The following is a 226031-nucleotide window of genomic DNA, read 5'->3' on the forward strand; positions in this document are numbered from 1 at the left end:
CGGTTCCGAGGCGTGACCCTCTCCTGGGTGCGGTCACCAGCCGATGCCGGGGGCTGCACGCTGGACTGCTCGACGCCGGAACCCGAGTCCTCGCGCTTCGGCGGCGTCGACGACTGAAAGACAAAGAACCCGGGTGAAAGTAACCCCGCCAAACCCGACCCTCCGCCCGTGGCCGCACTCACTCGGGCGGGTGAACATCGCCGGTCCGGCTGGATTTCCGGGCACGAGAGGCCCGACGCTCAGGGCAACGCACCACCACGACCGCAGACATGAGACGGCCCCCGCCGGGACGGCAATCCCAATGCGAGGGCCTCACCACCGAGGAAGGCAAGGACTTCCCAAATGGCTGTTCAGAACCCTAGCGTGCCCCCGCGCGCCGAGGCCCGCCCCGCAGGCAACAAACACCCGAACCGACGCCCCGGCATGGCCCCGTACCCGGGCGGGCTCCAGCACAACAACACCCGCCACACCACCCGCTTCACGGTGATCGGCAACCACCTCGCCCAGCACCGGGAACTCTCCCTCCTCGCCATCGGCCTCGGCACGCACCTCCAGTCGCTGCCGAAGGGCGCCCCCGCCGACATCAAGACCCTCGCCGCCCGGTTCCCCGAGGGCGCCACCCGTATCGCGGCCGCACTGCGCGAGCTGGAAGCCCACGGCTACCTGTGCCGCGAACGCCACCGCACGTCCTCCGGCCGCATCGTCACCCGTACGACCTCCTGCAACCAGCCCGCGATGCCCTGTCGCCTCGCCGAGGCCCCCGCACCACCCCCGAACCCTCCGGCGGCTGGCCCAAGGGCATCAGAGCGGCCTGAGCTGGCCGATCGCAGCGAACCGCTCCCGCCCCGCAAGGCGCTGCCCGCCGTACCGCGTCCCGCGTACCCCGCCCCCGCCGCACTCCAGGCCGCCGTCGATCTCCTCTCCGGCCTCCGCCGCCACGACCCCCACTTGCTGCTCTCCGCCACCGACACGTCCCACCTCGCCCCCGGTGTCGTCGCCTGGCTGGAGCGCGAGGTCAGCCCGGCCGCCGTACGCCACGCGCTGATCGCCGACCTGCCGCCGGAGGGCGTACGACGGCCGGCCGCTCTTCTGGCCCACCGTCTCGCCGCCCAGCTTCCGCCCCTGCCACCGTTCCGCGCCCCGGCCCCGCCCGCGCCCGTACGACACCCCGTACAGAACTGCGACGGCTGTGACCGGGGCTTCCGCGCCCCGGAACCCGGCCGCTGCCGCGACTGCCGAACCGATCACCTGGAGGACGCTTAGCATGAACTCGACGATCCTTGCCCGAGCCCGTGGGCACCGACGACGAGGAGCGAGCGCCATGACCACCGCATCGGACAACACGCAGCAGGGCGCCTCCCACCTCTATCGGGCCATGCGCGACTTTGTTCAGTCCTCGGACGACACGCTGCCCGGCAAGTTCGAGATCACCAAGGAAGGGATTGTCCACGACATGATGTCGCCCAGCGGTCGGCACGAGCTGACCACACTGCGGCTCCGGAAGCGCCTGGAAAAGGTGATGCCGGAAGAGATCGTGGCGCACACCGGTGAGCCGGACGTGGAGGACGAGCCCGAAGGTGTCATGCGGCGACCCGATCTGATGGTGATCGCCGAGGATGACATGGACATCGAGGGGTCGTTCGACGCCCGGTCGCTTATTGCAGCCGTCGAGGTCGTCTCCCGCTCCAACCCGGGCAACGACTGGGTGGGGAAAGTGCGCGACTACCCCCTGCTCGGCATCCCCGTCTACGCGGTCTTCGACCCCCGCACAGGCACCGGCGCCGTTTTCACGGACATCCACTCCACCCCGGACGGCCCCCGATACGCGGTGCGTAAGGACTTCGTCTACGGCGAGGACGTCACCATCGGCAAGTGGACCGTCTCGACGGCCGGACTGCCGCGCTACCAGGACGTCCCGGCGACGGAGGCAGGCACCGGAGGGGCGTGATCCGGAAACACGGGGAACGAATCCGGTCACCTTCACCGTAACCGCGCTCACCGGCTTGACCGACCCCCGGTCACTTCCGCGATGGTGCTCTCAAAGATCGTGGCGAAGAGTGAGCACGGGGTTGCACATGGCTGTCTCCGCACCGCGGACGCGTCAGTTCGAGGCGTTCGCGACGAACCTGTCGTATGCCCGGCGCATGGTGAAAGCGGGCCGGATGCTCTCGCCCTTCCGGTCACCCACGATCGACATCGACGACTTCTACCGGGCGGCCTGGGTCCAGGCCGTCGCCGCCATCGACCACTGGCTGCACGAGGAGGTGCTGCGCCGGGTGGCCGAACTGACGGCCAAGGACAGCCCCGAGATGCCGCCCCAGCTCCGGAGGTACGAACTTCCGCTGCACCGGGTCGAGGCGGTGCGGCGAGGCGAGGTCACGCTCTCCGAGGCCGTGGTGGAGCACCTGCGCGAGAAGCTCGCCGTGCAGGCGCTCCAGCACCCCGGAAAGATCTCCGAGGTGCTCAGGCTCGTGACGGAGAAGAAGGTCTGGTACGAGGCGGCCGGCTGTATCAACCAGCACTTCTTCCAGGGGCGCACCACCTTCAACGAGAAGAAGCTGCGCAGCCGGTACCTGGAGATCACCCAGCGCCGGAACCGGATCGCGCACGACGCCGACCTCGTCGACGGGGACCTGAAGCAGCGTCGTGCCATCGACGAGGCCGAAGTGACGGACGCCATCGACTGGATCGAGCGTATTGCTCTGGCCATCGCTCATGTGCTCGACGACAAAGGGTGACGTCGGCAGGCGTGCGGCTGGCGTCCGCTCGTCGTCCGGGTGACCGCTGAGGGTCAGCCGGACGATGCCGACGGCTGCGGGTTGCCCGGTGCTCCCGAGGGTGCCCCGCTGGGCGGTGCGCCGGTCGGTGCCCCGCTGGGGGGGGGCCGGCCGCCGCCCTCGGGGCCGCCACCGCCGCCCGGCGCGTTGCCCCCGGTGGGCTCGGTGCCGGTGTCGATGGGGACGGTCAGCTCGCCGTGTAGCCGGCCTTCACCGAGCCGGTCACGGTGGCGAGCTGGTGGACTCCGCCGTCGTCGCCGAAGACGTTGTCGGTCTTGAGGGTCAGCTGGGAGAGGTTCTTGACGGAGGACTCGTATCCGTCGGTGGCGAAGACGGTGTCGCAGGCGCTCTTGGGGACGGCCAGCTGGGACGTCGACAGGCGCTTGTCGTAGTCGGTGACCGAGTCGAGGCCGGGGTAGACCTCGAAGTGCACGTGCGGCCACCGGCCCGGGTAACAGGCGGGGAAGACGCTGACGAACTTCACCCGGCCCTCGTCGTCGGCGACCTGCACGCCGCGCAGGTAGTTCTCGTCCTCGATCCCGCTGGAGTACAGGGAGTAATTGCCGTCCCGGTCGCACTGCCAGGCGTAGACGGCGGCGCCGGTGAGCGGTTTGCCGCCGCCCGCGATGTCCAGCACCGTGAACTCGAAGGTGAAGGGGATGCCCGGGGCGGTGGTCGTCGAGTCGCCGAAGCTGGAGCGGATGTCCTGGCGCACGATTCCGTCCTGGTCCAGGACCTGGACCCCGTTGGTGCCGTCCGCCGGGTAGGGGCCGTTGGTCTCGTCGGGGATCTCGGTGAGGTCGGACGACGAGGACGAGGACGAGGACGAGGACGAGGAGGCGGTGGCCTTGCCCGTGGTGCTGCTGTCCGAGCCCGAGCCGCACGCCGCCAGCGCCGCCATGCCGCCGATCCCTCCGAGGAAGGACAGGGCCCGCCTGCGGGAGAGGGTGCCCAGGTCGAAGTTGAGCCCCTGGTCGACGACCTCTTCCCCGGGGTTCGGCAGCAGACGCCCCTGGTAGGCGGGGCCGTCGGGCGTCTGATTGGCTTTCGGCTTGCGCATGGGGCGCCTTCCGTCAGGTGACAGGTCCGTGGGGGTCGCACCGGGCTCCTGGAGCGGGGCGCCGGTGCCGACCTGCCGGTCAGCCTGGCAACGGTATCCATGACCCGGCTCTGCGCGGGTTGTGCGTCGGCTGTGAAAGGCTGTCGCCGCGCCGCCCCGAGGTGCGGGCCACGGGGGCCCTCCCGTGTGACAAGGACGGCCCCGCGGCCTCATAGGGTGGAGCCCATGACGGAACACCCCGCCCGGCGTCTGCTGCTGGTGCACGCGCACCCGGACGACGAGTCGATCAACAACGGCGTCACCATGGCCCGGTACGCGGCCGAAGGCGCCCGTGTGACGCTGGTGACCTGCACCCTGGGCGAGCGGGGCGAGGTCATCCCGCCCGAGCTGGCCCACCTGTCCGGAGCCGCCCTCGGCGGACACCGCAGGGATGAGCTGGCGGCCGCGATGGGCGCGCTCGGCGTCGACGACTTCCGGCTGCTCGGCGGGCCGGGACGGTTCGCCGACTCCGGGATGATGGGGCTGTCCGACAACGACGACCCCGCCTGCCTCTGGCAGGCCGACGTCGACCGGGCCGCCGAGCTGCTCGTCGAGGTGATCCGCGAGGTACGTCCCCAGGTGCTCGTCACCTACGACCCGGACGGCGGCTACGGCCACCCCGACCACATCCAGGCCCACCGCATCGCCATGCGCGCGGCGGAACTGGCGGCCGAGGCCGGGTGCCCGATCGCGAAGGTCTACTGGAACCGCGTCCCGCGCTCCTACGCCGAGGACGCCTTCGCCCGCCTCCGCGGCGACCTGCCGGGCCTGCCGTTCGAGAAGGCGGCAGGGGTCGAGGACGTGCCGGGCGTCGTCGACGACGAGCGGATCACCACCGAGATCCACGGCGAGGGCACCGCGTACGCCGCCGCCAAGGCCGCCGCGATGCGCGCGCACGCCACGCAGATCACGGTCGCCGAACCGTACTTCGTCCTCTCCAACGAACTGGCCCAGCCGATCCTCACCACCGAGTACTACGAGCTGGTGCGCGGTGAACGCGGTGAACGCGGTGAAGACGGCGGGGACGGACGCGAGAGCGATCTGTTCGCCGGGACCGAGGAGGCGTCGTGAGCAGCCGCGATGAGCCGACGACCTCCGCGCTGGCCCAGCCCCTGCGCGTGCCCTCGCTCGGACGGGCCGCGCTGTACCTGGGGCTCTTCGTGCTCGGCGCCGTCGTCGGGGCGGCGGGCGCGCTGACGCAGCCGGCCTGGTTCCCGGGCGGGCTGCTGCTCGCGCTGGCCGCCGAGGCGGGGCTGTGCGTCGGCGCGGGCCGGGCCGTGGGACGCCGGGGAGGAGCCGTCGCGCCGGCCGTCGGCTGGGCGCTCGCCGTGGTGCTGCTCACCACCAGCCGTCCGGAGGGCGACTTCCTGTTCGCCGCCGGCAGCGGTTCCTATCTCTTCCTGCTCGGCGGGATCGCCGTCGCTGTGATCTGCGCCACCCTCGCGCCGGTGCGGCAACCGGACGGCGGCTCTGTCCGACTTCGCAAGTGACGTACTACTTCGCCGTGCCGCGGGCGTGCGAGTCCGGTGTGGGTTTCCCCGGCGGTCACGGGATACACGCGAGAAGTGGCCAGTATGGTGGTGCGCGCCGCCGAGCCGCCCGCATGCTGGTGTGCCGGGCGGCGGAGCCAACCGGGAGAACCTGCCTTGAGTCGTGAAACTGACAGTTCGTCCTCCGGGCCCCACGGGCGCGGCGGAGCCGCATACCCGTCGGGCACCCCGCCCTACGGGACACCCACGGCTTCCGACGCCGGTGCGGACGCGGGCCGTTCGGCCGCGCGTCCGGAGGAGCGCAAGACCGAGACGACGCTGACGACCCGTATCCGGATCAACATCCCCGGATCGCGGCCCATTCCGCCGGTCGTCGTGCGCAAGCCCGTCACGGACGCCGAGGGCGCCGCCGGCGACCCGGAGACGACGGCCGAGCACCCCGCGCCGCCGGCGCCGAGCGCCGCGGCGCCCACGGGCGCCCCCGAGGCCCCCGCCGAACCCGCGCCGCCGGCCGAGGAGAAGCCGACCAGCGACTGGTTCGCGCCGCGCAAGTCCGGCCCGGCCAAGGGCGCTCAGGGCGGCGGATCCACCAACGGCGCCGGTCTGCCCGGCGGTTCGGCAGCGGCCGCCGGCGGTCCCGGCGCACCCGGCGCCGGTCCCGCGGGTGCGGGTGCTCCCGGAGCCGGTGCGCGACCGGGCGGCGGGAGTGGCCGTCCCGGTGGCGTCGTCGGCTCCATGACCGCACCCGGCGCCTCCCGGCCCGGGTCCGCGGGCGGCGCCGGTCGCTCCGGGGCGACCGGCGGGCCCGTCGCGCCCGGCCACGGCGGCGGCACCGGATCCTTCGACGTGACCGAGGCGCTGGCGGCCGGCCCGCTGGGCGGCAACGGCAACGGCAACGGCAACGGCAACCGCCCCCGGCCGGGCGCCGACACCGGTCCCGCGCCGCGCCGCGACGACCTCCCGTACTTCGCGGGGGAGGGGCAGGGCAACCAGGCCCCCGGCGCCCCCCACGGCCAACAGGGCGCCCAGCGCAACGGCGTGAACGGGCAGTCCCCGTACGGCGGCACCCAGAACCCCGCGGGCCCGACGAGCGGCCCGGCCACCGGCGACGGCCGGCTGTCGCCGCCCCCGGGCAGCGACATCGGCGGCCTCGGGATGTCCGGCGGCCCCGGAGCGCCCGGCGGCCGGCGCGAGCCCGCACCGAACGCCCTGCGCGGTCCGGGCGGTCCCGGTGGTCCAGGTGGTCCAGGCGGCCCGGGCAGGCCGGAGGGCACCGGCCCCGGCACCGTTCCCGGCGAGGGCCCCGACGCCGCCCGCCCCGGCCCCGGCGGCGGTCTCAGCGACGACACCGCGATCCTCACCCCGCAGCGCCCGGTTCCCCCCGGCTACGGCAACCCGGACAACATCTCCGGCAACACCGTCACCAGCGGCATCCCCGTCGTACCGAGCGAGCGCGGCGCGCCGTTCCAGGCCGCGTCCGGCGACGGGCCGCTGCCGCACACGCCGCCCAAGCTGCCCGAGCCGGTCGCCGCGCCGCCGGCGAGCTCCGCCAAGCCCGCCAAGAAGAAGGGGCGCAGGAAGCTCCCGCTGCTCGTCGGCGGCCTGGTCGTCGTCGCCGGTGTCACCTACGGCGCCGGCCTGCTCATGAACCGCTCGGACGTGCCGAAGGGCACCACCGTGCTCGGCGTCGACATCGGCGGCGGCACACGCGACGACGCCGTCGAGAAGCTGGACGACGCCCTCGGCGCCGGCGCGGCCAAGCCGCTCAAGCTCACGGTGGGCGGCGACACCGTCTCCCTGAAGCCCGACCAGGCGGGGCTCCAGCTCGACACGCAGGCCACGGCCAGCGCGGCGGCGACGAGCGACTACAACCCGATGTCCGTGATCGGCTCGCTCTTCGGCCAGAAGCGGGTCGTCGAACCGAAAATGCCCGTCGACGAGGAGAAGCTGCACGCCGCTCTGGAGGACGCCGCCGGCGGGGCCGGATCGGTGACCGAGGGCACGATCAAATTCGAGTCCGGCAAGGCCGTCCCCGTGTACGGCAAGGCGGGCAAGGGCATAGACGTCGCCAAGTCGACCGAGGCCGTGGCGGCCGCGTACCGCGCGCAGGTGGAGACGGGCACCGCCACCCAGGTGAACGTGCCGACGACCGCGCAGCAGCCCACGGTCTCCAAGGCCGAGGTCGACCGGATGCTGAAGGAGTTCGCCGAGCCGGCGATGTCGGCCAAGGTGACCGTGCAGACCGACGCCGCGCACTCCATCCCGTTGAGTCCGGAGAAGTCGCTGTGGAAGTTCCTCCGGGTCACGGCCGTGGACGGCAAGCTGGTCGACAAGCCCGACCTCAACGCCCTCAAGGAGCTGTACGGCGGGACGTTCGACGGCGTCCGCATCACCCGGGCCAACGGTGAGAAGACGGCCGTCACCCCCCAGGACGTCTACGGCGCCCTGCGCCAGGCCCTGAAGAGCAAGACCGACCGGGTGGCGGTCATCGAGACCAACCCCAGCTGACGGCACGCCAGGAGAGGGGCGCCCGGCACCCGCCGGGCGCCCCTCTCGTCGTACGGCGGCCGCATGACATCTGTCATCCGGCACTCGGGACCGCCGACACTGCCGGGCGCCCGCCAGCCACGGCCACGATGGGGCCATGACGAGGACAGCGGTGGTCGGGTTCGACCAGGTGACCAAGAGCTACGGCGACGTACGGGCCGTCGACGGGCTGACACTCGCCCTGCACCCCGGGGAGACGGTGGCCCTCCTCGGCCCGAACGGGGCAGGCAAGTCCACCACCCTGGACCTGCTGCTGGGCCTCAGGCGCCCCGACGGCGGCACCGTGCGCGTCTTCGGCACCGAACCACGCGAGGCCATCGTCGCCGGGCGGGTGGGCGCCATGCTGCAGAGCGGCGGCCTGATGGACGAGATCACGGTCGCCGAACTCGTCCGGCTCGCCTGCGCGCTGCACCCCAAGGCCTACCCGGCCGCCGACGTGCTGGCCCGCGCCGGACTCACGAAGATCGCCGACCGCAGGGTCGACAAGCTCTCCGGCGGTCAGGCCCAGCGGGTGCGCTTCGCGCTCGCCACCGCGGGCGACAGCGACCTGATCGTCCTGGACGAGCCCACCACCGGCATGGACGTCACCGCCCGCCAGGCCTTCTGGGCCACCATGCGCGAACAGGCCGACCAGGGGCGCACCGTGCTGTTCGCCACGCACTACCTGGAAGAGGCCGACGCCATCGCCGACCGGGTGCTGGTACTGCACCGCGGCCGGCTCCTCGCCGACGGCACCGCCGCCGAGATCAAGGCCAGGGCGGGAGCCCGCCGGATCTCCTTCGACCTGGACGGCGGCCCGGACGGCACGATCGACGAAGCGGCGCTGCGCACCCTGCCCTTCCTCACCTCGGTCACGGTGTCCAACAGCGGCTCCGCCGCGGGGTCCGCCCAGACCGTCCGCATCCAGTCCGCCGACGCCGACGCCACCGTGCACGCCGTGTACGGACTCGGCCTCTACCCCCGCAACCTCGAAGTCGCCGGACTCGGACTCGAGCAGGCCTTCGTCGCCCTCACCGCCGCCGAGGAGGCCAAGCAGCCGTGAACAGCCTGATCAAGCTCGAACTCACCCGCGCCCTGCGCAACCGCAAGTTCCTCTTCTTCTCGGTGATCTACCCCTCCGCCCTGTTCCTGCTGATCGCGGGCAGCGCGGACGCCACCACCGAGGTCGACGGCACCGGACTGACCCTGCCGACCTTCTTCATGGTCTCCATGGCCTCCTTCGGCGCCCTGACCGCCGTACTGATGGGCAACAGCGAACGCATCGCCAAGGAGCGCGAGAGCGGCTGGGTACGGCAACTGCGGCTGACCACCCTCCCGGGCCGCGGCTACGTCCTCGCCAAGACCGCGAGCGCCGCCGTCGTCAGCCTGCCCTCGATCGTCGTCGTCTTCGTCGTCGCCGCGGCCGTGAAGGACGTACGCCTGGACGCCTGGCAGTGGCTCGCCCTCACCGGCGTCATCTGGGCCGGCAGCCTGGTCTTCGCCGCCCTCGGGGTCGCCATCGGCTACCTGGCCAGCGGGGACGCCGTCCGCCCGATCACGATGATCGTGTACTTCGGCCTGTCCATGCTCGGCGGCCTGTGGATGCCCACCACCACCTTCCCGCAGTGGCTGCGGGACATCGCCGAGTGGCTGCCCACCCACGCGTACGCTGCCCTGGGGCAGGCGATCGAACAGAGTCACGCCCCGCACGCACAGGACCTCGCCGTCCTCGCCGTCTACTTCGTGCTCTTCGCGGGCGGCGCGGCCTGGCTGTACCGGAAGGACACGCTGAAGGCGTGAGCGGCGTCGGCATCGGGCAGCGCCCGGAGAATCGCAGGCAGAAGACCGTCAAGGTCATGTGGACCGCCATCTGGCTGGCCTACCTGGGCGCCCCCGTCAGCGACCTGCTGCACGGCGGTCACGCCGTCGGCGTCCAGGTCCTCGGCTGGATCGGCCTCGTCGCCTTCGTCGTCTGGTACATGCTGCTGCTCTTCCGCACCGGCCGCGGCGACCGGACCAACCTCGTCCTCGGCTCGCTCGCCGTCCTCGCGGCCCAGTCCACGCTCCTCGCCCTCACCCTGGGCCGCGAATGGCTGGTCCTCTTCGTGTACGTCTCGATCGCGTCCGGCGCCGCCCTGCCGCTGCGCCTGGCCCGCTGGACGATCCCGGGCGCCTCGGCGCTGCTGACGGCCCTCGCGTTCGCGGTGCCGGGCGGGACCTCGTTCATCGCCGGACTGCTGCTCCCGGCACTGCTGGGCGGCTTCGCCATGACCGGCGTACGCGAGCTGATCCGCACGACCATCGCGCTGCGCGAGGCGCGGGCCACCGTCGCCCAGCTCGCCGCCAACGAGGAGCGGCTGCGCCTCGCCCGCGACCTGCACGACCTGCTCGGCCACTCGCTCTCCCTGATCACCCTGAAGAGCGAGCTGGCCGGCCGCATGCTCCCCGACCGGCCCGACAAGGCCGCCCAGCAGGTCGCCGACATCGAACAGGTCAGCCGCCAGGCCCTCGTCGACGTCCGGGAGGCCGTCACCGGCTACCGCCGTCCCCGGCTCGCCGCCGAACTCGCGGGCGCGAAGGTCGCGTTGTCCGCCGCCGGGGTGGTCGCCGAACTGCCCGGCGAACCGGACCTGACCGGGGTCCCCGAGGACTCCGAGGCGGCCCTCGCCTGGGCGCTGCGCGAGGCGGTCACCAACGTCGTACGGCACAGTGGCGCCCGGCGCTGCGTCGTGGAGCTGCTCGACCGCCAGACGCTGGACGGTGCGGTGCTGGAACTGTCGGTGGAGGACAACGGCTCCGGCGGGCCCGCCTCCGCGAACGCCCCCGGCAACGGCCTCACCGGCCTCACCGAGCGCCTGGAGAAGGCGGGCGGCGCCCTGGAGGCGGGCGGGTCCCGCCGGGGATTCAGGCTGGTCGCCCGCGTTCCCGCCCATCTCGCCACCGACGTAGGATCCGGGGCATGAGCCGCACGATCAAGGTCCTGCTGGCGGAGGACCAGGCGATGGTCCGCGAGGCACTGGCCGCCCTGCTCGGCCTGGAGGAGGACATCGAGGTCGTCGCCCAGGTGGCCCGCGGCGACGAGGTGCTGGACGCCGCCCGCGCCCACGGCGTGGACGTGGCCCTGCTGGACATCGAGATGCCGGGCGCGACCGGTATCGAGGCGGCGGCCCTGCTCCACCGGGAGCTCCCGGCCGTGAAGCTGGTCGTCCTCACCACCTTCGGCCGCCCCGGCTATCTGCGCAGCGCCATGGAGTCCGGCGCCGACGCCTTCCTGGTCAAGGACGCCCCCGCGGCCCAACTCGCCGAAGCGGTACGCAAGGTGCTGGCGGGGGAGCGGGTCATCGACCCCACCCTGGCGGCGGCGGCCCTCGCCGGGGGCGCCAACCCCCTCACCGACCGCGAACGCGAGATCCTCCGCGCCGCCGCCGACGGCTCCACCAACGCCGAACTCGCCACCACCCTCCACCTCTCCCAGGGCACGGTCCGCAACTACCTCTCCACGGCCATCCAGAAGCTGGCGGTCAGGAACAGGGCGGAGGCAGTCCAGACAGCCAGAAACAAGGGCTGGCTGTAGAACAAGCCGCCCCCCGCCCCCCGCTCCGAGCTGCGGGCAGTCGTGCCTCCCCCAGTGCCTGAACGGCCTGGGAGGTGCCCCCAGGCGGCACGGGTGGGCGCAGACGGCACCCCGCCAGCGCCGGGCGCGCGACCCACCCCCCGGCCCACACCGCCCGGCGTTCAGTTCAACATCGCCCGAGCCACCCGCGCCTCCCCCCGCACCAGCTCCGCAGCCTCGTCGTCCACCGCCCCCACAACCTCCGCATACGCCTCCAACTCCCCGGCCCCCGCCGAGAACTCCCCCCGCTGCACAAGCAACCGCGCCCGCTCGTACCGCAACCGCGCCGCATGCGCCGGCAGCAGCAACGCCAGCTCGATCGCCCACAGCCCGACCGCCGACTGCTCCGGCCGCCCCGCCGCCCACGCCCGGATGTTGTTCAGCACCCGCGACACCACGTCCAACGGCGCCGCCGGTTCCAGCATCGACGGCCGCAGCTCCGCCCCCGTCGCCCCGGCGACCAGCACCTCCGCGTCCTTCCCGCTGAGCAGCCGCCCCCCGTCGAACGGATCGGCGAGCACCCGCTCCTCCCCGGGCCCGGACTCGGGCCCGAACTCCGCCCCGAACCCGACCACGAAGTGCCCCGGCAACGCCACCCCGTACACCGGCGCCCCCGCCCGCCGGGCCACCTCCAGCCACACCACCGACAGCAGGATCGGCAGCCCGCGCCGACGCCGCAGCACCTCGTGCAGCAACGACGACTCCAGCCGCTGGTAGTCCGCGGCGACCCCGTGGAACCCGTACCGCTCGCCGAGCAGGTCGCGCAGCGCCGTCGCCCAGGCCCGCGGCGTACCCGGCCGGAACGGCAGCTCTCCGGCCAGCCGGTCCAGCTCCACCTGTGCGGCGTCGAGACCCGCCTCGTCCAGCGTCCCGTCCCCCTCCGCGCCCATCAGCAGGCACAGCGTCGACAGGTCGGGCCGCTCGGAGCGCGCCTCTTCGGCGAACCGCCGCCGCAGTTCGGCCGAGCGTTCCGGCGACGGGGGGTGAGGGGGCGGGGAGTGATGCATGGCTTGCTCTTGCCCTTTCGCGGCGATCGGCTACCGGTCCGTCCCGGCGACTGGTTAGCGGCCCGTCCCGGCCTTCGCGGGCTCCCGGTAGTGGTGGTAGGCGTGGTGCGCGGCGAAGCCCATCCCGGCGTACAGCGCACGGGCTCCCGCGTTGTCCGTCTCCACCTGGAGCCACGCCGCCGACGCGCCCTCCTCGAGCGCCCGCCGGGCCAGCGCGGCCATCACGGCGGTCCCGAGCCCGCGGCGCCGCTGCGCGGGGTCGACCTCGACGGCGGCGAAGGAGGCCCACCGCCCGTCCACGACACACCGCCCGATCGCCGCCGGGCCGTCCGCACCGGGCACCGTCGCGAACCAGACCGACGGCCCGGCGCCCAGCACCCGCAGGGCCACCTCGCTGACGCCCTTGCGCTGGTACCGCGACAGCCAGGCCTCGTCCGCCTCCCGGGACAGGACCACACCGGTGCCCTCGGCCAGGTCGGCGACCGGTGCGAGCCCCCCGATCCACAGTTCGGCCGTCACCTCCCGCGCCCAGCCCCGCCGCTCCAGCTCCGCACACAGCAGCTCCTGCGTGCCCTCGGCGCCGGTCGCGGTCTGGACGTACGCGGGCAGCCCGCGCTCGCCGTACCAGCGCCGTACGGCCGTCAGCGCCTCGTCGAGGGGCAGCCCCGGATCGCCGAGCGGCAGGACGGAGTTGGCCCGCCGGGTGAAGCCCGCGGCCGCCCGCAGCTCCCACTCGCCGAGCCGCTCGCTCTCCACCGGGCGCCAGGCCCGCGCGGCGACCCGCGCCAGCTCCTCGTAGGACGCGGCGGGACCGCGACGGCGGGCGGGAGCGGGCGGCACGACCTTCCCGGCGACCAGCGCGGACTGGGCGACACGGACGGATTCGCCACTCTTCCGTGTGATTAGCAGCACACCGTCGGTCCATGATGTGAGAACGCCCACGGTGTCGGTGAACTTCTCACCCGCGACACGAGGTTCGCTCAAGCACCGCACCGAGACCCGTTTGCCCACGTCAGCAGTGGTGATACGGACCTCAAGACGTCCTGCGGCAGAGATTTCCACGGGTCGGTTCACCCCTCCTGTTCGGATCATGCCCAAGAACGGAGATACTAGGGGCGGGCATCGACGACGCCGCGCTCCCGCGCGCCAGGCGGCGGAGCCTGAGGAGGCCCGCCGGCGCCCAATCGAGGAGGAACGACAGCGTGACCTACGTCATCGCGCAGCCTTGTGTCGACTTGAAGGACAAGGCGTGCATCGAGGAGTGCCCGGTCGACTGCATCTACGAGGGCCAGCGGTCCTTGTACATCCACCCGGACGAATGCGTCGACTGTGGTGCCTGTGAGCCGGTCTGCCCGGTCGAGGCGATCTTCTACGAAGACGACACTCCGGAGGAGTGGAAGGACTACTACAAGGCGAACGTCGAGTTCTTCGACGAGCTCGGCTCGCCGGGCGGCGCCAGCAAGCTGGGGCTGATCGAGCGCGACCACCCCTTCGTCGCCGCGCTGCCGCCGCAGAACCAGTAAGAGCGGCCCGCACGCGCGCCGCCTCGGTCCCGTACGGCCTGATCGTCCTCGATCGGCGCGGTACGGGGCCGAGGCGTTTGCCGTACCGGGCGCCGACGAGGAAAGGGAGCCACCCACCGTGTCCGCAGTCTCCGAGCGTCTTCCCACCTTCCCCTGGGACAAGCTGGAGCCGTACAAGAAGACGGCCGCAGCCCATCCCGGCGGCATCGTCGACCTCTCGGTCGGCACCCCGGTCGACCCGGTCCCCGAGCTGATCCAGAAGGCCCTGATCGACGCGGCGGACTCCCCGGGCTACCCGACCGTCTGGGGCACCCCGGCGCTGCGCGACGCGATCACCGGCTGGGTGGAACGACGCCTCGGCGCCCGCGACGTCACCCACCGCCACGTGCTCCCCATCGTGGGCTCCAAGGAACTCGTCGCCTGGCTCCCGACCCAGCTGGGCCTCGGCCCCGGCGACCGGGTGGCCTTCCCGCGCCTGGCCTACCCGACCTACGAGGTCGGCGCGCGCCTGGCCCGCGCTCGGTACGAGGCGTACGAGGACCCGACGGAGCTGGACCCGGCGGGGCTGAAGCTCCTGTGGCTCAACTCCCCGTCGAACCCGACCGGCAGGGTCCTGTCCAAGGCCGACCTGACCCGGATCGTGGCCTGGGCCCGCGAGCACGGCGTCCTCGTCGTCTCCGACGAGTGCTACCTGGAGCTGGGCTGGGAGGCCGACCCGGTCTCGGTCCTGCACCCCGACGTCAGCGGCGGCTCCTACGACGGCCTGGTCGCCGTCCACTCCCTCTCCAAGCGCTCCAACCTCGCGGGCTACCGCGCGGCCTTCCTGGCAGGCGACCCTGCGGTCCTGGGCCCGCTGCTGGAGATCCGCAAGCACGGCGGCATGATGACGTCGGCGCCGACCCAGGCGGCCGTGGTGGCCGCCCTCGGCGACGACGAGCACGTCCGGGTCCAGCGCGAGCGCTACGCGGCCCGCCGCGCGGTCCTGCGCGAGGCACTGCTCGGACACGGCCTCCGCATCGAGCACAGCGAGGCCGGCCTCTACCTCTGGGCCACCCGCGACGAGTCCTGCTGGGACACGGTCGCCCACCTGGCCGACCGCGGCATCCTGGTGGCCCCCGGCGACTTCTACGGCCCGGCCGGCGACCACTTCGTCCGCGTGGCCCTGACCGCGACGGACGAGCGCGTCGCGGAGGCGGTGCGGCGCCTGTAGCCCGCCGCACGCAAAACGCCGGGGTCCGGGGAACGAACCCCGGGCCCCGGCGCCGTACGAGCGCGGCGCGGGCGCCGTCAGCCGAGCGGCAGCCCCTGCACCGGCAGGCCGCCCTTGCCCAGCGCGTCCGTCGGCAGGCCGCCCTTGGTGGCGGTCTTCGTCGTGTCACCGACGATGTCCCCGGCGGAGCCCGCCGCGTCCCCGGCGGCGTTCTGCGCGGCCGGCACGGCCTTCTTGACGGCCTTGCCACCGGTGTCACCCGCGGTCTCGGTGACGTTCTGGGCCGCCGAGGCAGCGGAGTCGACGGGGCTGGCGACATTCGCCCCGTCCAGGGCGGTCAGCCCCCCGAGGTTCGGGGTGGCGGGCAGTTCGGGAGCCGCGCTGGCGGAGCCGGCCGCACCGACCCCGGCAGCCGCTCCCGCAGCGACGAGCAGCGCGGCACGGGCGATCCGGCGGGTCAGGGGGAGGGACATGATGCTCCTTCGACGGAAGTCAACGATGGGTGTTCCGACCGTGCCCGGCGAGTGATCGACCGGGCCCGGACGCAGTGACTACCGCTCGAGGGCCACGAAGGTTGCGGCGACCCAACGTAAAGAGTTGGTAATGCATCGCATTATCAGGTGCACAGAAAAACGGGCAAATGGGCGCCGGTCGGAAAGCCTGCTGAATCCTTACGCCCCTTGATCCTTCTGGGCACTCACGCATTCGGGGGTGGTGGCGCGAAAACGCGTGCTCCACGTCGACCCGACGCCTGCGCGGGTAACTCGCGGGGGTGACGGCTCGTACGGGCGAGCGCTACCAGGCCGACGTGATCCGCACCGGCCCCGCCGCCCGCTCCGCGCCCTTGGCGCCCTCGGTGCCCGTCGGGTACCACTTGCTGTCGGTGTTGCCCGCGGTCCACTCCCGGCCCGCGTAGGAGACCCGTTGGATGTGCAGCGCGGAGGCGTTCGCCACCGCCCAGTGCGCCAGCTGCCAGCCGCGCCTGTCGGGCTCCCCCGCCGCGTCCGGACCGTTGCCGCCCGGCACCGGCACCGTCACGGTCCGCTCGTCGGACCCGGACCCGGACCCGGCCGCGGGCCCGGTGGAGGCGTCGGCGTCCGCTTCCGCGCCGGCCGGCTGGAGCACCGCGTGCCCGAAGTCCCGCACCAGCGCCGCGCGTACCGCGTCCGGCCCCTTCTCCCGGGTCGCGCCGGGGCGCCCGTCGCAGGTCAGCGTCGCCGCGGACCGTCCGGTGAGCGCGGCGGCGAGCAGCTCGGCGTCCGGTTCGTGCTTGGCGTACGCGTACGGGAAGGCGCTGCGCTGCACGCGCTGGGCCGCGTCGGTCAGCGGCAGGTCGAGGTAGCCGGGGATCTCGAGCAGGTGGTCGTAGAACATGCCCGCCGAGTACGCCGGGTCCATGATCTCCTTCGGCGTGCCCCAGCCCTGCGACGGCCGCTGCTGGAACAGGCCGAGCGAGTCCTTGTCGCCGTGGTCCAGGTTGCGCAGCGTCGACTCCTGGAGGGCGGTCGCCAGCGCGATCGTCACCGCCCGGTCCGGCAGCTCGCGTGCCGTGCCCACGGCGGTGATCGTCGCCGCGTTCACCGCCTGCTCCGGCGTGAACTCGTAGGTCGTCCGGGCGTCGCCCCCGCCGGCGGAGGCCACCCTGCACCCCGGAGCGCCCGCGCCTCCGGCGACGTACTGCACCGCCAGATAACCGGCGACCGCGAGCAGGACCATGGAGGCGGCACCGGAACGGGCGAGGCGGCCATGGCGTTTGCGGGGTGGGGACGGCTGAAGCACGCGTACAAGGTACTGGAGGGTAGGGTCCGGTGTACGCCGGGTGGGCACAGTGCCCGAAAGGGCACGGGCGCTAGGGTCGGACCCATGGCCGATACCCCGCTTGACCTCACGCTTGACGCCGCGGAGCTTACCGCGCGGCTCGTCGACCTCCCGTCCGTCAGCGGCACCGAGGAGCCGCTGGCGGACGCGATCGAGAGCGCCCTGCGTGCGCTGCCGCACCTGTCGGTCGAGCGGTACGGCAACAACGTCGTCGCCCGCACGGAGCTGGGCCGGGCGGAGCGGGTCGTCCTGGCCGGCCACATCGACACCGTGCCCATCGCCGACAACGTCCCCTCCCGGCTCGACGAGGACGGCGTCCTGTGGGGCTGCGGCACCTGCGACATGAAGGCGGGCGTCGCCGTCCAACTGCGCATCGCGGCGACCGTCCCGGCCCCCAACCGCGACCTGACCTTCGTCTTCTACGACAACGAGGAGGTCGCCGCCGAGCTGAACGGCCTGAAGCACGTCGCCGAGGCGCACCCCGAGTGGCTCGAGGGCGACTTCGCGGTGCTCCTCGAACCGTCCGACGGCCAGGTGGAGGGCGGCTGCCAGGGCACCCTGCGGGTGCTGCTGAAGACGACCGGCGAGCGGGCGCACTCGGCGCGCTCCTGGATGGGCTCCAACGCCATCCACGCCGCCGCCCCGATCCTCGCGCGCCTGGCGGCGTACGAGCCCCGCTACCCCGTCATCGACGGCCTGGAGTACCGCGAGGGCCTCAACGCGGTCGGCATCACCGGCGGGGTGGCGGGCAACGTCATCCCCGACGAGTGCGTGGTCACGGTCAACTTCCGCTACGCCCCGGACCGCAGCCCCGAGGAGGCCCTGGCGCACGTGCGCGAGGTCTTCGCCGACTGCGGGGTGACGGACTTCGTGGTCGACGACCACAGCGGCGCGGCCCTGCCCGGCCTGTCCCACCCGGCCGCGGCGGCCTTCATCGACGCGGTGGGCGGCACCCCGCAGCCCAAGTACGGCTGGACGGACGTGTCGCGTTTCTCCGCGCTCGGCGTCCCGGCGGTCAACTACGGCCCGGGGAACCCGCACTTGGCGCACAAGCGCGACGAGCGGGTCGAGGTGAAGAAGATCCTGGCGGGGGAGGAGCGGCTGCGGTCGTGGCTGACGGCATGATCCAACGCGGGTTTATGTCGCTGCGTGGCGGACATGCTGAGGTCCCTCGTACGTAACCCGCGTAGATCTACGCTGAGGTGGAAGAACCTGCAACTGGAGGGAGCGCGCATGGCTACCGGCAACCCCGAGGGCAAGAAGCGGCCACCGGAGGAGCAGCGCCTGGGCCCTGTCCTCCGGCGGCGGGACCAGGTCCAGAAGAGCACCACGGACCAGCGGCTGCTGGACGAGCGTGCGCCGACGGACTGGGTGCACACCGACCCCTGGCGGGTCCTGCGCATCCAGTCGGAGTTCATCGAGGGCTTCGGCACGCTGGCCGAACTCCCGCCCGCCATCAGCGTCTTCGGCTCCGCCCGTACGGCGGTGGACTCACCTGAGTACGAGGCGGGCGTGCGGCTGGGCCGCGGCCTGGTGGAGGCGGGCTTCGCCGTCATCACCGGCGGCGGGCCCGGCGCCATGGAGGCGGCCAACAAGGGCGCCCTGGAGGCCAAGGGCACCTCGGTCGGCCTCGGTATCGAACTGCCCTTCGAGCAGGGCCTCAACGCCTACGTCGACATCGGCCTGAACTTCCGGTACTTCTTCGTCCGCAAGATGATGTTCGTGAAGTACGCGCAGGGCTTCGTCGTCCTGCCCGGCGGCCTCGGCACCCTCGACGAACTCTTCGAGGCCCTCACCCTGGTGCAGACCCAGAAGGTGACCCGCTTCCCCATCGTCCTGTTCGGCTCCGAGTACTGGGGCGGCCTGGTCGACTGGCTCCGGGGCACCCTGGTGGCCCAGGGCAAGGCCGCGGAGAAGGACCTCCTGCTCTTCCACGTCACGGACGACGTGGACGAGGCGGTGGCCCTGGTCTCCAAGGAGGCGGGCCGGTAGCGGACCGTCACGGGCGGGGGTGAGGTCCTAGGCGAGCCCCCGCCGCGCCACCGCGGGCGCCCGGTGGCCGGCGATCGTCGCCACCATGTCCAGCACCTGCCGCGTCTCAGCCACCTCGTGCACCCGGTACACCCGCGCCCCCAGCCACGCCGACACCGCCGTCGTCGCCAGCGTGCCGATCAGCCGTTCCTTCACCGGGCGGTCCAGGGTCTCGCCGACGAAGTCCTTGTTGGACAGCGACACCAGCACCGGCCACCCCGTCTCCACCATCTCCTCGAGCCGCCGGGTCGCCTCCAGGCTGTGCCGCGTGTTCTTCCCGAAGTCGTGCCCCGGATCGATCAGCACCGACTCCCGCGGCACCCCCAGCTCCACCGCCCGCTCGGCCAGCCCCAGCGTGATCCGGAGAATGTCGGCCACGACGTCGTCGTACGTCACCCGGTGCGGCCGGGTGCGCGGCTCAGCGCCCCCGGCATGCGTGCACACCAGCCCCACCCCGTACCGCGCCGCGACCTGAGCGAGCTTCGGGTCGACGCCGCCCCACGCGTCGTTCAGCAGGTCCGCCCCCGCCTCGCACACGGCCTCGCCGACGTCGTGCCGCCAGGTGTCCACGCTGATCACGACGTCCGGGAAGCGCCGCCGCACCTCCGCGACGAACCCCACCGTCCGCCGCGCCTCCTCCTCGGCCGACACCTCGTCCCCGGGCCCGGCCTTCACCCCGCCGATGTCGATGATCGCGGCGCCCTCGGCCACCGCCTGGTCCACGCGCGTGAGGGCGGGCTCGTCGCGGAAGGTGGCCCCCTGGTCGTAGAAGGAGTCCGGGGTCCGGTTCACGATCGCCATGATCACCGGTTCGTGCGCCGCGAATTCACGCCTGCCCAGCCTGAGCATCCCCTGTGACATCTCCTCGTCCACACCGTTCTCTCGTCCCGCTCTCGGCTGCGCGTCCCACAGCCCGGGCAGCGGTCCTTCGACGGCCGCGGCCCCGACTGTCAGACTCGCATGGCACGATCGGACCCGGCACAACCGACTCCGACTCCGATCCAACCAGCCACGCGATCCGCCGCACCGGCGCGATCGCCGCGCTCGACCCGACCATGGGGGCCCCAGCGATGGTCATGTTCCTGTTCCTCGTCATCGCGCTGGCCGTCGTGGTGGCCGCCGTGACGCTCGCCGTGGTGGGCGGCGGCGACAGCGGGCCGCTGCCCGACGCCGAACCCGAGCGCGTGCGGGACGCACTGCCCCCGGACCGCCCGGTGGGCCGCGGCGACGTCGAGCGGCTGCGCTTCCCGCTCGTGGTCCGCGGCTACCGCATGGCGGAGGTCGACGACGCCCTCGGCCGCCTCGGCGCCGAGCTGGCCGAGCGCGACGCCCGGATCGCCGACCTGGAGTCCGCGCTGGCGGGCGCCCGGGCCGCGGTGGCCCACCGCCACGTCGTCATGGACAAGCCGGCCCAGGAGGAGCAGCAGTGAGCGCCGGGGAGGCCGTCGCGGGCCCCGACGGCGCGCTGCGCTGCCCGTGGGCCCTGTCCACCGCGGACTACGTCACGTATCACGACGAGGAGTGGGGCCGCCCGGTCCACGGCGACGACGCCCTGTACGAGCGGCTCAGCCTGGAGGCCTTCCAGTCCGGCCTGTCCTGGATCACCATCCTGCGCCGCCGCACCGGGTTCCGTACCGCCTTCGCCGACTTCGAGATCGCCGAGGTGGCGGCCTTCACCGACGAGGACCGCGAGCGTCTGCTCGCCGACGCCGGCATCATCCGCAACCGCGCCAAGATCGACGCGACCCTCGCCAACGCGCGCGTGCTGACCGAGTGGGCCCCCGGCGACCTGGACGAGCTGATCTGGTCGCACGCCCCGGAGCCGGCCGGGCGACCGGCCCCGAAGACCCTCGCCGACGTCCCGGCCGTCACACCCGAGTCCACGGCGCTGTCCAAGGCCCTGAAGAAGCGGGGCCTGCGCTTCGTCGGCCCGACGACGGCGTACGCGCTGATGCAGGCGTGCGGACTGGTCGACGACCACCTGGCGTCGTGCGTGGCCCGCCGGGCCTAGGGGGTGTCGTTTGGATCTTGCCGGGGTCGCGGGGTCTGGCACGCACATCTGCGGCGTTGTCGTCGGTTGCCAGGGCTCCGCCCTGTCGCCCTCCTCCGCCTTGCAGCTGCACGCACCAGACCCCGCTCGGGTCGGCAACAAGGCACCGTTGCCTGGAGCCGTCCTGATCCAAACGACACCCCCTAGGGGCCGCCGCTCATCGGCCCAGGTAGCGCGGCTTCTCCTTGTTGACGAACGCCTGCACCGCGATCGCGTGGTCCTCCGAGGAACCCGCCCGCGACTGCAGCTCGTCCTCCTTGTCCAGCGTCTCGGAGAGCGAGTGCGTCAGCCCGTACGCCATCGCCTCCTTCAGCGCCGCGTAGGCCACCGTCGGCCCCTCGGCCAGCGCCCGCGCCGTCTTCTCCGCCTCGGCGCGCAGCTCGGCGGCGGGCACGACCCGGGTGGCGATGCCCAGCTCGTACGCCTCCTGCGCGCCGATGCTGCGCGGGAAGAGCAGCAGGTCCGCGGCGCGCCCGGGACCCACGACACGCGGGAGCGTCCAGGAGATCCCGGAGTCGGCGGTGAGCGCCACCCCCGCGAAGGACGTGTTGAACGCCGCCGTGTCCGCGACGACGCGGTAGTCCGCCGCCAGCGCGAAACCGAGGCCCGCCCCGGCCGCCACGCCGTTCACGGCGGCCACCACCGGCTTCTCGGCACCGGCGAGCGCCCGCACGATCGGGTTGTAGTGCTCGCGCACCGTGCTCATGGTCTGCCCCGAGCCCGTCTCCCGGTCGGCGGCCAGCAGCCCGACGTGCTCCTTGAGGTCCTGCCCGACACAGAACGCCCGCTCCCCGGCCGCCGTCAGCAGCACCGCCCGTACGGCGTCGTCCGCCGCCGCGGAGCGCACCGCGTCCCGGAGCGCGACCTTGGTCTCGATGTTCAGCGCGTTCATCGCCTCGGGGCGGTTCAGCGTGATCGTCGCGAGCCCGTCGCTCACCTCGTAGAGCACGGTGTCGGCCATGGAAATCCCCTCCGCGTAGTGGCGTGTGTCCGCAGACAGCATGACGGAGATCACCGGCGACGGATCGCTCGGGAGATGTGACCTGCGTCAAAGAATTCCGGTCCGTTTCCATTCGGCAGAAGTGGGTGAGGGCGCGCAGTATCGCAGTCACATCGCCGAATTGAGTGGTTTTGCTCGCGCGCGTTGCCCAAGCGATGCCGACCGATGTTGGTCATCGGGTCCTTGGATGCGGGATAATGGCTGGGAAGCAATGTGTTCGATGCCGGTGTCGCGCGTCCAAGCCGGACTGCGCGTGCCCTCACGGGCCGTCGGCGGTGACGGTGAGCTGGTATCAGGAAGGGGAACGAGCATGGCGGCCATGAAGCCGCGGACGGGCGATGGCCCGCTCGAGGTGACCAAGGAGGGGCGGGGCATCGTCATGCGCGTTCCGCTCGAAGGCGGCGGGCGGCTCGTCGTCGAGCTGACCCCCGATGAGGCCGACGCGCTCGGCGACGCCCTCAAGAAGGTCGTCGGCTGACGCGCGAGCGACCACACCCGTTCAGTCGCCCCGGTACCGGACATGGTGCCGGGGCGATTGTTCTTCCTCGGCGCCCGGCGATTTTTTCAGGCTGTACGCCTTCTTCGGCGCTTCACGTTTCTCCGGCGCTTGTGCTCAGCGCGTGGCCTCAGCGCGTCGCCTCGGCGCATGTCCCAACGCCTGTCCTCAGCGCTTGACGGCGCACAGCAGCCCGTCGCCGACCGGAAGCAGTGACGGCACCAGCTCCTGGCTCTCCCGCACCGCGCGCAGCAGCTCCCGCAGCCGCAGCACTTCGGTGGGCTGCGGTCCGGAGTCGATCGTCCGGCCGGCGCCGAAGACGCCCTCGAAGGCGACGAGACCTCCGGGACGCAGCAGGCGCAACGATTCGGCGAGATAGTCCAGGTACTCCAGCCGGTCGCCGTCGCAGAAGACGAGGTCGTAGCCGGCGTCCGTGAGCCGGGGCAGCACGTCCAGGGCGCGCCCGGGAATGAACCGGGCCCGGTTGCTGGCGAATCCCGCGGCACGGAAGGCCTGGCGGGCGAACTGCTGGTGTTCCGGCTCCGGGTCGACCGTGGTCAGTACGCCGTCCGGCCGCATTCCGTGCAGCAGATGGATCCCGGAGACGCCGCAGCCGGTGCCGATCTCCGCGACCGCCTTGGCGTCCACGGTGGCGGCGAGCAACCCCAGGGCGGAGCCCGTGCCTGGGGTCACCGAGCGCAGGCCCGCCTCGCGGGCCCGGTCGCGTGCCCAGAGCAGCGCGTCGTCCTCGGCGACATAGGCGTCGGCGAACGCCCAGCTCGTCTGCCGGTTGCCGGTAATGACCCTCTCCTGTCCCCGTTGTTGCCTCGGCGTGACTGTATCCGTTGCCGTCGGGAACCCGCAGATGGGACCAGTCGTTTAAAAGGGGAGAGCAAAGAGACGACTGGGCGGCCGGGGCCGCGACGGGGGGCGGCGAATGGGTCAGGGTGCCGGGCAGGTGGCGACGCGGCCGGACGAGCGGTGCCGGCCCAGATCAAATTCTCGTAAAACCGCTTATCCGGAGCTAACGGGCGAGGTGGCTATGGTAGGGGCTCCACTGGACACCACCAGAGCCGACAGGGGAGGTGCGGCCGCACCCGCGGATCGGGGCGGAGTGCTGCGGCGCTTCCTCGGATCGGCAGGCAGGCCGAAATCCGTGAACGACACCGCTGCTGACCACAGCCACGCCGACGGTCCCACCACGGGACACACCCAGACCGCGACCTTCTCCAGCGACGCGGACGGGCAGGCGTGGACTCCGCCCACCTGGGAGGAGATCGTCAGCACCCACAGTGGTCGCGTCTACCGCCTCGCCTACCGCCTCACGGGCAACCAGCACGACGCCGAGGACCTCACCCAGGAGGTCTTCGTCCGCGTCTTCCGGTCGCTGTCGACCTACACTCCGGGCACCTTCGAGGGCTGGCTCCACCGCATCACCACCAATCTCTTCCTGGACATGGTCCGTCGCAAGCAGCGCATCCGGTTCGACGCGCTCGGCGACGACGCGGCCGAGCGCCTGCCCAGCAAGGAGCCCACCCCGCAGCAGCTCTTCCACGACGCGCACTTCGACGCGGACGTCCAGCAGGCGCTGGACACCCTCGCGCCCGAGTTCCGCGCCGCCGTCGTCCTGTGCGACATCGAGGGGCTGTCCTACGAGGAGATCGCCGCGACGCTCGGCGTCAAGCTCGGCACGGTCCGCTCCCGTATCCACCGGGGCCGTTCCCAGCTGCGCAAGGCCCTCGCGCACCGTTCGCCCAAGGCGCGTGCGGAGCGTCGCTCGTTCGCGACCGGTGTTCCCGCACTGGGAGGAGGGGGCACGAGCGCGTGAGTGGGTCACGGCCTGAGTCCGAGGGACACCTCGCAGAGCAGCATCTGGGAGACCGACTCTCCGCCCTGGTGGACGGAGAGCTCGGTCATGACGCGCGTGAGCGCGTACTGGCGCACGTGGCCACCTGCCCGAAGTGCAAGGCGGAGGTCGACGCGCAGCGCCGGTTGAAGAACGTCTTCGCGGAGTCGGCCCCGCCGGCCCCGTCGGAGAGCTTCCTGGCCCGCCTCCAGGGACTCCCCGGGGGCGGAGACACGGACGGTGGCGGCTCACCGCTCGCCGGGCTGTCCGGAGGGTTCAACACCTCCGGGGGCTCCGGTGTCTTCGGCACCAAGCGGGGCGAGCGGTTCGAGTTCGACTACGTCCCCGCCCGCTCGCACGCCTCCGTGCTGGCGCCGTCCGCACCGGGGCGGGGCTTCCGGATCCACGACGTGAGCAGGCAGGAGTCCGAGCGGTCGGCCTCGCGCGGCATGCGGTTCGCCTTCGCCGCCGCCGGGGCGGTGTCGCTGGCCGCGATCGCGCTGGGCGGCGTCACCCTCGGCACGCCGGACACCACCACCGCCGAGGCACGCGGCGCGGGCAGCGGCAGCAATGTGACGCCGATGCGCACCCAGGGCTCCGGAGCGGCCACCAGCCCCGAGAGTCAGCGCCGCCGCACGGGCGGTCCGCTGCTCGGACAGGGCCAGCGGGCGCAGGGCGACACCGCCGTCGCGCCCACCACGGCCTCCGCGCCGCTGCTGCCCGGCATGCCGGCCCCCGCCGCGGGCGATGCGCGGCAGCAGGCCATGCGCGCGCTGACCACTCCGGTGACGGCCGGCGCCGCCGCCATGTCCCCGTTGATACGTCCGCTGGAAGCCGTTCCGCCGCTCGCCCTGACCTCCTGGTCGGCGGCTCCCGAGGTCAGGCCGCCCAGCCTGCTCGCCGCCCCCGACCCGGCTCCGTCCCCCTACCCGGCGGCTTCACCGACCGCCTCCTACCCTCCGGTTCGCTGACGGGATCTGCGCGCCGGCCCGCGAACCTGATTGAATCCGGGTTGGCGCCAGAGCCCTTGGAGCCGACGATCTGCGGCCGGGTGCGGGGGAGAACATGAACGAGGGGAAGTCCACGAAGGCGAAGTGGTGGAGTCGTCCCCGCTCGTCCGAAGACACGCCCGACGGCGACTTCGAACTGGAGCGCCCAGACCCGGCCCACGGGGGCGACTTCGAGCTGGAACGCCCGGTGCCGGCCCGCGTCACCGACGAGGGGGACTACGAGCTGGACCTGCCGTCGACCCAGCCGACCGACCAGAACGCGGCCGGGCCGGCGACCACGAACGCCGGTCCGTCCCCGCGGGCAGGCAGTGACGCCGCGTCGGCCTCGGACGCCGGAGCGCACCGGCAGGCGGGTTTCGACGACGCGGACCGGGCCGTGGAAACGGGGGCGCACCGGCAGGTGGGTTCCGACGATGCCAAGTCCGCCGATGCCGGTCGCCACCCGCACGTGGATGCCGCCGCGGCCGGGGACGGCACGCCGGCCCCCGAGACCACGCCCGAGCGTCCCAAGCCCCTGCACGAACCCGACCCGTACAGCACCCCGCCGTACGGCGAACCGGGCCCCTGGGCCCCCGCTCCGCCGGTCCAGCACCCGGCGTCGACACCGGCACACGGCACGTTGACGCCGACCCCACACACCCCGACCACACCCCCGCCGGGCACGGTGGCGACGGACCCGCATGCCCCGGCTCCGCACACCCCGGCCCCGCACACTCCGGCCCCGTCCGTGCCGGGCACGGTGGCGGCGGACCCGCATGCCCCGGCTCCGCACACCCCGGCCCCGCACACTCCGGCCCCGCATGCATCGGCCTCGTCCGTGCCGGGCACGGTGGCGGCGGGCCCGCATGCCCCGGCTCCGCACACTCCGGCCCCGCATGCATCGGCCCCGTCCGTGCCGGGCGCGGTGGCGGGGGGCCCGCACTCCCCTGCCCAGTCCGCGGCGGGCCCGCACGCGTCGGCTCCGTCCGCTCCGGCCGTGCCCTCACCGGCGCCGTCCGCGCCCGGCGCGGTGGCACCGGGCCCGCACACTTCGGCTACACCGGCGTCCGGCACGGTGGCGGCGGGCCCGCATGGCCCTGCCCCGTCCGCGCCGGCCATGGCCCCGCCGGCCCCGGCCGCGGTGGCGTCGGTGGTGCCGCCTTCCGGTGCGGTGCCCGACCCGTCGTTCGCGGATGCCCCGCCTCCGGTGCTGCCGGCGCAGCATCCGGAGGCGTCGCCGGAGCAGGACGCGGTGTCCCACGGCTCTGCCGCGCCCGCTGTCCCGGCCCCGGCCGACGCCTCGCCTTCCGGCGCGTCGCCGACGGGAGCCTCCGACCCGTGGACGGGGCCGACGGCTCCCGGTACGGCCCCGGGGACGGGCGCCGATCCCGCCGCCGATCCCTGGGGGCGCTACGACCCCTGGGCCGCCGCACCCCTGAACCACGACGACGCGGCCGGCGGGACGCCGAAGCGGCGACGCGGGCGGACGACGAAGGCGCTCGTCGGCGGGGCGCTGCTCATCGCCCTGGTCTCCGGCGGCATCGGCGGCGCCATGGGCGCGTACCTGGAGCGCAACGGCGGCGTGGGGACGGTCGAGCTCCCGCAGACCGGCCCGGAGGCGGCGAAGCGGGCGCCGGACAGCGTCGCAGGCATCGCCGCGCGGGCCCTGCCCAGCGTGGTGACGCTGCACGTGAACGGCAGCGACGCGGCCGGCACCGGCACCGGCTTCGTACTCGACGGCCGCGGCCACATCCTGACCAACAACCACGTCGTGGAGCCCGCCGGCTCCGGCGGCGAGATAACCGTGACCTTCAACAGCGGCGACACCGCCGAGGCCACCGTCGTCGGCCGCGACAGCGGATACGACCTCGCCGTGGTGAAGGTCAAGGGCGTCAGCGGCCTCACCCCCATGCCCCTCGGCAACTCCGACAATGTGCGGGTCGGCGACCCCGTCGTCGCCATCGGCGCCCCCTTCGACCTGGCCGGCACGGTCACCTCCGGCATCATCAGCGCCAAGGAACGGCCCATCACCGCCGGCGGCGAGGAGGGCGACGGCAGCGACGTCTCGTACGTGGACGCCCTGCAGACCGACGCGCCCATCAACCCCGGCAACTCCGGCGGCCCCCTCCTGGACGCACAGGGCCGGGCCATCGGCATCAACTCCGCCATCCGCTCCGCCGACAGCGGCAGCGCCGAGTCGGACGGCGGCCAGGCCGGTTCCATAGGCCTCGGCTTCGCCATCCCCATCAACCAGGGCAAGCGCGTCGCCGAGGAGCTGATCAACACCGGCAAGGCCGCCCACCCCGTCATCGGCATCACCCTCGACATGAGCTACACGGGCGACGGCGCCCGCGTGGGCGACAAGGGCGGCGACGGCGGTCCCGCGGTCACCACCGGCGGCCCCGGCGCCACGGCCGGCATCAAGCCCGGGGACGTGATCACCGCGGTCGACGGACAGCGCGTGCACTCCGGCGAGGAACTCATCGTCAAGACCCGCGCCCACCGCCCCGGCGACCGTCTGGAGCTGACCCTCGAGCGCGGCGGCAAGGAGACGAAGGTCTCACTGGTGCTGGGCTCCTCCGGCGGGGACTGACCGTCGCGCAGGGCCCGACAAGGCACCAGGAAGGCAAACAATTCGGAAAGCGCCCGCATACACGCACTCGGGGCTCACGGGACGGTACCGGTCGGACGGGGTCGGCGGGTACCGTGGTGGCGGCCCGGACATCCCAAGGAGCTTCAGGTGTTCAATGACATAGGCGCACTAGAGCTGGTGACGCTCGTCGTCCTCGCCGTGCTCGTCTTCGGTCCGGACAAGCTCCCCAAGGTCATCCAGGACGTGACCCGCACCATCCGGAAGATCCGGGAGTTCTCCGACAGCGCCAAGCAGGACATCCGCCAGGAGCTGGGCCCCGAGTTCAAGGACTTCGAGTTCGAGGACCTCAACCCCAAGACGTTCATCCGCAAGCAGCTGGACAACGACGAGCTGGGGCTCAAGGAGATCCGCAACGGCTTCGACCTGAAGAAGGAGATGGCCGAGGTCACCGACGCGGTCCACGGCCGCGACGCGGAAGCCTCGTCGTCCGCTTCCTCTTCGTCCGGATCCTCGCCCGCCGCCTCCTCGTCCGGTTCCGGCGGCGGTCGCATAGACATGTCGAAGAAGCCCGAGCAGCCCGCGGCCGACGACCGCCCGCCCTTCGACGCGGACGCCACCTGATCCCTCCGCCCGACCCCGGCCCGCCGGCCGCGAACGTGACGCGTCTCATACTCCGGACGGGGCGCACAAGCCGTGAAGGCGACGTCCGCGCGACCCACGCGCCGGGCGATTTCCCGGCTGCCGCCAGTGGTGTGGCTATGCTGCCCGAGTTGTTGTGCGGACCGGACGAGTGCGCCCGAAGGGGGGCGGGCCGTTCCGGTCCGACGAGAGCGAGGAGGCGTCCGGGCACATGGAGACGACGAGTCGGGCAGTCGCGCAGACGCCGGCCGCGGAGGGCGGACCACAGTCCCCCTCCGGCCGGAGTACGGTCGACGGCTACCTGCGTGCGCCCTTCCCGTGGTACGGCCTCGACGAGGCCTTCACGGGGCGGCGTCGGCTGATGCAGGTCGGTGAGGCGGCCGACGGGGCCGTGGAGCACGGTTCGATCGGGCACGGCGACGAACCGTCGGTGCGCAACGAGCACGTGGCGGGCGACGAGCAGGACGCCAAGGAGAAGTTCGCGGTCGTCGTGACCGTCGCGGCCAACCCCGACCGGCGCAGCGCCGACGGCACGGGCCTGCTGGAGGCCACCTCCGTGTCCTCGGCGGCCTGGCTCGCCGGGGTGGGGCTGCTGTCCTTCACCTGGCCCGGCCAGATGGACCACTCGCTGCGCGACGACTGGCTGGAGCAGCAGACGGAGACCGCGTGGGTCCTCGCCGACGACCTCGACGGCGAGGACTGGACGACGCTGTCCCTGCCCGTGGACGGCGTGCCGACGTCCTTCCACTACCGGGAGTCCGAGTTCGGCTGGGTGCTCGCCGGGTCCACCGAGCAGGGGGTGCACCTCGGGGCGTACGGACGGGGCATGAGCGCCTACGGGCTGGCGTTCGCCGTCGTCAAGGACATCGCCGCGTACGCCTGACGGGCATACGGCGGAGGTACGACGAAGAGGCGAGAGGGGGCGCCGTCCGTGCGGACGGCGCCCCCTCTCCCGTACGAGGCGTCAGAACTTGTTCTTCGGCGTGATCCCCAGCGACAGCCCCGAAAGCCCCCGCTGCCGGCCGCCCAGCTTGCCGGCGATGGAGCGCAGGGCCGCGCCCGCCGGGGAGTCCGGGTCGGACAGGACCACGGGCTTGCCCTCGTCGCCGCCCTCGCGCAGGCGGACGTCGATCGGGATGGAGCCGAGGACCGGGACCGACGCGCCCGTGGTGCGGGTCAGGCCGTCGGCGACCGACTGGCCGCCGCCGGTGCCGAAGACGTCGACCATCTCACCGCAGTGCGGGCAGGGCAGCCCGGACATGTTCTCGACGACGCCGACGATCTTCTGGTGGGTCTGCACGGCGATCGCGCCGGCCCGCTCGGCCACCTCGGCGGCGGCCTGCTGAGGGGTCGTCACGACGAGGATCTCGGCGTTCGGCACGAGCTGCGCGACGGAGATCGCGATGTCGCCGGTGCCGGGCGGCAGGTCGAGCAGCAGGACGTCCAGGTCGCCCCAGTACACGTCCGCCAGGAACTGCTGGAGCGCGCGGTGCAGCATCGGGCCGCGCCACACGACCGGCGCGTTGCCCGGGGTGAACATGCCGATCGAGATGACCTTCACCCCGTTGGCCGAAGGCGGCATGATCATGTTCTCGACCTGGGTGGGACGCCCGTCGGCGCCCAGCATGCGCGGCACGGAGTGGCCGTAGATGTCGGCGTCGACGACACCGACCTTCAGGCCGTCCGCCGCCATCGAGGCCGCCAGGTTCACCGTCACCGAGGACTTGCCGACGCCGCCCTTGCCGGACGCCACCGCGTACACCCGGGTCAGGCTGCCCGGCTTGGCGAAGGGCACCTCGCGCTCGGTCTGCCCGCCGCGCAGGGCGGTGGCCAGCTCCTTGCGCTGCTCGTCGCTCATCACGTCCAGCTCGACGTCGACGCGCGTGACACCCTCGACGCGCGACACCGCGTCCGTCACGCGCTGCGTGATGGTGTCCCGCATGGGGCAGCCGGAGACCGTCAGGTACACGGCGACCGCGACCGCCCCGTCCGCGCCGATCTCCACCGACTTGACCATCCCCAGCTCGGTGATGGGCCGGTTGATCTCGGGGTCGTTCACCGTCGCCAGTGCTTCACGCACCGCGTCTTCCGTAGCCATAGGGTCGATGGTACGGCGCCGCCCACGGGGCGCGGAAAGCCCCGTCATCGGTCGTGTACGTCACGCCCCGGCGACCGATCCGCCGGGAATACCCCGCGGTCGGGGTGATGGCCGTTCTGCCGCTCCTCCAGGTCCCGGATCACGTCCTGCAACTCGGAGCGGATCCAGTCCCGCGTCGCGACCTCGCCCAGGCCGATGCGCAGGGCGGCGATCTCCCGGGTCAGGTACTCGGTGTCGGCGATCGACCGCTCGTTCTGCTTGCGGTCCTGCTCCAAATTGACCCGGTCACGGTCGTCCTGCCGGTTCTGCGCGAGCAGGATCAAAGGGGCCGCGTAGGAAGCCTGTAGCGAGAGCATCAGCGTCAGGAAGATGAACGGGTACTCGTCGAAGCGCAGACCGCTCGGCGCGGACACGTTCCACACCACCCACAGGATGATGACGACCGTCATCCAGACGATGAACCGCCCGGTGCCCAGGAAGCGCGCGACGCGCTCGGACAGCCTGCCGAAGGACTCCGGGTCCCACTCGGGCAGCAGCCTGCGGCGCGGCGGGCGGGGCTGGTCGAGGCGGGCCCGGGCCCGGGAGGACGCGGTGGCCCCCGACGCGGCGCGCTCACGGGTCGTCGTCTCGCGCTCAGGCACCATCCGTGCCCACCTCCCCCGTCGTCGTCGCCGTCTCGTCCAGGTGGTACTCGGTCTCCCGCCAGTCGTCGGGCAGCATGTGGTCCAGTACGTCGTCCACGGTGACCGCGCCGAGCAGCGCCCCGGAATCGTCGACGACGGGCGCCGCGACCATGTCGTACGCGGCGAAGAACCCGGCGACCACCGGCAGCGCGGCGTCCGGATCCAAGGGCTGCAGATCATCGTCGATGATCGAGCCGACCAGCGTGTACGGGGGGTCCCGCAGCAGGCGCTGGAAGTGGACCGTGCCCAGGTACTTGCCGGTCGGGGTCTCCTCGGGCGGGCGGCAGACGTAGACCTGCGCGGCGTGCGCCGGGGACAGGTCGGGGTTGCGGATGCGGGCCAGGGCGTCGGCGACGGTCGCGTCGGGCCGCAGCACGATCGGCTCGGTCGTCATCAGACCGCCGGCCGTGTGCTCCTCGTACGCCATCAGGCGCCGCATGTCGGCCGCGTCGTCGGGCTGCATCAGGCTCAGCAGCCGCTCCTTGTCCTCCTCGGGCAGCTCGCCGAGCAGGTCGGCCGCGTCGTCGGGGTCCATCGCCTCCAGGACGTCCGCGGCGCGCTCCTCCTTGAGCTTGCCGAGGATCTCGATCTGGTCGTCCTCCGGCAGCTCCTCCAGCACGTCGGCCAGGCGGTCGTCGTCGAGGGCGGCGGCGACCTCGGCTCGGCGCTTGGCGGACAGGTGGTGCAGGACGTTGGCGAGGTCGGCGGGGCGCAGCTGCTCGAAGGTGGCCAGCAGGTTCTCGGCGCCCTGGCCCTGCTCCTCCACGGAGAAGCCGGTGACGCCGGACCACTCGACGGTCAGCGTCTCGCCCTTGTTGCGCCGGAAGGCGCCGCCCTTCCTGCCCTTGCGGACGAAGACCTTGTCGATCTCCCAGTCCCGGCGGGCGGGCAGCTGCTGCACCGACAGGTCCAGCACGGTGACCTCCTCACCCGTCTCGGTGAGCGTGACCCGCCGGTCGAGCAGCTCGCCGAAGACGAGGCGCTCGGTGGGCCGCTGCTCGAAGCGCCGGACGTTGACCACGCCGGTGGTGATGACCTGGCCGGACTCGATGCCGGTGACCCGGGTCATGGGCAGGAAGATGCGGCGGCGGGTGGTGAGTTCGACGACCAGGCCGAGCACCCGCGGGGGCTTGCGGGCGACGCGGAGCATGACGACCAGATCCCGCACGCGTCCCACCTGGTCACCGGCCGGGTCGAACACGGCGATGCCGGAGAGGTGGGAGACGAAGATCCGGGGGGCGCCCGCTGCCATGGCCGCGGCTCCTTTCCTCAAGCTCCGTAAGCGTGCGTCAGGGTGCGTGAGAGCTGATTCGTACGGTGTCTCTTTTCCGAATTGCCCGCTCGGACGGGCTTCAGGCTAGCCCGTCCCGATCGGCCTCGCCCCGGTGGCCGGTCCGGACGGACTGGCTCCGTTCACCGTCCGCGGCCCCGGTACGCTGCGGTACGCCCGCCCGGACCCCGGTCAGCTCCGTGCCGGCGCCTGTCAGCCCTGTCAGAAAGGCAGTCCCACCTGTGTCTGTGACTCCCCGGCGCCGAATCCGCAGGGCCGCTTGGATGGGCGCGGTGTGCGCCCTGGCGGTGACGGGGGCCGGGCTGACGGGATGCAGCAGCGAGGACCCCGACGCGGGCACCAACGGCCTCGGAAAGCTCCCGGCCGACAAGATCCAGGCCAAGGCCGGCACGGCCGCCGAGGTCGCCGACACGGTACGTCTGCACGGCACGGTGGCCGCCGGCGGCAGCACGTACACCCTCGACATGCGGCTGAAGGACGACGGAGGGACCGGGTCGGTCGCCGCCGAGGGGACGACGTTCGGGCTGCTGCGCGTCGGCGACCAGCTCTTCCTCAAGGCCGACGCCGGGTTCTGGAGCCACGACGGCGGCGACGCCAAGGCGGCCGGCAAACTGGCCGGCAAGTACGTGAAGGTGCCGCAGAGCGACCCCGTGTACAAGAAGTTCAGCGGCTTCACGGACAAGGACGTCCTCCTCGGCGGCCTGCTGACCCTGCACGGCACGCTGAAGACGGACGGCCGCCACGAGCAGGCGGGCGTGCGCACCATCCGGATCACCGGCGACGAGGGCGCCGGCGGCTCGCTGGACGTCTCCCTGGAGGGCAAGCCGTACCCGCTGCGCCTGGTGCGGGCGGGCAGCGCGGGCACGCTCAGCTTCTCGGACTGGAACAAGGACTTCACGCTGGAGCAGCCGCCGAAGGACGACACCCTGGACTACGGCAAGCAGCTGCCGACGTCGTAGGGCACCGGCGGGGCCGCTGTGAGGCACCCGCCAGGGCCCACGCGGCGGATCGGGTCGCAGGAATGCCGCGCCACCCCTCGTGCCCGGGCCCCGGCCCCGCCGCTGCGTCTGCGTCTGCGTCTGCGTCTGCATCTACGTCTGCGGCATGATCCGCCGGGCCGGCCCTAGCGGCGTTTGCGGCGCTTCAGCAGCAGCCGGGGCAGACCCGCCGGCGCCGGCTGCCGGGTCGTTGCCGGGCTCGGCAGCGGTGCCTCGGCCAGTGAGGCGTCGGGCAGCGGCGCCGTGGTCCCCGTCGGCTCCAGGCGCAGTACCCGGCACTCGCGGGCCCAGCGGCCGGTCATGGCCTCGCCGTCCGGCGCGTTCAGCCGCTTGCCCTTGAGGTCGGCGACCGCGGCCTGCCACGCCTCGGAGGCGGGCGGCAGCTCCACGACCCGGGCGGCCCAGGAGACCAGCCGGCCGCCCTTGTCCTTGCTGCGCACCGTCACCTCGGCCGTGGACCCGTCGGCCAGCCCCGGCAGCGGCTGCTCGCCGGGCCCGTCGCCGACGACGCAGGCCGCGCCCTCGTGCCAGACGTGCCACAGGGCCCGGGCGGGCACTCCGGGGCCCGCGACCCAGATGAGGCCGGACTTCTTCGTGGCCTCCTCGACGAGGGCCTGGTCGAGCAGCTCGCTTGTCATGCCGGTCAGCCTATCCAGCCCGCTGCGGCCCCGGTCAGAGCCAGCCGTTGCGCTTGAGCGTGCGGTGGATGCCCAGGCAGATGACGACCGTGACCGACAGGACGAGCGGGTAACCGAACTTCCAGTGCGTCTCCGGCATGTAGTCGAAGTTCATGCCGTACACGCCGCAGACCATCGTCGGCACGGCGATGATCGCGGCCCACGAGGTGATCTTGCGCATGTCCTCGTTCTGTGCGACGGACGCCTGGGCGAGGTTGGCCTGGAGGATGGAGTTCAGCAGTTCGTCGAAGCCGACGACCTGCTCCTGCACCCGCGCCACGTGGTCGGCGACGTCCCGGAAGTACTTCTGGATCTCCGGGTCGATCAGCCGCATCGGCCGCTCGCTGAGCAGCTGCATGGGGCGCAGCAGCGGCGCCACCGCACGCTTGAACTCCAGCACCTCGCGCTTGAGTTGGTAGATCCGCCCGGCGTCGGTGCCGCGCGGTGTGCCCTTGCGGCCCGGCGAGAACACCTCCGTCTCGACCTCGTCGATGTCGTCCTGCACCGCGTCGGCGACCGCGATGTAGCCGTCGACGACGTGGTCGGCGATGGCGTGCAGTACCGCCGAGGGGCCCTTGAGCAGCAGCTCCGGGTCCTCCTGGAGCCGGTGCCGCAGCGCGCGCAGCGAGCCCTGCCCGCCGTGCCGGACGGTGATGAAGAAGTCCCGCCCGGTGAAGCACATGACCTCGCCGGTCTCGACGACCTCACTGCTGGCGGTCAGCTCGTCGTGGTCGACGTAGTGGATGGTCTTGAAGACCGTGAACAGGGAGTCGTCGTAGCGCTCCAGCTTGGGGCGCTGGTGGGCCTGGACCGCGTCCTCCACGGCCAGCGGGTGCAGCCCGAACTCCCGGGCGATACCGGCGAACTCGTCCTCGGTGGGCTCGTGCAGACCGATCCACACGAAGCCGCCGTCGCGGCGCACCTGGCGCATCGCCGTGTGCGGGGTCAGCGGCATGTCCGTCTCGACGCGTGTGCCGTCGCGGTAGACGGCGCAGTCGACGACGGCCGAGGGGGTCGCCGGGTCGCGGGTGGTGTCGTAGGCGCCGCTGTCCTTGCGCAGAGAGACGCGGGACGGGCGGACCGCGGCGCGCAGGTCACGGATCATCGACATGGCAGGCTCCTTCGCGACGGGCAGCGAACGAGGCCGGTGACGGGTGGAACCGCCCGGAATGAGGACGTCCTGACCACGCGTGTTCGGCGCGTCCACAAAGCGGGGGGCACCGCACCGTCGCGGTGGCCGACTTCGCTGCTGATTCAGCTGCTGATACGGATCGATGGGGACCCATGGGGATCGCATCGATGGATCGGATCAGGCAAAACGAGACGAAGTGCTCTTCCGTGTGAAGGCCCGCGGACGGAAAGGCGCGCGGACGGAAAGCGGCAGCGACAAGAAGTGGAACTGCTGCGTCAGCGGCCGGAAGAGCGAGTGGTACTGCACGGTCGACTTCGGTCCATGCCGCCCACCTCCTCCGGCCGGTCCCTCGTGAGGGACGATCCATTCCCCTTGTTTGGAGGGGCTCCCCGTAGGGGAGAGTTCACAGTGTCGAGGGCTTGATCGCGACGCACTGCGTGCTGCCCCGAACCGCTGGCCCACAGTACCAGTCGCGCGACGTGTCAAGGCGCCGCTTTGCCGCTTCACGACGAGTTCTATGCTCGCGGCATGGCTGATGTTCTTCCTCTGGTCGAGGCCCGGTTGCGCAGTGCGCTGGGCGAGCCGGACGCGCGCGCGGCGGTCACCTTCCTCGGCACCGACCGCATCGAGGTGCTGCGCTTCCCCGCCGGCGGCCAGGAGGGCGACATCGTCCGCTACGCCACCCTCGGGATGTCCGCGCAGCCCATGGCGGACCCCACGGCCGCGCTCGCCGACCCGGTCAAGGGCCCCCGTGCCGAGCTGGTCCTCTCGGTCCGGGCCGGTCTCGCCGACACCGGCAAGGTGCTCAGGCCGCTCGCCGTACTGGCCGCGTCCCCGCAGGTCGAGGGCGTGATCGTGGCGCCCGGCGCGTCGCTCGACGTCGGGGAGGCGCTGTGGCCCGGGGCCCCGTTCACCTCGGTCCTGGTCGCCGAGCCGGGGGGCCTTGTCGAGGACCTGGAACTGGACGCCCCGCTGGACCCCGTGCGGTTCCTGCCGCTGCTGCCGATGACGCCGAACGAGGCCGCCTGGAAGCGGGTGCACGGCGCACCGGCCCTCCAGGAACGCTGGCTGACGCACGGGACGGACCTGCGCGATCCGTCCCGCAGGTCCGTCCCCCTGGACTGACGGACCGGCGTGACGTAACTCACCGGTCCCGTCCGGTCAGTTGGCGAAGACCGCGACCCCGTCCTCGGTCGCGTGCCGCGGCTCCAGCTCCTCCGCTTCGAGGGTGAGCGCCCGACGCCGTACGACGACCACGACCGCGCCCAGTACGGCGGTCGCCGCCGCCACCACGAACGGGATGTGGACGTCGGTCCACTCCTCGATCTTCGGCGCGAAGTAGGGCGCGGCCGCCGCCGCGAACCAGCGCACGAAGTTGTAGCCCGCGCTGGCCACCGGACGCGGCGCGTCGGACACCCCGAGGGCCAGCTCGGTGTAGACGGTGTTGTTCACGCCGATGAACGCGCCGGACAGGATCGTGCAGACGATCGCCGCGGTGTGGTTGCCGTAGCCGAGGACCAGTACGTCGGCCGCGAGCAGTACCAGCGAGCCGCCGAGCACCTTCAGCGAGCCGAAGCGCCGCTGCATGCGCGGCGCCACCAGGACCGAGAAGACGGCGAGCAGCAGGCCCCAGGCGAAGAACACGGCACCCGACTTGTACGGGGTCATGTTCAGCACGAACGGGGTGAAGGCCAGCACCGTGAAGAACGTGTAGTTGTAGAAGAAGGCCGAGATCGCGGCGGAGGCGAGACCGCCGTGGCCCAGCGCCTTGATCGGGTCGAGGAGCGACGTCTTGCGGGCCGGCTTCGGCTGCTCCTTCAGGAACACCGTGATGCACAGGAACCCGATCGCCAGCAGGAAGGCCGTGCCGAAGAACGGGTAGCGCCAGCTGGCGTCGCCGAGCAGCGCGCCCAGCAGCGGGCCGCAGGCCATGCCGAGGCCGAGCGCGGACTCGTAGAGCAGGATCGCGGCGGCGCTGCCCCCGGCCGCGGCGCCGACGATGACCGCGAGTGCCGTCGAGACGAACAGCGCGTTGCCCAGGCCCCAGCCGGCCCGGTAGCCGACGAGCTGGCCGACGGTGTCGGAGGTGCCGGCCAGGCCCGCGAAGACCACGACGAACGCCAGGCCCAGCAGCAGGGTCTTGCGGCCGCCGATGCGGCTGGAGACGAAGCCGGTGACCAGCATCGCGAGGGCGGTGATGAGGAAGTACGAGGTGAACAGCAGGGAGACCTGACCGGCGCTCGCGTCCAGGCCCTTGGCGATGGACGGAAGGATCGGGTCGACGAGCCCGATGCCCATGAAGGCCACGACGGACGCTCCGGCGGTCGCCCACACGGCCTTGGGCTGTCGCAGGATGCCGCCCGCACCCGCGTCGAAGGGGTCCATTGCTTGCTCCAATGCCGACGACTTGGTTGGTGTATGCACATAGTAAGTTAGCTCTGCTAATTAATGCAACATACATCTAGTTACGCCGGTCGGCCCTTCCCTCCGGATGGGTGATCGTCCTTGACGTGGGGGAGTGAGGGTAGGACCGTGGGGCTCTATGAGGGGCGAACCCAGTTGCCCGAAGTGTGGTGGCCGGGTCAGGGCTCCCGGCCTCTTCGCCGATTCCTGGCAGTGCGATGCGCACGGCATCGTGCACCCGCTGCAGCCCGTCCTCCCGCCCAGCGTCGAAGCCCTCGGCGTCGTGGTGCACCGCACCCAGGTGCCGGTGTGGATGCCGTGGCCGCTTCCGGTCGGCTGGCTGTTCACCGGCGTGGCCTGTGCGGGCGACGACCGCAGCGGCGGCCGGGCCACCGCCGTCGCCTGTTCCGGACCCGGCCCGCTCGGCGGCATGGGTGAGCTGATCCTGGTGGCCGAGGAACTCGGCGTCGGCCTGGGCGCGCGGTACGCGGGGCTCGACGCCCCGGACCCGGGGCCGTACATGGACGTCGAGAAGCCGCCCCAGGCCAAGGTCCTGGCCGCCGGCCGTCCGACCCCGCTCTGGCATGTCTCCGGCGCCCCCGCCGATCGCGCCGTCTTCGCCGGAGAGGCCCTCGGGATGTGGCTGTGGGCCGTCGTCTGGCCCGAGCGGGCGGGGCTGCTGATGTACGAGGAACTGGTGCTGACCGACCTGCGGGACGCGGGTGCCGAGGTGGACCTGGTGCCGTGCGGGGCGCTGTCGCCACGGCTGATCGAGCCGACTGCGCCGTAGTCCTGCGGCGACCGTGCCGCAGTCCTGTGCCGACCGTGCCGCAGTCCTGTGCCGACCGTGCCGCAGTCCTGTGCCGACCGTGCCGCAGTTCTCCGGCGACGGCGCCGTAGCCCTCCGTGCGGGCGCCCGTAGGGGGTGCAGGTGTGCTGCGGGTGTGACGGCGAGGGGTCGAGTTCCGGTTACCCTTGAGCGTCCCCTTCTGTCCCGTCCCTGCTTGGAGTGAGCGTCGTGCGCATCGATCTGCACACCCACTCCACCGCGTCCGACGGCACGGACAGCCCGGCCCAGCTGGTGCGCAAGGCCGCCGTGGCCGGCCTTGACGTCGTCGCGCTGACCGACCACGACACCACCCGAGGCCACGCCGAGGCCGTCGCCGCGCTGCCGGAGGGTCTGACCCTGGTCACCGGCGCGGAACTCTCCTGCCGTCTCGACGGCGTCAGCCTGCACATGCTGGCCTACCTCTTCGATCCCGAGGAGCCCGCCCTGCTCGCCGAGCGCGAGCTGGTCCGGGACGACCGGGTGCCGCGGGCCCGTGCCATGGTCACCAGGCTCAACGCGCTGGGTGTGCCGGTCACCTGGGAGCAGGTCGCCAGGATCGCGGGCGACGGATCGGTCGGCCGGCCGCACGTGGCCTCCGCGCTCGTGGAACTCGGCGTCGTGCCGACCGTGGGTGACGCCTTCACCGGGGACTGGCTGGCCGACGGCGGCCGGGCCTTCGTGGAGAAGCACGAGACCGACCCGTTCGAGGCGATCCGGCTGATCAAGGGCGCGGGCGGCGTCGCCGTGTTCGCGCACCCGGCCGCCGCCAAGCGGGGCCGCACCGTGCCGGACACGGCGATCGCGGACCTTGCCGCCGCCGGGCTCGACGGCATCGAGGTCGACCACATGGACCACGACGCGGACACGCGGACTCGGCTGCGCGCGACGGCGAAGGAGCTGGGGCTCCTGGTGACCGGCTCCAGCGACTACCACGGCAGCCGGAAGACCTGCGTGCTCGGCGAGTACACGACGGACCCCGAGGTGTACGGGGAGATCACGCGGCGGGCGTTCGGGGCGTTCCCCGTGCCGGGGGCCGGCGGGGCCTGAGCCTCGTCTCCCGCGCGTCCACCTTTCCGCTCTCCCGCAAGGCCAGTAGCTCACCCATGTTCGACGTCGCCGTCTTCGGCTCCCTCTTCCTGACCCTTTTTGTCATCATGGATCCCCCCGGGATCACCCCGATCTTCCTCGCGCTGACCTCCGGCCGCCCCGCCAAGGTGCAGAAGCGGATGGCTCTCCAGGCCGTCTGCGTCGCCGGTGGCGTGATCACGGTGTTCGGTCTGCTCGGGCACCAGATCCTGGACTACCTGCACGTCTCCGTGCCCGCCCTGATGATCGCGGGCGGGCTGCTGCTCCTGCTGATCGCGCTCGACCTGCTCACCGGCAAGACGGACGAACCGAAGCAGACCAAGGACGTCAACGTGGCCCTCGTGCCGCTGGGCATGCCGCTGCTCGCCGGGCCCGGCGCGATCGTGTCGGTGATCCTGGCCGTGCAGAAGGCGGACAGCGTGACCACGCAGGTCTCGGTGTGGGCGGCGATCCTCGCGATCCACGTGGTGCTGTGGCTGGTGATGCGGTACTCGCTGCTGATCATCCGGATCATCAAGGACGGGGGCGTGGTCCTGGTGACGCGCCTCGCCGGCATGATGCTCTCCGCGATCGCCGTGCAGCAGATCATCAACGGCGTCACACAGGTGATCCAGGGCGCGTGAGGACGGACACGCGTGAAGACGGACGCGCGTGAGGACAGACAGGAGCCCCCGCACGGCGTCCGTGCGGGGGCTCCCGAGCGTGTGCGAAGGGTCCGCGCTACAAGGCCGAGGTGTCGGCGGGGCGGATCCACAGGCGCTGCCCGATGGCGGCGGCCTGCTGAACGATGCGGTTTACGGAGGCGGCGTCCACGACAGTCGTGTCCACGGGGGTCCCGTCGACGTCGTCGAGTCGCATGACTTCAAAGCGCATGGCCTCTCCCTTGATCTGGTCATCCTCCTGCGGAGAACTACTGGTGTGGCTCCTGGGTCGTCGGTGCCCGGGCTTCCGTAATGCTCAACGGGCTGCCCGCTACAAACATTCCCTACGCTAAGGAAATTTTTCGCACGGCTAATTACTGACAAGTAAGCCGCTTGTTACCGCGCGATAGGTGTCTGATACAAGACTGACCGGGACCGGTTGTGTTCGTAGCGTGACCGCCGGGACAATGGAGGCGATGAACGACGACCTCGCGTCCCTGAACGCTCGCATCGATCGCACGAACGAGCTGCTCCAGCGCATGCTCGCCGAGGTGGCGAAGACGCCCTCGACCCACGCGATCTTCGTCGACGCGGGTTATCTGTACGCGGCGGCGGGCCGGCTGGTCGCCGGGACCGAGGACCGCCGGGCCTTCGACCTGGACGCCGAGGGCCTGATCGAGGCGCTCATCGACAAGACCCGCACGATCTTCGCGGACAGCCGCCTGCTGCGCGTCTACTGGTACGACGGCGCCCGCCGCCGCATCCACACCGCCGAGCAGCAGTCCATCGCCGAGCTGCCGGACGTCAAGGTGCGCCTGGGCAACCTCAACGCCAACAACCAGCAGAAGGGCGTCGACTCCCTCATCCGCTCCGACCTGGAGTCCCTCGCCCGGCACCGCGCCATCAGCGACGCGGCCCTGCTGGGCGGCGACGAGGACCTCGTGTCGGCGGTCGAGGCCGCCCAGGGATACGGCGCCCGCGTCCACCTGTGGGGCATCGAGGCCCCCGAGAGCCGCAACCAGGCCGAACCCCTGCTCTGGGAGGTCGACAGCCAGCGCACCTTCGACCTCGACTTCTTCAAGCCGTACGTCTCCCGGCGCACCGCCCACGCCTTCGAGGCGGCGGGCGCCGCCCGCCCGGCCCGCGAGGACGTCCGCTTCGTGGGCGCGCAGATCGCGGCGAAGTGGCTGGCGGCGCGGGGACGCGAGTCATTGGTGGAGCTGCTCCCCGGCCACCCCTACCTCCCCGGCTCGGTGGACCAGGACCTGCTGGTGGAGGCCGAGGGGCTGCTGCAGTACTCGCTGCGCGGCCAGGCCGACCTGCGGCGTGCGCTGCGGGACGGCTTCTGGGAGCACTTGCAGGCGCAGTACTAGGGCAGTACCAGGCCCCAGTACCAGGCCAGTACCAGGCCCTCAGTCCCTGTTGTCCGTCGGTGGCGGTGCGGGCAGGCCGTCCCAGAAGTCGGCGAGGGCGCGGGCGGTCGGCAGGGGCTGGTCGGTGTTGGGGGAGTGCTCGGCGCCGGTGACGACGGTCCGGCGCGCGTCCAGCCGCACGGCCATCTCGTCCAGGAGGGGCACGGGCCAGGTGTCGTCGTAGGCGCCGGACAGCACGTGGCACGGCAGCGGCACGGCGGCGAGTTCGGCGACGCGGTCCGGCTCGGTGCACAACTGACGTCCTGTGGCGAGCAGTTGGGCCGGCCTGGTGCCCAGCCAGCGGTCACGCAGGCGTTCCGGTTCCTCCGGGCCGTGGGCGGGGGCCGGGGCGCCGGCCTCCTCCGGCGGCCCCATGGCCTGCATCACCTTCCAGACCTGCGCCATCGTCATCGTGTCGAGCGCGTCCCGCAGGAGCTTCACGCGCTGCTGCTGCGACTCCGAGATCCGCGCCGGGCCCGAGGACACCAGCGTGAGTGACACGAACGGGGCGTGGTCGAGCAGGACGGCGGCCCGCGCGATCTGACCGCCCAGCGAGTGACCGACCAGATGCACGCGCGTCCCGAGGGCGGCGACCTGCGCCAGCACGTCCCGCGCCAGCTCCGGCTGCGCGTACACGGCTTCGTCGTGCTCGGGCCCGTCGGACTCGTACTGCCCCCGCCCGTCCACGGCGACCGTGCGGTACCCGCGCGCCCCGAGCGGCTGGTGCAGCAGGGTGAAGTCCTCCTTGCTCCCCGTGAACCCGGGCAGCATCACCACCACACCCCGCGGCTCGACGCCGCCGGCCACGGGCGAGTCGACGACGGCGAACTCACCGCGCGCGGTACGCAGCCGGTACGCGCGGGCGTCCGGGGGCGGGCTGAAGGCGGCGTTCCTGCTCACGGGCAGAGGCTATCGGGCGGCGGGGACGGGGGAGGGAGCGGCTGGGCTGTGGGGGTGGTGGGACGCGCGTGGGGGAGGGGCTGAGAGACCCGCCCGGGGGCGGGTCTCTCAGCCGTGGCCCGTTCCTGCCGCCGTGCCCGGGTGCGTGAACGCCGTCGGCCCGGTCCCGCGTGGATGGCGGGACCGGGCCGACGGTCGGGTGAGCGGCGCGGATCAGCTCTTGTCGGACTCCGCGGGCTGCGCGACGGCCGTGGCCGTCTTCCGGGTGCGGCGAGCCTTCGGCTTGGCCTCGGCGTCGACGGCCTCGGCGGGCGCCTCGACGGCAACCGCGGCCTTACGGGTCCGGCGCCGCGGCGCGGCCTCCGGCTCCTGCGAGGCCTGAGCCGGAATCCCGGCGGCGGCCTCGGTGACCTCGGTGGCCTCGGCGGCCTTGCGGGTGCGGCGGCGCGGCTTGGTCTCCGTGCCCTCGGCGGTGTCGGCCGCGGCCTCTGCCTTGGCGGCGGCCGTCTTCCGGGTGCGCCGGGGCTTGGCCTCGGCGGCTTCCGGAGCCTGTACGGCCGTCTCGGTGACGTCGGCCGGCTCGGCGGCCTTGCGGGTGCGGCGACGGGGCTTGGCCTCCGCGGCCTCGGCGGTGTCGGCCGCGGCCTCTGCCTTGGCGGCGGCCGTCTTCCGGGTGCGGCGCGGCTTGGCAGCCTCGGACGCTTCCGGAGCCTGCGCCGTCTGCGCCGGGATGTCGGCGGCGGCCTCGGTGACCTCGGTCGCCTCGGCGGCCTTGCGGGTGCGGCGGCGCGGCTTGGCCTCCGTGCCCTCGGCGGTGTCGGCCGCGGCTTCCGCCTTGGCGGCGGCCGTCTTCCGGGTGCGCCGGGGCTTGGCCTCGGCGGCTTCCGGAGCCGGTACGGCCGTCTCGGTGACGTCGGCCGGCTCGGCGGCCTTACGCGTACGGCGACGGGGCTTCGTCTCCGCCGGCTCGGACGCGGGCGCGGTCGCCCCCTCGGCCGTGTCGACCGCGACCTCGGCGGTCGTGGCCTTGCGGGTGCGCCGACGCGGCTTCTCGACGGGAGCCTCGGTCGCCGGGACCTCGACGACCACCGGCGCCTCGACGACGGCCGGGGCGGTGTCCAGCGCGGCGGCCGGAGCCGCCGCCGCCTTGCGGCTGCGGCGGCGGCGCGACTTCGCCGGCGCCTCGGCGACCTCCGCGACCTCGGCCACCTCGGTGACCTGGACCTCGGAAGCCGCGAGCGCGGTGTCCTCGGTGGCCCGCGCCTCGGGAACGTCGGTCGTGGTGACCGTCTCCGGCCGGCGCGACGACTCGCCGTTGCGCGTACGGCGTCGGCGGCGCAGGGTGCGGGGACCGCCGGCGGCGTCGGTGCCCGCGTCGGCGGCGCTGTCCGCACCGCCGGTCACGGCCTCGGCCGCGGGAGCCACGGAGGCCTCCGCGTCCACCGGAGCACCGCCACGCATCCGGCGCCGGCGACGCGGCGACGTACGGGAGGAACGGTCGCGGTCGCGGTCGCGATCACCGGAACGTGATTCGTCGCGGCCACCCCGGCCGCCCCGATCACCGCGGTCGCCGCGCGCGCGGCCACCGCGGCCGCCCGGCTCGCCCAGGTCCTCGAGCTCCTCCGCGTCGAGCCCGGCGCGGGTGCGCTCCGAGCGCGGCAGAACGCCCTTGGTGCCCTCGGGGATGCCGAGGTCGGCGTACAGGTGCGGCGAGGTGGAGTACGTCTCCGGCGGGTCGCTGAAGCCCAGGTCCAGCGCCTTGTTGATCAGCTGCCAGCGCGGGATGTCGTCCCAGTCGACCAGCGTGATCGCCGTACCCTTGGCGCCCGCGCGGCCGGTGCGGCCGATGCGGTGCAGGTACGTCTTCTCCTCTTCCGGCGACTGGTAGTTGATGACGTGCGTCACGCCCTCGACGTCGATGCCGCGGGCGGCGACGTCGGTGCAGACGAGCACGTCCACCTTGCCGTTGCGGAAGGCGCGCAGGGCCTGCTCGCGGGCGCCCTGGCCGAGGTCGCCGTGGACCGCGCCGGAGGCGAAGCCGCGCTGCTTGAGCTGGTCGGCCAGGTCGGCCGCCGTGCGCTTGGTGCGGCAGAAGACCATGACCAGACCCCGGCCGTCGGCCTGCAGTATGCGCGCCACCATCTCGGGCTTGTCCATGTTGTGCGCGCGGTAGATGTACTGCTTCGTGTTCGCGACCGTCGCGCCCGCGTCGTCCGGGGAGGTGGCGCTGATGTGCGTGGGCTGCGACATGTAGCGGCGGGCCAGCCCGATGACCGCGCCCGGCATGGTGGCCGAGAACAGCATCGTCTGGCGCTTGACCGGCAGCATGTTGATGATCTTCTCGACGTCGGGCAGGAAGCCCAGGTCGAGCATCTCGTCGGCCTCGTCGAGGACCAGGCACTTGACGTGCTTGAGGCTCAGCTTCTTCTGGCCCGCCAGGTCCAGCAGGCGGCCCGGGGTGCCGACGATCACGTCGACGCCCTTCTTCAGGGCCTCCACCTGCGGCTCGTAGGCCCGGCCGCCGTAGATCGCGGTGACGCGCACGTTGCGGACCTTGCCGGCGGTCAGGAGGTCGTTGGTCACCTGCTGGCACAGCTCGCGCGTCGGGACGACGACGAGGGCCTGCGGGGCGTCGGTGAGGGCCTCGGGCGCCGCGCGGCCCGCCTCGACGTCGGCGGGGACGGTGACGCGCTCGAGGAGCGGAAGTCCGAAGCCCAGCGTCTTGCCGGTGCCGGTCTTGGCCTGGCCGATGACGTCCGTGCCCGTCAGGGCCACGGGAAGCGTCATCTCCTGGATGGGGAAGGGAGTGATGATGCCGACGGCCTCAAGGGCTTCGGCGGTCTCGGGGAGGATCCCGAGGGATCGAAACGTCGTAGTCAGGGTGCTGCCTCTTCTGTGTACGTGGTGCGAGGCGAGCGCGCGGGTCGTGCCGGACTGTGTCGGGGACGTCGGCTGCCTTACGGATGAGCCGTAGGACACGGGACCTCTGTCGACGCTCCAGCGCTCGTACCACTGAGGGTCCCCCTCCGGATTCCGTACGCAGTGTGGCGTACGGCAAGGAGGGCTGTCGGGTCGGAGCCGATCGGGCCACCGACCGGGCATCCTCATGCGTGCGGCCCGACGACGATGTCACGTACCCGTACGTCACATACTCGGCAGGCGCATTACCACCATACCCCGGATTCGCGCACACGCGATGGCCGATTTGCTCACGTAGTCGTCGTCACACTGACTGACCAGGGCCTTACCACCGCCGAAGAGCGGGTTATTGTGCGCTGCATGACGAGCTCTGACAAGCCTGGCACCGCCGCAGCCGCCCCCTCCGACTCCGCCGAGAACGCCGGAACCGCCGGAGCCACCTCGGTCGCCGCCCGGGACTGGTCGTCGGCCGCGGCCGACCCGCAGTACCGCGCCGCGGTGGTGGACCTGCTCGGCGCGCTCGCGTACGGCGAACTCGCGGCGTTCGAGCGGCTCGCGGAGGACGCCAAGCTGGCGCCCACGCTGTCGGACAAGGCGGAGCTGGCGAAGATGGCGTCGGCGGAGTTCCACCACTTCGAGCGGCTGCGCGACCGGCTGGCCGAGATCGGCGAGGAGCCGACGGGCGCCATGGAGCCCTTCGTGGCCGCCTACGACGGCTTCCACAAGCAGACCGACCCCTCCGACTGGCTCGAAGGGCTCGTCAAGGCCTACGTCGGCGACTCCATCGCCAGTGACTTCTACCGCGAGGTCGCCGCCCGTCTCGACACGGACACCCGCGAGCTGGTGCTGGCCGTGCTCGACGACACCGGGCACGCCGGTTTCGCCGTGGAGAAGGTGCGCGCGGCGATCGACGCCGACCCGCGCGTGGGCGGGCGGCTCGCACTGTGGGCGCGGCGGCTGATGGGGGAGGCGCTCTCGCAGTCCCAGCGGGTGGTGGCCGACCGGGACGCGCTGTCGACGATGCTCGTGGGCGGGGTCGCGGACGGGTTCGATCTGGCCGAGGTCGGCAGGATGTTCTCCCGGATCACCGAGGCGCACACCAAGCGGATGGCGGCGCTCGGGCTGGCCGCCTGATCTCCGTCGGCTGATCCCGTCACGTCAGTTGATTTCGGTCGGCTGACCGCCGTCGGCGCGGGTGCGGACCTGCGCGGCGGCTGCCGGTCAGGCGGTCGCCGAGCTTCTGCGGAGTCTTCCCGCGGGGCGCAGCAGCAGCGACAGCGAGGCCGCGGAGAGCGTCGCCGAGCCCAGGAGCACCAGCACGAGCCCCCCGGCGCCCAGTGCGGTGTGCGTGACGAACGCCCCGAAGAGCGCCCCGGCGATCCCCGTCGGCAGGACCAGGAGACGGGCGGGGAGGCGGTGGGGCAGACGATGCGCGGCGGCCCATGCCAGGGCGAGGCCGAGGATTGCGGCGCTGAGCGCTTCCAAGAGCATGTCGGGGTCCCTCCCACATGGCCGGCCTGCCCCAAACGGTCACAGCCGTCTTACCCCTGACCTGCGGAATGCAATCCTCCCCCTGTGGGTGAACTGTGCTCCGCCCGTGAACGGCGGGAGAGCGGGAGGGCAGGAGGGCATACGGGTGGGGCCCGGCGGTGCTGCACCGCCGGGCCCCACCCGTTCTTCGTCCGTCGTCCCGCGTCCGCCGCTACAGCGCGCCGAAGCCCACCTTGCGCGGGGCCGGCTCACCGATCTCGACGTAGGCGAGACGGTCGGCCGGCACCAGGACCTTGCGGCCGTGTTCGTCCACCAGGCTCAGCAGCTGCGACTTGCCGGCCAGTGCCTCGCCCACCACGCGCTCGACCTCCTCGGCGCTCTGACCGCTCTCCAGAACGATCTCGCGAGGCGCGTGCTGCACGCCGATCTTGACCTCCACGGCTATGTCCCTCCGACGGTCAGTAAGTGCGCGATCTTCCGCGCCGTACCCAGCACACATTAGCCCGGTGAGGGGACGTACACGCTCCGTCGGAGAACGCCAGGAGCGAACAGCCGACGGGAACGGGCTCAGTGCTGGTCGGTGCCGTGCAGCGGGAAGCCGGCGATGCCGCGCCAGGCCAGCGAGGTCAGCAACTGGACCGCCTGGTCGCGCGGCACGCTGCGGTCGCTGTGCAGCCAGGAACGGGCCACCACCTGCGCGAGGCCGCCCAGACCCGAGGCCAGCAGCATCGACTCGGCGCGCGAGAGGCCGGTGTCCTCCGCGATGACCTCGCAGATCGCCTCCGCGCACTCGTTCGTGACCTTGTCCACGCGCTCGCGCACGGCGGGCTCGTTGGTCAGGTCCGACTCGAAGACCAGCCGGAAGGCGCCGCCGTCGTCCTCGACGTACGCGAAGTACGCGTCCATCGTCGCCCGGACGCGCTGCTTGTTGTCGGTCGTCGACGCGAGGGCGCTGCGTACGGACTGGATCAGTGCCTCGCAGTGCTGGTCCAGCAGGGCGAGGTAGAGATCGAGCTTGCCCGGGAAGTGCTGGTAGAGCACCGGCTTGCTGACGCCGGCGCGCTCGGCGATGTCGTCCATCGCGGCCGCGTGGTAGCCCTGGGCGACGAACACTTCCTGTGCGGCGCCCAGCAGCTGGTTGCGTCGGGCTCGGCGGGGAAGGCGTGTGCCCCGCGGGCGTACCGCCTCTGTCTGCTCGATGGCTGTCACGCCGCCTCCCATAGTCGTCCTCGTGCGGTGTGCGCCGCGTCGCCATCGTACTTTTCGGTAACCGTGGTGTGTGCGCTGCGAGCGCAGAATTTCACGGACCGGACGATGGCGAAAGCCGCACAACAGGTTTCAAAAGGGTTCAGGCCGGGCAAAGATCGGCCTCCCTTCCGCCGGGCAGGGCCCCTCCGTCGCCTCGTGACGCCGCGACTCAGCGGTAGTCGTCCTCGTCGTGGGAGACGACCCGGGCCTGTTCGGCCAGGTCGGCCTCGTTGGCGCGGTCCTGCTCGATGTCGGTCAGCGGTTCGTCGCGCTCCTGTCCGAGGTCCGTCCGCTGTTCGTCCGTGTCGGCGTCGGGTGCCTCGACGTCACGCTCCTCCGGATCCGGTGTCTCGTCGTCGAAGGTCTCGGGGTCGGTCGGGTCGACGGTCATGCTGGGCTCCCTTCCTACGAACGTCCCTGGGGTGCAGGGGCCACACGCGGGTGCCCACTTCACGAGCGTAGGAGACACCCGATCCGGACGCCATGCGCCGCTCACGCCCGGTCCTCGTACTCGGGGCACCAGGGCATCCGTACCCGGCCGCCGCACCGCCGCAGCCCTTCCTGTGACGGCGAACACATGAGCCAGTGCGTGATCGTCTCGTAACATTGCCGCATGCCTTCGACCGATCCGCCGTCCGTGCCGCCCGCCAACGTGCTGCCGAGGGTCGCGGCCGTCAAGGTCGCGGACGGCGAGCGGCTCCGATCGGTCCACCTCCCCGGCATCACCCTGACGGTGCGCTCGAGACACCCCGTCCGCGAGGGCCTTCCCCCCGCCCTCTACGTGCACGGCCTCGGCGGTTCCTCGCAGAACTGGTCCGCGCTGATGCCGCTGCTGGACGGCGTCGTCCACAGCGAGGCCCTCGACCTGCCGGGCTTCGGCGACTCCCCGCCACCGGACGACGGCGACTACTCGATCACGGGCCACGCGCGCGCGGTCATCCGCTATCTGGACGCTGCCGGGCGGGGCCCCGTGCACCTCTTCGCGAACTCGCTGGGCGGCGCCGTCGCCACCCGCGTCGCCGCGGTCCGGCCCGACCTGGTGCGGACCCTGACCCTCGTGTCGCCCGCGCTGCCGGAGATCCGGGTGCAGCGCAGCGCCGTACCGACGGGGCTGCTGGCGCTGCCGGGGGTGGTGTCGCTCTTCACCCGGATCACCCGGGAGTGGACCGCTGAGCAGCGGGTCCGCGGTGTGACGGCGCTCTGCTACGGCGACCCGGGGCGCGTGTCGCCGGAGGGCTTCCGCAACGCCGTGGAGGAGATGGAGCGGCGACTGCGGCTGCCGTACTTCTGGGACGCGATGGCGCGTTCCACCCGCGGACTCGTCAACGCGTACACGGTGGGCGGCCAGCACGGACTGTGGCGACAGGCCGAGCGGGTTCTCGCGCCCACGCTCCTGGTCTACGGTGGACGGGACCAACTCGTCGGCTACCGCATGGCCCAGCGGGCTGCCCGCGCCTTCCGTGACTCCCGGCTGCTGACCCTGCCGGACGCGGGACACGTGGCGATGATGGAATATCCGGAGACCGTGGCCACGGCGTTCCGCGAACTCCTCGCGGACACCGGGGAGTCGGCGGTCGGCGAGAGGACCGACGGGATCGTCGACGACGAGCCCGCCAACCAGACCACAGGAGGCTGAGGCGCGACGTGGGACGCCACAGCCGCCGCGGACCCGCCCCCAAGGCCGACGCCGCGGACACCGCCGCCGCACGCGAGAACCGGCCCGGGCGGCCGGACCGCGGCCGTAATGCCGGGCCGCCGCAGCAGGGGCAGCGGGCCCCGCAGTCGGAGCGGCCGCCGCAGCCGGGCGACATGCCCGGCGGGGCGCCCCGTGGGGCACCGGCGCCGGGGCCGGGGCTGGGCCGAGGCCCGGGCGCACGGCACCCGGACGGGACGCCGGCGCGGGGGTTTCCGCGGATGGCGGACGGTACGCCCGCTCAGGGTGTCCCGAGGTTTCCCGGTGGTACGCCCGCCCAGGGTGTGCCCAGGTTTCCCGACGGCACGCCCGCGCACGGTGTGCCCAGGTTTCCCGACGGCACCCCGGCGCACGGTGTGCCGCGGGTTCGGGGCGGTCATCCCGAGCAGCGCGAACCCGGCGGCGGCTGGGGCGAGGTGAGCGGTCGGGGCGGTCCCGGACGCGGTGCCGTGGCGGGCCCGTCCAACGGTGCTCCCGCGTCCTTCGCGCCTTCAGGTCCGTCAGGTCCGTCCGGTCCGTCTGGCCCGCCGGGGCCTTCCGGGCCCCGACCCCCCGGGCCTCCCGGTCGCTCCGCGAGGCCCGGCATGCCCTTCCCGAGGCAGCGGCAGGCGCCCCCGGGAGGGCCGAGGCAGGAGTACCTGGACGCCTTCGGCCACGACGACGACGTCTTCGCGGCCCGACCGCCGCGTCGCGCCCCCGGTCCCGCGCAGCCCACCGACCCGTACGCCTCCGTCACCGACTGGAGTGCCGGCGACGGAGGCGGCGTCGGGGGAGGCGTCGGGGGAGGCGGCACCTCTGCCGACGGTGACGCGGACGCCGACGACGCGCCGCCCACGGGTGAACCCGCCCCGGTCAAGGGATCCAAGGGCCGGGCCTTCACCGGCATAGCCGCGGCCGCCGTCACCACCGTGCTGGCCGTCGTCGTGGCCGGTCAGGTCGCCGACGGGTCGGACGGGGAGGACGTGCGCTCGCAGTCCGCCACCGATCAGGCCCGGGACGCCCACGACTCCGCGTCACGGGCCGAAGGGCGGCCGACGCCCTCCGCGTCCGGGGCCGCGGCGCCGCTGACGTACGAGCAGAAGATGGGCAAGACCTACGCGCTCAGCGCCACGCTCAAGGGCTCCGGGAAGTTCGAGGCGATCCCGGGCATCGCCAAGGCACCCGGGAAGGGACAGAAGTACACCTACCGCGTGGACGTGGAGCAGGGGCTCGGCCTCGACGGCGCGCTCTTCGCCGAGGCCGTGCAGAAGACGCTCAACGACGACCGGAGCTGGGCCCACAACGGCGCCCGCACCTTCGAGCGCATTCAATCGGGGCAGCCCGATTTCGTGATCACGCTGGCCAGCCCCGGCACCACCGCCGAGTGGTGCGCCAAGTCCGGCCTGGACACCACCGAGGACAACGTCTCCTGCGACTCGGCCGCCACCGAACGCGTGATGATCAACGCCTACCGGTGGGCGCAGGGCGCCGAGCCGTACGGCGACGCGATCCACCCGTACCGGCAGATGCTGATCAACCACGAGATCGGCCACCGCATCGGCTTCAACCACGTCACCTGCGACAAGGACGGCGAACTCGCCCCGGTCATGCAGCAGCAGACGAAGTTCGTCGACCACGACGGAATCGACTGCCGCCCCAACGCCTGGGCGTATCCGAACGGTTGACCGGGCAGACCGGTCGGGTCTGGCCCACGCGTCACTCGTGGTGACCCATTGATCTCTTAGCGCGACCGAACGCGCCCCGCACGGGAAAGTTACGACCGTTCACCCCTTTTGGTGGTGCGATGGACAACCGTCCATCGCACCACCTCCTTGTCCGCATACGTTCGTCCCGCTGCGAGCCGCCGGGCCAACGGCGGCTCCCCAAACGGGAGATCGGGGGTGCGCGCGTGCGCATCGGACTGCTTACGGAGGGTGGCTATCCGTATGTGAGCGGTGAGGCCGGGCTCTGGTGCGACCGGCTCGTGCGCGGGCTGGAGCAGCACGAGTTCGACGTCTACGCGCTCAGCCGCAGTGAGCGCCAGGAGGCCGAGGGATGGGTCCCGCTGCCGCCACAGGTCGGCCGGGTACGCACCGCCACGCTGTGGGAAGCCGTGGACGACGGGATCGTCCGCGGGCGGCGCGCGCGCCGGCGCTTCGCCGAGTGCTACGGCGAGCTTGCCGCATCCCTGTGGACCACCGTCCCCGAAGGAGAGGCCGCCCTTGAGGCGGACCGTTTCGCCAACGCGCTGTACGGCCTCGCCGAACTCGCCCGCGACGAGGGCGGGCTGCCCGCCGCACTCCGCTCGGAGACCGCCGTACGCGCCCTGGAGCGCGCCTGTCGCGCGCCCGGCGCCCACCGCTCCGCGCGCGAGGCGCGCGTCCCCGATCTGCTCACGGTCGCCGCGCGCCTCGAACGCGCCCTGCGCCCCCTGTCGCTCGACTGGTACGAGGACGACGACCTCGGCGCGGTGGACCTGTGCCACGCGGCCTCCGGCGGCTCGGCCGCCCTTCCGGGCCTGCTCGCCCGGCACTTCTGCGACGTGCCCCTGCTGGTCACCGAGTACGGCGTGCGGCTGCGGACGCACTACCTCACGGAACCGGATTCCCCGCCCGCGATACGGTCCCTGCTCGCCGCCTTCCACGGGCGGCTGGCCGCCGAGACCTACCGGCGCGCGGCCGTGATCACGCCCGGCAACACGCACGCCCGCCGCTGGCAGGAGCGCTGTGGGGCCGACCGGGCCAAGCTGCGCACGGTCCCCCCGGGCATGGACGCGGCCCCCTTCGCGGAAGCGGGGGAGTCGCCGGAGTGCGCCGACCCGCAGACCCTCGTCTGGGTCGGCCGCGTCGAGCCCGCCAAGGACCTGGTCTCGCTGCTGCATGCCTTCGCGGAGATCCGCAGGGCGGAGCCCGGCGCACGGCTCAGGATCGTCGGTGCCCCCTGCGGCCCCGAGGGTGCGGCGTACCTCGCCCACTGCAAGGGCCTGGCCGCACAGCTGTTCCCCGACGAGGCCGACGGTCCGCACGCGGTCGGCCGCAACCCGGTGTCCTTCGAGGAGACCGGCGGACCCGAACTGCCGTCCCGCGCCGACGCGTACGCCTCGGGTGCCCTGGTGGTGCTCTCCAGCGTCGTCGAGGGTTTCCCGGCCGGGCTCGTCGAGGCCATGTTCTGCGGCCGCGCGACGGTGTCCACGGACGTCGGCGCCGTGGTGGAGGCCATCGGCGGCACCGGACTCGTCGTGCCCCCGCGCAATCCGCGGGCGCTCGCCGAGGCATGCGTCGCGCTGTTGCGCGACCCCGCGCGCCGTGAACGCCTGGGCGCCGCCGCGCGCGCCCGCGCACTGGAGCTGTTCACCGTCGAGCAGAACATCACGGCATTTCACGGCATTTACCTGGAGATCCTCTCGCGCACACCGGTACGCCGCGTCGCCCTCGACGACGCCGGCGAACCCCTGCCCTTCTCCGTACCCGCCGAGGCACACGTTCCGGGCCGCTGGAGCGACCATGCGGCCCGGGTGGCGGCCAGGGGCGGCCCCGGCGCGGCCCGGAGCGGTCCCGGCTGGGCGACGGACGCCCCCGTCCGGGCCACCACCCCGGTTTCGGCGACCGAGGGGGCGGCCCGATGAGCGGCCTCGGCGAACTGGACCGGCCCGAGACTCCCCGCAGCCCGGGTGCCTGGGACGAACGCTCACCCGAGTCCCTGACCGACGCGGCGCCTGACGCGGCACCTGACGCGGCGCCTGACGCGGCGCCTGACGCGGCACCTGACGCGGCGCCTGACGCGGCACCTGACACGGCCGAGTCCGCCGAGTCACGGCCGGGTGAGGGCCGGCGCCCGGCCCGCGAGGGCAGGCAGTCACCGCCCGCCGCGCGCCGCGCCGCCGCGGACCCCGTCAAGGGGTTGATGCACCGGCACCGCGAACTGTGCGAACGCGCGGTGGACCCGCTGGAGATCGCGGCGGGCCTCGAGGCACACGGCGTCACCGACCGGACCGCCGCCCGCTTCCGCCACCGGGACGTCTTCGCCCTCGCGGAAGAGATGTACGCCCGTGTCCCGCGCGACGGCGACATCCCCGCGCGCCCCACGGACCCGACTGCCCCCCGGCCACGTGCCGTCTGGATCGTCGTCGCCCTGCTGCCCGGCGTGCTGTGCGCCGCCGCCGTGGCCGGACTGCGCCTCACCGACGGCCGACCGCGGCTGATCGTGGCCGCCGTCGGGGTGCTCGCGGTGGCCCTGGCCCTCGGCGCCGCACTGCGCCGAGGACCGCTGAGCACCGCGACGCGCACCACCAGCACTTGGACGTGCTGGCTCGTCGGCTACGCCCTCCTTGGCGACGGGCTCCTGAGCACCGCGGTCGGCGGCGGCCCCGACGGGCTGCCCGACGGCACCGCCGACGGTCCGTGGCCCGTCACCGTCGCCCCCGTCCTGGCGCTCGCGCTGTCCTGCGCGCCCGCGGCCGGGTGCGCCCACCTCTTCGCCGTGCGCGCCCGCCGCAAACTGACGTCGAGCCGGGGCCTGGCCGACTTCTCCGCCTCCGTACGCCCTCTGCTGCTCGGCGTGTTCGCCCTGTACACGGGTGTTCTCGGGGCCCTGCTCGCGCTGACCGGCGCGGTGCTCGGCGAGCCCGCCGCGCCTGCCGAGGCCCTCGCTCTGGGCGCCCTGCTCGTGCTCGCCCGTCTGCTCACCGTGCACGGTCACACCCACGCCACCACGCTCGTCCTCACCGCCACGGCCACCGCCGAGGCGGCCGCCCTGGCCACGCTCTTCGCCGGCCGCCTCCCCGGCTGCGGCTTCCTGGCCGCCCCCGTGGAGGCCCTGGTCGCCGTCTGCGGCCCGGCCGGTGTCCCGACGCTCGCCTGCGGCCTCGGCGCCCTGACCCTCCTGGTCCACGCGTGCCGCCGCCTGACCAGGGCCTCGGCCCACGCGTCGACGGAGCGGCCGCGGTGAGCGCGCGCACGGACAGCCCCTCACACGTCCTCATCACCCTCGCATCACCCTTTGAAGGAGCCCCCAGATGACCACCTCCCGACCCGACGCCTCGGCACCGGGAGCCGCCCGATGAGAGTCCTGCTGATCGGAGCCAACGGCTACATCGGCCGATTCGTCGCCGACCGCCTGCTCGCCGACCCCGCCGTCCAGCTCACCGCCCTCGGCCGCGGTGACGACGCCGACGTCCGCTTCGACCTCGCCACCGGCAGCCCCGGCGCCCTCACCCGCTTCCTCGACGCGGTCCATCCCGGTGTGGTCGTCAACTGCGCGGGTGCCACCCGGGGCGGTGCCCGCGAGCTCACCCGGCACAACACCGTCGCCGTCGCCACCGTCTGCGAGGCCCTGCGCCGCAGCGGCTGCGGCGCCCGTCTGGTGCAGGTCGGCTGCAGCGCGGAGTACGGCCCCAGCCAGCCCGGTTCCTCGACCGCGGAGGACGCCGTCCCACGCCCCGGCGGCCCCTACGGCGTCAGCAAGCTCGCCGCGACCGAACTCGTCCTCGGCTCCGGTCTGGACGCCGTCGTCCTGCGCGTCTTCTCGCCCGCCGGTCCCGGCACGCCCGCAGGATCCCCGCTGGGCCGGCTCGCCGAGGCCATGCGCCGCGCGATGCAGTCCGGCGACGGTGAGCTGCGGCTCGGCGGCCTCGGCGCCCAGCGCGACTTCATCGACGTCCGCGACGTCGCCCGCGCCGTGCACGCCGCCTCGCTCTCCGCCGCGCAGGGCGTCATCAACATCGGCTCCGGCCGAGCCGTCCGCCTGCGCGACGCCGCCGCCACCCTGGCCCGGGTCGCCGGCTACGGCGGTGCCCTGCACGAACTCGACGGACCGCCCGGCGCACTGCGGCCGACCATCGGCCACCCCCGCAGCGAATCCGTCGGCCACCGCGTCGACGCCCTCGGCCACCACCGCTCCGACGGCCTCGGCCACCATCGTCCGGAACCCCTCGGACACCGCGGCGACCGCACCGACGGCGAGCAGGCCGCCCCGGTCGCCCACCCCTCATACCCGGACGGCTGCGGCAACTGGCAGCAGGCCGATGTGCGCACCGCACGCGACCGTCTCGGCTGGCGGCCGAGGATCGCCCTCGAGGAGTCCCTGGCCGACATCTGGATGGAGGCGGCATGCCGTATCTGATCCATACCAAGGCGGGCACCGCGAGCACCGGCGTCCGCACCGGCCTCGGTGTCCCGGGACTGGCCCACCCCCTCGTCGCCCCCGACGAATGGGCCGGCCTCACCCGCCCCGGCACCCCACTGCACTGGGTCGTCCTCAACATCGCCGACGGTCCCGGCGCCCATCCCGACCCGAGCTGCCTGGAGGCGGCCGGCCGCCTGCGCAACGCGGGCGTCCGTGTCCTCGGTCATCTCGACGCCGCGTACGGAGCCCGCGGCCTCGGGCAGCAGATCTCCGACGCCCACCGGTATCTCGACTGGTACCAGGTCGACGGCTTCCTCCTCGACCGCTGCCCGTCCGAGCGGGCCGCCCTCCCCGAGGTCCGCCGCACGGTCACCACGCTCCGGACGATCCGTGACGATGCCCACATCGTCCTCGGCCACGGCACCCACCCCTACCCCGGCTACGCCGAGAACGCCGACCAGCTCGTCACCTTCTCCGGCGCGTGGGCCGACTACCGGTGGTCCCAGGTGGCCGAGTGGAGTGCCGACTATCCGCCCGAGCGCTTCTGCCACTTCGTCCACGGCGTCCCTCGCGGGCACCTGGAAGAGGCGCTGCGCATCGCCCGTTGGCAGGGAGCCGCGACGATCTACTTCACCGACCGCACGGATCACGGCCGGATCGACCCCTGGGAGACGATGCCCGGCTACTGGGACGAAATCGTCTCGCGGGTCGGGACGGGTGTCTCGGAATGAAAAAGGCCGTGGCAGTGTTACCGGGAGAACAACCGTAATTACTGACCGACCAACGGAGTCCCCGTGTCGCTGCCACCCCTGGTCGAGCCGGCCGCCGAGCTCACCGTAGACGAGGTCCGCAGGTACTCCCGCCACCTGATCATCCCCGATGTGGGGATGGACGGGCAGAAGCGGCTGAAGAACGCCAAGGTGCTCGCCGTGGGCGCGGGCGGCCTCGGCTCGCCGACCCTGATGTACCTGGCGGCGGCCGGTGTCGGCACGCTCGGCATCATCGAGTTCGACGAGGTCGACGAGTCCAACCTGCAGCGTCAGGTCATCCACAGCCAGGCCGACATCGGCCGGCCCAAGGCCGAGTCCGCCCGCGACACCATCCAGGGCATCAACCCGCTGGTGGAGGTGATCCTTCACCAGGAGCGGCTCGAGGCCGACAACGTGATGGACATCTTCAGCCAGTACGACCTGATCGTCGACGGCACGGACAACTTCGCGACCCGCTACCTGGTCAACGACGCGTGCGTGCTGCTGAACAAGCCCTACGTCTGGGGTTCGATCTACCGCTTCGACGGCCAGGCCTCCGTCTTCTGGTCCGAGCACGGTCCCTGCTACCGCTGCCTCTACCCGGAGCCCCCGCCCCCCGGCATGGTCCCCTCCTGCGCCGAGGGCGGCGTGCTGGGCGTGCTGTGCGCGTCCATCGGTTCCATCCAGACCAACGAGGCCATCAAGCTTCTCCAGGGCATCGGCGAGCCGCTGGTCGGCCGCCTGATGATCTACGACGCCCTGGAGATGACGTACCGCCAGGTCAAGGTCCGCAAGGACCCCGACTGCGCGGTCTGCGGCGAGAACCCGACCGTCACCGAGCTCATCGACTACGAGGCCTTCTGCGGCGTCGTGTCCGAGGAGGCCCAGGCGGCCGCCGCCGACTCCACGATCACTCCCAAGCAGCTCAAGGAGTGGCTCGACGACGGCGAGAACATCGAGCTCATCGACGTGCGTGAGCCGAACGAGTTCGAGATCGTCTCCATCCCGGGCGCCAGGCTGGTCCCCAAGAACGAGTTCCTCATGGGCTCCGCCCTGGAGAGCCTCCCGCAGGACAAGAAGATCGTCTTGAACTGCAAGACGGGTGTCCGCAGTGCGGAAGTCCTGGCGGTCCTCAAGTCCGCCGGCTTCTCGGACGCCGTCCACGTGGGTGGCGGCGTGATCGGGTGGGTCAACCAGATCGAGCCGGAGAAGCCCGTCTACTGACCGGGCCCCGGACCCGTTTCCCGGACGGCGGGGGTTTCGCGCACCGCAGGTGCCCGAAGCCCCCGCCGCCGTCATGAGCAGACCTTGCCGTCCTTCGGCACCGTCCCCTTCAGCAGGTAGGCGTCCACCGCGGAGTCGACACAGTCGCTCCCGCTCCCGTACGCGCCGTGTCCCTCGCCCTTCCAGGTCAGCACCACGCCGACGTCCTTGCCCAGCTCGTCCGCCATCCTGCGGGCACCCTCGTAGGGCGTGGCCGGGTCGCCCGTGTTGCCGACCACCAGGATCGGGGCCGCACCGGGCGCGCTCACCTCCGGAGTGTCGTGCTGACCGGCCACCGGCCAGTCGTGGCACCACCCGGCCGTGTCCCAGCCGAGGAAGGCGCCGAAGACGGGCGAGACCTTCTCGAACCTCGGCAGCAGCTTCCTCGTCTCCTCGACGGTCGGCCGCTGCTTGTCGTCCAGGCACGATATGACCCGCTGCGAGTGGGTCGTCGTGCCGTAGTGCCCCGAGGAATCACGCTCGTTGTAGCCGTCGGCGAGAGCCAGCAGCTCCGATCCGTCGCCCTTCTCGGCCGCCGCCAGCGCACTGGTCAGGGCCGGCCAGCCGCTCTCGCTGTACAGCGGCAGCACGATCCCGGTGAGGGCGAGCGTCTGCGTCAGCTCCCGCCCCGGTGACGACGTCGGCAGCGGTTGCGAGTCCAGCCGGTCCAGCAGGTCGGTGATCTTCCGTGACCCCTGCTCGGGCTCCTGCCCGGTCGACTTCAGGTAGTCGTCCAGCGCGCGCTGGAAACCCCTGGCCTGGTTCTCGGCGTGGCCCATGGTGTCGGCGGCCGGGTCCACGACGGCGTCGAGGATCACGCGCCCCACCTGCTTCGGGAAGAGATGGGCGTAGACACCGCCGAGTTCGGTGCCGTAGGAGATGCCGAAGTAGTGCATCTTCGCGTCGCCCAGGACGTGCCGCATCAGGTCCATGTCGCGTGCGGTGTCCGTCGTCGAGACATGCTCCATGAGCTTGCCGGCGGCCTTCTCGCAGCCCTCTCCGAAGTCGGCGGCGTCCTTCAGATAGGCCTGCTCCTCGGCCGGGGTGTCCGGCGTGGAGTCCACCGACTCGGCGTCCTCCATCGCGTCGTCGTCGCGGCAGCGGACGCCCTCGCTGGCGGCGACCCCGCGCGGGTCCCAGCTCACGAGGTCGTACCGCTCGTGCAGCGAGGAGACGGTGTCGGCGTAGGACGGCATCATGGAGACGCCGGAGCCGCCGGGGCCACCGAAGTTGAACAGCAGGGAGCCGATGGGCTCGTCCCCCGTCGCCCTGGCCCGGATCAGCGCGAGATCTATCGTCTCGCCGTCCGGATCGGACCAGTCCAGCGGCGCCTTGAGCGTGCCGCATTGCCAGTCGCCGTCCGGCGCGGGGGCATCGGCGGTGTCCTTGCAGCGGCCCCAGTCCAGCGTCTGGGACGCCAGCGACTCGGGCACCCCCGACGGTGCCGCAGACGACGGTCCCGCGCTGCTCCTGCCCCCGTCGTCCTTGTCGTCGCCGGACGAGCCGCTGCTGCAGCCCGCCGTCAGCAGTGCGGCGGCGGCCGTCAGAGCCGTCCACCGGACGAGACGCACCATGTCCTGCGCCATGTCCTCTCCCCCCTGGCAAGCCGTCCGCGCCGTGCGGCGGATGGCGGTCATGCCATGGTAGGCGGATCCCGCAGCGCCCGCCGACCCCTGTGGATAACGCTCTGACCTGCCGCTTTGTCTAATCCATGGCGCTGTCGGCGGTCAGGAGCAGACGGTCCCGGCCGCCGGTGCCTTGCCGTCCAGCAGGTAGCCGTGCACCGCGTCCTGCACGCACCTGTTCTTGCTGTCGTAGGCGCCGTGCCCCTGGCCCTTGTAGGTCAGTTCGACGCCGACGCCCTTGCCCAGCGCGTCCGCCATCCTCCCGGCACCCTCGTAGGGCGTCGCGGGGTCGCCGGTGTTGCCGATCACCAGGATCGGCGGCGCACCGGGCGCGCTGACGTCCGGATGGTCGGCGCCGCCGGCGACCGCCCAGTCGGTGCAGCTGAGCATGGACCAGGCGAGGTAGTCGCCGAACAGCGGGGATGCCTTCCGGAACTCGGGCAGCTTGCGTTCCACGTAGGCGGGGTCGTACCGCGGCTTGTCGTCGGCGCAGTTGATGGCGACATTGGCCGCGGTGATGTTGCTGTACTCGCCGTTCTCGTTGCGCCCGTTCAACGCGTCCGACAGCACCATGAGGACCCGGCCGTCGCCGTCGTACGCCTGATCGAGGCCTTCGGTGAGGTACTCCCAGAAGTCCTTCGAGTACAGCGACTGCGCGATGCCGCCGGTCGCGGCGGTCTCGGTGAGTTCGCGGGGGAAGACGCCGGGGATCGGTTCGCGGTCCAGGTCCTTCAACAGCCGTGCGATGCGCGCCTTGACGTCCTCGGCCGTGTCCCCGATGGGGCAGTCCTCGACCTTCGACACACAGTCCTCGGCGAAGTTGTCGAGCGCCAGCTGGAAGCCCTTGGCCTGGCCGAGTGAACCCTGTTCCGCGGTCTGCGTCGGGTCGACGACCGCGTCGAAGACGGCACGGCCCACGTGCTCGGGGAACAGGTGGGCGTAGACGCCGCCGAGTTCGGTGCCGTAGGAGATGCCGAAGTAGTGGAGCTGCTCGTCACCGAGGACCTGGCGCATCAGGTCCATGTCGCGGGCCGCGTCGGTGGTGCGCACGTGCGGCAGGATGTTCTTCGAATGCTTCTCGCAGGCCGCGTTGAACTTCTCCGTGTTGTCCAGCAGCTCGGTGCGCTCGGCCTGGTCGTCGGGGGTGGCGTCCTGCTGGAAGTAGGTGTCGAGCTGTTTGTCGTCCAGGCACTCCACGGGGTCGCTGCGGCCGACGCCGCGCGGGTCGAAGCTGACCAGGTCGTAGCGGGTGCGCAGCTTCGCGTAGTCCTGGCCGAACGCGGGCAGTGTCGTGACGCCCGATCCGCCCGGTCCGCCGAAGTTGAAGACGAGCGAGCCGATCCGCCGGTCCGCCGCGCCGCTGGCCTCGGCCCGGATCAGCGCGAGGTCGATCGTGTCGCCCTTGGGGTCGTCCCAGTCGAGTGGCGCCTTCATCGTGGCGCACTGCCACTCGTCGCCGTCCGGCAGCGGGGAGGGGGCGGCGCCGCCGCCCTCGGCCTCGGACGGTGCCGGGCAGTCCTTCCAGCCGAGCTTCTGGTCCGTCAGGTCCTCGTCGTCCTCCCGCGATCCCCCGCCGCAGCCCGCCAGCAGGGCGGACAGCGTGACGGCGGTGGCGGTCAGGGCGGCGGCGCGCAGCCGGGAGGGATTCGGCATGCCTCCATCGTGCGGTCGCGCCGGACGGTGCGCTCGGGGCAGAGGCCGTACGAGGTACGGCGGGGCCGGGGCGTCAGGGCACCGGTCGCCGGTCGCCGCGAGTGGGAGAGGCCGCTACAGCGCCTCTTTACGCGTCAGGTGGTTGAAGACCAGCCAGCCCGGCAGCACCGGCAGCCACAGGGTGAGCAGTCGGTACAGCAGTACCGCGGGCGCGGCGACCTCCTTGGGGAGGCCGACGGCGATCAGACCGACCGTCAGCGTGGCCTCCACCGCGCCCACACCGCCCGGCGTCGGCGCGGCGGACCCCAGGGCGTTGCCCGCGAGGAAGACGACCGCGACGCTCGCCAGGCTGATGGACGTCGAGTCGTCACCGAAGGCGCGGATCGAGGCGTCCAGGCACATCACGAAACAGGCCGTGAGCAGGAGCATGCCGCCGATGCCGGTGACCAGCTTCTGCGGCCGTTGCAGCACGTCGAGCATGCGGGGCACGACGCCGGCGAAGAGTGACCGCACGCGCGTGACGAGGAATTTGCGCAGGAACGGCACCGAGGTCACCACGAGCACCAGGACCGCCACGGTCAGCAGCCCCGCGATGACCGTCCGGGACGGTGACAGCGACGGCGTCTTCTCGGTGCCGGTCAGATAGCCGAAGGACAGCAGCATCAGGATGTGGCAGCCGAGCCCGAACAACTGGGACGCGCCGACACTCGCCACCGCGAGCCCCGGGCGCACGCCCGCGCGTTGCAGGAAACGGGTGTTCAGGGCGACGCCACCGACCGCCGCGGGGGCGACGATCTTCACGAAGGACCCGGCGACCTGTGCGGCCACGGTCCGCAGGAACGGCACCTTCTCGGGCACGAAGCCCAGCAGGGACATCGCCGCCGCCACGTAGCTCGCCGCCGAGAACAGCACGGCCGCGGCCACCCAGCCCCACTGGGCGTTCGAGATCAGGGGACCGAACTCGATGTGGGTGAGCTGCGTCAGCAGGAAGTAGGCGCCGATCGCGCCGGCGATGAAGCTGATCAGTGTGCGCGGCCGCACCCGCTCCAGGCGGGCCGGTTCGACAGGAGCCTGTGGCCTGATACGCAGCACCGCGTGGCGGATCTGGGTGAGCAGGTCCTCCTCGCGCGCCCCCTCCAGTGCCTCGTCCACGGCCCTCTTCTCGGCCCGTTGCTCGGCACGTGCGGCCTTTTTATCCGGTTTATCGGATTTAGCCGGCTTGTCGGTCTGCTCGGGAGTGGGGCTCGTGTCGTCGCCGACGGCCGCCTCCGCGCGGGCCAGCTTGGCCTGCCGGGACGACTCCAGAACCGCCTCGCGCTCGCGCTGGGCCCGTTCCCGGGCGAGTTTGCGCAGGGTCGCGCGCGTGGAGCGGCTGAGCGCGATGGGCTGGAGCATGGGCAGACAGTCCGCCACGGCGTCGGGGCCGAGGACTCCCACTGCCGACGCGACCGCGCGCTCGGCACCGACCCGCAGGCCGAGCGTCACGAGGAGCTGGGAGATGTCCATGCGTAGCAGCAGGTCGCCGGCCGCGATCTCGCCGATGCGCAGGTCGGTGAGGATCACCGTGCCGGAACGATCCACCAGGATCGCGTCACCCACCAGCCTGCGGTGCGCGATGCGCCGGGACTGCAGGGCCCGTACCTGCTCCCAGGTGTCGCGCAGCAGGTCGTCGGTGATCTCCTCGTCCGCCAACGAGTCCAGGGAACGCCCGCCGGTGTGCTCGTAGACGAGCATCACGGCGTCGGGACCCAGCTCGGACGTCGCGATCAGCTTGGGGGCGTTGGCGCCGGCCGCGATCGCCGCGTAGGCGAGCAGCGCCTCCTGCTCCAGGGCCTGCCGCAGCGAGGGAAGGCTGCTGCGGGTGGCGAAGCCGCGCAGCGTCAGATTGCGCCACGCGCGGTAGAAGAAGCCCTGTGCCTGCTGTTCCCGGTCCACCACCGTCACGTCGAGGGGCCGGCCGTCCTCCAGCGTGACGAAGTAACGGCGGCCGCGGTCACCGGCCTCCGCGTTGTCCGACGGCGCTTCCTGCCGGGCGGCGGTCACCGGGCGGAATCCGACGTGCCGCAGGCCCGCCATCAGCGTCCGTCCGGTGGGGCGGACGTTGGGGGAGCCGACCGCGTACAGCGTTCCGTAGGCGACGGTCCAGCCGATGAGGACGGTCAGGATGATCGAGAACGGCGTCGTGTAGCCGGTGACGAGCATCGAGAAGGCGTCGAGGAGCAGCACGATCCACAGCACCGCGCGCCAGCGGGGTCTGCGGGACATGCCAACGGCCGTCATGTACGCGATGACCGGCGCCAGGTAGCCGTGCACCGGGTCGGTCAGCGCGTGGATGTCGCCCGGCGACGGCTGGGTGAGTGCCTCCTGGATGGAGCCGGGAGCGGCCTTGGCGACCCACAGGTCGGTGGCGAGGGTCACCCCGTGCGCCAGGACCGCCGCCAGTACGCCGTCGGCGATCCGCAGCCCGTCCCGTTTGATCAGCCGCTCGATCGCGAACGCGACCGGCACCAGGAGGATCGCGATGCTGGAGGCCAGTCCCGCGATCTTGATGAGCAGGTCGGGTGCCTGCCCGGTGCCCTTGTTGATGTCCTGTTCGAGGCCCGAGGTGGTGCCGTGCGCGAAGGCGGCGACGGCGAGGAGCACGGCGACGGCGAGCACACCCACCAGGAGGCGCATGAGGTCGGACGGGCGGTGCACGCGCGCGGGGAGCAGCGGTTCGTCGCCCTCCACCTCGTCGATGTGCGCCACGTCGTCGGGGTCGGCGGCCGTCGCTCCCGACGGCGTGGCCGGGGTCGTCCGGTCGCCGGCCTCCCCGTCGCCCGCCTCCGCGGTGTCCGGGCGCGACGAAGCGTCAGAGGTGCCCTCGGCGTCCTCGGGGTGCACACCCTGCTGCTTCATCGCCTCTTCTTGCTCTCGTATCACTGGTCACCGCCCGCACGATGGTGGCATGCCGCGTCGGTCTCGGCAGGCATCAGGGTGCCCGTGCGGGCCGCACAGTCTGCCCGAAGCGCCGCTTCTGGGCGAGGGACGCGCACCGTCGGCCTCGCGTCGCGTTGTCGGTGGGGTGCGGCAGGATGGGGCGGATGAGCGAGCAGAGCCTTCCGGACGGCGTCCGCCCGGAGAACGCGGACGCGCTGCCCGAGTACGCCGAGCGGGTCCTCGACGTGACCGAACTGATCCCGCCGGGCCGCGTCATGACGTACGGGGACGTCGCCGAGTATCTGGAGGAGGGGGGACCCCGCCAGGTCGGCCGGGTGATGTCCCTCTACGGAGGAGGGGTTCCGTGGTGGCGCGTCGTCCGCGCGGACGGGGTCCTGCTCGCGGGGCACGAACTGGAGGCGCTCGATCGCTACCGGGACGAGGGCACGCCCCTGAAGGAGGCGAGCAGAGCCGCCGAGGGGCACCTGCCGCGCCTCGACCTGAAGCGGGCGCGGTGGGACGGCGGCGGACGTGCACAGGGTCACACCTGACAGCTTCCGCCATGCGACCGACCGATGTGTGGCCTGTGATCCGTACGAGGTAAACGGGACACTTCGGGCACGTCCGTGGCATGACGTACGTTCGTGGGGCGGGGGACGTCCGTGCCGCGAGTGATCCGAGGGAAGAAGAGGAAGCGCCGCTTCCGTCTCGTTCGTCGGCGTAGCGTCGGCCGCACGTGCCCCCCTCATCCCGCGGTCACCGCCCCGACCGCGGCGCGGACGGCCCACCAGCACACCCACCAGGACCGGCGAACCACGTGAGCTCCTCTTCCTCTGCGGGACACCCGTCGCACCCCCAGGTGCGACGGGGGAGCCGTGGCGCCTACCGACTGGTGCGTACCCCGCCGGCGCGCATGGACCCCCCTCGTCTGGACGCCACACAGCGCGCCGTGGTTGACCACCGGGCCGGACCGCTGCTCGTTCTCGCAGGGCCTGGCACCGGCAAGACCACCACACTGGTCGAGTCGGTCGCGGACCGGATCGCCCAGGGCGGCGATCCCGAACGCGTCCTGGTGCTGACCTTCAGCCGCAAGGCGGCCGTCGAGCTGCGCGACCGGATGGCGCTGCGCATGGGCGCCGCGCGTGCCCCGCGGGCGACGACCTTTCACTCCTTCGGTTACGCCCTGGTCCGCGCCCACCAGGACAGCGACCTGTTCGTGGAGCCCCTGCGGCTGCTGTCCGGCCCGGAGCAGGACGTGACGGTGCGCGAGCTGCTCGCCGGGCAGGTGGACCTGGAGCGGCTCGGGCTGGCCCATGTGCGCTGGCCCGACGAGCTGCGCGCCTGCCTGACCACCCGCGGCTTCGCCGACGAGGTCCGCGCGGTGCTCGCACGCAGCCGCGAACTGGGACTCGGCCCGGAGGCCCTGGGTGCCTTCGCCCGGCGCATCGGCCGCCCCGACTGGCGCGCCGCCGCCGTCTTCCTCGCCGAGTACCTCGACGTGCTCGACCTCCAGGGCGTGCTCGACTACGCGGAACTGGTCCACCGCGCGGTACTCCTCGCCCGCCGCCCCGAGGTCGCCGCGCGCCTGACCGCCCAGTACGACGCGGTGTACGTCGACGAGTACCAGGACACCGACCCTGCTCAGGTGCGGCTGCTGCACGCCCTGGCGGGCGGGGGACGCACCCTCGTCGCCTTCGGCGACCCCGACCAGTCGATCTACGCCTTCCGGGGCGCGGACGTCAACGGCATCCTCGACTTCCCGACCGCCTTCCCGCGCGCGGACGGCCGTCCGGCACCGGTCGAGGTCCTGCGGACCTCACGCCGGTCCGGCGTCGCCCTGCTCACCGCCACCCGGCTGCTGACCCAGCGCATGCCGCTGACCCGCCTCCCCGCCGACAAGGTCCGCGCCCACCGCGATCTCGCCCCGGTGCGGGACGGCGGGCGAGTCGAGGCGTACACGTACCCGACCTCCGGCACCGAGCTGGACAACATCGCCGACATCCTGCGCCGGGCGCATCTCGAGGACGGCGTCCCCTGGGGCGACATGGCCGTCCTGGTGCGGGCCGGCTCGCGCACCATCCCCACGCTCCGCCGTGCCCTCACCGCGGCCGGCGTCCCCCTGGACATCGACGGCGACGACCTCCCCCTTCGCCACGAACCGGCGGTGGCACCCCTGCTGACGGCACTGCGAGCCGTGGCGGAGGCGGAGGCGGGGGAGCCCCGGGACGCGGCCGACGACGGCGACGCGAGCAGCGCGGATGCCGACGCCGGCCCGCGCGCGGGGGCCGTGCCCGCTGATTCGGCGGCGAGCGACGTACCCGGCGCCGAGCCTGCGTCCGATGTCGAGCCGGTGCTGAGGCGCGCGCCGGGCGCGGGGGCCGTGCCCGTGGATTCGGCGGCGAGCGATGTACGTGACGCCGAGCCTGCGTCCGATGTCGAGCCGGTGTTGAGGCGCGCGCCGGGCGCGGGGGCCGTGCCCGTGGATTCGGCGGCGAGCGATGTACGTGACGCCGAACCGGAGCCCGATGTCGAGCCGGTGTTGAGGCGCGCGCCGGGCGCGGGGGCCGTGCCCGTGGATTCGGCGGCGAGTGACGTATCCGACGTCGAACCGCAGCCCGGCGCCGAGCCGGTGCTGAAGCCCGCGCCGGGTGGACAGGGCGACCGCGCGGACGAGGCGTGCTGGCTGCCCACCGAGACCGCCCTGACGCTGCTCACCTCGCCCCTCGCCGGCATGGACGCCGCAGACCTGCGCCGCCTCGGCCGCGCCCTGCGCGACGAGCAGCGTGCCGCCGGCAACCCGCTGCCGCCGCCCTCGGACGAGCTGCTCGCGCGGGCGCTGGCCGAGCCGGAGCGGCTCGCCGTGCACGACGCCGCGTACGCGCGCGGCGCCCAGCGCCTCGGCGCACTGCTCCGCAAGGCCCGTGAGCGCCTGGCGGGAGGCGGCAGCGCCGAGGAGGCGCTGTGGGACCTGTGGGACGGCACCCCGTGGCCCACCCGGCTGGAACGCTCCGCCCGGCGCGGTGGCGCGGCCGGACGCAACGCCGACCGCGACCTGGACGCCGTCTGCGCGCTGTTCGCGACGGCGGCCCGAGCGGAGGAGCGCACCGGCGGCCGGGGCACCCTGAACTTCCTGGAGGAGATCGACGCCGAGGACATCGCCGCCGACACCCTCACGCGGCGCGCCGTACGCCCCGAGGCCGTTCGCCTGATGACCGCGCACCGCTCCAAGGGGCTGGAGTGGCGGCTGGTCGTCGTCGCGGGCGTTCAGGAGGGCCTGTGGCCGGACCTGCGCCGCCGCGGCTCCCTGCTGGAGGCCGACCGGATCGGCCGCGACGGACTCGCCGAACCCCTCACCCCCGGTGCTCTGCTCGCCGAAGAACGCCGCTTGTTCTACGTGGCCGCCACGCGCGCGCGTGAACGGCTCGTCGTGACCGCGGTGAAGGCACCGGCCGACGACGGGGACCAGCCCTCCCGGTTCCTGACCGAACTCGGCGTCGAACCCGCCGACGTCACAGGCCGTCCGCGCCGCCCCCTCGCCGTCGCCGCGCTCGTCGCGGAACTGCGCGCCACCACCGTCGATCCCCGCGTCTCCGAACCTCTCAGGGAGGCCGCCGCCCGCCGCCTGGCGCGCCTCGCCGGCCTGGCCGACGAGGACGGCCGCCCCTTGGTGCCGTCCGCCCATCCCTACCGCTGGTGGGGCATGTGGGACCCGACCGAGAGCAAGGTGCCGCTGCGCGATCGCGACCAGCCCGTCACGCTCTCGGGCAGCGCCCTGGACCAGCTGGCCAACACCTGCGCCCTGCAGTGGTTCCTGGGCCGTGAGGTGAAGGCCGACGCGCCCGCGACCGCCGCCCAGGGCTTCGGCAACGTGGTGCACGTCCTCGCCGACGAGGTGGCCTCCGGACACACCCCGGCCGACCTCGCCGTGCTCATGGAGCGCCTGGACTCCGTGTGGAACGCGCTCGCCTTCGACGCGCCGTGGAAGTCGGCGCAGGAGAAGGCCAACGCGCGCGTGGCGCTCGAACGCTTCCTGAAGTGGCACGTCATGGACCGCGCCGGGCGCACCCCGGTGGCGAGCGAGCACGACTTCGACGTGACCCTGGAGGCGGGCGCCTACGAGGTGCGCATCCGCGGCCAGATGGACCGCGTGGAGGCCGACGGCGACGGGCGCGCCTACGTCGTCGACTTCAAGACCGGCAAACAGGCGCCCACGTCCGCCGAGGTGGCCCGCCACCCCCAGCTCGCCGTCTACCAGCTCGCCGTCCGCGAGGGCGCCGTCGACGAGGCCTTCGACGGCGTACGTCCCGAACCGGGCGGAGCCGAACTCGTCCAGCTGCGCCAGGGCGCGCCCAAGCGGGACGGCGGCGAGACCCTGCCCAAGGTGCAGGCACAGGAGGCGCAGGAGGGCGAGGCGGGAGAGTGGGTCGGAGACCTGCTGGCCACCGCCGCCGGCAAGGTCCTCGACGAGCGGTTCACCCCGACCGCGGGCCAGCACTGCACCCACTGCGCCTTCCGGGCGTCGTGCAGCGTACGGCCCGAGGGACGGCACGTCGTGGAGTGAGCGGTCGGCGCCGGGCACCGGAGCCGAGGGCCGGAGCCGAGGGCGTGGTGTGACAAGTCGCACCACGTCGGCCGACCTGCGTTTCTCTCGCCTCCGAGGGATATCCGGCACCGGCTGTCAGTGCCCGCCGCTAGCCTCTCTGACGTGCCCGCCCACATCACCGATCCCGAGCAGCTCAAGGAGCTCCTCGGCATCCCCTTCACCCCCGAGCAGACGGCCTGCATCGTCGCGCCCCCCGCCCCGCAGGTGATCGTGGCCGGAGCCGGGTCGGGCAAGACGACGGTGATGGCGGCACGCGTGGTGTGGCTGGTCGGCACCGGACAGGTCGCCCCGGAGCAGGTCCTCGGTCTCACCTTCACCAACAAGGCCGCGGGTGAACTCGCCGAACGCGTCCGCAAGGCGCTCGTCAGGGCGGGCGTCACCGACCCCGACGTGATCGACCCGGACCACCCGCCGGGCGAGCCGGCGATCTCGACGTACCACGCCTTCGCGGGCCGCCTGCTGACCGACCACGGTCTCCGCCTCGGGCTGGAACCGACCTCCCGGCTGCTCGCCGACGCCACCCGCTACCAGCTCGCCGCACGAGTCCTGCGCGAGGCCCCCGGCCCCTACCCGGCGCTCACCCGATCCTTCGCCGACCTGGTCAGCGACCTCCTCGCCCTCGACGCCGAACTCGCCGAACACCTCGTACGCCCCGAGGAACTGCGCGCCTGGGACGGCGGCCTCCTGGACTCCCTACAGGGCGTCAGGCTCAGCAACGCCGAGCTGCGCAAGGTCCCCGAGGCCGCCGCCGCGCGCCACGAGCTGGCCGACCTGGTGATCCGCTACCGGGCCGCCAAGCGCCAACGGGACCTGCTCGACTTCGGCGACCAGATCGCCCTGTCCGCACAGCTCGCCGGGCTGCCGGAGGTGGGCCGCGTCCTGCGCGACGAGTTCCGGGTCGTACTGCTCGACGAGTACCAGGACACCTCGGTGGCCCAGCGCATCCTGCTGGCCGGCCTGTTCGGCGGCGGCACCGGCCACCCCGTGACCGCCGTGGGCGACCCCTGCCAGGCGATCTACGGCTGGCGCGGCGCCTCCGTAGCCAACCTCGACGACTTCCCGGAACACTTCTCACACGCGGACGGCCGCCCCGCCGCCCGACAGGCGCTCAGCGAGAACCGCCGCAGCGGCGGCCGCCTCCTCGACCTCGCCAACGGCCTCGCCGAGCCCCTGCGCGCCATGCACGCGGGCGTGGAGGCCCTGCGCCCCGCCCCGGGCGCCGAACGCGACGGCGTGGTGCGCTGCGCCCTGCTGTCCACCCACGCCGAGGAGATCGACTGGATCGCCGACTCGGTCGCCCACCTCGTGCGCACCGGCAAGTCGCCCGGCGAGATCGCCGTCCTGTGCCGCACGGCGACCGACTTCGCACAGATCCAGGGTGCGCTGGTGGCCCGTGACGTCCCCGTCGAGGTGGTGGGCCTGTCCGGGCTGCTGCACCTGCCTGAGGTGGCCGACCTGGTCGCCGTCTGCGAAGTCCTCCAGGATCCGGGCGCCAACGCCTCCCTGGTTCGCCTGCTGTCCGGACCGCGCTGGCGCATCGGCCCACGCGACCTCGCCCTTCTGGGCCGCCGCGCCCGGCTGCTGGTGAGCCACGCGCGCGTGGAGGGCGACGACGACCCCGACCGGAGGCTCGCCGAGGCCGTCGAGGGAGTCGACCCGTCCGAGGTGATATCGCTCGCGGACGCCCTCGACACCTTCCTGGAGACGCCGCTGGACGGCACCGGGGACGACGACGGGCTGCCCTTCTCACCGGACGCGCGCGTGCGGTTCGCGCGGCTGGCCACCGAACTGCGCGACCTGCGCCGAGCCCTGTCCGACCCGCTCATGGACGTCCTGCACCGGGTCCTGGCCGTCACCGGACTGGAGGTCGAGCTGTCGGCGTCCCCGCACGCTCTGGCGGCCCGCCGGCGCGAAACCCTGTCCAACTTCCTGGACGTGGCCGCGTCTTTCGCGGCGAGCGACGGCGAGGCCACCCTCCTCGCCTTCCTCGGCTTCCTGCGCACCGCCGCCCAGTACGAGAAGGGCCTGGACAACGCCCTGCCCGGCGGCGAGAACACCGTCAAGGTGCTCACCGCCCACAAGTCCAAGGGCCTCGAGTGGGATGTCGTCGCCGTACCCGGCCTGGTCACCGGCACCTTCCCCAGCGGTCAGGGCCGCGAGAAGTGGACAGCCCAGGGCAAGGTGCTGCCGCACGGCCTGCGCGGCGACGCCGACACCCTGCCCGTCGTCGAGTCCTGGGACTCCCGGGGCCTGAGGGCCTTCCACGAGGCCATGAAGGACCACCAGCACACCGAGGAGCTGCGCCTCGGCTACGTCACCTTCACCCGCCCCCGCTCCCTGCTCCTCGGCTCAGGCCACTGGTGGGGACCAAGCCAGAAGAAGCCCCGCGGACCGTCCGACTTCCTCACGGCCCTGTACGAGCACTGCGCCGCCGGACACGGCGAGATCGAGGCCTGGGCGGACGAACCCGCCGAGGACGAGGAGAATCCGGCCCTGCACCGGGCGACCGCCGACGAGGTCTGGCCCCTGCCCCTGGACGACGCGGCACTCGCCCGCCGTCGGGCCGCCGCCGAGACGGTCCTCGCCCACCTGGACGGCCTCGCCTCCCACGAGGAGGACCACTCCGCCAGCGCCCCCCACGACCTCGAGACCTACGACGACCCGGACTGGCCGCCGCCTCCCGAGGACGACGACATGCTCACGGAGGAGGCGGACCCCGACCGGACCGACGACCCCGCCGACTGGGACTCCTGGACCGCGGACCGCCCCACCGCCCCGGCGGACCCCACCGCCCCACCGGAGGCCGCCGCACCGCGGAATCGCCCCACCGTCCCTCACCAGGCCCGTGCCCGCCTCACGCCGGAGGAGGCCCGTACGGTCGCCTCCTGGGACCGCGACCTCGACGCGCTCACCGGCGAGCTCCTGCGGGCCCGCGAGAGCGTCACCGAGGTCCCTCTCCCGGCGTCCCTGACCGCCTCCCAGCTGCTGAGCCTGGCCGCCGACCCGGACGGCTTCGCACAGGAGCTGGCCCGTCCCATGCCCCGCCCGCCCCAGCCCGCCGCGCGCCGCGGCACCCGGTTCCACGCCTGGGTCGAGGCCCGCTTCGAACCCCTGATGCTCCCGCTGCTTGAACCGGAGGAGCTGCCCGGCAGCGACGCCGAGATCGCCGACGAACACGATCTGGAGTTCCTGAAGGACGCCTTCGAACGCACCGAATACGCCCGCCGCACCCCCTTCCGCGTCGAGGCGCCCTTCCAGCTCTCGCTGGCCGGCCGGGTCGTACGCGGCCGGATCGACGCCGTCTACAAGGCGGGCGACGGCAGGACGGCGACGTACGAGATCGTCGACTGGAAGACGAACCGCGCCGCCACCGCGGACCCGCTCCAGCTCGCGCTCTACCGCCTCGCCTGGGCCGAGCAGCAGCACGTACCGCTGGAATCGGTGACGGCCGCCTTCCTCTATGTACGCACCGGCGAGGTCGTACGGCCCGAGGGCCTGCCGGACCGCGTCGCGCTGGAGAAGCTGCTGCTGGCCGAGCCGGTCGGTGACGAACCGCACGATCGGGGTGCCCGTGCGGGCCGATAGGCTCGTGAGCATGAGCCACCCCGTTGACAATGCTGTCAGCGCTGTCCGTACGTACATCGAGCAGCACCGCGCCGCCTTCCTCGACGACCTCGTCGACTGGCTGCGCATCCCGTCCGTGTCGGCCCAGCCCGACCACGCGACCGATGTGCGCCGCAGCGCCGACTGGCTCGCCGCCAAGCTGAAGGAGACCGGCTTCCCGACCGCCGAGGTCTGGCCGACCGAGGGCGCCCCCGCGGTCTTCGCCGAGTGGCCCTCCGAAGATCCGCAGGCACCGACGGTCCTCGTCTACGGCCACCACGACGTACAGCCCGCCGCCCGCGAGGACGGCTGGAACAGCGATCCCTTCGAGCCAGTCCGCCGCGAAAACCGTCTGTACGCGCGCGGGGCGGCCGACGACAAGGGGCAGGTGTTCTTTCACACACTCGGCGTCCGCGCCCATCTCGCCGTCACCGGCCGTACCACCCCCGCGGTGAACCTCAAACTGCTGATCGAGGGCGAGGAGGAATCCGGCTCCCCGCACTTCCGTGCCCTCGTCGACGAGCGCGCCGAGCGGCTCACCGCCGACGCGGTGATCGTCTCCGACACCGGCATGTGGTCCGAGGACACCCCCACGGTCTGCACCGGCATGCGGGGCCTGGCCGAATGCGAGATCCGGCTGCACGGACCCGACCAGGACATCCACTCGGGCTCCTTCGGCGGCGCGGTCCCCAACCCGGCCACCGAAGTCGCCCGCCTCGTGGCGGCCCTGCACGACGAGCACGCGCGCGTGGCGATCCCCGGCTTCTACGACGGCATGATCGAACTCACCGACCGCGAACGTGAGCTCTTCGCCGAGTTGCCCTTCGACGAGCGGCAGTGGCTGCGCACGGCCAAGTCGCACGCCGCCCACGGCGAAGCGGGACACACCACCCTGGAGCGCGTCTGGGCCCGCCCCACCGCCGAGGTCAACGGCATCGGCGGCGGCTACCAGGGCCCGGGCAGCAAGACGATCATCCCCTCGTCCGCCATGGTGAAGCTCTCCTTCCGCCTCGTCGCCGGCCAGGACCCGGACCACGTGGAGAAGGCCGTCCGTGCCTGGGTCGCCGAGCAGGTGCCCGCCGGGATCCGGTGCGAGATCACCTTCAGCGGGGCCACGCGCCCGTGCCTGACGCCGCTCGACCACCCGGCACTGCAGTCCGTGGTCCGAGCGATGGGCAGGGCCTTCGGGAAACCGGTCCGCTTCACCCGCGAGGGCGGCTCGGGACCGGCCGCCGACCTGCAAGAGGTCCTCGGCGCTCCGGTGCTGTTCCTCGGCATCTCCGTCCCGTCCGACGGCTGGCACGCCCCCGACGAAAAGGTGGAACTGGACCTGCTCCTCAAGGGCGTCGAAACCTCCGCCCACCTCTGGGGGGACCTGGCGGAGTACTGGCGTCACGCGCCTTGAGCGCCCCGCACCGTCCCGGGGCCGGAGCGGCATCGCGCGCGGCACACTGGAAAGGCCGCCCCGCACCGCCGCGCCCTCCCGGACCCGGTCACCACCCGCCGTACGAACCACTGAACCCGCCTGCCGCACCGATCCGCTCACCGGGGGAGTTGGAAGCACCCGTGACCACCTGGACCGACCAAACCGCCGACCGTCCCATCTCGCTCACCGCCCCCAGCGGCATCGACCGCGCCGCCCACCACCGCCTCGACGAGGCCTGGCTCGCGGCGGCGTGGAGCCACCCCTCGACGCGCTGCTTCGTGGTCTCCGGCGGCCAGGTCCTCATCGACGAGACGCCCGACGGGCACACCGAACTCGTCATGACCCCCTCCTTCGAGGCCCCGCTCACCGAGGCACACCGCTACTTCCTGGGCAGCGACGAGGACGGGGTCAGCTACTTCGCCCTCCAGAAGGACTCCCTGCCCGGCCGCATGGACCAGTCCGCGCGCCCGGCGGGCCTGCGGGAGGCCGGCCTGCTCCTGTCGCCCCGCGACGCGGGCCTGATGGCCCACGCGGTCGCCCTGGAGAACTGGCAGCGCCTGCACCGGTTCTGCTCCCGCTGCGGCGAGCGCACCGTCATCGCCGCGGCCGGTCACATCCGGCGCTGCCCGGCCTGCGGCGCCGAGCACTACCCGCGCACCGACCCCGCCGTGATCATGGCGGTCACGGACGCCGAGGACCGCATCCTGCTCGGCCGCCAGGTGCACTGGCCCGAGGGCCGCTTCTCGACCCTCGCCGGTTTCGTGGAGCCGGGCGAGTCCATCGAGCAGTCGGTGCGCCGCGAGGTCCAGGAGGAGGCCGGTGTCACCGTCGGCGCCGTCGAGTACGTCGCCAGCCAGCCCTGGCCCTTCCCGTCCAGCCTGATGCTGGGCTTCATGGCCCACGCCACCTCGACCGACATCAACGTCGACGGCGACGAGATCCACGAGGCCCGCTGGTTCTCCCGTGAGGAACTGGGCGCCGCCTTCGAGTCCGGCGAGGTGCTCCCGCCCTACGGCATCTCGATCGCGGCCCGTCTGATCGAGCTCTGGTACGGCAGGCCGCTGCCGACGCGCGGCGCCTTCTGAGGCGAGGAGCCGCAAAGGGGCGGCCCCCGTGGTGGGAGGCCGCCCCTCTACTCACACTCTGGCTGTCGGCTAGGCGCCGACCTTCTGCTTCACCTGCGCCAGCGAGGGGTTCGTCAGCGTCGAGCCGTCAGGGAAGAGCACCGTGGGCACCGTCTGGTTTCCGCCATTCGCCTTCTCCACGAACGCGGCGGACTCAGGGTCCTGCTCGATGTTGACCTCGGTGTACGCGATGCCCTCGCGGTCCATCTGGCTCTTCAGCCGACGGCAGTAGCCGCACCACGTGGTGCTGTACATCGTCACAGTGCCCGGCATGTCTCTCGTGCTCCTTCGGCGACTCGGGGAAGCGGCGGCTCGGGGATGAGGTCGCACGCAGTGAACGTCCGCGGCGACGCCACCATTCCCGTCGCGTGATGCCTGTCGCATCAATACGACTGTCGGTGCGCGCCTGTGGACAACCGACGCACCCGTCTCGCGAGACCTGGCAGCATGGCGGTGTGACAGCAGCAACGCACTCCACCCTCTTCCCGCAGGTACCGGACTCGGCCGACGCGGTGCTCGAAGGGCTCGACCCCGAGCAGCGCGAGGTGGCGACCGCCTTGCGCGGCCCGGTGTGCGTGCTGGCGGGAGCCGGCACGGGCAAGACCCGCGCGATCACCCACCGCATCGCCTACGGCGTGCGCGCCGGGATCCTCCAGCCCTCCAGCGTGCTCGCCGTCACCTTCACCAACCGTGCCGCCGGGGAGATGCGCGGCCGGCTGCGCCAGCTCGGCGCGTCCGGGGTCCAGGCCCGCACCTTCCACTCGGCGGCGCTGCGCCAGCTCCAGTATTTCTGGCCGAAAGCGATCGGCGGCTCCCTGCCCAGGCTCGTCGACCGCAAGATCCAGCTCGTCGCCGACGCGGCCGCCGCCTGCCGCATCCGCCTCGACCGCGGCGAGCTGCGCGACGCCACCGCGGAGATCGAGTGGTCCAAGGTGACCCAGACCGTCCCAGCCGACTACGCCCTGGCGGCGGCCAAGGCCGGCCGTGAGGCGCCCCGTGACCCGGCGGAGATCGCCCAGCTGTACTCCGCGTACGAGGACCTCAAACGCGGGCGCGGCGTGATCGACTTCGAGGACGTGCTGCTGCTGACGGTGGCCGTCCTCCAGGACCGGCACGACGTCGCCGAGCAGGTTCGCGCCCAGTACCAGCACTTCGTGGTCGACGAGTACCAGGACGTCAGCCCCCTCCAGCAGCGACTGCTGGAGCTGTGGCTGGGGGACCGCGACGACCTGTGCGTGGTCGGCGACGCCAGCCAGACGATTTATTCGTTCACGGGAGCAACTCCCGACCATCTGCTCGACTTCCGCACCGGCCATCCCGGTGCCACCGTCGTCAAGTTGGTCCGCGACTACCGCTCCACCCCCCAGGTCGTCCACCTCGCCAACGGCCTGCTCGCCCAGGCCCGGGGCCGGGCCGCCGATCACCGTCTGGAGCTGGTCTCTCAGCGACCCGCGGGCCCCGAGCCCGTCTACGCCGAGTACGCCGACGAACCGGCCGAGGCCGAGGGCGCGGCCCGCCGTATCCGCGAGCTCATCGACTCGGGCGTCCCCGCCGCCGAGATCGCGATCCTGTTCCGCACCAATTCCCAGTCGGAGTCCTACGAGCAGGCTCTCGCCGACGCCGCCGTCCCCTACCAGCTGCGGGGCGCGGAGCGCTTCTTCGACCGGCCGGAGGTGCGCAAGGCCAACAGCGCCCTGCGCGCCGCGGCGCGCTTCGGCGGCAACGACTCCCTCCTCGACGACGTCGTCGACCTGCCCTCGCAGGTGCGCGCGGTGCTGTCGGGGGAGGGCTGGACGACCGAGCCCCCGGCCGGTTCGGGTGCGGTGCGCGAGCGCTGGGAGTCGCTGGCCGCCCTGGTCGGCCTCGCCCAGGACTTCGCCGCCGCCAGAGCGGGAGCCACACTGAGCGACCTCGTCGTGGAACTCGACGAGCGGGCGGGCGCCCAGCACGCCCCGACGGTGCAGGGCGTCACCCTCGCCTCCCTGCACTCGGCCAAGGGCCTGGAGTGGGACGTCGTCTTCCTCGTCGGTGTCGCCGAGGGCATGATGCCGATCGCCTACGCAAAGACCGACGAGCAGATCGAAGAGGAACGCCGACTTCTCTACGTCGGCGTCACCCGCGCGCGCGAACGCCTGCACCTGTCCTGGGCGCTGGCCCGCTCGCCCGGCGGCCGGGCGAGCCGCCGGGCGAGTCGGTTCCTCAAGGGGCTGCGGCCCGGTTCGGGCACGGCCGCCGGGCGAGCGGCCGCTGGCGGCTCCGGAGGCGTGGAGCGCGGATTCGCAGGCGCGGCCGCCGTGACCGCCGTGCCGAGACGGACCCAGCGGACGCCGGCCCGCTGCCGGGTCTGCGGGCGCACGCTCACCGACGCCGGTGAGATGAAGCTGATGCGCTGCGAGGGCTGCCCGTCCGACATGGACGAGGGCGTCTACGAGCGGCTGCGAGAGTGGCGGGCGGTGCAGGCGGGGCGCAGCGGACAGCCCGCGTTCTGCGTCTTCACCGACAAGACGCTGATGGCGATCGCCGAGTCCGTCCCGGAGGACGAGCGTGAACTGGCACGGATCCCGGGCGTCGGGGCGCGCAAGCTCAACCGCTACGGCGCCGACGTCCTGGCCATCTGTGCAGGTCAGGAGGGAGTGGGGCTTGACGATGACGGCTGATACAAACTCGTCGAAAAAATAGTTTGCGCATGCCCGGGGAATCCCCATAGGTTCTTGGTCACGGGAGCAGCGGCCTTCCCGGAGGCCCTGAATCCGTGTTGTACTTGCATATCCGCGGACTGGTTCGTCCCAGTCCCCCGAGACGCCGAGAGGAGGCGAGTCCAGTGATCAGCATCAACAGCAGCTCCGTCGTCAGCTCCACCGCCAAAATGACCGATCGCTCGGCCGTCTCCCTGTGCATGCTCGGCGCTTCCAACTCGGGCACCGGTCTGTCCGGCATTCGTGCCGTGCGTCCGGCCGCCGCCTCGGCTGCCCCCGCGGGCCTTCCCGTCCGTGAGCGCAATGAGCGACCGACCAAGGCACTGGAAGCAGCAGTAACGGCACAGGCGCAGGCCTATGCCTTTACCGCGACCGGTGCCGGATTCCGGAAGCAGACGACGCAGCACCACCTGATGTGGGCCTTCCGTGGGCCAGAACCCTGGAGTGATCCAGCCTGATCGCCGATCAGGCCGGCGCCTTCAGGGCCGCGGAACCCCACCCGGGATCCGCGGCCCTTCTGTTTGTCCCCGAACGGGGACGGCAGCACGAAGGAGCCTCGGGACAAGAAAAGAACCCGGTACCAAGCCGCCACCCGGCCAACCGGCCGGAACGACCAGACGAGGAAGACCACCCGTGCAACTCGAAGCGCACGCCCCGTCCGTACCGCCTTCCGACACGATCCCCAAGCCCTGTTCCACGGAGGACTCCACCTTGACCCCGCTCACCGCGCTCACCGCGCTCGACGACGCCATCGAGAACCTCGGCGTGCCCGTCCCGTGCCGCTCCTACGACCCGGAGGTCTTCTTCGCCGAGTCGCCCGCGGACGTCGAGTACGCCAAGTCCCTCTGCCGCACCTGCCCGCTGATCGAGGCCTGCCTCGCCGGCGCCAAGGAGCGGCGCGAGCCCTGGGGCGTCTGGGGTGGCGAGCTGTTCGTCCAGGGTGTCGTCGTCGCCCGGAAGCGGCCCCGCGGCCGCCCGCGCAAGAACCCGGTTTCGGCATGAACACCGCAGGAACGATCGACCGCCCCCTGACGTACGACCCCCAGAAGCAGGCCCCGATGAAGCCGTCCACCCACGACATCGCAGGTACCACGCCTGAAGACTTCACCACCAGCGACGCGAAGGACTCGCGTCAGAACAGGACCCGTGAGATGCAACTCATCCCAGAAGCCTTGGCTCGTGCGCATATGCACGACCGCCTGCATGAGGCCGAGCAGGAACGCCGGGCGCTGCGCCTGGCGACCGCTCGCCGGATGCAGCGCCGGGCGGAGCGCGCCTCGCTGCGTGCTCGGCGTGCGCTCGCCATGGCGGTCATGCAGTAACCGACACACCTGAAGCGGTGGTCTCCCGACGAGGGAGACGAAGCTCTGCCCGTGGGGGCCGGTCCGTCCGAACGGACCGGCCCCCACGCCGCGTTCGGCTGCGTGGATCACGCTTCCGCGGCCGTCTCCTCCACCTCGTACATGGCCTCGCCCTCTGCGGCAGCCTCCTCGTCGCGCTCGTCGGCCTCGTCCTCGTCGGCCTCGTCCCCGGGGAGGAACCCCACCAGCCACTCCTCCAGCTCGTCGCGCAGCCGGACCGTCGCCCCCAGCTGACACAGCACACCGATGGTGCTCAGGGTCACGCGGTGAATCAGGAGGTACGACGGCGGCAGGTTGAGCTGCTTGGCCAGCTGGTACGCGGGGGAGCGGGGATCGCCGATGCGGGCGGCCTGGCTCCGCATCCAGCCGCGGGTGAAGGTGAAGGCGTCGACCCTGGCCGGCTCGATGATCGGCAGCAGGTAGTCGAGAACGGCGTCGGGGTCCAGCTCTATCGACTCCTTGACGAAGCCCTCCGCGCAGAGCATCTCGTAGACGGCCTCCGCCTCGCCGTCCAGTGTCATGCGCAGAGCCTCGCCGATGGGCTCGGGCAGACCGCCCGGAAGGCGGTCGACCGTGCCGAAGTCCAGGACGCCCAGGCACCAGTCGTCCTCGCCCTGAGGCCCGCCGGGCAGCAGACGGAAGTTGCCGGGGTGCGGGTCCGCGTGCAGCAGTCCGGTGCGCGCCGGACCCGAGAAGAGGAAGTGGGCCAGCAACTGGCCGGCCCGGTCGCGCTGCTCCGCTGTGCCGCTGGTGATGATCTCCGACATCGGGATCCCGTCGATCCACTCCGTGATCAACACCTGCTCACACTGGTGGACGACATCCGGCACCACGATGTCCGGGTCGTCCGCGAACTCCTGGGCGTGGGCCTGCTGGGCCTGTGCCTCCAGGTCGTAGTCCAGCTCCTCCGAGACCCGGTCCTTCAGCTCCGTGATCAGCGGCTTGATGTCCATGCCGGGGACCAGCGGGCCGAGCAGGCGGGCGAAGCGGCTCAGCTGGTTCAGGTCGGACAGCAGGGCCTCGCCGGCACCCGGGTACTGCACCTTGACCGCCACCTCGCGGCCGTCGTGCCACACCGCCCGGTGCACCTGCCCGATCGAGGCGGCCGCCGCCGGCTTGTCGTCGAACTCCAGGAACAGGTCCAGCCAGTCCTCTCCGAGACGCTCCGCGAGCACGGAGTGCACCGTGCGCGTCGGCATCGGCGGTGCCGCCTCCTGGAGTTTGGTCAGCGCCGCCCGGTACGGGCCGGCGACCTCCTCGGGCAGCGCCGACTCGAAGACGGACAGGGCCTGCCCGAACTTCATCGCCCCGCCCTTGAGCTCGCCCAGTACCTTGAACAGCTGTTCAGCGGTGCGCTGCTGCAACTGCTGACCGACGATCTCCGCGGACTCGCCCACGATCCGCTTGCCGAGCCCCCAGGTGGCCCGCCCGGCGAATCCGAGCGGGAGCGCGGCGAGCTTGGCGGTCCGGGTGACCGCCTTGCGCGGAAGATCAGACATGCGCCCTCCAAGTCCCAGCCGGCCGCGCCGGTTCCGCCTCGTGGCGTGGTTCCGCTGACGGCCCTTGCCCAGCCATTGTCGCGCGCCGCTCCCCGTCCTCGGCGATGTGTTCCCGCTTACCTTTCTCAGCGGCTCCGCACGGGCACTCGGGGTGTGCCCGGACCGGTCGTGCGTGCCAGCGCAGACCGGGCAGCGAGACCTCCCAGCGCGCGCCGACGCTGGAGGGCGTCCGGCCGTCCAGGAACGCGAGCGCGTGGGCCGCCGCGCACCCGGCGACGGTGGTCGCGAGGGTGAGGTCGCAGGGCGGCGGTACCCGGCGCTGCCGGCCGGAGCGCCACTGCGCCACCAGGCGCGGCCACGCCGGGTCCCGGTCGGCGCGCTCCGCGTGCAGACAGCCGGCGCACCCCGTCTCGCCGGGCAGGACCAGGGGGCCGACGACGCCTGTCCCCTCTACGACACCGACGTACAGGTGGGGCGTACCGGAGGCCATGAGGGACTCGGCCGAGGCGGGGTCGGGCGTGTGCACCGCGACGTCGTCGCGCGGGGCCACGACCACCAGGGCGAAGCCCGGGGCGTCCTCCTCGGGTGGTGCCGTCCGGCCTCGGCGGGGCGGCCGGTCGGGGGCCGCCCGGCGGACGACCCGGCGGGCCGTCTCGTCGCGGCGGTCGCCGACGGACTCGGCGGGGAGCCCGCCGGGTGCGACGTCCCAGGGCTCGACGCGTCCGCCGTCGCGCACGTCGATCTCGCCGACGCCCGCACCCGACAACAGGGCGGCCAGCACCGCGCCCACCCGCCCCGCACCGCGCACCCCCACCCGCAGGGCGCGTCGGGCGGCCAGGTGTCTGATCGCGTCGCCCGGTTCGGAGGTGGTCAGGGACAGCGAGGCCAGGTCGGGGCGGAGTCGGTCGAGGACCTCCTTCTTCTCCCGCAAGGCGTCGGCGGCCGGGCCGCCGCCCCGGGAGTCGTCGAGGAGACCGGCCCGCGCCAGTCGCTCCACCACCCGGTCGACATGCCCGTCCGGCAGGTCCATGCGATGCCCCGCCTCGCGCAGGAGATCCGGTCCACGGGTGCCGTTGAGCAGTTCGAGAAAGCTGCCCGTCGCCGTGTCCACCGGTGCGAACGTCAGGGCGTGCGCCGGGGTCATCCCGAACTGCACGGTGTTCAGATCGCGCCAGCCGCGCCTCAGCGCGGGCTTCACCATCGGATGCATGCCAGGTCCCCCGTATGTCTTCCAGGCCTTCGAGAGCCTTTGAACGTCCCCGTGTGTCCGGCGGTGGTCGGTCGCGGACCGGGTCCCCGGTCGGTCGCGAATCCGCCGGCGAGTGCCAGCATGCCCGGATGCGCGGCGGGGCGTCGAAAGTTGTCCACAGGTGGTGGGTATTCGTCGTACAAATCAGTCGTGCATCTCAACGGCGACGTGGCGGATCGGCATCGAAGCGTCCGTGAGCCGGGACTTCCCCGTGTGCAGCGGGTAACGTCGTGGCGTGTCCGCCGACCCACTGCACCGAGCCGGGGCGCCCCAGCGCACACCGACGAATTTGCCGCCGAGCAGCTCGAGGACGAGCGCGATCGAGGTGCGCAGGAGCACCCGGCGACGCCGGACGGTATCCGCGTACCGCGAAGGCGATCGCACCGTCGTGCTGATCCCCGCGCGGATGTCCGAGGCGGAGGAGCAACGCTGGGTGAGCGTCATGCTCGACAAGCTGGCCGCCCAGGAGAGCAAGCGCGTCCTCGGTGACGCCGAGCTGGCCGAGCGCGCGGAGCGCCTGTCGGATCAGTACTTCGACGGCCGGGCCCGGCCCACCGCGGTCCGCTGGGTCACCAACCAGAACACCCGCTGGGGCTCGTGCACCCCGTCCGAGGGAAGCATCCGGCTGTCGCACCGCCTCCAGGGCATGCCCGAGTACGTCGTCGACTACGTCCTCCTCCACGAGCTGGCGCACCTGCTCGTCCCCGGGCACGGGCCCCGGTTCTGGCGGCTGCTGGAGGCGTATCCGCGCACCGAGCGCGCCCGGGGCTACCTCGAGGGCGTGGTCGCCGCCGACCGGCTGCCGCACGTACCCGGCGCCCGCAGCGAGTAGCGCGCGCCCCCGGCCGGGTGTCCGACACGGCCGCGCACGGGTTTCGTACCGGGTCTGTACCGGCCTCCTCCGGTGTCGGTGTTTGCCGTTAGCCTGTCGCGACGCACTCACATTCGGATGGGGGACGGTCGTAACGCATGGCCAGGGAATTTCAACGCGGCCACAAGGCCAGGATCAGTGACCTCACCGCGGGCACGGATCTGTACGTAGGTGTGCAGATCTCGGGCCCCGGACTGAGCTTCGACATCAGCTGCTTCGGTCTCGACGCCGACGAGCGGCTGTCGGACGACCGGTACTTCGTGTTCTTCAACCAACCGAAGACCCCCGAGGAGTCGATCCAGCTCCTGGGTGCGCAGGCGGGTGACACGGAGGCCTTCCGGGTCACCCTCGACAGGATTCCGCAGCAGATCCAGAAGCTGTCCTTCACGGCGACGATCGACGGCGCGGGCCAGATGTCGCAGGTCGGACCCGGATACATCCGGATCGTCGCTGGCGGCGAGGAGGTGGCCCGGTACCCGTTCAGCGGCTCGGAGTTCTCCACCGAGCGCGCCGTGATGCTGGGCGACTTCTATCTGAAGGACGTGTGGCGGTTCGCCGCCGTCGGTCAGGGCTTCGACGGCGGCCTGGACGCGCTGCTGAGGAACTTCGGCGGCGAGGTGGCCGAGGAAGAGGCGCCCGCCCCGCAGCAGGCACAGCAGCAGCCGCAGGCCGGTGCCACCCCGGGCTTCGCCCCGCCCGCCCAGGCCTCTGCGCCGCCTGCCTTCGGCGCGCCCGCCGCCTCCGCACCGGCCCCGGCACCCGCGCCGCAGCCCGCACCGCAGAGCTTCGCGCCTCCGCCCGCCGCCCCTCCGCCCGCCGCCACGCCGCCACCGGCTCCCGCCCCGGCGCTCAGGCCGGACGTGCACGCCGCGCAGACCATCGTCGCGCCCATGAACACGCCGCCGGGCGGAGCACCGGTGCCGCCCCCCGGCCCGGCGCCCGCGCCCTACGGCCAGCCGGGCCAGCCCGGTCAGCAGCCGCCGTACGGGCAGGTCCCCGGCCAGACCGCGCCGCCGCCCCCGGGCTACGGCCAGCCGCAGGCTCCCCAGGCCCCGGCGCCGCCGCCCGGTTACGGGCAGCCGCCGACCGCGCCTCCCGGCTACGGGCAGCAGGCCCCGCCTCCGGGCTACGGCCAGCCGACGCCGCCCCCCGGCTACGGCCAGCAGGCCCCCCAGGGAGCGGCGCCCGGCATGCCCGCGGCCGCCCCGCAGGGCGCCGGTGTGACGGCGGCGCTCCAGCAGTTCCGGGAGACGGCGACCGGACAGCGCTGGACCCAGCAGAACAAGAAGCTGGTCCGCGTCGACCTCGGCGCGGAGGGCCTGCCCGTGCTCGCCCGGCAGGGCAGCATGGTGCTCTACCAGGGCAAGGTCGACTTCAGCTACAAGGGCGCCGGATTCGCCGGCCGGGTCGTGGGCAACGCCACCGGCCAGGAGATGCAGCTGATGCGCTGCACCGGCAAGGGACAGGTGTTCCTCGCGGAGAACTCCGCGATGCTGCACCCCATCGAGCTCCAGGGCGACGCCGTGTGCGTCTCCGCCGAGAACGTCCTCGCCTTCGACGAGAGCCTCCAGTACGAGGTCCGCCGCATCGAGGGGCACGGCATCCCGGGTGGCGCGCTGTTCACGATGCAGTTCCAGGGCACCGGCACGATCGTCGTGAAGACGCGCGGGGTGCCCGTGGTGCTGCCGGTCACGCCCACCACGTTCGCCGACTGCAACGCCGTGGTCGCCTGGTCCGCCGCCGCCCAGGTGGTCGTCTCCAGCCAGGTGCGGATGCGCCGCAACTCCTACGCGGGCGACACGGGCGAAAGCGTCAACCTGCAGTTCCGGGCGGCGCCCGGCAGCTTCGTCGTCGTCCAGCCGTACGAGATCTGAGGGAGAGCCCGACATGAACCAGCCGCTCGCGGGCTACGCTCCCGCACCCGTCAGTGCCCGCATGGAGAACCACGGCAACCACATGCTGAAGGTCGCCATGCAGACCGGAAACGACCTCCTCGCGCGCGTGGGCTCGATGACCGCCTACGAGGGCTTCGTCCAGTACGAGCCGAACCCGCCGGCGGTCCGCCAGATCGCCAAGGACTGGATGACCGGCGAGGGCGCGCCCCTGATGAAGTGCTCCGGTGACGGTCTGCTCTACCTCGCCGACTACGGCGCCAACGTCGTCGTCATCAACCTCAACGGCGACGGGATCTCCGTCAACGCCACCAACCTGCTCGCCTTCGACGCCCACCTGACGTGGGGCGTGGAGCGGGTCAAGGGCCTGGCGAAGTTCGCCGGGCAGGGCCTGTGGAACACGAAGATCTCCGGTCAGGGCTGGGTCGCGCTCACCTCCCGGGGCAAGCCGATCGTGGTCGACTGCGGCGGTGGCGAGGACGAGACCTACGTCGACCCGGACGCACTCGTCGCCTGGTCCCCGAACCTCAAGGTGAAGGGCAAGCGCAGCTTCAAGGCGCAGTCGCTGATCGGCCGCGGCAGCGGCGAGGCCTTCCAGATGGCCTTCTCCGGTCAGGGCATCGTCGTCGTCCAGCCCAGCGAGGACAGCACCGACCGTCTCCGGGTCCGGGGCTGAGGGGGAGCCAGAACATCATGCAGAGCCCGCTTTTCGCCTACAACGACCAGCAGACCCAGGAAGCCTGGAGCCTGCAGAACAAGCACATGCTCCGCGTCGCCCTCACGGGCCACGACGACGTGCTCGCCCGAAAGGGCACGATGGTCGCCTACCAGGGGCTCGTCGAGTTCGACGCCGAGTACCAGAGCAACAACCAGTCACGCGCGCGTGCGCACACCGGTGAGGGCCTGGACCTGATGCGCTGCCACGGGCAGGGGACGGTCTACTTCTCCAACCTCGCCCAGTGCGTGCACGTCGTGGAGGTCGACCAGGACGGTCTCACCGTCGACAGCAGTTACGTACTGGCGATGGACTCGTCCCTGCACCACGAGGTCATCGCGGTGGACAGCCTGTACGGCATCTCCGGCTCGGGGAAGTACCAGCTCAACATCACCGGCCGGGGCAAGGTCGCCCTGATGACCTCGGGGTCCCCCCTGTTCATGCAGGTGACGCCCGACAAGTACGTCAACTGCGACGCCGACGCGATCGTCGCCTGGTCCACCGGCCTGCGCGTGCAGATGCAGGCCCAGACGCACTCCTCCGGAGTGTGGCGGCGCCGGGGCAGCACCGGTGAGGGCTGGGAGCTGAGCTTCATGGGCAGCGGCTTCGCGCTCGTCCAGCCCAGCGAACTGCTGCCGCCGCAGAACGCCCAGGTCGGACAGGGCCTCGCCGCGCAGTACGGCATGGGGCAGCACGGGGCCCGCGGTCAGAACCAGGGCAACGTCTGGAGCTGAGCGCGCGCACGTGCCACAGTCCGGTAAGGGGTGATCGCAAGGGCGGTCACCCCTTACCGGTCACAGGCGCGCGCGGGTCGCCTCCAGCAGGTGCACGACCGAGTCGTCGGCCACGTCCGCGACCTCGGTGTACGGGAACCAGCGCAGGTCGAGGGACTCGTCGCTGATCGCTTCCACGGCCCCCTGGGGAGCCAGCGCCGCGTACTGGACGTCGAGGTGCCAGGCGCAGGGCGTGTGGTGGCGGTCCAGCCGCACGGGGCCGCCCGACAGGAGGGTCAGTCCGGCGATGCCCGACTCCTCCGTGCCCTCGCGCAGGGCCGCCCGGGCCAGCGTCTCGTCGACCGGCTCGCAGTGGCCGCCCATCTGCAGCCACATGCGCATCTTCTTGTGCAGGGTGAGCAGGACCCGCTCGCGGGACGGGTCGATCACCATGGCGCTCGCCGTGATGTGCCCGTCGGCGCAGGCCTTCCACAGACCGTCGGGGTGCGCCGCCAGATGGTCCAGGTAGACCTGACGCAGCTCGTCCTGGCCCTCGTACGCCTTCAGGACGAGGACCGCGTCGTCGTGGAGGCTCACTCTCCGTCGTCGCCCTTGGGCTCGTCGTCGGCCCGGCTCTCGCCCTGGTCCTTCTTCTTCAGATCGGGCTTGCCGGCCGCCTCACCGAGCATCTTGTCCAGCTCGGAGAAGTCGAGCTGCTCTCGGTGCACGAAACCGTCCGGGTCGTCCAGGTCGGTCGCGGTCGGCAGCATGTCCGGGTGAGCCCACAGGGCGTCCCGGCCGTCGACCCCGTGCGCGTCCGTCAGGGACGCCCACAGGCGGGAGGCGTCGCGCAGCCGCCGCGGGCGCAGCTCCAGGCCGATCAGCGTGGCGAACGTCTGCTCCGCGGGACCGCCCGAGGCGCGACGGCGGCGCAGCGTCTCGCGCAGCGCGTCGGCGGAGGACAGGCGCGGCTTGGCGGCGGTGTGCACCACCGCGTCCACCCAGCCCTCGACGAGCGCCAGAGCCGTCTCCAGACGGGCCAGGGCCGCCTTCTGCTCCGGCGTGTCCTCCGGCTGGAACATGCCCTGCTGGAGAGCCTCCTGCAACTGCTCGGGGTTCTGCGGGTCGAACTGGCCGACCACGTCCTCCAGCTTGGCCGTGTCGACCTTGATCCCACGGGCATAGCCGTCGACGGCACCGAACAGGTGCGAGCGCAGCCACGGCACGTGCGCGAAGAGGCGCTGGTGGGCGGCCTCACGCAGGGCAAGGTACAGCCGCACCTCCTCCTGCGGCACGCCGAGGTCCTTGCCGAACGACTCGATGTTCGCCGGCAGCAGCGCGGCCTTGCCCGCCGGGCCGAGCGGCAGACCGACGTCGGTCGAACCGACGACCTCACCGGCGAGCACGCCGACGGCCTGCCCGATCTGCGTGCCGAACATGGCGCCACCCATGGACCGCATCATGCCGATCAGCGGGCCGGCCATGGCCTGCATCTCCTCGGGCAGCACGTCGCCCATGGCATTGCCGACGCGCTCGGCGACCGGGTCGACCAGCTCACGCCAGGCGGGCAGGGTCGCCTCGACCCACTCCGCGCGGCTCCAGGCCACCGCGGTGCCCGCACCCGACGGCAGGGCGGTCGCGTCGTCCAGCCACAGGTCGGCCAGGCGCACGGCCTCCTGGACGGCATTGCGCTCGGCGGGACCGACGCTGGCGTCCTTCCGGCCGTCCGGGGTGCCCTGGGAGACCGTCTGGCGGGCGATCTGCTTGGCCATGTCCCAGTTCACCGGGCCGCCCTCGTAGGAGAGCATCTGGCCCAGCTGCTGGAACGCGGCGCCCAGGTCGTTGGGGTTCATGGAACCGAACATGGCGGCGAACGGGTTGTCCGCACCGGGGCCGCCCAGGCCACCGGCTCCGGGTGTCCCGAATCCGAACGGGTTGGCCGGTCCCTGACCACCGCCGCTCTGCTGGTCCTTCTTCTTGCCCTCGTCGCCGTCGTCCGGCTCCTCCGGCGGAAGGCCGAATCCGAATGGGGTGTCACTCACGGGGTTCCTCGGCTGGTAGGGCCGCCGGTTCTTTCCGGCGGCACGGCTGCCCGACTTCACCACCCAGCGTAGACACCCGAAGCCGTTCGGGCCTCGGTGCTTCGCCGACTGTCGGCCTGCGGCAGGATGGATGCCACCTGGTACGTACGCGTCGCTCGCGCCCGTACTGAAGACAACCGCTGGAGACGCCCGGTGAGTTCCCCAGATCCGCAGGTTCGCGCAGCGCGAAACCAGTCAACCAGTTCCGCCCGCCCCGGCGCGCGCGGACCCGTCGTAGCGGTAACCGGTGCCGCGTCCGGGGTCGGGGCGCTGCTCACCGCGCGGCTCGCCGCGTCCGACGAGGTCAGACAGGTCGTGGCCATCGACGAACGGCGCGGCGGGTGTGAGGCGGCGCAGTGGCAGATTCTGGACGTCCGGGACCCGGCCATCGCCGAGAAACTGCGTGGTGCGGACGTTGTGGTGCACCTGGCGCTCGACCTCGACCTGGAGACCGACGCGGCCGCCCGGACGGCTTACAACGTCCGGGGGACCCAGACCGTGCTGACCGCCGCCGCGGCGGCCGGCGTGCACCGCGTCGTGCTGTGCACCTCCGCGATGGTCTATGGCGCCCTACCGGACAACGAGCTGCCGCTGTCCGAGGACGCCGAGCTGCGGGCCACGGCCGAGGCCACGGGCGTCGGCGATCTGCTCGAGATCGAGCGGCTCGCCCGGCGCGCGCCCCGGGCGCATCCCGGCCTCAACGTGACCGTCGTGCGGCCCGGCGTGCTGGTCGGGGGCATGGACACCGCGCTGACCAGGTACTTCGAGTCGCCTCGGTTGCTCGTTGTGGCCGGATCGCGGCCGGCCTGGCAGTTCTGCCACGTCGACGACCTGTGCAGCGCCCTGGAGTACGCCGTCCTGGAGAAGGCCGACGGCGAGCTGGCCGTCGGGTGCGACGGCTGGCTGGAGCAGGAGGAGGTCGAGGAGCTCAGCGGCATCCGGCGGATGGAGCTGCCCTCCGCGGTCGCGCTCGGCGCGGCGGCCCGGCTGCACCGGATCGGGCTGACGCCCTCCCCGGCCGGGGACCTGGCGTACACGATGTACCCCTGGGTCGTGAGCGGCAGCCGGCTGCACGATGCGGGCTGGCGTCCGAAGTACACCAACGAGGAGGTGCTCGCGGAGCTGCTCGAGGAGGTCGCGGGGCGGCACACGGTCGCCGGGCGGCGCCTGGGGCGCAAGGACGCGACGGCGGCGGGAGCCGCGGGCGCGACGGTGGCACTGCTGGGCGCGGCCGCGGTGGTGCGCCGGGCGCGCAAGGCCCGGCGTCGCATCTGAGGCGGCCCCCGGCGCGATTCCGGCCCGCTCCGGCCACAGACGCTGTAGGAGGCTCCAACGCCGTACGCGCGCGTGCCGGGCGATCACGCTATTCCGCACGGTTCGTGGCGTGGGGCACGATGGACGTATGGCAACCATGAACGACCACCCCGGTGAGCTGGCCGCAGCGGACCCCGTCAGGCTGATCGGCATCCGGGAGACGGCCCTCTCCGTGGACGAGGTCTTCCGTGCCGTCGGGGACGACGCGGCCGGCGGCACCGCGCTGTTCGTGGGCACGGTCCGCAACCACGACGGGGGCACCGACGTGGACCAGCTCGGGTACTCGTGCCACCCGAGCGCCGAGGCCGAGATGCGGCGGATCGCCGAGAAGGTCGTCGCGGAGTACCCCGTACGGGCGCTCGCGGCGCTGCACCGTGTGGGGGATCTGGAGGTCGGGGATCTCGCCGTGGTCGTCGCCGTGTCCTGTCCGCACCGGGGTGAGGCCTTCGAGGCCTGCCGCAAGCTCATCGACGACCTGAAGCACGAGGTGCCCATCTGGAAGCACCAGACGTTCTCCGACGGCACCGAAGAATGGGTAGGCGCCTGCTGAGGGTGCAGCTCAGGCCCTCATGGCTCCGGTTGCGTAACCCGCCCCCCGGCGTGAGCGTTGTCACTGCGGATGGTTAATCTGCTGATCAGTCAGTCGCGGACGCGCATGGGGTTGGGAGGTCGGGCATGGGAGCGCTTGCCTGGTTGCTGATTCCGCTGGTGGCCGCGGTCGGTGCGGGCTTGTGGGGCAGTTGGGCCAACCGGACCCGCAAGGCACGCAGCGACGGCCCCGAACTGGACGGATACGCCCGGTTCCGCGAGGCCATGGAGAAGCCCCGCACCGGCGCCTGACGGGTCGCCGCCCTGACGGTGCTCTGACAGCCGCGTCCCGTACTGTCGTGCCATGCCACGCCGCACCGCGACGATGCTCGCCTCCACCCTGATGCTGATCGCGCTCCTGTGCGCGGGTGTTTTCATCCCCGTGCCGTACTCGGAGATGTCCCCCGGGCCGACGGTGAACACCCTCGGGGACCACGACGGCGAGCCGGTGCTGCAGATCTCCGGTCACAAAACCTATGACGCGAGCGGTCATCTGAACATGACCACCGTCCGGGTCACCAGCGCCGAGTACAAGATGAACCTCGTGGAGGCCGTCTACGGCTGGCTGGCGCACGACAACAGTGTGGTGCCGCACGAGACGCTCTACCCGGACGGCAAGACCGAGGAAGAGGCCACCCAGGAGAACGCGGAGGAGTTCAGCCAGTCCCAGGAGAGCGCGAAGGTCGCCGCCCTGAAGGCGCTCGACATCCCGGTGAAGTCCTGGGTGATCGTCTCCGCCGTCGTCAAGGACTCCCCGTCGCAGGGCAGGCTGCACGCCGGTGACGTGATCAAGGCCGTGGACGGCACCGCCGTCAAGAAGCCCGCGGACGTCGCCGAGCTGGTGACCAAGCACGAGCCCGGACAGAACACCGTCTTCACGGTCGTGCCCGCCAAGGAGCAGGCCGCCGCGGAGAAGGAGGGCCGGACGCCCACCAAGACGCAGAAGGTCACGATCACCACCGAGGCCTCAGACGACGCCGGCGAGAAGCGCGCCATCGTCGGGATCTCCGCCGGGACCGATCACACCTTCCCGTTCTCCGTCGACATCAAGCTGGCCGACGTCGGCGGTCCGAGCGCCGGCCTGATGTTCGCCCTCGGCATCTACGACAAGCTCACCCCGGGTGACCTCACCGGCGGCAAGTTCGTCGCGGGCACCGGGACGATCGACGACAACGGCAAGGTCGGTCCGATCGGCGGCATCGGCATGAAGACCATCGGCGCGCACGACAAGGGAGCCCGGTACTTCCTGACGCCCGCCGACAACTGCGCGACAGCGGCCGAGGACACCCCCGACGGGCTCACCCTCGTGAAGGTGGACACCATCGACGACGCCCTCGGCGCGCTGGCGGACATCCGCTCCGGGAAGACCGCCGACCTGCCGAAGTGCACGACCGGCTGACGCGAGGAGCGGGCGTGCGGAACCCGGCCGGCTACTCCTCGAAGGTCGCCGTCAGCGCCTGGGCCAGACCCGGCACCAGATCGGAGCCCGTGAGGACGTCCGTGGCCGCGTCCTTGTCCCGCAGCCGCAGGGCCGAGTCGCGGGCGCCGTCGCGCAGGACCGCGACCGTCATGCGGACCTCCTGACGGTCCGGGTGCTCCGCCACCCACTGGGCCAGCTTCGCCTCGTTCAGGCCCTGCGGTACCTGGGCCTCGGCGGAGGGCGGCAGCATCAGGCGCTCCACGGCGAGCGCGCAGCCGACCACCGCGTCGGGCCAGGCGATGGTGCCCAGGAACTCGTCGAGCGCCTGGTCCGTTGGAACTTCGTCCTGCTCGATCGGGGTCAGGCCGGAGGTCTCCGGCTCGTCCTGCAGACCGAGCCGGTCCGCGAGCGAGGGCTGATCGGCCCTCAACCGTGCGGTGTCGACAAGTGCAAAGAGGCGTGCGGGCTGGTCCCAGCCGAGGCCGGAGACGTACTCGTCGATCTCGAGTACGGCCCGGGTGAGGGGGCTCGCTGCCATGGGGGTGTTGGACATGGTCACAATCCTGCCTCGTTGATGGCCCGAATCGGGAACCGAGTAAACGATGAGTAAGTTGCATAAGTGTGGGCCCACGATCACGGGGGCGCACGGGGGGCCCGCGAACCCGAGGGCCTGACGGATCAACAGCGAACTTCGAGGTGCGCACCTTGGCTTTCCAGATGCCGGACCGCGGCGGAGGCCCCCCGTCGGGGCCGCGGATCAGAGTGGGCCGCCCGTCCCGGCGTGTCCGAACCCTGCTGCTGACACTTGGTGTCCTGGCCGTGCTGGCCATGGCGTTCACCATGTTCGCGGGATTCTGGACGGACTGGCTCTGGTATCGGTCGGTCCACTACTCGTCGGTGTTCACGACGACCCTGTGGACCAAGATCGGACTCTTCTTCGTCTTCGGCCTGCTGATGGCGCTCGCCGTGGGGTTCAACATCTGGTTGGCCCACCGCCTGCGGCCGCCGCTGAGCGCCATGTCGATGGAGCAGCAGAACCTCGACCGGTACCGGATGGGCATCGCCCCGTACAAGAAGTGGCTGCTGCTCGGCATCACCGCCCTCGTCGGCCTGATCGCCGGCGCCTCGGCGTCCGGTCAGTGGCGGACCTGGCTGATGTGGGTCAACGGCGTGTCCTTCGGGCAGAAGGACCCCCAGTTCAAGCTGGACGTCTCCTTCTACGCCTTCGACCTGCCCTGGTACCGGTTCCTGCTCGGCTTCGGCTTTGCCGCCGTGATCATTTCCGTGATCGCCGCCGCGCTCACCCACTACCTGTACGGCGGGCTCCGCGTCACCAGCCCGGGTGCGCGCGCCACGGCCGCCGCCACAGGTCACCTGTCGGTGCTCATCGGGGTCTTCGTCGCCCTCAAGGCGGTCGCCTACTGGCTCGACCGGTACGGTCTTGCGGTGAAGTCCAGCGACTTCAAGGCGACCGACAACTGGACGGGCCTCAGGTACGTCGACGCCAACGCCTATCTGCCGGCCAAGACGATCCTGTTCTGCATCGCCGTCATCTGCGCGCTGCTGTTCTTCGCCACGCTGTGGCGGCGCACCTGGCAGCTGCCCGTGATCGGCTTCGGCCTGATGGTGCTCTCCGCGATCCTCATCGGCGGTCTGTACCCGGCGCTCGTCCAGAAGTTCCAGGTCCAGCCGAACGAGCAGGCCAAGGAAGCGCCGTACGTCGAGAAGAACCTCGCGGCCACGCGCGACGCGTACGGCATCGAAGGCACCCAGGTCACCGAGTACCCGGGCAAGAGCGAGACCAAGGACAAGACCAAGCTCCGCGACGACGTGGACGCCGCCGCGTCCGTCCGGATCATGGACCCGAACATCATCTCGCCGACGTTCCAGCAGCTTCAGCAGATGCGTAACTACTACGCGTTCCCGACCAACCTGGACGTCGACCGCTACGCCAAGGACGGCAAGGACCAGGACACGGTCATCGGTCTGCGCGAGCTGAACCTCGCCGGGATCCCCAAGAAGAACTGGATCAACAACCACTTCCGCTACACCCACGGCTACGGCGTGGTCGCGGCCAAGGGCACCCAGGTCGACACCGAGGGCCGCCCGGTCTTCACCGAGTCCAACCTGCCGTCCGAGGGCAACCTCGGCACGTACGAGCAGCGGGTCTACTACGGCGAGAAGACGACCACCTACTCGATCGTCGGCGGTCCCCAGAAGGAGATCGACTACTCCGACGACACCGGGGAGAAGACGTTCAGCTACAAGGGCGACGGCGGGGTCGACCTGTCCAACCCGATCAACCGGGCGGCGTACGCGGCAGCTTTCAGCGAGCCGCAGATCCTCTACTCCGGAGCGATCGGCGAGGGCTCGCGGATCCTGTACAACCGCACGCCCAAGGAGCGCGTCGAGGCGGTCGCCCCCTGGCTGACCATCGACGGCGACGCCTATCCGGCGGTGGTGGACGGCCGTATCCAGTGGATCGTCGACGCGTACACGACGACGAACGGTTATCCGTACGCCTCCCGTACGACGCTCGGCGACACCACCGCCGACTCGCTGACCGCCAACAACAACTCGCGCGCGGTGGTGGCCCAGCAGAACCAGGTCAACTACATCCGCAACTCCGTGAAGGCGACCGTCGACGCGTACAGCGGTGACGTGAAGCTCTACCAGTGGGACACCGAGGATCCGATCCTCAAGACCTGGATGAAGGCGTTCCCGGACACGGTGCAGGACAAGAGCGAGATCTCCAAGGAGCTGATGGCGCATCTGCGTTATCCGCAGGATCTGTTCAAGGTCCAGCGCGAGCTGCTCACGCGCTACCACGTGAAGGACGCCAACACGTTCCTCAGCGGCAGCGAGGTGTGGCAGGTGCCGGACGACCCGACCAACAAGTCGGGAGACGCGGTACCGCCGTACTACCTGAGTATGAAGATGCCCGATCAGAAGGCACAGGCGTTCTCGCTGACGACGACGTTCACGCCCAACGGGCGGGACAACCTCAGTGCGTTCATGGCGGTCGACGCCGAGGCGGGCACGAGTGACTACGGCAAGATCAGAATCCTGAAACTGCCGACCAGTACCACCGTCGACGGACCCAAACAGGTGCAGAGCCAGTTCAACTCCGAACAGGACATCGCCGAGTCCATCAGACTGCTGAGAGGCGGCGACTCCGAAGTCGAGTACGGCAACCTGCTGACGGTGCCACTCGACGGAGGACTGTTGTACGTCGAGCCGGTCTATGTCCGCGGTGGCGACCTCAAGTACCCCTTGTTGCGCAAGATCCTGGTGAGTTACGGGGGCAACACCGCCTTCGAGAACACGCTCGACGCGGCCCTCAACAAGGTCTTCGGAGCCCAGGCCGCCGAGAACGAGCAGCCACCGGACGAGGGCGACGACACGACCGAGCCGCCACCGACGTCCTCGAACCCGACGGTCCGGGAAGCGCTGGGCGATGCGCAGAAGGCCTTCGACGCCGGGCAGAAGGCCCTGGAACAGAAGGACCTGGCCGCGTACGCCGAGGCGCAGAAGGACCTAGAGGAGGCGCTCCAGCGGGCCGAGGACGCACAGGCCAAGGCCGACGCGAGCGCCGGCGGCAAGAACGGCGACGACAAGACCGACAAGGCCGATCAGACCGACAAGAACAGCGGGGGCAAGGCCGGGGACGACAAGGCCAGTCCGGACGCGACATCGACCGGTGATGCCGGCGGAGGCTCGGACAGCGGCTGACCGCGCCGCTGCGAGCCGGGCGTTCGAGCTGGTCAAAGCCCATCCCGCGCCGTGCTAGGGTTGTGAACACAACGGCGCGGGGTGGAGCAGCTCGGTAGCTCGCTGGGCTCATAACCCAGAGGTCGCAGGTTCAAATCCTGTCCCCGCTACTGAAGTCGTGAGCTACGTGCGATCGACCACGAAGGCCCGGATTCCCAAAGGGATCCGGGCCTTCGTGATGTGCGAACGCATGTGCCGGTGGAAGCGACGGCCGTGCCGCCAAGGGGAGTTGGACAGATCCGTGTTTGACTTGTCTCCCTGTGGGCATGTCGACAAAACGCTGAAGTGACCTCACTGGCTGCGGTATACCGGATGTACCAAGGCTGCAGGTGGTGCGACGATGGACGTTATGGGGGACATGGCAAATCTGTTCGGGACGGGGCGTTTTGCGCAGCCGTCCGGTCAGGAGGAGGCCACGGACGAGGCTCAGGAAGCCGCCGACGAGGCCGCTGAGGAAGTGCGCCTGCGACTCGCCGTCGATGCCGGTGACGTCGAGGCGATGAGCGTCCTCGGCGCGATGCTGCTGCGCCGCGGCGACTTCGACGGAGCCGAGTCCCATCTACGTGCCGCCACCGCGGCCGGTGACCGGGCCGCCGCCAACAACCTGGGCGTCCTGCTGCACCAGCGCGGGTACGCCGACGAGGCCGCGGGGTGGTGGCGGATCGCGGCCGTGGCCGGGTCCGCGGCCGCCGCCCACGCGCTGGGACGGCACTTCCGCGAGCGCGGGGACGAGCCCGCCGCCGAGTACTGGCTGTGCCAGTCCGCTGAGCAGGGCCATGTACTGGGCGCCTACGCCCTCGCCGACCTGCTGGAGCACCGCGGCGACGACACCGGGGCCGAGCGGTGGATGCGGGCCGCGGCCGAGCGCGGGCACCGGGAGGCCGCGTACCGGCTGGCGCGGACACTGGACCGGCGTGCCGGGCAGGACCGCGACGGCGACGACAAGGCGGCCGCCCTCGCGGCCGACGAGGCCGAGCAGTGGTACCGGCAGGCTGCCGCGCGCGGCCACCGGCGGGGCGCACTGCACCTCGGGACGAGGCTGGAGAAGCGCGGCGAACTCAAGGAGGCCGGTCGCTGGTACCTCACGTCCGCCAAGGACGGCGAGGCCCGCGCCGCCTGCGCGCTCGGCTTCCTGCTGCGGGACGCCGGAGACACCGAGAGCGCCGCCGTGTGGTGGCTGCGCGCCGCCCAGGACGGCGACGGCAACGCCGCCAACGCCCTGGGCGCGCTGCACGCCGAGCGCGGCGAGACCCAGACCGCCGAACGCTGGTACCGGGCCGCGATGGACGCCGGCGACGACAACGGGGCGTACAACCTCGGGCTGCTCTGTGCCGAGCAGGGGCGCACCACGCAGGCGGAGCAGTGGTACCGGCGGGCCGCTTACGCCGGACACCGGGAGGCCTCCAACGCGCTGGCCATCCTGCTGCTGCGCGCCGGGGACGAGACCGGCGCCGAGCCGTGGTTCTCCAAGGCCGCCGAGGCGGGCAGCGTCGACGCCGCCTTCAACCTCGGGATCCTGCACGCGGGCCGGAGCGAGGAGCGGGCGGCGCTGCGCTGGTACGAGCGGGCCGCCGCGGCCGGTCACACCGAGGCGGCGCTCCAGGTCGGCATGGCTCGCCTGCGCGCCGGGGACGAGCGCGGGGCCGAGCGGTTCCTGCGGTGCGCGGCGGGAGGTGGCAGCGCGGAGGCCGCGTACCGCCTGGCCACGGTGCTCGACGCGCGCCGGCCGCCCGAGCCCGCGCATGAGCTGGGCGAGCCGACGCAGGAGAAGTCCGAGTGCGAGGAGTGGTACGAGCGGGCGGCCTCCCAGGGTCACCGGCGGGCCCAGGTGCGGGTCGGGATGCTCGCCGCGGCGCGGGGCGACGTGGTGGAGGCCGCGCGCTGGTACCGCGAGGCGGCCGAGGCCGGGTCCCGCAACGGCGCGTTCAACCTGGGGCTGCTGCTGGCCCGCGAGGGGAGTGAGCCGGAGGCGGTTGTGTGGTGGCGCCGGGCGGCCGACGCCGGGCACGGGCGGGCTGCGCTGCGGCTGGCGCTGGTGTGTGCGCGGCGGGGTGAGCTGGCGGAGGGGCAGCGGTGGGCGGACCTGGCGGTGTCGCTGGGGCCGCGGGAGGTGGGGGAGCGGGCGGCTCGGTTGCGGGACGCGTTGCGGCAGGAGTTGTCGGCGTGACGCGTGACGCGTGACGCTGCGCTGAGCTTGGGCGCGTTTCAAGGTGCCCGGGGTTGCGGGCGGCCGGGGGTGGGGTGCGCTGCCCGGCGCTGACGGGGTGCCGCTGCGCCCACCCGTGCCGCCCCAGCGGCACGACTGCCCGCAGCTCCGTGGGTGGGGAGGCGGCCGAGCGGCACGACTGCCCGGCCAGCTTCGTGGGGACGCGTCCCAGTGGTGTGGCTGCTCGCGGCTCAGGGGAGGCGGTGGGAGCGATTTGCTTCTTGTCTTTCAGTTGACGTAGTGTTCCATTCATCGACGCGGGGTGGAGCAGCTCGGTAGCTCGCTGGGCTCATAACCCAGAGGTCGCAGGTTCAAATCCTGTCCCCGCTACTGAAGATCGAGGGCCGGAATCCTAAAGGGTTCCGGCCCTCGGTGTTTTGTCGCGATGCCCGGGGAGTGGCGAGGCCTACGCCGCCGCGCAGTTCGGGCAGGTGCCGCGGTACGTCACCTCGACGTCCGACACGGTGAAGCCGAAGCGCTCCGAGTCGGGAAGGTCGGCCAGCGGGTTGCCGGTCGGGTGGACGTCGCGGATCGCCCCGCACCGGGCGCAGACCAGGTGGTGGTGCGGCTGGTGCGCGTTGGGGTCGTAGCGCTTGGCGCGCTTGTCCGTGGCGACTTCCAGCACCTCGCCGAGCGAGACCAGCTCGCCCAGCGTGTTGTAGACCGTCGCCCGGGAAATCTCGGGGAGCTTGTCCACGGCCCGGGAGTGCACCTCGTCGGCCGTCAGGTGGACGTGTTCGCCGTCGAGGACCTCGGCCACGACGCGCCGCTGCGCGGTCATGCGCCATCCGCGACCACGCAGCCGTTCCAGAAGGTCACTCATACAGACCAGCCTAACAGCTAGGGGGGCCAGGTCCGAATGGATGTGACTTTGGAACTGCACTAAACTTAGACAAGGTCCATTGTAGGGTTCGGGGGTCGCCGCGTCAGGCGGTCACCACCGGGGCGTTGTGGGGTGAGCGCGCCGGCGCCCAGCAGCGGATGATGTCGCGCACCGAGACGATGCCCGCGGGCTCGCCGTGTTCGAGCACGATGAGGTGGCGGAAGCCGCCGTGCACCATGGCCCCGGCCGCCTCCTCCACGGTCCAGGACGGCGCGGCGAAGACGACGTCGGTGGTGGTGTGGGCGTGGGCGCGCTCGGTGTCCGGGTCCTGGCCCCGGCCCACGGAGACGAGGACGTCGCGTTCGGTGAGGATGCCGATGCCGCCGGCGTCGGGGTCGTACACCACGGCCGCGCCGACGCGGCGCGCGGACATCAGGGCGGCGGCCTGGCGGAGCGTGTGGGCGGGACCGATGGTGAGGACGACCGTGCTCATGACTTCGCGGACGAGCATGGGTGGAGCCACCTCCTGCCGGTGATCCATGAGTTAGTTCATGGATTCACAAGTTCACAAGTGAAGGAACTTTCAGAGTGGCAGGTAAAGCACCGGTCAACAAGGGGGCGCGGAGGGCGAGTCGGCGGGCGCTCAGTAGCGCTGGTTGAGATACCCGAGCAGCTCGTCGTGGAGGCGGCCGTTCGACGCCGCCGCGTTGCCGCTGTGCGGTCCTGGGCGGCCGTCGAGGCCGGTGAAGGTGCCGCCCGCCTCCGTGACGATGATCGCGTTCGCGGCCATGTCCCAGAGGGAGAGCTCGGGTTCGGCGCAGATGTCGACCGATCCCTCGGCGACCATCATGTACGGCCAGAAGTCGCCGTAAGCGCGCGTGCGCCACACCTCGCGGGTCAGGTCGAGGAAGCCGTCCAGCCGGCCCTGCTCCTCCCAGCCGCCGAGCGACGAGTACGCGAAGGAGGCGTCGGAGAGCGTGGAGACCTGGGAGACGTGGAGCCGGTGGGCGGAGGTCAGGCTGCGGCCGGTGAACGCGCCGTGGTCCTGCACCGCCCACCAGCGGCGGCCGAGCGCCGGGGCGGAGACGAGGCCGACGACGGGCTGGTACCCGCCCTCGGCGGCTTCCGTGAGAGAGATGAGGGTGGCCCAGACGGGGACGCCGCGCACGTAGTTCTTGGTGCCGTCGATCGGGTCGATGACCCAGCGGCGGGGGCTGTTGCCCGCCACACCGAACTCCTCTCCCTGGACCGAGTCGCGGGGTCGGGCGCGGGCGAGGTGGCCTCGGATGAGTTCCTCGGCGGCCTTGTCGGCCTCGCTCACCGGGGTCATGTCCGGCTTCGTCTCGACCTTCAGGTCGAGGGCCTTGAAGCGGTCCATCGTCGCGGCGTCGGCGGCGTCCGCGAGGACGTGGGCGAGGCGGAGGTCGTCGAGGTAGTCGGGCATGCCGCCACGCTATCTGCCGCGGGCGGGGCGGGGCTACCAGGGGTTTGGCGGGCGTGGCGGGGCGCGGGAAGGGGCGCGAGGACCCTTGACAGTGTCCCCGTGCCCGTCAAATCTGTGCAGCAAGTCGCTCGGCCCGAGGGAGGCGAGGGTGCCTGCAGCCCGGGAGTCCCTGCTCGATGCCGCATTTACGGCGTTGGCGCGCCGGCCGTGGTCCGCCGTGCGGATGGTGGACGTCGCCGCGGCGGCCGGGGTGTCCCGGCAGACGCTGTACAACGAGTTCGGCAGCAAGGAGGGCCTCGCCCGGGCGCTCGTCCGGCGGGAGGCCGACGGCTATCTCGCCGGCGTGGAGCGCGCCCTCTCCGGGCCCAGCGACCCGCGCGAACGACTCACCGCCACCGCCGAGTGGATGATGTCCGCCGCCCACGACAACGCGCTGGTCCGGGCCATGCTCACCGGCTGCTGGAGTGAGCGGCTGCCCTCGCCTGCCCTCACCGCGGTGCCGTCCGCCTCCGCGGTACCGGCCCAGCGCCGCGCCGACGGTCCGCTGCCCTCGCCCGGCGACTTCGTGAGCCTCGTCCGCGACCGCGCCGTGGCCGTCCTGAACGGCGCCGGCCCGCTCCCGCGGCCGGACGCCGCCGAGCTGGCCCGCTCCTGCGAACTGGCCGTACGGCTCGCCCTGTCCTGCGTCGCGGCGCCGCCCGCCGTCGAGGGCGGGGTGGCGGAACTCGTACGCACCGCCCTGCCCCGCCAGTTGACGGCGTAGCGGTCGGCGCGGCGGCGGATCAGTGCGCCGAGCCCGACAACTGCAGCCCGATCACGCCGATGATGACGAAGCTGATCGAGACGATCTTCAGGGTCGAGACCAGGTCACCGAGGAAGATCATGCCGTAGATGGCGGTCCCTGCCGCGCCGATGCCGGTCCACACCGCGTACGCGGGGCCGACGTCGAGCTTCTTCAGGGACATGGTCAGCAGACCGAAACTGCCCAACGCGAAGGCGCAGAAGGCGACGGTGGGCCAGAGCCGGGTGAAGCCGTGCGACAGCTTCAGACAGACGGCGAAGCCGGTTTCGAGCACCCCGGCCACTATGACCAGCAGCCACGCCATGTCTTGTCCTCCCGTAGTCCCGTACCGTGACCGCTGCGTCGATGTCGATCAGTGGCGTCGTCCGGCGTCGTCCGGCTCTTTGCTCAGGCTTGGTTCCGGCTTGGTGCGATTATGCACTTACCGGTGCCACGCCACGGCAAACAACGCGGAGGTCAGTCGCCTTCCTTCCGTTCCCGTGTCGACAGCAGCCGGCGCAGCGAGTACAGCCGGGCCGGGTCGGCGTGCCCCTCGGCCACCCACGCGTCCAGCGCGCAGTCGGGCTCGTCGTGGCTGCACGCGCGCGGGCAGCCCTCCGTGCCGGGCACCAGGTCGGGGAAGGCGTTGATCACCCGGGACGGGTCGATGTGCGCCAGCCCGAACGACCGTACGCCCGGAGTGTCGACGACCCAGCCGCCCCCCTCCGAGGACAGCGGCAGGGCGAGCGCCGAGGTCGTCGTGTGGCGGCCGCGTCCCGTCACCGCGTTGACGTGGCCCGTCACCCGGCGCCGGTCCTCGGGCACCAGGGTGTTGACGAGCGTCGTCTTGCCGACACCGGAGTGGCCGACGAAGGCCGTGATCTTCCCGTCCAGATGCTCGCGTACGAGGTCCGCGGCGGCGCCGTTCTCCAGTTCCTCGCGGCTGGTGACGACATACGGGATGTCCAACGCGCCGTACAGCTCGAGGAATTCGTCGGGCGACGCGAGGTCGGACTTGGTCATGACGAGCAGCGGGGTGAGGCCGCCGTCGAACGCCGCGACCAGGCACCGGTCGATGAGGCGGGGGCGCGGCTCGGGGTCGGCGAGGGCCGTGACGATGGCGAGCTGGTCGGCGTTGGCGACGACCACCCGCTCGTAGGGGTCGTCGTCGTCCGCCGTGCGGCGCAGCACCGAGGTGCGCTCCTCGATGCGGACGATGCGCGCGAGCGTGTCCTTCTTGCCGGTCAGGTCGCCCACCAGCGCCACCCGGTCGCCGACGATCGCCGCCTTGCGGCCCAGCTCGCGCGCCTTCATCGCCATGACGATCCGGTCGTCGACGAGACAGGTCAGTCGCCCGCGGTCCACGGTGAGGACCAGACCCTCCGCGGCGTCCTCGTGCTTGGGCCGGGTGTGCGTGCGCGGCCGGTTGCCCTTGCGGTTGGGGCGGGAGCGGATGTCGTCCTCGTCGGTGTGCTTGCCGTAGCGGCGCATGGCGATCTGTCCCTACGCCCCGAGCATCCCGGTCCACAGGTCGGGGAAGTCGGGCAGGGTCTTGGCGGTGGTCGCCACGTTCTCGATCTGCACCCCCTCCACCGCGAGGCCGATGACGGCACCGGCGGTGGCCATGCGGTGGTCCTCGTAGGTGTGGAAGATCCCGCCGTGCAGGCGGCGCGGGCGGATGTGCAGGCCGTCCGCGGTCTCGGTGACGTCACCGCCGAGTTCGTTGATCTCCTTGGTGAGCGCGGCCAGCCGGTCCGTCTCGTGCAGCCGCAGGTGGGCGACGCCGCGCAGGGTCGAGGGGGAGTCCGCGAGGGCGGCGACGGCCGCGATGCCCGGGGTCAGCTCGCCGACCTCGCCCAGCTCCACGTCGATGCCGTGGACCGCACCCGATCCGGTGAAGACGAGCCCATAGTCGGTCAGTTCGCAGGAACCGCCCATTTCGGTGAAGATCTCGCGCAGCAGGTCACCGGGCTGGGTGGTGCGGGCCGGCCAGTCGGGGATCACGACCTTGCCGCCGGTCACCAGAGCCGCCGCCAGGAACGGCTGGGCGTTGGACAGGTCCGGCTCGATCGTCAGGTCCCGGCCGAGCAGCGCGCCCGGCGTGACCCGCCAGACGTTCGGCTCGCCGCCGGACTCCGGGGTGTCGACCTGCGCGCCGACCGAGCGCAGCATGTCGACGGTCATGCGGATGTGCGGCATGGAGGGCAGCGCGGAGCCGGTGTGCCGGACCTCGACGCCCTGGTTGAAGCGCGGCCCCGAGAGCAGCAGGGCGCTGACGAACTGGGAGGACGACGACGCGTCGATCTCCACCGGGCCGCCCTCCAGCGCGCCTCCGCCGTGCACGGTCAGCGGCAGCGCGCCGCGCCCGTCGTCGTCGATGCGGGCTCCCAGCGCGCGCAGCGCGTCGATCACGCCGTGCAGCGGACGCTCGTACGACCGCGGGTCGCCGTCGAAGCGGACGGCGCCGTCGGCGAGCGTGGCGACCGGCGGCAGGAAGCGCATGACCGTGCCCGCGTTGCCGACGTCGACCGTGGCGGGACCGCGCAGGCCCGCCGGGATGACCCGCCAGAACTCGCCGGTGCCCTCCGGACCGACGCCCTCCTCGATCTCGACGCCCATCGCGCGCAGCGCCTCGGCCATCAGCAGCGTGTCGCGGGAGCGCAGCGGGCGGCGCAGCCAGCCGGGCTCGGAGGCGAGGGCGGCCAGCACCAGGGCACGGTTGGTGACCGACTTGGACCCGGGCACGTGGACGGTCGCGTCGACGGCTCCGCTCGCGTGCGGGGCGGGCCAGAGGGCGGTGTGCGCGGGGTTCACGGTCATGGGCCCCACTTTAATGGCTGAGGACGACCGGAGATCTTGATCAAAAGCGGCGAAACCTGACCGAAAACGCAACAGTGCAATTGCCGTGCATATATGCGGCACCACGGGGGAGACGGGGCGCCCCGTTCACAGCTCCAGCAGCCAGCGGCCCCCGCCGATCAGCGAGCACAGCGACACCGCGTGGAACAGGAAGAACCACACCCCGGCGGGCGCGTGCGTCAGCCGCGCCAGCTGGTCCGCGTCCGAGTCGCCCGCACCGCCCCGCGCCCGCTTGGCCTGCAGCTCGAAGGCCGGGCGCACCCCGCCGAGCAGCAGGAACCACACCACCGCGTACGCGAACGCCGCCTGCACCTGCGGTCCGGCCAGCCACGACACCAGGACGAAGGTGCCGCCGGTGACCACCACCGTCAGGACCCCGTACGCGTTGCGGACCATCACCAGCAGGGCGACGAGCAGCACCGTCGCCAGCCACAGCAGCAGGGTGATGCGTCCCGCGGCCAGCAGCGCCGAGCCGCCGAGACCGAGCAGTGGGGGAGCGGTGTAGCCGGCGACCGCGGTGAGGATCATCCCGACGCCGTGCGGCTTGCCCCGGCTGACGGTCAGGCCGCTGGTGTCCGAGTGCAGGGTGATGCCCGTCAGGGTGCGCCCGGTGACCAGGGCCACGAGTCCGTGACCGCCCTCGTGGGCGATGGTGATCGCGTTGCGGGCTATCCGCCACGACCCGCGTGTCGCCACGACGGCGAGGGCGGCCGCCAGAGTCGCGATCACCACCCACAGGTCGGGATCGGGCTGGGTGCCGGAGACCTCGTCCCACAGGGAGGTGAGCGAGGCCGTTGCGAGGTGGTCCATGTTCGGTGAGGGCTCCTCGTTGACGCGCAGGGTCTGGCAGTGTGGCACGTATGTGCGGACGGTATGCGGCGAGTCGTCGACCCGAGGATCTCGCGGGAATCTTTGAAATCGAGAAGTGGGACCCCAAGGAGAGCTTGGAGCCCGACTACAACGTGGCCCCCACCAAGGAGGTCTACGCCGTCCTGGACCGTCCCCTGAAAGACGCCGAGGACCCGGAGCCGGTTCGCCAGCTGCGGAAGTTGAAGTGGGGCCTCGTCCCCTCCTGGTCCAAGACGCCCGAGGGCGGCGCACGGATGATCAACGCCCGCGCGGAGACCGTCCACGAGAAGCCGTCCTACCGCCGCGCCTTCACCACCCGGCGCTGCATCCTGCCCGCCGACGGCTACTACGAGTGGGTCACCGGCACGCAGGAGCGGGACCTGGAGGTGGAAGGGCGCAAGAAGCGGCCCCGCAAGCAGCCGTACTTCGTCACGCCCGCCGACGGCTCCGTGTTCGCCATGGCCGGGCTGTACGAGTTCTGGCGGGACAAGACACTGCCGGACGACCACCCGCAGGCCTGGTGGGTGACGTGCTCCGTGATCACCACCGAGGCCGAGACCACGCCGCTCGCCGTCGCCCCGGCCGACGGCCCGCACGCCCTCGCCGACATCCACCCGCGGATGCCGCTGATGCTGACGCCGGACCGCTGGGACGACTGGCTCGACCCGGCGCACACCGACCCCGACGAGCTGACCTCCCTGCTGGCACCCCCGCCCGCCGGGCTGATGCGGGCCTTCCCCGTCTCCACGGCCGTCAGCAATGTCCGCAACAACGGTCCTGAGCTGCTCAAGGAGCTGGAGGCGCCGGAAGAGGGCACACTCTTCTGACGTGACCAGCGACACCAGTGATACGAGCGACACCAGCGACATGGGTGACACCAGCGCCACGACCGAGAGCGTCGACACCGAAGCCGGCCCCGCCCGCATCACCTGGCACCCGGCGAAGAAGCCGCGCCTCGTGCTCGCCGTGAGCCACGGCGCGGGCGGCGGCATCGAGGCGCGCGACCTGAGGGCGCTGGCGGCCGCACTGCCCGCGCACGGGGTGAGCGTCGCCCTCGTCGAGCAGCCCTGGCGGGTGGCCGGCAAGAAGCTGGCGCCCGCGCCGAAGACCCTGGACACCGGCTGGCGGGGCATCTGGCCCGCGCTCGCCGCGCCCGGGCTGCCGGTGATCTCGGGGGGCCGCAGCGCGGGCGCCCGCGTCGCCTGCCGGACCGCGACCGAACTGGGCGCCCGCGCCGTCCTCGCGCTCAGCTTCCCTCTGCACCCGCCCGGCAAGCCCGAGAAGTCCCGCGCCGCCGAGCTGCTCGGGGCCGGCGTGTCCACTCTCGTCGTACAGGGCGGCAACGACCCCTTCGGCAGGCCCGGGGAGTTCCCCGACGCCCCCGAGGGGACCTACGACCTGACCGAGGTGCCGTACGGCGATCACGGCTTCGCGGTGCCCAAACGGGCGGAGATCACCCAGGACGGAGCGTTGGAGCTGATCACCGACGCGGTCGCGCAGTGGGTCCGCCCACTCGGCTGAACGGCCGGGAATGACCGGCGGGCGGCCACTGTTGTGCGGGACGTACGTTGCTGGGAATCAGCACCGACGCCCCCGTAGGAGAGGAAGTCCGCCGCATGGGTTCAGCCTTCTGCCCGAGTCGCAGCAGCCGCGCCGACCTGGACTGGACGGTGCTGCACGCGGCGAAGACCGCCCCTGTTCGGGCGGCGGGCGGACCGAATCGTCAAGCATCCCCGACCGCAGGTCGTCTATCCTCCGATTCGAGTGAGACCGGTCTCGGTTTCACGACGTCACTGGAGGAGGTGGGTCCGGTCACTGGGACCGACGCAGGGACCGAACACGGCCAGGCGGAGCAGCCCGAGGGCCGGGGTACGGACGCGGAGTCGACCGCGGAGCGCAGCGCGCGCTTCGAGCGGGACGCGCTGGAGTTCCTCGACCAGATGTACTCGGCAGCGCTGCGCATGACGCGTAATCCGGCCGACGCCGAGGACCTGGTGCAGGAGACCTACGCCAAGGCGTACGCGTCCTTCCACCAGTTCCGCGAGGGCACCAACCTCAAGGCGTGGCTGTACCGCATCCTCACCAACACCTTCATCAACTCGTACCGCAAGAAGCAGCGCGAACCCCAGCGCAGCGCGGCCGAGGAGATCGAGGACTGGCAGCTCGCGCGCGCCGAGTCGCACATGTCGACTGGTCTGCGCTCCGCCGAGTCGCAGGCGCTCGACCACCTGCCCGACTCGGACGTGAAGCAGGCGCTCCAGGCGATCCCCGAGGAATTCCGTATCGCCGTGTATCTGGCGGACGTCGAGGGCTTTGCCTACAAGGAGATCGCCGACATCATGGGGACACCCATCGGTACGGTGATGTCCCGGCTGCACCGTGGACGCCGTCAGCTGCGCGGCATGCTGGAGGACTACGCCCGCGACCGCGGCCTGGTCCCCGCCGGCGCCGGAGAGTCGAACGAAGCGAAAGGCTCGGGGTCATGAGCTGCGGAGAGCCGCACGAGACGGATTGCAGCGAAATCCTCGATCATCTCTACGAGTTTCTCGACAAAGAGATGCCGGACTCGGACTGCGTGAAGTTCGAGCACCACTTCGAGGAATGCTCGCCCTGCTTGGAGAAGTACGGTCTCGAGCAGGCCGTGAAGAAGCTGGTCAAGCGGTGCTGCGGACAGGACGACGTGCCCGGTGACCTGCGCGCCAAGGTCATGGGGCGGCTGGACCTGATCCGTTCCGGACAGACCGTGCCCGAGCACGACGTCACGGCCGCACCTTCGGCTCCGCAGGAGTCCTGAGTCCTCCGGCGTCACTCGTACGTGCTAATCCGCGGGTTATCTGCCCGCGGCCTCCTCGCCGCCGCCCTAGGCTCCTGAGCCTGGACAGGCGTGGCCGGGGGAGGGGCTCATGGATGCGGTACCGGCGCGGGCTCGGCTGTACGTAGCCGTTGTCGCCCTCGCCGCGCTGCTCTGCTTGCGGCCGCTGCCGGCGGTGCACGCGCCCTGGTGGGCGGTGCTGCTGCTCGCCGGGCTGTACGCGGGTTCCGAGCTGGTCGCGCGGTCCCGTTTCGTCGGGACCTGTTACCCGGTACTGCTCGCCGGCGCCTTCCTGCTGCCGCCGCCCGCCGCGGCGCTCGTCGCACTGCCGGGGGCCCTGCTGTCCCCGGTGCCGCGGCGGCCCTTCGCCCTGAGGCGGGTATGGCGGGCCGCGCAGCTGACACTCGCCGTCTGGGCCGCCGCCGGTGTGCACTGGCGGCTCGGCGGGCGGGACGCGGTCGTCGAGCCCGACTTCCCGTACGCGCTCCTGCCGGCCGGGGCCGCGGTACTGGCGTTCTGCCTGGTGCTCACCCTGCTGGACGGCGGCATCCTGACGCTCGCCGACCACGTGCCGGTGAGCCGGGCATGGCGGGGCCTGTTCTCCCGGTCGCTCGCGCCCATCGCCGTGCATGGGCTCGCCGGGCTGATGATGGCGGTCCTGTGGCGCAGCCCGTACGGTCCGGTGGCCGCGCTGCTCGTCCTGCTGCCGATGTGCGTGGCATGGTGGGCGTTCGCCCAGTACCACCGGGAGCGCGCCGCGCACCAGGCCACCATCCGCGCGCTGGTGCAGGCCGTCGACATCAAGGACGGCTACACCCGCGGCCACAGTGAACGCGTCGGCCAGGCCTCGATGATGATCGCCCGCGAACTCGGCATGGACGACGAGCGCGTCGAGACCCTCCGCTTCGCCGGGATCCTGCACGACGTGGGCAAGCTCGGCGTGCCCACCCGGCTGCTGCGCAAGGACGGGCCACTGACGCCCGAGGAGCGGCGGGTGATCGAGTTGCACCCCGAGTACGGGCACGAGATGGTGCGCGGCATCCGCTTCCTGGGCGAGGCCCGCGCCGCCGTCCTCCATCACCACGAACGGCTGGACGGCAGCGGCTACCCCTACGGACTGGTCGGCGACCGCATCCCCGAGTCGGCCCGGGTGGTGGCCGTCGCCGACGCCTTCGACGCGATGACGTCCACGCGCTCCTACAGCAGGGCCCGTCCCGTCGCGACGGCGCTGGAGGAGCTCCAGCGGTGCGCCGGGGGACAGTTCGACCCACGGATGGTGCGGGCGCTGGTGCGCGCCCTCGGCCGCCAGGGCTGGCGCCCGTCGGTGACGGCGGACGGCAACCCTGCCCACCCGGCCCACCCTGCCCACCCGGCGGTCCCGGCCGACCCGGCGGTCCCGGGCCGGGACGAGCCCGCGCGGGACAGTGTCGCCAAGGGGGCACCATGACACGGGCGGAGACACCGGCGCGACGGCAACACCGACGTCCGCGGCGCGGTGGGTTGCCGGACGCGGCGGCTGCGGTGCCGGGCGTCGTTCGTCACCCCGCACCCCATCCCGCCGCCGCACCCCACCGGCCCTCATCCGCTCGGCCCCGGTCCGCAGACGCCCGATGTCGGCGGCGCCCGTCCGTAGACGCTCGACGTCGGCGGCCCCCGTCCGCAGACGCCCGACTCCAGCGGCACCCGTGCCCCGCACGCACATGTGGCCGTGTGGGTGGGTGTGCGTCATGACGCCCTTCCAGTCGCGGGCCCAGTCCCCGTCCCGGTCGCCCTCGCCGCCCCCGCGAGGGGCGCGGTCTCCCTTCCGGGTCGGGGCCCCGCCTCCGTCCGCGCCCCGCTTCCCGGGAAAGCCCCGGTCCCGGTGGGGACAGTCGGCGGCCCTTCCACTCGTACCGGCCTGCGCCGGGCTTCTCGCGCTCGGCTGCCTCGCCTCGGTGCTGTGGTCGGGGCCCGTGCAGCGGCCCGTCGCGCTTGCCTTCGGGGCCCTCGTCGCCCTCGGCGAGCTGACCCGGCGGACCGGTACCGAGGCCCGGGAGGCGGCTCCCCTCGGGGCCGCCGGAGCACTGGCCTACGCGCTGCTCGCAGACGTCGCCGGGCAGCCCACGCGGCACGGCGTCGCGCAGACCGTCACCGTCGTGCTCGCCGCCTCACTGCTCGGCAGCGTGCCCTACGTCGCCCGCGGCAGCGGACCCGTCCTCGACCACCTGGCGCGGCGCGTGCTCACCGTCGCCTTCGCCGCCGTGTGCTTCCAGCCGCTGTCCAACCAGGGCGTCTTCCGCGACTGGAGCGGCCCCGCCTACGCGCTGCTGCTGATCGGGCTGCTCGCCCTGACCACGCTGTGCGACGCCGTGCTCGCCGCGGCACCCGCGCACGCGCGCACCGGATGGCCCTTCGGCCCGCTGCTGCGCGAGGAACTGCGCGGCATGGTCGGCATCACGTCCGCGGTGTGCGCGACCGGCGCGGTGATGGCGCTCGCGGTGGGCGTCGCGGGACTGTGGGCGCTCCCCGTCTTCTCCGTCCCCCTGCTGCTCGCCCAGCTCTCCTACCGCCGGTACGCGGCCGTCCGGGCCACCTACCGGCAGACCATCGCCTCCCTGGCCCGCGCCACCGAGATCGCCGGGTACACCCCGGCCGGGCACGCCCGCCGCGTCGCCGAACTCGGGGTGGCCGTCGGACGGGACCTGGGACTGTCCGGGGCCGAGCTGACCGTGCTGGAGTACGCGGCCCTCATGCACGACATCGGCCAGCTGAGCCTGGTCGACCCGGTCCCGGCGGGAGCCACCGCCGACCTGCCCCTCGCCGAACAGCGGCGGATCGCGCTGCTCGGCGGGGCCGTCGTCCGCCAGACCGGCGTCGACGCGGAGGTCGCGGTGGTGGTGGAGCGGCAGGCCGATCCCTGCCGGGAGCAGCCGGTCGCGGCGAGGATCGTGCGTGCCGTGAACGCCTACGAGGAGAAGACGCGGGACGCCGGACCCGGCGGCGGCCTCGCGGCGCTTGAGGAACTGCGCCTGGCCACCGGGGGCGACTACGCTCCCGACGTCGTCGAAGCGCTGGCCCGAGTGCTTTCGCGAGGCAGTCTTACGGCGCCCGCGGCTGGGTAACCCATGGGTAATGAGCGCCCTTACAGCCGTACGTGGTTTGATGCCCAGGAGAGGGTGTCCGGGGGCGCGAAAGGCACAGCCAGCCCACAGAACGGAACTGGCAGGCGGGAATCGTGAGGATCTTCGGCAAGGCACGGCACCGGCCCTCCGCCTCCTGGCGGCAGGCCACCGACCGCGCGTTCACGCTGATCGGCGACGGTCGCTACGAGGACGCGGGCGCGCTGCTGACGCGGGCGGCCGACCTGGAGCCCTGGCTGTCGGAGTCCTGGTTCAACCTGGCCCTGCTGCACAAGTTCCGGCACGACTGGGAGCAGGCGAGGGCCGCCGGTCTGCGGGCCGTGGCGCTGCTCGACCGGGACTCCGGCGCCCCCGACTGGTGGAACGTCGGCATCGCCGCCACCGCCCTCCAGGACTGGCCGCTGGCCCGCCGGGCCTGGCAGGCCTACGGGCTGCGCACCCCCGGGGACCCCACGGACGCCGGTGAGCCGCTCGGCATGGACCTCGGCAGCGCGGCCGTACGGCTGTCCCCGGAGGGCGAGGCCGAGGTCGTGTGGGGGCGGCGCCTGGACCCCGCCCGCGTCGAGGTGCTGTCCATCCCGCTGCCCTCCTCCGGCCGGCGCTGGGGCGAGGTCGTCCTGCACGACGGTGTGCCGCACGGGGAGCGGACGACCGGTGCGGGGCACTCCTACCCCGTCTTCGACGAGATCGAGCTGTGGGCGCCGTCGCCCGTGCCCACCTGGGTGGTCCTCCTGGAGGCCGCCACCGAGTCCGACCGGGACGCCCTGGAGCAGCTGGCCGCCGACGCCGGGTTCGCCGCCGAGGACTGGTCGTCCTCGGTCCGGCTGCTGTGCCGGATGTGCTCGGAGTCCCGGATGCCGTCCGACGAGGGCGAGGGCGAGCACCTCGACCCCCACGACCACAGCGAACCGGGCCACCCGGGCCCCCTGGGCCACCGCACCGACGGCCAGCTGTGGGTGCCCGAGCGGGAGTGCGGGGTGGCCGCGCCGGCCGCGCTGGTGCGGGGGTTGCTGGACGGGTGGGTCGCGGACAGTCCGGACTCCCGTGACTGGCGGGACCTGGAAGAGGTCTGCTGAGCGGCCCCGTAGTCTTTGCCGGGACAGTCTTTGTCGGGACAGTGTCTGTCAGGACAGTCTCTGTCAGGACGTTCCAGCAGCAGTCACCATCAGCACCACCCCTTGGTTGTACGAGGAAGGCATACGTCGGTCATGGCCCAGCAGGACACCGATCAGCAGCGCACGGGCGTGCTCCCCGTGGACGACGACGGCTTCGTCGTCGACACCGAGGACGGCGAGGAGCGCGAGGCCGACTGGCGCGGGCGCGGCACCCCGCGTCCGATCACGGTGGTCGGCAACCCGGTGCTGCACAAGGAGTGCGAGGACGTCACCGACTTCGGCGAGGAGTTCCAGCAGCTGGTGGCGGACATGTTCGCCAGCCAGCGCACCGCCGAGGGCGTGGGCCTGGCCGCCAACCAGATCGGCGTCTCCAAGAAGGTCTTCGTCTACGACTGCCCCGACGACGAGGGCGTCCGCCACGTCGGCGTGGTCTGCAACCCGGTCCTCGTCGAACTGCCCGCCGACCGGCGCAGCCTGGACGACAGCAACGAGGGCTGCCTGTCCGTGCCGACCGCCTACGCGCCGCTCGCCCGCCCCGACTACGCCGAGGTGACCGGGCAGGACGAGAAGGGCAACCCGGTCAAGGTGCGGGGCACCGGTTACTTCGCACGGTGTTTGCAGCACGAGACGGATCACCTGTACGGGTACCTGTACATCGACCGGCTCTCCAAGCGCGAACGCAAGGACGCGCTGCGGCAGATGGCCGAGAACGAGCCGCGCTACCCCGTGGTCCCGAACGACTGACACCGCATCACCCTTCACTCATCTCCCTTGCGCACGGCGCCCGTTCGGGTCTTCCCCGAACGGGCGCCGTTCGTCTGTGTGCGTCTGCCGAAACCTGCCACACAACAGGAGAATTCCGGCATCGTGGGGTAGTGAATGAAGCAAATCCGTTCCCAGAACGGTCAGTTGTGGTGCTGAATGGGAAGTGCGGGGATACGCAACGGCGCACGCCCCGCTCAGCGAGAGGGGTGCGCCACCGGCGGCTGAGAGGGGTTTGTTCGTGCATGCTTTCTCACACGGCACCACAGCGACACCGACCGCGATCGCAGTACCGTCATCGCTCCGTCTTCCGGTGATCGAGGCGGCATTTCCCCGGCAACTGCACTCGTATTGGCCGAAGCTCCAGGAGAAGACACGTACCTGGCTGCTGGAAAAACGGCTCATGCCGGCGGACAAGGTCGAGGAATATGCCGACGGCCTGTGCTACACGGACCTCATGGCGGGGTACTACCTGGGCGCCCCCGACGAGGTCATGCAGGCGATAGCCGACTACAGCGCGTGGTTCTTCGTCTGGGACGACCGGCACGACCGTGACATCGTCCACGGCCGTCCCGCGGCCTGGCGGCGACTGCGTGGCCGGCTGCACACGGCACTCGACTCACCCGGGGACCACCTGCACCACGAGGACACCCTGGTGGCGGGCTTCGCCGACAGTGTGCGCCGGCTCTACGCCTTCCTGCCGGCGACGTGGAACGCCCGGTTCGCCCGGCACTTCCACGCGGTGATCGAGGCGTACGACCGGGAATTCCACAACCGCACCCGCGGAATCGTGCCCGGCGTGGAGGAGTACCTCGAACTGCGCCGGCTCACCTTCGCACACTGGATCTGGACCGACCTGCTGGAGACCAGCTCCGGCTGCGCACTCCCGGACGCCGTCCGGAAACACCCGGCATATCACCGGGCGGCGCTGCTGAGCCAGGAATTCGCCGCCTGGTACAACGACCTCTGCTCGCTGCCGAAGGAAATAGCGGGCGACGAGGTACACAATCTCGGAATCAGTCTCATCACCCATCACGCACTCACCCTGGAAGAAGCCATCGGAGAAGTCAGGCGACGCGTCGAGGAATGCATCAACGAATTCCTCGTAGTGGAGCAGGACGCCTTACGGTTCGCCGACGAACTCGCCGACGGAACCGTACGCGGAAAGGAACTGAGCGGCGCCGTGCGGGCCAACGTCGGCAATATGCGGAACTGGTTCAGTTCCGTCTACTGGTTCCACCACGAGTCCGGCCGGTACATGGTCGACAGCTGGGACGACCGGTCCACGCCCCCGTACGTCAACAACGAAGCGGCAGGTGAGAAATGACCGTCGAGTCCGTCAACCCCGAGACCCGTACGGAAGCGGCACAGGAGCTGCGCGAGCCGCCCGTGGCGGGTGGCGGCGTGCCGCTGCTCGGCCACGGCTGGAGGCTGGCCCGCGACCCGCTGGCCTTCATGTCCCAGCTGCGCGACCACGGCGACATCGTGCGCATCAAGCTCGGCCCGAAGACCGTCTACGCGGTCACGAACCCGGAGCTCACCGGCGCCCTCGCCCTGAGCCCCGACTACCACATAGCCGGCCCGCTCTGGGAGTCGCTGGAGGGCCTGCTCGGCAAGGAGGGCGTGGCGACCGCCAACGGGCCGCTGCACCGCCGTCAGCGGCGCACCATCCAGCCGGCGTTCAAGCTCGACGCCATCCCCGCCTACGGACCGATCATGGAGGAGGAGGCACACGCGCTCACCGAGCGCTGGCAGCCGGGGCAGACCGTCGACGCCACCTCCGAGTCCTTCCGGGTCGCCGTGCGCGTAGCGGCCCGCTGCCTGCTGCGCGGGCAGTACATGGACGAGCGGGCCGAGCGGCTGTGCGTCGCGCTCGCCACCGTCTTCCGGGGCATGTACCGGCGCATGGTGGTCCCGCTCGGACCGCTCTACCGGCTGCCGCTTCCGGCCAACCGCCAATTCAACGACGCCTTGGCCGATCTGCATCTGCTGGTCGACGAGATCATCGCCGAGCGCCGGGCATCCGGTCAAAAGCCGGACGATTTGCTCACGGCATTGCTGGAGGCGAAGGACGACAATGGCGACCCGATCGGGGAACAGGAGATCCACGACCAGGTCGTCGCGATACTCACCCCCGGCAGTGAAACCATCGCGTCCACGATCATGTGGTTGCTGCAGGCACTTGCCGCCCACCCGGAACATGCCGACCGCATACGCGACGAAGTCGAAGCGGCCACCGGCGGACGCCCCGTGGCATTCGAGGATGTCCGGGGGCTCACGCACACCGGCAATGTCATCGTGGAGGCCATGCGTTTGCGCCCCGCCGTATGGGTATTGACGCGGCGCGCGGTGGCCGAGACCGAACTCGGTGGCTATCGCATTCCGGCCGGGGCGGACATCATCTACAGTCCGTACGCAATCCAACGCGATGCGAAGTCGTACGCCGACAACCTGGAGTTCGACCCGGATCGGTGGCTGCCGGAACGCGCGAAGAATGTGCCGAAATACGCCATGAAGCCGTTCAGTGTGGGCAATCGGAAGTGCCCCAGTGACCACTTCTCGATGGCGCAGCTGACGCTGATCACGGCCGCGCTCGCCACCAAGTACCGCTTCGAGCAGGTGGCGGGCTCGAACGACGCGGTCCGGGTGGGCATCACCCTGCGTCCGCACGACCTGCTGGTCAGGCCCGTGGCCAGGTGACGTTCAGGCGGCGGCCTCCGGGCCCCGGAAGGTGCGCCGGTAGGCGTGCGGGGTCGTGCCCAGGGTCCTGACGAACTGGTGCCTCAGGGCGGCCGCCGTACCGAAACCGGCGCGCCAGGCGATCGTGTCCATCGTCTCGTCCGTCGCCTCGAGCAGCCGCTGGGCCAGCAGGACGCGCTGGCGCAGGAGCCAGCGGTAGGGAGTCGTGCCGGTCTCCTGCTGGAAGCGGCGGGCGAAGGTGCGCGGGGACATGTGCGCCCGGGCCGCCAACTGCTCGACGGCGACCTCCTCGTCGAGGTGCTGCTCCATCCAGGCCAGCACCTCGCCGACGGTGTCGCAGGAGGAGCGCGGCAGCGGGCGTTCGATGTACTGCGCCTGCCCGCCGTCCCGGTGCGGCGGCACCACCATGCGCCGGGCGATCTTGTTCGCGACCTCCGGGCCCTGCTCCTTGCGCACGATGTGCAGACAGGCGTCGATGCCGGAGGCGGTCCCGGCGGAGGTGATCACCGGGTCCTCGTCGACGTAGAGCACATCCGGCGCCACCCGGGCCCGCGGGTACTGCCGGCTCAGCTCGGCCGCGTGGTGCCAGTGCACCGCGCACCGCCGCCCGTCCAGGAGCCCGGCGGCGCCCAGGACGAAGGCCCCGGAGCACACGCTCAGTACGCGCGCGCCCCGGTCCGTCGCTCTGCGCAGGGCGTCCAGCAGCTCGGGCGGGTACTCCCGGCGGACGAAGTCGCTGCCGGCCGGCACGGCGATCAGGTCGGCCTCCTCCAGCCGCTCGAGACCGTACGGCGTGGAAACGGTCAGCCCGCCGACATGGGTGCTCAGCTCGGGGCCCTCCGCGGAGACCACCGCGAAGTCGTACCCCGGCAGGCCCTCGTCGCTCCGGTCGATGCCGAAGACCTCGCAGATCACGCCGAGTTCGAAGGGATGCGCGCCGTCCAGCAGGACGGCGGCCACGTTGTGCAGCATGCCGCCAGTGTGCCTCGTCAGTGGCAGGAAATCGAGGTCCTACGGCAGTCCTGCCACTCCCGGTAAGGAGTATCCGGCGTGACAGTGGTGTCATGACCGGAAACCAGATAGAAGGCCTTGTCGGAATGCTCGCGACCTTCGGACTCCTCGTCCTGATGGTCCTCCCCTCGGTGATCGGCATCGTGCGCGAGAGGCGCATCGACCGGCAGATCAGGGAGGCCCACGAGGACGAGGGCCACAGAAGGGAGACTCAGAAGTCCTCGGACAGGTCGACGGTGCCCTCCACCGCCACCTGGTACGCCGAGGGACGCCGCTCGAAGAAGTTGGTCAACTCCTGAACGCCCTGGAGCTCCATGAAGGAGAAGGGGTTCTCGGAGCCGTACACCGGGGCGAAGCCGAGACGCGTCAGACGCTGATCGGCCACGCACTCCAGGTACTGCCGCATCGAGTCGGTGTTCATGCCCGGGAGGCCGTCGCCGCACAGGTCGCGCGCGAACTGCAGCTCGGCCTCGACGGCCTCCCTCAGCATGTCGGTGACCTGCTCCCGGAGCGCGTCGTCGAACAGCTCCGGCTCCTCCTTGCGCACGGTGTCGACGACGTCGAAGGCGAAGGACATGTGCATCGTCTCGTCCCGGAACACCCAGTTGGTGCCGGTGGCCAGGCCGTGCAGCAGGCCCCGGCTGCGGAACCAGTAGACGTAGGCGAAGGCGCCGTAGAAGAACAGGCCCTCGATGCACGCGGCGAAGCAGATGAGGTTGAGCAGGAAACGGCGCCGGTCGGCCTTGGTCTCCAGGCGGTCGATCGACTCGACCGAGTCCATCCACTTGAAGCAGAACCCGGCCTTCTCACGGATCGAGGGGATGTTCTCCACGGCCGCGAAGGCCGCGTTGCGGTCCTCCGGATCGGGCAGGTAGGTGTCCAGCAGCGTCAGATAGAACTGGACGTGGACGGCCTCCTCGAAGAGCTGGCGGGACAGGTACAGCCGCGCCTCGGGGGAGTTGATGTGCTTGTAGAGGGTCAGCACCAGGTTGTTCGCGACGATCGAGTCGCCGGTGGCGAAGAAGGCCACCAGCCGGCCGATGAGGTGCTGCTCCTCGGGGCTGAGCTTCGCGAGGTCCGTGACGTCCGAGTGGAGGTCGACCTCCTCCACGTGCCAGGTGTTCTTGATGGCGTCCCGGTAGCGCTCGTAGAAGTCCGGGTAGCGCATGGGGCGGAGAGTCAGTTCGAAGCCCGGGTCGAGCAGGTTCTTGGTGTTCTCGTTCATTACTGGCAGGCCTCGCAGGACTCGGGGTTTTCCAGGGAGCAGGCGACGGCGTCTTCGGCGGCCGGCTGCTGGACGGGGACGGGGACGGTGGCTCGGGCGGCCGCGCGGGCGATCCGGGTCGCCGGGCGCGAGCGCAGGTAGTACGTGGTCTTCAGGCCCCGCTTCCAGGCGTAGGCGTACATCGAGGAGAGCTTTCCGATGGTCGGCGTCTCCAGGAACAGGTTCAGCGACTGGGCCTGGTCGAGGTACGGGGTGCGGGCGGCGGCCATGTCGATCAGGCCGCGCTGCGGGATCTCCCAGGCGGTGCGGTACAGCGCGCGCACGTCCTCGGGGATCCACGAGAAGTCCTGCACCGAGCCGTTCGCCTCGCGCAGCGCCTCCCTGGTGCGGGCGTCCCACACGCCGAGCCGCTTGAGGTCGTCCACCAGGTACGAGTTGACCTGGAGGAACTCCCCGGACAGCGTCTCGCGCTTGAAGAGGTTGGACACCTGCGGCTCGATGCACTCGTAGACACCGGCGATGGAGGCGATGGTGGCGGTCGGCGCGATGGCCAGGAGCAGGGAGTTGCGCAGCCCGGTGGTGGCCATGCGCGCGCGCAGCGCGGCCCAGCGCTCCGGCCAGGTGAACTCGACGCCGTAGTGGTCGGGGTGCAGCACGCCCTGGGCCGTACGGGTCTTCTCCCAGGCCGGCGCGGGGCCGCCCCGCTCGGCGAGGTCGGCGGAGGTCTCGTACGCGGCGAGCATGATCCGCTCGGCGATGCGGGTGGACAGGGCCTTCGCCCCGGGCGAGTCGAAGGGCAGGCGCAGCTGGAAGAAGACGTCCTGGAGGCCCATCGCGCCCAGGCCCACCGGGCGCCAGCGGGCGTTGGAGCGGCCCGCCTGCTCGGTCGGGTAGAAGTTGATGTCGACGACCCGGTCGAGGAAGGTGACGGCGGTGCGGACGGTGGCGTCCAGCCGCTCCCAGTCCATGTCGCCCCGCGCGCGGTCGACGAACGCGCCGAGGTTGACCGAGCCCAGGTTGCAGACCGCCGTCTCCCCGTCGTCGGTGACCTCCAGGATCTCCGTGCAGAGGTTGGAGGAGTGGACGACATGGCCGGGAGCGGCCGTCTGGTTCGCCGTCCGGTTGGCGGTGTCCTTGAAGGTCATCCAGCCGTTGCCGGTCTGCGCCAGCGTGCGCATCATGCGGCCGTACAGCTCCCGGGCCGGGAGCGTCCTGCGGGCCAGGCCCCTGGCCTCGGCCGCGCGGTAGGCGGCGTCGAACTCCTCGCCCCACAGGTCGACCAGCTCGGGGACGTCGGACGGTGAGAACAGCGACCAGGGTCCGTCGGCGTCCACCCGGCGCATGAACTCGTCCGGGATCCAGTGCGCGAGGTTCAGGTTGTGCGTGCGGCGGGCGTCCTCGCCGGTGTTGTCCCGCAGCTCCAGGAACTCCTCGATGTCGGCGTGCCAGGTCTCCAGGTAGACCGCCGCCGCACCCTTGCGCCGGCCGCCCTGGTTCACGGCGGCGACCGAGGCGTCGAGCGTCTTCAGGAACGGGACGATGCCGTTGGAGTGCCCGTTGGTGCCGCGGATCAGGGAACCCCGGGCGCGGACGCGGGAGTAGGCGATGCCGATGCCGCCGGCGTGCTTGGACAGGCGGGCGACCTGGTGGAGCCGGTCGTAGAGGGAGTCCAGCTCGTCCTTGGGGGAGTCCAGGAGGTAGCAGGACGACATCTGGGCGTGCCGGGTGCCGGAGTTGAACAGGGTGGGGGAGGAGGGCAGGTAGTCGAGGCGGCTCATCAGGCCGTACAGCGCGGCGACCTCGTCCACCGAGCGGATCGTGTCGTCCTCGGCGAGTCCGGCGGCGACCCGCAGCAGGAAGTGCTGGGGCGTCTCGATCGCCTTGCGGGTGATCGGGTGCCGGAGCAGGTAGCGGCTGTACAGGGTGCGCAGCCCGAAGTAGCCGAAGCGGTCGTCGGCGGTCGGGTCGACCAGCGCGTCCAGCCGGTCCGCGTGCAGCCGTACGAACGCGGCGGTGCGGTCGGCGATCAGGCCCTCGCGGTGGCCGGTGGCGACCGAGTCGGTGAAGCCGGCGACGCCCTGGGAGGCGGCCTCGGCGCGGATGGCGACGGTCAGCAGCCGGGCGGCCAGCCTCGAGTAGACCGGGTCCTCCGAGATGAGCCCGGCCGCCGCCTCCGTGGCCAGCTCGCGCAGTTCGGACTCGTCCGCGTGGGCGGACCGGCCGCGCAGCGCGGCGCCGGCGACCCGGCCGGGGTCGGCGCCGGGGAGGTCGGCGGTCAGTGCGGTCAGGGTCCGCAGCAGGGCGGCACCGGGCCCGTCGGGTTCCTCGGTCACCGGCGTCACTGAAGTCGTCACCGGGATCGCTGAAACCGGGTCGGCTGGCGCGATGGTCACGTGGGGGCACTCCCTCGCTCGGCACGGGGCCTGGCGGAGGGCAGGGGGCAGCACACGAGCGCACGCGGCGTCGCATCCACCGGCCCACTCCACGAGGCCCGGACGTCATGGCACCCGGACCGGGACGGCCGGGCACACTGTCGGCAGGTCCTCGGACTGAAGCCAGTGCGCGCTCACGTGGGAAACACGGATACGCGAACACGCACAAGTACACCGTTGCGGGACAGTTCCGGATTCGCACCGGATTCCCCTGCGACGACAGCGAGCATGAGCATACATCTTGTGCCGGGCTCCGCCAGCACCCCCAGATGTTGTGTCCGGATGGCGCGGCGAGCCGGTGTCAGAGCGTCAGTCGGTAGGTGAGGAGAGTGACGTCGTCCAGCTCCGGCAGCGGATTCCAGTCGCGGTCGGGTGTGCGGGTGAAGCCCAGACGCTCGTAGAGGCGGTGGGCGGTGCGCATGGTGCGCTGGGTCGACAGCACGATGCCGGTACAGCCCGCGACGGTCCTCGCCCGGTCGACGCAGGCCCGTACGAGAGCCTCGCCGGCCCCGCGTCCGCGTGCGTCGTGGGCGACGGCGAGCATGCGTATCTCGGCCTCGCCGGACCGGGCGATGTCCGCCATGGGGCCGCCGGACGGCACGAAGGTCGCCCCGCCGAGCACCCGGCCGTCCGCCGCGGCGACCAGCACCTCGGCGGCCGCCGCCCGCTTGGCCACGTCACGCAGCTCGCCGAGGTACACGTCGCTCTCCCCGAAGTCGAGGAGGCCGTCGCGCAGATAGGCCTGCGCGGTGATCTCGCCGAGGGGGTCGTACTCCTCGGCCGTCGCCTGCCGGATCACGAAGTCCATGACGCCGAGTGTGCCCCATGAGTACGACAACGGGCCGCCGGATTTCTCCGACGGCCCGCTGCGCAGGGTGTGCCTAGTGCGAGCTGCCCGCCGTGGCCGGCGGCAGTTCCACCTGGACGCCCGCGTCGCCGGCGTCCGCCGTGTAGTCGCCCGGCTTGGTCTCGTCGATGCCGTCGGGTGCCTTGACCGCTCGCAGGACGAAGGTCAGGACCACGGTGACCAGGACGTTCAGCACGAAGGCGGTGAGGCCGATGTAGCCGATCTCGCCGATGCCGGGGATCTCGTCGGAGGAGCCGCCGAAGTGCGCCTGCGTCGGCGAGGCCACCCCGTAGGCGGCGACCGTGCCGTAGACCATGCCGACCGCCCAGCCGCCGAGCAGCGCCCAGCGGTGGAACCAGCGGGTGAACAGGCCGCCGACCAGGGCCGGGAAGGTCTGCAGGATCCAGATGCCGCCGAGCAGCTGGAAGTTGATCGCGACGGTCTTGTCCATGCCCAGGACGAAGATCAGCGCGCCCACCTTCACCAGCAGCGACACCAGCTTGGAGACCTTCGTCTCCTGCTGCGGCGTGGCGTCCGGCTTGATGAAGTCCTTGTAGATGTTGCGGGTGAAGAGGTTCGCGGCCGCGATCGACATGATCGCCGCCGGGACCAGGGCACCGATACCGATGGCCGCGAAGGCCACACCGGCGAACCAGTCCGGGAACATGTTCTCGAACAGCTGCGGGATCGCCAGCTGCCCGTTGTCCACCTTGACCCCGGCCGCGATCGCCATGAAGCCCAGCAGCGCGAGCAGACCCAGCATCAGCGAGTACAGCGGCAGGATCGTGGTGTTGCGGCGGATCACCTCACGGCTGCGCGAGGACAGCGTCGCGGTGATCGAGTGCGGGTACATGAACAGTGCCAGCGCCGAGCCGAGCGCCAGGGTCGCGTACGTCCACTGGCCCCCCGCGTCCGGCACCACTCCGCCCTTGCCCGACGCGGCGAACTTGTCGCTCGCCGACGCGAAGATGTCGTCGAAGCCGCCCAGCTTGATCGGGATGTAGATGATCGCCACCGCGATCACGATGTAGATCAGCGTGTCCTTCACGAACGCGATCAGCGCGGGCGCGCGCAGCCCCGACGAGTAGGTGTACGCCGCCAGCACGCCGAAGGCGATCAGCAGCGGCAGGTCCTTGACGAACCAGTTGGTGTCCTCGCCGCCGCCGACGCCCATCACGTCCAGCACGGCCTGGATGCCGACCAGCTGGAGCGCGATGTACGGCATCGTCGCCAGGATGCCGGTGACGGCGACCGCCAGCGACAGCCCCTTCGAGCCGAACCGGCCGCGCACGAAGTCCGAGGTCGTCACGTACCCGTGCTTGTGCGAGACCGACCACAGGCGGGGCAGGAAGGTGAAGATCAGCGGGTAGACCAGGATCGTGTACGGCACCGCGAAGAAGCCGGCCGCGCCCGCCGCGTAGATCGCCGCGGGGACGGCCACGAAGGTGTACGCCGTATAGAGGTCGCCGCCCAGCAGGAACCAGGTGACCCAGGTGCCGAACGAGCGGCCGCCGAGGCCCCACTCGTCGAGGCTCTGCTCGTCCGCGGCCCGGCGCCAGCGGGCGGCCAGGAAGCCCATGGCGGTGACGGCCACGAAGAAGAAGATGAAGACGGCGAGTGCGACGCCGTTCACGCCGTCGTTCATCGCGACTCACCGCCCTTCGGGGTGGAGTGGGCGGCGGCGGTGTGGGCGGCACGCCCGCGCTGGTCGCGCTGCCACAGCTTGTACGCGGTCACCGTCAGCGTGGTGGAGATCAGCACCCACGCCATCTGGTACCAGTAGAAGAACGGGATGCCGATGAAGGTCGGGTCCGTCTTCGTGTACGAGCCGACCCACAGCATGGCGACGAACGGTGCGACGAGACAGAGGCCGATGACGACGCGCACCGGCGTCACCACCGGCTCTCTGCTCACTTCTGTGTCTTCTGACATGCGGCGGCTCCGTCCCCTCGCTGATCACCTCGTGCAGTGCGCACGAAAATGTAGGTGACGGTGTCAAGACAGCGGAAGACCTCGTCCGTATATCGGTCCTCAACTGCAACTTCGCGCCCGCGCGCGAGGTGGAATGACCGGAGATGTGCCGGATATGTCCTAGTCCTGGGGACGCTTGAGGCGGGCCACGAACTTGTAGCGGTCGCCCCGGTACACCGAGCGAACCCACTCCACCGGCTGTCCCGTGCGGTCCTGCGAGTGCCGGGAGAGCATCAGCATCGGCAGGCCCACGTCGGTGCCGAGCAGGCCGGCCTCGCGCGGGGTCGCCAGGGAGGTCTCGATGGTCTCCTCGGCCTCGGCGAGATGGACGTCGTACACCTCGGCGAGCGCGGTGTAGAGGGAGGTGTACTTCACCAGGGAGCGGCGCAGGGCGGGGAAGCGCTTCGCGCTGAGGTGGGTGGTCTCGATGGCCATCGGCTCGGCGTTGGCCATGCGCAGCCGCTCGATGCGCAGCACCCTGCCGCCGGCGGTGATGTCCAGCAGTCCGGCGAGCCGGTCGTCGGCGGTGATGTAGCCGATGTCCAGCAGCTGCGAGGTGGGTTCGAGCCCCTGCGCCCGCATGTCCTCGGTGTACGAGGTGAGTTGCAGCGCCTGCGACACCTTGGGCTTGGCGACGAAGGTGCCCTTGCCCTGGATGCGCTCCAGGCGGCCCTCGACGACCAGTTCCTGAAGGGCCTGGCGCACGGTCGTGCGCGAGGTGTCGAACTCGGCGGCCAGAGTGCGCTCCGGCGGGACCGGCGTGCCCGGTGTCTGTGTCCGGGTCATGTCGAGCAGATGCTTCTTCAGACGGTAGTACTTGGGCACGCGCGCGGTACGGACGGTCGCCCCACCCTCGTTCTCCGCACTGCTGACGTCGGTGCTCATGCTCTGCCTTCCCGGCTCCGGGTGCCGAAGCGACCACTATCCCTGTCGGCCACGGCTCACATCGTGGCACGGCTTCGTGCCGGGATGGCCCCGCACGCTCCGTGATCCCTTCTGTATACCTCCGAGGTCCCCCTTGGTCTAGTCCACAGGTGGGTTGGGCGTCGCTGGTACGCGCGTTCGCAGCCGTTCGGGCACATCGTTCGGCGGGTGGTGGTACACCCGGTCCCGGTCCGCCCGATCTGTGGCTTGCGCAATGAAAGGTCCCTGCATATCTCGGTCCCATCACGGACGGCCGGACTGAGTTTGAACACCCTTGACAGGCCTATTGGTCTGGGCCAAGCTCCCCGTACTGGTCTACACCATTGGTCCAGGTCCCGGCCCCATGGGCGGTCCGCGTCGACGAGCAACCGCGGGGAGGCAGGGGGGTTTTGTGGCATCCCTGAGGAGGGTGGCGTGAAGCGCAAGCTGATAGCCGCGATCGGTATCGCGGGCATGATGGTCTCGATCGCGGCATGCGGGGGCGACAGCGACGACGACGGCAAGAAGGCCGGAGCCGACGGCTACGCCGGCGAGACGCTCACGGTGTGGGTGATGGACGGGTCTTCGCCGGACGGATGGCAGAAGGACGTCGCCGCGGAGTTCGAGACGAAGACCAAGGCCAAGGTCAAGTTCGAGGTCCAGCAGTGGAACGGCATCCAGCAGAAGCTGACCACCGCCCTGTCCGAGGAGAACCCGCCGGACGTCTTCGAGATCGGCAACACCCAGACGCCCGCCTACGCGAAGACCGGCGGCCTCGCCGACCTGGCCGACCTGAAGAGCTCGATCGGCGCGGACTGGTCCGATTCCCTCAACGAGTCGTCCGTGTTCGACGGCAAGCAGTACGCGGCGCCGTGGTTCGTGGTCAACCGTGTGGTCGTCTACAACAAGAAGGTCTGGGCGGACGCGGGGATCAAGGAGCTTCCCAAGACCCGCGACGAGTTCTACAACGACCTCAAGACGATCGGTGAGAAGACCGACGCCGAGCCGATCTACCTGCCGGGCCAGAACTGGTACCACTTCGTCGGCCTCGCGATCGGCGAGGGTGCCGAACTGGTCAAGAAGGACGGCGACAAGTACGTCTCCAACCTCGACGACCCGAAGATCACCGCCGCGATGGAGACCTACAAGAAGTTCCAGTCTCTCTCCAAGGCGCCCAAGGACAAGGACGAGGCCACCCCGCAGCAGGGTGAGGTCTTCGCCAAGGGCAAGACCGGCGCCTTCATCGGCATGGGCTGGGAAGCCGGCATCGCCATCGAGGCCAACCCGGCGATCGAGAAGGACCTCGGCTACTTCACCATCCCGGGTGCGAGCGCCGACAAGCCCGAGGGCGTCTTCCTCGGCGGCTCCAACCTCGCCGTCGCCGCGGGCAGCAAGAAGCAGGACCTCGCCAAGGAGTTCCTGAAGATCGCGCTGTCCGACAAGAACGAGGGCGCGCTGGCCAAGGCCAACGGCGTCATCCCCAACAAGGACGCGCTGCAGAGCAACCTGAAGGGCAACGCCGCCGCGGAGGCCGCCGCGCCCGCCGCCGCCGGCGGTGGCACCACGCCGCTGATCCCGGAGTGGGCCGCGGTCGAGAACCCGCCCAACCCGATCAAGACCTACATGACCGCCGTGCTGAACGGGAAGTCCCCGGCCGAGGCGGCCAAGCAGGTCGAGGGCGAGTTCAACAAGCGCCTGTCGCAGCAGCAGTAACACCGGGTCGGCCGGGGCGGGGCAGCCGTACGACGGCCCCGCCCCGGCGACCGTACGCGGGTCGACGTACACAGGTCGAGAAGAGAGAACGCGAGCATGACCGTGCAGACCGAACGGCCGCCCTCGGGCCCGGCGGACGTCCGCAAGGCGGACGGCGGGGCATCCGGCGGGGCGGCGAAGAGAGCCGCGTCCCGTGCCGGCGGGCTCACCCCGTACCTGTTGCTGCTGCCCGCCTGCGCGGCCACCGTGCTGCTGCTCGGCTGGCCGCTGGTGAAGGACGTGTTGCTGTCCTTCCAGAACCTCAACATGGGACAGCTGATCCAGCATGTCACCGAGTGGAACGGGGTCGACAACTACAAGGAGACCCTCACCAGCGAGGACTTCTGGCGGGTCACCCTCCGCTCGATCGCCTTCACCGCGGTCAACGTCGCCCTGATCATGGTTCTCGGCACTCTGATCGGCCTGCTGCTCGCCCGCCTCGGCAAGCGGATGCGGTTCACCCTGCTGCTGGGCCTGGTGCTGGCCTGGGCGATGCCGATCGTGGCCGCCACCACCGTCTACAAGTGGCTGTTCGCCCAGCGTTTCGGCGTCGTCAACTGGGTCCTGGACAAGCTCGGCTGGCACTCCATGGCCGACTACAGCTGGACCAGCAGCCAGATGTCGACGTTCTTCGTCGTCACTCTGCTGATCGTGTGGATGTCCATCCCGTTCGTCGCCATCAACCTCTACGCGGCGACCACCACCATCCCGAAGGAGCTCTACGAGGCCGCGTCCCTCGACGGCGCCGGTGCCTGGCGGAGCTTCACCACGGTCACCATGCCCTTCCTGCGGCCGTTCCTCTATGCCACGACGTTCCTGGAAGTCATCTGGGTCTTCAAGGCGTTCGTACAGGTCTACCTCATCAACGAGGGCGGCCCGGACCGGCTCACGGAGATCCTGCCCGTCTACGCCTATGTCGAGGGTGTCGGCAACCAGCACTACGGCATGGGCGCGGCGATCGCGGTGCTGACCATCCTGATCCTGCTCGGCCTGACCGCCTACTACCTCAGGATCGTGCTCAAGCAAGGGGAGGACGAGCTGTGAAGCGCTCGCTCTTCGGCCGCCTGTGGCCCAACGTCACGGCCGTCGTCCTGTTCATCGGATTCGTCTTCCCCGTGTACTGGATGTTCGCCACGGCCCTCAAGCCGACCGGCGACATCCTCTCGGAGGACCCGGTCTGGTTCCCGACCGAGATCACCTTCGAACACTTCAAGACCGCGACCGACGTCGACCACTTCTGGACGTACGTCACCAACTCGCTGACGGTCACCGTCCTCGCCGTGGTCTTCTCGCTGGTGATCGCACTGGCCGGCTCCTTCGCCCTGGCGCGGATGCGCTTCAAGGGGCGGCGCGGCTTCGTCATCGGCTTCATGCTGGCCCAGATGGCGCCCTGGGAAGTCATGATCATCGCGATGTACCTGATCGTGCGGGACGCGTCGATGCTGAACAGCCTGGTGCCGCTGACCCTCTTCTACATGATGATGATCCTGCCCTTCACCATCCTGACGCTGCGCGGCTTCGTCGCCGCGGTGCCCAAGGAGCTGGAGGAGTCGGCGATGGTCGACGGCTGCACCCGCGCGCAGGCGTTCCGCCGGGTCATCCTGCCGCTGCTCGCGCCGGGTCTGATGTCCACCTCGCTGTTCGGCTTCATCACCGCGTGGAACGAGTTCGCCCTGGTCCTGGTGCTCAACAAGGACGCCGAGGCCCAGACGCTGCCTCTGTGGCTGTCCAGCTTCCAAACCCAGTTCGGCGACGACTGGGGTGCGACCATGGCCGCCTCCTCCCTGTTCGCGATCCCGATCCTCATCCTCTTCGTCTTCCTCCAGCGCAAGGCCGTCAGCGGCCTGACCGCCGGCGCCGTGAAGGGATAACGCCACCCATGACGACCATCGCCAGGGCCACCGACACCCTCACGCGTGACGCGCTCACCGTCCTCCAGCCCGGCTTCACCGGCACCACCGCCCCCGACTGGCTGCTGCGCCGGCTCGGCGAGGGACTGGCGTCCGTCGCCCTGTTCGGGCGCAACGTCACCTCGCCCGAGCAGGTGGCGGCCCTGACCGCACAGCTGCGCGCCGAGCGCGAGGACGTGCTGGTCGCGATCGACGAGGAGGGCGGTGACGTCACCCGGCTCGAGGTGCGCACCGGCTCCTCCTTCCCCGGCAACCACGCCCTCGGCGCGGTGGACGACGTCGGCCTCACCCGGGCGGTGGCCGCGGAACTGGGCCGCCGGCTCGCCGCCTCGGGCGTCGACTTCAACTGGGCCCCGTCCGCCGACGTGAACTCCAACCCGGACAACCCGGTCATCGGGGTGCGCTCCTTCGGCGCCGGCACCGACCTGGTCGCCCGGCACACCGCCGCCTACGTCACCGGCATGCAGTCCGCGGGCGTGGCCACCTGCACCAAGCACTTCCCGGGCCACGGCGACACGGGCATCGACTCCCACCACGCCGTGCCGCTCATCGACGTGGACTTCGACGTGCTGGCGGCACGCGACCTGGTCCCGTTCCGCGCGGCCATCGCGGCCGGCAGCCGCGCGGTGATGAGCGCCCACATCCTGGTCCCGGCCCTGGACCCGGACCGTCCGGCAACGTTGTCCCGGCGGATCCTGACCGACCTGCTCCGGGGCGAGCTGGGCTACGACGGGCTCATCGTCACCGACGGCATCGAGATGAAGGCCATCGCCGGCACCTACGGCATCGAACGCGGCACCGCCCTGGCCATCGCGGCCGGTGCCGACGCGATCTGCGTGGGCGGCGGGCTGTCCGACGAGGGCACCGTACGGCGGCTGAGCGACGCACTGGTCGAGGCCGTCCGCACGGGCGAGCTGCCCGAGGAGCGTCTGGCCGACGCGGCGGCACGCGTCCGGGCCCTGGCCGGCTGGACCGCGGCGCACCGGACGGACGCCCGGACCGGGGACGCCGTGGACGGCGACGTGGGCCTGCGCGCGGCCCGCCGCGCCCTGCGCGTCACCGTCGCCGAGGAGTTCACCCCGCTCACCGAGCCGCCGTACGTCGCCGCCCTCACCCCGGTGGCGAACATCGCGGTCGGCGACGAGACCCCCTGGGGCATCGCCGCCGAGCTGTTCCGCCTGCTCCCGGGCACCGAGACCGGCAGCTTCAGCGGAGCGGACGCCGGGAACGAGGCGCTGGCCGCGGCCGGCTCACGCCGGATCGTCGCCGTCGTCCGCGACGAGCACCGCCACCCCTGGATGGCGGCGGCCCTCGACGTCCTGCTGGCGGCCCGGCCCGACACGATCGTCGTCGAGATGGGCGTCCCACGTGCCGAGCCCCGCGGCGCCGTCCACCTGGCCACCCACGGCGCGGCCCGCGTCTGCGGACTGGCGGCGGCGGAGGCCATCGCGGGCGCCTGACCAGCCCGTCGACGACACACCGAAGGCGCCGACCCCGCAGCGGGGTCGGCGCCTTCGGTGTGTCGTCGAGGCGGGGGAGGGGCCGTCGGGGGTCCCGTCGGGGGTCAGATGCCCTGCCAGTCGGGCTTGTGGGCGTAGGTGTGCCGGAAGTAGTCGGCGAGCTTCAGCTTGGAGGCGGCGGCCTCGTCGACGACGACCGTGGCGTGCGGGTGCAGCTGCAGCGCGGAGGCCGGGCACACGGCCGCGACCGGACCCTCGACGCTCGCGGCGACCGCGTCCGCCTTGCCCTCGCCGGTGGCGAGCAGCACCACGTGCCGGGCCTCCAGGATGGTGCCGATGCCCTGCGTGATCACGTGGTGCGGCACCTGCTCGATGTCGCCGTCGAAGAAGCGCGCGTTGTCGACGCGGGTCTGCTCGGTCAGCGTCTTGATCCGCGTCCGCGAGGCGAGCGAGGAGCACGGCTCGTTGAAGCCGATGTGGCCGTCGGTGCCGATGCCCAGCAGCTGGAGGTCGACCCCGCCGGCTCCGCCGAGCGCCCGGTCGTAGGCCTCGCACGCGCCCTGCACGTCCGCGGCCGTCCCGTCGGGGCCCATGAACGCGTCCATGCCGATCCCCAGCGGCTCGAGCACCTCGCGCCGCAGCACGGAGCGGTACGACTCGGGGTGTTCCGCGGGCAGCCCCACGTACTCGTCGAGCTGGGCGATCCGTGCCCGCGCGGTGTCCACGGCACCCGAGCGCACCTTGGCCGCCAGCGCCTCGTACACGGGCAGCGGCGTCGAGCCGGTGGCCACCCCGAGCAGGGCGTCGGGCTTGCGCCGGAGCAACTGCGCCATGGCCTCGGCTATGAGTTCGCCGCCCGCCTTGGCATCGGGAACGATGACAACTTCCACGCTGGCCTGCCGTTTCGAAGAGAGGACTCACCCGGGGCCCGGGACTGGCTATGTGGTTTAGACCAATCTAACAGAGCAGGGCCCCGCGGGCGCGGCGAAACGGTCAGGCGAGTGGCGGGGTCACGGTGTTGGCGTCACGGTGTCGGTGTCACGTCAGTGAACCTCCCGTCGCGTCCACCCAGCTTCCGGTGACCCACCGGCCCCCGTGCGAGGCGAGGAACGCGACCACGTCGGCCACTTCGGCCGGGGCCCCCACCCCACCCAGCGCGGAGAGCGCCGCCGCCCGCTCCCAGCCTTCCGGGCTCCCGTGCAGCAGCGCGGCCGTGTTGTCCGTGTCGATGATGCCGGGTGCCACCGAGTTCACCGTGATGCCGCGGGCGCCCAGCACCTTGGAGAGGTCGCGCGAGAAGACGTCCAGCGCGCCCTTCGTCATCGCGTACGCCATGTTGTCCGGCATCGCCGCGGTGCGGGCCAGTCCCGACGAGATGTTGATGACCCGGCCGCCGTCGCGCAGTCGTCCCATGCCGTGCTTGAGGATGAAGAAGGGCGCCTTCACATTGACCGTGAAGACCGCGTCGTACTCTTCCTCCCCTATATCGCCGATGGGTCGGGTGCTGCCGATCCCGGCGTTGTTCACCAGGACGTCCAGCCCGTCGGCGTGCCTGTCGAACTCCTCCCACAGGGCCTCGGCGGCCCCCGGGACGCGCAGGTCCGCCCCGATCGCGAAGGCCGAGCCGCCGGCGGCCTCGATCGCTGCGACCGTCGCCTTCGCCGCCGCCTCGTTCCTCCCGTAGTGCACCCCGACCCGTGCGCCGTCGTGCCCGAGCCGCTCGGCGATCCCTCGCCCGATTCCCCTGCTCGCCCCCGTGACCAGTGCCGTCCTGCCCGCAAGCACGCCCATCCCGACGCCCCCTTCACATTCGCTAGTGGTCGCTACAGATATGACCGTACAGCAGTCCCGCGACATTTCTCTAGTGCCCGCTATAAAATGCACTCCATGGTGAGCGGCGAGAAGAGCGGTCGGAAGAGCGGCGAGAAGAGCGGACGGTCCTCGGCGACGTCCGCCCGTGCGGGCGTGGGCAGGACCCGCGGCCGCCCGCGGTCCTTCGGCCGCGCCACGGCACTGGAGGCGGCGCTGCTGGCCTTCTGGGAGCACGGCTACGAGGCCACGTCCGTCTCGGACCTGACGCGGGTCATGGACATCGGCGCCCCGAGCCTCTATGCCGCCTTCGGGGACAAGCGCTCGCTCTTCGAGGAGGTCGTCCAGGAGTACGGCGTGCGCTACGGCGCCTTCGGCGATCGGGCCCTCGCCGAGGAGCCGACCGCGCGCGCGGGCATAGAGAGGATGCTGCGCGAGGCCGCCGCCGAGTACACCGCCCCCGGCCGGCCGCACGGCTGCCTCGTGATCCACGCGGCCGCGAACTGCTCGACCGCCGAGGTCGAAGAGTCCCTGCGGGAGCGGCGCAACGCCAACATCGCCGCGATCGAGAGCCGGATCGGCGCCGACGTGTCCGAGGGCATACTGCCGCCGGACACCGACGCCGCCGGCCTCGCCCGGTACACCGGCGCGATGATCCAGGGCATGTCCCAGCAGGCGCGCGATGGTGCGAGCCGGGCGGAGCTGGAGGCACTCGCGGAAATTGCCCTGGCGGTCTGGCCCCGCGTGTGAGCCATCAGGGTTAGGCTTCTGGCGGCTGCTTCGACGTCCGCACGGCCGTCAGAAGCCACCAACAACAAACAACGTCCACCGCATGGACACGGTTAGTGGTCTAGTCCACAATGGTCACTGAGGCACTGACCACGCCGCTCACGCAAAGTGATCGTCAGGCTTCCGCCCTCCCCGCACAGGAGGGTGGACCGAGGAACCGGAGCTCTCTGCCCTGACTGCCCCGGCTCCTCATCCTTCGGCCGACCGGGACCGCACACCCCACGGCCGATGTTGCTCCGGGCTGCGGTGCCGGGAGGGCTGAGGGTCCCTCTCAGGCGCCGCGGCCCGCGGGTGTTTCCGGGGGCCGTTGAGGCCGGGTCGGGGGCGGGGGAGCGGTGAAGACTGGCTGGTTTCGATCGCTGTCCGTACCGCCAGGTACGCTCAGCCCCGTGCCCTCCATGAACGAACTCGTACGCCAGCACACAGCACTCGACGACTCCGACCTCGAGTGGCTCCATCTGCTGGTCTCGGAGTGGCAGCTTCTCTCCGACCTCTCCTTCGCCGACCTGGTCCTGTGGGTGCCCACCCGCGACGGCACACGCTACGTCTCCGTCGCCCAGATGCGGCCCAACACCGGTCCCACCTCGTACCAGGACGACATGGTCGGCCACCTCGTCCCGCGCGGCCGGCGGCCCATGCTGGACGCCGCCCTGGACGAGGGCCGGATCGTGCGCGAGGGCGATCCCGAGTGGCGCGAGGAGGTCCCGGTCCGCGTCGAGTCCATCCCGGTACGACGCCAGGGACGCGTCCTGGGGGTCATCGCCCGCAACACCAACCTGCTCACCGTGCGTACACCGAGCCGCCTGGAGCTCACCTACCTGCAGAGCGCCTCGGACCTCGCCCAGATGATCGCGGCCGGCGCCTTCCCGTTCGAGAACCAGCAGGTCGACATGGACGCCTCGCCGCGCGTCGGCGACGGCCTGATCCGGGTCGACGGGGACGGCACCGTCCAGTACGCCTCACCGAACGCGCTGTCGGCCTACCACCGCATGGGCCTCGCCGCCGACCTGGTGGGTCATCACCTGGGCCGGACCACCGCCGAACTCGCCCCCTCCCGGGGCCCGGTGGACGAGGCACTCGCCAAGGTGGCCAGCGGCTGGGCGCCGCGCGAGTTCGAGATCGAGGCGCACGACGGAGTGATCCAGTTCCGCGCGATCCCCCTCAAGCCCAAGGGCACGCGCATCGGTTCGCTGGTGCTCCTGCGCGACGTCACGGAACTGCGCCGCCGTGAGCGCGAATTGATCACCAAGGACGCCACCATCCGGGAGATCCACCACCGGGTGAAGAACAACCTCCAGACGGTGGCGGCCCTGTTGCGCCTCCAGGCCCGGCGCATCGAGTCCGACCGGGGCCGCGAGGCGCTGGAAGAGGCCGTGCGCCGGGTCGGCTCGATCGCGATCGTGCACGAGACGCTCTCCCAGAACCTGGACGAGCGCGTGGAGTTCGACGAGATCGCCGACCGCGTGCTGGCGATGGTGGCGGAGATCTCGCCGGGCAAGGTCACCGGCCGGCGCACCGGCCGCTTCGGCATCCTCGACGCCGAGGTGGCGACCCCGCTGTCGATGGTGCTGACCGAGATCCTGCAGAACGCCCTGGAGCACGGCTTCCGGGACGGCGACACCGGCACGGTCGAGGTCTCGGCGGTCCGTGGCGGGACGGCCAAGGAGGCCCGGCTCCTGGTCACCGTCCAGGACGACGGTGTCGGTCTGCCCGAGGACTTCGACCCGCACCGGTCCGGCAACCTCGGCCTGCAGATCGTCCGCACCCTGGTGGAGGGCGAGTTGGGCGGCACCTTCGACATGGTCTTGGCCCCGGAGCGCGGCACCAGGGTGATCCTCGACATCCCGGTGCCCGCGGCGAAGTAGCCCGTCCTGGGACAGCAAAAAGCCCCGGACCGGTGAAGGTCCGAGGCCAGTGCTCGTGCGATGCATCGTCCGATGCGCTCGGGGGTACTGCGCGCTGCGGCTCGGGAGCGGGGGTTGCGTACTCGCTGTACGCGCCGCCAAGCTGAGGCTGTCAGTAGGGGTGGGTTGTCAGGCGGAGGCCTGACGAGCCCGGTTGCGGGCGGCACGGCGCTTCATTGCGCGGCGCTCGTCCTCGCTGAGACCACCCCAGACGCCGGAGTCCTGGCCGGACTCGAGCGCCCACTGCAGGCACTGCTCCATGACAGGGCAGCGACGGCAGACGGCCTTGGCTTCCTCGATCTGCAGCAGCGCGGGACCGGTGTTGCCGATGGGGAAGAAGAGCTCGGGGTCTTCCTCGCGGCAAACGGCGCGGTGACGCCAGTCCATGGCTGCTACCTCTCCTTGGTATTACATGCTGGGATGCTTGTGAATGTGAACGCTTTCACGAATCCCTCAACAAGGGAAGGGCCTAGCGCCAGGTTCCCTGGCGTGGTCCTGTGGTTTGAAGAGGGGTTCCGGTGATCTGTGGATGCCGGTCTTGCGGGCTGTCCCGATCGCCAAGAAGAGACTCGCAAACCTCGGCGGCGGATACAACCCCTTCCGGAAAGTTTTTTTTGATTCTTCGGTGTCGACTAGGTCACAGCCGTACTTCCATGGGGTGGACCCTGGCCTAAACGTTCGAGTGAAAGGACTTTCGCCCCTTCTGCTCACACAATCACACGCAGTGCACGGCGTACGCCTGTGAACGTCACGCTGGTCCGCAGCCCCAGGTGGTCACCGTCCATCTGGAGGGGCAGGGGCACCTTCGAATGCAAGGTGAAGTCGGTCAGATCGTGCAGGGAGACCGCGTGCCGGCCCCGCGGACCGCGCTCGGGGGACGAAGTGAGCAACTGGGTGCCATACCGGGCAACCGCGGCCGTCGAGAGCCTGCTGAGGCCGAAGACGTCGAGCGCGGTGTCGAACGAGGCCTCGGGCGACGCGTAGATCGGGCGGTTGCCGAGAAACGTCCAGGGACACGTGTTCGAGACTATGGAGAGCACCAGATCCGTGATCGGGTCCTCGCCCGCCCGCTCCAGGGTGATCGTCCCGCTGCGGCGATGCGGCTCGCCGATGAGCTGGCGCACCACCTGGCGGACGTAGAGGGCGTGGGTCGACTTCTTGCCGCGCTCGCGGTGCTGCTCGACCCGGCCCACCACGCCGGCGTCGAATCCCAGTCCGGCGTTGAAGGTGAACCAGCGGGCCGGAACCGCCTCGTCCTCCGAGCCCGGCGTACCCGACGCCAGGCCGAGTCCGACGGTCCGCTGGCTGCCCTCGCGCAGCGCGTCCAGCAGGGCGCCGGTGGCCTCCACCGCGTGGTTGGGCAGACCGAGGGCGCGGGCGAAGACGTTGGTGGAACCTCCGGGGACCACCGCGAGTCCGGGCAGGTGCTCCGGATCGGGGCCCGCGTGCAGCAGACCGTTGACGACCTCGTTCACCGTGCCGTCGCCGCCGAGGGCCACCACCAGGTCGATGTCGTCGCTCTGCGCCGCCTGCCGGCCGAGGTCGCGCGCGTGGCCGCGGTACTCGGTGGTGACCGCCTCCAGCTTCATCTCGCTCGCGAGCGCGTGGATGAGCACGTCGCGCGTACGCGCACTCGTGGTGGTTGCCGCCGGATTGACCACGAGAAGTGCACGCATGGTTTGCAGGGTACCTACTGGGTGGTACTCGGCCCAGACCGAGGTGGAGATCGCCCCCGGCACACGGCGCGCGTGATACGCCCTACACCCTGGTGGGCGCCGGTGCGCCGAGGGCTACCCTGCAGGGGTGAGCAGTGAGCAGACCCCCACCCCCGAAGCCGCCGAAGCCGCCGAAGAGACGGGCCCTCGTCCCGGCCGGCTGACCGCCGCGGCCGCGCTCGCCGCGCTGGAGGGGGTGGCGCTCGTCGTCGGCGGCGCCTGGATGCTGGTGGGGGGCCTCACCGGCCACCCCGACGACCGGACCTCGGCCGTCACCGGCGGCGTCACGCTGATCGTCCTCGCCCTGCTGCCGCTGCTCGCCGCCCGCGGGCTGCTCGCCCGACGGGGCTGGAGCCGGGGGCCCGCCGTGATCACTCAGATCATGGCGCTGCCCGTGGCCTTCAACATGGTGCGGGCCGACAGCCTGGCCGTCCCGACCGGCATCGTGCTCGGTGTCGTGGCCGTCGCGGCACTGGTGCTGCTCGTCAACCCCACGACCACCCAGGCCCTCGGCATCCGAGGACCCGGCAACGCCGGGAAATAGCCGACCGAGCGGCCACCGCTGCCCGGCACCGGGGGTTACCGGACCGGCGGCTACTCCTCGACCAGCAGCTTCTCCCGCAGCTGGGCCAGTGTGCGGGCCAGCAGCCGTGACACGTGCATCTGCGAGATGCCGACCTCCTGCGCGATCTGCGACTGGGTCATGTTGCCGAAGAAGCGCAGCAGCAGGATCCGCTTCTCCCGCGGCGGCAGGTCCTCAAGGAGCGGCTTGAGCGATTCCCGGTACTCGACGCCCTCCAGGGCCTCGTCCTCGGCGCCGAGGGTGTCGGCAACCGCCGGGGACTCGTCGTCGGTGTCCGGGACGTCCAGCGACAGCGTGGAGTACGCGTTGGCCGACTCCAGGCCCTCGAGGACCTCCTCCTCCGAGATCGCCAGCTTCTCGGCCAGCTCGTGGACCGTGGGGGAGCGGCCGTGCAGCTGGGACAGCTCCGCCGTGGCCGTCGTCAGGGCCAGCCGCAGCTCCTGGAGCCGGCGCGGGACGCGCACCGCCCAGCCCTTGTCCCGGAAGTGCCGCTTGATCTCGCCGACGACCGTGGGGGTCGCGTACGTGGAGAACTCCACCCCGCGGTCCGGGTCGAAGCGGTCGACCGACTTGATCAGCCCGATGGTGGCGACCTGGGTGAGGTCGTCCAGCGGCTCGCCGCGGTTGCGGAAACGGCGTGCGAGGTGCTCGACGAGCGGCAGGTGCATGCGGACCAGCCGATTGCGCAGGTCCGCGTACTCCGGGCTCTCCTTCGTCAGCGTGCGCAGCTCGGCGAACAGGAGGCGTGCCCCGCTGCGGTCCTGCGGGTCGTGCCGTGTGCCCTGCGTGCCCCGTGCACCCGGCGTGTGGCCCTCGGAGTGTCGCTCGTGCTCGCTCATCGTCCCGCCCGTTGCCCTTTCCCGAGCCCTCGCCTCCGCTCGGACGGGCCGGACGGGGGTGTCCCCGCCCTGCTGCCCGTCGCCCGGAGAGACGGCCTCGGGCGAGGTCTCGTCCTCCGGATGCGGCCGGGCCTGCTCGGGGATGCCGTCGATGCCGTCCGCCATGCGTCGCGCCTCGTCAGGAGAGCGTGTGCCCTCGGCCGGCAGCTCCCGTGTGCCGTGCTCTTCGTCCCGCACCGGCCCGTCCCCGTCCCTCACGTCGGCCCGGGTCCCGCGCCGCGCTGTTTGTAGAGGCTGATCGAAACGGTTTTGTCCTCGTCCACGGCGGAGGAGACCTTGCCCGCGAGGGCGGAGAGCACCGTCCACGCGAAGGTGTCCCGCGAGGGGGCGTGGCCGTCCGTGGTCGGCGCCGAGACGGTGACTTCGAGTGAGTCGTCGACGAGGCGGAAGACACAACTGAGCACCGAGCCGGGCACGGCCTGCTGAAGCAGGATCGCGCAGGCCTCGTCGACTGCGATGCGCAGGTCCTCGATCTCGTCGAGGGTGAAGTCCAAACGAGCTGCGAGGCCGGCCGTCGCCGTACGCAGCACCGACAGGTAGGCACCCGCGGCCGGCAGCCGGACTTCGACGAAGTCCTGGGTCGCGGGCTCGCCTGCGATCTGGGACACCCTCACCTCCAAGGTGGTACAAGCATTACAGGGCCGAGGGTCGCCCCTCGGGGTAACGCGATACGTGGTTCAGCGGTGACGTTATCGCGCTCCGAACTTTCCTGTCCCCGAGACCCCAACCCCGTGCTGTCACTCATAGTAAACACGCGAACACGCACAGTGGCTAGGGGGTCGGCGGGCTCAAATCGGAAGAGCGCGCGCCGGGTTGACGTACCCAGGCGTCAGACGGTCGAACCGTCCCGGGCAGAGGTCACACGAGGACGTGGTCGACGAAGCACCAGCGCCAGCTCTCCCCGGGCTCGAAGGTGCGCATCACCGGATGTCCGGTCTCCTTGTAATGCGCTGTCGCGTGCTGCCTCGGCGAGGAGTCGCAGCAGCCGACGTGACCGCAGACGAGGCACAGCCTCAGCTGCACCGGGTCCGTGCCCTCGGCCAGACACTCGGGACAGGTCTCGCCGCACGGTTCGGGTTCCGGGTGCGGCAGCGCGTCGGCGTGCGTGCACTGTTTCATGATTGCCAGGTTACGACGGGTGTGCGGATCACCGCGCGGAAAACGAGGGCGGGCGAGGACGATGGACGTGATGCCGCTGCTGCTGCTGGTCGCGGGCAGTGCCGCGGTCGCCGCGGCGGGACGGCGCGTACCGGTGCCGGTGCCCCTGCTGCTGGTCGCGGTGGGCCTGGTGGTGGGCTATGTCCCCGGCGTGCCCGACTACACGCTCGACCCGCACGTCGTCCTGCCGCTGCTGCTGCCCCCGCTGCTGTACACGGCGGCCTCCGACAGCTCCTACCTGGACCTGCGGGCGCAGACCCGCCCGGTGGCTCTGCTGTCCGTGGGCTACGTGCTCTTCGCCACCTTCGTCGTCGGCTGCGCCGCCTACCTCATCGTGCCGGGCCTGCCGTTGACCGCCGCCCTGGTGCTCGGCGCGGTGGTCGCGCCCCCGGACGCCGTCGCCGCCACGGCGGTGGCACGCCGGGTGGGGCTGCCCTCCCGGATCACCACGATCCTCCAGGGCGAGTCCCTGGTGAACGACGCCACCGCGATCACCGCCTTCAAGGTGGCGCTCGCGGCTGCCGTCGGCGAGGGCGCGACCTGGGCCGGCGGGATCGGCGAGTTCCTGATCGCGGCGGTGGGCGGCGTCGGCGTCGGGCTGGTGCTGATGGTGCCGCTCCACTGGCTGCGCACCCACCTGAGAGAGGCGCTGCTGCAGAACACGCTCTCGCTGCTGATCCCCTTCGTCGCCTACGCGGTCGCCGAGCAGGTGCACGCCTCCGGGGTGCTCGCGGTGGTCGTCGTCGCGCTCTACCTCGGCCACCGCGCGTGGGAGGTCGATTTCGCCACCCGGCTCCAGGAGGAGGCGGTGTGGAAGATGGTCGCGTTCGTCCTGGAGTCGGCCGTGTTCGCCCTCATCGGACTCCAGCTGCCCGTCGTCCTCAAGGGCCTGGGGGAGTACGAGGGCGTCGAGGCCGCCTGGTACGCCCTCGCCCTCTTCCTGGTCGTCGCCGTGGCGAGGTTCGTGTGGGTGTACCCGGCGACCTTCCTGCCCAGGCTGTCGGCACGCGTCCGCGCGCGCGAGGGCGACCTCTCCTGGAAGGGGCCGTTCGTGATCGGCTGGGCCGGGATGCGGGGCGTGGTCTCGCTGGCCATCGCCTTCTCCATCCCGCTCACCGTGCACGGCGGTGAGCCCTTTCCCGAGCGCAACCTCATCCTGTTCCTCACCTTCACCACGGTCATCGGCACGCTGGTCGTCCAGGGCGTCAGCCTGCCGCCGCTGATCCGCCTGCTGAAGTTCCCCGCGCACGACGTCCAGGCCGAGACGCTGGCGGAGGCCAACGCCCAGGCGCAGGCGTCACGGGCCGCGGAGCAGCGCCTGGACGACCTGCTCACCGACGAGCGCAACGCCCTGCCGGGTCCGCTCGCCGACCGCCTCCGCATGGTCCTGGAGCGCCGCCGCAACGCCGTGTGGGAACGGCTCGGGCAGGTCAATCCCGTCACCGGCGAGACCGTCGACGACACCTACCGGCGGCTCTCCCGGGAGATGATCAGCGCCGAGCGCGACGTCTTCGTCCGGCTGCGGGACGGCCGCTACATCGACGACGAGATGCTCCGGACACTGCTGCGCCGACTGGACCTGGAGGAGGCGGCCGCGTACCGGGAGACGACCTGAGCGGGGCGCGCGAGCGCGCGTCGCAGCGGCGGCCCGTCCCGCCCGCCGGGCCGCCGGCCCCGCCCGCTCAGGGAAACGGCCGCCCGGTGACGACCGCCGCCAGGGTCGTCCCGCGCGGGAAGGCGCCCTCCCGGGTGAGAGCGAGCAGGGCGTACAGCATCTTGGCGACGTACACGCGCTCCACGGGCAGGCCGTGGCGGCGTTCGAAGTCCTCGGCGAAGGCGTCCAGCCGGGGGCTGGTGCGGGCGTAGCCGCCGAAATGGAAGCGGTCGTCGAGGCTCCAGGTGCCGCTCGGCCCGCCGAACGCACGGTCCTGGAGCCGCCGTATGTCCTCGGTGAGGAAGCCGCCCTTGAGCACGGGTATCCCGAGCGTGCGCCGCCCCCGGGGCAGTCCGGCGGCCAGTCCGGCGAGCGTGCCACCGGTGCCGCAGGCGAGGGCGGCCACGTCGGCGTGCTCGCCCAGTTCCGCGCCCAGGGCACGGCAGCCGCGGACGGCCTCCGCGTTGCTGCCCCCCTCGGGGATGACGACGGCGTCCCCGGCGGGCCCGGCGTCCACGGCCCGCAGGAGGGCCGCCAGGGTCTCCGGTTCGGCCTTGCGGCGATACGTCGAGCGGTCGACGAAATGGAGCCGCATGCCGTCGGCGGCGCACCGGGCCAGAGAGGGGTTGAGCGGCAGGCCGGCCAGTTCCTGCCCGCGCACCACGCCCACCGTGGAGAGCCCGAGCAGGCGCCCGGCGGCGGCCGCGGCGCGCAGGTGGTTGGAGTAGGCGCCGCCGAACGTGACGACGGTACGCCCGCCGACCATGGCGAGATTCGGCGCCAGTTTGCGCCATTTGTTGCCGACCAACGCGGGGTGGATCAGGTCGTCCCGCTTGAGCAGCAACCGGACACCGTGCCGCTCGAAGCGTCCGTCGACCACCTCCTGCAAAGGAGAGGGCAGGCGGGGCCGCAGGTCGGCGAGGTCGCGGGGGTCGGTGGCGGTCACCCCGCCATTGTCACGCCGCCGCCCGCAGCGGCCACGTCACTTCAGGCGGTCCCGGATCCGCTCGCGCATCGACGCCATCGTGAACCCCCGCGGATCGACCTTCCCCGGCTGCCACTCCAGATGCCCGATGACCGACCGTTCGTTCCACCCGTGGTGGCGGCACACCGCCGCGGCGACCCGCTCGATCGCCTCCAGCTGGGCCGCCGGCCAGGGATCGTCGCCGTCGCCGAGGTTCTCGCACTCGAAGCCGTAGAAGTGCCGGTTGCCGTCGGTGTTCGCCTCGTTGTCGCGGGGCAGCGCCTTCTCCGCGATCACCGCGCGCAGGACGTCGTCGTCGCCGAGCCCGGCGTGGTTGGCCCTGCCGTACCCGACCAGGTGGACCTTGCCGTCCTTGGTGACGACCCCGTGGCACAGGGGGCCGGGCAGACCCTCGTAGCCCTTGCGGCAGATGTCCACGGTCCGCGCGCTGCCCTTGGTCACCGTGTGGTGGATCATCACGCCGTGCACGGGCCCCCAGGGGCCCTTGTGGTTGCGGTTGTGGTCCCGCCAGTCGCCGACCTCGACGACGGTGACGCCCTCCGCCTTCAGGGCCTTGAGGAAACTGCTCGCGGACATGGGTGAGGCCACGGCCGACTCCTTCACGCTGCGCGACGACCGCCGGACGCGACCGCCTCGTACGGTGCTTGTACCGAAACGGAGCGCCTTCCATTACTTGTTCGGTCCGTGTGCGAGTCGTTTCGGACAATCTCATCGCGCCGACCGCCCCGACGGGGACCGGACAAGTCGCCGAGACGCTGAACAAGCCCCCATATCTGCCCCGGCCACACGTGATCCATTCCCGCTCTTTCGTGTAATAGCACCGGCACGCTCCGTGAGGAAGGCTGGTCCACGCACATCGATGCCGGGCGCAATCGCCCGGCATGACCGGGAGGGCAATTCCTTATGTCGGTAGGCGAAGAGGTCCGCACCGAGCAGACCAGGCCGCAGCAGAGCCTCGGCACGGCGGCCGCGCGGAACCTGGCCACCACCACCAAGTCCGTTCCTCAGATGCAGGAGATCAGTTCGCGCTGGCTGCTGCGCTCGCTCCCCTGGGTGGACGTCCAGGGCGGCACGTACCGGGTGAACCGGCGTCTGACCTTCGCCGTCGGCGACGGCCGCGTGACGTTCGTGAAGACCGGCGACCGCGTCGAGGTCATCCCCGCGGAGCTGGGCGAGTTGCCGGCCCTGCGGTCGTACGAGGACGACGAGGTCCTCTCGGAGCTCGCGCAACGCTGTGAGCAGCGGGAGTTCGGCCCCGGAGAGGTCATCGCCTCCTTCGGCGGCCGGGCCGACGAGGTCTACCTGCTGGCGCACGGCAGGGTCGAGAAGATCGGCACAGGTCCGTACGGCGACGACGCGGTGCTCGGCGTCCTCGCCGACGGGGCGTACTTCGGCGACCAGGCGCTGCTCGACGGGGACGCGATCTGGGAGTACACCGCCCGCGCGGTCACCGGCTGCACGGTGCTCGTGCTGCCCCGCCAGGAGGTGGAGCAGGTCGCGGAGCGCGCCGAGTCCCTGCGCACGCACCTTGAGGAGCGGCGCGCGCTGCCGGAGCAGAACACCAACAAGCACGGCGAGAAGGCGATCGACCTCGCGGCCGGCCACAGCGGCGAGCCGGACATCCCGCACACCTTCGTCGACTACGAGGCCCGGCCCCGTGAGTACGAACTGAGCGTCGCCCAGACCGTGCTGCGCATCCACTCGCGCGTGGCCGACCTGTACAACCAGCCGATGAACCAGACCGAGCAGCAGATCAGGCTGACGGTCGAGGCGCTGAAGGAGCGTCAGGAGCACGAGCTCGTCAACAACCGAGAGTTCGGCCTGCTGCACAACTGCGAGTACGACCAGCGCATCCAGCCCCACGACGGGGCGCCCGGCCCGGACGACCTGGACGAACTGCTGAGCCGCCGGCGCGGCACCAAGCTGCTCCTCGCCCACCCCCGCGCCATCGCCGCCATCGGCCGCGAGCTGAACAAGCGCGGCCTCGTCCCCGAGACGATCGACATCGCCGGCAACCGCATCCCGACCTGGCGCGGTGTGCCCATCTACCCGTGCAACAAGATCCCGGTCACCGACGCCCGTACGACCTCGATCATCGCGATGCGTACCGGCGAGCAGGACCAGGGCGTCATCGGTCTGCGGGCCACCGGCATCCCCGACGAGATCGAGCCGAGTCTGTCGGTGCGCTTCATGGGCATCAATGAACAGGCCGTCATCAAGTACCTGGTCACGGCCTACTACTCGGCCGCGGTCCTCGTACCGGACGCGCTCGGCGTCCTGGAGAACGTCGAGATCGGCCGCTGGCGGTGACGTCAGTCTCCCGAACGTCGTGTTCCCGCCCTCCCGGGCGGGTACACCCCGGGGGTACGGACGGGCCCATGGGGAAGGTGAGTCCATGACGGAGACACGGCGCGGCACCACCGCGACGCGTCGCTCCACCGCAACGCCGGAAAGGCACGGGCCCATCGGCACGCAGCGGAACGAAGAGCCGGGGGGGACGTCCGCCGGGCAGGGGCGGGCGGTGTCCGAAGGGCACGAGGCGGCGGCGCTCCTGAGGGAGTCCCGGGCGTCGGTCGACCCCGAACTGCGCTCCGCCATCGCGTCGCTGCCCGACTCGATGCGCCGCGTCGCGCTCTACCACTTCGGCTGGCAGCACGCGGACGGCACGCCCGCGGCGGGTAACGCGGGCAAGGCGATCCGTCCCGCGCTGGTCCTCACGGCGGCGACCGCGCTCGGCGGGTCCGGGGCCAGGGCGGCGGCCGGCCGGGCCGCGGCGGCGGTGGAGCTGGTCCACAACTTCACCCTGCTGCACGACGACGTGATGGACCGGGACGCCACCAGGCGTCATCGGCCGACCGCGTGGACCGTGTTCGGCGACGCCGACGCGATCCTCGCCGGGGACGCCCTTCAGGCGCTCGCCCTGCGGCTGCTCGCGGCGGACCCGCACCCGGCGTCCGCGGCGGCGGCCGTCCGGCTCGCCGACTGCGTCATGGAGCTGTGCGAGGGCCAGCACGCGGACACGGCCATGGAACGGCGCCCGCCGGGCGAGGTCACCCTCGACGAGACGCTCGCCATGGCCGAGGCCAAGACGGGCGCCCTGCTGGGATGCGCCTGTGCCCTCGGCGCGCTGTACGCCGGTGCCGCCGCGGAGGACGTCGAGGCCCTGGACGCCTTCGGCCGTGAGGCCGGGCTGGCCTTCCAGCTCATCGACGACGTCATCGGCATATGGGGCGACCCGCGCCACACCGGCAAGCCGGCCGGTGCGGACCTGGCCGCCCGCAAGAAGTCCCTGCCGGTGGTCGCCGCCCTCACCTCCGGCACCCCGGCCGCCGCCGAACTCGCCGAGCTGTACGCGGCACCGTACGACGAGGACAGGGAGGACCTGGAGCGCACCGCTCTGGCAGTGGAGCGGGCCGGTGGCCGGGACTGGGCGCAGGCCCAGGCGGCCGACCGGATGGCGAGAGCCATGCAGGAGCTGGCCCGTGCCGTGCCGGAGCCGGAGGCGGCGGGCGGACTGCTCGCGCTGGCCGAGTTCGTGACCCGGCGCAGCACCTGACGGTCACCCGGCCACCGCGGCCACCCGGCCACCCCGGCCGACCCGGCGACCGCGGATCGCCGGGCCGGCCGTGCAAGACCCCGGAGCCCGTGCAGGGCCGTACGGCACCTGACCGACGTACGGCCGCACCGCCGACGGCTCCGGTCCGGCGGGTCCCGCACTTCCCCACGGTGTGCGGGGCCCGCCCCCTTCCGTGTGCGGTCGCGGTGACGTACGCACCCGCCTCGGATCCCGCCGGACAGGGCTAGGCTCAACCGCCGTACGCGCGAGCGATGTTGAGTCGAAGGGGCGGGACATGGGTGTGGTGATCCGGAGGGCGGGGGAGGACGACCGGGAACGGGTCGTCCGGCTGCTGGACGAGGCCTTCCAGGACGACCCGGTGAGCAGCTGGGTCTTTCCGGGCAAGGAGTACCGCCGCCGGACCCACCACCGGCTCGTGGCCGCGTTCGCCGACGCCGTGTTCGCCGACGGGCGGATCGATCTCACCGAGGACGGCGCGGCCTGCGCGCTGTGGCTGCCCGTCCCCGCGGACGGGCACGCGGGTGCCGAGCCGGCCGACGACGGGTCCGAGGAGGGCGTCGAGGACGGCCCCGCACAGGTGCGCGAGGCCGTCGACCCGGAGAACGAGCGCGTCGAGCTGATAGCCCGGCTCACGGACGGCATCCACCCCTCCGGCCGGGCCCACGAGTACCTCTGGATGATCGGCGTGGCCCCCGACCGGCAGGGCGAGGGGCTGGGTACCGCGCTGATCGAGAGCGTCCTCGACCGCTGCGACCGCGAAGGGCTGCCCGCCTACCTCGAGGCGAGCAGTGACCGCGGCAGGGTGCTGTACGAACGCCTCGGCTTCGAGTTCACCGGCGGGGCCCTGGACCTGCCGGACGGCCCCCGGATGTGGCCGATGTGGCGCGAGCCGCGGACGCGGTGACAATCGACTGCCCAAACAACTACACATGGAGTACTGTGAGCGTAGTGGTCAAAACGAAGGAGACCGGTTTGCGCAAACTCACGTACTTCGTCGCCTGCTCCATCGACGGCTTCATCGGCGGCCCGGACGGCGACGCGTCGTTCATGGTCCCGTTCGTCGACGAGGAGTTCTTCGGGTTCCTGAAGGCGGAGTATCCGGAGACGCTGCCGACGCACGGCCGCCGGCCGTTGGGCATCGACGATCTGCCGAACAAGCGGTTCGACACGATCATTCAGGGCCGGGCCAGCTACGACCTGGCACTCAAGGAGGGCGTCACCAGCCCCTACGCGCACCTGCGCGAGTACGTCGCCTCGCGCACGCTCACCACGTCGCCCGACCCGAATGTCGAGATCATCTCGACGGACCTGGTCGGCAGGGTGCGTGAGCTGAAGGCCGAGGACGGCGCCCTCGACATCTACCTGTGCGGCGGAGCCGCCGTCGCCGGCGAGCTGGTCGACGAGGTCGACGAGCTGGTCGTCAAGACCTACCCGGTGGTTCTCGGGACCGGCATGCCCATGTTCCGGTCCGGCTTCGAGGTCTCCGAGTTCGTGCCGGACTCGGTGCGGACCTTCGGCAACGGTGTCGTGGTGCGGACGTACCACAGGAAGCGCTGAGCCGTCGCGCGTTCTAACCTGGGGGTATGGACAGCGACACGTATGTCTGTCCCGTTTGCGGACAGCCGGTCGAAGCGGTCGTCCGGCGGCACAAGACGCTGGGCGCGTGGGTCCCGGCATGGGTGCCCGGCCCGTGCCGCAACCCGAGGTGCGAGGCAGGCCCCGAGCAGGACGCCCGGGGCACCGAACCCGAGGCGCGGCCCGGGACCGCGGAGCGCTCCTCGGAGACGGTCACGGAGAACCCCTGACAACGACAACGCCGAAGGGGCCCGGCCAGGATGTCGGCCGGGCCCCTTCGGGCTGTCCTGCGGCCTGCGATGGTGCACCGATCGCGGGCCCGAAAGCAGACGGGTCGTCAGGCCTTCTTGGTCTCCCAGAAGATCTTGTCGATCTGGGCGATGTAGTCCAGGGCCTTCTGGCCGGTCGCCGGGTCCTTCGAACCCTTGGCGGTCGACAGGGCCTTGAGGGTGTCGTTGACCAGCTGGTGCAGCTCCGGGTACTTCTCGAAGTGCGGGGGCTTGAAGTAGTCGCTCCACAGCACGGAAACGTGGTGCTTCGCGAGCTCGGCGCGCTGCTCCTTGATGACCGTGGCACGCGTCTGGAAGTGCGGGTCGTCGTTGCCGGCCATCTTCTCCTGGACGGCCTTCACCGACTCCGCCTCGATGCGGGCCTGGGCCGGGTCGTACACGCCGCAGGGCAGGTCGCAGTGGGCGCTGACCGTGACCTTGGGGGCAAACAGGCGGGAAAGCATGAAGCGTTCCTTCCTCGTGATCGTCTTCTCAGGGGGGACATTACTCCCTGGGAGACCCGATTTCGCGGGTGCCCCCGTGGGCTTAGGACAAAAGTCCGGGGTGAGACTGAGACTGGTGGAGGAAAGACCGGGGAGGTGCCGGGTGATGCCGGAGCAACTGTCGCAGGAGACCGAGCGCGCCAGAGGGGCGTTGCCCTTCGGGCCGGCCGAGGTGACCGGGCCGTCGATGGTGCCCACGCTGCACCACGGGGACGTGCTGCTCGTGCACTGGGGGGCGCGGGTCCGGCCGGGTGACGTGGTCGTGCTGCGGCACCCCTTCCAGCAGGACCTGCTCGTGGTCAAGCGGGCGGCCGAACGGCGCGGGGCCGGCTGGTGGGTGCTCGGGGACAACGCGTTCGCGGGCGGGGACAGCACCGACTACGGGGTCGTGCCGCAGGACCTCGTGCTCGGCAGGGTCCGGCTGCGCTACCGGCCGCCGCGGGCGGGTCAGCGCTCGCCGTTCGCCGTGGTCCGCTGGGTGCTGTCGGCGGTCAGGCCGGTGCTGGCCGACCGGTCCGCCTCCAGGCGCTTGCGGGCGCGGTAGGCCGCCACGTTGGCGCGGGTGGCGCAGCGGTCGGAGCAGTAGCGCCGGGAGCGGTTGGTGGAGGTGTCCAGGTAGGCGTTGCGGCAGGGGGCCGCCTCGCACAGGCCCAGCCGGTCCACGCCGTACTCGGTGAGGTGGAAGGCCAGGCCCATCGCCGCGATGGCCGCGAAACCGGCGGTCGCGTTGGAGGGGTGGTCCGCCAGGTGCATGTGCCACAGCGGGCTGCCGTCGTCGGCGCGGTGGTCGTGGCCGGAGATCTGCGGGCTCACCGGGAACTCCAGGAGCAGTGAGTTCAGCAGGTCCACGGCGAGGGTCTCGTCGCCTCCGTCGGCCGCCTCGAAGACCGAGCGCAGCCGTCCCCGGACCGAGCGGAACCGCGTCACGTCGGCGTCGGTCGCGCGCCGGGCCGCCGACTGGTTTGCGCCGAAGAGCGCACGGACGGCCTCCACCGAGGTCAGGGAGTCCTGCCCCCGCGACGGTTCCTCGGTGTTGACGAGACGCACGGCGTAATCCGAGTAATAGGCCAGTTCCACTTGTAGTCCTTACGAAGGGGCTCTATGGTCGTGCCTGCGGTCGAGTAACAGCTGATCGTGCTTCTAGGGTATTACGTCACGCAGGCACGGAGGGACCCGATGACGGACGCGGACACCACCACTACCACCACACCCGGTGCCGACTGGCAGGCATGGCAGCAGAGCTGGGACCGGCAGCAGGAGTGGTACATGCCGGACCGCGAGGACCGTTTCCGGATCATGCTCGACATGGTCGAGGCGCTCGTCGGTCCCGCACCGCGCGTGCTCGACCTGGCCTGCGGCACCGGCACCATCTCGGCCCGGCTGCTCGCCCGGTTCCCGCAGGCCACCAGCACGGGCGTGGACCTCGACCCCGCGCTCCTCGCCATCGCCGAGGGCACCTTCGCGGGCGACGAGCGGGTCTCCTTCGTCACCGCCGACCTCAAGGACCCCGACTGGCCGGCGAAGCTGCCGTACGACTCGTACGACGCCGTCCTGACCGCCACGGCCCTGCACTGGTTCCACGCCGAACCCCTCGCGGATCTCTACGGTCGGGTCGCGGGGCTGGTCCGCGACGGTGGTGTCTTCATGAACGCGGACCACATGATCGACGACACGACGCCCCGGATCAACGCGGCGGAGCGCGCCCAGCGGCACGCGCAGATGGACGCCGCCAAGGGCGAGGGCGCGCTCGACTGGTCCGAGTGGTGGCAGCTCGCCGCCAAGGACCCGGTGCTCGCCGGGCCCACGGCGCGCCGCTTCGAGATCTACGGGGAGCACGCCGACGGCGAGATGCCCTCGGCGGCGTGGCACGCGCGCGTGCTGCGCGAGAAGGGCTTCGGCGAGGCGCGGCCGGTGTGGTGCTCGCCCTCGGACACGTTGCTGCTCGCGGTGAAGTAGGCCAACGCCGAGGGGGGTGATGCGGGAATCCCGCACCACCCCCCTCGGCATTCGTGCCGTCGGAGTCAGAGCACCTTGGACAGGAACGCCTTCGTCCGTTCGTGCTGCGGGTCGGTCAGGACGTCGCGCGGGTTGCCCGACTCGACCACCACGCCGTCGTCCATGAAGACCAGGCTGTCGCCGACCTCGCGGGCGAAGCCCATCTCGTGGGTGACGACGACCATCGTCATGCCGGACTCGGCGAGGTCGCGCATGACGTCGAGGACGTCGCCGACCAGCTCCGGGTCCAGCGCCGAGGTCGGCTCGTCGAACAGCATCAGCTTCGGGTCCATCGCCAGGGCCCGCGCGATCGCGACCCGCTGCTGCTGGCCGCCGGAGAGCTGCGAGGGGTAGTTGCCGGCCTTGTCGCCCAGGCCCACGCGCTCCAGGAGCCCGCGTGCGCGGTCCCTGGCCTGGGCCTTGCTCATGCCCTTGACCTGGATCGGCGCCTCCATGACGTTCTCCAGCGCGGTCATGTGCGGGAACAGGTTGAAGCGCTGGAAGACCATGCCGATGTCGCGGCGCTTGACGGCGACCTCACTGTCCTTCAGCTCGTAGAGCTTGTCACCCTTCTGGCGGTAGCCGACCAGCTCGCCGTCGACGTACAGCCGTCCGGCGTTGATCTTCTCCAGGTGGTTGATGCAGCGCAGGAAGGTCGACTTGCCGGAGCCCGAGGGGCCGATGAGGCAGAACACCTCGCCGGACTTCACCTCCAGGTCGATGCCCTTGAGCACCTCCACGGGACCGAAGGACTTGTGGACGCCCTCGGCCTTGACCATGGCGGTCATGCGGCACCTCCTGTCGTGCGGGAGCGGTTCGACAGGGACAGCAGGTTCGCCCTGATCTTCTGCATCGGGGTCGCCGGCAGGCTGCGGCTGGAGCCGCGCGCGTAGTAGCGCTCCAGGTAGTACTGCCCCACGCTGAAGAGCGAGGTCAGCAGCAGGTACCAGGCCGCCGCCAGGAACAGCATCTCGGCCGGGGCGCCGGAGGTCTGGCCGATGTCCTGGGCGACCCGGAACAACTCGGCGTACTGGACGACCGACACCAGCGAGGTCGTCTTCAGCATGTTGATGACCTCGTTGCCCGTGGGCGGCACGATCACGCGCATCGCCTGCGGAACCACGATCCGGCGCAGCGTCTTGGCGTGGCTCATGCCGAGCGCGTGCGCCGCCTCGGTCTGGCCCTCGTCGACCGCGAGCAGACCGGCCCGGCAGATCTCCGCCATGTACGCGGCCTCGTTCAGCCCCAGACCCAGCAGCGCCGTCAGGAACGGCGTCATGAAGTCCGACCACTCGTCGCGGTAGAACGGCCCGAGGTTGATGTACTCGAAGACCAGGCCGAGGTTGAACCAGACGACCAGCTGCACCAGGACGGGCGTGCCGCGGAAGAACCAGATGTAGAACCACGAGATGGACGAGGTCACCGGGTTCTTCGACAGCCGCATCACGGCGAGCAGGATGCCGCCGACGACGCCGATCAGCATCGCCAGGACGGTGATCAGGAGCGTCTTGCCCATGCCCGTCAGGATGCGGTCGTCGAAGAAGTAGTCCGGGATCGCACCCCAGTTGATCTTGCCCTGGGAGAACGCGTAGACGACCGCGGCCAGCAGCGCGATCGCGACGACCGCGGAGACGTACCGCCCGTAGTGCCGGACCGGGATGGCCTTGATGGCCTCCGGCCCGGCCGGCGGGGTGTCGGCGGGGCCGCCCGCCGTCTTGTCTATGTCAACAGTCACGGATGATGCCTTTCAGTGCCCGCCGCGCGGTCACTTGCCGCCGTTGATGGTGGCCTCCGTGACGGCGCCTTCCGCCACGCCCCACTTCTCCATGATCTTCTTGTACTCGCCGTTCGCGATCACCGCGTCCAGCGCCGCCTTCAGGGCGTCCCGCAGCTGCGTGTTGTTCTTGGCGACCGCGATGCCGTACGGGGCGGCCTCGACCTGCTCGCCGACGAGCTGGAAGTCCTTGCCGCCGCCGGAGGTCTTCACCGCGTACGCCGCGACCGGGAAGTCGGAGGAGCCGGCGGCCGCGCCGCCCGCACGCAGGCGGGTCTGGGCCTGCTGGTCGTTGTCGAAGGCCTCCATGGAGATCTTCTTGCCGGCCGGACACTTCTCGTTCTCGGCCTTGGCGAGGTCCTCGGAGACCGTGCCGCGCTGGAGCACGAGCTTCTTGCCGCACAGGTCGGACCAGGTCTTGATGCCCTGGTCGTCGCCCTTCTTGGTGTAGATCGAGACACCGGCGGTGAAGTAGTCGACGAAGTCGACGCCCTGGCCGACCTTCTTGCCGGTGTCGGCGTCGATGCCCTCCTGGCGGTTCTTGGTGTCGGTCATCGCGGACATGGCGATGTCGTACCGCTTGGAGCGCAGGCCGGTGATCAGGGTGTCGAAGGTGCCGTTCTCGAACTCGAACTTCACGCCGAGCTGCTTGCCCAGGGCGTCCGCGAGGTCGGGGTCGATACCGACCGTCTTGCCGGAGTCGTCCTTGAACTCGACCGGGGCGTACGCGATGTCGGAGCCGACCTTGACGGTGCCCTTGTCGCGGATCGACTGCGGCAGCTTGTCGGCCAGCGGAGCACCGCTCGAGGACTGGTTGTCGCTGCTGCCGGAGTCGCCGCTCTCGGTCTGGTCGCCGCATCCGGTGAGCAGCAGGGCGCCGGCGACCGCGATCGCACCGACCGCTGCTAGCCGGGAGTGCACGGCGGTCGTACGACGGGTGGAGCGTGCGGTCATGGTGGGTTCCTCCGGCGGATGAGGGAGTTGCCGATGGGGGCGGTGGAGTTCCGATGGGACGGGACGCCGGCCGGGGGACCGGCCGCCGTGGGTCGACGAGAGCACACACCTTCGAGTGCCGCGACCTCGTGTGATTACGGCATCTTGCCATTCGGACTCGGCCATTCAGGGGGGCCGTCATGTCAAAATCGGATAACGGGTCACCCCCCGAACCGCACCAGGTCGGTACATCACGACCGAACCTTTACGGGAATCTGCCCTTCCAGCCGGAAGATCTGCGGAATTTCTCGTTATCCCGGTATGGATCGCGGGCGAGCGGGGCTGTTGAAGGTGTGGCCCGCGGGTCTGTCAAGGGGCGCCCGGAGGTTGTCCGGAACCCTGGCTATGAGCCATGTCACCGACATGCGGCGTTCGGGGTCCGACATGTGAGCTTGCGCTTATCGGACTCGTCGCGGGAGGCGTCCGTCGGGTAAGAAGGTTCTTTACACCCCTCATCAGGGGCTCAGGGCGCGTGTGCGGCGCGCCCGTCGCGCAGGGGCCCATGTGGCCCGTACAGCCATCTTCCTGCGCGGTGCCCGCCCATTCCTCACCAGGAGTGGACAAACCCTCAAACCATGAACTCTTAAGGGGTAAGACAAAGTGGCAGCGGAGATCGTCAATCCTCGCAGCGACAGCGACGCCAGTGCGGAGCGGGAGGCGGGCGCCGAGCCGCTCGACTCCTTCGACCCCGCGTTCGCGCTGCACCGCGGCGGCAAGATGGCCGTGCAGGCCACCGTGCCGGTCCGCGACAAGGACGACCTGTCCCTGGCGTACACGCCCGGCGTCGCGAAAGTGTGCAGCGCGATCGCCGAGCAGCCCGACCTCGTCCACGACTACACCTGGAAGTCGTCGGTCGTCGCGGTCGTGACGGACGGTACGGCGGTGCTGGGACTCGGTGACATCGGGCCCGAGGCCTCCCTTCCGGTGATGGAGGGGAAGGCGATCCTCTTCAAGCAGTTCGGCGGCGTGGACGCGGTCCCGATCGCCCTGGACTGCACGGACGCCGACGAGATCGTCGAGACCGTGGTGCGGCTCGCGCCCTCCTTCGGCGGCGTCAACCTGGAGGACATCTCGGCGCCGCGGTGCTTCGAGATCGAGCGCAAGCTCCAGGAGCGCCTGGACATCCCGGTCTTCCACGACGACCAGCACGGCACGGCGGTCGTGACGCTGGCCGCGCTGCGCAACGCGGCGCGGCTCAGCGGGCGCCCGCTCGGCGAACTGCGGGCGGTCATCTCCGGGGCCGGCGCGGCCGGGGTCGCGATCGCCAGGATGCTGGTGGAGGCCGGTATCGGGGACGTCGCGGTCGCCGACCGCAAGGGCGTCGTCTCGGCCGACCGGGACGACCTGACCCCGGTCAAGCGGGAGCTGGCCGGCTTCACCAACAAGGGCGGACTGTCCGGCTCGCTGGAGGCGGCCCTGTCGGGCGCCGACGTCTTCATCGGCGTCTCCGGCGGTACGGTGCCGGAGCCGGCGGTGGCCTCGATGGCCGAGGGCGCGTTCGTCTTCGCGATGGCCAACCCGAACCCCGAGGTGCACCCGGAGGTCGCCCACAAGTACGCGGCGGTCGTCGCGACGGGGCGCTCGGACTTCCCGAACCAGATCAACAACGTCCTGGCGTTCCCCGGCATCTTCGCGGGCGCGCTCCAGGTGCGGGCCTCGCGGATCACCGAGGGCATGAAGCTCGCGGCGGCCGAGGCGCTGGCCTCCGTGGTGGGCGACGACCTCGCCGCGGACTACGTCATCCCCTCGCCCTTCGACGAGCGCGTGGCGCCGGCCGTGACGGCGGCGGTGGCGGCCGCGGCCCGGGCGGAGGGCGTCGCGCGCCGGTGACGGTGTGACGCGTGTGTGTGGCGAACGGCCCCGTCCGTGGTGGACGGGGCCGTTCGCCGTCCGCGGCACCTGAGGCGGGGTGACAAGAGGGCGCGTGTCACACGGCCGCCCGGTTTCGGACGGCGGGCGTGGAACCTATCGTCAAGGTCATGTTCGCTGTCTACGCCGCCCGAATCGACCGCGACCAGCCGCTGACCGGCCTGGAGTTGGGAGAGCTTCCGGCTCCCGAGGCCCGCCCCGGCTGGAGTGTCGTCGATGTCAGGGCCGCCTCCCTCAACCACCACGACCTGTGGTCCCTGCGCGGCGTCGGCCTGCCCGAGGACCGGCTGCCGATGATCCTCGGCTGCGACGCCGCCGGGATCGACGCGGACGGCAACGAGGTCGTCCTGCACTCCGTGATCGGCCAGACCGGCCACGGGGTCGGCCCCAAGGAGCCCCGCTCCATCCTCACCGAGCGCTACCCGGGGACGTTCGCCGCGCAGGTCGCCGTGCCGGCCTGGAACATCCTGCCCAAGCCGAAGGAGCTCTCCTTCGAGGAGGCCGCCTGTCTGCCGACCGCCTGGCTGACGGCGTACCGGATGCTGTTCACCAACGCCGGGGTGCGTCCCGGTGACTCCGTACTGGTCCAGGGCGCCGGCGGCGGGGTCGCCACGGCCGCGATCGTGCTCGGCAGGGCGGCGGGGCTGCGGGTGTTCGCGACCAGCCGGGACGAGGCGAAGCGGAAGCGGGCCCTGGAGCTGGGCGCCGTCGAGGCCGTCGAGCCGGGCGCGCGGCTGCCGCAGCGGGTGGACGCCGTCATCGAGACCGTGGGCGCCGCCACCTGGTCGCACTCGATCAAGTCGCTGCGGCCGGGCGGCACGCTGGTCATCTCCGGTGCCACCAGCGGCGACCGGCCCTCCCACGCCGAGCTGACCCGGATCTTCTTCCTGGAGCTCAAGGTCGTCGGCTCCACCATGGGCACCAAGGACGAGCTGGAGGACCTGCTGTCCTTCTGCGCCGCCACGGGGGTGCGTCCGGTCATCGACGAGGTGCTTCCGATGGACCGGGCCCGTGAGGGCTTCGAGCGGATGGCCTCCGGCGGACAGTTCGGCAAGATCGTGCTCAGCAACTCCTGACACCTTCCTCCAGGCGGCGGGTCCGGTTCTCCGGGCCCGCCGTTCGCGTGTGCCGCTCTCCTCCGATCGTGTCAACCAGGGTTGACGTGGAGGGATTGTCAACTTAAGTTGACAGTATGAGCGAAGCAACGGATCTCGCCACGCGGGCGGGTGACCGCGACCCCCGGATCGGGCTGCGCGCCGTCGCCGCACTGCGGAGGCTGGTGGAGCAGCTGGAGGCGGTGCAGGTGCGCAGCGCGCGCCAACACGGGTGGTCGTGGCAGGAGATCGCCACGGAACTCGGGGTCAGCAGGCAGGCCGTGCACAAGAAGTACGGGAGGCATTGATGTTCGAGCGATTCACGAAGGACGCCCGGGCGGTGGTGCAGGGCGCGGTCGAACACGCCGAAGAGGCGCGGGCGCAGACCGTCGAGGCCGAGCAGCTGCTGCTCGCCCTGCTGGACCGGGAAGGCAGCCGCGCCTCCTTCGCGCTGGCGGCACTGGGTGTCGGCGAGCAGCGGGACGCGGTACGCCGCGCGCTGCGGGAGGCGCGGCGCCGAGCCGGTCTGTCGCAGGCCGACACCGAGGCCCTCGCCGGTCTGGGGATCGACGTCGGGGAGATCGTCGCCCGCGTGGAGGAGGCCCATGGCGTCGGGGCGATGTCCGGCGACGGGAAGGGCAAGAGCCGGTGGTCCGGGCGCCGCGCCTTCGGCCGGGGCGCCAAGGAGGTCCTGGAGAAGGCGCTGCGGGTCGCCGTCGCCCGGCGCGACCGGCACATCGGGGACGAGCACATCCTCCTCGCCCTGACCCTCCGCCCGGGTGTGCCCGCCGAGGTGCTCGCCGACCACGGGGTGACCCACGAGTCGCTGACCAGGGTGCTGGGCGACGGGACAGGCGAGGCCTGCGCCTGACCGGGGGCGCGGGGTCCCGGTGGCGGGCGCGGCGCCCCCGGTGGAGGACCGGGTGCGCCGCGCCCCGTCGGGCTCAGGCCTTCGGTGCCCGCAGGGTCGCCCCGATGTGCGCCGCGGCGGCCGACAGGTGGCGGCGGGCGTCGCGGAGCTGGTCGGCCGTGACGCCGTGGTCCCGGGCGGCGTCACGGATGTCGTCCCGGAAACGGTCGAGCAGCCGGTCCAGGTCGCGGGCCGGGTCACCGGTGGAGTCCGCGGCGTCCTCATGGGCCCAGGTCGGGGCGTATGCGGCGGGGAAGTCCTCGGGGGTGGCGGAGTACTCGGGCCGGTGGGCGGTGCCTGCGGTGTCGGTGCGGCCGAAGCCCCAGTCCTTGCCGAACTCCTTCCCGAAGTCCTTTCCGAAGTCGCCGACCTCCTTGGCCAGTTCGCTCAGGCCCTCGCGCAGCCCCGTCGGCCAGTCGCCCCGCGAGAAGTGGTCCTGCACCTGTTCCTGCACGCGCTGGGCGATGCGCTGGACCTCTTCCTGCGCCTGGGCCCGGGCCCGCTCCTGGGCCTCCTTGGCCTGGCGCCGGGCGCGCTGGGCCTCGTCGCGGGCGCGGCGGCTCTCGTCCTTGGCGCGGCGGGCCTGCTCCTTCCACTCCTGCTTGACCCGCCGCATCTCCTCCTTGGCGGCCCGCCAGGACTCCTTCTCGTCGGTGTCCCCGGCACCGCCGGCGGAGTCGCTCCCGTCGTCGTGCGCCCCGGAGGCGGTGCCCCGGCGGGCCGCGGTGGCCGCGGCCCGCATCTCCCGCCGCAGATCCCCGGCCGCGCCCCGCACGTCGGCCCGGATCTCGGCGGCCAGCTCGGCGACCGACTCCCGGATCTCCAGCTCCAGGTCGGCCAGCTCGCCGCTGCGGTCGGCCAGCTCGGCGCGGCCGGCGTCCGTGATGGCGTACACCTTGCGGCCGCCCTCGGTGGTGTGGGTGACCAGGCCCTCCGCCTCCAGCTTGGCCAGGCGCGGGTACACCGTGCCCGCCGACGGGGCGTAGAGGCCCTGGAAGCGCTCTTCGAGGAGGCGGATCACCTCGTAGCCGTGGCGCGGGGCCTCGTCCAGGAGCTTGAGGAGGTAGAGGCGCAGGCGGCCGTGGGCGAAGACGGGGGGCATGTCAGAGCACCTTCTTGTCGGTCGTGCCGTCCGTCGGGGCGGCGGTGTCGCCGTGGTCCCGGACGGCAGCGGAATTGTCCCCCGAGTCGTCCGGCGCTTCGTCCGCCGGACCGGTGTCCTGCGGCTCCCGCTCCCACGGCGCGTCCCCCGTCGTCGGACGGCGGAGCAGCGCGATGGAGCCGGAGACCGTGGTGGCCTTCAGCCGCCCGTTGCCCGCCCCGAGCCGGCCGGTGATGCGCTTGGCGCCCCACTGCCCGCCCACACGGAGGTCCTCGAAGGCGCTGGAGACCGTGCCGCTGGCCGTGTTCGCCTCGACCCGGGCGTCGGCCGGCTGGGGCAGCCGGATGGCGATCTCGCCCGAGACGCTGTTCAGGCTGATGTCGGTGGGCCCGCCGGACGGGTCCAGGTCGACGATCATCGAGCCGCTCACCGAGTCGGCCCGCACGGAGGAGCCCGCCTCCACCACCGTCAGGTCGCCCGAGACGGAGTTGAAGCGCAGGTCTCCGCTGAGGGCCTGCGCCTCCACATTCCCCGAGACGGTGTCCGCGCGGACGGGGCCCGCGAGGCTCACCAGCGTGGTGTCCCCGGAGACGCCCTTCACCTCGGCGGGCCCGTCGAGCCCGGAGACGACGGCCGCGGCGCTGACCGCGCCCACCTCCACGCGGGTGCCGGTGGGCACGGCCAGGGAGACCACCACGCTGCGGCGCCAGCCCTTGCGGTCCAGCCACTTGAGGAAGCCCTTCCAGGGCAGGTCCTCATAGGCCACCGTGAGCACGCCGTCCCGGTGGGTCACGATCAGGGGTGGCCCCTCGATCTCGGAGACCTCCAGGCGGGCGGAACCTTCGTCGGTGCCCACCACGTTCACTGTGCCGCTGACGATGCGTACGTGGAGTCGGCTCACGGACTCGTCGAAGGTGAGCTTCCTGGGCTCCGCGACGGACCACTCGGACATGGTGACGACCTCCTCGACCGAACGCGCCATATCGCGTCCTTCGCAATTCACGATATATCGCGGACACGGAAAGTCAAGACACCCGTTCTGGTGATCAACGATCGGCCGGGTGGGCCGAACTGTCCTAACTTGTGGATATGTCGACGGAAGAGTCCGTGCCCGTGCCCGCTCCCGGTGCCCTGCTGCTCTGCCGCGCCGAGCCGGACTCCGTAGCCGCCGTCGCCCCGCTGCTGGGCGAACGGATGCCGCTGGTCCCGGCCGGGGAGGGATGGAGCGCGCTCGTGCCGGAGGGCCGGCCCTGGCGCGACGGCGGCGAACCGGTCGACCGTGTGGTCACCGGCTGGGCCGCGGCACTCGCCGTCGGCGCCCCGTGGCCCGTCCTCGCCCTGTGGTGGGACGCCGACCGGGCCGGACACGTCCTCGCCTCCGGTTTCCGCCGCCCGGTGGGCTACGTGTGGCTCGCGAACGGCACGCCGGTCGGCGAGGACGAGGCGATGCGTACCTTCGCCGCCCGGCTCGGGCTGGACCCGGTCCTGGACGTCCAGTCGCTGGACCGGCTGACGAGGCCGGACCCCGAGGCCGACGCCCGCGCCAGGCTGCGCGGACTGCTCGCGGTGCTCGCGCGCGCGGGGGTCGCCCTCCCCGTCGGGCTGGACCCCGGCGAAGGCGCCGACCGCCTCGGTGCTCTCGCCCGCGCACTCCCCGGCGCCCGCCGGACCGAGGCCGCCGGACGCCGCCCGACGGCCGACGAGAGCCGGCTGGCCGCCTGGATGCCGTGGGTGGGCGGACCGGGGGCCCGCGCCCTGGGGTCGGCCCAGATCGCGGCGGGCCTGTCCCTCATCGCCTGGGGGCTGCGGCGCCACAGCGGAGGATGGGCCACGGCGGGGGCGCTGCTGATCGCGCACGGCACGCTCGGCGCGCTCGGCGCGCTGGGCACGGCTCACGGCCTGGCCGAGCGCGCCTGACGGGTTCCGGTCCGAAGACCACCCACACACCCGAGCGGTCCCCGAGGCGCCCCGACGGGTCCCCAAGGCACCCCGACGGGTCCGGGAGGACCCGCGTGTGCCTACTCGTCCTCGTCCTCGTCGTCCAGCCGCGCCAGCCACGTCGCCAGTCGCTCCACCGGCACCTCGAAGTCGGGGTTCAGGTCGACGAAGGCCCGCAGCTGCTCGGCGAGCCACTCGAAGGTGACCTCCTCCTCTCCGCGCCGCTTCTCCAGCTCCTCGATGCCGCGGTCGGTGAAGTACATGGATCGTGCTCCGTCGTGTCTTTGCAGGGTTGGGAATCTCCGGTGAGGGAAGAACCCTGTGCCTGCAGGGTGGAGAGATGGGGTCTTTCCGTCAGGTGTGAAGGAAGACAGCACAAGGATAGGCGCGCACAAGGGTGCGCCTCCTGGGGTCGTCGGGGCCCTCGCGTCGAAGGAAGCCCGCGGTGGGCGTCGCACCGGGGACCGGCGTCGAGGGGGCGCGGGAACGGGGGAATCGCATGGCACAGGAAGGGACGCGCGTCACGCGCATCGTGTTGCCGGACGGGACACCGGTCTGGGCCCGGATCTCCGGCGCGGCGGAGCTGCCGGCCCCGCCGGGGCAACTGTCGTACAGCGACACCGGCTTCGCCGAGCGGGTCGAGGCGAGCGTGGAGAGCCTGAACTCGCTGGTGACCGGCGTCGCGAGGTCACTGTCGGAACCGTTGCGCGCGGTGCGGCCGGACGAGGTGAGCGTCCAGTTCGGCATCGAGCTGACGGCGAAGGCCGGCAAGGTCGTGGGTCTCCTCGCCGACGGCGAGGCCAAGGCCGGCATCACGGTCACCCTCACGTGGAACGGCGGACCACCGGATCCGGCCGCGCCCGACACCCCCGCCCCGGGTGGTGAGCCCCCCGACACCCCCGCGGACGCGTCCGCCCGCGCTCCGGGGCACGGCGGGACGGGTGACGCCCCCTCCGGGGGCGGGGCATGACGGACGGACGCGCCCCCGGCGCATCGGGCGCCCACGACGCGGCACGCCGTGCGCTGCGTGGCCTCGTCATGGCGGCGACCGTGCGCATTCATCGGCCGGACGCCGGGTATGCCCTGGACGAGCCCGCAACGTTCCTCGGCAGCGGCTACTTCGTCGCGCCGAGCTGGGTTCTGACCTGCGCACACGTGGCTTGCGGCGGGGAGGGGGACGAGGTGGTGGTGGTGTACGAGCCCGCACCGGGCCGCGGCATGTCCGCGGTCTCGGGTCGCGTGGCGGCGGCGCTTCCCGAGGGCGTCGGATCCGTGCCCGGCAACTGGCCCGCCCCCGACCTCGCGCTGGTGCAGTTGAACGAGCCGGCCGACCACGAGTGCGTGTACCTCTCCGAACGCCCGGCGGCCTACTACGGCGAGGGCAAGGTCCTGTACGCGGGCTGGACGGTGATCGACGGGCGGCTGAGGATGCTGGACGGCGCCCTCACCGTGCAGGGCACCATCGGCGGCTGGACCACGGACGTCCAGATGCGGCTGGGGGACAACGACCTGCCGGACGGCGTCTCCGGCGGCCCCGTGATCGATCCGGAGCGCGGCGAGGTCATCGGCGTACTGAAGTCGCGCTCCGAGCACGCGCGCGGGGGCACCTCCACCGGACTCGAGCAACTGCGGACGCTGTCCGTGCCCTCCGCAGAGCTGAAGACCGAACACGACGACCTGTACCAGGCGGTCGTCCATGCCCACGACCGCTACCACCGGGACCGGCAGCGCCATCCGGACGCGCGCAGCCACACCTGGGCCGACGTGCAGAGTCAGCTCGGCGCCCGGCCCGGTCAGACCCTGAGTCCGGACGAGCGCGTCCAGTTGCTCGGCCGTCTCGCGGACCTGCCGCCCCCCGCCAGCACCCGTTCCCTGCTGGACCTGCTCGACTCGCTGCCGGAATTCGAGGCTCCGTCTCCGCTGCCCGCCCCGCGCGGCTGGCGTGACGGACTCGGTGCCCTGTACGAGTACGCGCGCGACGACGGGGCCCTCTACCTGGTGCTCGACTACGCGGTGCACGCCATGACCGCCGACCGCCCGTTCCTCGCGCCCAGCACGCCGGCCGCCGAGGAAGCCCTGTGGGCCCGGGTCTGGCAGGCCGCCCAGCGGCTCGGCCCCGGCCGCCGGAGTGCCCTCGTCGAGCGACGGATCAACAGGATGGCGGCGCGCCGACCCGCCCCGGTGATGGGCGCCGGGCGGAGCGGAGCGTCCGCCGGTGATCCGGCACGGGCGGCGAGCGGGCGGTCGTCCGCGCAGTCGTCCGTGCTGGTCGAGATCGTGCGGCGGGGCTGGGAGCCGGACCGCTGCGACTGGTCGGTCTTCGTCGTGCGGTCCGGCGGCGAGACGAAGCGCCTCAAGGAGGTCGAGCGGGTTCCGCTCGGTGACCTCGCCGCCCATCTGTCGGCTCCGCTCAGGGAGGCGTTCCGCCAGTGCGACACCCCGGGCCGGCCGGCGGTCCTGCAGGTGGCGACGGAGCACTCGCTGCTGGCACTCGAAGTGGACGACTGGCGGCTCGGCCCCGAGGAGGAGCGGCTCGGCACTCAGCGCCCGGTCGTCCTGCGCTGCTCGGACCGCGACCAGTTGACCGAGCACGCCGAGCACGCCGAGCACGCAGGGAACGCCGAGCACGCCGAGCACGCAGCGGACACCGAGAGCGCGGAGAACGCCGGGAACGCCGAGAACCGCGGGAGCGGCGAGCGGTTCGCGGCGGATCCGGACGGTGACTACCGGCTGGACATCGACGAGGAGCGCAGGGCCCGCTGGCGCTGGCTGCACGCGCACCCGGTGACGGCCGCGGTCCTCGACTGCGACGACGGGCTGCGTAAACCGGTGCCGTCCGTGGAGGAGTTGCGGGGCCTGGCGCACGGCACCGTCCCGGTGCTGTGCCGCGCCGACGGCCACAGCTACGACGGCGACGCGGACGGCCTCGCCCGGCTCGTGCGCGGCGGTTTCGGCGTGGCCCTGTGGCGCCGTCGGCAAGGACTGCCGGAGGCGCTCTGCGGCGAGTTCCACCGCGGCACCCTGGACGAGATCGCGGGCCCCGCCAGCGCGCACCGGCTGCCGGAGGCCGTGCGCGACCTGCGCTCGAGGCTGCGTTCAGGACGGCCCGAGACCTTCTGGGCCAACGGCATAGTGCTGTTGTACGACGACCCGCACCAGCCTCTGCCCGGTACGGGTGACCTGCTGGAGGCACCTTGACTCCGGGCCGCCCGCGTCTCCCCGTTCACGTTCCAAATCCCATTGCTGATGGGCCTCTTATCAGTCCCGTTCAGGATCGATACCGTGATGGACGCCCCACGACGACAGCGCCCCCCGGACGAGTGACGACGAGGATTGGATCATGACCGAATCCAGCGAGTGGCTCATCTACCGGGGCGCCGGCGAACCCCACGACGGCATCGACCGGCTTCCCGACCCGCCCCCCTGGCGGGACTTCACCAGCCGGGAGGCCGCGGGTGCCGGTGACGGGTCCCAGGACCGCAGGCTCGGCGCCCACCGGCACCTGGCCGAACTGCACCGGCCGGGCGCCGAGGAACTCGAGATGATCAACGCCGCGCTGTATCTGCGCCGGCCGCTCCTCGTCACCGGCAGTCCCGGCGCGGGCAAGAGCACCCTGGCCCACTCGGTGGCGTACGAACTCGGCCTGGGCAACGTACTGCGCTGGTCCATCGTCAGCCGCTCCGAACTCCAGGACGGCCTCTACCACTACGACGCCATCGCCCGCCTCCAGGACGTGCAGATCGCCGCACAGGGAGGGCCCGGACCCGGTGCCGGGGCGCCGGGCGCGGTCGACGGCATCGGCGGCTACATCCGCCTCGGCCCCCTCGGCACCGCCCTGCTGCCCTCCGACACGCCGCGCGTACTGCTCATCGACGAGCTGGACAAGAGCGACATCGACCTGCCCAACGACCTGCTGAACGTGCTGGAGGAGGGCGAGTTCGCCATCCCCGAGCTGGAACGCATCGCGGACCGGCTGCCGGACCGCACGGCCGAGGTGCTCACCGCGGACGGGGAGAAGGTGCCGGTGCGCGACGGCCGTGTACGCTGCCGCGCCTTCCCGTTCGTGGTGCTCACCAGCAACGGCGAACGGGACTTCCCCGCCCCGTTGATGCGCCGCTGCATCCACCTCGAGCTCGGCCGCCCCGATCACAACAGGCTCGCCACCTTCGTACGGGCCCACCTGGGCGACGAGGCGGCACGCGCGGGCGACGATCTCGTCACCCGGTTCCTGGAGCGGTCCCGCAGCGAGCTGCTGGCGACGGACCAGTTGCTCAACGCGATCTACCTCACCGACGCCGCCGCCACGCCGAGCCGCGACCGCCTGGCCGACCTGCTCATCCAGCGGCTCGACCGCCCGAGGTGACGCGCTGATGCCCGACGCGACGGCGCGGCACGGTCCGGGCACCCCCGGCGACGGCGGATCCGAGGCGGGGCACTCCACCTCGTCCGCTGAGCGCACCGCCGTGCCCGCCGACGACCCGCTCGCCCAACTCGTCCTGCGGATGCGGGAGATCGGCCTGGATCCGGACGCCGAGCAGCTGTGCGACGCGCTCTGGCTGGCCCGGTGGACCCGGCCCGCCGACGCCACGGACGGTCCGCCCGCCCCGAGCAGTCGCGTCGCGCCCCCGGCGGCGGGCCCGTCCCCCACCCGGCCCCTGGCGCTGCCACCGGACGAGACCCGGCCCCCGGCACCCGAGCCGCCGGGCGGTCCGGCCGCCCGGCGCGTGGCCCTCTACCCGCTGCCCCCCGACGACGGGCCCGGGGTGCGTGGATCCGGCCGGGCCCGCGCGCTGCCGGTGGGCGTGCCCGCCGCCGCCGTGCTGCCCGCGCCGCTCGAACTGCAGCGCGCCTTACGCCCGTTGCAGGGCTACCGGAGCCCCGCCACACCGCTGCGGACCGAGCTGGACGAGGTCGCGACCGCGGAGACGAGTGCCCGGGCCGGGGGACTGATCCTCCCCGTCCGCCGGTACGTGTCCCGCGGCGACGCCCGTCTGCAACTGGTGATGGACACCTCCTCCTCGATGCTCGTGTGGGGCCGGCTGTTCGCCGAACTGGCGCAGATATTCAGCCGGCTGGGAGCCTTCTCGGACGTCCAGGTCAGTCATCTGCACCAGGGACTGGACGGGGGCCCGGCCGTCAGCCGCAGCCCCGACGCGCACGGTGCGCCGCTGCATTCCGCCGACCGGCTCAGCGATCCGACCGGCCGCCGGATCGTCGTCCTGATCAGCGACTGCGCCGGTCCGCTGTGGCACAGCGGCCATGCCCACCGGCTGCTCCACCACCTGTCCCGGCAGGGCCCCGTCGCCGTACTCCAGCCGCTGCCGCAGCGCATGTGGAACCGCACCCGGCTGCCCGTCACCTTCGGCGGCCTCTCGCGGGGTGACACCCTGGGCGGCGGCTCCCTGCTGCGGGTGCGCACGGCGTCCGGCGCGCCCGCCGAGCCCCGTCGGGGCGCGCTGGCCGTCCCCGTACTGCCGCCGGAGCCGGTGGCCCTCGGCTCCTGGGCGCGGCTGCTGTCCGGCGCCGGTCCGGTCCCGGGTGCCGTGGGCTGGGTGCGCGCCGATCAGCCGGCCGCCCCGACGGCCCGCCCCGACCGCGGCCGCACACCGTTGGAGCGGGTCAGCCGGTTCAGCGCCGGAGCCTCTCCGGCCGCCGCGCGCCTGGCGGTCTACCTCGCGGCGACCCCGCTCTGCCTCCCGGTGATGCAGCTGGTGCAGCGGACCATGCTGCCCGGTTCCGGGCCGTCCGAACTCGCCGAGGTACTGGTCGGCGGCCTGGTCACCCGGGCCCGCGCGGACCACGGCGGGGACGGCTCGCAGTGGTACGACATCGACCCCGAGGTGCGCGAGGCCCTGCTGTCCCGGCTCGGGCGGGACGAGGCCATGCTGGTCCTCAAGCACTGCTCGGAGTACATCGAGCAGCACTTCGGCAAGGGCGGCCCCAACTTCCCGGCCCTCGCCCTGGCCCAGCTCGGCGACGGCGGTCCCGGCCGCCCCCACCCGCAGGCCTCCGGCGCCGGAGCCGGCTACCTGGGCGAGAACGGCGGCGACGGCGAGGCCGACCCGGTCCCGCAGCCCTTCGCGGAGATCGCGGCGCGGATCCTGGAGCGGTTCATGCCACTGCCCGAGCAGTTCGCGACGTACGACAGCCGGAGCGGGCCGCGGCTCTCCGCGGAGCGGCCCACGCACCAGGCGGTGGTCCGGGCCCGCGCCCTGCTCTCCCGGTTCGACGGCGAGGGCATGATCCAGGACGTCATCGACGCCGTGCAGTTGCTGCGCGGCGCCGCCGAGCACGAACGGCCGGCCGGCGCGGACCCCGAACTGTGGGGCGAGTACGCGCGCTGCACACTGCGGCTGTGGGAGGCGCAGGGCGGTGCCGCGCTGCTGAACGAGGCCACGCGGGCCGCCGAGCGGGCCGCCGCGCACCCGCACGCCCTGCGGGAACGCGCCGTCCTCGCGCGCGTGCTCCACGCCGCCGCCACCGACGCGCGACGGCGCGGCGACCGGTCCGGCGCGCTGGAGCTGCTGCGCCGCGCCGACCGGGAGTACGCGGTCGCCTGCGCGGCACCCGGCCTGGACGAGGAGGAGGCGCTGCGGCTCACCCTGGAACGGGTCGCTTCCCTGGAGACCCAGTGGCGCCTGGGCGGCGACAGCGCCCTCCTGCAGAGCGCCGTCGGCATGCTGGAGGCGTTCGCCGACGCCTGGCCCGACCGGCGCGACCGCCCCTCGGAGCTTCTGCTGGCCCACGGCCGCACCCTGCTGCGGCTGTCGGAGGTGACGGCGGACCCGGCCCAGGTCAGGCTGTACGCGGAGCAGTCGGCGCGGTCGTTGCGCCGGGTGCTGGAGTCCGGCCCGGCGCAGGACACCGCCGAGTCCGTCCGTGACCGGGTCCGGGTGCTGATCGACCTGGTCGACGCGCTGCTGTCGTCGGGCGGCCCGCTCGACGAGGCCCAGGCCCGCACCGACGAGGCCCTCGGCCGCGTACGGGAGCAGGGGCAGCGGGCGGCGTTGCTGGTCCGAGCCGGACGCATCGCCGTCGCGCACTACGCCGAGTCGGGGGAGCCGGCCGAACTGCACCGGGCCGCCGACCGTTTCGCGCAGGCGGCGCACTGGATGCCCCGGGACGCGCCCGCGCACGCCGACGTGCTCGCCGAGTGGGGGAACGTCCTGCTGCGGCTCGCCGCGCTGGAGCCCGCCACCAGGCCGCAGGAACAGTTGTCCCGGGCGATCCGGGTGCTGCGGGACTGCCGGATGGAGACTCCGGCGGGCAGCCGGCGGGTCGCCCACCGGCTGCTGCTGCTCGGCCGGGCGCTCATGCTCCGGTACCAGGCGCGTGGCGACCGGGTCGACCTCAGGGAGGCCGAGCATCTCTTCGGGCTCGCGGCGGCCGACGCGGAGGACCCGTTGCTGGCGGCACGCTGCCGACTGGAGCTCGGGCAGGCCCAGTTCGAGGCGTTCCAGAGTCTGGGCCGCGCGGCCCGGCTGGACGTGGCGGTCGACGCCTTCCGGGCGGCCGCCGAGTCGGCCCGCCGGGCGGAGGAGGAGGCCGAAACAGAGCGCCGGCAGCAGGAGGCCGTGGAACTCGCCGCGCAGGCTCACCACTGGCGGGGTATGTCCTTCGAGGCGGCGGCCCGGCCCCGCGCGGCCCGGGACGCCTACCGGGCGGCAGGGGCGGAGTGGGACCGGTTGCCGGACGACCGTCTGGGCACGGGTGAACCGACCGCACGGCAGACGGCGCGCCGGCTCGCCGACCTGGAGTGAGTCCGGACGGCCACATGCCTGAAGAGGCCAGAGGAGAGGAACGGGGAATGGACATACGGGACGGGGCAGGGGCGGAGCCGGTGCTTCCGGGTGACGAGGAGCCACTGCCGGACCTGCTGGAACTGGACCTCGCACAGCTGGGCACCATCGAGCATCCGGTGCTGCGCGAGGTGCTGGGGGAGCTGAGGGCGCGAGCCGCGGAGCCGAGCGAGATGCTGTGGGGCTTCGACAACTCCTTCTGAGCCGAGGGTGACCCGGTGAAGATGTGTGAATAGGACAACTTTCACGGCGGCGAGTTTTGGGCACGTGCCGCGCCGGGAATGCGGCTCCGTGCGGCACGAGGCCGTGGCGCCGACTCGCGGCAACGGCGGCCGGACCGTACGGCATGGGGGTGCTGGAGTGTCGGAACACGCCACTACCGAACCGGCTCCCGTCCTCCCCGAGCCGCAGGCCGGTCCGGAAGGACCTTTCCCCTTCCGCCAGTTCATCGTCAAGGTGCACGGCCGCTGCAATCTGGCCTGCACCTACTGCTACCTCTACGAAGGCCCCGACAGCGGTTGGCGTGGCCGTCCCGCCGCCGCCTCCGCCGCCGTCCTGGACCGCACCGCCACCCGCATCGCCGAGCACGCCGCCCGGCACGGGCTGCGTGACCTCGCCCTCGTTCTGCACGGCGGCGAACCGCTGCTCGCGGGCGCCGGTGCGCTCGCCGCGGTCGCCGCACGGGTGCGGGAGCGCGTGCCGGACGGATGTCAGGTCCACGCCACTGTGCAGACCAACGCCACGCTGCTCACCGAGGAACGCCTCGCCGTACTGGCCGACGCCGACGTCCGCGTCGGCATCAGCCTCGACGGCGGCACCGCCGCCCACAACCGACGGCGGGTGGACCACGCGGGCCGCCCGTCCTGGCCCGCCGCGGCACGCGGGGCGCGCCTGGTCGCCGAGCGCTTCCCGGAGTCGTACGCGGGCGTCCTCACCGTCGTCGATCCGACGCTGGACCCGGTGGAGACGTACGAGTCGCTCCTCGACCTGCGTCCGCCCGCGCTCGACCTGCTGCTGCCCCACGGCAACTGGTCCGCGCCGCCACCGGGCCGGACCGGCGTCCGTTACGGCGACTGGCTGTGCGCCGTCTTCGACCGCTGGTGGGCCGCCGGGCGGCGCGAGGTCCGGGTGCGGCTCTTCGAGGAGTGCCTGGCGCTCCTGGTGGGCCTGCCCGCGGCCACCGAGGCGCTGGGGCTCACGCCGTTCGACGCGGTCGTCGTGGAGACCGACGGGTCGATCGAGCAGGTCGACTCCCTCAAATCGGCGTACCCCGGCGCCGCGTGGACCGGCCTCGACGTGTTCCGCAACACGTTCGACGAGGCACTGCGGCACCCCGGCGTGGTCGCCAGGCAGGCGGGCAGGGCATCGCTCGCGGGACAGTGCCGGGCGTGCCCGCTGCTGCGGGTCTGCGGAGGCGGGCACTACGCGCACCGCTACCGCGCCGGGCACGGCTTCCGGAACCCCTCCGTGTACTGCGCCGACCTCCAGCGCTTCATCCGACACGTGGCCGCACGCCTTGCCGACGCGGCGACGGGTCCGTCGGCGACGGGTTCGGCTTCGGTGGGGCCGTCGGCGGCGGCCGTTGCCGCTTCGGTGGGGCCGTCCGCGGCGGGTGCGACCTCTGCCGGTCCGGGTGTGACGGGTTCGTCTGGGGCGGGATCGTCCGCGGCTGGGCTGGCTTTGTCGGGTTCGTCTTTGACGGGTCCGGTTGCGGCCTCCCCGGCTTCGTCGGGCTTAGTTTCGGTGGGGCCGTCCGCGGCGGGTCCGGCCTCTGCCGGTCCGGGTGCGACGGGTTCGTCTGGGACGGGATCGTCCGCGGCTGGGCTGGCTTCGTCGGGTTCGTCTTTGACGGGTCCGGCTGCGGCCTCCCCGGCTTCGTCGGGTCCGGCCTCGACGATTTCGTCCGCGACGGCTTCGGCTTCGACCGGTCCACCTGCGACGGGTGCGTCCGGGACGGGTCCGGCCGCGACGGGTGCGTCCGGGACGGGTCCGGCTGCGACGGGTGCGTCCGGGGCGGGTCCGGCTGCGACGGGCCCGCGGCCGGCCGGCACGGCTTCGGGCGGCTCGGCTGTGGCCGGTCCGGGGTCGACGGGCCTGGACTCGAGTCGACCTGCCCGCACCCGACCGGCCCCGACCGAAGGGGGTGCTTCGTGATGTTTCCGGTGGTGCCCGACCGGGCCCTCCTCGAGCTGGCCCGGAGCGAGGGGGGTCCCGACACCCTGACGCTCCTCGTGCGGGACCAGGACACGCGGCGGCTGCTCCTCCTGCGTGCCGTGCTCGACGCGGCCGAGGCGGCCGAGCGGTCCGTCTGCACCGCCGCGCAGAAGGTGAGGCTGCGCGAGGACTGGGCGCTACTGACCGAGGCTGACCGGATCCCGGCACCCGACGCGCGGAACCCGGAGCAACGGCGCGGCTCCGCCGGAACGCGAACCGACCGCGACGCCACGCCCCGCGCGCCCGGCGAGCGCCCAGCCCCGCCCGGCGAGCGGAGTGCTCACGGCGTCCCGGCCCACGCGACGTCCAGCCCGCCCCCCGCCGTTGCCGCCGGCCCTGTCACGGCGCCGCCCGCGAACCCGGCCAGGGCCCGACTCTTCCATCCGCTCACCGGCCCCTGGGCACGGTCGTGTCTTCGCGGCCTCGATGCCGGCCCCGGACCGGCGGGCGACGAGCGGACCCGGCGGCTGCGGCGCGACCTCGCCCACTTCAGCGCGATCGCCGCGGTCGTCGCCGCCGGATCGGGCATCCCCTTCACCACCCGGCTCACGGCCCGCGACGGAGTGCTCGCCCTCCCGTCCCTCGGCGCCCTGCACACGGCAGAGTCCGGGGACGTACCCGTCGACGTCACCTGCGCCGAAGGCCGGCTGGTCCTGCGCCAGGCGGGCGCCCCCGACGTGAGCGTCCACCTGGAGAGCGGCGTAGGCGCATGGTCCGGCGCCCTCGCCTGGACGCCCGCACACGCCCTCCCCGGCCTCACGCCGACCGCACCGCCCATGCCGCTCGACGACCTCGATCCGTACCGCGAACTGCCCAGCGGCCCCCGCTACGGGAACCTGAACACACCGCTCGCACTCGACGACGCGGAACGCAAACGATGGCTCCAGGCCTGGTCGGGCGCGGCCGCCGCCCTCCGCTCTGGCGGCGCGCAGCGCCTCGCCGAAGCGGGTGCCCTGCTGCGCTGCCTGGTCCCGCTGGAGACGCCGCCCGACGTCGGCACCGGCCGCGGCAGTTGCAGCGCCACCCGCCGCGAGGCGTTCGGCGCCCTCCTCAGCAGCACACCGTCCGACCCCGTGACCCTCGCCGCCACCCTCGTCCACGAGCTGCAGCACGCCAAACTCGCCGCCCTGAGCGACCTGGTGACGCTGCACCGAGCCGGCCCCGAAGCGCGCTACTTCGCACCCTGGCGCGCCGACCCCAGGCCCTACGACGGCCTGCTCCAGGGCACGTACTCCCATCTCGCGATGGCCGCGTTCCACCAGCGCCGGGCACTCGTCAGCAGCCTCCCGGACCGGGACTGGGCGTGGGCCCAGCACGCGCGCTACCGTGCCCAGGTCGGGGCCGCCCTGCCCGCCCTCGTCGGCTCGCCCGACCTCACGGTGCGAGGGCGCCGGTTCGTCGACGAAATGGCCGCCTCCTACGAACGGATGGCCGAACACCCCGCACCCAGGGGCCACATCGCACGCGCGCAGGCGTACGTCGTGTCCGCGCGCGCACTGTGGGCCCAGCGTCGCGCTTCCGCGCTCCCGCCCCCGAACGAGTGAGGGTGCCCGCAGACTGCGGCCGGGTACGGAAAGATCGTCCGCACAGGGTGTGTTGCCGTCGGTCGACGGACTTACGCGCGACGCTCCGGGGACCTAGGATTTTGTGGTACTACGCGCTGGAGGCCACTGCATGTCTGGAGCTCGCAAGCCGGTCGGGACGGCCGAGAGGGGGACCGCCAGGCAGACGGTCACGATCCACTTCGCAGGCTTCAACCGGGCCTGGGCGGCCTGGATCGGGGACCGGCTGGAGCGGCGCGGAGTACGGGTGGTGCCGCTGCGCTGGGACTCCCCGGCCGAGGTCCCGCTGGCGGACCTGCTGCGCGACCTGACGCTCGCCGAGGGCCGGGTCCTCATCATCGTCAGCGAGTGGTACTTCCAGCTCGGGCCGCGCACCCACGAGGAGTGGAACACGGCTCTGCGCGAGGTCGTCGCCCCCGACCCGTCCCGGTTCGCGGCCGTGTCGGTGACCACGGCGGCGGTCCCGGCGGCCGCGGCGGTACTGGCACCGGTCGCCCTGACCAACATGGGCGCCGAGGAGGCGGAGCGCCGCCTGCTGGACCGGCTCGACCTGTCGCCCGAGCCGCCGGCCGAGACCACGGCGGAGTCGCGGCGCGGGCCGCGGTTCCCGGCGGCGATGCCGGACGTGTGGGGCGTGGTGCCGCGGCGCAACACCCGTTTCACCGGCCGCGAGCCGCTGTTCAACGAGGCCTACCACCTCCTCCAGAGCGCCGAGCCCGGCGCCGGTGTGCTCACACTGCACGGCATGTCCGGGGTGGGGAAGACCCAGTTCGCCGCCGAGTACGCGCACCGGTTCGGTTCGGAGTACGACGTGGTCTGGTGGGTGAACGCGGAGAAACGCGTCACCTACCGGCGGCAGCTGGCCGAGCTGGCCCCGAAACTGGGTCTGCGGACCGGCCAGGAGTACGGCGAGCGGCTGCGCGCCGTCCGCGACGCGCTGCGTCGCGGGGAGCCGTACTCGAGGTGGCTGCTGATCCTGGACGGGGCCGACGAGCCGGACCAGATCTGGGACCTGCTCCCGACCGGCCCCGGACACGTCATCGTCACCTCGCGGAATCCGGAGTGGAGCGAGCACAACAGCAAGCTGCTCGAAGTCCGGATCTATCCCCGCGACGAGTCGGTCGCGTTCATCCGCCGCCGCGCACCCCGGCTGACGGAAGCGGAGGCCGATCAGCTGGCCGACGTGCTGGGGGACCTGCCCCTGCTGCTCGACCAGACGGCCGGCTGGCTGAACGACTCCGACCTGTCCGTCGACGACTACATCGCCCTGCTGGAGGGCGGCATCGACAGTGACGTGGTGAAGGTGTCGGCGGACTTCCCGCTGGCCTTCCAGACCGCATGGTCGATACTGCTGAACAAACTCCGCGAGACCGTCCCGGAGTCCGTCGACCTCCTGCGCCTGTGCACCTTCTTCGCGCCGGGTTTCATCCCCGTACGCCTGCTGAAGGAGATGCCCGTCGACGAGTTGCCCGAGCAACTCGCCGGACTGCTCAACGACCCGCTGCTGTGGAACAAGGCGATCAACCAGTTGCGCACCTACTCGGTGGTCCGGCTGGAGTCCCACGAGGCGTCCCTGGACGAACCGGTCTCCGCCGGGGAGTCGCTCTACCTGCACCGCATGGTCCACCAGATCGTGCACAAGGACATGCCGGACGCCGACCGCAGCGACTTCATCGACGTCGTCCGGCGGGCCCTCGCCGCGGCCGACCCGCGCCGGCCCACCGACACCCAACTGTGGCCCGGCTACGCCGAGATCGTGCCGCACCTGAAGTACGCGGACGTCCTCAAGAGCAAGGACACGCAGGTCCAGCGCCTGGTCCTGAACTGCCTGCGCTACATGTACTTCTCCGGCGAGTACCGAGCCGGCATCAAACTCGGCGAGCGCGCCCTCACCGCCTGGCGCAGGCTCCTCGGTCCGACCCATCCGCGGATCTGGGAGCTGACCTACCACTACACCAACCTGCTGCGCGCCATGGGCGACTACACCCGCACCGAGGCCCTCAGCCGCGACGCGGTCGAGCACCTCAAGGAGGAACGCGGACCGCAGGACCTGGACCACCTGCGTGCGGCCGCGGGCCTCGGCGGCGACCTGCGCGGCCTCGCCCGCTACGACGAGGCGCTGGTGCTGTCCCAATGGGTCCTGGTGGCCTACCGCGAACTCCTCGGCGACCAGGACTCCCGGACCCTCAACGCGCAGAACAATCTGGGCGTCTCCCTGCGGCTGCTCGGCCGTTACGAGGAAACGCTGGACACCGACCGGCGCACCATGGAGGCGCGCAGGCAACTGTTGCGCGCCCGCCACCCGTGGGCGCTCAGCTCCGAGATCACGTACGCCATTGATCTGCGCCTGCTCGGCCGCTACGCCGACGCCGAGTCTCTCCAGGCGAAGAACGTCCGTGAGAACCGCATCGTGATGGGTCCGGACAATCCACAGACCCTCAAGGCCGAGTACAACCTGGCGCTGTGCCGTTACCGTCTCGGCGAGCGGGCCCCTCGCGGCGAGGAGCCGGGACCGATGCTCACCAGCGTTCTGGAGCGGGGTGAGCGCGTGCTGGGCGAGACCCATCCGCTCACGCTGATCTTCGCGACGGGCCAGAGCTGCTACGCCCGCGAACACGGCGACGTCGACCAGGCACGCGAGCTCAGCGAGGCCGTTGTCGCCCGCTACGAGATGATGCTCCCCGGTGGGCACCCGTTCGTCGCGGGATCCCGCGCCAACCAGGCTCTGATCCTGCGCAACGTCGGCGAGCGCGAGCACGGCCATGTCCTCGTCGAGCAGGCTCTGGCCGAGATGACGCAGGCGGTCGGCGACAGCCACCCCTGGACACTCGGCTGCGCTCTGAACGCCTCCGCGCTGCGGAATCTGGTGGGAGACATCGAGGGTGCCGCCGACCTCAGCCGGGACACGGTGACGCGGGCCATCGAGTCGCTCGGGCGTACGCACCCGCTCACGCTGTCGACCCGCGTCGCGTACGCGGCGGACCTGCGCGGCCTGCGGGACCGTCGGCAGGCGGAGAAGGTGGAGCAGGAGGCCCTGTCCGACCTCGACGCGACACTGGGCAGCAAGCACACCCACACCGTTTCGGCCCGCTCCCGCAACCGTCCGTACTGGGACTTCGAACCCCAGACGACCTGACGGCGAAGGGCCCGGCTCCGGAGAGTCTCCGGAACCGGGCCCTTCACAGGGTGACGGTGGTCGGCGTCAGTGGCTCACGCCTCGAAGACCTCACGCACCAGCTGCTCCTGCTCGGCCTGGTGTCGCTTGGCCGAGCCGACGGCCGGGGAGGAGCCGTGCGGGCGCGAGATGCGGCGCAGGCGCTCGCCGTGCGGGACGTCGGCACCGACCGCCAGGTCCAGGTGGTCGATCAGGTTGAGCGCGATGAACGGCCAGAAACCCTGGTTCGCCGGCTCCTCCTGGGTCCACAGGTACTTCTCGGCGTTCGGGTACTTGGCGATCTCCGCCTGGAGCTCGGCACCCGGCAGCGGGTACAGGCGCTCGATGCGGAGGATGGCCGTGTCCGTCACGCCGCGCTTCTTCCGCTCGGCGTCGAGGTCGTAGTAGACCTTGCCGGAGCAGAAGACGACCTTCTTGACGGCGGCCGGGTCGACCGAGTCGTCGCCGATGACCGGGCGGAACTGGCCCGTCGTGAACTCCTCCGCCTTCGAGGCCGCGGCCTTCAGGCGCAGCATCGACTTCGGGGTGAAGACCACCAGCGGCTTGTGGTGCGGGTTGTGCACCTGCCACCGCAGGAGGTGGAAGTAGTTCGACGGCAGGGTCGGCATCGCGACCGTCATGTTGTTCTGCGCGCAGAGCTGGAGGAAACGCTCCGGGCGGGCCGAGGAGTGGTCCGGGCCCTGGCCCTCGTAGCCGTGCGGCAGCAGGAGGGTCACGCCGGAGGTCTGGTTCCACTTCTGCTCGGCCGACGAGATGAACTCGTCCACGACCGTCTGCGCGCCGTTGACGAAGTCGCCGAACTGCGCCTCCCACATCACCAGCGCGTCCGGGCGGGCCAGCGAGTAGCCGTACTCGAAGCCCATCACCGCGTACTCGGAGAGCAGGGAGTTGTAGACGTTGTACCGGGCCTGGTCCTCGGACAGGTACAGCAGCGGCGTGAACTCGTCGCCCGTCTCACGGTCGATGACGACCGCGTGACGCTGGCCGAAGGTGCCGCGCTGCGAGTCCTGGCCGGACAGCCGGACCGGCACGCCGTCCAGGAGGAGGGAGCCGACGGCGAGGGTCTCGCCCATGCCCCAGTCGATCGTGCCGTCCTCGACCATCGCCGCGCGGCGCTGCAGCTGCGGCAGCAGCCGCGGGTGCACGGTGATGTGGTCGGGGATGTTGACCTGGGACTCGGCGATCCGCTTGACGGTCTCGGCGGTGATCGCGGTGTTCACGGACACCGGGAACTCGGCCTGCGGGGCCGCGGGCTCCGCGGCGGCCGGCTGGGAGGCGGCCTCGCGGACCTCGGTGAAGACCTTCTCCAGCTGGCCCTGGTAGTCCTGCAGCGCCTGCTCGGCCTCTTCCAGGGTGATGTCGCCGCGACCGATGAGGGACTCGGTGTACAGCTTGCGCACCGAGCGCTTCTTGTCGATCAGGTCGTACATCAGCGGCTGGGTGAAGGCCGGGTTGTCCGTCTCGTTGTGACCGCGGCGGCGGTAGCACAGGAGGTCGATCACCACGTCCTTGTTGAACGCCTGGCGGAACTCGAAGGCGAGCCGCGCCACGCGGACGCAGGCCTCCGGGTCGTCGCCGTTCACGTGGAAGATCGGGGCCTCGATCATCCTCGCCACGTCCGTCGCGTACATGGACGAGCGCGAGGACTCCGGGGCGGCGGTGAAGCCGACCTGGTTGTTGATGACGACGTGGACCGTGCCGCCGGTGCGGTAGCCGCGCAGCTGCGACATGTTCAGGGTCTCGGCCACCACGCCCTGGCCCGCGAAGGCCGCGTCGCCGTGGATCGCCACCGGCAGGACGGTGAAGTCCGTGCCGCCCTTGTTGATGATGTCCTGCTTGGCGCGCGAGACGCCCTCGACGATCGGGTCCACCGCCTCCAGGTGCGAGGGGTTGGCGACCAGCGAGACCTTGATCTGCTCGCCGTCCAGGCCGGTGAAGGTGCCCTCGGCGCCCAGGTGGTACTTCACGTCGCCGGAGCCGTGCATCGACTTCGGGTCGAGATTGCCCTCGAACTCGCGGAAGATCTGCGCGTACGACTTGCCGACGACGTTGGCCAGCACGTTCAGCCGGCCGCGGTGGGCCATGCCGACGACGACCTCGTCCAGGCGGGACTCGGCCGCCGAGTCGATGACCGCGTCGAGCAGCGGGATGACGGACTCGCCGCCCTCCAGGGAGAACCGCTTCTGGCCGACGTACTTGGTCTGCAGGAAGGTCTCGAAGGCCTCCGCCGCGTTCAGCCGGCGCAGGATGCGCAGCTGCTCCTCGCGCTCCGGCTTGGTGTGCGAGCGCTCGATGCGGTCCTGGATCCACTTGCGCTGCTTCGGGTCCTGGATGTGCATGAACTCGACGCCGGTGGTGCGGCAGTACGAGTCGCGCAGGACGCCGAGGATGTCGCGGAGCTTCATCAGGGACTTGCCGGCGAAGCCGCCGACCGCGAACTCGCGCTCCAGGTCCCACAGGGTGAGCCCGTGCTCGGTGATGTCCAGGTCGGGGTGCTTGCGCTGCTGGTACTCCAGCGGGTCGGTGTCGGCCATGACGTGGCCGCGGACCCGGTAGGAGTGGATCAGCTCGAAGACGCGGGCGGCCTTGGTGACGTCGTCGTCGTGCGAGGCGTCGATGTCCTTGAGCCAGCGGACCGGCTCGTAGGGGATGCGCAGCGCCTTGAAGATCTCGTCGTAGAAGCCGCTCTCGCCCAGGAGCAGGTTGGCGACCTGGCGCAGGAACTCGCCGGAGGCGGCGCCCTGGATGACCCGGTGGTCGTAGGTCGACGTGAGCGTCATGACCTTCGAGATGCCGAGCTTGTTCAGGGTGTCCTGGCTGGTGCCCTGGAACTCCGCCGGGTAGTCCATGGAGCCGACGCCCAGGATGACCGACTGGCCGGGCATGAGGCGCGGCACGGAGTGGACGGTGCCGAGGCCGCCGGGGTTGGTCAGCGAGACGGTGACGCCGGTGAAGTCGTCCATCGTCAGCTTGTTGTCGCGGGCGCGACGGACGATGTCCTCGTAGGCCTGCCAGAACTCGAAGAAGTTCAGCGTCTCGGCCTTCTTGATCGCCGCGACGACCAGCTGGCGGTCGCCGTTGGGCTTGACCAGGTCGATGGCGAGGCCGAGGTTGATGTGGGCCGGCTTGACGAGGGTCGGCTTGCCGTCCTTCTCGCCGAACGAGTGGTTCATCGACGGCATGGCCTTGATGGCCTGCACCATCGCGTAGCCGATCAGGTGCGTGAAGGAGATCTTCCCGCCCCGGGCCCGCTTGAGGTGGTTGTTGATGACGATGCGGTTGTCGAACAGCAGCTTCACCGGGACCGCGCGCACGGACGTGGCCGTGGGCAGCTCCAGCGAGGCGTTCATGTTCTTCACGACCGCGGCGGCCGGGCCGCGCAGGGTCACCAGCTCGGGGCCCTCGGGCGCGGTGCCGGCGTCCTTGGCGGGCGCGGCGGCCTTGGCCTGCGGCTGGGCGGCGGGCTTGGCCGGAGCCGGCTTCGCGGCCGGGGCGGCCGGAGCCGCCGGGGCGGCAGCGGCGGGCTGCGCGGGAGCGGGCGCCGCGGGCGCCGCCTTCGGCTGGGCCGGGGCGGGAGCCTGCGCCTGCGGGGCGGGGGCGGCCGGTGGCGTGCTGCCCGAGTCCGTGGTCGCGGTACCGGAGGTGGCGGCCTGGGCCGCGGGCGCTCCGGGCTTGTAGTCGGCGAAGAAGTCCCACCAGGCTCGGTCCACGGAGTTCGGGTCCTGGAGGTACTGCTGATAGATCTCGTCGACGAGCCACTCATTGGCACCGAACGCGGCCGCGGGGTTCTTGCCCGCGTTGTTCGCTTGGTCGGTGTCGGTCGAGATGCTCGAGTTACTGGGGGACTGTGGCGACACGGCGAGAACCGCCCTCTTCCGCTTCACAAGATGGTGGACAGCGGGAATCAAGGCTACGCCTACCGGACCCCGAAGGTCAGACCGGGCCCGTCCATCGTCGTGTAAGTCACATCGCGGACCGCGTTTCGGCGCTGGAAATGGCGGGAAACAAGCGAGGTTCTGCTGCGTGAGGGATCGGGAGGCCCGGACCCGGCGCCTCAAAAACGCGGGCCTGCGGCTGATCACACGTGTCCGCCAGCGCGGATGCCGTGGATCTTGATGCTCCGCTTCGAACCCTACGTCAACCCGACGTCGACGGCAGGCCCGGAAGAGTGATGCGGATCCGGCAGCCCCGCTCGGATTCGGCCACCCCGATCCGGCCGCCGTGCAGATCCACCGCCCAGCGGGCGATCGCCAGGCCCAGACCGGTGCCGCCGTCGCTGCCCGGACCGTGCGGACGCGACACCGAACCCCGGTTGAACCGCTCGAACACCCGGCGCCACTCCGAGCGCGGAATGCCCGGACCCTCGTCCAGAACCTCCAGCTCCAGGGACTCGGGCAGCTCCCCGCACCGTGCCCTGACCGTCACGCGGCCGTGCGGCGGGCTGTGCTTGACGGCGTTGTCGATGAGGTTGGCGACGACCTGGTGGATGCGCTCGGGGTCGGCGTGCGCCGTCAGCTCCGGCGGGAAGACGTCCAGGGCCAGATGCACGTCGGTGCGGGTGTGGCTGCCGGAGCCGGAGGCGATGCCCGCGCGCGCCGAGGCGACCATGTTGGCCTCCTTGAGCACGCCCGACAGGTAGGGCCAGACCTCGAAGCGCCGCTTGCGCAGCGGTATGACGCCGTTGTCCAGGCGGGAGAGGTCGAGCAGCGTCTCCACCAGCCGGCCGAGCCGCTCCGTCTGGCCGAGCGCCGTGCGCATGGTCTCCGGGTCGGCCTCGGTGACGCCGTCGACGATGTTCTCCAGCACCGCGCGCAGGCCCGCGATCGGGGTGCGCAGCTCGTGCGAGACGTTCGCCACCAGCTCCTTGCGCTGGAGGTCCTGGGCCTCCAGGTCGTCGGCCATGCGGTTGATGGTGACGGCCAGGTCGCCCAGCTCGTCGCGGCGGCTCTCGCGCACCCGGCGCGTGTAGTCGCCGTGCGAGATGGACCGGGCCACGGCGTTCATCTCGTCCAGCGGCGCGGTCAGCGAGTGGGCCACGAACTGCGTGATGAGCAGCGTGGCGATCATGGAGAAGACCGTGATGAAGCGCAGCTCCGTCTTGGTGTGCACGGCGATCACCGAGAGACCGGTGGTGATCAGCACCGACGTGACGACCAGCGCGCCCAGCTTGGTCTTGATCGAGAACGGGCGTACGCCGCCCCAGGGCTCCCCGGTGTTCCGAGGGCCGGGGCTCCTCCGCGCGGCTTCCCGTCCCCGGCTCATGGCGTCGGCGTCTCCAGCGCGTAGCCCACGCCGTGCACGGTACGGATGCGCTCGGCGCCGATCTTCCGGCGCAGCGCCTTGATGTGGCTGTCCACGGTCCGGGTGCCGGAGGCGTCCGCCCAGTCCCAGACCTCGGCCAGCAGCTGCTCACGGGAGAGCACCGCGCGCGGGGTGTTCGCCAGGCAGACCAGCAGGTCGAACTCGGTGGGGGTGAGGTGGACGTCCTCGCTGCGCACCCGCACCCGGCGCTGCGCGTGGTCGATCTCCAGCTCGCCCAGGCGCAGGATGCCGCTGCGCGGCGTCGAGGCGGCCACGACGGCCCGCTCCACCCGCCGCAGCAGCACGTGCACGCGTGCGGCCAGCTCGCGCATCGAGAACGGCTTGGTCATGTAGTCGTCGGCGCCCACGCCGAGGCCGACCAGCATGTCCGTCTCGTCGTCGCGCGCGGTGAGCATCAGCACCGGCACCGGCCGCTGGGCCTGCACGCGCCGGCAGACCTCCAGACCGTCGAAGCCGGGCAGCATGATGTCGAGGATCAGCAGGTCGGGCTGCCAAGCCTCGGCCGTGTCGACGGCGGACGGACCGTCGCCCGCCGTTTGCACCAGGAACCCTTCGGCGCGCAGACGGGTCGCGATGGCGTCCACGATCGTCTGGTCGTCCTCGACCACCAGCACCCGGCGCTGTGCGCCCTGGGTGGCCGTCGCCGTGCCGTTGTGGGAGGTCTGTGTCTGCTCCATCGCCCGCCCCTGAGGTGTGCTTTCCGGAATCCGTGGGGTGATCCCATGACTGCGCTTGACGCTTGAATGATCCGCGTCAGGGCAGCAGCGTACGGGGAGTCACCGCGCCTTTGCTATCCAGGCCCGACGCCGATGTGTACGACGTCCGGAACGCCCCGGGCAACGGGGATCTCTTCGGTACGCACCTGCTGGAAACCGGCATTACGCAAGGTTTCTTCGAATTCCGGAGAGGGCTGCGCAGACCATACGGCAAGCACCCCACCGGGCCTCAACAGCCGCGCGCAGCCCGCCAGTCCGGACGGTGCGTACAGCCCGTCGTTGCCCTCGGTGACGGTCCAGCCGGGGCCGTTGTCGATGTCCAGGCAGAGCGCGTCGTACGTGTCGGATGTCTCATTGACGTAATCCACCAGGTCCGCCTCGACGATCTCCGCGCGCGGGTCGGCCAGGGCGTCGGCGGAGAGGGCCGCCAGCGGTCCGCCGTAGTGCCAGTCGATGATGGCGCGCTCCCGCTCGACGACCGCGATCCGGCCCCAGCGCGGGTCGGCGGCCGCGTGCGCGAGGGAGAAGCCGACGCCGAGACCGCCGATGAGCAGATGCGGCGCGACCCGCCCACCGGAGGAGGCCCGCCCACCGGAGGCGGCCAGCGCGTCCGCCGCCGCGTCGACCAGCCGCCGCTCCGAGCGCCCGTCGGAGGTGTCCATCAGGAAGCAGCCGTTCGCGATGATCTGCAGCAGCGCCCCGTGCCGGCGCAGGACGACCTCGCCGTGCGGGCCCTCGCGACGGTCCAGCACCTCGGGGATGTCGTGCAAGTCGTGGGAAGTGATGGGCATCGGCCCATCCTGACAGGGGGGAATGCCAAGGGAGCCACCCGCGCTCCCCTCTACGGGCACCGCAGCCCGTCCGGGCGCCCGGACCATTGATCGCTCAGAGCGAACGCGACCCGGGGAACAATCGGGGGCTCCCTTTCATTGAGTCGATGTAACTCAACTTGACTGCCGAAGGGGAGATCATGGCTGCTGAGTCCGCCGCCTTCACACCGCTCACCCTGCCCGTGCTGCCGCTCGACGACGAAGTGGTCCTGCCCGGCATGGTCGTCCCCCTGGACCTGAGCGACGCCGAGGTACGGGCCGCGGTGGAGGCCGCCCAGGCCGCCGCCCGGTCCGAGCCCGGCAAGCCCCGGGTCCTGCTCGTCCCACGCATCGACGGCACCCACGCCGCAACCGGCGTACTCGGCACCGTCGAGCAGGTCGGCAGGCTGGCCGACGGCGACCCGGGCGCCCTGATCCGCGGCCGGGGCCGGGTGCGCGTCGGCGCCGGCACCTCCGGCCCGGGCGCCGCGCTCTGGGTCGAGGGCACCCGGGTCGACGAGACCGTGCCCGAGCCGCTGCCCGGCCAGGTCGCCGAGCTGGTGACCGAATACAAGGCGCTCGCCACCGCATGGCTGCGCAAGCGCGGCGCCTGGCAGGTCGTCGACCGGGTCCAGGCCATCGACGACGTGTCCGCGCTCGCCGACAACTCCGGCTACTCGCCCTTCCTCACCACCGAGCAGAAGGTCGAGCTGCTCGAGACCGCCGACCCGGTCGCCCGCCTGAAGCTCGCCACCCAGCAGCTGCGCGACCACCTCGCCGAGCAGGACGTCGCCGAGAGCATCGCCAAGGACGTCCAGGAGGGCGTCGACAAGCAGCAGCGGGAGTTCCTGCTGCGCCGCCAGCTCGAAGCCGTGCGCAAGGAGCTGCGCGAGATCAACGGTGAGCAGGACGGTGAGGAGTCCGACGACTACCGCGCCCGCGTCGAGGCCGCCGACCTGCCCGAGAAGGTCCGCGAGGCCGTCCTCAAGGAGGTCGACAAGCTGGAGCGCTCCTCCGACCAGTCGCCCGAGGGCTCCTGGATCCGCACCTGGCTCGACACGGTGCTCGAGATGCCGTGGAGCGAGCGCACCGAGGACGCCTACGACATCCAGGGCGCCCAGACCGTCCTCGACGCCGAGCACGCGGGCCTTCAGGACGTGAAGGAGCGCATCACCGAGTACCTCGCCGTGCGCAAGCGGCGCGGCGACCGGGGCCTCGGCGTCGTCGGCGGCCGGCGCGGCGGTGCCGTACTGGCCCTGGTGGGTCCGCCCGGCGTCGGCAAGACCTCGCTCGGCGAGTCCGTTGCCCACGCCATGGGCCGCAAGTTCGTCCGCGTCGCCCTCGGCGGCGTCCGCGACGAGGCGGAGATCCGCGGCCACCGGCGTACGTACGTCGGGGCGCTGCCCGGCCGGATCGTGCGGGCGATCAAGGAGGCGGGTTCCATGAACCCGGTCGTCCTGCTCGACGAGATCGACAAGGTCGGCTCCGACTTCCGGGGCGACCCCGCCGCGGCCCTGCTCGAGGTCCTCGACCCGGCCCAGAACCACACCTTCCGGGACCACTACCTGGAGGTCGAGCTGGACCTGTCCGACGTCGTCTTCCTCGCCACCGCCAACGTCCTGGAGGCCATCCCCGAGGCCCTGCTCGACCGCATGGAGCTGGTCCGCCTCGACGGCTACACCGAGGACGAGAAGGTCGTCATCGCCCGCGATCACCTGCTCCCGCGCCAGCTGGAGCGGGCCGGGCTGGAGGCGGACGAGGTCGCCGTCGACGAGGGCGCGCTGCGCAGGCTGGCCGGCGAGTACACCCGCGAGGCGGGCGTGCGGACCCTGGAGCGGTCCATCGCGCGGCTGCTGCGCAAGGTGGCGGCCCAGCACGAACTGGGCGAGCGTGAGCTGCCCTTCACCGTCACCGACGCCGACCTGCGCGCGCTGATCGGCCGGCCGCACCACGTGCCCGAGTCCGCCCAGGACCCGGCGGAGCGGCGCACCTCGGTGCCGGGCGTGGCCACCGGCCTCGCGGTCACCGGCGCGGGCGGCGACGTCCTCTACGTCGAGGCGTCGCTGGCCGACCCGGAGACGGGCGCGGCGGGTCTGACCCTGACCGGTCAGCTGGGCGACGTGATGAAGGAGTCGGCGCAGATCGCGCTGAGCTTCCTGCGCAGTCACGGCGCCGAGCTGGAACTGCCGGTGGGCGACCTGAAGGACCGGGGAGCGCACATTCACTTCCCGGCGGGCGCGGTTCCCAAGGACGGCCCGAGCGCCGGCGTCACCATGACCACGGCCCTCGCCTCGCTGCTGTCGGGCCGGCTGGTCCGCACGGACGTGGCCATGACCGGCGAGGTCTCGCTGACCGGCCGCGTGCTGCCGATCGGCGGGGTCAAGCAGAAGCTGCTCGCGGCGCACCGGGCGGGGGTCACCACGGTGATCATCCCCAAGCGCAACGAGCCCGACCTGGACGACGTCCCGGCGGAGGTCCTGGACAAGCTCGACGTCCACGCCGTCAGCGACGTCCGTCAGGTCCTGGAACTGGCGCTCGCACCGGCGACCAGCGGTGCGGCGCGTGCGACTCCGGTAGCGGCGTGACGGGGACGCTGCCGGATGAGCCGAAGGCCCGGGTCCCGTGAGGGAGGCCCGGGCCTTCGCTCCGTACGAACGCTTCCTTGCGCGTCCTTGCGCGCGGCGCGGGCGCCGTCAGCCGTTGGCCAGGGCGACCACCCGGTCCAGCGCGCCGTTGAACTTGTTGTGGTCACCGACCGTCGGCCCGGACGACGTGTACTGCCACATCGTGTAGAAGCCCCACCCGGCCGGCAGCGTGCCCACCGAGGACGCGTACCGGGCGACCCACAGCGGGTTGTTCACGGCGAAACCGCCGTAGTTGCCGGTGCACTGCGTCCACCAGCTGGTGGCCGTGTAGATCACGGCGTCCCGTCCGGTGCGGGCCTTGTAGGTGTTCAGGAAGTCGCGGACCCAGGAGACCATCTGGCTCTGCGACTTGCCGTAGCAGGTGGCCCCGTACGGGTTCCACTCGATGTCCAGCGCGCCCGGCAGCGTCTTGCCGTCGCGGGACCAGCCGCCGCCGTGGTCGACGAAGTAGTTGGCCTGCGCGGCGCCGCTCGTCGTGTCCGGGGTGGCGAAGTGGTACGCGCCGCGGATCATGCCGACGTTGTAGGAGCCGTTGTACTGCTGGGAGAAGTAGGGGTTGGTGTAGTACGTCCCCTCGGTGGCCTTGACGTAGGCCCACTTGACCCCGCTGTTCCACAGGGTCGACCAGGCGACGTTGCCCTGGTGGCTGGAGACGTCGACGCCCTCGGTCTGGGCGGCGTCACCCGGGACGGGGGTGCCCTGCCGCCCGTCGTGCTCGAGAACGCCCATGCCCATGTGGGCGGAGCCGCGCGACGGGGTGTCGGCGGACGACGACGCGTGCGCCGGGAGAGTGAACACGAGGGAGAACGCGGCGAGCAGGATCCCGCTGACGGCGAGGCGCCGGCCGCGGGCCGATCCGGATCTGTGCACGAGCATGACGTGCCTCCGATGGCTCGGTGGTGCTCGGTGGGGGATGCGCGAGTGGGGAGAACCCGTGAGTGGCGTGGGCATGCCATCGGCGGGTCCGGTGAAGACGCTACGCACGTAGAACGGGGGTGGGAAGAGGGACCGAAAGCCGCCGTTGGTCTAAGCCTGCGAAATACTTGGCGAGCTGCGGCGATGGCGGCCCGTGGCGGAAACTTTCAGGACCCGGAAAATCGAGGCAGGGGCTGACGTGCAGGAAGACGGGAACGACGGCGGTCGCGGAGTCGGAACCGGGGGTGAAGGGCGCGTGTCGGGCAGTGGTGTGAACCAACCGGAGTTCCTGGCACTGGAGCGGGAGTTGACGGTCCTGCTGCGGCGGGCCCGGGCCAACCAGGGCGAGATGGCCCGGGAGGTCCACCCCGACCTCGAGTCGTCCGCGTACGGCCTGCTCGTCCGGCTCGGCGAGTGCGGCGGGCAGCGCGCCACGGACCTCGCCGCCTACATCGGCGTCGGCAAGGCGACGATGTCCCGCCAACTGCGCGCCCTGGAGGAACTCGGGCTCGTCGCCCGGGAGCCCGACCCCGCCGACGGCCGGGCCTGGCTGGTCACGCTGACCCCGGAGGGCCAGGAACGCGTCGGCCGGGTGCGGGAGGCCCGCCGCGCCCGCTACGCCCGCCGGCTCGCCGACTGGAACCCGCACGAGGTGACGGAGCTGGCCAGGCTGCTGCACGAACTCAACCGCGGGATGGAGAGGTAGCGCCGCTCACAGCTCCGCGTAGACCACCGTCGCGTCGTCGTGCGTCTTGCTGCGCCCGAGGTGCGTCCGGGCGCCCGCCGCGTCCGCGCGTTCCAGCTCACGGACCCGGTCCACCAGCGCCTGCGCGCCCTGCTTGCGCACCAGCGCGAGGCAGTCCGCCCAGTCGCCCTCCCGGAACTTCTCCACCCACCGGGCGGCCCCGTCCGTCAGCGCCGTCAGCGTCCGCACCTCGCCGCGCGGCAGCACTCCCGTCACGGCCCGCGCCGCCACCGCGGGGTCGGCCGCGGCCGTGAAGAAACCGCCCTCCCTGTTGCGCAGGCCGGCATCCACCAGCGCGTCCGTGGCGAGGGCCGAGCGGGGCAGCCGGGACAGCCGGTCGTCCAGGACGGGGGTGAGGGCGCCGTCGGGGGCCTCCACCAGCAGCGCCGAGTCGGACAGCACCAGGTACTCGACCGCGGCCTGGGACCAGCGGGCGAGGACCACGGTTGCCTGCGGGGTCCGCGGGTGAGAAAGGTCACAGGTTTCCGCGTGGGCCGCCGCGGTACGAGCGATGGCGCGGGACAGGGCCTCGACGAGGGGGAGATCCGGGAGTGAAACGGTCAGTTCGGTCAGCGCCCCACCGAGGCGCGCCGTGAACCAGGGCACGGAATGCAGGCAGCCCGTCGCGGTCCGTGGCGGTGTCACACCGTCCAGTACGACGAGCGAGCCACCCTGCCCCGAGGCCGGTAGTCCGACGCTCGCGAAGTCCTCGTTGGGGTGGTCGGCCAGGCCTGGTTCCGAGACGAGTTCCGTGCGCATCCCGCCAGTCTGCACGACCCCTTCACAGGGTCCGCGGGAGGCTGGCAACTTCCCCGAACTCCCCGTAGTCGCGCAGGTCAGGCACCCAATTTGGGACGGAATTCCGTCCTCCGACGACGCGTGGCGGCACATAGTGCCACCGCCCGCCGCAGACGTCCAACCGGCGCGCCGCGCCACCGCGTCGCAGGAGCCGCGGGAACTTGCTCCCCAACTCCCGTCCGGGGTTCACTCCTTCGGGTGGCGGGTCGGATGATGCGCGCTCACCACCCACCGGCACTGGGAGGGTCGGGAACCGGTGGGGGGCCTGCCCCGCTCACGCGGTCTCCCCGCCCGACGCGCTGCCGGCGGCCGGGAAACGGCCCGGAGCCCGGCGGAGGGTGCACGAGCCCCCGACCGGCCAGTTGACGGAGCGCCACCCGGGCCCACGGGTACACGAGTCAGGAATGCGAGCACCGGTGCAGAAGACGCGGCCTCGTCGCACAGGCAAGCAGACGGACCCCGCGGGGAGCGCGGAGCGCACCCCCGGAACCTCCACCCCGGCGCCGCCGGAGGTCCCCGTCGGCAAGGGCCGTCCCACCCACGTACGCAACCGCCTCATCGTCGCCGTGGCGGTCGTGGCGGCCGCCGTCGCCGGGGCGGGAACCCCCTCGGTCGTGGCTGCCTCCGGGCAACTGCACGACTCCCAGGCACTGGTGACCCTCGCCGAGCAGACCCAGGGCGCGCTGACCCTCGCCCACTCCCTCGCCGACGAACGCGACGAGGTCACCCCGTACATCGCGGCCGGACGCCCCGAGTCCAAGGCGCCCTCCGAGCAGCGCGGCGCCCGCGTCGACCGGCAGGTGGAGGAGCTGCGCGCCGACACCGACACGCCCGCCTCCCTGCGCGAGGACCTCGACGCCGTCGCGGCGCTGCGCCGGGCCGCCCTCACCGGCAAGAGCACCGCCCTCGAAGCCCACGAGGCGTACTCGGACGCGATCACCGAACTCCACGCCCTCGCCGAGAAGCTGGCCGAGGAGATGCCGCCGCGCGCGGGCTCCGGCGCGTACGCCCTCGCCGAGCTGGACACCGCCGTCCAGCAGGCCGCCGCCACCCGCGGTCTGCTGCTCGCCGCCCTGAACGTGCCCAGCACCACCGAGACCGTCATCGACCCGATGACCGGCCTGCCGACCGAGACGACCACCACCTCGGACGCCGACGCCGAGCAGCGCGACGCCCTCGCCGCCGCCGCCCAGCAGGCCCGGGTGCGCTCCGACGCCGGGCTCGCCGACTTCCGCGAGGGCGCGCCCAAGGAGGCGCGGAGCAGCTTCGACGCCACGGTCGCCGGACCCGAGGTCAACTCCGCCGAGAAGTACCTCGCCGGTCTCACGGACGAGCCGACGCTCTCCGACAGCGACCTCGGCACCAGCACCAAGAGGCTGGACGCCGCGCTCTCCGCCCGCGTCGACGCGATGCGCGGCGCCGAGTCCGCCCTGTACGAGAAGCGCGTCAAGGCCCTGGAGCAGCTGCGCGACGACGACGTCACCGCGCTGGAGATCCGGATCGCCGCCCTCGGCGCCCTGATCCTGCTCGCCGTCGGTGTCGCCACCGCCCTGGCCCGCACCCTCACCCGCCCGCTGTCGGTGCTGCGCCGCGGCTCGGCCCGGCTGGCCGGCGCGGAGGACCCGACGGCCGAGGAGCCCGTGGCCTTCACCGGCCGCAACGACGAGTTCGCACAGGTCGTCCGCTCCGTCAACGCCCTGCACACGCACGCCGCCACGCTCGCCGGACGGGTGGGCACGCTGGAGTCCGACCGCAAGCACCTCGTCGGCCAGCGGCAGAAGATGGCCGACACCCGCGAGGAACTGCGCGCCGAACTCGCCGAGTCCGCCGCTCGGCTGGAGGTGGTGCGCAAGAGCATCGGCTCCACCTTCGTCAACCTCGCACTGCGCACCCTCGGCCTGGTCGAGCGGCAACTGGCCGTCATCGAGGGCCTGGAGGAGCGCGAGCAGGACCCGGACCGCCTCGCCACGCTGTTCAAGCTCGACCACTTCGCCACCGTCATGCGCCGGCACAGCGAGAACCTCCTCGTCCTCGCCGGCACCGAGCACGTCCAGCACAGCGCCTCGCCGGTGCCCCTGGTCGACGTGGTCCGGGCCGCGGTCAGCGAGATCGAGCGGTACGAGCGGGTCCGCATCGCCGCGCTGCCGCCGCACGCGCACGTGGCCGGGTTCGCCGCCGACGACCTCTCCCACCTGCTGGCCGAGCTGATGGAGAACGCCACCTCCTTCTCGCCGCCGGACCTGCCCGTCGAGGTCTCCGGCTGGCTCCTGGAGAACGGCGAGGTGATGCTCTCCGTCCAGGACGAGGGCATCGGCATGGCCACCGAACGCCTCCAGCGGCTCAACGCCCGCCTCACCGACTTCGACCCCGACGCGCCGTACGACCAGGAGGGCGAGGACGGTCTCGGGCTCGGCCTCTACGTCGTCGCCCGCCTCGCCCACCGGCACGGGGCGCGCGTGCGGCTGCGGGAGCAGAAGCAGGGCGGTGTCGCGGCCGTCGTGGTGCTCCCGAGTCCCCTGCTCGCGCCCGCTCCGCCGGCCGCGCTCGCCCCGAGCGTGCCGATGTCCGACGGCACCGGTTCCTTCTCCCTGCCCGGCGCCGACGCGGAGGCCAACTCCAACGTCCTGCACGGGCGGGCGGAGAAGGGCGCGGACCCGCTGGTCGCCTCGGCGGAACGGGCGGTACGGCGCGCGGAGGCCGACACGGCGGACACGACGGACGCCGCCGAGGCCACGCAGGCTTCGGACGCGGGCTCCCGCCCGGAAGGGGGCGAGACGCAGGAGACGCCGGAGTCGCACGAGGCCGGTGAGGCTTCGGAGCGGCAAGGGGTGGCCCACGAGGCACCCGAGGCCGGTGAGGCCCCGGAGGTCCTCCCGGGTCCGGACGAAAGCCCCGAGGCACGCGAGGCCGCGGCGCAGGAGACCCCGGACGAAGCCGCCGCGCCCGAACCCGCCCAGGACGCGACGGCTCCCGAGGCCGAGACCGTCCCCGGCCGGGATCTCCCCGACGACACGACGATGGCCCTCCTGCTCCCGCCCCAGCCGGAACCCCCGGCCGAGGCGGAGCCCCTGGCCGAGGCGGAGCCCCAGACCCGGGCGGAGCCACCCGCCCAGGCGCCGGAACCGGAGTCCGCAGCCGCACCCGCACCCGATCCCTACGCCATCGGCCCCGACGCCCACGACCGCACCCCGGACGAGGGCGCGGCCCGGACACAGGACACGCCGGACCCGGCGGACGCGACCGCCACGGAAGCCGGCCCCGAAGGACCCGAACAACCCGAACAACCCGACGAACCCGTCGAACTCGACGAACCCGTCACCGGCAAGGGGCTGCCCAAGCGCACCCCGAAGCTCACCACCCCCGCCGCGGTGCCGCGCCCGCGCGCGTCGGGCTCCGTGGACGCCGAGGCACTCCGCCGTCGCCTGGGGGGATTCCGCCGGGGTGCGGAGGCCGGCCGCCGGGACGTCGAGGCGGAGATCGCCGACCGGACGGAAGGACACGAGGCGCCGCCCACCGCGGCGGGTACGACCGAAGAAGTCACGGGGGGCACCGTCGAGGAGGCAAGCAGTTGACCGCGCCCAGTACCTTCGGACTGAGCAGTGAAGCCCGCAATCTCCACTGGCTGCTGACCAACCTCGTCGAGGAGGTGCCCGGCATCGAATCGGTCGCGGTGGTCTCCTCCGACGGCCTCCTGCTGCTCTCCTCCGACCCCGGTCGCAACGAGGAGGCCCGCCAGGCCCGCGAAACGCCCCGGGCCGGCCCGCGGGGCTCCGCCGCCGACCTCGCCACCGTCGTCTCCGGCGTGGGCAGCCTGACCATCGGCGCCGCCCGGCTGATGGACTCCGGCACCGTGAAGCACACCATGGTCGCCATGGACGAGGGCAGCCTGTTCGTCATGTCGATCAGCGACGGCTCGCTGCTCGGCGTGCACGGCTCCGCGGACTGCGACATGAGCGTCGTCGCCTACCACATGGCGCTCTTCGTCGGCCGCGCCGGCCACGTCCTGACCCCCGAACTCCGCAGCGAACTGCGGAAATCCCTGGAGTCCGAGTCGACGGGGAGCGCCCGATGAGCAGCAGTCCCGGGAAGAACGGCCGGGGGCATCTCCCCGTACGCGGCGCCGACCGCAAACCCGCCCGCGTACGCCCCTACTCGCTCACCGGCGGCCGTACCCGCTTCGGCCACGTCCTGCTCGTCGAGACGTTCGTCGGCGCCACCGCCGGCACCGCCGCGCTGGAAGCCGCCGAGGAACGCAGGGAACTGACTGGGGGTACCTCCCACGCGTTCAGCAGTGGGGGAGGCTCGCTCACCTCCCGCGTGATGCCGGAGATGCGGGCCATCGTCGAACTGTGCCGCCGCATGCGTACGGTGGCCGAGATCGCCGCGCTGCTGAAGATGCCGCTCGGCGTGGTCCGCGTGCTCCTCAGCGACCTCGCTGACCAGGGAAAGATCCGTGTGTACGGCACCGGGACCGGCCACGGCACGGGCCGCCCGGACCGCGCTCTGCTCGAAAGGGTGCTCAGTGGACTCCGTCGTCTCTGACGCCGCCGCCTCCGGCGTCCCCCCGCTCGTCGACACCGACGGGCCCGCACAGCCCTGGCAGACGGATCCCACCCGTGCGCCGGTCGCGACGAAGATCGTCGTCGCGGGTGGTTTCGGCGTGGGCAAGACCACGCTGGTCACCGCCGTCTCGGAGATCACGCCCCTGCAGACCGAGGCGCTGATGACCGAGGCGAGCGAGGAGACCGACGACCTCACCGCCACCCCGGGCAAGCTCACCACGACCGTCGCCATGGACTTCGGGCGCATCACGCTCGACGACGACCTGGTGCTCTACCTGTTCGGCACGCCGGGCCAGCAGCGCTTCTGGTTCATGTGGGACGACCTGGTGCGCGGCGCGATCGGCGCCGTCGTGCTGGCCGACACCCGGCGCCTGAAGGACTGCTGGCCGGCGCTGGACTACTTCGAGAGCTGCGGGCTGCCGTACGTCGTCGCGGTCAACCACTTCGACGGCAGCGAGCTGTTCGAGGCGGAGGACGTGCGGGAGGCGTTGACGATCCCGGCGCACATACCTGTCATGATCATGGACGCGCGCCGCCGGATCTCGGCCATCGAGACCCTCCTGTCCCTCGTGGGCCACGCGCTCGACGAAACACCCGAGTAGACGAACTCTCGACCAGACGCCCCCGAGTAGGAGACGGAAACCGCATGCGGAAGATACTCGTCGTCGGAGCCGGCCAGTCCGGTCTCCAGCTCGCCCTCGGCCTGCAGTCGCACGGCTACGAGGTCACCCTGATGTCCAACCGGACCGCGGACGAGATCCGCACCGGCCGGGTCATGTCGACGCAGTGCATGTTCCACACGGCACTCCAGCACGAGCGCGATCTCCAGCTGAACTTCTGGGAGTCCCAGGCCCCGAAGATCGAGGGACTCGGTGTCTCGGTCGCCGCCCCCGGCTCGCACGACCCCGGTCCGACCCAGCGCGCGATCGACTGGCTGGGGCGCCTCGACGGCTTCGCGCAGTCGGTCGACCAGCGGGTGAAGATGGCCGGCTGGATGGAGACCTTCGCCCAGCGCGGCGGCCAGCTCGTCATCCACGGCGCGGCCGTCGGCGACCTGGACTACTTCTCCCGCGCCTACGACCTGGTCCTGGTCTCGGCGGGCAAGGGCGAGCTGGTCCAGATGTTCGCCCGCGACGCCTCCCGCTCCCCGTACGCCGAACCGCAGCGCGCCCTCGCCGTCGCCTACGTCCACGGGATGGGCCCGCGCCCGGAGCACCCGGACACGGAGGCCGTCCGCTGCAACCTGGTCCCCGGTGTCGGGGAGCTGTTCGTCATGCCGACGTTCACCACCTCGGGCCGCGCCGACATCCTGTTCCTGGAGGGCATACCCGGCGGCCCGCTCGACGTCTTCGGGGACGTCAAGGACCCGGCGGAGCACCTCTCCCTGACCCTGGAACTCATGGAGAAGTTCGTCCCCTGGGAGTACGCGCGGGCCACCAAGGTCGAACTGACCGACGCCGGCGGCACCCTCGCCGGCCGCTACGCCCCCACGGTCCGCAACCCCGTCGGCCGCCTCCCCGGCGGGGGTCTCGTCCTCGGCGTGGCCGACGTGGTCGTCGCCAACGACCCGATCACCGGCCAGGGCTCCAACTCCGCCTCCAAGTGCGCCGCCTCCTACCTCGCCTCGATCCTGGAGCAGGGGGAGAAGGAGTTCGACGAGGCCTGGATGAGGCAGACCTTCGACCGCTACTGGGAGACGGCCCAGCACGTCACCAAGTGGACGAACGCCATGCTGGCCCCGCCGCCGGAGCACATCCTGAACCTGATCGGCGCCGGGGGCCAGCTCCAGCCGGTCGCCGACCGCTTCGCCAACGGCTTCAACGACCCGGCCGACTTCGAGAACTTCTTCTACGAGCCGGCGAAGACCGAGGGCTACCTGACGGAGGTCTCGGGCGCCGCCGGCGCGTAGGACGCCGCGTACCCCTCGTCCGACCCGTCCGTCGCCCCCTGCGGGAGCCTCGGCGGCGTGTACCGCCGTACGGGCTCCCCGTGCGGGTCGGGGCGTACGGCGCCCAGGACCGGGTTGGCGGCGATCGGCGAGACCTTGACGTCGGCGCCGGGGCGGGGTGCCTGGACGACCATGCCGTCCCCGAGGTACATCGCCACGTGGGTGGCCTCGGGGAAGTACACGACCAGGTCACCGGGCCGCAGCTCGCCGAGCGGCACGTGCTCGAGCCGCGCCCACTGCTCCTGGCTGGTCCGCGGGATCGGCGTCCCGGCCCGCTGCCAGGCCACGGAGGTCAGCCCCGAGCAGTCGTACGACGCCGGGCCCTCGGCGCCCCACTCGTACGGCTTGCCGAGCTGATCCACCGCGAAGCGCACCGCCCGGTCGCCCTCGGCCGACGGTTTGTCGTCGTCGCCGAGCGCGCCCGACGCCAGGAACCGCTCCTGCTCCTCGGCGACCCCGCTCTTCTCCAGCTCCGCCAGCGCGGCCAGCTCCTCGGGGGTGAGCGAGGCGAGCAGTTCCTCGACGGCGCGCAGCCGTTCGCGTACGCCGTCCCGCTCCTCCTCCTGGCGCTCGGCGAGGGCGAGCTGTTCGTCCAGGGCCGCGCGGGCCCGCTCGGCCAGCTCGTCGGCCTTCCTCGTGTCGCCGGTCAGGCGACCCACCGTCTCGGCCCGCTCCCGGGACAGCCGGCCGATCACATGGCCCTGGTCGAGCGCGTGCTGCGGGTCGCGGGCCAGCAGCAGCCGCAGATAGGGGGAGAGGTTGCTGCTGTTCTGGTACTGCTGCCGGGCCAGCCGCCCGGCCGCGCCCCGGCTGTCGCGCAGGGACAGCCGGGTGCCGGCCAGCTCGGTGTCCAGGCGCCGCACCTCGGCGCGCTGCCTCGTCAGCCGTTCCTCGGTGCCGTTGTAGGTCTCGGTGGCCTTCTCCGCCTCCCGGTACAGCGCCTGAAGGTCCGTCAGCAGCTCGGCCACCGACCGGTCGCCACCGGCCCTTTCGGCCCCGCCGGGCTCGGGCTCGGCCGTCGCGGGCACGGGCGCGAGGACGATCCCGGCCGCGACCGCGGCCGTACACACCAGACGCAGAAGCCTTCCTGACACGCCATCACCTCCGGTGCGGGGCGGCACGTCCGCTCCGCACGGTGAGCATGTGGCGCGTTCCGGGGCCGCGCGCGCCGAGTGTGCGCGGTTCGGCGCAACCGGGTCACCCGTGGGCGTCGTCCGGCTTGCCACCCGGCGTGGCGTCTGGATCGGTGCCGGGCAGGGTGTCCCGCCCGGCGTCCGGCCCGGCGTCCGGCCCGGCCTCCGGTTTGGACCAGGGCCACTTCCGGCCCGCGCCCTTCCCGCCCTCGGGGGCGTACGCGTACTTCCACCGGGCGAACCGCAGCCCGCCGCGGGACTCCCGGGGCACGCGCCGGTACACGAGCACGGTGGGCGCACCGCCGTCCGGGTCCGGTACGGGGATGCGGTACGTCTTCGGCGGGTGCCCGGTCATCCCGACCAGGACGGGCAGCACCCGTCCGTCCATGGGGCCGCCCTCGAAGGGGGTGTCTTCGCTCTTCACGGGACCAGTGTCGGTGATCGCGGCACCGGTGTCAGAGGTCGGCCGCCAGCGCCTCGACCAGCGTCGCGGTCTGCGCGTCGCGGCGGGCGGTGACCGTCAGCACGGCGAGGAACTGCTCCACCAGCCAGTCCCGCAGCTCGTCGAAGGGCGGCTGCTTGTCCTCGTCCAGCCAGATCAGCGAGGCCGCCTCCACCGCCGTGATCCACATCCGGACGGTCATCCGCAGCCGCGGGCCGGGCTCGCTGACGTCCAGGTGGCGCATGATGTGCTCGGCGGCGGCCCGGCGTACGCCGTCCACGATGCCCGAGGTCTGCGAGGTCTCGACCACGCTGCCGCCGCGCAGCAGGGCGCTGAAGCCGGTGTCGTGCTCGTCGACGAAGGTGAGATAGCGGTCCAGGGCGCGGGACAGCCGGGCCAGCAGCGGACCCTCGCGGGGCTCGTCGAAGCACAGCCGCAGCTCGTCGGCGGCCGACCTGAGCGCGGCCTCGTACAGCTGCTGCTTGCCGCCGGGGAAGTACCGGTACACCAGTGGCCTCGAGACCCCGGCCTGCTCCGCCACGTCGTCCAGGGAGACCTCCTCCGGCGGCCGGTGCGCGAAGAGGGCGAGCGCCGCGTCGAGCAACTGGACGCGGCGCTCCTCGACGCTGAGGCGGCGGTAGGCGGGGGTGGAGGCCTGCGGGGTCATGAACCGCAGCGTAACCCGCACAGGCCCGCGGCCACCCACGTCAGCGGGCCGGACCGGCCCGACTACGCCAGCAGCCCCGACGACTTCCACAGGCGCCGCCCGACGCCCCGCAGGACGCCGATGTCGTCCAGGAAGTCCGTGAGGCGCTTCGAGCCGGTCTGCATGATCTCGCGGCGGTGGCCGCTGGCCTTGACCTGGGCCAGGGCCTCGCGCTTGTCCAGGCCGACGTTCGTGTACACCTCGGGGTTGATGAAGGCGATGGAGAAGACGCGGGCGAACTCCCCGGAGGTGATCCGGGTGAACTCCTGCGACCACTTCGGCGCCGTCACCATCTGGCGGCGCAGCTCCTCACGGGCGTAGCGCACGTGCCGGGCCTCCTCCACGACGTGGATGCGCGTGACGCCCCGGACCAGCGGCTGGATCCGCTCGTCGGGGAAGGTCAGCCGCTGCATCCAGTCCAGGACCTCCTCGCCGAGCAGCGTGGCGGTGAAGGAGCCGGGCGTGGTGGAGATCGTCTTGAACAGGCGCCCCAGGTGCTGGTGGACCGGGCTCACCGGGTACCACGGCGTCCCGCCGCGCGATATCAGCCGGGCGAACATCTTCGAGTGCCGGCACTCGTCCTCGATCTCGGTCAGCGCGTACCGCACGTGGGCGCTCGTCGCCGCCTTGTCGTAGATGTGCCGCACCAGCAGCTGCATGAGGATCAGCTCGAACCAGATGCCGAGCGAGGCGAGCGCGGCGGCCTCGTGCTGGGAGAGCACGAGGCGCTGCTCCTCGCTCATCCGCTTCCACATCGGTGTGTCGTACAGCGACACCAGCTCCGGCGGCCAGAACCACTTGCCGTCCTCGAACGGCGCGTCCCAGTCCAGTTCCTTGTCCGGGTCGAAGGAGTGCTTGGCGGACGAGTCGAGCAGCCGTTCGGCCACCTGCTCCCGGTCCTTGAGCAGGCCGAGCGCGTCGCGCAGGCCCTCGAGCGCGTCGGCTTCCGTCAGCGTCGTCATGGCTGTGTCCCACCTCGTCGAACGGATCGTGTTACCCGCGGTCACTCCAGCGTGTTCCGTCTTATGAGACTGCGTGTCAGTAAGCTCGTCAATCCCCTGCGTGGAACTTGTTGACCGCGAGTAAAGGTGGGGTGGCCGTCAATCGTCCGGCGTGGGTTCGCTCGATGGGGCGCTCCGTCGGCGTTCGTGCTGGGTACGCTGGCTGTGTCCGTCGGACTCCGGTACATGGGAGCGATCATGAGCGCCGCACGTGACTACGGGCTGGACGACGACTACGAGTGGCCCCGTCCGCCGGAGGGCGGCTGGACGGCGGACGACCTCGACGAGCTTCCCAACCTGCCTCCGCACACGGAGCTGATCGACGGGAGCCTTGTTTTCGTGAGTTCGCAGACCATTTTCCACTCTCTGGCCATCCGATTGCTGGACCACGCCCTGCTGGCCCAGACGCCGGACGAGCTGAAGGTCATGATGCAGATGACCGTCAAGCTCAACGAACGCAATCGGACGGAGCCCGATGTGCTGGTGTTCCGGGCGGAGGCCTTCGCCGGTACGAAGCAGACCTGGTACCGGCCTGAAGATGTCGTGATCGCTGTTGAGGTCGTTTCCAAGGAGTCGATGGAACGGGATCGGGAGGTCAAGCCCTTGAAGTACGCGCAGGCGGGTATCCCGCACTACTGGCGAGTCGAGGAGAACCACGACCTCCCGGTGGTCTACGCGTACGAACTCGACCCGGCCAGTAAGGTCTATGGGTTGGTCGGCATCTTCCACAATCGCCTCAAGCTCACCGTCCCTTTCCCGATCGACATCGACCTCACCAGTCTGGAACCTCGCCGGTGAGCGCTCTTTGCCTCACCCCCCGAGAACCGCCTCCATCACCGCCCGCGCGATCGGCGCCGCCAGCCCACCCCCGCTGATCCCCTCCCGGTCCGCCGCCGAGCCCTCGACCACCACCGCCACCGCGACCTTCGGCTCCAGGTCCTGATCGCCCTGCGCCCAGGAGACGAACCAGGCGTACGGCGTGCCCGAGTTGCCGACTCCGTGCTGGGCGGTGCCGGTCTTGCCGCCGACCGTGGCGCCCGGGATCGCGGCCTTCGCGCCGGTGCCGTTGTCCACCACGCCCCTCATCAGCTCCTTGAGCCGCGCGGCCGTCGACGGTCGCATCGCCTCCCGGGACGGCCGTGACCCGGCGGTCGCCACCAGGCTGCCGCCCGCCCGCAGCGTCCGTTCCACCAGGTAAGGGGAGCGCACCTGGCCCCCGTTGGCCACCGCCGCCGCCACCATCGCCATCTGCAGCGGGGTGGCCCGGGTGTTGTACTGGCCGATCGAGGACAGCCCGAGCTGAGCCCGGTCCACCGAGGTGTCGAAGGTGCTCCGCGAGACGGGGAAGGGGACGCGCAGCCCGTCGTCGTTGAAGCCGAAGGCCTCCGCCATGGCGGCCATGTCCGTCACGCCCACGTCCACGCCGAGCTTGGCGAACACCGTGTTGCAGGACCACTCGAACGCCTCCCGCAGCGAGGCGTCCCGGCAGCCGTCGGCCTCGTTGGTGAGCTTCGTCCGCGTCCCGGGCAGGGTGTACGGGTCGGGGGAGCGGGTCGGCGCGTCCAGGTCGCGGATCACGCCCGCGTCCAGCGCCGCCGCCGCGGTGACCACCTTGAAGGTCGAACCCGGCGGATAGGTCCGGCGCACCGCCCGGTTGAGCATCGGCTTGTCAGGGTCGCCGTTGAGCCGGTCCCAGGTCCGGGTGGCGGCCGCGCTGTTGCCGGACAGCAGTTGCGGGTCGTACGACGGGGTGGAGACCAGCGCCAGGACCCGGCCCGTGGACGGCTCGATCGCGGCCACCGCCCCCTTGCGCCCGCCCAGCCCCTCGAACGCCGCCCGCTGCGCGCCCCCGTCGATCGTCGTCACGACGTCGCCGCCCGGGTTGGGCGCGCCCGTCACGTCGTTCCACAGCGGCAGCGGCGCGAGCATCGGGTCGGCCCCGGACAGCAGGCCGTCCTCGGCGTGCTCGAGGAGCGTCGTCCCGTACGCCTGCGAGGCGAAGCCGGTGATCGGCGCGTACATCGGCCCGTTGGCGTAGGTCCGCTCGTAGCGCAGGTGCTCGCCGGTGTCACGGGAGCCGGTGACCGCCTTGCCGCCGACCAGGATGTCGCCGCGCGGCTGCTGGTAGCGGGCGATGTCGGGGCGGCGGTTGGCCGGGTTGTCGTCGTACTCCTGCTTCTGGACGATCTGCACCCGGGCCGCGTTGACCACCAGGGCGACCAGCAGCAGCGCGCAGAAGACGGCCGCGTGCCGGATGTTCCGGGTCACCGGAGCCGCTCCCCGCTCACGGCGCCGCCTGCCCGCCGGACTGGCTGCGGGCCGCGTGGCTGACCCGGATCAGCAGCGCCACGATCGCCCAGTTGGTGACGACCGAGGAGCCGCCCTGGGCCAGGAACGGCATCGCCATGCCGGTCAGCGGGATCAGCCCGCTCACCCCGCCCGCGATGACGAACACCTGGAGCGCCACGATCGAGGAGAGACCGACCGCGAGCAGCCGGCCGAAGGGGTCGCGGGCGGCCAGGCCCGCCCGGTAGCCGCGCTCCACCAGCAGCCCGTACAGCAGGAACACGGCGGTCAGCCCGAGGAAGCCCAGCTCCTCGCCGGCCGTCGCCAGGATGAAGTCCGACTTGACGGCGAAGCCGATCAGGACGGAGTGCCCGAGGCCCAGGCCCGTGCCGGTCACCCCGCCCGCCGCGAACGCGAACAGGGACTGGGCCAGCTGGCCCGGCCCGTCGCCCGCCTCGATGGACGCGAAGGGGTGCAGCCAGTCCTCCACCCTGCTGTGCACGTGCGGCTCCAGCCAGCCCACGGCGACCGCACCCAGCGAGGCCAGCAGCAGGCCGACCGCGATCCAGCCGGTGCGGCCGGTGGCGACGTAGAGGAGGACCACGAACAGGCCGAAGAAGAGGAGCGAGGTACCCAGGTCGCGCTCCAGGACCAGGACGCCGACGCTGACCAGCCACACGGCGAGGATGGGGCCGAGGACGCGGCCGGTGGGCAGCTGGAGCCGCCACACCCGGCGGCCCGCGTACGCCAGTGCGCTGCGGTTGGCGGCCAGGTAGGCGGCGAAGAAGACCGCGAGCAGCACCTTCGCGAACTCGCCGGGCTGGATGGAGAAGTCCCCGACCCGGATCCAGATGCGGGCGCCGTTCACCGCCGGGAAGAAGATCGGCGCGGTGAGCAGGACGAGCGCGGCGGCGACACAGACGTACGCGTACCGCTGGAGGACCCGGTGGTCGCGCAGGAGCAGGACGACCACGATGAACAGCGCGACGCCCAGCGTCGACCACACCAGCTGGGCCGGGGCCGCCCGGTCGCCCGGCGTCTCCAGGTCGAGCCGGTAGATCAGCACCAGGCCGAGCCCGTTGAGCAGCACGCCGATCGGCAGCAGCAGGGGGTCGGCGTACGGGGCGCGCAGCCGCACCGCCAGATGGGCGAGGAGCGCCAGCACACCGAGCCCGGCGCCGTAACCGGCGGCGCCGGGCGGGAGGGTGCCGTCCTGGGCGAGGCCGACGTTGCAGTAGCCGAACACCGACAGCAGCACGGCCATGAGGATGAGGGCGAGTTCGATGCCACGGCGCCGCGGGAGCCGGGCGACGGGAGCGGGCGTGTCCGCCTGTGCCACGGTGATTCCGGGTCCCGTTCCGGACTTCGTCATGTCCGGAACTTACCCAAATGATGCGGTGTGCGAGTCGCCGGCATCAGCACCAGCGCGGCGCGGGGCCGATGTTGTCGATGTAGCGGGCCGCGCCCCAGGCCCAGGTGCCGTCCGTGAGGAGGTACCAGAGGGGGTTGCCCTTGACCCTGTCGCCCGGCGTCTTGCAGTAGATGGAGACGACCTCGCCCCGGCGGGCGTACCGGATGACGTCCGAACCGCGGGTCGGCGAGGTGCGCAGGGCCAGCCGGTCGGCCGTCACGACACCCCGGTAGCGGCCCTGCTCCTGACGGCCGTCGCTCCCGCCCCACTGGTCGCCGGCGTTTCCGCCGCCGTTTCCGCCACTGCTTCCTGTGCCGTTTCCTGTGCCGTTTTCTCCGCTGGCGAGGCCGGGGGCGGAGCCCGAGCCGCCGCCCCGCTCGTCGCTCGCCGCGGCGGGCGTGACGGCGACGGCGGTGGCGAGCGCGCCGGCCGCGAGGGCGGTGGCGAGGCCGCGGACCAGGGGTGAGCGCGAGGCCGGTGCGGACAGTAGGGGCATGGGAGTACCTCCCGGGAGCGAACGGGTCTTCAGGTGACTAACCGCCACATTAGGAGCGCCCGGTACGCGCCGCCCGCCGCACTGAGCCATCGGGGAAGAGGCCGTGTCCAGGCGGGTCCGGGCGGGTCCGGGCGGCTCAGGGCTGCTGAGGCAGCGTCAGCCTCGCCAGGGCCCCGCCGTCCGGCGGATTGGTGAACTCCAGCCGCGCCCCGAGCACCTCCGCCTGCCCCAGCGCGATCGTCAGCCCGAGGCCGTGCCCCTTGGTCCCGCCCTCGGTGCGAAAGCGCTGCGGACCGTGGGCGAGGAGGTACTCCGGATAGCCGTCCCCGTGGTCCCGTACGGCGATCACCGGACCGTCCACGGTCAGCACCACCGGGGCCCGCCCGTGCCGGTGGGCGTTCGCGACCAGGTTGCCCAGCACCCGCTCCAGGCGCCGCCGGTCGGTCTCCACCCACGCGTCCCCCGCGACGTCCACGCGCGTGTCGGTGCCCGAGCCCCGCACCACCCGCCGGACCAGCGCGCCCAGCTCCTCCGGCTCCGTCGCGGGCCGCTCCCGCCCGCTCTCCAGCCGGGAGATCTCCAGCAGGTCCTCGGTGAGGGTGCGCAGCGCCGCCACCCGGTCCCGCACCAGCTCGGTGGGGCGGCCCGGCGGCAGCAGCTCGGCCGCCGCGTGCAGCCCGGTGAGCGGGGTGCGCAGCTCGTGCGCCACGTCCGCGGTGAACCGCTGCTCGGCGAGCAGCTTGCCCTGCAGCGACGACGCCATCGAGTCCAGCGCGGCCGCGACCGAGGCCACCTCGTCCTGCGGGCGCGTCGGGTGCCGCGCCCGCGGATCGCCGACCCGCGCGTCCAGGTCACCCGCGCTGATCCGCCGGGCCACCCGCGCCGTGGCGTGCAGCCGGCGCGTCACCCGCGTCACCGCGAACGCGCCGACCAGCAGCGTCGCCCCGATCGCCAGCGCCGACGACCACACGATCGCGCCGTCCAGACCGTCGATGGTGCGCTCGCCCTGGGAGTGGTCGACCCGCACCGCCAGCGCGCGGCCGCCGTCGGCGGGGCCCGCCGCCCACATCGTGGGGCGCCCCTCGTACTCGGCGACCATCGTGCCGCGCCGGCCCGAGACGGCCAGCTCGCGCAGCCGCCGCGGCAGCCCCGGCGGATCGACGCCGGCGCCCCGCCGCAGCGGGTCCCCGGCCTCGTAGGACTCCGTCGCCTCCCGCAGCCGGGACAGGGCGGCGTCACGCGCCTGGCCCACGGTCTGGTTGGTCACCGAGACGTGCACCAGGACGCCGAGCAGCGCGGCGAGCGCACAGCACATCACGGTGATGAAGACGGCCGCCTTCACCGCGAGCGGACCCGTCCACCGGGGAAGAGCGAGCCTCACCGGGCACTCGCCGGGGACGACGTGGACGGTGCCGCGGAGGGGGAGGGCGAGGAGGAGGACGAGGGCGAGGGCGTCGACGACGGGGACGGCGATGCGGACGGACGTTTCGTGTGCCGGCCGCCGTCGTCGGTGCGCAGCATCTCGTCGCTGGTCAGCAGCATGGCCCGCTGGTCGGCGTCCCAGGTCCACTGGAGGCGGTACTCGTAGCCCGCGACCTCCGAGGGCGAACGGACGATCACCGTCCGCCCGGCCAGCTCGACCGCGCTCACGGCGTCGTCGTAGGACATGACCTGTACCAGGCGGCCCTTCTCGACGGTGTAGACGCGCACCGCGGTCAGCTTGTCCGGCAGCAGCCGGAAACCCAGCGTCATCTCGGGGCGCCCGTCACCGGTCAGGTCGCGGTAGTACGGCCGCAGCACCGGGCACCCGCCGCGCCCGGCACCGGCTCCGTCCGCGCCGCAGTCCGCCATGTGCACGGACGTCTCGTGGTAGCGGGCCTTCGCGTCCGCGTAGTCGTCGGGATGCGCGGCGATCTCGGCCCGCACCGCGGCCACCGGATCCGCCCGGCGGATGTCGTCCCCGGGCACGGTGACGCCCTTGACCGGCGCGTGCTCCACCTCGCCGATGTCGTAGGCCGGACTCGACGCGGGCGTCAGGTCGGGCCAGAGCCGGGCCGGACTCCGCGCGGCCGGCGTCGCCCCCGCACCGCGCAGCCCGCCGGTGTCACCGCAGGCGGCCAGCGCCCCGGCGGCCGTGACCGCCAGGAGCAGCGCGAGGGCGGCGGGGACACGGGCGGGGCGCCCGCGGCGGCTCGGGAGCACTGCACTCCTGGGGTTCGGTGATCGGCGCCGACGGCACCGCACGGCTGCGGGCGGCGCCGTACGCATCTTCGTACGGAAGGCCATTTTGCGTGCGCACGGCCCCGCGGGGCTACTCGGCCAGCTCCTCCAGCAGCCGCACGGTGGCCAGGCCGGCCCGCAGATACGCCACGAAGAGGTCGTTGTGCAGCGCCCACGGCGAGCGCCTGGCCCGGATCAGCCGGACCGCTTCCTCGGCGGTGGCGCCCCGGCGCATCAGCGTGTGCGCGACGACGAGACCCGAGCGGTTGTACCCGTGGTAGCAGCGGACGAGGACCTTGCGGTTCTCGTCCAGCGCCTCGCCGGCGGCCTCCGCCAGCCGGATCACACCGGCGAGCTGCGTGCCGTCCAGAGGCCCGTCGGGGATGGGCCACACATGGTGCTCGACACCGTCGTCCGGCCCGTGTCCGGGCAGTCGCAGCAGCGTCTGCACCAAGTCGAACTCGTCCCGCACCACGGCGTACTCCAGCCGACCGGCCGTCCGCTGGAACTCGTGCCCGCCCATCCAGAGGCCCGGCACGATCTCGTCCCACGGCCGCCCGGGGGCCGGCGCGTCCGGACCTTTTCCACGGGTACGCAACGGCGCCTCCCCAGTCCCGCCCAGGGTCTGCCCAACTCCACCCAAAGGTAACCGGGTTCTTGCCCCCGCAGCACCCCGCCTGGTCCCATGGTCGTGGGGTGATGGTGCATGGACCGACTGCGCGTCATACCGACCTGGCGGCACGGTCAGGAACGGTTGTACGTCTGCCTCCCGGACGGCCGGAACGTCGCCTGGTACGACCGTGAGGCGGCCCGGGTCAACCTGCTGGGCGACGACCGCGAGGGCGAGGTCCTCGAGGCTCTGGGCCCCTTCCTCACCGGCCCCGTCACGGTCGGCCCGCCCCCGGTCCCCACCCCGGCCGAGCTGGCCCGGCTCTCCCTCCACCCGGACGACGACCTCGCCCCCAACCGGCCCGGCGAGGCACTCCTGGTCGCCCTGGAACGCGCACCGGGACCGGCGCACCGCCTGCGTCCCGACCCGCGCCGCCGGGCGCTGGCCGCCGAGCAGACGACGGGGACGGCCCTCGACCGCCTCGACGGCGCCGGCTGGCACACCCTGCACTCCGTGCCGCTGCCCGGCGGCGACCGCGTCCACCACCTGCTGATCGGCCCCGGCGGTCTCTTCGCCCTCCACGTGCTGCCCGCCCGCGGACAGCGGGTGCACGTCGGCGACCCCTTGGTGGCGCTGGGCCGGCGCGACCCGCGTCCCCTGCTGCGCCGGGTCCGCGTCGACGCCGACCGTGCCTCCTACGCCCTGACGGCCGAGGTGCGTCCCGTCCTGGTCCTCGTCGCCCCGGCGCACGTGTCCGTCACCGCCCCGCCCCGCACCGTGCGCGTCCTCACGGACCGGGAGCTGCCGGACCTGGCCCACCTGGGCGGGACGCTCAAACCGGCGGACGTCGAGGCCCTGCACGCGATGGCCCGCGACCGCGCCACCTGGAAGCGCGTCTAGGCGCCGTCGTTCGGATCGGGCGCGCGCATCAGGCGTGCGGATCGAGCGCGCGCATCAGGCGTGCGGATCAGGGCAGCGGCGCCGACCGCCGCCGCTCGAACAGCGGCGCCAACAGGTCACCGTAGTCCTGCACCCGGGAAGCGACGTCCGCCGCGGCGAAGACGAACTGCTCCGCCTGCCCGCACCCGGCCACCTCGTCCCACGTCACCGGGGTGGAGACGGCGGGCACGGGGCGGGCCCGCACGGTGTACGGAGCGGCCGTCGTCTTGCGTGCGGCGTTCTGGCTCCAGTCCACGAACACCTTCCCCGGCCGCAGGCTGCGCGTCATCCGGTGCACCACCAGCCGCGGCAGGGCCCGCTCCGCCTCCACGGCCAGCGCCTTCGCGTACTCCGACACCCGCTCCGAGGACGAGCCCCGCACCCCGGCCAGCAGATGCAGCCCCTTGGCCCCGGACGTCTTGGCGTACGCCTCGATCCCGTCCGCCGCCAGCCGCTCCCGCAGCCACAGCGCGACCTCGCAGCACTGCACCACGGTCGCGGGCGGCCCCGGGTCCAGGTCGAACACCAGGCGGTCGGCCTCGCCCGGATCGTCCACGGTCCACTGGTGCGTGTGGAACTCGGTCACCAGGTTCGCCGCCCACATCAGGCTCGCCAGGTCCTGCACCAGCACCATCCGGGCCGGGCCCTCCGAGCGGGGCACCTCGGCCGTGGTGACCCAGTCGGGCGTACCCGGCGGCACGTTCTTGGTGAAGAACATCTGACCGTCCGGGCCGTCCGGATACCGCAGGAAGGAGACCGCGCGGTCCCGCAGATGCGGCAGCAGCACCTCCGCGGTCGTCGCGTAGTAGTGCAGCAGCTCGCCCTTGGTGAAGCCGGTCGCGGGATACAGCACCTTGTCCAGGTTGCTGAGGGCCACCCGTCGCCCCTCCACCTCCGTGATAGGCGCCATACCATGAGAATCTCACGAAACACGTACAAACCGCCGCCCAACGGTCATTCCCCGGCCGCCCGAGGCCGCCCGACAGGAAAGGTGCTGCACGTGCGATCCATCTGGAACGGCGCCATCTCCTTCGGCCTGGTCAGCATCCCGATCAAGCTGGTGAACGCGACCGAGAGCCACTCGGTCTCCTTCCGGCAGATCCACACGGAGGACGGCGGCCGGATCCGCTACCGCAAGGTGTGCGAACTCGAGGACCGCGAGGTCACCCAGGCCGAGATCGGCAAGGCCTACGAGGACGCCGACGGCTCGATGATCCCGATCACCGACGAGGACCTGTCCCAGCTGCCGATCCCCACGGCCCGCACCATCGAGATCGTGGCCTTCGTGCCCGAGGAGCGCATCGACCCGCTCCAGATGGGCTCGGCGTACTACCTCGCGGCCAGTGGCGCCCCCGCCGCCAAGCCGTACACGCTGCTGCGCGAGGCGCTCAAGCGCAGCAACCGGGTGGCCATCGCCAAGTTCGCGCTGCGCGGCCGGGAGCGCCTCGGCATGCTCCGGGTGGTCGGCGACGCCATCGCGATGCACGGCCTGCTGTGGCCGGACGAGGTGCGCGCCCCCGAGGGCGTCGCCCCGGAGGGCGGCGTCACCGTGCGCGACCAGGAACTGGACCTCGCGGACGCCCTCATGGACACGCTCGGCGAGATCGACCTGGACGACCTGCACGACGAGTACCGGGAGGCCGTCGAGGAGGTCATCGCCGCCAAGGCCGCCGGCGAGACGCCCCCGGAGGCCCGTGAGGAGGCGGCGCCCGGGAAGGTGCTGGACCTGATGGCGGCGCTGGAGAGCAGCGTGCGGGCGGCGCGCGAGTCCCGGGGCGGGGAGGAGTCCGAGGCCGCCGGGCCGGACGAGGAGGCCGAGGTCAGGACCCTGCCGCAGCGCAAGACCTCGTCCCGGCGGGCCCCCAAGGAGACCGGTGGCAAGAAGTCGACGTCGACGGCCGCCAAGAAGACGGCGGCGAAGAAGGCCGAGCCGCAGAAGTCGACGGTGAAGTCCGGCGCGCCCGCGAAGAAGACGGCGGCCAAGGGCACCGCCAAGAAGACCCCGGGAAAGAGCGCGACGGACAAGAGCACCGCCGGGAGGAGCACTGCCGGCAGGAGCAGCACCGGCAAGAGCACCACCGGCCGGAGCGCCCCCAAGAGCGCCGCCAAGAAGACGGCCTCCCGCGGCAGGCGCAGCGCCTGACGGCCTGCCGGGCCGCCCGCGCCGCGGGCCGCACCGGTCAGCGGGTGCGGTCGCGCGTGCGGAACCTGAAGATGACCAGCCCCACCGCACTGAACCCGCCCGCCCAGGCCAGTCCCAGGCCGAGGTGCCCCCACAGGGCGGTGTCCCCGAACGCGCCGCCCGCCGCGAACTGCATGGGTCCGAAGGACGGGAACCACTGCAGGATCGGTTCGTTGGCGAGCGGGTTGCCCAGCGGATTCTGCAGGAACGTGTCCATCAGCCCGCCCATGATGATCAGGAAGAAGCCCTCCAGGTCCCGCTTGACCAGCACCCCGAGGAGCAGTCCGAGGGCGCCGTAGGCGAGCGCGATGACGGTGAACCCGGCCAGGACGCCGAACCAGGCGCCCGCCGCCGGCCGCCAGAAGAACAGCACCGCCAGCGCGGTGTACAGGGCGATGCCGGTGGCGACCGCGGTGACGGCGAGGGTCTTGGCCCCGATGAGGGTGGACTGCCGGTATCCCGCGAAGACGAGCCGCCGGTCGAACGCGAGCGACCTGCGCACCGCGTCGAAGACGACGAACCCGGCGATCATCGTCACGCAGTTGAGCCCGGCCGTGATCAGGGTGAGGTGCCCGCCGTCGACGTGCAGCGTCTCGCCGGTGGCGTACAGCTTGAAGTCCAGCGCCTCGCCCCCGGCCATCGCGTTCATCACCAGGTACCAGACGGGCACGAACACGAGGAGCAGCAGCCCGGCGAGCCGGTTGCGGGTCTGGTCGCGCACCGAGAAGCGCAGGGCGGTGGGGAACTGCCTGTACAGCGGCCCCGGGTGGGCGGCCGGGTCAGGCGTCGACATGACGGTGCTCCCTTCCGGCCGCCGCGCGTGCGGTCAGGCGGCCGTCGGCCAGGTCGGCCAGCAGGTCGAAACGGTCCTGCTCGAAGACGAGATGGGTGATGACCACGACGGCCTTGCCGCGGGTGCGCAGCTCCTCCACCAGGTCCCAGAAGCGCAGGTACGTCTCCCAGTCGAAGCCCTGGTACGGCTCGTCGAGGAGCAGCACCTCGGGGTCGTGCAGCAGGGCCAGGGTGAGGTTGAGCTTCTGCCGGGTCCCGCCGGACAGTTCACCGGCGGGGGTCCGCTCGTAGCGCTCGTAGCCCAGGGCGCGGACGAGCTCCCGGCCGCGCTCCAGACCGGGCAGGCGGTGCGCGGCGGCGAAGTAGCGCAGGTGCTGCCCGACGGTCAGGCTGCCGCTCAGCACCGGGTCCTGGGGGCAGTAGCCGAGCGTCCCGGACAGCCGGACCTCGCCGCGGTCCAGTGCCAGGGTGCCGGCCAGCGCCTTGAGCAGGGTGGACTTCCCCGCGCCGTTCTCGCCGACGACGGCGACCAGCTGCCCGGGGGCGACGGTGAGGTCGGCGCCGCGCAGGACGTGGTGGTCGCCGTACGACTTGTGCAGGTCGCGGGCGCGGAGCACGGGGGCGGAGACGGGCCGTTCGGGCGTGGACGGTGCGGACGGTGCGGACGACGCGGATGGCCCGGGTGCGGACGAGGCGGATGGTACGCGCGGTCCGGGCGGTACGGGTGCGGGTTCGGTCGGCATGTGCGGGTCACCGTGGCCTTCCTGTGCTTTCCGGCACTCCTGGACTTCCGGGCTCACCGGGGCCCGGGGGACGCCTCCGGGGGAGGCGCGGCGTTCAGCCCGCCCGCGTAGATGTCGAGCACCTCGGGGGCCCAGCGGGACATGCCGTCCGCCGACAGGGGGTCGGTGCCCAGGACCTCGCCGATGCGGTCGCGCAGCAGGAAGACGGCCAGGTCGTTGGCGAGCAGGACGGCCGCGCGGGCCGCCGGGTCACGGCCCGGTGCGGCCAGTCCGGCCGCCGTCAGCTCGTCCAGGGCGGTGCGGCTCAGCTCGTAGAGGCGGCCGAACAGCAGCCGTCCGGCGTCCGAGTCGGTCAGCAGCAGGCGGCGGAGGTACCCCGGCAGGGGGGAACCGGCCGGGAGGTGGCGGGTGAACGCCGCGCTCAGGGACCCCGCCTCGGTGCCGGAGTCGAACGCCTCCGTACCGTCCTCGCCGGTCAGCTCGCCGAGCATGGCCTCGAAGACGGCCACGACGTACTGGTCGACCTCCTGGCGCAGCCCGTCCTTCGAGCCGAAGTGGTGCACCACGAGGCCGGGCGACACACCGGCCGCCGTCGCGATCTGCCGCACGGTCACCGAGTCCGGGCCGTGAGCGGCGAACAGGCCGAGGGCCTCGTCGCGGATGAGGGCCCGGGTGGTCCGGTCCTCCGGGATTGAACGCATGTACAGCATGTTAAACAGACGTTCAGTCGACTGTCCAGGGGGAGACGGACGCCCGGGGTATCGCGGACGGCGCGGGCTCGAAGACCGCCGGGCTCGCCGTGGCGGACTCCGTCGGCGCGGGCGAGGCGGGCGTGGGCAGGGCGGGGCTCTCCTCCAGGCGCTGCCCGATCGTTTCGGCAGGTCCCTCGCCCGGGGGGACCGGGCCGGTGGACAGCTGCGACCACGCGGTCAGGGCGAGGGCGACCGCGGCGGCGGTGCCGAGCACCCGGCCGGCCCGCCGCAGCCGGGCGCGGCCGTCCAGCTCGCGCCAGGCAGGGCCGGTCCACGGGTCCTCCGCGCGCCACGCCTCGCCGACCGTGTCGGAGGAGAGGTCCGGGCGGGTGCCCGGGCGGGTGTCGGGGCGGGTGTCCGGGCGCCCGGCCGGCGGCTCCGGCCGCCAGCCGGGGGTCCGGTCCCGTGCGGAGGGTTCCCTGGGGGCGGAGGCGCGGATGGCGCGCTCGTCGTCCTCCTGGAACAGCCGCCAGACGTGCTCGGGCACGGACGGAGTACCGTCCGGCTCGCCCGGTGTGGCGCCGCTGCCCGGCCCGGAAGCGGTCATGGTCCCGCTCTCCCTCTCTCGTTCGGCCCCGGACGGGCACGGGCGGGCGGGGCGGGGAGCCCGCAGGCGGCCGGTGTGCCGTCCTGTGCCGTCCCGTGCCGTAGCACCGTACCGGTGTCGCTCCTTCCGGCGCCGGGTGGTCATGGCCGGCGGTCTCCGTCGGCCGCCAACCCCATGAACGCGCCGCGGCGTCGGCCCGTTCCCGGTGTCGTGGGACGTGACCGGGCCGTGATCGTGGTGCGGCGCGGTAGAAAGGACACATGCCCGAGCGTGAGAAGCCCGTCGGCGGCCCGGACGACGTGGACGAGGTCACCAGGGCCGTGCTGGCCGCCTCGCGGCTGCTGGTGGCGGTCTCCGCGAGGTCGCTCGCCGAGGTGGAGGAACGGGTGACGCTGCCCCAGTTCCGGATGCTGATGGTGCTCTCCACCAGGGGCGCCACCAAACTGGTCGCCCTCGCCGAGCACCTCCGGGTCGCCCCGTCCACGGCGATGCGCATGGTCGACCGGCTGATCGCGGCCGGGCTCGCCGACCGGCAGACCAACCCCGGCAACCGGCGCGAGACCCTCCTCACCCTCACCGAGGAGGGCCGACGCACAGTCGAGCACGTCAGCACCCGGCGCCGCACCGAGGTGGCGGCGATCGTCGAACGGCTCGCGCCGCACCAGCGGGCGGCGCTGGTGGAGGCGCTCACCGCCTTCAGCGAGGCAGGCGGGGAGCCCGCCGACCCGGACCGGGCGCCGGGGCCGGGGTCAGGGGGCCGCCGGTGACGGAGTGGGCGTCGGGGAGGCGGTGTTCACGTTCAGGTCGGGGCGCGGCTTGAGCACCAGCACCCGCTCGTCCGGCTGCGGCGGGGGCGGGGTGACCTTCTCCCTCGGCAGCTTCGCCGGGCCGGTCTGCTTGAAGGTGACGTCGTCGTACTCGACCAGCCCGGTCTGCTCCAGCACCGTGATGTGGTCCAGGACCGTGTCGTTGGCCAGGTCGGCCAGCTGCCGCACGAGCGTGTTCTTGGTGCTGGCCCGGATCTTGGCGATGGCCGGGAAGATCTGACCGTGGGTCACCCGCATGATGTTGACCGCCGACGAGTCGAACTCCTTGCCGGTCTTGGCGTCCACCGTCGTCACGAAGCCCTCCTGCTGCGGGGAGGCCCGGTTGGGCAGCGTGATGCCCAGCTCCGGCGAGATCTCGCGGCACATCGCGTCAAGGCCGGCGTGCCCGACGACCAGGTGCTCGCCGGCCGTCTTCATCGCCTTCGTCGTACCGCGCTCCATCACCATCTCGCCCAGCGGGTACTCCCACAGCCCGGCGGCACGGACCTTGACCACGAAGTCGCGGTCGGCCTCGGTGAGCGGCCCGAACTTCGTGCTGGCCACCACCCGGTTCTGGTTGCCGTCGGCCTTGTCCAGACCGAGCACGGCCGGGAAGGCCAGCGCGGTGAGGGTCAGGGTCATCGCTCCGAACAGCACGACGACTCCGATCCTGCTGCGGGACAGGCGCATGGGTGCCTCCAGGGGCGACGCGAGGGACTCGCACTCGTACTCGTGACGCCAGGAGGTACGCAAACGGCGTGCGGATCAATCACCGCTCCGGCACAAATCTTGAAACGGCCCCGGTCCCGGGCCGGTTCAGCCGATGTTCGCCCCGTACACGCGCTCGACCGTGATGGTGAGCAGCACCCGGCGGTCGGACACCATCGTCGCGCGGTACTCGTCCCAGTCCGGGTGCTCCCCGGCGGCGGTGCGGTAGTACTCCACCAGCGCGTCGACCTCCGGTCCGTGCGGGTCGGTGCCCGGCCCGGTGAGGGTGGCGACGCCCTCGGCGGTGGCCCAGGACCTGCCGTCCGGGGCGGTCACCTCCAGCGTGGCACGCGGGTCCCGGCGCAGGTTCGCCGTCTTGGCCAGCCCCTCGCGGGTCGAGACCCGGATCACGCCGGCCTCCGGGTCGTAGGCGGGCATGACGGGCGAGAGCTGCGGGCGGCCGTCGGACTTGATCGTCGCGAGTACGCCGAGCCGGCTCTCGGCCAGCAGGGCACGGGGGTCGAAACGCGCTGTGGTGGTCATCGTCCGATCATCACCCGCGACCCGGCGGGCTGTCCCGCGAACCGTCCGCCGAACAGGGCCCCGGCCGTGCGCCGAACGGGGCCCCGCGGTGCGCTCAGGGGACCGCGGGACCGCCCAGGTAGTCGCCGTCCTCGTCGTAGGGCCAGGCGTTGGCGACGCAGCCCTTGAGGCCCTTGATCTGCTGCATCATCGCCGGGGCGGGCCGGCCGGCGCCGGGGCAGGTCTCGTGGCCGTGGCCGATGCGGTGACCGACCTCGTGGTTGACGATCAGCGCCCGGTACTCGTGGATCGGACCGTCGAACTCCGGGGAGCCCAGCACCCAGCGCTTGAGGTTCACCACGACGTCCGTGCCGACGCTGCAGTTCACCTCACCCCGGGTGAGCAGGCCGGCCGCGCCGCAGATCTCGTCGACGGTGCCCGGAGTGGCGATCTTCACCACGAAGTCGTACGAGCCGGTGCTGACCAGCTGGAAGGAGTTGGTTCCGTCCTGGGTCCAGCCGCGACTGTCGGCGAGTACATCGGATATCTCGGCGGCGGCGGCGCTCGGTTGGACGTCGATGCCCTCCTCGACCAGGACCTTGTAGCGGCGTACGCGGCTGCCGTCGCCCACGGTGGTGCCGTCTGCCTGGGCGGTGACGAAGGTGCCGGGTCCGGTCGCCGGAATGGCGATGGTGGAGGGCGAGGCGGAGACGGAGGCCGAGGCAGAGGGCGAGGGGGGCGCCTTCGTGGACGGTGACGCCGAAGGGGAGGGCGTCCTGGCGGCGTCCAGGGCGTCGGCCACGTCGGCCACCTGGTCGTCCGTCACCGGGGGCCGGGTGTCCCGCCAGTACGCCACGGCGGCGCCCGCCGTGATCAGCACCGCCCCGAGGGCGACGCAGACCAGGAGCACGCGGGAGGGTCCGCGGCGCCTGCCTCTGCGGGAGCGGGTCCGGCGGGCGGGGGATCTGCCCACGACGTGCGTCCTCTCTGCTGGTCGGCGGGGCGCGCGCACCGTGGTTGCCGTGTGCTCTTGTCCCCGCAAGATCCAAGCGCAAAATTGTGCGAAAATCCCACAGATCCCCAAGTGGGTCTTCTCACAGCGTCGTTCGCTCCCGCAGCGCAACCGTTCGGCGGCCAGGGGCATCGGTGCTCACGCCTTCGGGGCCGCCCGGCCGGTGCCGGGCGACCCCGAAGCGGTGCGTGGACGGGCCGTCAGCCGGCCGCGGTCCGCTCCCAGCGGTAGAAGCAGCGCGCCATCGCGTCCTTCGGACCGCGCCACGTCGCCGGGTCGTACGCCGAGACGTACGGCTCGAGCCGCTCGCTGACCTGGCGGAACTCCGGATGCCCGGTCAGCCTGCCGATGGTGGGGGCCGGGTCCTCGTCGCTCTCGATGAGGTGCAGGTACACGCCGTCACCGAACTCGAAGAGGCTGCGCCGGTTGACGCCCACCAGGTGCGGCAGTTCGCCGCCGTCGGACTCCGCGAACACCTTCGCGATGTCCGGTGCCGCGCCGGGTGCCATCCGGGCGACGATCAGTGTGTGGTGCATGGGGTGATGCCCTTCGCCGGTGTCGATCCGTGTCGCTCGGTGTCAGTCGGCGAGCACCGAGGCGGTCCGCCGCTCGCCCGCCGCCTGCTCGATCCGGTCCCGGATCAGCGCCATCTGCGTACGGGAGTTGCGGTTGATGTTGTCCGTCATCCAGGCGTCGTCCACGGGCGCGTCCGGCTTCATGGCGAAGTCCTGCGTCCAGCGCATGACGGTGCCCTCGGCGGTCTCCGAGTACTCCCAGACGATGTTCATGTACTGGAAGGGGCCGGTCTCGACGCGCTGGGCGCGCACCGTGCGGGTGACCGGGTCGGCGACCCGCTCGGAGACCCAGCTCCACACCTTGCCGTCGGCGTCCGGGTGCATGGTGAGCCGGAACGTGACGCGGTCGTCGTCGCGTTCGAGCACCTCCACGGCGGCGTACTCGCTGAACAGCCTGGTCCAGTTCTCGAGGTCGTTGGTCATGTCCCAGACCAGCTGCATCGGAGCGGCGATGGTGATCTCGTTGTCGGTGTGCCCTGCCATGTCACACTCCCGTCTTGAGGGCGCCGTTGATCAGCGCGAGGAAATCCGCGGGCGTCTTGCAGCGCTCGGCCTGCTCGGGCAGGCCGAGGCCGTACCGCTTCTCCAGTTCGGCCACGATGCCCAGCAGGCCGAGGGAGTCCAGGCCGAAGGTGTCGAAACCGTCGTCGGCCTGCTGCCGGAGGGTGACCGGGTCGACGTGCACGCCGGCGGTGCGCTTCATCAGCGCCGCCAGCTCCTCGACGGTCACCTGGTAGTCCAGTTGGTCGGTCATGGGTGTCCTCCTTGACTCGGGTCGGCGCCCACCCGGGGGGCGGCGCACACTCGGTGTGGCGTGGGTTCGCCTCGGTCATCGGTCCGCGGACGGCACGGCGCCCTGCCGCAGGACGAGTGCCGAGTTGGATCCCATGAGCCCGCGGCCGAGGATCAGGGCCGTGCGCGGCTCGGCGGGGCGGGCCCGGCCGGTCACCACGTCCAGGTCGTGGCACACGTCGAACACGTGCGGGGTGGGCGGGATCAGCCCGTGCTCCATCGCGAGCACCGCGGTCGCCACATCCAGCACCGGCGCCGCGCAGTACGCCCGCCCGGTCCCGGTCTTGGGCGCGGTGACCGGCACGCGCCCGGCGTGCGGGCCCAGCGCGTCGGCCAGGGCCAGGGCCTCGGCCCGGTCGGCCTCCGGGACACCGAGGGCGTCCGCGAAGACCACGTCGACCTCCTCGGGCCGGCAGCCGGCCTCGGCCAGTGCTCCCCGGATCGCCCGGGCCAGCCCCTCCCGGGACCGGTCCCAGCGGCCGGGCCCGGTGAAGGTGGCCGCGTGTCCGGCCACCGTCGCCCGCACGTCCGCCCCGCGGTCCCGGGCCGCCCGCTCCTCCTCGACGACGAGGACGGCACCGCCCTCGGCCGGCGCGAACCCGCAGGCCGCGTCGGTGAACGGACGGTAGGCGCGGTCGGGTTCGGTGGCGCGGCTCAGCTCGGGGTAGCCCAGCTGGCAGACGATCGAGTACGGGGCCAGCGGCGCCTCCGTAGCGCCGCAGACCACCGTGTCGGTGCCGCCCCGCACCGCCAGCGCGGCGTGCGCCAGGGCGTCAAGACCGCCCGCCTCGTCGGCGGCGACGACCCCGCAGGGTCCCTTGAAGTCGTTCCGTATGGAGACCTGGCCGGTGCTGGCCGCGTAGAACCAGGCGATCGACTGGTACGGGCCGACGTAGCGCGACCCCTGGCCCCACAGGTTCTGCAGCTCCCGCTGCCCGAACTCGCCGCCGCCCGAACCGGCGGCGGTGACCACGCCGACCGAGTACGGCGAGGCGACGTCGGCCCGGCCGAACCGTGCGTCGGTCAGCGCGTGCTGGGTGGCGGCCAGCGCGAAGTGCGTGAACCGGTCGGTCTGGACGAGGAAGCGGTCCTCGACCGTCTCCGCCGCCTCGAAGCCGCGCACCTCGCCCGCGACCCGCAGCGGCATGTCCTCGCAGCCCTCCCGGGTGACGGGCCCGAGGCTGCTGGCGCCGTCGGCGACCGCCTTCCAGTGCGCCTCGACGCCGATGCCGTGCGGGGACACCACGCCGAGGCCGGTGACGACCGCGCGCCGGCCGGTGCCGTCGCTCCGTTGTGGTCCGCTCATCGCAGCCCTCCTTCGCAGCCGCTCAGTACGACCGCGGACTGGAAACCGCCGAAGCCGCTGCCCACCGACAGCACGTGCCGCAGCGTCCGCTCCCGTGCCTCGCGCGGCACGTAGTCCAGGTCGCACTCGGGGTCGGGGGTCGTGTAGTTGGCCGTGGGCGGCACCACCTGGTGGGCCATCGCCAGCACGCACGCGGCCAGTTCGATCGAGCCGATCGCGCCGAGCGAGTGGCCCACCATGGACTTGATGGAACTCATCGGCGTCGCGTAGGCGTGCTCGCCCAGCGAGCGTTTGACGGCCGCGGTCTCGTGCCGGTCGTTCTGCTGGGTGCCCGAGCCGTGCGCGTTCACGTAGTCGATGTCGGAGCCGTCCAGCTCGGCCATGTCCAGCGCCGTGTCGATGGCCCGCGCCATCTCCAGGCCCTCCTTGGTGAGCCCGGTCATGTGGTACGCGTTGCCGAAGGTGGCATAGCCGGAGATCTCGCAGTACACGTCCGCGCCCCGGGCCCGCGCGTGCTCCAGGTCCTCCAGGACGAGCACCGCCGCGCCCTCGCCCATGACGAAGCCGTTGCGCTCGGCGTCGAAGGGCCGGGAGGCGTGCGCCGGGTCGTCGTTGTTCGGCGAGGTCGCCTTGATGGCGTCGAAGCAGGCCATGGTGATCGGCGATATCGGCGAGTCCGCCGCGCCCGCCAGGCACACGTCGACGCGGCCCTCGGCGACCGCGTGGTAGGCGTACCCGACGGCGTCGAGGCCGGACGTGCACCCGGTGGAGACGGTCTGCACCGGTCCGTGCACCCCGAACTCCTCGGCGACCGCGGAGGAGAGGGTGGCCGGGGTGAACGCGCGCTCCAGGTGCGGCTCCGCCCGCCGGTCGTCGACGTCCCAGCGGGTACCGCGCTCGCTGACCAGGACGTAGTCGTGCTCCAGCCGGGTGGTGCCGCCGACCGCCGTGCCCAGGGTGGCGCCCGCCCGCCACGGGTCCTCGCGGGCCATGTCGAGATTCGCGTCCCGCACCGCCTCCGCGGCGGCCACCAGCGCGAACTGCACGTACCGGTCGCTGCGCTGGACCGTGGCGAGGCCCAGCCCGTGATCCGCCGGCTCGAAGTCGCACTCGGCGGCGATCTGCGAGCGCAGCCCGGCCGGGTCGAACAGGGAGATGCGGCGCGTCGCCGTACGGCCGTCGGACAGCAGCCCCCAGAACTGGGGCACGCCGATCCCGCCCGGGGCGACGACGCCTATGCCCGTGACGGCGACCCGTCGCCGGGTCATGACACCACCTCGGCCGCGGTCGCGGGCCGCTCGTGCCCGGTGCCCTGCGCGTGCCGCCCGTCGTGCGGGAGCGCGTTGCCCGCCGCGTCCTCCGTGTCGACGTGGCCCAGCTCCGGACGCGGGGCCAGCGGTCCCAGGTGGAACACGAGCCGCGCCTCGACGTCCCCCGCGTTGCGGAAGCGGTGGCGCATGTCCTGCGGGATCAGCAGCCCCTGCCCGGTGGAGAGCGGGTGCGGCACTCCGTCCAGGTCCACCTCGAGGGCGCCCTCAGTGACGTACACGAACTCCTCGGAGTACGGGTGGTAGTGCTCGGCGATGCGGTCGCCGGGCTGCACGATGGCCACCCCCATGAAGCCGCTGGTCGACCCGGCGGTGGTGGGCGTGAGAAGGGCGCGGAGGTCTCCGCCGCGGCGGCGGTTGGGCGCGATGTCGCCGAGGGAGACGATGCGTACCTGCTGGTCTGTCATGTCGTTCACTCCGGGGTGACGGGAGGAAGTGGGGGAGGGGGAGAGTCCGCGCGGACGGCGGGCGCGCCGTCGGGCCCGGCCGCGCGGTCGGGGGGCGTGGTTCAGGAGCCGGCCGAACGCCGGTCGGTCAGGGGCGTCATGCGGACCCGGGAGAGCAGCCGGGACAGCGTGCCGGGCTCGGCCGGCGGCCCGTCGACGCCGAGGGCCGCGGTGTCCAGCAGCCGCTCGGCGGCCGCGGCCCCGTCGGCCCCGTGCAGGCCCAGCACGGCGGCGGGCGCGTCCTCGGGGTCGCCGTCCACGTCGACGAGCCGCACGACGAGGTCGTCGCGGTGGAAGACGGTGGCGGCGAGCACCGGGCTCTCGGGGTCCCGCGCGGTGGACGCGTCCTGGCGGGCCAGCAGCCGGGCCAGTTCCGCACCGGCGCCGGTGCGCACCGGATAGAGCAGCGCGATCCGCTGCCCGCGCGCGCCGGACCGGGCGCGGGAGGTCGCGTGGTGGACGGCCGGCATGGCCGCGCGGGTGAAGAACCGCCGGGCGGACCGCGGGTCACCAAGGTCCCGGTCCTGCTCCAGATACGGGTTGAGCGCCTCCTCGACGGCGCGCACCCCGGGCTGCCGGGCGACGTGACGCAGCGCGGTCTGCAGGTCGCCCCGCACCTCCACGGCCCGCACGATCCGGTTGCCCTGCATGAAGAGCGAGGTCCGCAGCAGCCGCGTGGAGTCGTCCACGTGGGCCTCGGGCGACACGTACTCGGACAGCAGCCGGGCGGTCTCGGCCTCGCTGCCGGGCCGCACGGTGAAGGTCAGGGCGTGCCGTACGACGTTGCCGCCGACCCGGGGCGCGGAGCGCGGCTCGCCGGGCGCGGGCCGGGCGCCGTCGGTCTCCCGCAGGACGCTGTAACGCAGCGAGTGGGTGTCGCGCACGCAGTCCTGCAGCGGCTCGACGGTGTCCAGGTGCTCGTCGCTGTTGACCCAGGCCAGGAAGGGCGCGGCGCTCTCCCACTCGCTGGTCAGCAGCCACTGGGTCGGGTTCTCCAGGGACTGGCACAGCTGGTCGCTGACGTGTCCCGGCACGGCGGCGACCCGGTCGCGGACGCGCTCGTAGGCGTCCAGGAACTCCTGCTGCATTCCGTCGTGGATGTCCAGCATCAGGACGACCCGTACGCGGGATCCGTCGAACGCGGATATCGACACGCCGCCCGCATCCGCCGCGGTGTCCGCCGCGTCTGTCGCGTGCGTCGCGTGCGTCGCGGCCGTGGTCGGGGCATCCGCCGACAGGGCATCCGTCGCTACGACGGGAGAGACCGTCATCCGGCCCACCTCTTCTCCGGGAACTTCGTCGTGGACTGGGGGGCGATCGTCGCGGCGCGCGCCGGGCCGGCGGGTTGCGACGGTCGCGTAAGCACGATCGTGGGCCGTGCCCGCGGGGACCGCGAACCAGGAGGGTTAAGCGGGTGAAGCCTGCGCCGCCGCGGGCCTCGCCGGGCCGTACGGGGCATGCATGAAGGCCCCGGCGCACATCTGTCGCCCAACGGAGGACGAACCATGAACGAAAGAGCCGACCGGTCCGGCGGAGCCACCCCTGGGGGCGACCGGACCCACCGCGTCCCGGTCCTCGTCGTCGGCGGATCCCTGGTGGGCCTGTCGACCTCGGTGTTCCTGGGGCGGCTGGGCGTCCGGCACACCCTGGTCGAGCGCCACACCGGCACCTCCATCCACCCGCGCGGGCGCGGCAACAACGTCCGCACGATGGAGATCTTCCGGGTGGCCGGCACCGAGCCGGACATCCGCAGGGCGGCCGCCACGCTGGCCGACAACCACGGCATCCTGCAGACGCCCACACTGGTCGGCGACGCGGGGGAGTGGCTGTTCAAGCAGATCGACGCGGGAGGCGGGCTGGCCCGCTTCAGCCCCAGCTCCTGGTGCCTGTGCAGCCAGAACGACCTGGAACCCGAACTCCTCACCCATGCCACCAACCTCGGCGGCGACGTGCGCTTCGGCACCGAACTGCTCTCGTTCGAGGCCGACGCCGAGGGCGTCACGGCGATCGTGAAGAGCCGGGAGACCGGCGAGCACACCACCATCCGCGCGGACTACATGGTCGCCGCCGACGGCCCGCGCAGCCCCGTCCGCGAGCAGCTCGGCATCGGCCAGAGCGGCCCCGGCGACCTCTTCCACAACGTCAGCATCACCTTCCGCTCCCGCCGCCTCGCCGACGTCGTGGGCGAGCGCCGCTTCATCGTCTGCTACCTGACCGACGAGAACGCCGACGGTGCCCTCCTGCCCGTCGACAACCGCGAGAACTGGGTCTTCCACGCCCCCTGGCACCCCGAACAGGGCGAAACCGTCGAGGACTTCACCGACGAGCGCTGCGCGGCCCACATCCGCCGCGCGATCGGCGACCCGGACCTCGACGTCGAGATCACCGGCAAGGCCCCCTGGCACGCCGCCCAGCGCGTCGCCCGCAGCTACCGCTCCGGCCGCGTTCTGCTCGCCGGCGACTCGGCCCACGAGATGTCCCCCACCGGCGCCTTCGGCTCCAACACCGGCATCCAGGACGCCCACAACCTGGCCTGGAAACTGGCCGCGGTCCTTGAGGGCTGGGCGGGCGAGGCCCTCCTCGACACCTACGACACGGAACGCCGCCCGGTCGCCGAGGCCACCAGCGCCCGAGCCGCGGCCCGCTCGGTAGAACACAGCCACCCGGGCTTCGCCCCGCCGCCGGTCATGGGGGGCGGGGGGCCGGGAGCGGCCGGGGGGCCTGACGGGGCACCCGGCGCGGCGCCTGGCGCAGGCCCCGACGGGGTGCCTGGCGCGGGTCCCGGCGGGGGCTTCGGTGGCGGCTCCGGCGGGGTGCCTGGTGCGGGTCCCGGCGGCCTGTCTGGTGCGGGCTCTGTTGCGGGTTCCGGTGTGGGCCTTGCTGGGGGTCCCGGTGGGAGCGTCGGTGCCGGCGCCGGAGGGGCGCCTGGTGCGGGTTCTGGTGGCGTGTCCGGTGCGGGTTCCGACGGGCTGCCTGGTGCGGGTTCCGGTGGGGTGCCTGGTGGTCCGGTGGCCGGTGCGGGTTCCGGAGTGGGCTTCGACGGGGGTCCCGGCGGGGGCTTCGGTGGCGGCTCCGGCGGGGTGCCTGGTGCGGGTCCCGGCGGCCTGTCTGGTGCGGGCTCTGTTGCGGGGCCCGGTGGTTCGGGCGGTGCGGGTTCCGGTGCGGGCTTTGCCGGGGGGCCCGGTGGGAGCTCCGGCGGGGTGCCTGGTGGGGCGCCCGGCGCCGGGTCCGGGGGCCGGCCCGGTGGGATGCCCGGTGCGAGCGGCCCTGGTGGCCGACCCGGGGGCCGGCCCGGAGGGGGCCCGCAGCGTGGCATCCTCAACGTCGCTCTCGGATACCGCTACCCCCAGGGGGCGGTGGTCGGCGCCGACGCGGCGTCCCCGGTGGTTCCGGAGGGCCTCGACCTCACCGGCGCGCCCGGCAGCAGGGCGCCGCATCTCTGGCTCCGCCAGGGCGACGCCCGCGTCTCCACCCTGGACCTCTACGAGGACTCCCTTGTCCTGCTCAGCGACGCGGCCCAGCCCACCGGCTGGCACGAGGCGGCGACCCGCGTGGCGGCCGAGCTGCGGGTGCCGCTGAAGCCGTACCGCGTGGGCGGCACCCCCGAGGCCGACCTGGTCCCGGACGACGAGGAGACCGACTGGGCCAGGGCCCACGGAGTGACCCGCGGCGGCGCTGTCCTGATCCGCCCCGACGGCTTCGTGGCCTGGCGCTCCCCGGGCCCCGCCCCGGACCCGGAGTCGATGCTGCGCCAGGTGGTGGGGACGGTCCTCGCACGGACCTGACCCGGCCTTTCCGTCGCACCCCCCAAGCGTGGACCACTCCCCGGTTGCCTGCTAACGTCTCGGCGAGCGGGTAAACGGGGAGTGGTCCCCGGTATGGGAAGGGGTGGACGTGGCGGATACGGCGCTGGTGCTGGGCGGGGGCGGCCTGACCGCCTACGGGTGGCAGGTGGGCGTACTGGCGGGACTGGCCGACGTCGGGGTGCACCTCGCGGACGCCGCCGTCCTCGCCGGCACGTCGGCGGGCTCGCTGCTGGCGCTGGACCTGGCCAGGGGGTCGGCCCCGGCGGACCTGTACAAAGAGCAGGTCGGCCGTGAACGGGCCATGCTGGACGTGGACTTCACGTTCGCCATGACACTCAGGTACCTGTGGGCCGCGCTGGGTTCACGCGACCCGAAGACGGTGGTCGAGCGCATCGGCCGGCTCGCCCTCTCCGTCCGCGACGTACCGGAGAGCGCGGTCTTCGACGCCATCGGCTCCCAACTGCCCGTACGGGACTGGCCGGAGAGGACCGTGAGGATGTTCGCCGTCGACGCCCTCACCGGCGAACCGGCCGCCTTCGACGCCGGCAGCGGGACCGACCTGCTGCACGCCATGTCGGCCACCTGCGCACTGCCGCCCCTCTTCCCGCCGATCACCATCGGTTCGGGCCGCTGGATGGACGGCGGCGTACGCTCCACGACCAACGCCGACCTCGTCGACGACTGCGCGCGGGTCGTCGTACTGGCCCCGATCCCCAAGGGCGCGGGAGCGAGCCCCAGCGCCCGTTCCCAGGTCGGGACGCTCGCCGCTCGCGGCGCCCGGGTCGCCCTGCTGACGCCCGACCGGGAGGCCCGCCGCGCCTTCGGCCGCAACCCCCTGGACGCCTCCCGCATCCCGGGAGCGGCCCGGGAGGGCCGCCGCCAGGGCGCGGCCCACGCGGAACGCGTACGGGAGATCTGGCACGGCTGAGCACTCCGCCGGGCGCGCCTCGGCCGCCCGCGCTCAGAGGTCGTTCACGTCGACGAGCCCGTCCTGGACGGCGCGAGCCACCAGGCTCGCCTTGGTCCGTGCGGGACGGCCCGCGTTCGCGTACTTGATCCGCACCCGGTCCAGATACGAGTTGACCGTCCGTACGGAAATGCCGAGACGCTGCGCGACCAGCTCCTTCGACTCCGACTGGAACCACTCGATGAGCACGCTCTCCTCACGGGCGGACAACTGCGGGCGGTCGGTACGGACGTTCGTCCCCAGCGCGCCGGCCAGCGCGGGCGGCATGTAGGGCCGCTCGTCGGCGGCGGCCAGCGTCGCCTCCACCAGGTGTTCCCGGCCCTCGCTCTTGGTCAGAAAGGTCGCGGCCCCCAGGTCGAGGCAGTTGAGCGCGGTCTTCTCGTCGTCCCGCATCGAGTACACGACGACCTGCCGGCCGGCGTCCACGAGTCTTCGAAGGCTGGGGAAGACGGGGCCGCCGTCCCCCAGTTGCAGATCGAGAACGACGACGTCGGCGGTGCTGCCCGGCGGCGTCCAGGCCTCCCGTACGGAACCTCCGGCCGCCACGACGGTGATGGGCCGGCGCGAGGCGGCGTACCACGCCTCCACGCCCGAGAGGATCGCCGGATGATCGTCGATGACCACCACACTGACCGGTGAACCGTCACTCATGTCGGAGCCAACTCCCGTACTCGCGCCGGTCTCTGCCAACCGGCCGTCACCCATACGTCCGAGCCGCGCGTCGTCCTGACCACGCTCACGTCGGCGTTCCTGGCCCGGCCGCGCGCCCGAGCGGCCTCCTCCGGGTCGCAGCCGTGGGCGCCGTCGGCGCCGTCCTCGCCGACGACACTCACGTGCACGGCCCGCGACGTCCACACGACCGTCACGCGCGCGGTCGAGCGGGTACGCCCCAGGACCACCGCGACCGGGTCGACCAACTCCCTGCGCACCTCCACGGGCACCTCGCCCGGCCGCCCGCGTACGGCCAGGCTCACCGTCACCCCCTGGTGCTCGGTCACCTCGACGCACGCCCGCAACTCGTTCAGCAGCGGATCGGAGACGGCATCGCCCTCCGCGAACAGGCGGCGCAGACGCGCGGCTTCCACGCCGCACCGCAGCCGGACGGCTTCGTCGTGCGGACTCAACACACCGTGGCCGAGGCCCACGAGCAGCGGCACCGTCGTCGCCGTCAGTGCCCGGTAGCGCTCCCTGTGATCACGCTGGGTCTCCTCGTGGAGGCGCTCCCGGGTCCGCAGCTCCTCCTCCCGCGCGGCCTCGTCCCCCGCTGCCGACGCCATGCCCTGGAACAGGCCGATGAGCACCCCGACGGAGAGCTGGAAGCCGATGACGGAAACCGTGGCGATCCCCATGGCGGCCGACCGCGCGACGGTCGGCGCCCCCGACAGGAGCACCACCAGCATGTTGAGCGCGACATGCGCGCCGAGGAAGGCGGCGAACAGCCTGACCGGCTGGTCCGCCAGGAGGAACAGCGCGTGCCAGCCGATCAGCCCGAACGCCCAGTCCTGCGGACCCGCCAACCGCTCCGGCGCGAGCGTGAACGCGCAGACCGCGGACACGGCCAGCACCGTGCCCACACCCCACCAGCGCACCGTGGGCGTCAGCTTCCTGCCGCGCAGGAGGTGCAGGGCCCCGGCCGCCCCCACGGCGACGAGACAGACGAAGGCCGCCGTCTGCGCCCAGGCCGGTCGGTACACGTCCTGGTGGGCCGTCAGCTGGCGCAGTGAGACGCCGAACTGCGCCACCAGGCCGATCAGCAGTGCGGCCAGCTGCGCCCCGTACAGCAGCTGCCCGCGCAGGAAGCGGACGACGGCCGTGGGCCGGGCCCCGGTGCCGGACGGACGCGGCAGGCCGGCCGCCCGCACCGCCTCCCGCGGCCGCGGGGCCCCGGGGAGCCGAGGCGTCCGCAAGTCCCGCGGCCGGCCGGGCCAGCGCCACCGCACGCGGGTCCCGGCGCCCGGGCGGGACGTGATGGACGCGGAGCCGCCGACCGCGTGCATCCGGCCGACGACGGAACCGGACAGGCCCCGGCGCCGCGCGGGCACGGACTCCGGCACGAAGCCCCGTCCCGCGTCGGACAGTTCGACGACCACCACGCCGCCGTCCTCCGCCCACGCCCTGAGCTTCGCCTCCCGCACCCCGGCATGGCGGGCCACGTTGGTGACGGCCTCCCGGACCCCGTTGAATATCGCGAGCCCGGGACCTGACGGGATCGTGAGCGGACCGTCGACGCGCGACTCGAGCCGCACCCTGGCCCTCCCCTCGCCCTCCGGCACGCAGCCGAGGAGTGCCGCGAGGTCGACGTTCTCCGTCTCGAACCCGGGCAGGGCGGACAAGGCCTCCAGGTCCTGCCTGGCACGCAGCGGCAGCCACGACCAGTCCCGGCCGTCGCCCTGGGAGACCATCAGCAGCGTCGCGGCGGCCGTGTCGTGCAGGGTCGCGAGGTACTCCCGCTCGGTCGCCCGCCGGGCGGCGGCGACATCGGCCTCACGCCGGGACGCGGCCCTGGACGCGGCGGACCGGTCGGCCGCTCTGGCCCGCGAGCGGACGATGACGTGGGCCGCCCTCGACAGGCTCACCTCGATGACCATGCGTACCAGGGGCGCCGGCTCGGGGACGTGTCCGGGCGAGGAGAGGACGTCGCCCAGCGCGCACGCGGCGGCCCCCAGCCCGGCCAGGGCCAGACCCGCCGCCGGACGCGTCGCCCACTCGTGCTGGAAGGTGATGACGCCGATCCCGATGATCGCCTCCACCGTCAGGTCCGCGCCGTCACCGAGGACGGGCTGCGACAGCCCGGTCAGCAGCACGAAAGCCGCGTCCAGGGCCCATCGTGGAGCGAGCCGGAGCGGACGGCGCAGTGGGCGGACGCGCACACCGCAGGCGAGGAGAGCGGACGCCAGCAGACACGTCGCCGCCAGGGGAGAGCCGGCCGAACCAGCCGAACCGGCCGAGAGAACGCCCAGCGTGCCGCACACACCGGCCACGGTGAAACGGAGCCACACCCCGTACCGCTCGAGGGTGAGGATCAGCAGGCGCTCGCCGGCCCCGGGGGCGTCCGTCGGCGCGGCGGCGGTTTCCTTCACATACTCCCCACATCCCCAATGCCGCACGCCACAAGGGTAGTTGAAAGATGATCCTTGTGGGTTGAACGACCGGCACACCCGGCGACCGCGCCGGGCTACTGTGCGCGTCGTACGGAGGCAAGGACGAGGCGCGCCATCCCGCCGCCTCCCTCTCCGAAGGAACCGGGGGCACACATGTCTGTCAGAACGAGCCTGGTCGCGCTCGGCGCGTGCGTCGTCGTGGGGGCGACGGCCCTGAGTACGAGCCCGGCATCGGCCAACGTGTCGCAGGGAGTCGTCTTCGGCAGCGGCACCATCACCGACGACTGGGGGGACGAGGGGCCTCTCTGGGAGGGCAGCAGGTACCAGATATCCAACGCCGTCGGGCTGTGGCAGTACGTCCTGTGGGCGGAGGGCGCCACGGAGCAGAACGGCTCGGCCTACGACTACGCCGACATCGACTGCGACTTCGGCCCCAACACCACCTACGCGACGAAGAAGTTGCAGTCGAGATGGGGCCTGGCCGCGGACGGCGCCGTGGGCGGCGACACCTTCAGCATCGCGGACAACCACCTCCGGGGAAGCACCGGCAGGGTCAGCTATGTCGGCAAGGTGCGCACCATCACCTTCACCCGTGCCTCCAGCGGCAGTTACCGCTTCGAGAACCCCGAGGCGGGTGTGGGCTCGAACCTGTGGGAGACGGCCACCTACGGGACCAACGCGACCTGCTTCGTTCCGGGCGGCTGACCGGCATGGCCGACGAAAAGGTACTCGCGGCCCAGCGATGGGCCAACGCGACGTACTCCGGCGTCGCCGGGTACGTGCGGTGTGTCGAGGACGGCATCACCGGCTGGGGAACCATGCACGCCCTGACCATGGGGCTCCAGCACGAACTGGGCATCAGCCCGGTCGTCGCGTCCTTCGGCCCGACCACCCTGGCCCGACTGGAGGCCCTCGGCCCCCTGCACGTGTCCTGGGCGGAGAACGCCAACATCGCGCGCATCCTCAAACACGCCCTGTTCTGCAAGGGATACTGGGGCGGCTACTACGACACCGGCGAGATCGAGCCCGTCACCGGCGACGCCATCGACGAGATGAAGTCCCAGATGGGGCTTCCGGCCGACACCACGGTCCAGGCGCGCATCTTCAAGTGCATCCTCAACCTGGACTCCTACGTCCGGATCGGCGACGGTTCCGACGCCGTGCGACAGGTCCAGCAGTGGCTCAACGGCCACTACTGGCAGAAGACCGCGTACTCCATAGGACCCTGTGACGGGCACTACTCACGGGACGTGCAGAAGGCACTCATGATCGCCCTTCAGTACGAGATAGGGGTGCCGGTTCCCAACGGCAACTTCGGGGAGGGAACGCAGGCCGGCCTGCGAAGCCATCCCGTGGGGCAGGGAGACAGCGGAGTCATCACCCAGCTGTTCTCCGCCGCGTGTGTGTTCAACTCGCCTCTCCCGGGCGGTGCGACCGCCCACTTCACCGCCACGTTCGACGCCGAACTCGCCTCGTGGGTGAGGGAATTCCAGGACTTCTCCCTCCTGGAGCGAGGCGAGGGCGACTACCGCACGTGGTGCCAGCTGCTGGTCTCCATGGGGGACTCCTCCCGCCCCGTGACCGGCTCGGACACCCGGTTCGAGATCACACCGGCCCGCGCCCGGTGGCTGACCGACCGGAACTACGAGGTGGTCGGCCGCTACCTGTACGACCCCCCGGGCTCGACCCTGGACAAGGAGATCAAGCCGGGCGAGCTGGACACCATCTTCGCCGCCGGCCTGAAGGTCTTCCCGATCTTCCAGGCGAACGCCCGGACGCTGGGCGACTTCACCACCGCGCAGGGATACGCGCACGGAGCCCTGGCGCACGACCTCGCACGCGAGTACGGCTTCAACTGGGGCACGGTGATCTATTTCGCCGTGGACTACGACGCCACGCAGGCGGAGATCAACTCCGCCATCGTTCCGTACTTCCAGGGCGTGGCCACCGCCCTGGAACAGCGGGGAGGGCGATACCGGCACGGGGTGTACGGGTCGCGCAACGTGTGCGCCAACGTCACCGAGAAGGCGGGCGCGAAGTACTCCTTCGTCTCGGGCATGTCGTGGGGCTTCTCCGGAAACCTGGGATACCCACTGCCGGCGAACTGGTCGTTCAACCAGATCCAGGAGATCGCGGTCACGAACGGGTCGGACTCCTTCGACCTGGACCGGGACGCCGTCTCCGGCCGGGACAGGGCGTCCGCGGCCGTCAACCAGCCCGCCGAGCAGTACGACGGATTCATCGCCGCCATCGAGGATCTGTACGGCCTCGCCGTGCAGTACGGCAAGGGCGATCCCGACCAGCTGGTCATGGAGTTCGTGCGGCACGACGCGTACGGGGGCCCGGACTGGGTGTACCTCATCGGGAACCTCGACAAGGACTTCGTGGCCTACGCCGAGGCGCGCGGCATGACGGTGCCGAAGCAGTTCGTCGACCCGTTCACCGGGGCACACCTGGGTGCCGAGCATCTGCTGGCGACGGCGAACGGAGTCTTCGTCCACCCGCCCGCGCAGAACCGGCGGAGCGTGAACGGTGGTGACATCGCGGGCTGGGGCGGCGACCTCATCACCCTCTACGCGGACTGGCGGGACGCCCTTGACGCCTATCCGGACGGCCGGGACTTCGTCAACGACAACATGGCGAACCCCGACGCCCAAACCACCTTCGGCCACTCCGACTTCATCGAGGACGTGGACGGATACCTCATCGCGCAGGCCTGCCGGTCGGGCCAGGACATCGTCACCGCCATCAGGGGACACTACGAGAACGGCGGCGGGGCACGCAGATTCACCTCGTTCTGGGACTCGCGCTTCTCCGGCGACGAGGCCGACGCCGGATTCGCGGCCTCGAACGTCCTGACGTCCGAGGAGGCTCCCGTCAATGTCGCCCGGACCGGACTGCTGCTGCTACGGGGGACACTCGCCCTGCCCGCGACGCTCCCCTATTCCGAGCTGGAGCGGTTCTGGCTGGGTTTCCTCGACGTCCTGCAGAGCCGAGTGAACGGGGAGTCCTGAGATGCGCATGTATTCACCCGGGAGAGGGAGACGGGCGTGACCGTACGTGGAATGTCCCGCCGCGGCCTGATGGGCGGCGGAGCCGGTGCCCTGGCCGCGGTGACGCTGGGATCGACCGCCGCCGCCCCACCGGCCGCCGCCGCGCCCCGAGCCGAGCCGGAATGGCGCGAGGGCACCAGCGCGAACGGCTGGAAGGTGCTGGCCGAGGCCGACACGGAGGAGTACCTCGTCGAGGGCAGCGGCGTGACGGTGCGCCTCGCCCCCGGTGACCCGTCCGTACTCCTGCTGCACGTGGCACGCCGATTCCACTACGAGATCGACGCCCTGCGCGCCGGTGACCTCCAGGGCCACGGCACCTCCAGGCTCGTCAGCCACCCCTTCGAGTCGAACCACCTCTCCGGCACGGCGATGAACATCCGGCCGCGCGCCTACCCGTTGGGGGTCGGCGGCGGCCTGTATCCGGCGGAGCTGGTGGTGATCCGGGACATCCTGGCCGAGCTGGACGGCACGGTCGCGTGGGGCGGAGACCTCCCCACACCGAAGGAGTCGCACTTCGCGATCGCCCTCCCACCGACTCACCCCAAGACGAAGCGGGTGGCCCGCACGATCCGGGGCTGGAACGCCGACCCGGGCAAGGGCGCCGGTGCCACCGACGCC

At 72.1% G+C, this 226031-nt stretch carries 204 protein-coding genes, 2 tRNA genes, 1 pseudogene and 1 riboswitch (1 of these 208 running past the window's edge); of the genes and pseudogenes, 113 read left to right on the forward strand and 94 right to left on the reverse strand.

The window, feature by feature from the left end; translation table 11 throughout:
* Positions 1–342: 342 nt before the first annotated feature.
* The 3 genes from ACGH7X_RS25535 to ACGH7X_RS25545 all read left to right on the forward strand — a co-directional run bounded on the left by ACGH7X_RS25535 (position 343) and on the right by ACGH7X_RS25545 (position 2738).
* A complete protein-coding gene (locus ACGH7X_RS25535; protein ID WP_399888377.1) occupies positions 343–1263 on the forward strand; it encodes a helix-turn-helix domain-containing protein in 921 nt (306 codons plus the stop codon).
* A gap of 58 nt (positions 1264–1321) precedes the next feature.
* Positions 1322–1948 (forward strand): Uma2 family endonuclease, encoded by a 627-nt coding sequence (locus tag ACGH7X_RS25540; RefSeq protein ID WP_399888379.1) that lies wholly within the window; start codon positions 1322–1324, stop codon positions 1946–1948.
* 127 nt (positions 1949–2075) lie between these two features.
* On the forward strand, positions 2076–2738 hold the full coding sequence (locus tag ACGH7X_RS25545; RefSeq protein WP_399888382.1) for a hypothetical protein: 663 nt from the start codon (positions 2076–2078) through the stop codon (positions 2736–2738).
* 226 nt (positions 2739–2964) lie between these two features.
* On the opposite strand, the gene ACGH7X_RS25550 is transcribed toward ACGH7X_RS25545, so the two are convergent.
* The gene (locus ACGH7X_RS25550; RefSeq protein WP_399888385.1) at positions 2965–3837 is read right to left on the reverse strand and encodes a 3,4-dioxygenase subunit beta; all 873 of its coding nucleotides are present in this window, start codon (positions 3835–3837) and stop codon (positions 2965–2967) included.
* A 225-nt stretch (positions 3838–4062) separates the two neighbouring features.
* Between ACGH7X_RS25550 and mshB the strand changes: the two genes are divergently transcribed.
* The 7 genes from mshB (at position 4063) to ACGH7X_RS25585 (ending at position 11466) form a co-directional block, all read left to right on the forward strand.
* Entirely contained in the window at positions 4063–4947 is an 885-nt protein-coding gene (gene mshB, locus ACGH7X_RS25555) for an N-acetyl-1-D-myo-inositol-2-amino-2-deoxy-alpha-D-glucopyranoside deacetylase (protein ID WP_399888388.1), read from the forward strand.
* Positions 4944–5366 (forward strand): DUF6113 family protein, encoded by a 423-nt coding sequence (locus ACGH7X_RS25560; RefSeq protein ID WP_399888391.1) that lies wholly within the window; start codon positions 4944–4946, stop codon positions 5364–5366. Before mshB ends, ACGH7X_RS25560 begins: the two co-directional genes overlap by 4 nt.
* A 156-nt stretch (positions 5367–5522) precedes the next feature.
* The gene (locus ACGH7X_RS25565; RefSeq protein WP_399888394.1) at positions 5523–7874 is read left to right on the forward strand and encodes a hypothetical protein; all 2352 of its coding nucleotides are present in this window, start codon (positions 5523–5525) and stop codon (positions 7872–7874) included.
* A gap of 136 nt (positions 7875–8010) precedes the next feature.
* On the forward strand, positions 8011–8955 hold the full coding sequence (locus tag ACGH7X_RS25570) for an ABC transporter ATP-binding protein (protein ID WP_399888397.1): 945 nt from the start codon (positions 8011–8013) through the stop codon (positions 8953–8955).
* The gene (locus tag ACGH7X_RS25575) at positions 8952–9692 is read left to right on the forward strand and encodes an ABC transporter permease (protein ID WP_399888400.1); all 741 of its coding nucleotides are present in this window, start codon (positions 8952–8954) and stop codon (positions 9690–9692) included. The genes ACGH7X_RS25570 and ACGH7X_RS25575 overlap by 4 nt, the downstream gene beginning before the upstream one ends.
* A complete protein-coding gene (locus tag ACGH7X_RS25580) occupies positions 9689–10855 on the forward strand; it encodes a sensor histidine kinase (protein WP_399888403.1) in 1167 nt (388 codons plus the stop codon). Before ACGH7X_RS25575 ends, ACGH7X_RS25580 begins: the two co-directional genes overlap by 4 nt.
* Positions 10852–11466 (forward strand): response regulator, encoded by a 615-nt coding sequence (locus ACGH7X_RS25585; protein ID WP_399888406.1) that lies wholly within the window; start codon positions 10852–10854, stop codon positions 11464–11466. The genes ACGH7X_RS25580 and ACGH7X_RS25585 overlap by 4 nt, the downstream gene beginning before the upstream one ends.
* Positions 11467–11627: 161 nt before the next feature.
* Here ACGH7X_RS25585 and ACGH7X_RS25590 read toward each other — a convergent pair whose 3' ends face one another.
* Together ACGH7X_RS25590 and ACGH7X_RS25595 are read right to left on the reverse strand one after the other, a co-directional pair.
* Positions 11628–12512: a transglutaminase-like domain-containing protein gene (locus ACGH7X_RS25590; RefSeq protein ID WP_399888410.1), complete on the reverse strand. Its 885-nt coding sequence runs from the start codon at positions 12510–12512 to the stop codon at positions 11628–11630.
* Positions 12513–12566: 54 nt separating this feature from the next.
* Entirely contained in the window at positions 12567–13574 is a 1008-nt protein-coding gene (locus ACGH7X_RS25595) for a GNAT family N-acetyltransferase (protein WP_399888413.1), read from the reverse strand.
* Positions 13575–13714: 140 nt separating this feature from the next.
* Between ACGH7X_RS25595 and fdxA the strand changes: the two genes are divergently transcribed.
* Positions 13715–14035 carry a ferredoxin gene (gene fdxA, locus ACGH7X_RS25600; protein ID WP_217165050.1) on the forward strand — a complete coding sequence of 107 codons (321 nt, stop codon included), beginning with the start codon at positions 13715–13717 and terminating at the stop codon, positions 14033–14035.
* A 118-nt stretch (positions 14036–14153) separates the two neighbouring features.
* Positions 14154–15245, forward strand: coding sequence for a bifunctional succinyldiaminopimelate transaminase/glutamate-prephenate aminotransferase (locus ACGH7X_RS25605; protein ID WP_399888417.1), 1092 nt, complete (start codon positions 14154–14156; stop codon positions 15243–15245).
* 77 nt (positions 15246–15322) lie between these two features.
* On the opposite strand, the gene ACGH7X_RS25610 is transcribed toward ACGH7X_RS25605, so the two are convergent.
* Both ACGH7X_RS25610 and ACGH7X_RS25615 read right to left on the reverse strand, forming a co-directional pair.
* Positions 15323–15718 (reverse strand): ATP-binding protein, encoded by a 396-nt coding sequence (locus ACGH7X_RS25610; protein ID WP_399888420.1) that lies wholly within the window; start codon positions 15716–15718, stop codon positions 15323–15325.
* Positions 15719–16040: 322 nt separating this feature from the next.
* Entirely contained in the window at positions 16041–16961 is a 921-nt protein-coding gene (locus tag ACGH7X_RS25615) for a heavy metal transporter (protein ID WP_399897338.1), read from the reverse strand.
* Between the two features lie 147 nt (positions 16962–17108).
* Between ACGH7X_RS25615 and dapE the strand changes: the two genes are divergently transcribed.
* Together dapE and ACGH7X_RS25625 are read left to right on the forward strand one after the other, a co-directional pair.
* On the forward strand, positions 17109–18188 hold the full coding sequence (dapE, locus tag ACGH7X_RS25620; protein WP_399888423.1) for a succinyl-diaminopimelate desuccinylase: 1080 nt from the start codon (positions 17109–17111) through the stop codon (positions 18186–18188).
* 108 nt (positions 18189–18296) lie between these two features.
* Positions 18297–19055: a TIGR00730 family Rossman fold protein gene (locus tag ACGH7X_RS25625; protein WP_399888427.1), complete on the forward strand. Its 759-nt coding sequence runs from the start codon at positions 18297–18299 to the stop codon at positions 19053–19055.
* A gap of 27 nt (positions 19056–19082) precedes the next feature.
* On the opposite strand, the gene folP is transcribed toward ACGH7X_RS25625, so the two are convergent.
* Complete coding sequence (gene folP, locus ACGH7X_RS25630; RefSeq protein WP_399888429.1) at positions 19083–19943, reverse strand: dihydropteroate synthase; 861 nt, start codon at positions 19941–19943, stop codon at positions 19083–19085.
* Positions 19944–20164: 221 nt separating this feature from the next.
* On the opposite strand from folP, the gene ACGH7X_RS25635 reads away from it, so the two are divergent.
* Both ACGH7X_RS25635 and ACGH7X_RS25640 read left to right on the forward strand, forming a co-directional pair.
* A complete protein-coding gene (locus ACGH7X_RS25635) occupies positions 20165–20524 on the forward strand; it encodes a DivIVA domain-containing protein (RefSeq protein ID WP_399888432.1) in 360 nt (119 codons plus the stop codon).
* Positions 20521–21105 (forward strand): DNA-3-methyladenine glycosylase I, encoded by a 585-nt coding sequence (locus ACGH7X_RS25640; RefSeq protein ID WP_399888435.1) that lies wholly within the window; start codon positions 20521–20523, stop codon positions 21103–21105. Before ACGH7X_RS25635 ends, ACGH7X_RS25640 begins: the two co-directional genes overlap by 4 nt.
* Positions 21106–21301: 196 nt before the next feature.
* Here ACGH7X_RS25640 and ACGH7X_RS25645 read toward each other — a convergent pair whose 3' ends face one another.
* Positions 21302–22105 carry an enoyl-CoA hydratase/isomerase family protein gene (locus tag ACGH7X_RS25645; protein ID WP_399888438.1) on the reverse strand — a complete coding sequence of 268 codons (804 nt, stop codon included), beginning with the start codon at positions 22103–22105 and terminating at the stop codon, positions 21302–21304.
* A 349-nt stretch (positions 22106–22454) separates the two neighbouring features.
* Between ACGH7X_RS25645 and ACGH7X_RS25650 the strand changes: the two genes are divergently transcribed.
* On the forward strand, positions 22455–22622 hold the full coding sequence (locus tag ACGH7X_RS25650) for a DUF3117 domain-containing protein (protein ID WP_003966491.1): 168 nt from the start codon (positions 22455–22457) through the stop codon (positions 22620–22622).
* Between the two features lie 186 nt (positions 22623–22808).
* Here the strand turns inward: ACGH7X_RS25650 and ACGH7X_RS25655 are convergent, their stop codons facing one another.
* A complete protein-coding gene (locus ACGH7X_RS25655; RefSeq protein ID WP_399897341.1) occupies positions 22809–23507 on the reverse strand; it encodes an O-methyltransferase in 699 nt (232 codons plus the stop codon).
* 289 nt (positions 23508–23796) lie between these two features.
* Here ACGH7X_RS25655 and sigE point away from each other — a divergent pair, with 289 nt between their 5' ends.
* The 5 genes from sigE (at position 23797) to ACGH7X_RS25680 (ending at position 29590) form a co-directional block, all read left to right on the forward strand.
* Positions 23797–24468 (forward strand): RNA polymerase sigma factor SigE, encoded by a 672-nt coding sequence (sigE, locus tag ACGH7X_RS25660; RefSeq protein ID WP_399888440.1) that lies wholly within the window; start codon positions 23797–23799, stop codon positions 24466–24468.
* On the forward strand, positions 24465–25457 hold the full coding sequence (locus ACGH7X_RS25665) for a zf-HC2 domain-containing protein (RefSeq protein ID WP_399888443.1): 993 nt from the start codon (positions 24465–24467) through the stop codon (positions 25455–25457). Before sigE ends, ACGH7X_RS25665 begins: the two co-directional genes overlap by 4 nt.
* Positions 25458–26325: 868 nt before the next feature.
* Positions 26326–28068 carry a trypsin-like peptidase domain-containing protein gene (locus ACGH7X_RS25670; protein ID WP_399897344.1) on the forward strand — a complete coding sequence of 581 codons (1743 nt, stop codon included), beginning with the start codon at positions 26326–26328 and terminating at the stop codon, positions 28066–28068.
* Between the two features lie 147 nt (positions 28069–28215).
* Complete coding sequence (locus ACGH7X_RS25675) at positions 28216–28689, forward strand: sec-independent translocase (protein ID WP_399888446.1); 474 nt, start codon at positions 28216–28218, stop codon at positions 28687–28689.
* Between the two features lie 229 nt (positions 28690–28918).
* The gene (locus ACGH7X_RS25680; RefSeq protein ID WP_399888449.1) at positions 28919–29590 is read left to right on the forward strand and encodes a hypothetical protein; all 672 of its coding nucleotides are present in this window, start codon (positions 28919–28921) and stop codon (positions 29588–29590) included.
* A gap of 81 nt (positions 29591–29671) precedes the next feature.
* Here the strand turns inward: ACGH7X_RS25680 and ACGH7X_RS25685 are convergent, their stop codons facing one another.
* From ACGH7X_RS25685 to ACGH7X_RS25695, 3 genes are read right to left on the reverse strand one after another with little or no spacing between them, the layout of a single operon-like run.
* Positions 29672–30805 carry an Mrp/NBP35 family ATP-binding protein gene (locus ACGH7X_RS25685; protein WP_399888452.1) on the reverse strand — a complete coding sequence of 378 codons (1134 nt, stop codon included), beginning with the start codon at positions 30803–30805 and terminating at the stop codon, positions 29672–29674.
* A gap of 44 nt (positions 30806–30849) precedes the next feature.
* Positions 30850–31449, reverse strand: a complete 600-nt coding sequence (locus ACGH7X_RS25690; protein WP_399888455.1) for a DUF1003 domain-containing protein — start codon at positions 31447–31449, stop codon at positions 30850–30852.
* Positions 31439–32740: a magnesium transporter MgtE N-terminal domain-containing protein gene (locus tag ACGH7X_RS25695; protein WP_399888458.1), complete on the reverse strand. Its 1302-nt coding sequence runs from the start codon at positions 32738–32740 to the stop codon at positions 31439–31441. The genes ACGH7X_RS25690 and ACGH7X_RS25695 overlap by 11 nt, the downstream gene beginning before the upstream one ends.
* Before the next feature lie 302 nt (positions 32741–33042).
* Here ACGH7X_RS25695 and ACGH7X_RS25700 point away from each other — a divergent pair, with 302 nt between their 5' ends.
* Positions 33043–33738, forward strand: a complete 696-nt coding sequence (locus tag ACGH7X_RS25700; protein ID WP_399888461.1) for a hypothetical protein — start codon at positions 33043–33045, stop codon at positions 33736–33738.
* 164 nt (positions 33739–33902) lie between these two features.
* Here the strand turns inward: ACGH7X_RS25700 and ACGH7X_RS25705 are convergent, their stop codons facing one another.
* Positions 33903–34415 (reverse strand): hypothetical protein, encoded by a 513-nt coding sequence (locus ACGH7X_RS25705; protein ID WP_399888464.1) that lies wholly within the window; start codon positions 34413–34415, stop codon positions 33903–33905.
* 34 nt (positions 34416–34449) lie between these two features.
* Complete coding sequence (locus tag ACGH7X_RS25710) at positions 34450–35565, reverse strand: magnesium and cobalt transport protein CorA (RefSeq protein ID WP_399888467.1); 1116 nt, start codon at positions 35563–35565, stop codon at positions 34450–34452.
* Positions 35566–36114: 549 nt separating this feature from the next.
* Here ACGH7X_RS25710 and ACGH7X_RS25715 point away from each other — a divergent pair.
* Positions 36115–36711 (forward strand): suppressor of fused domain protein, encoded by a 597-nt coding sequence (locus ACGH7X_RS25715; RefSeq protein ID WP_399888470.1) that lies wholly within the window; start codon positions 36115–36117, stop codon positions 36709–36711.
* Between the two features lie 36 nt (positions 36712–36747).
* Here ACGH7X_RS25715 and ACGH7X_RS25720 read toward each other — a convergent pair whose 3' ends face one another.
* Positions 36748–37971 (reverse strand): MFS transporter, encoded by a 1224-nt coding sequence (locus ACGH7X_RS25720; RefSeq protein WP_399888473.1) that lies wholly within the window; start codon positions 37969–37971, stop codon positions 36748–36750.
* Positions 37972–38128: 157 nt separating this feature from the next.
* Here ACGH7X_RS25720 and ACGH7X_RS25725 point away from each other — a divergent pair, with 157 nt between their 5' ends.
* The 3 genes from ACGH7X_RS25725 to ACGH7X_RS25735 all read left to right on the forward strand — a co-directional run bounded on the left by ACGH7X_RS25725 (position 38129) and on the right by ACGH7X_RS25735 (position 40527).
* Entirely contained in the window at positions 38129–38779 is a 651-nt protein-coding gene (locus tag ACGH7X_RS25725; protein ID WP_399888475.1) for a DUF6758 family protein, read from the forward strand.
* Positions 38780–39007: 228 nt separating this feature from the next.
* Positions 39008–39865, forward strand: coding sequence for a PHP domain-containing protein (locus ACGH7X_RS25730; protein WP_399888478.1), 858 nt, complete (start codon positions 39008–39010; stop codon positions 39863–39865).
* A gap of 56 nt (positions 39866–39921) precedes the next feature.
* The gene (locus tag ACGH7X_RS25735) at positions 39922–40527 is read left to right on the forward strand and encodes a MarC family protein (RefSeq protein ID WP_393218765.1); all 606 of its coding nucleotides are present in this window, start codon (positions 39922–39924) and stop codon (positions 40525–40527) included.
* Positions 40528–40624: 97 nt separating this feature from the next.
* Here the strand turns inward: ACGH7X_RS25735 and ACGH7X_RS25740 are convergent, their stop codons facing one another.
* A complete protein-coding gene (locus ACGH7X_RS25740; RefSeq protein WP_007444413.1) occupies positions 40625–40777 on the reverse strand; it encodes a hypothetical protein in 153 nt (50 codons plus the stop codon).
* Between the two features lie 235 nt (positions 40778–41012).
* On the opposite strand from ACGH7X_RS25740, the gene ACGH7X_RS25745 reads away from it, so the two are divergent.
* The gene (locus ACGH7X_RS25745) at positions 41013–41918 is read left to right on the forward strand and encodes an NYN domain-containing protein (RefSeq protein ID WP_399897347.1); all 906 of its coding nucleotides are present in this window, start codon (positions 41013–41015) and stop codon (positions 41916–41918) included.
* A 39-nt stretch (positions 41919–41957) separates the two neighbouring features.
* On the opposite strand, the gene ACGH7X_RS25750 is transcribed toward ACGH7X_RS25745, so the two are convergent.
* Positions 41958–42857, reverse strand: a complete 900-nt coding sequence (locus ACGH7X_RS25750; protein ID WP_399888482.1) for an alpha/beta fold hydrolase — start codon at positions 42855–42857, stop codon at positions 41958–41960.
* A gap of 213 nt (positions 42858–43070) precedes the next feature.
* On the reverse strand, positions 43071–45644 hold the full coding sequence (locus tag ACGH7X_RS25755) for a DEAD/DEAH box helicase (RefSeq protein ID WP_399888485.1): 2574 nt from the start codon (positions 45642–45644) through the stop codon (positions 43071–43073).
* A 492-nt stretch (positions 45645–46136) separates the two neighbouring features.
* On the opposite strand from ACGH7X_RS25755, the gene ACGH7X_RS25760 reads away from it, so the two are divergent.
* Positions 46137–46910: a ferritin-like domain-containing protein gene (locus tag ACGH7X_RS25760; RefSeq protein ID WP_399888488.1), complete on the forward strand. Its 774-nt coding sequence runs from the start codon at positions 46137–46139 to the stop codon at positions 46908–46910.
* A gap of 87 nt (positions 46911–46997) precedes the next feature.
* Here ACGH7X_RS25760 and ACGH7X_RS25765 read toward each other — a convergent pair whose 3' ends face one another.
* The 4 genes from ACGH7X_RS25765 to ACGH7X_RS25780 all read right to left on the reverse strand — a co-directional run bounded on the left by ACGH7X_RS25765 (position 46998) and on the right by ACGH7X_RS25780 (position 48906).
* The gene (locus tag ACGH7X_RS25765; protein ID WP_399888491.1) at positions 46998–47267 is read right to left on the reverse strand and encodes a hypothetical protein; all 270 of its coding nucleotides are present in this window, start codon (positions 47265–47267) and stop codon (positions 46998–47000) included.
* A gap of 211 nt (positions 47268–47478) precedes the next feature.
* Positions 47479–47706: a DUF3107 domain-containing protein gene (locus tag ACGH7X_RS25770; protein ID WP_007444428.1), complete on the reverse strand. Its 228-nt coding sequence runs from the start codon at positions 47704–47706 to the stop codon at positions 47479–47481.
* A gap of 128 nt (positions 47707–47834) precedes the next feature.
* Positions 47835–48476 (reverse strand): TetR/AcrR family transcriptional regulator, encoded by a 642-nt coding sequence (locus ACGH7X_RS25775; RefSeq protein WP_217167537.1) that lies wholly within the window; start codon positions 48474–48476, stop codon positions 47835–47837.
* A 208-nt stretch (positions 48477–48684) separates the two neighbouring features.
* Positions 48685–48906 carry a hypothetical protein gene (locus ACGH7X_RS25780; RefSeq protein ID WP_399888495.1) on the reverse strand — a complete coding sequence of 74 codons (222 nt, stop codon included), beginning with the start codon at positions 48904–48906 and terminating at the stop codon, positions 48685–48687.
* A gap of 222 nt (positions 48907–49128) precedes the next feature.
* Here ACGH7X_RS25780 and ACGH7X_RS25785 point away from each other — a divergent pair, with 222 nt between their 5' ends.
* The 7 genes from ACGH7X_RS25785 (at position 49129) to moeZ (ending at position 58283) form a co-directional block, all read left to right on the forward strand.
* Positions 49129–50151, forward strand: coding sequence for an alpha/beta fold hydrolase (locus ACGH7X_RS25785; RefSeq protein ID WP_399888498.1), 1023 nt, complete (start codon positions 49129–49131; stop codon positions 50149–50151).
* 8 nt (positions 50152–50159) lie between these two features.
* Positions 50160–51872 (forward strand): DUF3152 domain-containing protein, encoded by a 1713-nt coding sequence (locus ACGH7X_RS25790; protein WP_399888501.1) that lies wholly within the window; start codon positions 50160–50162, stop codon positions 51870–51872.
* 224 nt (positions 51873–52096) lie between these two features.
* Complete coding sequence (locus ACGH7X_RS25795; RefSeq protein WP_399888504.1) at positions 52097–53812, forward strand: DUF3492 domain-containing protein; 1716 nt, start codon at positions 52097–52099, stop codon at positions 53810–53812.
* Positions 53809–55134 carry a hypothetical protein gene (locus ACGH7X_RS25800; RefSeq protein WP_399888507.1) on the forward strand — a complete coding sequence of 442 codons (1326 nt, stop codon included), beginning with the start codon at positions 53809–53811 and terminating at the stop codon, positions 55132–55134. The genes ACGH7X_RS25795 and ACGH7X_RS25800 overlap by 4 nt, the downstream gene beginning before the upstream one ends.
* Before the next feature lie 111 nt (positions 55135–55245).
* Positions 55246–56307, forward strand: coding sequence for an NAD-dependent epimerase/dehydratase family protein (locus ACGH7X_RS25805; RefSeq protein ID WP_399888510.1), 1062 nt, complete (start codon positions 55246–55248; stop codon positions 56305–56307).
* Complete coding sequence (locus tag ACGH7X_RS25810) at positions 56295–57041, forward strand: spherulation-specific family 4 protein (RefSeq protein ID WP_399888513.1); 747 nt, start codon at positions 56295–56297, stop codon at positions 57039–57041. Before ACGH7X_RS25805 ends, ACGH7X_RS25810 begins: the two co-directional genes overlap by 13 nt.
* Positions 57042–57104: 63 nt before the next feature.
* The gene (moeZ, locus tag ACGH7X_RS25815; protein WP_399888516.1) at positions 57105–58283 is read left to right on the forward strand and encodes an adenylyltransferase/sulfurtransferase MoeZ; all 1179 of its coding nucleotides are present in this window, start codon (positions 57105–57107) and stop codon (positions 58281–58283) included.
* A 71-nt stretch (positions 58284–58354) separates the two neighbouring features.
* On the opposite strand, the gene ACGH7X_RS25820 is transcribed toward moeZ, so the two are convergent.
* From ACGH7X_RS25820 to ACGH7X_RS25830, 3 genes are all read right to left on the reverse strand, one after another.
* On the reverse strand, positions 58355–59896 hold the full coding sequence (locus ACGH7X_RS25820) for an alpha/beta hydrolase (protein ID WP_399897350.1): 1542 nt from the start codon (positions 59894–59896) through the stop codon (positions 58355–58357).
* 153 nt (positions 59897–60049) lie between these two features.
* Complete coding sequence (locus ACGH7X_RS25825) at positions 60050–61600, reverse strand: alpha/beta hydrolase (protein ID WP_399888519.1); 1551 nt, start codon at positions 61598–61600, stop codon at positions 60050–60052.
* 114 nt (positions 61601–61714) lie between these two features.
* The gene (locus tag ACGH7X_RS25830) at positions 61715–64498 is read right to left on the reverse strand and encodes a lysylphosphatidylglycerol synthase domain-containing protein (RefSeq protein ID WP_399888522.1); all 2784 of its coding nucleotides are present in this window, start codon (positions 64496–64498) and stop codon (positions 61715–61717) included.
* Positions 64499–64683: 185 nt separating this feature from the next.
* Between ACGH7X_RS25830 and ACGH7X_RS25835 the strand changes: the two genes are divergently transcribed.
* The 5 genes from ACGH7X_RS25835 to nudC all read left to right on the forward strand — a co-directional run bounded on the left by ACGH7X_RS25835 (position 64684) and on the right by nudC (position 75236).
* Positions 64684–65070, forward strand: coding sequence for an MGMT family protein (locus tag ACGH7X_RS25835; protein ID WP_399888525.1), 387 nt, complete (start codon positions 64684–64686; stop codon positions 65068–65070).
* Positions 65071–65432: 362 nt separating this feature from the next.
* Positions 65433–69080: a UvrD-helicase domain-containing protein gene (locus ACGH7X_RS25840; RefSeq protein ID WP_399888528.1), complete on the forward strand. Its 3648-nt coding sequence runs from the start codon at positions 65433–65435 to the stop codon at positions 69078–69080.
* A 144-nt stretch (positions 69081–69224) separates the two neighbouring features.
* The gene (locus ACGH7X_RS25845) at positions 69225–72707 is read left to right on the forward strand and encodes a UvrD-helicase domain-containing protein (protein WP_399888531.1); all 3483 of its coding nucleotides are present in this window, start codon (positions 69225–69227) and stop codon (positions 72705–72707) included.
* A 10-nt stretch (positions 72708–72717) separates the two neighbouring features.
* A complete protein-coding gene (locus ACGH7X_RS25850) occupies positions 72718–74130 on the forward strand; it encodes a dipeptidase (protein ID WP_399888534.1) in 1413 nt (470 codons plus the stop codon).
* 161 nt (positions 74131–74291) lie between these two features.
* Positions 74292–75236, forward strand: coding sequence for an NAD(+) diphosphatase (nudC, locus tag ACGH7X_RS25855; RefSeq protein WP_399888537.1), 945 nt, complete (start codon positions 74292–74294; stop codon positions 75234–75236).
* A 69-nt stretch (positions 75237–75305) separates the two neighbouring features.
* Here nudC and ACGH7X_RS25860 read toward each other — a convergent pair whose 3' ends face one another.
* A complete protein-coding gene (locus tag ACGH7X_RS25860) occupies positions 75306–75548 on the reverse strand; it encodes a mycoredoxin (protein ID WP_104636442.1) in 243 nt (80 codons plus the stop codon).
* A 98-nt stretch (positions 75549–75646) separates the two neighbouring features.
* On the opposite strand from ACGH7X_RS25860, the gene ACGH7X_RS25865 reads away from it, so the two are divergent.
* From ACGH7X_RS25865 to ACGH7X_RS25880, 4 genes are all read left to right on the forward strand, one after another.
* Entirely contained in the window at positions 75647–77932 is a 2286-nt protein-coding gene (locus tag ACGH7X_RS25865; protein WP_399888541.1) for an ATP-dependent DNA helicase UvrD2, read from the forward strand.
* A gap of 164 nt (positions 77933–78096) precedes the next feature.
* Positions 78097–78429: a hypothetical protein gene (locus tag ACGH7X_RS25870; RefSeq protein WP_399888544.1), complete on the forward strand. Its 333-nt coding sequence runs from the start codon at positions 78097–78099 to the stop codon at positions 78427–78429.
* A 175-nt stretch (positions 78430–78604) separates the two neighbouring features.
* The gene (locus ACGH7X_RS25875; protein WP_003973786.1) at positions 78605–78973 is read left to right on the forward strand and encodes a WhiB family transcriptional regulator; all 369 of its coding nucleotides are present in this window, start codon (positions 78605–78607) and stop codon (positions 78971–78973) included.
* Positions 78970–79293, forward strand: coding sequence for a hypothetical protein (locus tag ACGH7X_RS25880; RefSeq protein ID WP_399888547.1), 324 nt, complete (start codon positions 78970–78972; stop codon positions 79291–79293). Before ACGH7X_RS25875 ends, ACGH7X_RS25880 begins: the two co-directional genes overlap by 4 nt.
* A 107-nt stretch (positions 79294–79400) precedes the next feature.
* Here ACGH7X_RS25880 and ACGH7X_RS25885 read toward each other — a convergent pair whose 3' ends face one another.
* Both ACGH7X_RS25885 and ACGH7X_RS25890 read right to left on the reverse strand, forming a co-directional pair.
* The gene (locus tag ACGH7X_RS25885; protein WP_399888550.1) at positions 79401–80831 is read right to left on the reverse strand and encodes an ABC1 kinase family protein; all 1431 of its coding nucleotides are present in this window, start codon (positions 80829–80831) and stop codon (positions 79401–79403) included.
* A complete protein-coding gene (locus ACGH7X_RS25890; protein ID WP_399888553.1) occupies positions 80824–82041 on the reverse strand; it encodes a TOMM precursor leader peptide-binding protein in 1218 nt (405 codons plus the stop codon). The genes ACGH7X_RS25885 and ACGH7X_RS25890 overlap by 8 nt, the downstream gene beginning before the upstream one ends.
* A 274-nt stretch (positions 82042–82315) precedes the next feature.
* On the opposite strand from ACGH7X_RS25890, the gene ACGH7X_RS25895 reads away from it, so the two are divergent.
* The 4 genes from ACGH7X_RS25895 to ACGH7X_RS25910 all read left to right on the forward strand — a co-directional run bounded on the left by ACGH7X_RS25895 (position 82316) and on the right by ACGH7X_RS25910 (position 86292).
* Positions 82316–82912 (forward strand): M48 family metallopeptidase, encoded by a 597-nt coding sequence (locus tag ACGH7X_RS25895; protein WP_399888556.1) that lies wholly within the window; start codon positions 82316–82318, stop codon positions 82910–82912.
* 137 nt (positions 82913–83049) lie between these two features.
* Positions 83050–84825, forward strand: a complete 1776-nt coding sequence (locus tag ACGH7X_RS25900; protein WP_399888560.1) for a TerD family protein — start codon at positions 83050–83052, stop codon at positions 84823–84825.
* Positions 84826–84838: 13 nt separating this feature from the next.
* Positions 84839–85519, forward strand: a complete 681-nt coding sequence (locus ACGH7X_RS25905) for an AIM24 family protein (RefSeq protein ID WP_217167561.1) — start codon at positions 84839–84841, stop codon at positions 85517–85519.
* Positions 85520–85536: 17 nt separating this feature from the next.
* Positions 85537–86292 (forward strand): AIM24 family protein, encoded by a 756-nt coding sequence (locus tag ACGH7X_RS25910; protein ID WP_399888563.1) that lies wholly within the window; start codon positions 85537–85539, stop codon positions 86290–86292.
* A 60-nt stretch (positions 86293–86352) separates the two neighbouring features.
* On the opposite strand, the gene ACGH7X_RS25915 is transcribed toward ACGH7X_RS25910, so the two are convergent.
* Positions 86353–86868, reverse strand: coding sequence for an NUDIX hydrolase (locus tag ACGH7X_RS25915; RefSeq protein WP_399888566.1), 516 nt, complete (start codon positions 86866–86868; stop codon positions 86353–86355).
* Positions 86865–88313 (reverse strand): zinc-dependent metalloprotease, encoded by a 1449-nt coding sequence (locus ACGH7X_RS25920; RefSeq protein WP_399888569.1) that lies wholly within the window; start codon positions 88311–88313, stop codon positions 86865–86867. The genes ACGH7X_RS25915 and ACGH7X_RS25920 overlap by 4 nt, the downstream gene beginning before the upstream one ends.
* Before the next feature lie 192 nt (positions 88314–88505).
* Between ACGH7X_RS25920 and ACGH7X_RS25925 the strand changes: the two genes are divergently transcribed.
* The 4 genes from ACGH7X_RS25925 (at position 88506) to ACGH7X_RS25940 (ending at position 91653) form a co-directional block, all read left to right on the forward strand.
* Complete coding sequence (locus ACGH7X_RS25925) at positions 88506–89627, forward strand: SDR family oxidoreductase (RefSeq protein ID WP_399888571.1); 1122 nt, start codon at positions 88506–88508, stop codon at positions 89625–89627.
* A gap of 127 nt (positions 89628–89754) precedes the next feature.
* Entirely contained in the window at positions 89755–90216 is a 462-nt protein-coding gene (locus ACGH7X_RS25930) for a molybdenum cofactor biosynthesis protein MoaE (protein WP_399888574.1), read from the forward strand.
* 125 nt (positions 90217–90341) lie between these two features.
* Positions 90342–90506, forward strand: a complete 165-nt coding sequence (locus ACGH7X_RS25935; protein ID WP_167469678.1) for a hypothetical protein — start codon at positions 90342–90344, stop codon at positions 90504–90506.
* 52 nt (positions 90507–90558) lie between these two features.
* Positions 90559–91653: a PDZ domain-containing protein gene (locus ACGH7X_RS25940; protein WP_399888577.1), complete on the forward strand. Its 1095-nt coding sequence runs from the start codon at positions 90559–90561 to the stop codon at positions 91651–91653.
* A 31-nt stretch (positions 91654–91684) separates the two neighbouring features.
* Here ACGH7X_RS25940 and ACGH7X_RS25945 read toward each other — a convergent pair whose 3' ends face one another.
* Positions 91685–92227: a PPA1309 family protein gene (locus ACGH7X_RS25945; protein WP_399888580.1), complete on the reverse strand. Its 543-nt coding sequence runs from the start codon at positions 92225–92227 to the stop codon at positions 91685–91687.
* A 164-nt stretch (positions 92228–92391) separates the two neighbouring features.
* Between ACGH7X_RS25945 and ACGH7X_RS25950 the strand changes: the two genes are divergently transcribed.
* The 4 genes from ACGH7X_RS25950 to ACGH7X_RS25965 all read left to right on the forward strand — a co-directional run bounded on the left by ACGH7X_RS25950 (position 92392) and on the right by ACGH7X_RS25965 (position 97981).
* Positions 92392–95406 carry a UPF0182 family protein gene (locus tag ACGH7X_RS25950; protein ID WP_399897353.1) on the forward strand — a complete coding sequence of 1005 codons (3015 nt, stop codon included), beginning with the start codon at positions 92392–92394 and terminating at the stop codon, positions 95404–95406.
* Between the two features lie 75 nt (positions 95407–95481).
* Positions 95482–95555: transfer RNA gene (locus tag ACGH7X_RS25955), tRNA-Met, on the forward strand.
* Between the two features lie 239 nt (positions 95556–95794).
* Positions 95795–97612, forward strand: coding sequence for a sel1 repeat family protein (locus tag ACGH7X_RS25960; protein ID WP_399888583.1), 1818 nt, complete (start codon positions 95795–95797; stop codon positions 97610–97612).
* Between the two features lie 295 nt (positions 97613–97907).
* A tRNA-Met gene (locus ACGH7X_RS25965) sits at positions 97908–97981 on the forward strand.
* Between the two features lie 76 nt (positions 97982–98057).
* On the opposite strand, the gene ACGH7X_RS25970 is transcribed toward ACGH7X_RS25965, so the two are convergent.
* From ACGH7X_RS25970 to hisN, 3 genes are all read right to left on the reverse strand, one after another.
* Positions 98058–98474, reverse strand: coding sequence for a Fur family transcriptional regulator (locus ACGH7X_RS25970; RefSeq protein ID WP_399888586.1), 417 nt, complete (start codon positions 98472–98474; stop codon positions 98058–98060).
* A gap of 103 nt (positions 98475–98577) precedes the next feature.
* Positions 98578–98985: a cyclic nucleotide-binding/CBS domain-containing protein gene (locus ACGH7X_RS25975; protein ID WP_399888589.1), complete on the reverse strand. Its 408-nt coding sequence runs from the start codon at positions 98983–98985 to the stop codon at positions 98578–98580.
* Positions 98986–99117: 132 nt separating this feature from the next.
* Entirely contained in the window at positions 99118–99918 is an 801-nt protein-coding gene (hisN, locus tag ACGH7X_RS25980) for a histidinol-phosphatase (RefSeq protein ID WP_399888592.1), read from the reverse strand.
* A gap of 148 nt (positions 99919–100066) precedes the next feature.
* On the opposite strand from hisN, the gene ACGH7X_RS25985 reads away from it, so the two are divergent.
* Entirely contained in the window at positions 100067–100681 is a 615-nt protein-coding gene (locus ACGH7X_RS25985) for a TetR/AcrR family transcriptional regulator (RefSeq protein ID WP_399888595.1), read from the forward strand.
* 19 nt (positions 100682–100700) lie between these two features.
* On the opposite strand, the gene ACGH7X_RS25990 is transcribed toward ACGH7X_RS25985, so the two are convergent.
* From ACGH7X_RS25990 to ACGH7X_RS26005, 4 genes are all read right to left on the reverse strand, one after another.
* Complete coding sequence (locus ACGH7X_RS25990; RefSeq protein ID WP_271320278.1) at positions 100701–101024, reverse strand: multidrug efflux SMR transporter; 324 nt, start codon at positions 101022–101024, stop codon at positions 100701–100703.
* 152 nt (positions 101025–101176) lie between these two features.
* The gene (gene rsgA / locus ACGH7X_RS25995; protein WP_399888599.1) at positions 101177–102190 is read right to left on the reverse strand and encodes a ribosome small subunit-dependent GTPase A; all 1014 of its coding nucleotides are present in this window, start codon (positions 102188–102190) and stop codon (positions 101177–101179) included.
* A gap of 12 nt (positions 102191–102202) precedes the next feature.
* Positions 102203–103519, reverse strand: coding sequence for a 3-phosphoshikimate 1-carboxyvinyltransferase (gene aroA, locus ACGH7X_RS26000; RefSeq protein ID WP_399888602.1), 1317 nt, complete (start codon positions 103517–103519; stop codon positions 102203–102205).
* A 126-nt stretch (positions 103520–103645) separates the two neighbouring features.
* Positions 103646–104368, reverse strand: a complete 723-nt coding sequence (locus ACGH7X_RS26005; protein ID WP_399888605.1) for a M50 family metallopeptidase — start codon at positions 104366–104368, stop codon at positions 103646–103648.
* A 50-nt stretch (positions 104369–104418) separates the two neighbouring features.
* On the opposite strand from ACGH7X_RS26005, the gene ACGH7X_RS26010 reads away from it, so the two are divergent.
* The 10 genes from ACGH7X_RS26010 to ACGH7X_RS26055 all read left to right on the forward strand — a co-directional run bounded on the left by ACGH7X_RS26010 (position 104419) and on the right by ACGH7X_RS26055 (position 114915).
* On the forward strand, positions 104419–105234 hold the full coding sequence (locus ACGH7X_RS26010) for an SOS response-associated peptidase (RefSeq protein WP_399888608.1): 816 nt from the start codon (positions 104419–104421) through the stop codon (positions 105232–105234).
* Positions 105235–105274: 40 nt separating this feature from the next.
* Positions 105275–105928 (forward strand): alpha/beta family hydrolase, encoded by a 654-nt coding sequence (locus tag ACGH7X_RS26015; protein ID WP_399897357.1) that lies wholly within the window; start codon positions 105275–105277, stop codon positions 105926–105928.
* A 281-nt stretch (positions 105929–106209) separates the two neighbouring features.
* Positions 106210–106893 (forward strand): RNA polymerase sigma factor SigR, encoded by a 684-nt coding sequence (gene sigR / locus ACGH7X_RS26020; RefSeq protein WP_087807317.1) that lies wholly within the window; start codon positions 106210–106212, stop codon positions 106891–106893.
* Positions 106890–107201, forward strand: a complete 312-nt coding sequence (gene rsrA / locus ACGH7X_RS26025) for a mycothiol system anti-sigma-R factor (protein ID WP_399888612.1) — start codon at positions 106890–106892, stop codon at positions 107199–107201. Before sigR ends, rsrA begins: the two co-directional genes overlap by 4 nt.
* Before the next feature lie 109 nt (positions 107202–107310).
* Positions 107311–108666 carry an HD-GYP domain-containing protein gene (locus ACGH7X_RS26030; protein WP_399888616.1) on the forward strand — a complete coding sequence of 452 codons (1356 nt, stop codon included), beginning with the start codon at positions 107311–107313 and terminating at the stop codon, positions 108664–108666.
* Positions 108667–109171: 505 nt separating this feature from the next.
* Entirely contained in the window at positions 109172–110320 is a 1149-nt protein-coding gene (locus tag ACGH7X_RS26035; protein WP_399888619.1) for an HD-GYP domain-containing protein, read from the forward strand.
* 113 nt (positions 110321–110433) lie between these two features.
* Positions 110434–111414 carry a tetratricopeptide repeat protein gene (locus tag ACGH7X_RS26040; RefSeq protein ID WP_399888622.1) on the forward strand — a complete coding sequence of 327 codons (981 nt, stop codon included), beginning with the start codon at positions 110434–110436 and terminating at the stop codon, positions 111412–111414.
* 132 nt (positions 111415–111546) lie between these two features.
* The gene (def, locus tag ACGH7X_RS26045; RefSeq protein ID WP_399888626.1) at positions 111547–112197 is read left to right on the forward strand and encodes a peptide deformylase; all 651 of its coding nucleotides are present in this window, start codon (positions 111547–111549) and stop codon (positions 112195–112197) included.
* A gap of 259 nt (positions 112198–112456) precedes the next feature.
* Positions 112457–113542 carry an epi-isozizaene synthase gene (gene cyc1, locus ACGH7X_RS26050; protein ID WP_399888628.1) on the forward strand — a complete coding sequence of 362 codons (1086 nt, stop codon included), beginning with the start codon at positions 112457–112459 and terminating at the stop codon, positions 113540–113542.
* The gene (locus tag ACGH7X_RS26055) at positions 113539–114915 is read left to right on the forward strand and encodes a cytochrome P450 (protein ID WP_399888631.1); all 1377 of its coding nucleotides are present in this window, start codon (positions 113539–113541) and stop codon (positions 114913–114915) included. Before cyc1 ends, ACGH7X_RS26055 begins: the two co-directional genes overlap by 4 nt.
* A gap of 3 nt (positions 114916–114918) precedes the next feature.
* Here the strand turns inward: ACGH7X_RS26055 and ACGH7X_RS26060 are convergent, their stop codons facing one another.
* Positions 114919–115887, reverse strand: coding sequence for a GlxA family transcriptional regulator (locus ACGH7X_RS26060; RefSeq protein ID WP_399888635.1), 969 nt, complete (start codon positions 115885–115887; stop codon positions 114919–114921).
* 92 nt (positions 115888–115979) lie between these two features.
* Here ACGH7X_RS26060 and ACGH7X_RS26065 point away from each other — a divergent pair, with 92 nt between their 5' ends.
* Positions 115980–116225 (forward strand): hypothetical protein, encoded by a 246-nt coding sequence (locus ACGH7X_RS26065; RefSeq protein WP_399888638.1) that lies wholly within the window; start codon positions 115980–115982, stop codon positions 116223–116225.
* On the opposite strand, the gene ACGH7X_RS26070 is transcribed toward ACGH7X_RS26065, so the two are convergent.
* The 6 genes from ACGH7X_RS26070 to ACGH7X_RS26095 form a co-directional block, all read right to left on the reverse strand.
* Positions 116138–117151: a ribonucleotide-diphosphate reductase subunit beta gene (locus tag ACGH7X_RS26070; RefSeq protein WP_399888641.1), complete on the reverse strand. Its 1014-nt coding sequence runs from the start codon at positions 117149–117151 to the stop codon at positions 116138–116140. The two genes, ACGH7X_RS26065 and ACGH7X_RS26070, sit on opposite strands and share 88 nt — an antisense overlap.
* Complete coding sequence (locus tag ACGH7X_RS26075; protein WP_399888644.1) at positions 117151–119544, reverse strand: ribonucleoside-diphosphate reductase subunit alpha; 2394 nt, start codon at positions 119542–119544, stop codon at positions 117151–117153. The genes ACGH7X_RS26070 and ACGH7X_RS26075 overlap by 1 nt, the downstream gene beginning before the upstream one ends.
* 146 nt (positions 119545–119690) lie before the next feature.
* A riboswitch (cobalamin riboswitch) is annotated at positions 119691–119794 on the reverse strand.
* Positions 119795–119884: 90 nt separating this feature from the next.
* The gene (locus tag ACGH7X_RS26080; RefSeq protein ID WP_399888647.1) at positions 119885–120391 is read right to left on the reverse strand and encodes a GNAT family N-acetyltransferase; all 507 of its coding nucleotides are present in this window, start codon (positions 120389–120391) and stop codon (positions 119885–119887) included.
* A 73-nt stretch (positions 120392–120464) separates the two neighbouring features.
* A complete protein-coding gene (gene mctP / locus ACGH7X_RS26085) occupies positions 120465–122075 on the reverse strand; it encodes a monocarboxylate uptake permease MctP (protein WP_399888650.1) in 1611 nt (536 codons plus the stop codon).
* Positions 122072–122362 carry a DUF3311 domain-containing protein gene (locus ACGH7X_RS26090; protein WP_399888652.1) on the reverse strand — a complete coding sequence of 97 codons (291 nt, stop codon included), beginning with the start codon at positions 122360–122362 and terminating at the stop codon, positions 122072–122074. Before ACGH7X_RS26090 ends, mctP begins: the two co-directional genes overlap by 4 nt.
* A gap of 159 nt (positions 122363–122521) precedes the next feature.
* Positions 122522–123286 (reverse strand): GntR family transcriptional regulator, encoded by a 765-nt coding sequence (locus ACGH7X_RS26095; protein ID WP_217167591.1) that lies wholly within the window; start codon positions 123284–123286, stop codon positions 122522–122524.
* Between the two features lie 453 nt (positions 123287–123739).
* On the opposite strand from ACGH7X_RS26095, the gene ACGH7X_RS26100 reads away from it, so the two are divergent.
* The 4 genes from ACGH7X_RS26100 to ACGH7X_RS26115 all read left to right on the forward strand — a co-directional run bounded on the left by ACGH7X_RS26100 (position 123740) and on the right by ACGH7X_RS26115 (position 128426).
* Entirely contained in the window at positions 123740–125017 is a 1278-nt protein-coding gene (locus tag ACGH7X_RS26100; RefSeq protein WP_399888656.1) for an extracellular solute-binding protein, read from the forward strand.
* Between the two features lie 96 nt (positions 125018–125113).
* A complete protein-coding gene (locus tag ACGH7X_RS26105; protein WP_399888659.1) occupies positions 125114–126100 on the forward strand; it encodes a carbohydrate ABC transporter permease in 987 nt (328 codons plus the stop codon).
* Complete coding sequence (locus ACGH7X_RS26110; protein ID WP_399888662.1) at positions 126097–126927, forward strand: carbohydrate ABC transporter permease; 831 nt, start codon at positions 126097–126099, stop codon at positions 126925–126927. Before ACGH7X_RS26105 ends, ACGH7X_RS26110 begins: the two co-directional genes overlap by 4 nt.
* Positions 126928–126935: 8 nt before the next feature.
* Positions 126936–128426 (forward strand): glycoside hydrolase family 3 protein, encoded by a 1491-nt coding sequence (locus tag ACGH7X_RS26115; RefSeq protein ID WP_399888665.1) that lies wholly within the window; start codon positions 126936–126938, stop codon positions 128424–128426.
* 104 nt (positions 128427–128530) lie between these two features.
* Here ACGH7X_RS26115 and nagB read toward each other — a convergent pair whose 3' ends face one another.
* A complete protein-coding gene (nagB, locus tag ACGH7X_RS26120) occupies positions 128531–129316 on the reverse strand; it encodes a glucosamine-6-phosphate deaminase (protein ID WP_226025261.1) in 786 nt (261 codons plus the stop codon).
* A gap of 148 nt (positions 129317–129464) precedes the next feature.
* Positions 129465–130217: an SDR family oxidoreductase gene (locus ACGH7X_RS26125; protein ID WP_399888668.1), complete on the reverse strand. Its 753-nt coding sequence runs from the start codon at positions 130215–130217 to the stop codon at positions 129465–129467.
* 87 nt (positions 130218–130304) lie between these two features.
* Between ACGH7X_RS26125 and ACGH7X_RS26130 the strand changes: the two genes are divergently transcribed.
* Both ACGH7X_RS26130 and ACGH7X_RS26135 read left to right on the forward strand, forming a co-directional pair.
* Positions 130305–130985 carry a TetR/AcrR family transcriptional regulator gene (locus ACGH7X_RS26130; protein ID WP_399888671.1) on the forward strand — a complete coding sequence of 227 codons (681 nt, stop codon included), beginning with the start codon at positions 130305–130307 and terminating at the stop codon, positions 130983–130985.
* A gap of 437 nt (positions 130986–131422) precedes the next feature.
* Positions 131423–132889 (forward strand): sensor histidine kinase, encoded by a 1467-nt coding sequence (locus tag ACGH7X_RS26135; protein ID WP_399897360.1) that lies wholly within the window; start codon positions 131423–131425, stop codon positions 132887–132889.
* 168 nt (positions 132890–133057) lie between these two features.
* Here ACGH7X_RS26135 and ACGH7X_RS26140 read toward each other — a convergent pair whose 3' ends face one another.
* Positions 133058–133315, reverse strand: a complete 258-nt coding sequence (locus tag ACGH7X_RS26140; RefSeq protein ID WP_003973730.1) for a WhiB family transcriptional regulator — start codon at positions 133313–133315, stop codon at positions 133058–133060.
* 320 nt (positions 133316–133635) lie between these two features.
* A complete protein-coding gene (locus ACGH7X_RS26145) occupies positions 133636–134604 on the reverse strand; it encodes a diacylglycerol/lipid kinase family protein (RefSeq protein ID WP_399888674.1) in 969 nt (322 codons plus the stop codon).
* A gap of 127 nt (positions 134605–134731) precedes the next feature.
* On the opposite strand from ACGH7X_RS26145, the gene ACGH7X_RS26150 reads away from it, so the two are divergent.
* On the forward strand, positions 134732–135187 hold the full coding sequence (locus ACGH7X_RS26150) for a hypothetical protein (RefSeq protein WP_399888677.1): 456 nt from the start codon (positions 134732–134734) through the stop codon (positions 135185–135187).
* 50 nt (positions 135188–135237) lie between these two features.
* Here ACGH7X_RS26150 and ACGH7X_RS26155 read toward each other — a convergent pair whose 3' ends face one another.
* The 3 genes from ACGH7X_RS26155 to ACGH7X_RS26165 all read right to left on the reverse strand — a co-directional run bounded on the left by ACGH7X_RS26155 (position 135238) and on the right by ACGH7X_RS26165 (position 137244).
* Positions 135238–136302, reverse strand: a complete 1065-nt coding sequence (locus tag ACGH7X_RS26155; protein WP_399888680.1) for a SigB/SigF/SigG family RNA polymerase sigma factor — start codon at positions 136300–136302, stop codon at positions 135238–135240.
* Positions 136303–136319: 17 nt separating this feature from the next.
* On the reverse strand, positions 136320–136733 hold the full coding sequence (locus ACGH7X_RS26160) for an anti-sigma regulatory factor (protein ID WP_003973726.1): 414 nt from the start codon (positions 136731–136733) through the stop codon (positions 136320–136322).
* Between the two features lie 250 nt (positions 136734–136983).
* Positions 136984–137244 (reverse strand): UBP-type zinc finger domain-containing protein, encoded by a 261-nt coding sequence (locus tag ACGH7X_RS26165; protein WP_399888683.1) that lies wholly within the window; start codon positions 137242–137244, stop codon positions 136984–136986.
* 61 nt (positions 137245–137305) lie between these two features.
* Here ACGH7X_RS26165 and ACGH7X_RS26170 point away from each other — a divergent pair, with 61 nt between their 5' ends.
* On the forward strand, positions 137306–138898 hold the full coding sequence (locus ACGH7X_RS26170) for a Na+/H+ antiporter (RefSeq protein ID WP_399888686.1): 1593 nt from the start codon (positions 137306–137308) through the stop codon (positions 138896–138898).
* 67 nt (positions 138899–138965) lie between these two features.
* On the opposite strand, the gene ACGH7X_RS26175 is transcribed toward ACGH7X_RS26170, so the two are convergent.
* Both ACGH7X_RS26175 and ACGH7X_RS26180 read right to left on the reverse strand, forming a co-directional pair.
* Entirely contained in the window at positions 138966–139883 is a 918-nt protein-coding gene (locus tag ACGH7X_RS26175; RefSeq protein WP_399888689.1) for a 1-aminocyclopropane-1-carboxylate deaminase/D-cysteine desulfhydrase, read from the reverse strand.
* A gap of 36 nt (positions 139884–139919) precedes the next feature.
* Positions 139920–140498: an N-acetylmuramoyl-L-alanine amidase gene (locus ACGH7X_RS26180; RefSeq protein WP_399897363.1), complete on the reverse strand. Its 579-nt coding sequence runs from the start codon at positions 140496–140498 to the stop codon at positions 139920–139922.
* 327 nt (positions 140499–140825) lie between these two features.
* Here ACGH7X_RS26180 and ACGH7X_RS26185 point away from each other — a divergent pair, with 327 nt between their 5' ends.
* The 5 genes from ACGH7X_RS26185 to ACGH7X_RS26205 all read left to right on the forward strand — a co-directional run bounded on the left by ACGH7X_RS26185 (position 140826) and on the right by ACGH7X_RS26205 (position 145304).
* Positions 140826–142232: a family 2B encapsulin nanocompartment shell protein gene (locus ACGH7X_RS26185; RefSeq protein ID WP_399888692.1), complete on the forward strand. Its 1407-nt coding sequence runs from the start codon at positions 140826–140828 to the stop codon at positions 142230–142232.
* 85 nt (positions 142233–142317) lie between these two features.
* Positions 142318–143478 (forward strand): family 2 encapsulin nanocompartment cargo protein polyprenyl transferase, encoded by a 1161-nt coding sequence (locus ACGH7X_RS26190; RefSeq protein WP_399888695.1) that lies wholly within the window; start codon positions 142318–142320, stop codon positions 143476–143478.
* Positions 143479–143773: 295 nt separating this feature from the next.
* A complete protein-coding gene (locus tag ACGH7X_RS26195; RefSeq protein ID WP_399888698.1) occupies positions 143774–144403 on the forward strand; it encodes a GNAT family N-acetyltransferase in 630 nt (209 codons plus the stop codon).
* Between the two features lie 68 nt (positions 144404–144471).
* Positions 144472–145056 (forward strand): dihydrofolate reductase family protein, encoded by a 585-nt coding sequence (locus ACGH7X_RS26200; RefSeq protein ID WP_399888701.1) that lies wholly within the window; start codon positions 144472–144474, stop codon positions 145054–145056.
* A gap of 26 nt (positions 145057–145082) precedes the next feature.
* Entirely contained in the window at positions 145083–145304 is a 222-nt protein-coding gene (locus tag ACGH7X_RS26205) for a hypothetical protein (protein WP_399888704.1), read from the forward strand.
* 107 nt (positions 145305–145411) lie between these two features.
* Here ACGH7X_RS26205 and sodN read toward each other — a convergent pair whose 3' ends face one another.
* The gene (gene sodN / locus ACGH7X_RS26210; RefSeq protein ID WP_217167611.1) at positions 145412–145807 is read right to left on the reverse strand and encodes a superoxide dismutase, Ni; all 396 of its coding nucleotides are present in this window, start codon (positions 145805–145807) and stop codon (positions 145412–145414) included.
* Between the two features lie 145 nt (positions 145808–145952).
* Between sodN and sodX the strand changes: the two genes are divergently transcribed.
* Positions 145953–146390 carry a nickel-type superoxide dismutase maturation protease gene (gene sodX / locus ACGH7X_RS26215; RefSeq protein ID WP_399888708.1) on the forward strand — a complete coding sequence of 146 codons (438 nt, stop codon included), beginning with the start codon at positions 145953–145955 and terminating at the stop codon, positions 146388–146390.
* Here sodX and ACGH7X_RS26220 read toward each other — a convergent pair.
* The gene (locus ACGH7X_RS26220) at positions 146294–146923 is read right to left on the reverse strand and encodes a CGNR zinc finger domain-containing protein (protein WP_399888711.1); all 630 of its coding nucleotides are present in this window, start codon (positions 146921–146923) and stop codon (positions 146294–146296) included. The genes sodX and ACGH7X_RS26220 overlap by 97 nt on opposite strands.
* A 99-nt stretch (positions 146924–147022) precedes the next feature.
* Between ACGH7X_RS26220 and ACGH7X_RS26225 the strand changes: the two genes are divergently transcribed.
* Entirely contained in the window at positions 147023–147802 is a 780-nt protein-coding gene (locus ACGH7X_RS26225; protein WP_399888714.1) for a class I SAM-dependent methyltransferase, read from the forward strand.
* 65 nt (positions 147803–147867) lie between these two features.
* On the opposite strand, the gene ACGH7X_RS26230 is transcribed toward ACGH7X_RS26225, so the two are convergent.
* The 3 genes from ACGH7X_RS26230 to ACGH7X_RS26240 are packed head-to-tail and all read right to left on the reverse strand — an operon-like array spanning position 147868 to position 150569.
* A complete protein-coding gene (locus ACGH7X_RS26230) occupies positions 147868–148629 on the reverse strand; it encodes an amino acid ABC transporter ATP-binding protein (RefSeq protein WP_399888717.1) in 762 nt (253 codons plus the stop codon).
* Positions 148626–149576 (reverse strand): amino acid ABC transporter permease, encoded by a 951-nt coding sequence (locus ACGH7X_RS26235; RefSeq protein ID WP_399888720.1) that lies wholly within the window; start codon positions 149574–149576, stop codon positions 148626–148628. Before ACGH7X_RS26235 ends, ACGH7X_RS26230 begins: the two co-directional genes overlap by 4 nt.
* 30 nt (positions 149577–149606) lie before the next feature.
* Positions 149607–150569, reverse strand: coding sequence for an ABC transporter substrate-binding protein (locus tag ACGH7X_RS26240; RefSeq protein WP_399888723.1), 963 nt, complete (start codon positions 150567–150569; stop codon positions 149607–149609).
* Between the two features lie 639 nt (positions 150570–151208).
* Here ACGH7X_RS26240 and ACGH7X_RS26245 point away from each other — a divergent pair.
* From ACGH7X_RS26245 to ACGH7X_RS26260, 4 genes are all read left to right on the forward strand, one after another.
* Positions 151209–152438, forward strand: a complete 1230-nt coding sequence (locus tag ACGH7X_RS26245) for an NADP-dependent malic enzyme (protein ID WP_399888726.1) — start codon at positions 151209–151211, stop codon at positions 152436–152438.
* Between the two features lie 149 nt (positions 152439–152587).
* The gene (locus ACGH7X_RS26250) at positions 152588–153553 is read left to right on the forward strand and encodes a zinc-binding dehydrogenase (RefSeq protein ID WP_399888729.1); all 966 of its coding nucleotides are present in this window, start codon (positions 152588–152590) and stop codon (positions 153551–153553) included.
* A 116-nt stretch (positions 153554–153669) separates the two neighbouring features.
* Positions 153670–153879 carry a helix-turn-helix domain-containing protein gene (locus tag ACGH7X_RS26255; RefSeq protein ID WP_399888732.1) on the forward strand — a complete coding sequence of 70 codons (210 nt, stop codon included), beginning with the start codon at positions 153670–153672 and terminating at the stop codon, positions 153877–153879.
* Complete coding sequence (locus ACGH7X_RS26260; RefSeq protein ID WP_399888736.1) at positions 153879–154442, forward strand: Clp protease N-terminal domain-containing protein; 564 nt, start codon at positions 153879–153881, stop codon at positions 154440–154442. Before ACGH7X_RS26255 ends, ACGH7X_RS26260 begins: the two co-directional genes overlap by 1 nt.
* Before the next feature lie 73 nt (positions 154443–154515).
* Here the strand turns inward: ACGH7X_RS26260 and ACGH7X_RS26265 are convergent, their stop codons facing one another.
* On the reverse strand, positions 154516–155583 hold the full coding sequence (locus tag ACGH7X_RS26265; protein ID WP_399888739.1) for a helix-turn-helix transcriptional regulator: 1068 nt from the start codon (positions 155581–155583) through the stop codon (positions 154516–154518).
* Between the two features lies 1 nt (position 155584).
* On the reverse strand, positions 155585–156535 hold the full coding sequence (locus ACGH7X_RS26270) for a DUF4097 family beta strand repeat-containing protein (RefSeq protein WP_399897366.1): 951 nt from the start codon (positions 156533–156535) through the stop codon (positions 155585–155587).
* A 137-nt stretch (positions 156536–156672) separates the two neighbouring features.
* On the opposite strand from ACGH7X_RS26270, the gene ACGH7X_RS26275 reads away from it, so the two are divergent.
* On the forward strand, positions 156673–157500 hold the full coding sequence (locus ACGH7X_RS26275; protein ID WP_399888742.1) for a hypothetical protein: 828 nt from the start codon (positions 156673–156675) through the stop codon (positions 157498–157500).
* 101 nt (positions 157501–157601) lie between these two features.
* Here the strand turns inward: ACGH7X_RS26275 and ACGH7X_RS26280 are convergent, their stop codons facing one another.
* On the reverse strand, positions 157602–157784 hold the full coding sequence (locus ACGH7X_RS26280; RefSeq protein ID WP_217167622.1) for a DUF6104 family protein: 183 nt from the start codon (positions 157782–157784) through the stop codon (positions 157602–157604).
* 236 nt (positions 157785–158020) lie between these two features.
* On the opposite strand from ACGH7X_RS26280, the gene ACGH7X_RS26285 reads away from it, so the two are divergent.
* From ACGH7X_RS26285 to fxsT, 8 genes and pseudogenes are all read left to right on the forward strand, one after another.
* The gene (locus ACGH7X_RS26285; RefSeq protein ID WP_399888745.1) at positions 158021–158491 is read left to right on the forward strand and encodes a CU044_2847 family protein; all 471 of its coding nucleotides are present in this window, start codon (positions 158021–158023) and stop codon (positions 158489–158491) included.
* On the forward strand, positions 158488–160719 hold the full coding sequence (locus ACGH7X_RS26290; protein ID WP_399888748.1) for a trypsin-like peptidase domain-containing protein: 2232 nt from the start codon (positions 158488–158490) through the stop codon (positions 160717–160719). The genes ACGH7X_RS26285 and ACGH7X_RS26290 overlap by 4 nt, the downstream gene beginning before the upstream one ends.
* Before the next feature lie 142 nt (positions 160720–160861).
* Positions 160862–161884: an AAA family ATPase gene (locus ACGH7X_RS26295; RefSeq protein ID WP_399888751.1), complete on the forward strand. Its 1023-nt coding sequence runs from the start codon at positions 160862–160864 to the stop codon at positions 161882–161884.
* Positions 161885–161891: 7 nt separating this feature from the next.
* Complete coding sequence (locus tag ACGH7X_RS26300) at positions 161892–165281, forward strand: SAV_2336 N-terminal domain-related protein (RefSeq protein WP_399888754.1); 3390 nt, start codon at positions 161892–161894, stop codon at positions 165279–165281.
* A gap of 47 nt (positions 165282–165328) precedes the next feature.
* The gene (gene fxsA, locus ACGH7X_RS26305) at positions 165329–165523 is read left to right on the forward strand and encodes an FxSxx-COOH cyclophane-containing RiPP peptide (protein ID WP_399888758.1); all 195 of its coding nucleotides are present in this window, start codon (positions 165329–165331) and stop codon (positions 165521–165523) included.
* Positions 165524–165767: 244 nt separating this feature from the next.
* A pseudogene (locus tag ACGH7X_RS26310) lies at positions 165768–166865 on the forward strand (FxsB family cyclophane-forming radical SAM/SPASM peptide maturase); the annotation flags it as partial.
* Positions 166866–167473: 608 nt separating this feature from the next.
* Positions 167474–169078, forward strand: a complete 1605-nt coding sequence (locus ACGH7X_RS26315) for an aKG-HExxH-type peptide beta-hydroxylase (protein ID WP_399897369.1) — start codon at positions 167474–167476, stop codon at positions 169076–169078.
* A 130-nt stretch (positions 169079–169208) separates the two neighbouring features.
* Positions 169209–172232 carry an FxSxx-COOH system tetratricopeptide repeat protein gene (gene fxsT / locus ACGH7X_RS26320; RefSeq protein WP_399888761.1) on the forward strand — a complete coding sequence of 1008 codons (3024 nt, stop codon included), beginning with the start codon at positions 169209–169211 and terminating at the stop codon, positions 172230–172232.
* A 74-nt stretch (positions 172233–172306) separates the two neighbouring features.
* On the opposite strand, the gene ACGH7X_RS26325 is transcribed toward fxsT, so the two are convergent.
* The 4 genes from ACGH7X_RS26325 to ACGH7X_RS26340 all read right to left on the reverse strand — a co-directional run bounded on the left by ACGH7X_RS26325 (position 172307) and on the right by ACGH7X_RS26340 (position 179100).
* The gene (locus ACGH7X_RS26325; RefSeq protein WP_399888763.1) at positions 172307–176128 is read right to left on the reverse strand and encodes a multifunctional oxoglutarate decarboxylase/oxoglutarate dehydrogenase thiamine pyrophosphate-binding subunit/dihydrolipoyllysine-residue succinyltransferase subunit; all 3822 of its coding nucleotides are present in this window, start codon (positions 176126–176128) and stop codon (positions 172307–172309) included.
* Positions 176129–176408: 280 nt separating this feature from the next.
* On the reverse strand, positions 176409–177533 hold the full coding sequence (locus ACGH7X_RS26330) for a sensor histidine kinase (protein ID WP_399888765.1): 1125 nt from the start codon (positions 177531–177533) through the stop codon (positions 176409–176411).
* On the reverse strand, positions 177530–178270 hold the full coding sequence (locus tag ACGH7X_RS26335; protein WP_217167633.1) for a response regulator transcription factor: 741 nt from the start codon (positions 178268–178270) through the stop codon (positions 177530–177532). Before ACGH7X_RS26335 ends, ACGH7X_RS26330 begins: the two co-directional genes overlap by 4 nt.
* A 113-nt stretch (positions 178271–178383) precedes the next feature.
* Positions 178384–179100 (reverse strand): spermidine synthase, encoded by a 717-nt coding sequence (locus tag ACGH7X_RS26340; protein ID WP_399888767.1) that lies wholly within the window; start codon positions 179098–179100, stop codon positions 178384–178386.
* A 179-nt stretch (positions 179101–179279) separates the two neighbouring features.
* Here ACGH7X_RS26340 and lon point away from each other — a divergent pair, with 179 nt between their 5' ends.
* Positions 179280–181703, forward strand: a complete 2424-nt coding sequence (gene lon / locus ACGH7X_RS26345; RefSeq protein WP_399888770.1) for an endopeptidase La — start codon at positions 179280–179282, stop codon at positions 181701–181703.
* A 108-nt stretch (positions 181704–181811) separates the two neighbouring features.
* On the opposite strand, the gene ACGH7X_RS26350 is transcribed toward lon, so the two are convergent.
* Positions 181812–182639: a lysozyme gene (locus tag ACGH7X_RS26350; protein ID WP_399888772.1), complete on the reverse strand. Its 828-nt coding sequence runs from the start codon at positions 182637–182639 to the stop codon at positions 181812–181814.
* A gap of 238 nt (positions 182640–182877) precedes the next feature.
* Between ACGH7X_RS26350 and ACGH7X_RS26355 the strand changes: the two genes are divergently transcribed.
* On the forward strand, positions 182878–183384 hold the full coding sequence (locus ACGH7X_RS26355) for a MarR family winged helix-turn-helix transcriptional regulator (RefSeq protein WP_399888775.1): 507 nt from the start codon (positions 182878–182880) through the stop codon (positions 183382–183384).
* A 6-nt stretch (positions 183385–183390) separates the two neighbouring features.
* Here ACGH7X_RS26355 and ACGH7X_RS26360 read toward each other — a convergent pair whose 3' ends face one another.
* A complete protein-coding gene (locus tag ACGH7X_RS26360) occupies positions 183391–184182 on the reverse strand; it encodes a hypothetical protein (protein WP_399888778.1) in 792 nt (263 codons plus the stop codon).
* A gap of 443 nt (positions 184183–184625) precedes the next feature.
* Here ACGH7X_RS26360 and ACGH7X_RS26365 point away from each other — a divergent pair, with 443 nt between their 5' ends.
* From ACGH7X_RS26365 to ACGH7X_RS26385, 5 genes are read left to right on the forward strand one after another with little or no spacing between them, the layout of a single operon-like run.
* Positions 184626–187793, forward strand: a complete 3168-nt coding sequence (locus ACGH7X_RS26365; RefSeq protein ID WP_399888781.1) for a nitrate- and nitrite sensing domain-containing protein — start codon at positions 184626–184628, stop codon at positions 187791–187793.
* On the forward strand, positions 187790–188293 hold the full coding sequence (locus ACGH7X_RS26370; protein WP_399888784.1) for a roadblock/LC7 domain-containing protein: 504 nt from the start codon (positions 187790–187792) through the stop codon (positions 188291–188293). Before ACGH7X_RS26365 ends, ACGH7X_RS26370 begins: the two co-directional genes overlap by 4 nt.
* A complete protein-coding gene (locus tag ACGH7X_RS26375) occupies positions 188290–188763 on the forward strand; it encodes a DUF742 domain-containing protein (RefSeq protein WP_399888787.1) in 474 nt (157 codons plus the stop codon). Before ACGH7X_RS26370 ends, ACGH7X_RS26375 begins: the two co-directional genes overlap by 4 nt.
* A complete protein-coding gene (locus ACGH7X_RS26380; RefSeq protein ID WP_399888790.1) occupies positions 188744–189385 on the forward strand; it encodes a GTP-binding protein in 642 nt (213 codons plus the stop codon). The genes ACGH7X_RS26375 and ACGH7X_RS26380 overlap by 20 nt, the downstream gene beginning before the upstream one ends.
* Positions 189386–189429: 44 nt before the next feature.
* Entirely contained in the window at positions 189430–190692 is a 1263-nt protein-coding gene (locus ACGH7X_RS26385; RefSeq protein WP_399888793.1) for a styrene monooxygenase/indole monooxygenase family protein, read from the forward strand.
* Here ACGH7X_RS26385 and ACGH7X_RS26390 read toward each other — a convergent pair.
* The 4 genes from ACGH7X_RS26390 to ACGH7X_RS26405 form a co-directional block, all read right to left on the reverse strand.
* Positions 190656–191825 carry an NlpC/P60 family protein gene (locus ACGH7X_RS26390; protein WP_399888796.1) on the reverse strand — a complete coding sequence of 390 codons (1170 nt, stop codon included), beginning with the start codon at positions 191823–191825 and terminating at the stop codon, positions 190656–190658. The genes ACGH7X_RS26385 and ACGH7X_RS26390 overlap by 37 nt on opposite strands.
* Before the next feature lie 103 nt (positions 191826–191928).
* A complete protein-coding gene (locus ACGH7X_RS26395; protein ID WP_399888799.1) occupies positions 191929–192288 on the reverse strand; it encodes a hypothetical protein in 360 nt (119 codons plus the stop codon).
* A gap of 31 nt (positions 192289–192319) precedes the next feature.
* A complete protein-coding gene (locus tag ACGH7X_RS26400; RefSeq protein WP_399888802.1) occupies positions 192320–192973 on the reverse strand; it encodes a TetR/AcrR family transcriptional regulator in 654 nt (217 codons plus the stop codon).
* Between the two features lie 62 nt (positions 192974–193035).
* Positions 193036–193974 carry a diiron oxygenase gene (locus ACGH7X_RS26405; protein WP_399888805.1) on the reverse strand — a complete coding sequence of 313 codons (939 nt, stop codon included), beginning with the start codon at positions 193972–193974 and terminating at the stop codon, positions 193036–193038.
* A 237-nt stretch (positions 193975–194211) separates the two neighbouring features.
* Here ACGH7X_RS26405 and ACGH7X_RS26410 point away from each other — a divergent pair, with 237 nt between their 5' ends.
* Entirely contained in the window at positions 194212–194811 is a 600-nt protein-coding gene (locus tag ACGH7X_RS26410) for a Uma2 family endonuclease (RefSeq protein WP_399888808.1), read from the forward strand.
* A 12-nt stretch (positions 194812–194823) separates the two neighbouring features.
* On the opposite strand, the gene ACGH7X_RS26415 is transcribed toward ACGH7X_RS26410, so the two are convergent.
* From ACGH7X_RS26415 to ACGH7X_RS26440, 6 genes are all read right to left on the reverse strand, one after another.
* The gene (locus ACGH7X_RS26415; protein ID WP_399888811.1) at positions 194824–196281 is read right to left on the reverse strand and encodes a penicillin-binding transpeptidase domain-containing protein; all 1458 of its coding nucleotides are present in this window, start codon (positions 196279–196281) and stop codon (positions 194824–194826) included.
* A gap of 16 nt (positions 196282–196297) precedes the next feature.
* Positions 196298–197671, reverse strand: a complete 1374-nt coding sequence (locus ACGH7X_RS26420; protein WP_399888814.1) for an FtsW/RodA/SpoVE family cell cycle protein — start codon at positions 197669–197671, stop codon at positions 196298–196300.
* A 43-nt stretch (positions 197672–197714) separates the two neighbouring features.
* Positions 197715–198206 carry an SH3 domain-containing protein gene (locus ACGH7X_RS26425; protein ID WP_399888817.1) on the reverse strand — a complete coding sequence of 164 codons (492 nt, stop codon included), beginning with the start codon at positions 198204–198206 and terminating at the stop codon, positions 197715–197717.
* Between the two features lie 136 nt (positions 198207–198342).
* The gene (locus ACGH7X_RS26430) at positions 198343–199587 is read right to left on the reverse strand and encodes an ATP-binding protein (protein ID WP_399888820.1); all 1245 of its coding nucleotides are present in this window, start codon (positions 199585–199587) and stop codon (positions 198343–198345) included.
* Entirely contained in the window at positions 199584–200408 is an 825-nt protein-coding gene (locus ACGH7X_RS26435) for a hypothetical protein (protein WP_399888823.1), read from the reverse strand. The genes ACGH7X_RS26430 and ACGH7X_RS26435 overlap by 4 nt, the downstream gene beginning before the upstream one ends.
* A 109-nt stretch (positions 200409–200517) precedes the next feature.
* Entirely contained in the window at positions 200518–201024 is a 507-nt protein-coding gene (locus ACGH7X_RS26440; protein WP_399888826.1) for a dual specificity protein phosphatase family protein, read from the reverse strand.
* A 108-nt stretch (positions 201025–201132) separates the two neighbouring features.
* Here ACGH7X_RS26440 and ACGH7X_RS26445 point away from each other — a divergent pair, with 108 nt between their 5' ends.
* Positions 201133–201936, forward strand: coding sequence for a nuclease-related domain-containing protein (locus ACGH7X_RS26445; protein WP_399888829.1), 804 nt, complete (start codon positions 201133–201135; stop codon positions 201934–201936).
* A gap of 67 nt (positions 201937–202003) precedes the next feature.
* Here the strand turns inward: ACGH7X_RS26445 and ligD are convergent, their stop codons facing one another.
* A complete protein-coding gene (gene ligD / locus ACGH7X_RS26450) occupies positions 202004–202885 on the reverse strand; it encodes a non-homologous end-joining DNA ligase (RefSeq protein ID WP_399888832.1) in 882 nt (293 codons plus the stop codon).
* Between the two features lie 90 nt (positions 202886–202975).
* Between ligD and ACGH7X_RS26455 the strand changes: the two genes are divergently transcribed.
* Positions 202976–204118, forward strand: coding sequence for a Ku protein (locus ACGH7X_RS26455; protein ID WP_399888836.1), 1143 nt, complete (start codon positions 202976–202978; stop codon positions 204116–204118).
* Positions 204119–204155: 37 nt separating this feature from the next.
* Here the strand turns inward: ACGH7X_RS26455 and ACGH7X_RS26460 are convergent, their stop codons facing one another.
* The 4 genes from ACGH7X_RS26460 to ACGH7X_RS26475 form a co-directional block, all read right to left on the reverse strand.
* Entirely contained in the window at positions 204156–204950 is a 795-nt protein-coding gene (locus ACGH7X_RS26460; protein ID WP_399888839.1) for a hypothetical protein, read from the reverse strand.
* Positions 204937–205566, reverse strand: coding sequence for an ABC transporter ATP-binding protein (locus tag ACGH7X_RS26465; RefSeq protein WP_399888843.1), 630 nt, complete (start codon positions 205564–205566; stop codon positions 204937–204939). The genes ACGH7X_RS26460 and ACGH7X_RS26465 overlap by 14 nt, the downstream gene beginning before the upstream one ends.
* 179 nt (positions 205567–205745) lie before the next feature.
* Positions 205746–206393, reverse strand: a complete 648-nt coding sequence (locus ACGH7X_RS26470) for a TetR/AcrR family transcriptional regulator (RefSeq protein WP_399888846.1) — start codon at positions 206391–206393, stop codon at positions 205746–205748.
* Between the two features lie 22 nt (positions 206394–206415).
* On the reverse strand, positions 206416–206991 hold the full coding sequence (locus tag ACGH7X_RS26475) for a hypothetical protein (RefSeq protein WP_399888849.1): 576 nt from the start codon (positions 206989–206991) through the stop codon (positions 206416–206418).
* Between the two features lie 260 nt (positions 206992–207251).
* Here ACGH7X_RS26475 and ACGH7X_RS26480 point away from each other — a divergent pair, with 260 nt between their 5' ends.
* Positions 207252–207758, forward strand: a complete 507-nt coding sequence (locus ACGH7X_RS26480) for a MarR family winged helix-turn-helix transcriptional regulator (protein ID WP_399888852.1) — start codon at positions 207252–207254, stop codon at positions 207756–207758.
* Here the strand turns inward: ACGH7X_RS26480 and ACGH7X_RS26485 are convergent.
* From ACGH7X_RS26485 to ACGH7X_RS26530, 10 genes are all read right to left on the reverse strand, one after another.
* Complete coding sequence (locus ACGH7X_RS26485) at positions 207741–208487, reverse strand: DUF4142 domain-containing protein (protein WP_399888855.1); 747 nt, start codon at positions 208485–208487, stop codon at positions 207741–207743. The genes ACGH7X_RS26480 and ACGH7X_RS26485 overlap by 18 nt on opposite strands.
* Before the next feature lie 126 nt (positions 208488–208613).
* Positions 208614–209048 (reverse strand): PPOX class F420-dependent oxidoreductase, encoded by a 435-nt coding sequence (locus tag ACGH7X_RS26490; RefSeq protein WP_399888858.1) that lies wholly within the window; start codon positions 209046–209048, stop codon positions 208614–208616.
* A gap of 94 nt (positions 209049–209142) precedes the next feature.
* Complete coding sequence (locus tag ACGH7X_RS26495; protein WP_399888861.1) at positions 209143–210000, reverse strand: DUF3152 domain-containing protein; 858 nt, start codon at positions 209998–210000, stop codon at positions 209143–209145.
* 239 nt (positions 210001–210239) lie between these two features.
* A complete protein-coding gene (locus ACGH7X_RS26500; protein WP_217167662.1) occupies positions 210240–210575 on the reverse strand; it encodes a TcmI family type II polyketide cyclase in 336 nt (111 codons plus the stop codon).
* A 42-nt stretch (positions 210576–210617) separates the two neighbouring features.
* Positions 210618–211097, reverse strand: coding sequence for an SRPBCC family protein (locus tag ACGH7X_RS26505; protein ID WP_399888865.1), 480 nt, complete (start codon positions 211095–211097; stop codon positions 210618–210620).
* Position 211098: 1 nt separating this feature from the next.
* The gene (locus tag ACGH7X_RS26510) at positions 211099–211368 is read right to left on the reverse strand and encodes an acyl carrier protein (protein WP_121749196.1); all 270 of its coding nucleotides are present in this window, start codon (positions 211366–211368) and stop codon (positions 211099–211101) included.
* 75 nt (positions 211369–211443) lie between these two features.
* Positions 211444–212712 (reverse strand): ketosynthase chain-length factor, encoded by a 1269-nt coding sequence (locus tag ACGH7X_RS26515; protein ID WP_399888868.1) that lies wholly within the window; start codon positions 212710–212712, stop codon positions 211444–211446.
* The gene (locus ACGH7X_RS26520; protein WP_399888871.1) at positions 212709–213980 is read right to left on the reverse strand and encodes a beta-ketoacyl-[acyl-carrier-protein] synthase family protein; all 1272 of its coding nucleotides are present in this window, start codon (positions 213978–213980) and stop codon (positions 212709–212711) included. Before ACGH7X_RS26520 ends, ACGH7X_RS26515 begins: the two co-directional genes overlap by 4 nt.
* Positions 213977–214447 (reverse strand): cupin domain-containing protein, encoded by a 471-nt coding sequence (locus tag ACGH7X_RS26525; protein ID WP_399888874.1) that lies wholly within the window; start codon positions 214445–214447, stop codon positions 213977–213979. The genes ACGH7X_RS26520 and ACGH7X_RS26525 overlap by 4 nt, the downstream gene beginning before the upstream one ends.
* A 101-nt stretch (positions 214448–214548) precedes the next feature.
* Positions 214549–215757: a SchA/CurD-like domain-containing protein gene (locus ACGH7X_RS26530; RefSeq protein WP_399888877.1), complete on the reverse strand. Its 1209-nt coding sequence runs from the start codon at positions 215755–215757 to the stop codon at positions 214549–214551.
* Positions 215758–215991: 234 nt separating this feature from the next.
* Between ACGH7X_RS26530 and ACGH7X_RS26535 the strand changes: the two genes are divergently transcribed.
* Together ACGH7X_RS26535 and ACGH7X_RS26540 are read left to right on the forward strand one after the other, a co-directional pair.
* Positions 215992–218271, forward strand: a complete 2280-nt coding sequence (locus ACGH7X_RS26535; protein WP_399888882.1) for an FAD-dependent monooxygenase — start codon at positions 215992–215994, stop codon at positions 218269–218271.
* A gap of 109 nt (positions 218272–218380) precedes the next feature.
* Complete coding sequence (locus ACGH7X_RS26540; RefSeq protein ID WP_399888885.1) at positions 218381–219220, forward strand: patatin-like phospholipase family protein; 840 nt, start codon at positions 218381–218383, stop codon at positions 219218–219220.
* 33 nt (positions 219221–219253) lie between these two features.
* Here ACGH7X_RS26540 and ACGH7X_RS26545 read toward each other — a convergent pair whose 3' ends face one another.
* Both ACGH7X_RS26545 and ACGH7X_RS26550 read right to left on the reverse strand, forming a co-directional pair.
* Positions 219254–219910, reverse strand: a complete 657-nt coding sequence (locus ACGH7X_RS26545; protein WP_399888888.1) for a response regulator — start codon at positions 219908–219910, stop codon at positions 219254–219256.
* Positions 219907–222339 carry an ATP-binding protein gene (locus ACGH7X_RS26550; RefSeq protein ID WP_399888891.1) on the reverse strand — a complete coding sequence of 811 codons (2433 nt, stop codon included), beginning with the start codon at positions 222337–222339 and terminating at the stop codon, positions 219907–219909. The genes ACGH7X_RS26545 and ACGH7X_RS26550 overlap by 4 nt, the downstream gene beginning before the upstream one ends.
* 174 nt (positions 222340–222513) lie before the next feature.
* Between ACGH7X_RS26550 and ACGH7X_RS26555 the strand changes: the two genes are divergently transcribed.
* The 3 genes in view from ACGH7X_RS26555 to ACGH7X_RS26565 are tightly spaced (at most 36 nt apart) and all read left to right on the forward strand, a layout consistent with a single transcriptional unit that may run on beyond the window.
* Positions 222514–223065, forward strand: coding sequence for a peptidoglycan-binding protein (locus tag ACGH7X_RS26555; protein WP_399888894.1), 552 nt, complete (start codon positions 222514–222516; stop codon positions 223063–223065).
* 5 nt (positions 223066–223070) lie between these two features.
* On the forward strand, positions 223071–225374 hold the full coding sequence (locus tag ACGH7X_RS26560) for a glycoside hydrolase domain-containing protein (protein WP_399888897.1): 2304 nt from the start codon (positions 223071–223073) through the stop codon (positions 225372–225374).
* A 36-nt stretch (positions 225375–225410) separates the two neighbouring features.
* A protein-coding gene (locus ACGH7X_RS26565) for a hypothetical protein (protein WP_399888900.1) crosses the window boundary here: on the forward strand, positions 225411–226031 show its 5' portion. It continues 60 nt past the right edge of the window; only the first 621 of its 681 coding nucleotides appear in the window; the start codon lies at positions 225411–225413; its stop codon lies off the right edge, out of view.

It is taken from the genome of Streptomyces sp. BBFR51 (assembly GCF_044591655.1).
Classification (GTDB): Bacteria; Actinomycetota; Actinomycetes; order Streptomycetales; family Streptomycetaceae; genus Streptomyces.

Excerpts from the sequence above, each read along its gene's own strand:
- ACGH7X_RS25535 (WP_399888377.1), top strand. The coding sequence starts at position 343 with ATGGCTGTTCAGAACCCTAGCGTGCCCCCGCGCGCCGAGGCCCGCCCC.
- ACGH7X_RS25540 (WP_399888379.1), top strand. The coding sequence starts at position 1,322 with ATGACCACCGCATCGGACAACACGCAGCAGGGCGCCTCCCACCTCTAT.
- ACGH7X_RS25545 (WP_399888382.1), top strand. The coding sequence starts at position 2,076 with ATGGCTGTCTCCGCACCGCGGACGCGTCAGTTCGAGGCGTTCGCGACG.
- ACGH7X_RS25550 (WP_399888385.1), bottom strand. The coding sequence starts at position 3,837 with ATGCGCAAGCCGAAAGCCAATCAGACGCCCGACGGCCCCGCCTACCAG.
- mshB (WP_399888388.1), top strand. The coding sequence starts at position 4,063 with ATGACGGAACACCCCGCCCGGCGTCTGCTGCTGGTGCACGCGCACCCG.
- ACGH7X_RS25570 (WP_399888397.1), top strand. The coding sequence starts at position 8,011 with ATGACGAGGACAGCGGTGGTCGGGTTCGACCAGGTGACCAAGAGCTAC.
- ACGH7X_RS25585 (WP_399888406.1), top strand. The coding sequence starts at position 10,852 with ATGAGCCGCACGATCAAGGTCCTGCTGGCGGAGGACCAGGCGATGGTC.
- ACGH7X_RS25590 (WP_399888410.1), bottom strand. The coding sequence starts at position 12,512 with ATGCATCACTCCCCGCCCCCTCACCCCCCGTCGCCGGAACGCTCGGCC.
- ACGH7X_RS25610 (WP_399888420.1), bottom strand. The coding sequence starts at position 15,718 with ATGTCCCTCCCCCTGACCCGCCGGATCGCCCGTGCCGCGCTGCTCGTC.
- ACGH7X_RS25615 (WP_399897338.1), bottom strand. The coding sequence starts at position 16,961 with ATGGTCCTGCTCGCGGTCGCCGGTTATCTGGCGGTGCAGTACGTCGCC.
- dapE (WP_399888423.1), top strand. The coding sequence starts at position 17,109 with ATGGCCGATACCCCGCTTGACCTCACGCTTGACGCCGCGGAGCTTACC.
- ACGH7X_RS25625 (WP_399888427.1), top strand. The coding sequence starts at position 18,297 with ATGGCTACCGGCAACCCCGAGGGCAAGAAGCGGCCACCGGAGGAGCAG.
- folP (WP_399888429.1), bottom strand. The coding sequence starts at position 19,943 with ATGCTCAGGCTGGGCAGGCGTGAATTCGCGGCGCACGAACCGGTGATC.
- ACGH7X_RS25635 (WP_399888432.1), top strand. The coding sequence starts at position 20,165 with ATGGTCATGTTCCTGTTCCTCGTCATCGCGCTGGCCGTCGTGGTGGCC.
- ACGH7X_RS25645 (WP_399888438.1), bottom strand. The coding sequence starts at position 22,105 with ATGGCCGACACCGTGCTCTACGAGGTGAGCGACGGGCTCGCGACGATC.
- ACGH7X_RS25650 (WP_003966491.1), top strand. The coding sequence starts at position 22,455 with ATGGCGGCCATGAAGCCGCGGACGGGCGATGGCCCGCTCGAGGTGACC.
- ACGH7X_RS25680 (WP_399888449.1), top strand. The coding sequence starts at position 28,919 with ATGGAGACGACGAGTCGGGCAGTCGCGCAGACGCCGGCCGCGGAGGGC.
- ACGH7X_RS25685 (WP_399888452.1), bottom strand. The coding sequence starts at position 30,805 with ATGGCTACGGAAGACGCGGTGCGTGAAGCACTGGCGACGGTGAACGAC.
- ACGH7X_RS25690 (WP_399888455.1), bottom strand. The coding sequence starts at position 31,449 with ATGGTGCCTGAGCGCGAGACGACGACCCGTGAGCGCGCCGCGTCGGGG.
- ACGH7X_RS25695 (WP_399888458.1), bottom strand. The coding sequence starts at position 32,740 with ATGGCAGCGGGCGCCCCCCGGATCTTCGTCTCCCACCTCTCCGGCATC.
- ACGH7X_RS25700 (WP_399888461.1), top strand. The coding sequence starts at position 33,043 with ATGGGCGCGGTGTGCGCCCTGGCGGTGACGGGGGCCGGGCTGACGGGA.
- ACGH7X_RS25705 (WP_399888464.1), bottom strand. The coding sequence starts at position 34,415 with ATGACAAGCGAGCTGCTCGACCAGGCCCTCGTCGAGGAGGCCACGAAG.
- ACGH7X_RS25710 (WP_399888467.1), bottom strand. The coding sequence starts at position 35,565 with ATGTCGATGATCCGTGACCTGCGCGCCGCGGTCCGCCCGTCCCGCGTC.
- ACGH7X_RS25715 (WP_399888470.1), top strand. The coding sequence starts at position 36,115 with ATGGCTGATGTTCTTCCTCTGGTCGAGGCCCGGTTGCGCAGTGCGCTG.
- ACGH7X_RS25720 (WP_399888473.1), bottom strand. The coding sequence starts at position 37,971 with ATGGACCCCTTCGACGCGGGTGCGGGCGGCATCCTGCGACAGCCCAAG.
- ACGH7X_RS25725 (WP_399888475.1), top strand. The coding sequence starts at position 38,129 with ATGAGGGGCGAACCCAGTTGCCCGAAGTGTGGTGGCCGGGTCAGGGCT.
- ACGH7X_RS25735 (WP_393218765.1), top strand. The coding sequence starts at position 39,922 with ATGTTCGACGTCGCCGTCTTCGGCTCCCTCTTCCTGACCCTTTTTGTC.
- ACGH7X_RS25740 (WP_007444413.1), bottom strand. The coding sequence starts at position 40,777 with ATGCGCTTTGAAGTCATGCGACTCGACGACGTCGACGGGACCCCCGTG.
- ACGH7X_RS25745 (WP_399897347.1), top strand. The coding sequence starts at position 41,013 with ATGGAGGCGATGAACGACGACCTCGCGTCCCTGAACGCTCGCATCGAT.
- ACGH7X_RS25755 (WP_399888485.1), bottom strand. The coding sequence starts at position 45,644 with ATGACGCTTCCCGTGGCCCTGACGGGCACGGACGTCATCGGCCAGGCC.
- ACGH7X_RS25760 (WP_399888488.1), top strand. The coding sequence starts at position 46,137 with ATGACGAGCTCTGACAAGCCTGGCACCGCCGCAGCCGCCCCCTCCGAC.
- ACGH7X_RS25765 (WP_399888491.1), bottom strand. The coding sequence starts at position 47,267 with ATGCTCTTGGAAGCGCTCAGCGCCGCAATCCTCGGCCTCGCCCTGGCA.
- ACGH7X_RS25780 (WP_399888495.1), bottom strand. The coding sequence starts at position 48,906 with ATGACCGTCGACCCGACCGACCCCGAGACCTTCGACGACGAGACACCG.
- ACGH7X_RS25785 (WP_399888498.1), top strand. The coding sequence starts at position 49,129 with ATGCCTTCGACCGATCCGCCGTCCGTGCCGCCCGCCAACGTGCTGCCG.
- ACGH7X_RS25800 (WP_399888507.1), top strand. The coding sequence starts at position 53,809 with ATGAGCGGCCTCGGCGAACTGGACCGGCCCGAGACTCCCCGCAGCCCG.
- ACGH7X_RS25805 (WP_399888510.1), top strand. The coding sequence starts at position 55,246 with ATGAGAGTCCTGCTGATCGGAGCCAACGGCTACATCGGCCGATTCGTC.
- ACGH7X_RS25810 (WP_399888513.1), top strand. The coding sequence starts at position 56,295 with ATGCCGTATCTGATCCATACCAAGGCGGGCACCGCGAGCACCGGCGTC.
- ACGH7X_RS25820 (WP_399897350.1), bottom strand. The coding sequence starts at position 59,896 with ATGGTGCGTCTCGTCCGGTGGACGGCTCTGACGGCCGCCGCCGCACTG.
- ACGH7X_RS25825 (WP_399888519.1), bottom strand. The coding sequence starts at position 61,600 with ATGCCGAATCCCTCCCGGCTGCGCGCCGCCGCCCTGACCGCCACCGCC.
- ACGH7X_RS25830 (WP_399888522.1), bottom strand. The coding sequence starts at position 64,498 with ATGAAGCAGCAGGGTGTGCACCCCGAGGACGCCGAGGGCACCTCTGAC.
- ACGH7X_RS25835 (WP_399888525.1), top strand. The coding sequence starts at position 64,684 with ATGAGCGAGCAGAGCCTTCCGGACGGCGTCCGCCCGGAGAACGCGGAC.
- ACGH7X_RS25840 (WP_399888528.1), top strand. The coding sequence starts at position 65,433 with ATGGACCCCCCTCGTCTGGACGCCACACAGCGCGCCGTGGTTGACCAC.
- ACGH7X_RS25850 (WP_399888534.1), top strand. The coding sequence starts at position 72,718 with ATGAGCCACCCCGTTGACAATGCTGTCAGCGCTGTCCGTACGTACATC.
- ACGH7X_RS25860 (WP_104636442.1), bottom strand. The coding sequence starts at position 75,548 with ATGCCGGGCACTGTGACGATGTACAGCACCACGTGGTGCGGCTACTGC.
- ACGH7X_RS25865 (WP_399888541.1), top strand. The coding sequence starts at position 75,647 with ATGCCTGTCGCATCAATACGACTGTCGGTGCGCGCCTGTGGACAACCG.
- ACGH7X_RS25880 (WP_399888547.1), top strand. The coding sequence starts at position 78,970 with ATGAACACCGCAGGAACGATCGACCGCCCCCTGACGTACGACCCCCAG.
- ACGH7X_RS25885 (WP_399888550.1), bottom strand. The coding sequence starts at position 80,831 with ATGTCTGATCTTCCGCGCAAGGCGGTCACCCGGACCGCCAAGCTCGCC.
- ACGH7X_RS25890 (WP_399888553.1), bottom strand. The coding sequence starts at position 82,041 with ATGCATCCGATGGTGAAGCCCGCGCTGAGGCGCGGCTGGCGCGATCTG.
- ACGH7X_RS25900 (WP_399888560.1), top strand. The coding sequence starts at position 83,050 with ATGGCCAGGGAATTTCAACGCGGCCACAAGGCCAGGATCAGTGACCTC.
- ACGH7X_RS25905 (WP_217167561.1), top strand. The coding sequence starts at position 84,839 with ATGAACCAGCCGCTCGCGGGCTACGCTCCCGCACCCGTCAGTGCCCGC.
- ACGH7X_RS25910 (WP_399888563.1), top strand. The coding sequence starts at position 85,537 with ATGCAGAGCCCGCTTTTCGCCTACAACGACCAGCAGACCCAGGAAGCC.
- ACGH7X_RS25930 (WP_399888574.1), top strand. The coding sequence starts at position 89,755 with ATGGCAACCATGAACGACCACCCCGGTGAGCTGGCCGCAGCGGACCCC.
- ACGH7X_RS25935 (WP_167469678.1), top strand. The coding sequence starts at position 90,342 with ATGGGAGCGCTTGCCTGGTTGCTGATTCCGCTGGTGGCCGCGGTCGGT.
- ACGH7X_RS25940 (WP_399888577.1), top strand. The coding sequence starts at position 90,559 with ATGCCACGCCGCACCGCGACGATGCTCGCCTCCACCCTGATGCTGATC.
- ACGH7X_RS25945 (WP_399888580.1), bottom strand. The coding sequence starts at position 92,227 with ATGTCCAACACCCCCATGGCAGCGAGCCCCCTCACCCGGGCCGTACTC.
- ACGH7X_RS25950 (WP_399897353.1), top strand. The coding sequence starts at position 92,392 with ATGCCGGACCGCGGCGGAGGCCCCCCGTCGGGGCCGCGGATCAGAGTG.
- ACGH7X_RS25960 (WP_399888583.1), top strand. The coding sequence starts at position 95,795 with ATGGGGGACATGGCAAATCTGTTCGGGACGGGGCGTTTTGCGCAGCCG.
- ACGH7X_RS25970 (WP_399888586.1), bottom strand. The coding sequence starts at position 98,474 with ATGAGTGACCTTCTGGAACGGCTGCGTGGTCGCGGATGGCGCATGACC.
- ACGH7X_RS25975 (WP_399888589.1), bottom strand. The coding sequence starts at position 98,985 with ATGCTCGTCCGCGAAGTCATGAGCACGGTCGTCCTCACCATCGGTCCC.
- hisN (WP_399888592.1), bottom strand. The coding sequence starts at position 99,918 with ATGCCCGACTACCTCGACGACCTCCGCCTCGCCCACGTCCTCGCGGAC.
- ACGH7X_RS25990 (WP_271320278.1), bottom strand. The coding sequence starts at position 101,024 with ATGGCGTGGCTGCTGGTCATAGTGGCCGGGGTGCTCGAAACCGGCTTC.
- rsgA (WP_399888599.1), bottom strand. The coding sequence starts at position 102,190 with ATGCGCCGCTACGGCAAGCACACCGACGAGGACGACATCCGCTCCCGC.
- aroA (WP_399888602.1), bottom strand. The coding sequence starts at position 103,519 with ATGACCGTGAACCCCGCGCACACCGCCCTCTGGCCCGCCCCGCACGCG.
- ACGH7X_RS26005 (WP_399888605.1), bottom strand. The coding sequence starts at position 104,368 with ATGGACCACCTCGCAACGGCCTCGCTCACCTCCCTGTGGGACGAGGTC.
- ACGH7X_RS26010 (WP_399888608.1), top strand. The coding sequence starts at position 104,419 with ATGTGCGGACGGTATGCGGCGAGTCGTCGACCCGAGGATCTCGCGGGA.
- ACGH7X_RS26015 (WP_399897357.1), top strand. The coding sequence starts at position 105,275 with ATGGGTGACACCAGCGCCACGACCGAGAGCGTCGACACCGAAGCCGGC.
- rsrA (WP_399888612.1), top strand. The coding sequence starts at position 106,890 with ATGAGCTGCGGAGAGCCGCACGAGACGGATTGCAGCGAAATCCTCGAT.
- ACGH7X_RS26030 (WP_399888616.1), top strand. The coding sequence starts at position 107,311 with ATGGATGCGGTACCGGCGCGGGCTCGGCTGTACGTAGCCGTTGTCGCC.
- def (WP_399888626.1), top strand. The coding sequence starts at position 111,547 with ATGGCCCAGCAGGACACCGATCAGCAGCGCACGGGCGTGCTCCCCGTG.
- ACGH7X_RS26055 (WP_399888631.1), top strand. The coding sequence starts at position 113,539 with ATGACCGTCGAGTCCGTCAACCCCGAGACCCGTACGGAAGCGGCACAG.
- ACGH7X_RS26060 (WP_399888635.1), bottom strand. The coding sequence starts at position 115,887 with ATGCTGCACAACGTGGCCGCCGTCCTGCTGGACGGCGCGCATCCCTTC.
- ACGH7X_RS26065 (WP_399888638.1), top strand. The coding sequence starts at position 115,980 with ATGACCGGAAACCAGATAGAAGGCCTTGTCGGAATGCTCGCGACCTTC.
- ACGH7X_RS26070 (WP_399888641.1), bottom strand. The coding sequence starts at position 117,151 with ATGAACGAGAACACCAAGAACCTGCTCGACCCGGGCTTCGAACTGACT.
- ACGH7X_RS26080 (WP_399888647.1), bottom strand. The coding sequence starts at position 120,391 with ATGGACTTCGTGATCCGGCAGGCGACGGCCGAGGAGTACGACCCCCTC.
- mctP (WP_399888650.1), bottom strand. The coding sequence starts at position 122,075 with ATGAACGACGGCGTGAACGGCGTCGCACTCGCCGTCTTCATCTTCTTC.
- ACGH7X_RS26090 (WP_399888652.1), bottom strand. The coding sequence starts at position 122,362 with ATGTCAGAAGACACAGAAGTGAGCAGAGAGCCGGTGGTGACGCCGGTG.
- ACGH7X_RS26095 (WP_217167591.1), bottom strand. The coding sequence starts at position 123,286 with ATGAGCACCGACGTCAGCAGTGCGGAGAACGAGGGTGGGGCGACCGTC.
- ACGH7X_RS26105 (WP_399888659.1), top strand. The coding sequence starts at position 125,114 with ATGACCGTGCAGACCGAACGGCCGCCCTCGGGCCCGGCGGACGTCCGC.
- ACGH7X_RS26115 (WP_399888665.1), top strand. The coding sequence starts at position 126,936 with ATGACGACCATCGCCAGGGCCACCGACACCCTCACGCGTGACGCGCTC.
- ACGH7X_RS26125 (WP_399888668.1), bottom strand. The coding sequence starts at position 130,217 with ATGGGCGTGCTTGCGGGCAGGACGGCACTGGTCACGGGGGCGAGCAGG.
- ACGH7X_RS26130 (WP_399888671.1), top strand. The coding sequence starts at position 130,305 with ATGCACTCCATGGTGAGCGGCGAGAAGAGCGGTCGGAAGAGCGGCGAG.
- ACGH7X_RS26135 (WP_399897360.1), top strand. The coding sequence starts at position 131,423 with ATGAACGAACTCGTACGCCAGCACACAGCACTCGACGACTCCGACCTC.
- ACGH7X_RS26140 (WP_003973730.1), bottom strand. The coding sequence starts at position 133,315 with ATGGACTGGCGTCACCGCGCCGTTTGCCGCGAGGAAGACCCCGAGCTC.
- ACGH7X_RS26145 (WP_399888674.1), bottom strand. The coding sequence starts at position 134,604 with ATGCGTGCACTTCTCGTGGTCAATCCGGCGGCAACCACCACGAGTGCG.
- ACGH7X_RS26165 (WP_399888683.1), bottom strand. The coding sequence starts at position 137,244 with ATGAAACAGTGCACGCACGCCGACGCGCTGCCGCACCCGGAACCCGAA.
- ACGH7X_RS26170 (WP_399888686.1), top strand. The coding sequence starts at position 137,306 with ATGGACGTGATGCCGCTGCTGCTGCTGGTCGCGGGCAGTGCCGCGGTC.
- ACGH7X_RS26180 (WP_399897363.1), bottom strand. The coding sequence starts at position 140,498 with ATGTCCGCGAGCAGTTTCCTCAAGGCCCTGAAGGCGGAGGGCGTCACC.
- ACGH7X_RS26185 (WP_399888692.1), top strand. The coding sequence starts at position 140,826 with ATGTCGGTAGGCGAAGAGGTCCGCACCGAGCAGACCAGGCCGCAGCAG.
- ACGH7X_RS26190 (WP_399888695.1), top strand. The coding sequence starts at position 142,318 with ATGACGGAGACACGGCGCGGCACCACCGCGACGCGTCGCTCCACCGCA.
- ACGH7X_RS26195 (WP_399888698.1), top strand. The coding sequence starts at position 143,774 with ATGGGTGTGGTGATCCGGAGGGCGGGGGAGGACGACCGGGAACGGGTC.
- ACGH7X_RS26205 (WP_399888704.1), top strand. The coding sequence starts at position 145,083 with ATGGACAGCGACACGTATGTCTGTCCCGTTTGCGGACAGCCGGTCGAA.
- sodN (WP_217167611.1), bottom strand. The coding sequence starts at position 145,807 with ATGCTTTCCCGCCTGTTTGCCCCCAAGGTCACGGTCAGCGCCCACTGC.
- sodX (WP_399888708.1), top strand. The coding sequence starts at position 145,953 with ATGCCGGAGCAACTGTCGCAGGAGACCGAGCGCGCCAGAGGGGCGTTG.
- ACGH7X_RS26225 (WP_399888714.1), top strand. The coding sequence starts at position 147,023 with ATGACGGACGCGGACACCACCACTACCACCACACCCGGTGCCGACTGG.
- ACGH7X_RS26230 (WP_399888717.1), bottom strand. The coding sequence starts at position 148,629 with ATGACCGCCATGGTCAAGGCCGAGGGCGTCCACAAGTCCTTCGGTCCC.
- ACGH7X_RS26240 (WP_399888723.1), bottom strand. The coding sequence starts at position 150,569 with ATGACCGCACGCTCCACCCGTCGTACGACCGCCGTGCACTCCCGGCTA.
- ACGH7X_RS26250 (WP_399888729.1), top strand. The coding sequence starts at position 152,588 with ATGTTCGCTGTCTACGCCGCCCGAATCGACCGCGACCAGCCGCTGACC.
- ACGH7X_RS26255 (WP_399888732.1), top strand. The coding sequence starts at position 153,670 with ATGAGCGAAGCAACGGATCTCGCCACGCGGGCGGGTGACCGCGACCCC.
- ACGH7X_RS26260 (WP_399888736.1), top strand. The coding sequence starts at position 153,879 with ATGTTCGAGCGATTCACGAAGGACGCCCGGGCGGTGGTGCAGGGCGCG.
- ACGH7X_RS26265 (WP_399888739.1), bottom strand. The coding sequence starts at position 155,583 with ATGCCCCCCGTCTTCGCCCACGGCCGCCTGCGCCTCTACCTCCTCAAG.
- ACGH7X_RS26270 (WP_399897366.1), bottom strand. The coding sequence starts at position 156,535 with ATGTCCGAGTGGTCCGTCGCGGAGCCCAGGAAGCTCACCTTCGACGAG.
- ACGH7X_RS26275 (WP_399888742.1), top strand. The coding sequence starts at position 156,673 with ATGTCGACGGAAGAGTCCGTGCCCGTGCCCGCTCCCGGTGCCCTGCTG.
- ACGH7X_RS26280 (WP_217167622.1), bottom strand. The coding sequence starts at position 157,784 with ATGTACTTCACCGACCGCGGCATCGAGGAGCTGGAGAAGCGGCGCGGA.
- ACGH7X_RS26285 (WP_399888745.1), top strand. The coding sequence starts at position 158,021 with ATGGCACAGGAAGGGACGCGCGTCACGCGCATCGTGTTGCCGGACGGG.
- ACGH7X_RS26290 (WP_399888748.1), top strand. The coding sequence starts at position 158,488 with ATGACGGACGGACGCGCCCCCGGCGCATCGGGCGCCCACGACGCGGCA.
- ACGH7X_RS26295 (WP_399888751.1), top strand. The coding sequence starts at position 160,862 with ATGACCGAATCCAGCGAGTGGCTCATCTACCGGGGCGCCGGCGAACCC.
- ACGH7X_RS26300 (WP_399888754.1), top strand. The coding sequence starts at position 161,892 with ATGCCCGACGCGACGGCGCGGCACGGTCCGGGCACCCCCGGCGACGGC.
- fxsA (WP_399888758.1), top strand. The coding sequence starts at position 165,329 with ATGGACATACGGGACGGGGCAGGGGCGGAGCCGGTGCTTCCGGGTGAC.
- ACGH7X_RS26315 (WP_399897369.1), top strand. The coding sequence starts at position 167,474 with ATGTTTCCGGTGGTGCCCGACCGGGCCCTCCTCGAGCTGGCCCGGAGC.
- fxsT (WP_399888761.1), top strand. The coding sequence starts at position 169,209 with ATGTCTGGAGCTCGCAAGCCGGTCGGGACGGCCGAGAGGGGGACCGCC.
- ACGH7X_RS26330 (WP_399888765.1), bottom strand. The coding sequence starts at position 177,533 with ATGAGCCGGGGACGGGAAGCCGCGCGGAGGAGCCCCGGCCCTCGGAAC.
- ACGH7X_RS26335 (WP_217167633.1), bottom strand. The coding sequence starts at position 178,270 with ATGGAGCAGACACAGACCTCCCACAACGGCACGGCGACGGCCACCCAG.
- ACGH7X_RS26340 (WP_399888767.1), bottom strand. The coding sequence starts at position 179,100 with ATGCCCATCACTTCCCACGACTTGCACGACATCCCCGAGGTGCTGGAC.
- lon (WP_399888770.1), top strand. The coding sequence starts at position 179,280 with ATGGCTGCTGAGTCCGCCGCCTTCACACCGCTCACCCTGCCCGTGCTG.
- ACGH7X_RS26350 (WP_399888772.1), bottom strand. The coding sequence starts at position 182,639 with ATGCTCGTGCACAGATCCGGATCGGCCCGCGGCCGGCGCCTCGCCGTC.
- ACGH7X_RS26360 (WP_399888778.1), bottom strand. The coding sequence starts at position 184,182 with ATGCGCACGGAACTCGTCTCGGAACCAGGCCTGGCCGACCACCCCAAC.
- ACGH7X_RS26365 (WP_399888781.1), top strand. The coding sequence starts at position 184,626 with ATGCGAGCACCGGTGCAGAAGACGCGGCCTCGTCGCACAGGCAAGCAG.
- ACGH7X_RS26375 (WP_399888787.1), top strand. The coding sequence starts at position 188,290 with ATGAGCAGCAGTCCCGGGAAGAACGGCCGGGGGCATCTCCCCGTACGC.
- ACGH7X_RS26385 (WP_399888793.1), top strand. The coding sequence starts at position 189,430 with ATGCGGAAGATACTCGTCGTCGGAGCCGGCCAGTCCGGTCTCCAGCTC.
- ACGH7X_RS26400 (WP_399888802.1), bottom strand. The coding sequence starts at position 192,973 with ATGACCCCGCAGGCCTCCACCCCCGCCTACCGCCGCCTCAGCGTCGAG.
- ACGH7X_RS26405 (WP_399888805.1), bottom strand. The coding sequence starts at position 193,974 with ATGACGACGCTGACGGAAGCCGACGCGCTCGAGGGCCTGCGCGACGCG.
- ACGH7X_RS26410 (WP_399888808.1), top strand. The coding sequence starts at position 194,212 with ATGAGCGCCGCACGTGACTACGGGCTGGACGACGACTACGAGTGGCCC.
- ACGH7X_RS26420 (WP_399888814.1), bottom strand. The coding sequence starts at position 197,671 with ATGACGAAGTCCGGAACGGGACCCGGAATCACCGTGGCACAGGCGGAC.
- ACGH7X_RS26425 (WP_399888817.1), bottom strand. The coding sequence starts at position 198,206 with ATGCCCCTACTGTCCGCACCGGCCTCGCGCTCACCCCTGGTCCGCGGC.
- ACGH7X_RS26445 (WP_399888829.1), top strand. The coding sequence starts at position 201,133 with ATGGACCGACTGCGCGTCATACCGACCTGGCGGCACGGTCAGGAACGG.
- ligD (WP_399888832.1), bottom strand. The coding sequence starts at position 202,885 with ATGGCGCCTATCACGGAGGTGGAGGGGCGACGGGTGGCCCTCAGCAAC.
- ACGH7X_RS26460 (WP_399888839.1), bottom strand. The coding sequence starts at position 204,950 with ATGTCGACGCCTGACCCGGCCGCCCACCCGGGGCCGCTGTACAGGCAG.
- ACGH7X_RS26470 (WP_399888846.1), bottom strand. The coding sequence starts at position 206,393 with ATGCGTTCAATCCCGGAGGACCGGACCACCCGGGCCCTCATCCGCGAC.
- ACGH7X_RS26475 (WP_399888849.1), bottom strand. The coding sequence starts at position 206,991 with ATGACCGCTTCCGGGCCGGGCAGCGGCGCCACACCGGGCGAGCCGGAC.
- ACGH7X_RS26480 (WP_399888852.1), top strand. The coding sequence starts at position 207,252 with ATGCCCGAGCGTGAGAAGCCCGTCGGCGGCCCGGACGACGTGGACGAG.
- ACGH7X_RS26485 (WP_399888855.1), bottom strand. The coding sequence starts at position 208,487 with ATGCGCCTGTCCCGCAGCAGGATCGGAGTCGTCGTGCTGTTCGGAGCG.
- ACGH7X_RS26490 (WP_399888858.1), bottom strand. The coding sequence starts at position 209,048 with ATGACCACCACAGCGCGTTTCGACCCCCGTGCCCTGCTGGCCGAGAGC.
- ACGH7X_RS26500 (WP_217167662.1), bottom strand. The coding sequence starts at position 210,575 with ATGCACCACACACTGATCGTCGCCCGGATGGCACCCGGCGCGGCACCG.
- ACGH7X_RS26505 (WP_399888865.1), bottom strand. The coding sequence starts at position 211,097 with ATGGCAGGGCACACCGACAACGAGATCACCATCGCCGCTCCGATGCAG.
- ACGH7X_RS26510 (WP_121749196.1), bottom strand. The coding sequence starts at position 211,368 with ATGACCGACCAACTGGACTACCAGGTGACCGTCGAGGAGCTGGCGGCG.
- ACGH7X_RS26515 (WP_399888868.1), bottom strand. The coding sequence starts at position 212,712 with ATGAGCGGACCACAACGGAGCGACGGCACCGGCCGGCGCGCGGTCGTC.
- ACGH7X_RS26520 (WP_399888871.1), bottom strand. The coding sequence starts at position 213,980 with ATGACCCGGCGACGGGTCGCCGTCACGGGCATAGGCGTCGTCGCCCCG.
- ACGH7X_RS26525 (WP_399888874.1), bottom strand. The coding sequence starts at position 214,447 with ATGACAGACCAGCAGGTACGCATCGTCTCCCTCGGCGACATCGCGCCC.
- ACGH7X_RS26530 (WP_399888877.1), bottom strand. The coding sequence starts at position 215,757 with ATGACGGTCTCTCCCGTCGTAGCGACGGATGCCCTGTCGGCGGATGCC.
- ACGH7X_RS26535 (WP_399888882.1), top strand. The coding sequence starts at position 215,992 with ATGAACGAAAGAGCCGACCGGTCCGGCGGAGCCACCCCTGGGGGCGAC.
- ACGH7X_RS26545 (WP_399888888.1), bottom strand. The coding sequence starts at position 219,910 with ATGAGTGACGGTTCACCGGTCAGTGTGGTGGTCATCGACGATCATCCG.
- ACGH7X_RS26555 (WP_399888894.1), top strand. The coding sequence starts at position 222,514 with ATGTCTGTCAGAACGAGCCTGGTCGCGCTCGGCGCGTGCGTCGTCGTG.
- ACGH7X_RS26560 (WP_399888897.1), top strand. The coding sequence starts at position 223,071 with ATGGCCGACGAAAAGGTACTCGCGGCCCAGCGATGGGCCAACGCGACG.